At 60.7% G+C, this 223,747-nt stretch carries 206 protein-coding genes, 4 tRNA genes and 2 pseudogenes; 96 read left to right on the top strand and 116 right to left on the bottom strand.

Going from position 1 to position 223,747, the window contains the following annotated elements; genetic code table 11:
* The 4 genes and pseudogenes from ACFQND_RS01720 to ACFQND_RS01705 all read right to left on the bottom strand — a co-directional run.
* A pseudogene (locus tag ACFQND_RS01720) lies at nucleotides 1-254 on the bottom strand (hypothetical protein); the annotation flags it as partial.
* A 106-nt stretch (nucleotides 255-360) separates the two neighbouring features.
* Nucleotides 361-891 (bottom strand): cupredoxin domain-containing protein, encoded by a 531-nt coding sequence (locus tag ACFQND_RS01715; RefSeq protein WP_377412024.1) that lies wholly within the window; start codon nucleotides 889-891, stop codon nucleotides 361-363.
* Nucleotides 892-1,253: 362 nt separating this feature from the next.
* On the bottom strand, nucleotides 1,254-1,583 hold the full coding sequence (locus tag ACFQND_RS01710) for a helix-turn-helix domain-containing protein (protein WP_055398264.1): 330 nt from the start codon (nucleotides 1,581-1,583) through the stop codon (nucleotides 1,254-1,256).
* A pseudogene (locus tag ACFQND_RS01705) lies at nucleotides 1,580-1,956 on the bottom strand (type II toxin-antitoxin system RelE/ParE family toxin). Before ACFQND_RS01705 ends, ACFQND_RS01710 begins: the two are co-directional and overlap by 4 nt.
* Nucleotides 1,957-2,240: 284 nt before the next feature.
* Between ACFQND_RS01705 and ACFQND_RS01700 the strand changes: the two are divergent.
* Entirely contained in the window at nucleotides 2,241-3,338 is a 1,098-nt protein-coding gene (locus ACFQND_RS01700; protein WP_377412020.1) for a DNA-binding protein, read from the top strand.
* 166 nt (nucleotides 3,339-3,504) lie between these two features.
* Here the strand turns inward: ACFQND_RS01700 and ACFQND_RS01695 are convergent, their stop codons facing one another.
* The 19 genes from ACFQND_RS01695 to ACFQND_RS01605 all read right to left on the bottom strand — a co-directional run bounded on the left by ACFQND_RS01695 (nucleotide 3,505) and on the right by ACFQND_RS01605 (nucleotide 24,516).
* Entirely contained in the window at nucleotides 3,505-3,870 is a 366-nt protein-coding gene (locus ACFQND_RS01695) for a methylated-DNA--[protein]-cysteine S-methyltransferase (protein WP_371435564.1), read from the bottom strand.
* Nucleotides 3,871-3,897: 27 nt separating this feature from the next.
* Entirely contained in the window at nucleotides 3,898-4,803 is a 906-nt protein-coding gene (locus tag ACFQND_RS01690) for an SDR family oxidoreductase (protein WP_371435563.1), read from the bottom strand.
* 32 nt (nucleotides 4,804-4,835) lie between these two features.
* Nucleotides 4,836-5,774 carry a glutathione S-transferase family protein gene (locus tag ACFQND_RS01685; RefSeq protein WP_371435562.1) on the bottom strand — a complete coding sequence of 313 codons (939 nt, stop codon included), beginning with the start codon at nucleotides 5,772-5,774 and terminating at the stop codon, nucleotides 4,836-4,838.
* Nucleotides 5,775-5,797: 23 nt separating this feature from the next.
* Nucleotides 5,798-7,441, bottom strand: a complete 1,644-nt coding sequence (locus ACFQND_RS01680) for an isovaleryl-CoA dehydrogenase (RefSeq protein ID WP_371435561.1) — start codon at nucleotides 7,439-7,441, stop codon at nucleotides 5,798-5,800.
* 43 nt (nucleotides 7,442-7,484) lie between these two features.
* On the bottom strand, nucleotides 7,485-8,501 hold the full coding sequence (locus tag ACFQND_RS01675) for an NADP-dependent oxidoreductase (RefSeq protein ID WP_371435560.1): 1,017 nt from the start codon (nucleotides 8,499-8,501) through the stop codon (nucleotides 7,485-7,487).
* Nucleotides 8,502-8,643: 142 nt separating this feature from the next.
* Nucleotides 8,644-9,132, bottom strand: a complete 489-nt coding sequence (locus ACFQND_RS01670) for a PaaI family thioesterase (protein ID WP_371435559.1) — start codon at nucleotides 9,130-9,132, stop codon at nucleotides 8,644-8,646.
* A 4-nt stretch (nucleotides 9,133-9,136) separates the two neighbouring features.
* Nucleotides 9,137-9,925: an SDR family oxidoreductase gene (locus ACFQND_RS01665; RefSeq protein ID WP_371435558.1), complete on the bottom strand. Its 789-nt coding sequence runs from the start codon at nucleotides 9,923-9,925 to the stop codon at nucleotides 9,137-9,139.
* Nucleotides 9,926-10,088: 163 nt separating this feature from the next.
* A complete protein-coding gene (locus tag ACFQND_RS01660; protein ID WP_371435557.1) occupies nucleotides 10,089-10,319 on the bottom strand; it encodes a hypothetical protein in 231 nt (76 codons plus the stop codon).
* 2 nt (nucleotides 10,320-10,321) lie between these two features.
* Nucleotides 10,322-12,172 (bottom strand): acyl-CoA dehydrogenase, encoded by a 1,851-nt coding sequence (locus ACFQND_RS01655; protein ID WP_371435556.1) that lies wholly within the window; start codon nucleotides 12,170-12,172, stop codon nucleotides 10,322-10,324.
* Between the two features lie 29 nt (nucleotides 12,173-12,201).
* The gene (locus ACFQND_RS01650) at nucleotides 12,202-12,633 is read right to left on the bottom strand and encodes a PaaI family thioesterase (protein WP_371435555.1); all 432 of its coding nucleotides are present in this window, start codon (nucleotides 12,631-12,633) and stop codon (nucleotides 12,202-12,204) included.
* Between the two features lie 15 nt (nucleotides 12,634-12,648).
* A complete protein-coding gene (locus tag ACFQND_RS01645; protein WP_371435554.1) occupies nucleotides 12,649-13,827 on the bottom strand; it encodes an acetyl-CoA C-acyltransferase in 1,179 nt (392 codons plus the stop codon).
* Between the two features lie 57 nt (nucleotides 13,828-13,884).
* On the bottom strand, nucleotides 13,885-15,984 hold the full coding sequence (locus ACFQND_RS01640) for a 3-hydroxyacyl-CoA dehydrogenase NAD-binding domain-containing protein (protein ID WP_371435553.1): 2,100 nt from the start codon (nucleotides 15,982-15,984) through the stop codon (nucleotides 13,885-13,887).
* 173 nt (nucleotides 15,985-16,157) lie between these two features.
* On the bottom strand, nucleotides 16,158-16,853 hold the full coding sequence (locus ACFQND_RS01635; protein WP_371435552.1) for an ABC transporter ATP-binding protein: 696 nt from the start codon (nucleotides 16,851-16,853) through the stop codon (nucleotides 16,158-16,160).
* 1 nt (nucleotide 16,854) lies between these two features.
* Nucleotides 16,855-17,625: an ABC transporter ATP-binding protein gene (locus ACFQND_RS01630; RefSeq protein WP_371435551.1), complete on the bottom strand. Its 771-nt coding sequence runs from the start codon at nucleotides 17,623-17,625 to the stop codon at nucleotides 16,855-16,857.
* Between the two features lie 148 nt (nucleotides 17,626-17,773).
* Nucleotides 17,774-19,066 (bottom strand): branched-chain amino acid ABC transporter permease, encoded by a 1,293-nt coding sequence (locus tag ACFQND_RS01625; RefSeq protein ID WP_371435550.1) that lies wholly within the window; start codon nucleotides 19,064-19,066, stop codon nucleotides 17,774-17,776.
* 9 nt (nucleotides 19,067-19,075) lie between these two features.
* Nucleotides 19,076-20,029: a branched-chain amino acid ABC transporter permease gene (locus ACFQND_RS01620; protein WP_371435549.1), complete on the bottom strand. Its 954-nt coding sequence runs from the start codon at nucleotides 20,027-20,029 to the stop codon at nucleotides 19,076-19,078.
* A gap of 164 nt (nucleotides 20,030-20,193) precedes the next feature.
* Complete coding sequence (locus tag ACFQND_RS01615) at nucleotides 20,194-21,522, bottom strand: branched-chain amino acid ABC transporter substrate-binding protein (RefSeq protein WP_371435548.1); 1,329 nt, start codon at nucleotides 21,520-21,522, stop codon at nucleotides 20,194-20,196.
* Nucleotides 21,523-21,646: 124 nt separating this feature from the next.
* Nucleotides 21,647-23,275 (bottom strand): 3-(methylthio)propionyl-CoA ligase, encoded by a 1,629-nt coding sequence (locus ACFQND_RS01610; RefSeq protein WP_371435547.1) that lies wholly within the window; start codon nucleotides 23,273-23,275, stop codon nucleotides 21,647-21,649.
* An 89-nt stretch (nucleotides 23,276-23,364) separates the two neighbouring features.
* Nucleotides 23,365-24,516 (bottom strand): ABC transporter substrate-binding protein, encoded by a 1,152-nt coding sequence (locus ACFQND_RS01605; RefSeq protein WP_377412009.1) that lies wholly within the window; start codon nucleotides 24,514-24,516, stop codon nucleotides 23,365-23,367.
* Between the two features lie 359 nt (nucleotides 24,517-24,875).
* Between ACFQND_RS01605 and ACFQND_RS01600 the strand changes: the two genes are divergently transcribed.
* The 9 genes from ACFQND_RS01600 (at nucleotide 24,876) to ACFQND_RS01560 (ending at nucleotide 31,496) form a co-directional block, all read left to right on the top strand.
* Nucleotides 24,876-25,898, top strand: coding sequence for an AraC family transcriptional regulator (locus tag ACFQND_RS01600; RefSeq protein WP_371435545.1), 1,023 nt, complete (start codon nucleotides 24,876-24,878; stop codon nucleotides 25,896-25,898).
* Nucleotides 25,899-25,906: 8 nt separating this feature from the next.
* Nucleotides 25,907-26,665: a Crp/Fnr family transcriptional regulator gene (locus tag ACFQND_RS01595; RefSeq protein ID WP_371435544.1), complete on the top strand. Its 759-nt coding sequence runs from the start codon at nucleotides 25,907-25,909 to the stop codon at nucleotides 26,663-26,665.
* A 96-nt stretch (nucleotides 26,666-26,761) separates the two neighbouring features.
* On the top strand, nucleotides 26,762-28,240 hold the full coding sequence (locus ACFQND_RS01590) for a protein adenylyltransferase SelO (RefSeq protein ID WP_371435543.1): 1,479 nt from the start codon (nucleotides 26,762-26,764) through the stop codon (nucleotides 28,238-28,240).
* A gap of 36 nt (nucleotides 28,241-28,276) precedes the next feature.
* On the top strand, nucleotides 28,277-28,690 hold the full coding sequence (msrB, locus tag ACFQND_RS01585) for a peptide-methionine (R)-S-oxide reductase MsrB (protein WP_371435542.1): 414 nt from the start codon (nucleotides 28,277-28,279) through the stop codon (nucleotides 28,688-28,690).
* 93 nt (nucleotides 28,691-28,783) lie between these two features.
* Entirely contained in the window at nucleotides 28,784-29,410 is a 627-nt protein-coding gene (locus tag ACFQND_RS01580; RefSeq protein ID WP_371435541.1) for a septation protein A, read from the top strand.
* A complete protein-coding gene (locus ACFQND_RS01575) occupies nucleotides 29,407-29,691 on the top strand; it encodes a BolA family protein (protein WP_371435540.1) in 285 nt (94 codons plus the stop codon). The genes ACFQND_RS01580 and ACFQND_RS01575 overlap by 4 nt, the downstream gene beginning before the upstream one ends.
* A gap of 33 nt (nucleotides 29,692-29,724) precedes the next feature.
* Nucleotides 29,725-30,510: a peptidylprolyl isomerase gene (locus ACFQND_RS01570; RefSeq protein ID WP_371435539.1), complete on the top strand. Its 786-nt coding sequence runs from the start codon at nucleotides 29,725-29,727 to the stop codon at nucleotides 30,508-30,510.
* A gap of 252 nt (nucleotides 30,511-30,762) precedes the next feature.
* On the top strand, nucleotides 30,763-30,984 hold the full coding sequence (locus tag ACFQND_RS01565) for a hypothetical protein (RefSeq protein WP_371435538.1): 222 nt from the start codon (nucleotides 30,763-30,765) through the stop codon (nucleotides 30,982-30,984).
* 56 nt (nucleotides 30,985-31,040) lie between these two features.
* Nucleotides 31,041-31,496 (top strand): OmpW/AlkL family protein, encoded by a 456-nt coding sequence (locus ACFQND_RS01560; RefSeq protein ID WP_371435537.1) that lies wholly within the window; start codon nucleotides 31,041-31,043, stop codon nucleotides 31,494-31,496.
* Between the two features lie 136 nt (nucleotides 31,497-31,632).
* On the opposite strand, the gene purL is transcribed toward ACFQND_RS01560, so the two are convergent.
* Nucleotides 31,633-35,658 (bottom strand): phosphoribosylformylglycinamidine synthase, encoded by a 4,026-nt coding sequence (purL, locus tag ACFQND_RS01555; protein ID WP_371435536.1) that lies wholly within the window; start codon nucleotides 35,656-35,658, stop codon nucleotides 31,633-31,635.
* A gap of 308 nt (nucleotides 35,659-35,966) precedes the next feature.
* On the opposite strand from purL, the gene map reads away from it, so the two are divergent.
* Together map and ACFQND_RS01545 are read left to right on the top strand one after the other, a co-directional pair.
* Nucleotides 35,967-36,800, top strand: coding sequence for a type I methionyl aminopeptidase (map, locus tag ACFQND_RS01550; protein WP_371435535.1), 834 nt, complete (start codon nucleotides 35,967-35,969; stop codon nucleotides 36,798-36,800).
* 24 nt (nucleotides 36,801-36,824) lie between these two features.
* On the top strand, nucleotides 36,825-39,416 hold the full coding sequence (locus ACFQND_RS01545) for a [protein-PII] uridylyltransferase (protein ID WP_371435534.1): 2,592 nt from the start codon (nucleotides 36,825-36,827) through the stop codon (nucleotides 39,414-39,416).
* A gap of 78 nt (nucleotides 39,417-39,494) precedes the next feature.
* On the opposite strand, the gene ACFQND_RS01540 is transcribed toward ACFQND_RS01545, so the two are convergent.
* The 8 genes from ACFQND_RS01540 to smc form a co-directional block, all read right to left on the bottom strand.
* Nucleotides 39,495-40,169 (bottom strand): class I SAM-dependent methyltransferase, encoded by a 675-nt coding sequence (locus ACFQND_RS01540; RefSeq protein WP_371435533.1) that lies wholly within the window; start codon nucleotides 40,167-40,169, stop codon nucleotides 39,495-39,497.
* Nucleotides 40,170-40,181: 12 nt separating this feature from the next.
* Nucleotides 40,182-40,679, bottom strand: a complete 498-nt coding sequence (locus ACFQND_RS01535; protein ID WP_371435532.1) for a GlcG/HbpS family heme-binding protein — start codon at nucleotides 40,677-40,679, stop codon at nucleotides 40,182-40,184.
* Nucleotides 40,680-40,744: 65 nt separating this feature from the next.
* Nucleotides 40,745-41,281 carry a peptide deformylase gene (gene def / locus ACFQND_RS01530; protein WP_371435531.1) on the bottom strand — a complete coding sequence of 179 codons (537 nt, stop codon included), beginning with the start codon at nucleotides 41,279-41,281 and terminating at the stop codon, nucleotides 40,745-40,747.
* 42 nt (nucleotides 41,282-41,323) lie between these two features.
* Complete coding sequence (locus ACFQND_RS01525; protein ID WP_371435530.1) at nucleotides 41,324-41,524, bottom strand: hypothetical protein; 201 nt, start codon at nucleotides 41,522-41,524, stop codon at nucleotides 41,324-41,326.
* Between the two features lie 215 nt (nucleotides 41,525-41,739).
* The gene (locus ACFQND_RS01520; RefSeq protein ID WP_371435529.1) at nucleotides 41,740-42,456 is read right to left on the bottom strand and encodes an MgtC/SapB family protein; all 717 of its coding nucleotides are present in this window, start codon (nucleotides 42,454-42,456) and stop codon (nucleotides 41,740-41,742) included.
* 27 nt (nucleotides 42,457-42,483) lie between these two features.
* Entirely contained in the window at nucleotides 42,484-44,589 is a 2,106-nt protein-coding gene (ligA, locus tag ACFQND_RS01515; RefSeq protein WP_371435528.1) for an NAD-dependent DNA ligase LigA, read from the bottom strand.
* Nucleotides 44,590-44,653: 64 nt separating this feature from the next.
* Nucleotides 44,654-45,727 (bottom strand): cell division protein ZipA C-terminal FtsZ-binding domain-containing protein, encoded by a 1,074-nt coding sequence (locus tag ACFQND_RS01510; protein ID WP_371435527.1) that lies wholly within the window; start codon nucleotides 45,725-45,727, stop codon nucleotides 44,654-44,656.
* Between the two features lie 32 nt (nucleotides 45,728-45,759).
* Nucleotides 45,760-49,296, bottom strand: a complete 3,537-nt coding sequence (gene smc / locus ACFQND_RS01505) for a chromosome segregation protein SMC (RefSeq protein WP_371435526.1) — start codon at nucleotides 49,294-49,296, stop codon at nucleotides 45,760-45,762.
* A gap of 305 nt (nucleotides 49,297-49,601) precedes the next feature.
* On the opposite strand from smc, the gene dapC reads away from it, so the two are divergent.
* Genes dapC through ACFQND_RS01470 form a run of 7 tightly spaced genes read left to right on the top strand, consistent with a single transcriptional unit; the run spans nucleotide 49,602 to nucleotide 57,639 of the window.
* Entirely contained in the window at nucleotides 49,602-50,807 is a 1,206-nt protein-coding gene (dapC, locus tag ACFQND_RS01500; RefSeq protein WP_371435525.1) for a succinyldiaminopimelate transaminase, read from the top strand.
* 23 nt (nucleotides 50,808-50,830) lie between these two features.
* Nucleotides 50,831-51,661 (top strand): 2,3,4,5-tetrahydropyridine-2,6-dicarboxylate N-succinyltransferase, encoded by an 831-nt coding sequence (gene dapD / locus ACFQND_RS01495; protein WP_371435524.1) that lies wholly within the window; start codon nucleotides 50,831-50,833, stop codon nucleotides 51,659-51,661.
* Between the two features lie 39 nt (nucleotides 51,662-51,700).
* Complete coding sequence (locus ACFQND_RS01490; RefSeq protein ID WP_371435569.1) at nucleotides 51,701-52,849, top strand: PilT/PilU family type 4a pilus ATPase; 1,149 nt, start codon at nucleotides 51,701-51,703, stop codon at nucleotides 52,847-52,849.
* Nucleotides 52,849-54,063, top strand: coding sequence for a succinyl-diaminopimelate desuccinylase (dapE, locus tag ACFQND_RS01485; RefSeq protein ID WP_371435523.1), 1,215 nt, complete (start codon nucleotides 52,849-52,851; stop codon nucleotides 54,061-54,063). Before ACFQND_RS01490 ends, dapE begins: the two co-directional genes overlap by 1 nt.
* Nucleotides 54,064-54,068: 5 nt before the next feature.
* Entirely contained in the window at nucleotides 54,069-54,959 is an 891-nt protein-coding gene (gene prmB, locus ACFQND_RS01480; protein WP_371435522.1) for a 50S ribosomal protein L3 N(5)-glutamine methyltransferase, read from the top strand.
* A gap of 56 nt (nucleotides 54,960-55,015) precedes the next feature.
* Complete coding sequence (locus ACFQND_RS01475; protein ID WP_371435521.1) at nucleotides 55,016-57,070, top strand: ABC-F family ATP-binding cassette domain-containing protein; 2,055 nt, start codon at nucleotides 55,016-55,018, stop codon at nucleotides 57,068-57,070.
* 56 nt (nucleotides 57,071-57,126) lie between these two features.
* On the top strand, nucleotides 57,127-57,639 hold the full coding sequence (locus tag ACFQND_RS01470) for a hypothetical protein (RefSeq protein ID WP_371435520.1): 513 nt from the start codon (nucleotides 57,127-57,129) through the stop codon (nucleotides 57,637-57,639).
* Between the two features lie 53 nt (nucleotides 57,640-57,692).
* Here the strand turns inward: ACFQND_RS01470 and ACFQND_RS01465 are convergent, their stop codons facing one another.
* Complete coding sequence (locus ACFQND_RS01465; protein WP_371435519.1) at nucleotides 57,693-58,475, bottom strand: anti-sigma factor family protein; 783 nt, start codon at nucleotides 58,473-58,475, stop codon at nucleotides 57,693-57,695.
* A complete protein-coding gene (locus tag ACFQND_RS01460) occupies nucleotides 58,475-59,032 on the bottom strand; it encodes a sigma-70 family RNA polymerase sigma factor (protein ID WP_371435518.1) in 558 nt (185 codons plus the stop codon). The genes ACFQND_RS01465 and ACFQND_RS01460 overlap by 1 nt, the downstream gene beginning before the upstream one ends.
* Nucleotides 59,033-59,217: 185 nt before the next feature.
* Here ACFQND_RS01460 and ACFQND_RS01455 point away from each other — a divergent pair, with 185 nt between their 5' ends.
* The 3 genes from ACFQND_RS01455 (at nucleotide 59,218) to ACFQND_RS01445 (ending at nucleotide 62,322) form a co-directional block, all read left to right on the top strand.
* Nucleotides 59,218-60,117 carry a metallophosphoesterase family protein gene (locus ACFQND_RS01455; protein WP_371435517.1) on the top strand — a complete coding sequence of 300 codons (900 nt, stop codon included), beginning with the start codon at nucleotides 59,218-59,220 and terminating at the stop codon, nucleotides 60,115-60,117.
* Between the two features lie 4 nt (nucleotides 60,118-60,121).
* A complete protein-coding gene (locus ACFQND_RS01450) occupies nucleotides 60,122-60,490 on the top strand; it encodes a cupredoxin domain-containing protein (protein WP_371435516.1) in 369 nt (122 codons plus the stop codon).
* Between the two features lie 668 nt (nucleotides 60,491-61,158).
* Nucleotides 61,159-62,322: a hypothetical protein gene (locus tag ACFQND_RS01445; protein WP_371435515.1), complete on the top strand. Its 1,164-nt coding sequence runs from the start codon at nucleotides 61,159-61,161 to the stop codon at nucleotides 62,320-62,322.
* Between the two features lie 227 nt (nucleotides 62,323-62,549).
* Here the strand turns inward: ACFQND_RS01445 and ACFQND_RS01440 are convergent, their stop codons facing one another.
* The 5 genes from ACFQND_RS01440 to ACFQND_RS01420 all read right to left on the bottom strand — a co-directional run bounded on the left by ACFQND_RS01440 (nucleotide 62,550) and on the right by ACFQND_RS01420 (nucleotide 65,999).
* Complete coding sequence (locus ACFQND_RS01440) at nucleotides 62,550-62,831, bottom strand: hypothetical protein (protein WP_371435514.1); 282 nt, start codon at nucleotides 62,829-62,831, stop codon at nucleotides 62,550-62,552.
* 55 nt (nucleotides 62,832-62,886) lie between these two features.
* Nucleotides 62,887-63,600 carry a hypothetical protein gene (locus tag ACFQND_RS01435; RefSeq protein ID WP_371435513.1) on the bottom strand — a complete coding sequence of 238 codons (714 nt, stop codon included), beginning with the start codon at nucleotides 63,598-63,600 and terminating at the stop codon, nucleotides 62,887-62,889.
* A 119-nt stretch (nucleotides 63,601-63,719) separates the two neighbouring features.
* Nucleotides 63,720-64,349, bottom strand: a complete 630-nt coding sequence (locus tag ACFQND_RS01430) for a DUF3226 domain-containing protein (RefSeq protein ID WP_371435512.1) — start codon at nucleotides 64,347-64,349, stop codon at nucleotides 63,720-63,722.
* Complete coding sequence (locus tag ACFQND_RS01425; protein ID WP_371435511.1) at nucleotides 64,349-65,527, bottom strand: AAA family ATPase; 1,179 nt, start codon at nucleotides 65,525-65,527, stop codon at nucleotides 64,349-64,351. The genes ACFQND_RS01430 and ACFQND_RS01425 overlap by 1 nt, the downstream gene beginning before the upstream one ends.
* Nucleotides 65,520-65,999 carry a hypothetical protein gene (locus ACFQND_RS01420; protein WP_371435510.1) on the bottom strand — a complete coding sequence of 160 codons (480 nt, stop codon included), beginning with the start codon at nucleotides 65,997-65,999 and terminating at the stop codon, nucleotides 65,520-65,522. The genes ACFQND_RS01425 and ACFQND_RS01420 overlap by 8 nt, the downstream gene beginning before the upstream one ends.
* A gap of 719 nt (nucleotides 66,000-66,718) precedes the next feature.
* Between ACFQND_RS01420 and ACFQND_RS01415 the strand changes: the two genes are divergently transcribed.
* Nucleotides 66,719-67,828, top strand: a complete 1,110-nt coding sequence (locus ACFQND_RS01415; protein WP_371435509.1) for a tyrosine-type recombinase/integrase — start codon at nucleotides 66,719-66,721, stop codon at nucleotides 67,826-67,828.
* Nucleotides 67,829-67,917: 89 nt separating this feature from the next.
* Here the strand turns inward: ACFQND_RS01415 and ACFQND_RS01410 are convergent.
* The 9 genes from ACFQND_RS01410 to ACFQND_RS01370 form a co-directional block, all read right to left on the bottom strand.
* Nucleotides 67,918-67,993: transfer RNA gene (locus ACFQND_RS01410), tRNA-Lys, on the bottom strand.
* A gap of 41 nt (nucleotides 67,994-68,034) precedes the next feature.
* Nucleotides 68,035-68,110 (bottom strand) — tRNA-Lys (locus ACFQND_RS01405).
* 90 nt (nucleotides 68,111-68,200) lie between these two features.
* A complete protein-coding gene (locus tag ACFQND_RS01400; RefSeq protein ID WP_371435508.1) occupies nucleotides 68,201-69,046 on the bottom strand; it encodes a tRNA threonylcarbamoyladenosine dehydratase in 846 nt (281 codons plus the stop codon).
* Between the two features lie 88 nt (nucleotides 69,047-69,134).
* Nucleotides 69,135-70,250, bottom strand: coding sequence for a YeeE/YedE family protein (locus ACFQND_RS01395; RefSeq protein WP_371435507.1), 1,116 nt, complete (start codon nucleotides 70,248-70,250; stop codon nucleotides 69,135-69,137).
* A gap of 78 nt (nucleotides 70,251-70,328) precedes the next feature.
* Nucleotides 70,329-71,090, bottom strand: coding sequence for a tol-pal system protein YbgF (gene ybgF, locus ACFQND_RS01390; RefSeq protein ID WP_371435506.1), 762 nt, complete (start codon nucleotides 71,088-71,090; stop codon nucleotides 70,329-70,331).
* Between the two features lie 55 nt (nucleotides 71,091-71,145).
* On the bottom strand, nucleotides 71,146-71,676 hold the full coding sequence (pal, locus tag ACFQND_RS01385; RefSeq protein ID WP_371435505.1) for a peptidoglycan-associated lipoprotein Pal: 531 nt from the start codon (nucleotides 71,674-71,676) through the stop codon (nucleotides 71,146-71,148).
* A gap of 90 nt (nucleotides 71,677-71,766) precedes the next feature.
* Nucleotides 71,767-73,059, bottom strand: coding sequence for a Tol-Pal system beta propeller repeat protein TolB (gene tolB / locus ACFQND_RS01380; protein WP_371435504.1), 1,293 nt, complete (start codon nucleotides 73,057-73,059; stop codon nucleotides 71,767-71,769).
* Nucleotides 73,060-73,091: 32 nt separating this feature from the next.
* The gene (locus ACFQND_RS01375; protein WP_371435503.1) at nucleotides 73,092-73,940 is read right to left on the bottom strand and encodes a glycosyltransferase family 2 protein; all 849 of its coding nucleotides are present in this window, start codon (nucleotides 73,938-73,940) and stop codon (nucleotides 73,092-73,094) included.
* On the bottom strand, nucleotides 73,937-74,728 hold the full coding sequence (locus ACFQND_RS01370) for a glycosyltransferase family 2 protein (RefSeq protein WP_371435502.1): 792 nt from the start codon (nucleotides 74,726-74,728) through the stop codon (nucleotides 73,937-73,939). Before ACFQND_RS01370 ends, ACFQND_RS01375 begins: the two co-directional genes overlap by 4 nt.
* A gap of 162 nt (nucleotides 74,729-74,890) precedes the next feature.
* On the opposite strand from ACFQND_RS01370, the gene ACFQND_RS01365 reads away from it, so the two are divergent.
* Both ACFQND_RS01365 and msbA read left to right on the top strand, forming a co-directional pair.
* Nucleotides 74,891-76,165 carry an O-antigen ligase family protein gene (locus tag ACFQND_RS01365; RefSeq protein WP_377411987.1) on the top strand — a complete coding sequence of 425 codons (1,275 nt, stop codon included), beginning with the start codon at nucleotides 74,891-74,893 and terminating at the stop codon, nucleotides 76,163-76,165.
* Between the two features lie 2 nt (nucleotides 76,166-76,167).
* Nucleotides 76,168-77,928, top strand: a complete 1,761-nt coding sequence (gene msbA, locus ACFQND_RS01360) for a lipid A export permease/ATP-binding protein MsbA (RefSeq protein WP_371435499.1) — start codon at nucleotides 76,168-76,170, stop codon at nucleotides 77,926-77,928.
* A 24-nt stretch (nucleotides 77,929-77,952) separates the two neighbouring features.
* On the opposite strand, the gene ACFQND_RS01355 is transcribed toward msbA, so the two are convergent.
* From ACFQND_RS01355 to ACFQND_RS01310, 10 genes are all read right to left on the bottom strand, one after another.
* Nucleotides 77,953-79,119, bottom strand: coding sequence for a glycosyltransferase family 4 protein (locus ACFQND_RS01355; protein ID WP_371435498.1), 1,167 nt, complete (start codon nucleotides 79,117-79,119; stop codon nucleotides 77,953-77,955).
* Nucleotides 79,116-79,865, bottom strand: a complete 750-nt coding sequence (locus ACFQND_RS01350) for a polysaccharide deacetylase family protein (RefSeq protein WP_371435497.1) — start codon at nucleotides 79,863-79,865, stop codon at nucleotides 79,116-79,118. Before ACFQND_RS01350 ends, ACFQND_RS01355 begins: the two co-directional genes overlap by 4 nt.
* A gap of 35 nt (nucleotides 79,866-79,900) precedes the next feature.
* A complete protein-coding gene (gene rng / locus ACFQND_RS01345; protein ID WP_371435496.1) occupies nucleotides 79,901-81,400 on the bottom strand; it encodes a ribonuclease G in 1,500 nt (499 codons plus the stop codon).
* A gap of 22 nt (nucleotides 81,401-81,422) precedes the next feature.
* Nucleotides 81,423-82,025, bottom strand: coding sequence for a Maf family protein (locus ACFQND_RS01340; protein WP_371435495.1), 603 nt, complete (start codon nucleotides 82,023-82,025; stop codon nucleotides 81,423-81,425).
* A 124-nt stretch (nucleotides 82,026-82,149) separates the two neighbouring features.
* Nucleotides 82,150-82,617: a 23S rRNA (pseudouridine(1915)-N(3))-methyltransferase RlmH gene (rlmH, locus tag ACFQND_RS01335; protein WP_371435494.1), complete on the bottom strand. Its 468-nt coding sequence runs from the start codon at nucleotides 82,615-82,617 to the stop codon at nucleotides 82,150-82,152.
* Nucleotides 82,614-83,408, bottom strand: coding sequence for a ribosome silencing factor (gene rsfS, locus ACFQND_RS01330; protein WP_371435493.1), 795 nt, complete (start codon nucleotides 83,406-83,408; stop codon nucleotides 82,614-82,616). Before rsfS ends, rlmH begins: the two co-directional genes overlap by 4 nt.
* Nucleotides 83,409-83,436: 28 nt before the next feature.
* A complete protein-coding gene (gene nadD / locus ACFQND_RS01325) occupies nucleotides 83,437-84,060 on the bottom strand; it encodes a nicotinate (nicotinamide) nucleotide adenylyltransferase (RefSeq protein ID WP_371435492.1) in 624 nt (207 codons plus the stop codon).
* An 8-nt stretch (nucleotides 84,061-84,068) separates the two neighbouring features.
* Nucleotides 84,069-84,989 (bottom strand): oxygen-dependent coproporphyrinogen oxidase, encoded by a 921-nt coding sequence (gene hemF, locus ACFQND_RS01320; protein WP_371435491.1) that lies wholly within the window; start codon nucleotides 84,987-84,989, stop codon nucleotides 84,069-84,071.
* On the bottom strand, nucleotides 84,989-86,281 hold the full coding sequence (gene purD, locus ACFQND_RS01315; protein ID WP_371435490.1) for a phosphoribosylamine--glycine ligase: 1,293 nt from the start codon (nucleotides 86,279-86,281) through the stop codon (nucleotides 84,989-84,991). Before purD ends, hemF begins: the two co-directional genes overlap by 1 nt.
* 21 nt (nucleotides 86,282-86,302) lie before the next feature.
* The gene (locus tag ACFQND_RS01310) at nucleotides 86,303-87,028 is read right to left on the bottom strand and encodes a YebC/PmpR family DNA-binding transcriptional regulator (RefSeq protein ID WP_371435489.1); all 726 of its coding nucleotides are present in this window, start codon (nucleotides 87,026-87,028) and stop codon (nucleotides 86,303-86,305) included.
* 76 nt (nucleotides 87,029-87,104) lie between these two features.
* Here ACFQND_RS01310 and ACFQND_RS01305 point away from each other — a divergent pair, with 76 nt between their 5' ends.
* From ACFQND_RS01305 to ACFQND_RS01285, 5 genes are all read left to right on the top strand, one after another.
* Nucleotides 87,105-88,631, top strand: a complete 1,527-nt coding sequence (locus ACFQND_RS01305) for a helicase HerA-like C-terminal domain-containing protein (protein ID WP_371435488.1) — start codon at nucleotides 87,105-87,107, stop codon at nucleotides 88,629-88,631.
* Nucleotides 88,632-88,810: 179 nt separating this feature from the next.
* Nucleotides 88,811-90,097, top strand: a complete 1,287-nt coding sequence (locus ACFQND_RS01300) for a GTP cyclohydrolase II (RefSeq protein ID WP_371435487.1) — start codon at nucleotides 88,811-88,813, stop codon at nucleotides 90,095-90,097.
* Nucleotides 90,097-91,383 carry a URC4/urg3 family protein gene (locus ACFQND_RS01295; RefSeq protein ID WP_371435486.1) on the top strand — a complete coding sequence of 429 codons (1,287 nt, stop codon included), beginning with the start codon at nucleotides 90,097-90,099 and terminating at the stop codon, nucleotides 91,381-91,383. The genes ACFQND_RS01300 and ACFQND_RS01295 overlap by 1 nt, the downstream gene beginning before the upstream one ends.
* 17 nt (nucleotides 91,384-91,400) lie before the next feature.
* On the top strand, nucleotides 91,401-92,042 hold the full coding sequence (upp, locus tag ACFQND_RS01290) for a uracil phosphoribosyltransferase (protein ID WP_371435485.1): 642 nt from the start codon (nucleotides 91,401-91,403) through the stop codon (nucleotides 92,040-92,042).
* Between the two features lie 56 nt (nucleotides 92,043-92,098).
* Nucleotides 92,099-93,088: a 5'-methylthioadenosine/S-adenosylhomocysteine nucleosidase gene (locus ACFQND_RS01285; protein ID WP_371435484.1), complete on the top strand. Its 990-nt coding sequence runs from the start codon at nucleotides 92,099-92,101 to the stop codon at nucleotides 93,086-93,088.
* A 19-nt stretch (nucleotides 93,089-93,107) separates the two neighbouring features.
* Here ACFQND_RS01285 and ACFQND_RS01280 read toward each other — a convergent pair whose 3' ends face one another.
* Entirely contained in the window at nucleotides 93,108-94,397 is a 1,290-nt protein-coding gene (locus ACFQND_RS01280; protein ID WP_371435483.1) for a lytic murein transglycosylase, read from the bottom strand.
* 213 nt (nucleotides 94,398-94,610) lie between these two features.
* Between ACFQND_RS01280 and ACFQND_RS01275 the strand changes: the two genes are divergently transcribed.
* The 8 genes from ACFQND_RS01275 (at nucleotide 94,611) to ACFQND_RS01240 (ending at nucleotide 102,064) form a co-directional block, all read left to right on the top strand.
* A complete protein-coding gene (locus ACFQND_RS01275) occupies nucleotides 94,611-96,071 on the top strand; it encodes an RNB domain-containing ribonuclease (protein ID WP_371435482.1) in 1,461 nt (486 codons plus the stop codon).
* A 120-nt stretch (nucleotides 96,072-96,191) separates the two neighbouring features.
* Nucleotides 96,192-96,455, top strand: coding sequence for a YkvA family protein (locus ACFQND_RS01270; RefSeq protein WP_371435481.1), 264 nt, complete (start codon nucleotides 96,192-96,194; stop codon nucleotides 96,453-96,455).
* Between the two features lie 133 nt (nucleotides 96,456-96,588).
* Nucleotides 96,589-97,059 carry an EVE domain-containing protein gene (locus ACFQND_RS01265; protein ID WP_371435480.1) on the top strand — a complete coding sequence of 157 codons (471 nt, stop codon included), beginning with the start codon at nucleotides 96,589-96,591 and terminating at the stop codon, nucleotides 97,057-97,059.
* 284 nt (nucleotides 97,060-97,343) lie between these two features.
* Nucleotides 97,344-97,949 (top strand): nuclear transport factor 2 family protein, encoded by a 606-nt coding sequence (locus ACFQND_RS01260; RefSeq protein WP_377411976.1) that lies wholly within the window; start codon nucleotides 97,344-97,346, stop codon nucleotides 97,947-97,949.
* Between the two features lie 51 nt (nucleotides 97,950-98,000).
* Nucleotides 98,001-99,110 carry an amidohydrolase family protein gene (locus ACFQND_RS01255; RefSeq protein WP_371435478.1) on the top strand — a complete coding sequence of 370 codons (1,110 nt, stop codon included), beginning with the start codon at nucleotides 98,001-98,003 and terminating at the stop codon, nucleotides 99,108-99,110.
* A gap of 22 nt (nucleotides 99,111-99,132) precedes the next feature.
* Nucleotides 99,133-100,104 carry a Bug family tripartite tricarboxylate transporter substrate binding protein gene (locus ACFQND_RS01250; protein ID WP_371435477.1) on the top strand — a complete coding sequence of 324 codons (972 nt, stop codon included), beginning with the start codon at nucleotides 99,133-99,135 and terminating at the stop codon, nucleotides 100,102-100,104.
* A 3-nt stretch (nucleotides 100,105-100,107) separates the two neighbouring features.
* Entirely contained in the window at nucleotides 100,108-101,508 is a 1,401-nt protein-coding gene (locus tag ACFQND_RS01245) for an amidohydrolase family protein (protein ID WP_371435476.1), read from the top strand.
* Between the two features lie 67 nt (nucleotides 101,509-101,575).
* Complete coding sequence (locus tag ACFQND_RS01240; RefSeq protein WP_371435475.1) at nucleotides 101,576-102,064, top strand: RidA family protein; 489 nt, start codon at nucleotides 101,576-101,578, stop codon at nucleotides 102,062-102,064.
* A gap of 12 nt (nucleotides 102,065-102,076) precedes the next feature.
* On the opposite strand, the gene ACFQND_RS01235 is transcribed toward ACFQND_RS01240, so the two are convergent.
* From ACFQND_RS01235 to ACFQND_RS01225, 3 genes are all read right to left on the bottom strand, one after another.
* Nucleotides 102,077-102,979, bottom strand: coding sequence for a LysR family transcriptional regulator (locus tag ACFQND_RS01235; protein ID WP_371435474.1), 903 nt, complete (start codon nucleotides 102,977-102,979; stop codon nucleotides 102,077-102,079).
* 169 nt (nucleotides 102,980-103,148) lie between these two features.
* Nucleotides 103,149-103,961, bottom strand: a complete 813-nt coding sequence (gene blaOXA / locus ACFQND_RS01230) for a class D beta-lactamase (protein ID WP_371435473.1) — start codon at nucleotides 103,959-103,961, stop codon at nucleotides 103,149-103,151.
* A gap of 40 nt (nucleotides 103,962-104,001) precedes the next feature.
* Nucleotides 104,002-104,904, bottom strand: coding sequence for a ketopantoate reductase family protein (locus ACFQND_RS01225; protein ID WP_371435568.1), 903 nt, complete (start codon nucleotides 104,902-104,904; stop codon nucleotides 104,002-104,004).
* Between the two features lie 330 nt (nucleotides 104,905-105,234).
* Here ACFQND_RS01225 and ACFQND_RS01220 point away from each other — a divergent pair, with 330 nt between their 5' ends.
* Both ACFQND_RS01220 and ACFQND_RS01215 read left to right on the top strand, forming a co-directional pair.
* Nucleotides 105,235-105,405 carry a hypothetical protein gene (locus tag ACFQND_RS01220; RefSeq protein ID WP_371435472.1) on the top strand — a complete coding sequence of 57 codons (171 nt, stop codon included), beginning with the start codon at nucleotides 105,235-105,237 and terminating at the stop codon, nucleotides 105,403-105,405.
* The gene (locus ACFQND_RS01215) at nucleotides 105,399-105,758 is read left to right on the top strand and encodes a hypothetical protein (protein ID WP_371435471.1); all 360 of its coding nucleotides are present in this window, start codon (nucleotides 105,399-105,401) and stop codon (nucleotides 105,756-105,758) included. The genes ACFQND_RS01220 and ACFQND_RS01215 overlap by 7 nt, the downstream gene beginning before the upstream one ends.
* Nucleotides 105,759-105,804: 46 nt before the next feature.
* Here the strand turns inward: ACFQND_RS01215 and ACFQND_RS01210 are convergent, their stop codons facing one another.
* Nucleotides 105,805-106,539, bottom strand: a complete 735-nt coding sequence (locus ACFQND_RS01210; RefSeq protein WP_371435470.1) for a hypothetical protein — start codon at nucleotides 106,537-106,539, stop codon at nucleotides 105,805-105,807.
* A 13-nt stretch (nucleotides 106,540-106,552) separates the two neighbouring features.
* Here ACFQND_RS01210 and ACFQND_RS01205 point away from each other — a divergent pair, with 13 nt between their 5' ends.
* The gene (locus tag ACFQND_RS01205; RefSeq protein WP_371435469.1) at nucleotides 106,553-106,975 is read left to right on the top strand and encodes an ATP-binding protein; all 423 of its coding nucleotides are present in this window, start codon (nucleotides 106,553-106,555) and stop codon (nucleotides 106,973-106,975) included.
* An 80-nt stretch (nucleotides 106,976-107,055) separates the two neighbouring features.
* Here ACFQND_RS01205 and ACFQND_RS01200 read toward each other — a convergent pair whose 3' ends face one another.
* Both ACFQND_RS01200 and ACFQND_RS01195 read right to left on the bottom strand, forming a co-directional pair.
* Nucleotides 107,056-108,045, bottom strand: a complete 990-nt coding sequence (locus ACFQND_RS01200) for a tripartite tricarboxylate transporter substrate-binding protein (RefSeq protein WP_371435468.1) — start codon at nucleotides 108,043-108,045, stop codon at nucleotides 107,056-107,058.
* 30 nt (nucleotides 108,046-108,075) lie between these two features.
* Complete coding sequence (locus tag ACFQND_RS01195; RefSeq protein WP_371435467.1) at nucleotides 108,076-109,239, bottom strand: mandelate racemase/muconate lactonizing enzyme family protein; 1,164 nt, start codon at nucleotides 109,237-109,239, stop codon at nucleotides 108,076-108,078.
* A 104-nt stretch (nucleotides 109,240-109,343) separates the two neighbouring features.
* Between ACFQND_RS01195 and ACFQND_RS01190 the strand changes: the two genes are divergently transcribed.
* From ACFQND_RS01190 to ACFQND_RS01175, 4 genes are all read left to right on the top strand, one after another.
* Complete coding sequence (locus tag ACFQND_RS01190) at nucleotides 109,344-110,255, top strand: LysR family transcriptional regulator (protein WP_371435466.1); 912 nt, start codon at nucleotides 109,344-109,346, stop codon at nucleotides 110,253-110,255.
* A gap of 193 nt (nucleotides 110,256-110,448) precedes the next feature.
* Nucleotides 110,449-111,210, top strand: a complete 762-nt coding sequence (locus tag ACFQND_RS01185) for a TSUP family transporter (RefSeq protein ID WP_371435465.1) — start codon at nucleotides 110,449-110,451, stop codon at nucleotides 111,208-111,210.
* Between the two features lie 149 nt (nucleotides 111,211-111,359).
* On the top strand, nucleotides 111,360-112,307 hold the full coding sequence (trhO, locus tag ACFQND_RS01180) for an oxygen-dependent tRNA uridine(34) hydroxylase TrhO (protein WP_371435464.1): 948 nt from the start codon (nucleotides 111,360-111,362) through the stop codon (nucleotides 112,305-112,307).
* A gap of 21 nt (nucleotides 112,308-112,328) precedes the next feature.
* On the top strand, nucleotides 112,329-112,994 hold the full coding sequence (locus ACFQND_RS01175) for a glutathione S-transferase (protein ID WP_371435463.1): 666 nt from the start codon (nucleotides 112,329-112,331) through the stop codon (nucleotides 112,992-112,994).
* 200 nt (nucleotides 112,995-113,194) lie between these two features.
* Here the strand turns inward: ACFQND_RS01175 and ACFQND_RS01170 are convergent, their stop codons facing one another.
* Nucleotides 113,195-113,626 (bottom strand): Lrp/AsnC family transcriptional regulator, encoded by a 432-nt coding sequence (locus ACFQND_RS01170; RefSeq protein ID WP_371435462.1) that lies wholly within the window; start codon nucleotides 113,624-113,626, stop codon nucleotides 113,195-113,197.
* Between the two features lie 171 nt (nucleotides 113,627-113,797).
* Here ACFQND_RS01170 and ACFQND_RS01165 point away from each other — a divergent pair, with 171 nt between their 5' ends.
* The gene (locus tag ACFQND_RS01165; RefSeq protein WP_371435461.1) at nucleotides 113,798-114,898 is read left to right on the top strand and encodes a saccharopine dehydrogenase family protein; all 1,101 of its coding nucleotides are present in this window, start codon (nucleotides 113,798-113,800) and stop codon (nucleotides 114,896-114,898) included.
* A gap of 15 nt (nucleotides 114,899-114,913) precedes the next feature.
* Here ACFQND_RS01165 and sbcB read toward each other — a convergent pair whose 3' ends face one another.
* From sbcB to icd, 5 genes are all read right to left on the bottom strand, one after another.
* Entirely contained in the window at nucleotides 114,914-116,368 is a 1,455-nt protein-coding gene (gene sbcB / locus ACFQND_RS01160) for an exodeoxyribonuclease I (protein ID WP_371435460.1), read from the bottom strand.
* A gap of 22 nt (nucleotides 116,369-116,390) precedes the next feature.
* The gene (gene cls, locus ACFQND_RS01155) at nucleotides 116,391-117,848 is read right to left on the bottom strand and encodes a cardiolipin synthase (RefSeq protein ID WP_371435459.1); all 1,458 of its coding nucleotides are present in this window, start codon (nucleotides 117,846-117,848) and stop codon (nucleotides 116,391-116,393) included.
* Between the two features lie 114 nt (nucleotides 117,849-117,962).
* Entirely contained in the window at nucleotides 117,963-120,299 is a 2,337-nt protein-coding gene (clpA, locus tag ACFQND_RS01150; RefSeq protein WP_371435458.1) for an ATP-dependent Clp protease ATP-binding subunit ClpA, read from the bottom strand.
* Nucleotides 120,300-120,366: 67 nt separating this feature from the next.
* On the bottom strand, nucleotides 120,367-120,744 hold the full coding sequence (gene clpS, locus ACFQND_RS01145; protein WP_371435457.1) for an ATP-dependent Clp protease adapter ClpS: 378 nt from the start codon (nucleotides 120,742-120,744) through the stop codon (nucleotides 120,367-120,369).
* Nucleotides 120,745-120,923: 179 nt separating this feature from the next.
* Nucleotides 120,924-122,177 (bottom strand): NADP-dependent isocitrate dehydrogenase, encoded by a 1,254-nt coding sequence (gene icd, locus ACFQND_RS01140; RefSeq protein ID WP_371435456.1) that lies wholly within the window; start codon nucleotides 122,175-122,177, stop codon nucleotides 120,924-120,926.
* 33 nt (nucleotides 122,178-122,210) lie between these two features.
* On the opposite strand from icd, the gene ACFQND_RS01135 reads away from it, so the two are divergent.
* Together ACFQND_RS01135 and ACFQND_RS01130 are read left to right on the top strand one after the other, a co-directional pair.
* A complete protein-coding gene (locus ACFQND_RS01135) occupies nucleotides 122,211-122,708 on the top strand; it encodes a hypothetical protein (protein ID WP_371435455.1) in 498 nt (165 codons plus the stop codon).
* A gap of 166 nt (nucleotides 122,709-122,874) precedes the next feature.
* Nucleotides 122,875-123,294, top strand: coding sequence for a DUF192 domain-containing protein (locus tag ACFQND_RS01130; RefSeq protein ID WP_371435567.1), 420 nt, complete (start codon nucleotides 122,875-122,877; stop codon nucleotides 123,292-123,294).
* 103 nt (nucleotides 123,295-123,397) lie between these two features.
* Here ACFQND_RS01130 and ACFQND_RS01125 read toward each other — a convergent pair whose 3' ends face one another.
* From ACFQND_RS01125 to xseA, 3 genes are all read right to left on the bottom strand, one after another.
* A complete protein-coding gene (locus ACFQND_RS01125) occupies nucleotides 123,398-125,635 on the bottom strand; it encodes an NADP-dependent isocitrate dehydrogenase (RefSeq protein WP_371435454.1) in 2,238 nt (745 codons plus the stop codon).
* Nucleotides 125,636-125,997: 362 nt separating this feature from the next.
* Complete coding sequence (locus tag ACFQND_RS01120) at nucleotides 125,998-126,579, bottom strand: superoxide dismutase (protein ID WP_371435453.1); 582 nt, start codon at nucleotides 126,577-126,579, stop codon at nucleotides 125,998-126,000.
* Nucleotides 126,580-126,630: 51 nt separating this feature from the next.
* Nucleotides 126,631-127,926, bottom strand: a complete 1,296-nt coding sequence (xseA, locus tag ACFQND_RS01115; protein ID WP_371435566.1) for an exodeoxyribonuclease VII large subunit — start codon at nucleotides 127,924-127,926, stop codon at nucleotides 126,631-126,633.
* A gap of 365 nt (nucleotides 127,927-128,291) precedes the next feature.
* Between xseA and ACFQND_RS01110 the strand changes: the two genes are divergently transcribed.
* The 6 genes from ACFQND_RS01110 (at nucleotide 128,292) to adk (ending at nucleotide 132,286) form a co-directional block, all read left to right on the top strand.
* Nucleotides 128,292-128,930: a MotA/TolQ/ExbB proton channel family protein gene (locus ACFQND_RS01110; protein WP_371435452.1), complete on the top strand. Its 639-nt coding sequence runs from the start codon at nucleotides 128,292-128,294 to the stop codon at nucleotides 128,928-128,930.
* A 42-nt stretch (nucleotides 128,931-128,972) separates the two neighbouring features.
* Nucleotides 128,973-129,401, top strand: coding sequence for an ExbD/TolR family protein (locus tag ACFQND_RS01105; RefSeq protein ID WP_371435451.1), 429 nt, complete (start codon nucleotides 128,973-128,975; stop codon nucleotides 129,399-129,401).
* Between the two features lie 54 nt (nucleotides 129,402-129,455).
* Nucleotides 129,456-130,478: a tetraacyldisaccharide 4'-kinase gene (gene lpxK / locus ACFQND_RS01100; protein WP_371435565.1), complete on the top strand. Its 1,023-nt coding sequence runs from the start codon at nucleotides 129,456-129,458 to the stop codon at nucleotides 130,476-130,478.
* A complete protein-coding gene (locus ACFQND_RS01095; protein ID WP_371435450.1) occupies nucleotides 130,468-130,650 on the top strand; it encodes a Trm112 family protein in 183 nt (60 codons plus the stop codon). The genes lpxK and ACFQND_RS01095 overlap by 11 nt, the downstream gene beginning before the upstream one ends.
* Nucleotides 130,651-130,682: 32 nt before the next feature.
* Nucleotides 130,683-131,441 (top strand): 3-deoxy-manno-octulosonate cytidylyltransferase, encoded by a 759-nt coding sequence (gene kdsB / locus ACFQND_RS01090; protein WP_371435449.1) that lies wholly within the window; start codon nucleotides 130,683-130,685, stop codon nucleotides 131,439-131,441.
* 188 nt (nucleotides 131,442-131,629) lie between these two features.
* Nucleotides 131,630-132,286, top strand: a complete 657-nt coding sequence (adk, locus tag ACFQND_RS01085) for an adenylate kinase (RefSeq protein WP_371435448.1) — start codon at nucleotides 131,630-131,632, stop codon at nucleotides 132,284-132,286.
* On the opposite strand, the gene ACFQND_RS01080 is transcribed toward adk, so the two are convergent.
* On the bottom strand, nucleotides 132,283-133,239 hold the full coding sequence (locus ACFQND_RS01080) for an asparaginase (RefSeq protein WP_371435447.1): 957 nt from the start codon (nucleotides 133,237-133,239) through the stop codon (nucleotides 132,283-132,285). The genes adk and ACFQND_RS01080 overlap by 4 nt on opposite strands.
* A gap of 141 nt (nucleotides 133,240-133,380) precedes the next feature.
* Here ACFQND_RS01080 and lexA point away from each other — a divergent pair, with 141 nt between their 5' ends.
* Both lexA and ACFQND_RS01070 read left to right on the top strand, forming a co-directional pair.
* Nucleotides 133,381-134,085, top strand: a complete 705-nt coding sequence (lexA, locus tag ACFQND_RS01075) for a transcriptional repressor LexA (RefSeq protein ID WP_371435446.1) — start codon at nucleotides 133,381-133,383, stop codon at nucleotides 134,083-134,085.
* Nucleotides 134,086-134,882: 797 nt separating this feature from the next.
* Nucleotides 134,883-135,890, top strand: a complete 1,008-nt coding sequence (locus ACFQND_RS01070) for a D-2-hydroxyacid dehydrogenase family protein (protein WP_371435445.1) — start codon at nucleotides 134,883-134,885, stop codon at nucleotides 135,888-135,890.
* 76 nt (nucleotides 135,891-135,966) lie between these two features.
* On the opposite strand, the gene ACFQND_RS01065 is transcribed toward ACFQND_RS01070, so the two are convergent.
* A complete protein-coding gene (locus ACFQND_RS01065) occupies nucleotides 135,967-138,198 on the bottom strand; it encodes a type IV pilus assembly protein FimV (RefSeq protein ID WP_371435444.1) in 2,232 nt (743 codons plus the stop codon).
* 109 nt (nucleotides 138,199-138,307) lie between these two features.
* Between ACFQND_RS01065 and ACFQND_RS01060 the strand changes: the two genes are divergently transcribed.
* From ACFQND_RS01060 to ACFQND_RS01040, 5 genes are all read left to right on the top strand, one after another.
* Nucleotides 138,308-139,828: a 3-hydroxyacyl-CoA dehydrogenase gene (locus tag ACFQND_RS01060; RefSeq protein WP_371435443.1), complete on the top strand. Its 1,521-nt coding sequence runs from the start codon at nucleotides 138,308-138,310 to the stop codon at nucleotides 139,826-139,828.
* A 146-nt stretch (nucleotides 139,829-139,974) separates the two neighbouring features.
* Nucleotides 139,975-140,754 (top strand): oxepin-CoA hydrolase, alternative type, encoded by a 780-nt coding sequence (locus ACFQND_RS01055; protein WP_371435442.1) that lies wholly within the window; start codon nucleotides 139,975-139,977, stop codon nucleotides 140,752-140,754.
* A 142-nt stretch (nucleotides 140,755-140,896) separates the two neighbouring features.
* Entirely contained in the window at nucleotides 140,897-141,622 is a 726-nt protein-coding gene (locus ACFQND_RS01050) for a Crp/Fnr family transcriptional regulator (RefSeq protein WP_371435441.1), read from the top strand.
* A gap of 3 nt (nucleotides 141,623-141,625) precedes the next feature.
* Nucleotides 141,626-142,717 carry a phosphotransferase gene (locus tag ACFQND_RS01045; RefSeq protein WP_371435440.1) on the top strand — a complete coding sequence of 364 codons (1,092 nt, stop codon included), beginning with the start codon at nucleotides 141,626-141,628 and terminating at the stop codon, nucleotides 142,715-142,717.
* A gap of 32 nt (nucleotides 142,718-142,749) precedes the next feature.
* Nucleotides 142,750-144,009, top strand: a complete 1,260-nt coding sequence (locus ACFQND_RS01040) for an acyl-CoA dehydrogenase family protein (protein WP_371435439.1) — start codon at nucleotides 142,750-142,752, stop codon at nucleotides 144,007-144,009.
* A 128-nt stretch (nucleotides 144,010-144,137) separates the two neighbouring features.
* Here the strand turns inward: ACFQND_RS01040 and ACFQND_RS01035 are convergent, their stop codons facing one another.
* Entirely contained in the window at nucleotides 144,138-145,070 is a 933-nt protein-coding gene (locus tag ACFQND_RS01035) for a LysR substrate-binding domain-containing protein (protein WP_371435438.1), read from the bottom strand.
* Between the two features lie 105 nt (nucleotides 145,071-145,175).
* On the opposite strand from ACFQND_RS01035, the gene ACFQND_RS01030 reads away from it, so the two are divergent.
* Genes ACFQND_RS01030 through ACFQND_RS01015 form a run of 4 tightly spaced genes read left to right on the top strand, consistent with a single transcriptional unit; the run spans nucleotide 145,176 to nucleotide 149,715 of the window.
* Entirely contained in the window at nucleotides 145,176-146,147 is a 972-nt protein-coding gene (locus ACFQND_RS01030; RefSeq protein ID WP_371435437.1) for a Bug family tripartite tricarboxylate transporter substrate binding protein, read from the top strand.
* A 13-nt stretch (nucleotides 146,148-146,160) separates the two neighbouring features.
* Nucleotides 146,161-147,852, top strand: coding sequence for an FAD-dependent oxidoreductase (locus tag ACFQND_RS01025; RefSeq protein WP_371435436.1), 1,692 nt, complete (start codon nucleotides 146,161-146,163; stop codon nucleotides 147,850-147,852).
* Between the two features lie 37 nt (nucleotides 147,853-147,889).
* Entirely contained in the window at nucleotides 147,890-148,747 is an 858-nt protein-coding gene (locus ACFQND_RS01020; protein WP_371435435.1) for a fumarylacetoacetate hydrolase family protein, read from the top strand.
* Nucleotides 148,744-149,715, top strand: a complete 972-nt coding sequence (locus ACFQND_RS01015; RefSeq protein WP_371435434.1) for a VOC family protein — start codon at nucleotides 148,744-148,746, stop codon at nucleotides 149,713-149,715. Before ACFQND_RS01020 ends, ACFQND_RS01015 begins: the two co-directional genes overlap by 4 nt.
* Nucleotides 149,716-149,725: 10 nt before the next feature.
* On the opposite strand, the gene ACFQND_RS01010 is transcribed toward ACFQND_RS01015, so the two are convergent.
* From ACFQND_RS01010 to ACFQND_RS00990, 5 genes are all read right to left on the bottom strand, one after another.
* Nucleotides 149,726-150,451, bottom strand: coding sequence for a class II aldolase/adducin family protein (locus ACFQND_RS01010; RefSeq protein ID WP_371435433.1), 726 nt, complete (start codon nucleotides 150,449-150,451; stop codon nucleotides 149,726-149,728).
* Complete coding sequence (locus ACFQND_RS01005; RefSeq protein WP_371435432.1) at nucleotides 150,448-150,834, bottom strand: nuclear transport factor 2 family protein; 387 nt, start codon at nucleotides 150,832-150,834, stop codon at nucleotides 150,448-150,450. Before ACFQND_RS01005 ends, ACFQND_RS01010 begins: the two co-directional genes overlap by 4 nt.
* A 3-nt stretch (nucleotides 150,835-150,837) precedes the next feature.
* A complete protein-coding gene (locus tag ACFQND_RS01000) occupies nucleotides 150,838-151,686 on the bottom strand; it encodes a fumarylacetoacetate hydrolase family protein (RefSeq protein WP_371435431.1) in 849 nt (282 codons plus the stop codon).
* Between the two features lie 21 nt (nucleotides 151,687-151,707).
* A complete protein-coding gene (locus tag ACFQND_RS00995) occupies nucleotides 151,708-151,950 on the bottom strand; it encodes a hypothetical protein (protein WP_371435430.1) in 243 nt (80 codons plus the stop codon).
* A gap of 71 nt (nucleotides 151,951-152,021) precedes the next feature.
* Entirely contained in the window at nucleotides 152,022-152,720 is a 699-nt protein-coding gene (locus ACFQND_RS00990) for a hypothetical protein (RefSeq protein ID WP_371435429.1), read from the bottom strand.
* 60 nt (nucleotides 152,721-152,780) lie between these two features.
* Here ACFQND_RS00990 and ACFQND_RS00985 point away from each other — a divergent pair, with 60 nt between their 5' ends.
* The 4 genes from ACFQND_RS00985 (at nucleotide 152,781) to ACFQND_RS00970 (ending at nucleotide 154,275) form a co-directional block, all read left to right on the top strand.
* The gene (locus ACFQND_RS00985; protein ID WP_377411952.1) at nucleotides 152,781-153,494 is read left to right on the top strand and encodes a glutathione binding-like protein; all 714 of its coding nucleotides are present in this window, start codon (nucleotides 152,781-152,783) and stop codon (nucleotides 153,492-153,494) included.
* Nucleotides 153,495-153,552: 58 nt separating this feature from the next.
* Nucleotides 153,553-153,629: transfer RNA gene (locus ACFQND_RS00980), tRNA-Pro, on the top strand.
* 42 nt (nucleotides 153,630-153,671) lie between these two features.
* Nucleotides 153,672-153,748 (top strand) — tRNA-Arg (locus tag ACFQND_RS00975).
* Nucleotides 153,749-153,888: 140 nt separating this feature from the next.
* Entirely contained in the window at nucleotides 153,889-154,275 is a 387-nt protein-coding gene (locus ACFQND_RS00970; RefSeq protein ID WP_371434373.1) for a DUF488 domain-containing protein, read from the top strand.
* 8 nt (nucleotides 154,276-154,283) lie between these two features.
* On the opposite strand, the gene boxB is transcribed toward ACFQND_RS00970, so the two are convergent.
* The 3 genes from boxB to ACFQND_RS00955 form a co-directional block, all read right to left on the bottom strand.
* Nucleotides 154,284-155,708 (bottom strand): benzoyl-CoA 2,3-epoxidase subunit BoxB, encoded by a 1,425-nt coding sequence (gene boxB, locus ACFQND_RS00965; protein WP_371434374.1) that lies wholly within the window; start codon nucleotides 155,706-155,708, stop codon nucleotides 154,284-154,286.
* A gap of 110 nt (nucleotides 155,709-155,818) precedes the next feature.
* Nucleotides 155,819-157,522 carry a 2,3-epoxybenzoyl-CoA dihydrolase gene (gene boxC / locus ACFQND_RS00960; protein ID WP_371434375.1) on the bottom strand — a complete coding sequence of 568 codons (1,704 nt, stop codon included), beginning with the start codon at nucleotides 157,520-157,522 and terminating at the stop codon, nucleotides 155,819-155,821.
* Nucleotides 157,519-158,409, bottom strand: coding sequence for a helix-turn-helix transcriptional regulator (locus ACFQND_RS00955; RefSeq protein ID WP_371434376.1), 891 nt, complete (start codon nucleotides 158,407-158,409; stop codon nucleotides 157,519-157,521). Before ACFQND_RS00955 ends, boxC begins: the two co-directional genes overlap by 4 nt.
* Before the next feature lie 134 nt (nucleotides 158,410-158,543).
* Here ACFQND_RS00955 and ACFQND_RS00950 point away from each other — a divergent pair, with 134 nt between their 5' ends.
* Nucleotides 158,544-159,035 carry a flavodoxin domain-containing protein gene (locus tag ACFQND_RS00950; protein WP_371434377.1) on the top strand — a complete coding sequence of 164 codons (492 nt, stop codon included), beginning with the start codon at nucleotides 158,544-158,546 and terminating at the stop codon, nucleotides 159,033-159,035.
* 101 nt (nucleotides 159,036-159,136) lie between these two features.
* Nucleotides 159,137-160,732, top strand: coding sequence for a benzoate-CoA ligase family protein (locus ACFQND_RS00945; RefSeq protein WP_371434378.1), 1,596 nt, complete (start codon nucleotides 159,137-159,139; stop codon nucleotides 160,730-160,732).
* Nucleotides 160,733-160,773: 41 nt separating this feature from the next.
* Here ACFQND_RS00945 and ACFQND_RS00940 read toward each other — a convergent pair whose 3' ends face one another.
* From ACFQND_RS00940 to ACFQND_RS00925, 4 genes are all read right to left on the bottom strand, one after another.
* Nucleotides 160,774-161,991, bottom strand: coding sequence for an ABC transporter substrate-binding protein (locus tag ACFQND_RS00940; protein WP_371434379.1), 1,218 nt, complete (start codon nucleotides 161,989-161,991; stop codon nucleotides 160,774-160,776).
* 84 nt (nucleotides 161,992-162,075) lie between these two features.
* Nucleotides 162,076-162,849: an SDR family oxidoreductase gene (locus ACFQND_RS00935; protein WP_371434380.1), complete on the bottom strand. Its 774-nt coding sequence runs from the start codon at nucleotides 162,847-162,849 to the stop codon at nucleotides 162,076-162,078.
* A gap of 8 nt (nucleotides 162,850-162,857) precedes the next feature.
* Nucleotides 162,858-163,685: an enoyl-CoA hydratase/isomerase family protein gene (locus ACFQND_RS00930; protein WP_371434381.1), complete on the bottom strand. Its 828-nt coding sequence runs from the start codon at nucleotides 163,683-163,685 to the stop codon at nucleotides 162,858-162,860.
* 34 nt (nucleotides 163,686-163,719) lie between these two features.
* Nucleotides 163,720-165,258, bottom strand: a complete 1,539-nt coding sequence (locus ACFQND_RS00925) for a class I adenylate-forming enzyme family protein (RefSeq protein WP_371434382.1) — start codon at nucleotides 165,256-165,258, stop codon at nucleotides 163,720-163,722.
* Between the two features lie 148 nt (nucleotides 165,259-165,406).
* On the opposite strand from ACFQND_RS00925, the gene ACFQND_RS00920 reads away from it, so the two are divergent.
* The 6 genes from ACFQND_RS00920 (at nucleotide 165,407) to ACFQND_RS00895 (ending at nucleotide 171,057) form a co-directional block, all read left to right on the top strand.
* A complete protein-coding gene (locus ACFQND_RS00920; RefSeq protein WP_371434383.1) occupies nucleotides 165,407-166,219 on the top strand; it encodes an IclR family transcriptional regulator in 813 nt (270 codons plus the stop codon).
* 159 nt (nucleotides 166,220-166,378) lie between these two features.
* A complete protein-coding gene (locus tag ACFQND_RS00915; RefSeq protein WP_371434384.1) occupies nucleotides 166,379-167,590 on the top strand; it encodes an ABC transporter substrate-binding protein in 1,212 nt (403 codons plus the stop codon).
* A 126-nt stretch (nucleotides 167,591-167,716) separates the two neighbouring features.
* Entirely contained in the window at nucleotides 167,717-168,580 is an 864-nt protein-coding gene (locus ACFQND_RS00910) for a branched-chain amino acid ABC transporter permease (protein WP_371434385.1), read from the top strand.
* Complete coding sequence (locus ACFQND_RS00905) at nucleotides 168,577-169,599, top strand: branched-chain amino acid ABC transporter permease (protein WP_371434386.1); 1,023 nt, start codon at nucleotides 168,577-168,579, stop codon at nucleotides 169,597-169,599. Before ACFQND_RS00910 ends, ACFQND_RS00905 begins: the two co-directional genes overlap by 4 nt.
* Nucleotides 169,592-170,344 (top strand): ABC transporter ATP-binding protein, encoded by a 753-nt coding sequence (locus ACFQND_RS00900; RefSeq protein WP_371434387.1) that lies wholly within the window; start codon nucleotides 169,592-169,594, stop codon nucleotides 170,342-170,344. Before ACFQND_RS00905 ends, ACFQND_RS00900 begins: the two co-directional genes overlap by 8 nt.
* The gene (locus ACFQND_RS00895; RefSeq protein ID WP_371434388.1) at nucleotides 170,341-171,057 is read left to right on the top strand and encodes an ABC transporter ATP-binding protein; all 717 of its coding nucleotides are present in this window, start codon (nucleotides 170,341-170,343) and stop codon (nucleotides 171,055-171,057) included. The genes ACFQND_RS00900 and ACFQND_RS00895 overlap by 4 nt, the downstream gene beginning before the upstream one ends.
* Nucleotides 171,058-171,095: 38 nt before the next feature.
* Here ACFQND_RS00895 and ACFQND_RS00890 read toward each other — a convergent pair whose 3' ends face one another.
* Complete coding sequence (locus tag ACFQND_RS00890; protein WP_371434389.1) at nucleotides 171,096-171,893, bottom strand: IclR family transcriptional regulator domain-containing protein; 798 nt, start codon at nucleotides 171,891-171,893, stop codon at nucleotides 171,096-171,098.
* A gap of 144 nt (nucleotides 171,894-172,037) precedes the next feature.
* On the opposite strand from ACFQND_RS00890, the gene pobA reads away from it, so the two are divergent.
* A complete protein-coding gene (gene pobA / locus ACFQND_RS00885; RefSeq protein ID WP_371434390.1) occupies nucleotides 172,038-173,213 on the top strand; it encodes a 4-hydroxybenzoate 3-monooxygenase in 1,176 nt (391 codons plus the stop codon).
* Nucleotides 173,214-173,934: 721 nt separating this feature from the next.
* On the opposite strand, the gene ACFQND_RS00880 is transcribed toward pobA, so the two are convergent.
* From ACFQND_RS00880 to ACFQND_RS00860, 5 genes are read right to left on the bottom strand one after another with little or no spacing between them, the layout of a single operon-like run.
* A complete protein-coding gene (locus ACFQND_RS00880; RefSeq protein WP_371434391.1) occupies nucleotides 173,935-175,311 on the bottom strand; it encodes a heavy metal sensor histidine kinase in 1,377 nt (458 codons plus the stop codon).
* On the bottom strand, nucleotides 175,308-176,015 hold the full coding sequence (locus tag ACFQND_RS00875; RefSeq protein WP_371434392.1) for a heavy metal response regulator transcription factor: 708 nt from the start codon (nucleotides 176,013-176,015) through the stop codon (nucleotides 175,308-175,310). Before ACFQND_RS00875 ends, ACFQND_RS00880 begins: the two co-directional genes overlap by 4 nt.
* Nucleotides 176,012-179,185: an efflux RND transporter permease subunit gene (locus ACFQND_RS00870; RefSeq protein WP_371434393.1), complete on the bottom strand. Its 3,174-nt coding sequence runs from the start codon at nucleotides 179,183-179,185 to the stop codon at nucleotides 176,012-176,014. Before ACFQND_RS00870 ends, ACFQND_RS00875 begins: the two co-directional genes overlap by 4 nt.
* Nucleotides 179,182-180,396, bottom strand: coding sequence for an efflux RND transporter periplasmic adaptor subunit (locus ACFQND_RS00865; protein WP_371434394.1), 1,215 nt, complete (start codon nucleotides 180,394-180,396; stop codon nucleotides 179,182-179,184). The genes ACFQND_RS00870 and ACFQND_RS00865 overlap by 4 nt, the downstream gene beginning before the upstream one ends.
* Entirely contained in the window at nucleotides 180,393-181,844 is a 1,452-nt protein-coding gene (locus ACFQND_RS00860; RefSeq protein WP_371434395.1) for an efflux transporter outer membrane subunit, read from the bottom strand. Before ACFQND_RS00860 ends, ACFQND_RS00865 begins: the two co-directional genes overlap by 4 nt.
* A gap of 282 nt (nucleotides 181,845-182,126) precedes the next feature.
* Between ACFQND_RS00860 and ACFQND_RS00855 the strand changes: the two genes are divergently transcribed.
* The 4 genes from ACFQND_RS00855 to ACFQND_RS00840 all read left to right on the top strand — a co-directional run bounded on the left by ACFQND_RS00855 (nucleotide 182,127) and on the right by ACFQND_RS00840 (nucleotide 185,923).
* Complete coding sequence (locus tag ACFQND_RS00855) at nucleotides 182,127-183,050, top strand: CoA transferase (protein ID WP_371434396.1); 924 nt, start codon at nucleotides 182,127-182,129, stop codon at nucleotides 183,048-183,050.
* Between the two features lie 188 nt (nucleotides 183,051-183,238).
* Nucleotides 183,239-184,240, top strand: coding sequence for a Bug family tripartite tricarboxylate transporter substrate binding protein (locus ACFQND_RS00850; protein ID WP_371434397.1), 1,002 nt, complete (start codon nucleotides 183,239-183,241; stop codon nucleotides 184,238-184,240).
* Nucleotides 184,241-184,242: 2 nt separating this feature from the next.
* Nucleotides 184,243-185,241 (top strand): 4,5-dihydroxyphthalate decarboxylase, encoded by a 999-nt coding sequence (locus ACFQND_RS00845; RefSeq protein ID WP_377411939.1) that lies wholly within the window; start codon nucleotides 184,243-184,245, stop codon nucleotides 185,239-185,241.
* Between the two features lie 100 nt (nucleotides 185,242-185,341).
* Nucleotides 185,342-185,923, top strand: a complete 582-nt coding sequence (locus ACFQND_RS00840) for a hypothetical protein (protein ID WP_371435388.1) — start codon at nucleotides 185,342-185,344, stop codon at nucleotides 185,921-185,923.
* Between the two features lie 17 nt (nucleotides 185,924-185,940).
* Here ACFQND_RS00840 and ACFQND_RS00835 read toward each other — a convergent pair whose 3' ends face one another.
* The 3 genes from ACFQND_RS00835 to ACFQND_RS00825 form a co-directional block, all read right to left on the bottom strand.
* Complete coding sequence (locus ACFQND_RS00835) at nucleotides 185,941-186,747, bottom strand: hypothetical protein (protein WP_371435387.1); 807 nt, start codon at nucleotides 186,745-186,747, stop codon at nucleotides 185,941-185,943.
* 258 nt (nucleotides 186,748-187,005) lie between these two features.
* Nucleotides 187,006-188,151 (bottom strand): aromatic ring-hydroxylating oxygenase subunit alpha, encoded by a 1,146-nt coding sequence (locus ACFQND_RS00830; protein ID WP_371435386.1) that lies wholly within the window; start codon nucleotides 188,149-188,151, stop codon nucleotides 187,006-187,008.
* Between the two features lie 266 nt (nucleotides 188,152-188,417).
* Nucleotides 188,418-190,793 carry a YgiQ family radical SAM protein gene (locus ACFQND_RS00825; RefSeq protein WP_371435385.1) on the bottom strand — a complete coding sequence of 792 codons (2,376 nt, stop codon included), beginning with the start codon at nucleotides 190,791-190,793 and terminating at the stop codon, nucleotides 188,418-188,420.
* 206 nt (nucleotides 190,794-190,999) lie between these two features.
* Here ACFQND_RS00825 and ACFQND_RS00820 point away from each other — a divergent pair, with 206 nt between their 5' ends.
* The 4 genes from ACFQND_RS00820 to ACFQND_RS00805 all read left to right on the top strand — a co-directional run bounded on the left by ACFQND_RS00820 (nucleotide 191,000) and on the right by ACFQND_RS00805 (nucleotide 195,772).
* The gene (locus ACFQND_RS00820; protein ID WP_371435384.1) at nucleotides 191,000-191,887 is read left to right on the top strand and encodes a MurR/RpiR family transcriptional regulator; all 888 of its coding nucleotides are present in this window, start codon (nucleotides 191,000-191,002) and stop codon (nucleotides 191,885-191,887) included.
* Complete coding sequence (locus ACFQND_RS00815) at nucleotides 191,884-193,230, top strand: aspartate aminotransferase family protein (RefSeq protein ID WP_371435383.1); 1,347 nt, start codon at nucleotides 191,884-191,886, stop codon at nucleotides 193,228-193,230. The genes ACFQND_RS00820 and ACFQND_RS00815 overlap by 4 nt, the downstream gene beginning before the upstream one ends.
* 71 nt (nucleotides 193,231-193,301) lie before the next feature.
* On the top strand, nucleotides 193,302-194,300 hold the full coding sequence (locus ACFQND_RS00810; RefSeq protein ID WP_371435382.1) for a Bug family tripartite tricarboxylate transporter substrate binding protein: 999 nt from the start codon (nucleotides 193,302-193,304) through the stop codon (nucleotides 194,298-194,300).
* A gap of 2 nt (nucleotides 194,301-194,302) precedes the next feature.
* On the top strand, nucleotides 194,303-195,772 hold the full coding sequence (locus ACFQND_RS00805) for a M81 family metallopeptidase (RefSeq protein WP_371435381.1): 1,470 nt from the start codon (nucleotides 194,303-194,305) through the stop codon (nucleotides 195,770-195,772).
* A 37-nt stretch (nucleotides 195,773-195,809) separates the two neighbouring features.
* On the opposite strand, the gene ACFQND_RS00800 is transcribed toward ACFQND_RS00805, so the two are convergent.
* Nucleotides 195,810-196,271, bottom strand: coding sequence for a CHRD domain-containing protein (locus ACFQND_RS00800; protein WP_371435380.1), 462 nt, complete (start codon nucleotides 196,269-196,271; stop codon nucleotides 195,810-195,812).
* Nucleotides 196,272-196,648: 377 nt separating this feature from the next.
* Between ACFQND_RS00800 and ACFQND_RS00795 the strand changes: the two genes are divergently transcribed.
* Entirely contained in the window at nucleotides 196,649-196,960 is a 312-nt protein-coding gene (locus ACFQND_RS00795; protein WP_371435379.1) for a hypothetical protein, read from the top strand.
* Between the two features lie 39 nt (nucleotides 196,961-196,999).
* Here ACFQND_RS00795 and ACFQND_RS00790 read toward each other — a convergent pair whose 3' ends face one another.
* From ACFQND_RS00790 to ACFQND_RS00750, 9 genes are all read right to left on the bottom strand, one after another.
* Nucleotides 197,000-198,007 (bottom strand): aldo/keto reductase, encoded by a 1,008-nt coding sequence (locus ACFQND_RS00790; RefSeq protein WP_377411933.1) that lies wholly within the window; start codon nucleotides 198,005-198,007, stop codon nucleotides 197,000-197,002.
* Between the two features lie 154 nt (nucleotides 198,008-198,161).
* Nucleotides 198,162-199,112, bottom strand: a complete 951-nt coding sequence (locus ACFQND_RS00785; protein WP_371435377.1) for a Gfo/Idh/MocA family oxidoreductase — start codon at nucleotides 199,110-199,112, stop codon at nucleotides 198,162-198,164.
* A gap of 103 nt (nucleotides 199,113-199,215) precedes the next feature.
* Complete coding sequence (locus ACFQND_RS00780) at nucleotides 199,216-200,070, bottom strand: class III extradiol dioxygenase subunit beta (protein WP_371435376.1); 855 nt, start codon at nucleotides 200,068-200,070, stop codon at nucleotides 199,216-199,218.
* 2 nt (nucleotides 200,071-200,072) lie between these two features.
* Entirely contained in the window at nucleotides 200,073-200,516 is a 444-nt protein-coding gene (gene ligA, locus ACFQND_RS00775) for a protocatechuate 4,5-dioxygenase subunit alpha (protein WP_371435375.1), read from the bottom strand.
* Between the two features lie 3 nt (nucleotides 200,517-200,519).
* Nucleotides 200,520-201,443 carry an amidohydrolase family protein gene (locus ACFQND_RS00770; protein WP_377411929.1) on the bottom strand — a complete coding sequence of 308 codons (924 nt, stop codon included), beginning with the start codon at nucleotides 201,441-201,443 and terminating at the stop codon, nucleotides 200,520-200,522.
* A gap of 33 nt (nucleotides 201,444-201,476) precedes the next feature.
* Entirely contained in the window at nucleotides 201,477-202,160 is a 684-nt protein-coding gene (gene ligK / locus ACFQND_RS00765) for a 4-carboxy-4-hydroxy-2-oxoadipate aldolase/oxaloacetate decarboxylase (RefSeq protein WP_377411926.1), read from the bottom strand.
* Nucleotides 202,161-202,201: 41 nt separating this feature from the next.
* A complete protein-coding gene (locus ACFQND_RS00760; protein WP_371435392.1) occupies nucleotides 202,202-203,230 on the bottom strand; it encodes an amidohydrolase family protein in 1,029 nt (342 codons plus the stop codon).
* A 63-nt stretch (nucleotides 203,231-203,293) separates the two neighbouring features.
* Nucleotides 203,294-203,974, bottom strand: coding sequence for a substrate-binding domain-containing protein (locus tag ACFQND_RS00755; RefSeq protein ID WP_377411924.1), 681 nt, complete (start codon nucleotides 203,972-203,974; stop codon nucleotides 203,294-203,296).
* A gap of 13 nt (nucleotides 203,975-203,987) precedes the next feature.
* A complete protein-coding gene (locus tag ACFQND_RS00750) occupies nucleotides 203,988-204,719 on the bottom strand; it encodes an alpha/beta fold hydrolase (RefSeq protein WP_377411921.1) in 732 nt (243 codons plus the stop codon).
* Nucleotides 204,720-204,826: 107 nt separating this feature from the next.
* On the opposite strand from ACFQND_RS00750, the gene ACFQND_RS00745 reads away from it, so the two are divergent.
* The 5 genes from ACFQND_RS00745 to ACFQND_RS00725 all read left to right on the top strand — a co-directional run bounded on the left by ACFQND_RS00745 (nucleotide 204,827) and on the right by ACFQND_RS00725 (nucleotide 209,841).
* Entirely contained in the window at nucleotides 204,827-205,771 is a 945-nt protein-coding gene (locus ACFQND_RS00745; RefSeq protein ID WP_371435370.1) for a LysR substrate-binding domain-containing protein, read from the top strand.
* A gap of 170 nt (nucleotides 205,772-205,941) precedes the next feature.
* Nucleotides 205,942-206,913 (top strand): Bug family tripartite tricarboxylate transporter substrate binding protein, encoded by a 972-nt coding sequence (locus ACFQND_RS00740; protein ID WP_371435369.1) that lies wholly within the window; start codon nucleotides 205,942-205,944, stop codon nucleotides 206,911-206,913.
* Nucleotides 206,914-206,975: 62 nt separating this feature from the next.
* On the top strand, nucleotides 206,976-208,124 hold the full coding sequence (locus tag ACFQND_RS00735) for an ABC transporter substrate-binding protein (RefSeq protein ID WP_371435368.1): 1,149 nt from the start codon (nucleotides 206,976-206,978) through the stop codon (nucleotides 208,122-208,124).
* A gap of 26 nt (nucleotides 208,125-208,150) precedes the next feature.
* Nucleotides 208,151-208,990, top strand: coding sequence for a shikimate dehydrogenase (locus ACFQND_RS00730; protein WP_371435367.1), 840 nt, complete (start codon nucleotides 208,151-208,153; stop codon nucleotides 208,988-208,990).
* Entirely contained in the window at nucleotides 208,987-209,841 is an 855-nt protein-coding gene (locus ACFQND_RS00725) for an amidohydrolase family protein (RefSeq protein WP_377411916.1), read from the top strand. Before ACFQND_RS00730 ends, ACFQND_RS00725 begins: the two co-directional genes overlap by 4 nt.
* 263 nt (nucleotides 209,842-210,104) lie before the next feature.
* On the opposite strand, the gene ACFQND_RS00720 is transcribed toward ACFQND_RS00725, so the two are convergent.
* The 3 genes from ACFQND_RS00720 to ACFQND_RS00710 all read right to left on the bottom strand — a co-directional run bounded on the left by ACFQND_RS00720 (nucleotide 210,105) and on the right by ACFQND_RS00710 (nucleotide 212,438).
* Entirely contained in the window at nucleotides 210,105-211,100 is a 996-nt protein-coding gene (locus ACFQND_RS00720) for a Bug family tripartite tricarboxylate transporter substrate binding protein (RefSeq protein ID WP_371435365.1), read from the bottom strand.
* A gap of 76 nt (nucleotides 211,101-211,176) precedes the next feature.
* On the bottom strand, nucleotides 211,177-211,563 hold the full coding sequence (locus ACFQND_RS00715) for a RidA family protein (RefSeq protein ID WP_371435364.1): 387 nt from the start codon (nucleotides 211,561-211,563) through the stop codon (nucleotides 211,177-211,179).
* Complete coding sequence (locus ACFQND_RS00710) at nucleotides 211,560-212,438, bottom strand: alpha/beta hydrolase (RefSeq protein ID WP_371435363.1); 879 nt, start codon at nucleotides 212,436-212,438, stop codon at nucleotides 211,560-211,562. Before ACFQND_RS00710 ends, ACFQND_RS00715 begins: the two co-directional genes overlap by 4 nt.
* 78 nt (nucleotides 212,439-212,516) lie before the next feature.
* Here ACFQND_RS00710 and ACFQND_RS00705 point away from each other — a divergent pair, with 78 nt between their 5' ends.
* Nucleotides 212,517-213,218, top strand: a complete 702-nt coding sequence (locus ACFQND_RS00705) for an FCD domain-containing protein (RefSeq protein WP_371435362.1) — start codon at nucleotides 212,517-212,519, stop codon at nucleotides 213,216-213,218.
* 94 nt (nucleotides 213,219-213,312) lie between these two features.
* Here ACFQND_RS00705 and ACFQND_RS00700 read toward each other — a convergent pair whose 3' ends face one another.
* The 3 genes from ACFQND_RS00700 to ACFQND_RS00690 all read right to left on the bottom strand — a co-directional run bounded on the left by ACFQND_RS00700 (nucleotide 213,313) and on the right by ACFQND_RS00690 (nucleotide 216,018).
* A complete protein-coding gene (locus ACFQND_RS00700) occupies nucleotides 213,313-214,212 on the bottom strand; it encodes a DUF1932 domain-containing protein (RefSeq protein ID WP_371435361.1) in 900 nt (299 codons plus the stop codon).
* A gap of 29 nt (nucleotides 214,213-214,241) precedes the next feature.
* Nucleotides 214,242-215,213, bottom strand: a complete 972-nt coding sequence (locus tag ACFQND_RS00695; RefSeq protein WP_371435360.1) for a Bug family tripartite tricarboxylate transporter substrate binding protein — start codon at nucleotides 215,211-215,213, stop codon at nucleotides 214,242-214,244.
* Between the two features lie 133 nt (nucleotides 215,214-215,346).
* Nucleotides 215,347-216,018, bottom strand: coding sequence for a DsbA family oxidoreductase (locus ACFQND_RS00690; RefSeq protein WP_371435359.1), 672 nt, complete (start codon nucleotides 216,016-216,018; stop codon nucleotides 215,347-215,349).
* 189 nt (nucleotides 216,019-216,207) lie between these two features.
* Between ACFQND_RS00690 and ACFQND_RS00685 the strand changes: the two genes are divergently transcribed.
* A complete protein-coding gene (locus ACFQND_RS00685; protein WP_371435358.1) occupies nucleotides 216,208-218,184 on the top strand; it encodes a PhoX family protein in 1,977 nt (658 codons plus the stop codon).
* A 135-nt stretch (nucleotides 218,185-218,319) separates the two neighbouring features.
* Nucleotides 218,320-219,255 (top strand): bifunctional helix-turn-helix transcriptional regulator/GNAT family N-acetyltransferase, encoded by a 936-nt coding sequence (locus ACFQND_RS00680; RefSeq protein WP_371435357.1) that lies wholly within the window; start codon nucleotides 218,320-218,322, stop codon nucleotides 219,253-219,255.
* Between the two features lie 121 nt (nucleotides 219,256-219,376).
* Here the strand turns inward: ACFQND_RS00680 and ACFQND_RS00675 are convergent, their stop codons facing one another.
* Both ACFQND_RS00675 and ACFQND_RS00670 read right to left on the bottom strand, forming a co-directional pair.
* Nucleotides 219,377-221,296 (bottom strand): sensor histidine kinase, encoded by a 1,920-nt coding sequence (locus ACFQND_RS00675; protein WP_371435356.1) that lies wholly within the window; start codon nucleotides 221,294-221,296, stop codon nucleotides 219,377-219,379.
* Nucleotides 221,206-221,919 carry a response regulator gene (locus ACFQND_RS00670; RefSeq protein WP_371435355.1) on the bottom strand — a complete coding sequence of 238 codons (714 nt, stop codon included), beginning with the start codon at nucleotides 221,917-221,919 and terminating at the stop codon, nucleotides 221,206-221,208. Before ACFQND_RS00670 ends, ACFQND_RS00675 begins: the two co-directional genes overlap by 91 nt.
* A gap of 164 nt (nucleotides 221,920-222,083) precedes the next feature.
* Here ACFQND_RS00670 and ACFQND_RS00665 point away from each other — a divergent pair.
* Nucleotides 222,084-223,747 (top strand): autotransporter-associated beta strand repeat-containing protein (locus ACFQND_RS00665; RefSeq protein ID WP_377411908.1); only part of this gene is annotated, 1,664 nt, incomplete at its 3' end.

Genomic DNA, 223,747 nt, shown 5'->3' with positions numbered 1-223,747 from the left:
ATTTTCTGGTTTTCCTTGTCGATCTTGCGAACCTCACCTTCTGTCGCGGTAGCTGTTGCCGACGTGCCCATGGCCATGCCCGGCATGTTCATGCCCGCCATGCCGCCCTTGTCTGTGGGCGCCATCTTCATGCCCGACATGTCCATGCCCGGCATGCTGTCCTTGTTCATCGTGGTTTGGGCATAAACATTGGTTGCGAAAGCCGCTGCCAGTGCGAGGCTGCCAAGAACAGCGAAAGAATTAGAGATTTTCATAATGTGCTCGATTTCAATAAAGTTGAGAGATGATAGATTTACATCGAAAATGGGGTCAATCGGGGTGCAAAAACCCCGCAAAACGCTGTAGGTTTATGTGCTGTCATTAATGCTTGTGGCCTGCGGCCGCACCGGCTTTGGGCGCGGCTCCAGTGGCGCCAGCAGTTTCGGCGACGGTCACCAGGCCCTTCATGCCGGCGTCGTAGTGGCCAGGCTGCAGGCAGGCGAAGTCAACTTTGCCCGCCTTGGTGAATTGCCAGACGACTTCACCGGTTTTGCCCGGAGCGACCGTGACCATATTCGCATCGGCATGCTCCATCTCGGGCATTTTCATCATCATGGCGTAGTGCTCCTTGAGCTCTTTTTGCGTACCCAGCACCATTTCATGCTTGATCTGGCCGGAGTTTTTGACCAGGAACCGGATGGTTTCGCCCTGCTTGACGGCGATGTCCGCCGAAGAGAAGCGCATGTTGTCGGTCATGTCGATGTTGATAGTTCGGCTGACGTTGGCCGTCTTTCCAGGCTGACCGATGGCGACCTCGTCGTGACCGCCCCCGTGTGAACCAGCGGCAAAGGTTAGCGCTGATACAGCGGAAAGGGCAAAGGCAAGCGTGGCGGTACGAAGATGGTTTGTCATGAAAAGTCCTAAATGATGTGAATGAAAACTGTAAATATATGCCATATGGCGATCACCCGACCCGTGTGGCTACGCCACTCAATTGGCGTATTCCTTGCGAAAAGCGTGACGCTCCTCATGGGACAGGGCAAATTCGGTTTGAGGAAACAGCATGATGAAACTCCTTGACTGTCGATTGCAGGACGTGGCCTCAACACTTGGGACCACCGTGATACAGGCGCTGCATCACGGTTCCCACTGTAGAAAGCCGGGGCCAACGCAACGCTGGCTCCCAAATTACAATCCCGTTATCTTAGAGAAATAGCTGCTTAAAAAACTTGCGCTGGAGCCGAACCCGGAGGCGCCCAGTGCCTAAGCATTATTTAGGCAAACTGCAGTTCTATCTTACCGGCGCGTCGCCGCGCTGGGCTGACCACAATCTTCACGTCGTGGCCCAGCCGGGCCACCAGTTCGAGCAGCTTGGCCTCGCTGACGCCTCGGAACTGGCCGCATGTAATGCGTGACACCTTGGACTGGTCGATCCCCAGCAGGGTGGCCGCGTCTTCCTGCGTCAGGCGGCGTGCCTTAATCGCACGGGCAATCTCGCCGGCCAGCTGGGACTTGCGCTGCATCTCGCCCGCGTCGGTGTATCCCAGATCAGCATAGACGTTGGTGCTGCCTTCTTCGATGGTGATGTTCGCGTGGACATTCATTTCTTTGCTCCTTGCTGTGCCTGCCAAACTTCGAAATCCTGCTTCGCGGCCTTCCGGCGGGTGTTGATCAAATCTATTTCCGGTTTCGGCGTCGCGATGCCGCTTTTGGACTTCTTCTGAAAGCAATGCAGGACATAGACCCACGGCGAACTTGACGGTGTAGACCGGAAAGTGTCGCCCTGGTGGTCCTCGACCACTCCAGCACGCCGGCCGAACCGAAACCCGTCATCACCTTGGCATCCTGGTGTTTGCCGCCGGCCTGGGCCAGGTCGATGGCATGGCCAAAAACATCCTTGACATCGTCGGGCATCGCATCGAGGTCCCGCTTGGCGGAACTGACCCATTTGAGGGGTTTACGGGCTTGCTTCGACATTGCCTCAATTATGCCTGTTTGGACATATTCTCGTCAATTTGCCGAGGCCGGACTTTTGGCGGCAGGTGAATTTCTTCCGCACGGGCGCATAAACGCGCTTATGGCGCCAAACGGAGTTTAGGCCGACGCCATACTAGCGCCACGGCTGAATCCCTCCAAAATCCGCCTAACATTGGATAATCCACCATTACCCAATGTTATTTTTATAAAAAACTCAGCCAATTGACAAAATAAATAGTATGAAATATCATGGTACGTACTACGGTACGAAATAAAGGTAAGCCATGGCCAGAGCCGGAATCTACAAGTCTGAAGTGCTGCGTGCCCGCGATAAATTGCGGGCCACGGGGCGCAATCCGTCCATCGACGCGGTGCGCGAAGAGCTGGGCACCGGCTCCAAGAGCACGATCCACCGCTATCTGAAGGAGATCGAGGAAGAGGAAGGCGGGGCCACCGGCACCCGCGTGGCCGTCAGCGAGGCGATCCAGGACCTGGTGGAGCGCCTGGCCGCCCGCGTCAACGAGGAAGCCGAAGAGCGCGTCACGACAGCCCAGGCCAGGCATGCCGAGCAGCTGACCCAGCAGCAGCAGGCCGCCGCGGCCCTGAAAACCGAGGCGCAGGCCACGCGCCAGCAGCTGGAGCAAACCCAGCGTGCCGTGGCCGATGAAAAGGCCGGCCACGGCAAAACCAGCGAAGCGCTGAGCGGCAAGACCCTGGAATGCACCCAGCTGATCCAACAAGTAGCCGACCTGCAGGAGCGCATCGCGGTCGAAGAACGCCATCGCGAATCCCTGGAGGAAAAGCACCAGCATGCGCGCCAGGCGCTGGAGCATTTCCGGCAGTCCACCAAGGAGCAGCGCGACCAGGACCAGCGCAAACACGAGCAGCAGGTGCAGTACCTGCAGGCCGAGTTGCGCTCTGTGAACGAGACCTTGGCCACCAAACAGCAGGAAGCCGTCCACACCCTTCAGGATAACGCGCGGTTGGTTGGCGATTTGTCGCGCGCCCAGGGCGATCTGCACCAGGTCCAGGAAGAGGTGCGGGGCCTGCGGCCGCTCAAGGATGAACTGGGGTTTACGCAAAGGCGCACCGGGGAATTGGGCCGGCGCTTGGCCGAGCAGGACAGTGCCGTCCAGCAGCTCAGCACCGCGAATGAGCAGTTACAGGCCAAGATCGACGAGCTGCTCACCGCGAAGCAGCAATTGGAAGTGGCGCTGGCGACGGCTAGGTCATCCGTCACGGCCCAGGAGCAGGTCGTAGCCAGCATGCTGGAACGCTTCAGTGCGCCGGCGCTTGGGCCTGATGTGGTTGCGAGCCCGGCTGAGGGGGCCGTTCGACCAGGGAAGAGGGAGTCGAAAAAACCAACGGGGACAGGGACTTAAGCCTGTTTCTGCGGGTTTTTACATGAATCCCTGCCGACCCGCTAAGAGATTTAACGTGTCAATTTGCACGAAAAGCCACGTCGCAACAGAGATGCAAAAAAAACTAACTTGTTGTTTTATATAGGTTATTTTGACGCTACCGTGTCAATTTGCATCGAAAGGACGATTACCCCGGCTCGCCCAGCCTGGCTGCGACTTCGCCGTATGTCAGCGTCTGGCCGGGCGCGATGGCCCGGGCTACTTCGTAAACACGCTGGTTAAACGGCGGCACACCGCTCATGTCCAGTGCAATGTCTGCAAGGTCATCATGGACGCCCTCAAGCGATGCTGTGATGCGAGCGACCATGACTTGCACCCAATCAGGCGGACTCGTTTCCGGAGTTTGTGCAAACCGCACCTGCATGCGGGCACGGGTCGCGGCGGCGCTGGCCTCGGGCAACTGAACCCCGGCAAGCCTTTCGCCCTTTTCACCCCAGGCAATACCGCAATACCCGATAGTGGTGTCGAAAAGCGCAAAGCCCAAGGCAGCCATGGTTATACGTGTGCAATGCCAGGGCTTTCAGGCTGCGCGCAAGGCCGCCCTGAGTTGCTGGCCAATCTCGGGTTTGTCGGCAAACGGGTCGGTCGGGTTGCGAGCCTGCAGGACATCTTCCATCCGTGTTTGTACAGACTTGATGGCCTTGGGGTGGCTGTAGATATAAAACTGGTTTTTGGCAATGCCATCAAAAACCAGTTGCGCCACATCTGCAGCGCTGACCTTGCCGGAGTCGACGGCCTTGCCGGTCATGGCCTGCTGGATCAGCTGGCTTTTGGTGGGCTTGTCATCGCGCAATTCCGCCGGCCGGTTGCGATGGCTCTGGCCAATGCCGGTAGCCACAAAAAATGGGCACAACACAGAGGCGCCAATCTGGTCGGTCACCAGCGTCAGGTCCTGGTAGAGGGTCTCACTCAAGGCCACGACAGCATGCTTGCTGACGTTGTACACCCCCATATTGGGCGGAGCGAGCAGGCCGGCCATGCTGGCCGTATTGACGATGTGACCTCGCCAGGCTGGGTCTTTTTTGGCAGCATCCAGCATCATGGGCGTGAAGATGCGTACGCCGTGCACCACACCCATGACGTTGACACCCATCACCCACTCCCAGTCCTTGACCGAGTTTTCCCAGATCAATCCGCCTGATCCGACGCCTGCGTTGTTGAACACAAAATGCGGTACACCGAAACGCTCTTGTACGGCGCGCCCCATGGCTTCCATCTGGTCGGCGCTGGACACGTCCAGCCTGAAGGCCTGTACCTGCGCGCCGGCAGACTCCATTTCCTTGACAGCAACATCCAGTGCATCCTGCTGTACATCCACCAGCACAAGGTTCATGCCGAGTTTGGCCCCAATGCGGGCACACTCCAGGCCAAAGCCCGAGCCAGCGCCCGTCAGCACCGCTGTTTTGCCTTTGAAATCCGTGATCATCCAAATCTCCTGTGTAAATCGAGTCAGGCGTCTTAAGCTGGAGCAACTGCCTTGAGCTGGTAACCGATGCGCGGAAAATGTACATGCACTACGCCCGCGCGCTCGTCTGTGCGGCGCAAGGTGTAGTGCATGCGGGTGGCGGCTATCAGCTCGCCCTCTGTGGGTTCCGGACCAAAGCTCTCACCGCTGACTGTCACGCGACTGCCAAGCGCAATACCGTGATCGTCCTGGAAGACGTCATCCCGCAAGGGTGCCGGTGTAGCGGTTGCCGCTACGGCGATAGCGTCTGCCGCATTGAATTTTTCAAACTGAGCGTGGCCGATGGCCGCCATACGGTCCATCCACGCCAGGACGGCGGGCGTGGCGTCGAAGATACCGGCCAGCACCGAGGTACGCGTGCGGGTGAACCATAGCGAGTGGTACACCGAAAAGTCTGCAATGCAGGGCACTTCACCGAGCAAGAAGGGCCAGTCATCCAGCATGTCCGAGATGCGGCGCAGATATGATTTGTAGGCTGCCGTAGCGTCAGTCGAACGCAGGCGCGGCATTCCCAGGCTCATGGCCCGGCGATCCTCTCCAAAAGCCTTTGCAGCTTCAGGCGGGGCATTACCGAAAATCTGGGCGACCCCCTTGGGTTGCATGCTGTAGGCCATGGCCGTCCAGAACAGCAGGTTGTCGGCCCAGTGCGCCAGTGTCCGGCCCATGCCTTTGCTGGGTTCCGGGTAAATGCTCGGGTCGGGCTGCAAATGCTCCAGCACGTCGGCGATCAGCGCGGTATCACAGTAAATGTCTGCCCCTATCTGCAGGACCGGCGTCTTGCGGTAGCCGCCTGTCAGAGCCAACAGGTCAGGCTTAGGGCTGATCATCGGGATGATGACGGACTTCCATTTGAGTTTTTTGTAACCCAGCATCAGCCGTGTTTTCTCTGCAAAAGGCGAGGTCGGGTAGTGGTGAAGGATCAGCTCGGTCATGAATGTCTCCTGGATTATTTGTTTTATTTACCCGGCATGGCCCGGGCGATGATGCCATCGAAATCGGTGCCAGCGCCCAGCGTGCCAAAGGCCTGGCCCCAGTTGCCGGCAATACGCGAGTCGCAAAAAGCGCTGAACACCGCGGCGGGCGCTGTCTGGTAGAGCAACGCGGCCTGGACGGCCAGGGCCACGTCCTGGGCCAGGCGCCGCGCTTCGAGCTCTGTGGCCATTTCCTCAACGCGCACAGGCAAGGCAGCGCTGAGCCGGTCAAGCGCCGGATGCGCGCCTTTGGCGGCTGAAAGCTCGTGCGCCAGAGCCGCCACGGCATCAGCCTTGCGCAGGGCCCGTAGCAAGTCCAGCGCCATGATGTTGCCCGCGCCTTCCCAGATCGAGTTGAGCGGCATTTCGCGGTAAATGCGCGCCATGACGCCTTCGCCGCCCTCTTCCACGTAGCCATTGCCGCCCAGGCATTCCATGGCTTCCTGCGCAAAGTGGCTTCCGCGCTTGCAAATCCAGAACTTGGCGATTGGCGTCAGCAGGCGCGCCATCACAGCCTCGTGCGTGTCGCCTGTTTTGTCAAAGGCACGGGCCAGCCGAATGGCCAATGCAGTAGCGGCTTCCGACTCCAGCGCCAGGTCGGCCAGCACATTGCGCATCAGCGGCTGCTCAATCAGCAGTTTGCCAAAAGCCTTGCGCTGCGAAGTATGCCTTAGCGCAAGGCACAAGGCCTGGCGCATCAGGCCGCTGGTCCCCAGGGCGCAATCCAGCCGGGTCATGGTGCCCATCTCAAGGATTTGTGGAATGCCGCGCCCTTCTTCGCCTACCAGCCAGGCCTGGGCGCCTTCAAACTCGACTTCAGAACTGGCGTTGGCCTTGTTGCCCAATTTGTCCTTTAAACGCTGGATGCGGATGGCGTTCAGGTTGCCGTCGGGCAATACGCGTGGCAGGAACAAACAACTCAACCCGCTTTTTGTCTGGGCCAGCACCAGGAAGGCATCGCACATGGGTGCCGAAAAAAACCATTTGTGGCCGATGACGGCATAACGCTCACCCCAGGCGTCGCTGCCGACGGGTTCAGCCCGCGTGGTGTTGGCCCGCACGTCCGAACCGCCCTGCTTTTCGGTCATGCCCATGCCCATGGTCAGGCCCGGCTTGTCGCGCCACAGCTTGAGCTCAGGGTCATAAGCACGGCTGGCAAGTTTTGGCCCCCAGTCAGCGTAGATGGCCGCATTGCTGCGCAGCGCGGGAGTCACCGCGTAAGTCATCGATATGGGGCAGAGAATGGACGGCTCCAGCTCCGTGAACAGCATGAAGCCCGCAGCCCTCAACACATGGGGCGACGCACCCTGGTCTGCCCACGGAGTGCCATGCAGGCCGGCGCCCGTGGCCAGCGCCATGAGTGCGTGGTAGCTGGGGTGAAACTCGACCCTGTCGATGCGCCGGCCAAAACGGTCATGGCTATGCAACTCGGGCGTATGGATATTGGCCTGCCGGGCGTGGTTTTGCATGCCGGCACTGCCCAGCGTCGCCCCCAGGCTGGACAGTTCGGCGGTATCCAGCTCCGGAGCATTGAACCTCAGCGCGTCGCGCAACGGCTGGTTGGTTTCAAACAGGTTGTAGCCGACGAGTGGATCGGGCTGGTTAAAGACTTCATGGGTGATGTCCACAGTGAGCTCCTGCTGCAAAAACCTGATTTGAAGACCTGGCCCGCTAGATCAGCTTGACCAGTTGCTTGCCGAAATTTTTGCCTTTGAGCAGACCCAGGAAGGCCTCCGGTGCGGCTTCGATGCCCTGTGCCACGGACTCGCGCGGCCTGAGCTTGCCGGTGCCAACCAGCGTGCCCAGCTCCTTCAGGGCTTCAGGCCAGACCTCCATGTGTTCACTGACGATAAAGCCCTGCAGCTTGAGCCGGGCCGTGAGGATCAGGGCCGGGTGGCTGAGTGGCAACGGCTTGCCGTCATAACCTGCAATCATTCCGCACAGTGCGATCCGGCCAAAGTCGTTCATGCGCGGCAACACGGCATCAAGAACCATGCCGCCCACGTTCTCAAAATAACCGTCAATGCCTTTGGGGCAAGCGCCTTCAAGCGCTGCGGACAGGGAGGCTGCATCGTTGTGCAGCTTGTAATCGATACAGGCATCAAAGCCCAGTTCCTCCACCGCATATTTGCATTTATCGGGGCCGCCGGCAATGCCCACTGCGCGGCATCCGCGTGCCTTTGCCAGTGCTGCAAACGCACTGCCCACGGCGCCTGTGGCCGCGCTGACGACCACGGTCTGACCTGCCTGCGGCTCTATGATTTTGACCAGGCCGTACCAGGCCGTGACACCGGGCATGCCGACCGCACCCAGGTAGTGCGACAGTGGCACGTGGGTGGTATCGACCTTGCGCAGCGCACCGGGCTGCCCTGCGTTGACAACGCTGTACTGCTGCCAGCCGCCCATCCCGACAACCTTGTCGCCGGGCTGGAACTTTGGCGAGCGGCTTTCAACAACCTCGCCAACCGTGCCGCCCTGCATGACCTGGCCCAGTGGCTGCGGCGCGGCGTAGCTTTTGCTGTCGTTCATGCGGCCGCGCATGTACGGGTCCAGGCTCAGGAAATGGTGGCGTACCAGCACCTGGCCGTCCTGCAGGGCCGGCGTCTCATTGCTCACCAGTTTGAAATTGCCGGCAACGGCTTCACCGGCGGGCCGGTTGTCGAGAAGGATTTGTTGATTGCGTGGCATGGCGGACTCCTGAAAAAGATGGTGTGAAAAAACCGGGGCAACTGCCGACAAGGATTACCCGACTCCAGGCCGCTACTTTTTTGATAGCTTACGGCGCGCATATTCAGGCGGCTACAGAACTATTTGATGCAAAAAAACCGCATTAATCGCTTGAAATGATGCCCCGGGCGGCGCCCTCAGACGCCTGATGGTCATCAGCGCTGCCCGGCGCCGCGAGCCGGGGCTTGGCGTACTTGAAGGTTCCTGTTGCATGGGCGCAAGCCTGCCCCTTTGCATCGTAGATCGTCGCTTCGGTAAACACCAGCGATGTGGTCCGGTGCATGACGCGGCCCCTGGCGGTGAGCCTGCTGCCGTCCCCCGGCGCAGGCCGCATGAAACTGGTTTTCATCTCTATGGTGATGGCACCCATGTCTTTTTGCAGGCTGCGCGCGGCCCGCGCCAAGGCAACGTCCAGCAGCGTCATGCAGGCGCCGCCGTGCGTCACGCCAAAGGTGTTGAGGTGTTCCGGCTTCGGCGTGTAACCGACGACAGATTCACCGCCCTCATACAACTCCAGCTCGAAACCAAGCAGCGTGACGAAGGGGATCTCCGTGCCAAAGCTGACAGCCTCCGGCTTGTCCTGGCTACTCATGAATTTAGCCTCCGGTCACCGCCGACACGCCGCCGTCTACGGCCAGCCACTGACCGGTGATGTGTTTGCCGGCATCGGATGCATAAAGCAGGCACAGGCCCTTGAGGTCTTCGTCATCGCCCAGCCGGCCCAAGGGCGCGTGCGAAGCGAGTTCGTCGCCCTTCTCAGCCAGCGTGGCGGCCGTCAGCTTGCTGGGGAAAAAGCCCGGGCAAATTGCATTCACCGTGATGTTGTACTGGCCCCATTCGCAGCCCAGCGCACGGGTGAAGTTGATTACAGCACCCTTGGAGGTGTTGTAGGCAATCATCTGCATGCCCGGCGGGTTGCCGCCCAGGCCGGCGATGGACGCCAGGTTGATGATGCGGCCCGATTTGCGCGGGATCATGCTGTGTTTGGCAATGTGCTGCGACAGGAGGAAATAACCGCGGACATTGAGATTCATGACCTTGTCCCAGGCCTCGACCGGGTGATCTTCAGCCGGTGCGCCCCAGGATGCTCCCGCGTTATTGACCAGGATGTCGACATGGCCGAAACGCTTGATGGTTTCGTCGGCCAGGGCCCGGATATCGGCCTCTTTGGAGCAGTCGGCGGCAATCCAGTCCACATCGATGCCGGCAGACTTGAGTTCGGCTGCGGCTTCCACGAGATCATCTGCCTTGCGCGAGCTGAGCATGATCCTGGCACCGGCTTCACCCAGGGCGTGCGCGAGCTGCAGGCCCAGGCCGCGCGAGCCGCCGGTCACCAGGGCGGTTTTGCCCTTGAGGTCAAACAATTGCTGGATGGTTCGTGTCATGGTGTATCTCCTGAAATTTTGTGATCAGGCAAGGAGTGCTTGTCGCGCAAACGCTCCGGTTGCTGGTGATCTGTTGATGATGAATTTGCTCTTGGCGCCCGTTTGTGATCAAGTAAAACACAACATCACTGCAGGCTGCGAATGCCGCTGTCCTGATGGCGACTCATGGCCCGGTCTTCAGCTTGGAACGTACATAGATCAGGACCACGCCCAGCGCCGCAACCAGCGCGCCACCGACCACCATGGACCAGCCTATGGGGTCGCTGGTGCGCTGTACCGACAGGCCCAGCACCAGTGTCAGCAGGCCGCCATAAATCAGAATCCAGATCAGGGCCTGGAGCCTGGCGATAAATTTGCTGGAGGACGGCTCCGATGATGGTTTGAAAAAACTCATGGTTAAAACGCCTCCTCTGGCAAATCGGCACAGGTCTGGTCGCGGGTTTCAACCACTTTCAGCCAGGCGTCGATTTTGGGCAGCTCATAGTGATAAAAATAGCGTGTAGCGCCCAATCTACCTGCGCAGGCAGCTATTGATTTTGTAGCATCTGCAGCGATACTCGCCAGTGCCACGTCCAGCCAGATCCAGGCCAGCACGGTATGCCCAAAGGCCTGCATATAGGGCACAGCATTGGCCAGCGCATCGCCGGGCTTGCCCGTGGCCCAGGCGGCCTTGGTGGCGCTGCCCACATGCTGCAGCGCCTTGCCCAGTGCATTGGCATAGACCGCCAGTTCGGGGATCTGGATCGCGCGCTCGATGGTGCTGTTGATGCGCGCAGCCAGCAGCGCCAGCCCCCTGCCCCCTTCCATCAACACCTTGCGGCCCAGCAGGTCCATGCCCTGGATGCCGTGGGTGCCTTCATGAATCATGTTCAGGCGGTTGTCGCGCCAGTACTGCTCGACCGGGAAATCCCGCGTGTAACCGTAACCGCCATGCACCTGGATTGCCAGTGAGTTGGCTTCCAGGCACCATTCGCTGGGCCAGCTTTTGGCGATCGGCGTCAGCACTTCCAGCAGCATCCTGGCTTCGTCTGCGGTTTCCGGCGTGCCGGTGTGCTGCTCGTCCACCAGCCTGGCGCAATACAGCTCCAGCGCCAGCGCACCTTCGCAGTAGGCTTTTTGCGCAAGCAGCATGCGCTTGACGTCAGCGTGTTCAATGATCCGCACCTGTGGCTGCGCTGCGTCCTTGCCGCCCAAGCCCATGGGGCGGCCCTGTGGCCTGTTTTTTGCGTACTCCAGGCTGGCGTGGTAACCCGCCATGCCCAGCATGGTGGCTGCCATGCCCACGCCTATGCGCGCTTCGTTCATCATGTGGAACATGCAGCGCAGGCCTTCGTGCGGTTTGCCAACAAGGTAGCCCACGGCGCCCGAAACCGCCGGCCCTGAGCCTGTCGAAGGGACCGGGTATTTGCCTTCGCCAAAATTGAGCAGCGTGTTGGTCGTGCCACGCCAGCCCAGTTTGTGGTTCAGGCCGGCCAGCGCCACGTCGTTGCGTACACCGGTCAGTTCACCTTTGTCGTTGACGAGTTTTTTGGGAACGATAAACAGTGAAATACCGCGTGTCCCGGGAATCAGCTTGCCGTCCGGGCCGGGAATCTTTGCCAGCACCAAGTGGATGATGTTGTCCGTCAGCTCGTGTTCGCCGGCAGAGATCCACATCTTGTTGCCTTTGAGGCGGTAACGTGGACCCAGTGGATCGTTTTCATGATCCGCGCCATCGGGCACTGCCCTGGTGGTGACATCACTGAGCGACGAACCCGCCTGCGGCTCCGAAAGGCACATGGTGCCCGAAAAGCGCCCTGAAAACTCGTTTTTGGCGAACACCTCTTTCTGCAGATCTGTGCCATGCACCATCAACAAATTGGCATTGCCGGTGGTCAGCATGCCCGAGCCTATGCTGACCGATGCCATGGCAAAAAAGGCATTGGCGGCGGCTTCAACCGTGTAGGGCAGTTGCATGCCGCCCATCTCATAATCCTGCGCGGCGCTGAGCATGCCTGACGCTGCATAGGCTTTTTGGGCATCGTGCGTGGCCTGCGGCAGGATGACCTTTTCACCGTCAAAGTGCGGCTCCTGCGTGTCGACCGTGCGGTTGAAGGGCGCGTATTTCTCGCGTGCGATACGCTCGCAGGTGTCAAACACGGCATCAAAAGTTTCGCGCGAGTGGTCGGCAAAACGGCTGCGCTGGCTCAGCGATTCGGCGGCAAGCCAGTCGTACAGCAGAAAGTCAAGAGTGGGCCTGAGGCTCATGGTGCTGTGCAATCCTTGATTGGCTGGAATTATTCCGGGGAATCTTTAGTGGCAAGCCTTGCAATCGTGCCTTGGGCTACGGCGCAAAGTTTTTCTTCACCACCTACCACCATGAAAATATCGCAGCGGCAAACCGCCTGCGACTTGCCAGCATACACGGCATGGGCGCGCGCGATCAGGCGCTCGCCAATGGCCGGCCGGACATAGTTGATTTTGAACTCGGAAGTGACGACGGCCCAGTCGAGCATGGTGCCGCCGGCATAGGTCAAGGCGTTGTCGGCAGCGTAGCTGACAACACCGCCATGCACAAAGCCGTTTTGCTGCCGGATTTTTTCGCTGGCCGGGACATGCAGTTCGCAGTGTCCCGGCGACAGTGCGCGCAGCTCGGCACCGATCAGCACACTGAAAGGCTGCAGGGCAAGAACGGCCTGCCCTTTCTGAAGGAGCAGGGCTTCGTTCATGGCACTTGCAATGGTTTAAAGGACTTCGAAAATGCCTGCAGCACCCATGCCGCCGCCAATGCACATGGTGACGCAGACACGTTTGACGTTGCCGCGGCGTTTGCCTTCGATCAGGGCATGGCCCGTCAGACGCTGGCCCGTCACGCCGTAAGGGTGGCCCACGGCAATCGCGCCGCCGTTGACATTGAGCTTGTCCATGGGAATGCCCAGCTTGTCGGCGCAATACAGCACCTGCACTGCAAAAGCTTCGTTCAACTCCCAGAGGTCAATGTCGCCGACTTTCAAACCGAGTTTTGCCAGCACCTTGGGGATGGCAAACACCGGGCCTATGCCCATTTCGTCAGGCTCGCAACCTGCGACCGCAAAACCGAGGAAACGGCCCAGCGGCTTCAGGCCCTTCCTGCTGGCAACCTTCTCATCCATCACGACTACGGCACCGCCACCGTCGGAGAACTGGCTGGCATTGCCGGCCGCAATGACGCCGCCTGGAATGGCCGGCTTGATGCCACTGATGCCTTCCTTGGTGGTGCCGGCGCGGATGCCTTCGTCGTTGCTGACGGTGACCTGTTTGGTGGTGAGGCCCATGACCTTGTCGGCCACGCCGGCTGTCACGGTAATCGGCGCGATCTCGGCTTCAAACAGGCCGGCGGCCAGTGCTGCCGTGGCTTTTTGCTGGCTCAGTGCGCCATACTCGTCCATGCGGTCGCGCGAGATGTTGTAGCGCTTGGCCACCTGCTCGGCAGTTTGCAGCATGTTCCAGTAAATCTCGGGCTTGTTTTTGGCAAGCCAGTCTTCGCGCAGCATGTGGGTGTTCATCTCCTGCTGCACGCACGAAATGCTTTCCACACCGCCGGCCACGTAAATATCGGCTTCGCCGGCAATCACGCGCTGGGCAGCCAGTGCAATGGTCTGCAGGCCGGAAGAGCAAAAACGGTTGACGGTCATGCCCGACACAGTGACCGGGCAGCCGGCGCGCAAAGCAACCTGGCGCGCAATGTTGGCGCCCGTGGCGCCTTCAGGCGTGGCACAGCCCATGATCACGTCATCCACTTCGGCGGCTTCAATGCCGGCGCGCTGGATGGCGTGCTGCACGGCGTGGCCGCCAAGCGTGGCGCCATGCGTCATGTTGAAAGAGCCCTTCCAGCTTTTGGCCAGCGGGGTACGTGCAGTGGAAACGATTACAGCTGAGGTCATGAATTTCTCCGGAATTTAGTTCGCAAAATCAGTTGAAGGTTTGGCCTTCAGCGGCAATTAATTGAAGGTCTTGCCTTCGGCGGCAAGACGGGCCAGCAGCGGTGCGGGTTTCCAGAAATTCGCGTCGTCCAGCGGGTTCTTCGCAAAGCGGTTCATGCTTTGCACCACATTGAAAAGGCCGACCTGGTCGGCGTAGTTCATGGGGCCGCCACGGTAGATCGGGAAGCCGTAACCCATGAGGTACACCATATCGATATCGCTGGCCTTGGAGGCAATGCCTTCTTCCAGGATATGCGCAGCCTCGTTGACCAGCGAATACACCAGGCGCTGCACGATCTCTTCATCGGAAATCTTGCGCGGCGTGATGCCCAGGCTCTTGCGGTGGTCTTCAATCACCTTGACGACTTCGGCATTCGGGATGGCATCGCGCTTGCCGGCCACATAGTCATACCAGCCGGCGCCGGTTTTCTGGCCGAAGCGGCCTTTTTCGCACAGCAGGTCGGCGGTCTTGCTGTATTTCATGTCCGGCTTTTCTGTGTAGCGGCGTTTGCGGATGGCCCAGCCGATGTCGTTACCGGCCAGGTCGCCCATACGGAATGGACCCATGGCAAAACCGAACTTCTCAATGGCCTTGTCGACCTGTTCCGGTGTGCAACCTTCGTCCAGCAGGAAACCGCCCTGGCGGCCGTACTGCTCGATCATGCGGTTGCCGATAAAACCGTCGCAGACACCCGATACCACGGCCGTCTTGCGGATCTTCTTGCCTAGCGCCATCACGGTGGCAAGCACGTCCTTCGCGGTTTTTTCACCGCGAATCACTTCCAGCAGTTTCATCACGTTGGCAGGGCTGAAAAAGTGCGTGCCAATGACGTCCTGCGGACGCTTGGTGAATGCGGCGATCTGGTTCATGTCCAGGGTCGAGGTATTGGAGGCCAGGATGGCACCCGGCTTCATCACGCGGTCCAGTTCCTTGAAGACCCTTTCCTTGACGCCCATTTCCTCAAACACGGCTTCGATGACCATGTCGGCCTCTTTCAGATCGTCATAACTCAGGGTGGTGCTGAGCAGACTCATGCGCTGCTCGTACTTGTCCTGCTTGAGCTTGCCTTTTTTGACCTGGGCTTCATAGTTTTTGCGGATGGTGGCGATGCCGCGGTCCAGCGCTTCCTGCTTCATCTCCAGCATCTTCACGGGAATGCCGGCGTTCAGGAAGTTCATGGAAATGCCGCCACCCATGGTGCCAGCACCAATCACGGCAATCGACTTGATGGCGCGCTGGGGCGTATCCGACGGCACATCGGGAATCTTGGAGGCGGCCCGCTCGGCCATGAAAATGTGCCTGAGGGCGCGGCCTTCCGGGGTCCACATCAGGTTGATGAACAGCTCGCGCTCAAATGCCAGGCCATCGTCAAATTTGCGTTTGGTAGCAGCTTCGACCGCCGCCACGCACTTGAGCGGCGCGGGGTAGTTCTTGGACATGCCGCCCACCATATTGCGTGCGAACTGGAAGTAGGCGTCGCCGTTGGGATGCTTGCAGGGCAGATTGCGCACCAGCGGAAGCGGTCGAGTATCGGCAACAGACTGGGCATAGGCCAGCGCTTCTGCGGCCAGGGATTCAGGCGATGCTGCCAGCTTGTCAAACAGCTTTTGACCGGGGATCTGGGCCAGCAGTTCGCTCTTGACAGGCTCGCCGCTCACAATCATGTTCAGCGCAGCCTCGACACCCAGCGCACGCGGCAGGCGTTGTGTGCCGCCGGCGCCAGGTACAAGGCCCAGCTTCACTTCCGGCAATGCCACGCTGCAGCCTGGGGCGGCAATGCGGTAGTGGCAGCCGAGCGCTAGCTCCAAGCCACCACCCATGCAGACCGAATGAATCGCAGCAATCACCGGCTTGGCTGAATTTTCAATCATCAGGATAACGCTGAGCAGGTTGGGCTCGGCCAGCGCCTTGGGACTGCCAAATTCCTTGATGTCGGCGCCGCCCGAAAAAGCCTTGCCGGCACCCGTGATCACGATGGATTTGATGGCGCTGTCTGCATTGGCTTTTTGCAGGTTGTCGGTGATGCTCAAGCGCGTTGCGTACCCCAGGCCATTGACCGGTGGGTTGTTCAGGGTGATGACGGCCACAGTGCCGTGAACTTCGTAAAGGGTTGTCATTGCGCTTGCTTCCTTGATTAAAGTTTCAGTTGTCCCGGTTGCAGGCGCAAAACCTTGCGCCTGCCGCACAGAATAGTACGATCGTTCTTTTTCTGATTGTAGGGCGGGTTTGTGACAGCACAAGTGCCATGATCGCCCGGCTTGTCCCTGCGGCGACAAGCTGTCCCGGTTTTTTACACCTCAAGCCACTCTTTGCGAGTGTAGGCGTCAGCCCGCAGGCTGTCAGGCGTACCCTGAAAAACAATGCTTCCATGCCCCATGACAAGGGCCCGGTCGGAAATGGCCATGGCGATGGTGAGCTTTTGTTCGATCAGAAGTACCGAGATGCCCTTGCTTTTAAGGGTCTGCAGGTACTGGCCGACCAGCTCCACGATTTTCGGAGCCAGGCCCTCGGTAGGCTCGTCAATGATGATGAGGTCCGGATCGCCCATGAGCGTGCGGCACAGCGTGAGCATCTGCTGCTCGCCGCCCGACAGCACCCCGGCCTCGGTGTGCTGGCGCTCCAGCAGGCGCGGGAACATGGCGTACATGTCCTTGAAAGACCAGCGCGAGCCTTTTCCGGAGCCCTTTTGGCCCAGCAACAGGTTCTGGTGCACGGTCAGCTTGGGGAAAATGTCGCGGTTCTCGGGCACATAACCAATCCCGAGGTGGGCAATTTCGTAGGCCTTCTTGCCAACTATTTCGCCGCTTTTCCAGTTGATGGAGCCCTGGCAGTCCACCAGGCCCATGATCGCCTTGGCTGTCGTGGAACGGCCCGAACCGTTGCGGCCCAGCAAAGCCACGATCTCACCCGGCCGCACGTCAAACGAGACGCCGTGGAGTACGTGGCTCTTGCCGTAGAAGGCGTGAAGGTTATTGATGGTCAGCATGTCAATGTCCTCCCGCCTGCTGGTCGGCAACAGGTGAGCCGAGATAAGCCTCCTGCACGCGCTGGTCGGCACGTACTGCTTCGGGTTTGTCGAATGCAATGACCTCGCCGTAAACAACGACGGCGATCTTGTCCGCAAGACCAAACACCACACCCATGTCATGCTCCACTGTCAGCAGGGTTTTACCCACGGTGACTTCCTTGATCAGGCCGATGAAACGGCTGGTTTCAGATCGGCTCATGCCTGCCGTGGGCTCATCGAGCAGGATCACGCTGGCACCGCCTGCGATGGTGATGCCGATTTCCAGCGCACGCTGTTCGGCGTAGGTCAGGTTGGCGGCCAGCACATCCCGCTTTTTATCGAGCTTGATCATGCCCATCAATTCTTCGGCACGCTCATTGGCGTCATCCAGATCGGCGAGAAATTTCAGGAAGGTGTACTTGTAGCCCAGGCTCCAGAGAACCCCACAACGCAAGTTCTCAAAAACACTGAGCTTGGGGAAGATGTTGGTGATCTGGAAGCTGCGCGACAAGCCCAAGCGGTTGATTTCAAAAGGCTTCTTGCCGTTGATGCGCTGGCCGTTGAGAAGCACGTCCCCGCTTGTGGGCTCAAAACGCCCGCTGATCAAATTGAACAGGGTGGATTTACCTGCACCGTTGGGGCCAATGATGGCCACGCGCTCACCGGCAGCTACTTGCAGGTTTGCGCCACGGATGATCTCCGTCTTGCCAAAACTCTTGCGGAGGTCTTTCAGTTCAAGTGAGTAGGTCATATTTTTGTCCGCCGGGCCAGAGCGCCGTTTGCAGCGTGATCAACGTAACTTCCCCAGCAGCAGGAGCTGCGGAGCTGGCTTTGCTGGGCCGCAGACGCAGCGCCTCCTCGAGGGGCAGCGAAGTACTCAAAGTGACGAGCGTGGGGGCTCATAAGGTCTCCCTCCGCTTGATTTCCTTTTCAATGTCATTCTGGATCTCGCCCCATTGCTTTAAAAAGTACCTGCGGGTGAGCTCAAAAAGACTCAGCCCGGTCAGCATCACAAAACCGGCGCCAAACCAGCTATTAAGGTTAAGCGCATCCAGCTTGACCCCCATGAAGCCAAGCTCGGGCCCCAGTGCCGCATTGAGCTGCATGTGATAAATCATCTCGACCATGGCTGCGGCACCTGCCAGGGTCACCAGGGCCGTCACGGCCAGGCCCAAGTAACCAACCCATAACTCCTTGAGCCTGCCAAAAGCCGCGACCCTGACATTCATCATGATCAGACTGGCAATGCCGCCGGGTGCATACATCACCATGAACAGGAAAATCAGGCCCACATACAGCAACCAGGCCATGGTCAGCTCCGACAGCAGGATCAGAGCGAGCACCAGGAGACCGGCACCAATGATGGGACCGAAGAAGAAAGTGGCTCCGCCCAGGAAGGTGAACAGCAGCAGGCTGCCGGAACGTACGCCGCTCACCACTTCAGCCGTGACGATTTCTGAATTGATCGCCGCCAGCCCGCCACCTATACCCGCAAAAAAACCGGCGATGATGAACGAGTAGTAGCGCACCCGCTGCGTGTTGTAGCCAATGAACTCGACACGCTCCGGGTTGTCGCGCACGGCATTCAGGATACGGCCCAACGGTGTACGGGTAAAGGCGAACATGGCCGCGGTGCAGATAAAACAGTACACGGCGATCAGGTAATAAACCTGGATTTGCGGGCCGAAGCTGATGCCAAAAATCGGCTTGCCATAAGCACGGTTGGTCGTGATGCCGCCCTCGCCGCCAAAAAACTCGGGGAACATCAGGGACATGGCAAACACCAGCTCACCAACTCCCAGCGTGATCATGGCAAACGTGGTGCCGGCTTTTTTTGTCGTGACGTAACCGAACAGAACGGCAAAAAACAGCCCCGACAAGCCGCCCACAAGGGGAATCAGCGGCAAGGGAATGTAGAAGGTGCCTTTTGACGCGAGGTTCATCGCATGGATGGCCAGGAACGAGCCCAGCCCGGCGTAAACCGCATGGCCAAAACTCAGCATGCCGCCCTGCCCCAGCAGGATGTTGTAGCTCAGGCAGATGATGACCAGGTAACCGGCCTGCGACAGCATGGTGAGTGCCAGGCTGCTCTTGAACATCAGGGGAGCAGTCACCAGCAGCAGTGCATAGAGGCTCCACAGCACCCAGCGCCCCACGTTATGGGGCTTGAATTCGTAGTATTTTGCGGTCATGACTGGCCCTTATCCTTCTCGTGTACCCAGCAGGCCTTTGGGGCGGAAAATCAGTATCAGGACCAGCAAGAGAAATGGCAGTATCGGCGCCACCTGCGAAATCGTGAGCTTGAGCAGGGGGTAGCCAAAGGTCTCAGGCGTTACTGCGACCCTGAACTGCGCCAGCAGGGTGATGAGTGACTGATCCATGGCCACGGCAAAGGTCTGGACCAGTCCAATCAGCAGGGATGCCAGAAAGGCCCCGGGGAGCGAGCCCATGCCGCCGACCACGACCACCACAAAAATAATGGCCCCTACCGATCCAGCCATGGCTGGTTCGGTCACAAACGTGTTGCCGCCAATCACGCCGGCCAGGCCCGCCAGGGCTGCGCCACCGCCAAAAACCAGCATGAAGACGCGCGGAACGTTATGGCCCAGCGACTCCACGGTTTCGGGATGGGTCAGCGCGGCCTGGATCACCAGGCCAATGCGTGTACGCGTCAGCAACAGCCAGATGCCCAGCAGCATGAGCATGGAAATCAGCATGATGAACGCACGCGACTTCGGAAAATTGGTCCCGAATATCGTGAACAGGGGACCCTGAAGGCCTGTTGGCAAGACATAGTTGACAGCCGCCCGGCCCCAGATCAGTTGCACCAGCTCCAGCAGCAGGTAAGACAGGCCAAAAGTGATCAACAGCTCCGGCACATGACCGAACTTGTGCACCCGGCGCAGGCAAAACCTCTCGAATGCCGCGCCGATGACAAACACGACCATGGGCGCCACCAGCAAGGACCACCAAAAGCCTATGACCTGCGATGTGCTGTAAGCGATATAGGCACCCACCATGTAAAACGAGGTGTGCGCAAAATTAAGCACGCCCATCATGCTGAAAATCAGCGTCAGCCCGGAACTGAGCATGAACAGCAACAGGCCGTAGCTGAGCCCATTGAGCAGCGAAATGGTGAAAAACTCCAGATTCATGAATGAGCACCTGAAAGGGTAATAAAAAAGGCCCCCACGCCCCGCCGCTGCGCGGGTCGCTGCCCCGCAAGAGGGCAGCTTTGTACCTTGGGGCGGCCCATCGGTAAAAAGGCCCGATGGTTGGTCGGGCCTTGCACCATGTGAGGCTCAGCGCCTTAACGCATTTACGAAGGGCGTTTCATCTGGCACGAGGTGGGCGTGCTGGCCACATAGGGCTCGTAGTACTTGACGGGTACAAAGGTGTAACCGGTGTTTTCGGCGTCATACGAATACTTGCCGCCAGCTTTTTCCCAGCGGGTAATGTAGAGCCCTTGCTGCAACTGGTGGTCAGTCTTGCGCATTTCGATGTCGCCGTTGAAGCTCTTGAGGCGCATGCCTTCCATGGCCTTGGCCACCGTGGCCGCATCGGTTGTTTTGGTTTGCGCCATGGCTTCCGTCAGGATGGCAAAGGCGTGGTAGATGGCCCCGGTGTAGAAGTCATCGTTGAATTTTTTCTTGTAGTCAGCCTGGAGCTGCTGGATTTCGCCGCCCATGTTCAGGTGGTTGTACGAGACCATGTAAACACGCCCGGCCGATGCTGCGCCCAGCGCCGTCGGCGTTCCGGTCACACCACCGTAATAGGTATAGAACTTGACGTTGTTCAGGCCGGCTTCGTTGGCGGCCTTGACCAGCAGCGACAGGTCGGAGCCCCAGTTGCCGGTGATCACGGTGTCTGCACCGGACTGCTTGATTTTGGCAACATAGGGTGCGAAATCGCGCACTTGCGCCAGCGGGTGCAGGTCTTCACCGACGATCTGGATGTCGGGGCGCTTGCTCGCGAGGTTGGCCTTGGCGTACTTGGCAACCTGCTGTCCGTGCGCATAGTTCTGGTTGATCAGGTAGACCTTCTTGATCTCGGGCTGGTCTTTCATGAATGCGGTCAGCGCTTCCATTTTCATGGAGGTGTCCGCATCCAGGCGGAAGTGCCAGTAGTCGCACTTGCTGTTGGTCAGGTCGGGATCGACTGCCGCGTAATTCAGGTAAACAACTTCCTTGCCCGGATTGCGCTCGTTGTATTTCGACAATGCATCCATGATCGCCAGTGCTGGGCCGGAACCGTTGCCCTGAACAACATAACGTGCACCCTGGTCAATCGCGGACTTCAGTGCGTTCGTGGTTTCCTGTGGGCTCAGCTTGTTGTCGATGCCGATGATCTCAAACTTCACGCCGGCCTTGTTCTTTTTGCTGAACTGGTCAGCCATGAACTGAAAGCCCTTGAGCTGGTTCGTTCCCACCGCGGCCATCAGGCCCGACAGCGGGTCAAGCCATGCAATCTTGACGGTCTGGTTCAGGTTGACGGTTCCTGGCGCAGCAGCGGGTGCCGCAGCTTTGGCCGGTGCAGCGGCCGCCGGCTTGGCAGGCGCCTGGGCCAGCGCCACGCTGGCGTACAGCATGGCCGAGGCGGCCACGGCGATGCCGAAATGGCGGCGCATAAAAAAAGTCTGAGTGCTCATTCATTGTCTCCTGTTTATTAAATTAATCTTGAACGAATTCAACTTATCACGGGCAGAGGTTAGGGCAAATCACAAGACGATGAGTCAGGGAATGCCCTAGCCAATGTCTCTGGTGCGACGGCTGTCAGAGCGTCGGCAACTTGTAGTCCTTCAGCATCTCGCGCAACCTGGTTTTCAGTATCTTGCCGGTAGCGCCCAGCGGAATCGCATCGACAAACACGACGTCATCGGGAATTTGCCATTTCGCGGTTTTCCCCTCGTAGAACTTGATGAGTTCTTCACGCGTGACTTCGGTGTTTGGTTTTTTCACGACCACAAGCACGGGGCGTTCGTCCCACTTGGGATGTGCGATGCCAATGCATGCGGCCATGGCGACCGCGGGATGGGCCACCGCGATGTTTTCCACATCGATAGAGCTGATCCACTCGCCGCCGGACTTGATCACGTCCTTGCTGCGGTCGGTGATCTGCATATAGCCGTCCGCGTCAATCGTAGCCACGTCACCCGTGGGGAACCAGCCGTCGATCAGCGGATCGCCGCCCTCGCCCTTGAAATACTCGCGCACAATCCACGGCCCCTTGACATAAAGATCGCCAAAGGTTTTTCCGTCCCATGGCAGTTCCTTGCCATCCTCGCTGACGATTTTCATGTCGACACCGTAGATGGCCCGCCCCTGCTTGAGGCGGATCTTCATTTTTTCCTCCGCCGGCAGCGCATCGTGTTTGTTTTTCAGGGTGCACAGCGTGCCCAGCGGGCTCATTTCCGTCATGCCCCAGGCGTGCAGCACCTCGACGCCATAGTCATCGTTAAAGGCCTGGATCATCGCCGGTGGACATGCCGACCCGCCAATCACGGTACGGCGCAGGGTTGAGAACTTCAATCCTGCAGGCTTGAGGTGCCCCAGCAGCATTTGCCAGACCGTGGGCACACCGGCCGCATAGGTGACTTTCTCTGCTTCGATAAGTTCGTACACCGACTTGCCGTCCAGCGCGGGTCCAGGGAACACCAGTTTGGCGCCCGTCAGTGCGGCCGAATAGGGGATGCCCCAGGCGTTGACGTGAAACATCGGAACCACCGGCAGAACGGCATCGCGTGCCGACAGGCACATCACGTCCGGCAAGGCTGCAGCGTAGGCATGCAGGGTGCTGGAGCGGTGGCTGTACAAGGCAGCCTTGGGATTGCCCGTGGTGCCGCTTGTGTAGCACATGCTGGAAGCCGTGTTCTCATCAAAACTCGGCCATTTGTAGTCGCTGGACTGCGCGCCTATCCAGCTCTCGTAGCTGATCAGGTTGGGAATGCCTGAGTCCTGAGGCAGTTTGTCTGCATCGCACATAGCGATGTAATGCTTGATGGTGGGGCACCTGCCGTGAACGGCCTGCACCAGCGGCAGAAAACTCAGGTCGAAACACAGTACCTGGTCTTCTGCATGGTTGGCAATCCAGGCGATCTGGTCCGGATGCAAACGCGGGTTGATGGTGTGCAGCACCCGGCCCGAACCGCTGACGCCGTAATACAACTCAAAGTGGCGATAGCCATTCCATGCCAGCGTAGCAACACGGTCGCTGAAACCCAGCTTCAAGCCATCCAGCGCCTTGGCTACCTGCCTGGCGCGCCTGGCAGAGTCCTTGTAGGTGTAGCGGTGGATATCACCTTCGACACGACGCGAGACGATCTCGGCATCACCATGGTGACGCTCTGCGAACTCGATCAGCGACGAGATCATCAATGGTTGACTTTGCATTAAACCCAGCATGGACACTCCTTGGTGCATTTGTTTCAAATCCTTTATCGTAATGGTTTGCGCCGCGTCAGGGAAAGCCCCATGTCGCCAAAGTTCAAGGGTTATTTGGTGAATTTCTCGCCGGGGCCGATGATGGTCAGTTCAACAAAACGCGAGCCCTGGTGCGACTCCTTGCTGAAGCCGACCTGAAATCCGCCAAGGTTCAACTGCCTCATCTGCTCCAGCGCATTGACAAACTTCGGCCGGGTCAGATCCTTTCCCGCGCCCCGCAAACCCTCGACCAAAACTTTGGCATTGATGTAGCTTTCAAAACCCAGGAACGACAGGTTGTCGTAACCGGCGTTTTTCATGGCGCTGCGGTACTCATTGGCGACGGGGTTGCTCTGGCTCCATGGAAAAGGCACGACCGAAGTCACGACCACGCCAATGCCGTCAGGTCCAAGTGCACGCAAGGTGGCCTGGGTCCCCATGACCGACAACGCGTAAAAACGCATGCCCTTGCGGGCCTTGTTGTAGGCCTTGATGAAAGAAACCGTGGGCACACCCGTGGTGATCATGATGATGACCTCGGGCCGCGTGTCATGCAAGGCAGCAACGGCTTTGTCCACATCCGATGCATCCGGCTGCACCGGCGCATTGGCGTACAGCTTGAGTCCGCGTTTGTGCATGGCTTTTTCCACGCCGGCGAGTCCTTCCTTTCCGAAGCCGTTGTTGATCCAGAGCACGCCTATGCGCTGCACGCCCACGGTGGTCAGGTGCTGGACAAGTTTTTCGGTTTCATCGGCATAACTGGCGCGCACATGAAACACATGACCCGTCACAGGCACTCTCAGCACGTCAGCACCCGTAAACGGCGCAAACAGCGGGACCGGAGGTTTCTCTTTCGCCAGCATCGGCAGGATGCCAACGACATTGTCCGTGCCGGTCAGGTTCAACAACGCAAATACCCGCTCGTCCTCAACCAGCTGGCGCGCCGTCTTGAGGGTGTTCGCCGGCTGGTAGCCGTCATCCAGCGTCACCAGCCGGATGCGACGGCCAAAAATGCCACCCTTGGCGTTCACGCTGTCGAAATAGACATTCGCGCCATTGACAATGTCGGGCGCCAGTTGCGCCAGCGGCCCCGTCAGGCCCAGCGACTGCCCGAGCACGATCTCCTTGTCGCTGACACCGTTTTCAGCGTGAACGCCAGCCCAGGCCAGTGCTGCGACCAGGCCTAGAAACCCCAGGAAGAATCGTCTGCACCACAAGTCCATGTCTTTCTCCATCACGCCGGCAAGGCGCTGTTTTTGAATCGTTGTGCAGGAGTTTGATGGCACCGCCAGCGCATGGCAAAACATGTCGCCTGATCGACATGTTGCAGGTGTTTACCCTGAGCCGCCCGCGTCATGGTTCAGCGGAACAAGCGGGCCCGGCGGCCTGCCTGATATTGGCTTCGAAATGCATTTTTTGTCTCCACTGTGCGGGTAAATATCAACTTGCACGGCCCGGCAAAATCACGTCCAATTGCCGGCTCGTGCGGTGCATGCCGCGATAAAGAATTCTATGGAGAAGACACTGCCGGGCGGTTATCACAACACGGCCAAAGTAGTGACTTCAGAACGCCACTTTTGATATGGAACGTACGAGCTCATCAACCTGGGTCAAGGGCCTGGCCGACATGTTTGCCTCGCAAGGCATTGACGTACCGCGACTGTTCCGCACCGCCAGGCTGGATATCACCTTGCTGGACAAGCCCGCAGCACGTTTTGGCGCCGAAAAGATTTCCGAGCTTTGGGACATTGCCGTGGCATGGTCGGGCAACCAGGCGCTAGGGCTGAATCCCGGGCTGGCTGCCAGGTACGTCAATTTCGATGTCGTGGGCTACGCCATGATGTCCAACCCGAACCTGCGTACCGGCCTTGAGAACCTTTCGCGCTATCTGGCGCTGATCTCTGATTGCACCACTTTCGAACTGGTGCCGGAGCGCCAGAACTGCTGGCTGGTGCTCGGCCACATTGGGAATACCCGGCGTGTGCCCAGGCAGAGGCAGGAATACAGCCTGTTGACCCTGCTGATCCTGAGCCGCTGGCTGACGCGGCGCGAGGTGCGGGTACTGGGCGCCGAGTTCATATTCGCGGAACCCCTGGACTTCCATCCCTACCGCATGACGTTTGACTGCCCCTTGCGATTTGACCAGCCAGCCTCGCGCATCCTGCTCTCGGCAGAAGACCTGGATGCGCCCTTACCCTCAAGCAACCCGACGATGTTCGACCTGCATGAGCGCGTCATTGAAGAACGGCTGACCAGCCTGGGCAATACCCGTACCAGCTACCGGGTCAGTGAGGAAATTATTCGGCGACTGCATCAGGGCGAGCCGCGCCGCGAAGACATCGCCAGCGGCCTGGCCCTGACAGACCGCACGCTCCAGCGCCGGCTGCATGCGGAAAACACCTCATTCCAGCAACTGCTGGACGAGGCCCGCAGCGAACTTGCCCGCAAATACCTGACCGAGGAACATCACTCCCTGGGCCAGGTCGCCGACATGCTTGGGTTTGTCGACCAAAGCAACTTCTTTCGAGCCTGCAAGCGCTGGTTTGACCTGCCACCGGGACAATACCGCCAGCGTTTCGGGATCAACAGTGCATCTACCGTGTGAACACCGCCGTGCCGACTCCGTCCGGAGACAAGGGTAAAACAATCAATCCTGAAGCACCAGGCGGGCAGAATCTGTCGGCCATGCCTTTTGGGGTGAGCTGCCCGTCCAGGCAGTTTCTGCAAGCCCAGCCCTGGTTTCGCCACTTGTCCGGAGAAACCCAGGCCAGCGTGTCCGAAAGTGTTGTCACCCGGACCGCAAAAAAGGGCGACATCCTGCTGCATGCAGGCGACGAGGTGCATGGCTGGTACGCCGTGCTCTCGGGACTGGTCAAGCTGCAAAGCGGCTCCCCCAAAGGACGGGTATCTGCGTTTCTGGGGGTGCCCGATGGCGAGTGGTTTGGTGAAGGCTCGACCCTGAAGTCAGAGCCGCGGCGCTACGATGTGATCGCGCTGCGTGACACACTGTGGCTTTGCCTTCCGCGTATCCAGTTCAATGCGCTGCTGGCCGATAGCCTGCCGTTTAACCACTTCCTCGTCGCGCACCTGAACCGGCGCCTCGGCCAGGCCATGACCATCATTGAAGCCGGTCGCCTGCGCGCACCCGAGCAGAGGGTGGCCCTCTACCTGAGCCGTGTGTTCTGGCAAGGCCGTCGCAAGCTGACGCTCTCACAGGAAGAACTGGGGCACCTGGTGGGCCTGTCGCGGCAAACGGTGAACAAAGCACTCAAGTCGATGGAGCAGCAAGGCCTGGTATCCCTGACATTTGGCCGCGTGACTGTATTGGATGAGCATGCCTTGACTGCCCATGCCATCCCGCCCGAGGCTTAGGACCTTATTTTTTATCCGGCAACACCCGCCATCCGGAAACTGCTTCGTTTTATCCCCACAGGGGCGGGGCTACTGACGGCATATGACAATAAGGGCATGAACCCAGTCACTGACGAGCAGCCTGCCGACCCTACAAGCCTGAAATGGGCTAACCACTTTGTCAGCCTGGGGCCGGATTTTTACACCGAACTGCAGCCCAGCCCCCTGCCCTCGGCTTATTGGATCAGCCGCAACCTTGGTCTTGCCCGCGAGCTGGGACTGGAGCAAAACTGGTTTGAATCTCAGGCTGCGCTGGAGCTTTTCACCGGGAACCGTGTGGCCGATGGCTCACTGCCGCTGGCCAGTGTTTACAGCGGCCACCAGTTCGGCCAATGGGCCGGCCAGTTGGGTGACGGGCGCGCCATACTGCTTGGTGCGCTGGAAACCTCCAGCGGGTCACAGGAAATACAACTCAAGGGCGCGGGCCGCACGCCCTACTCCCGCATGGGAGATGGCCGCGCCGTGCTGCGCAGCTCGATACGGGAATACCTGTGCTCGGAAGCCATGCAGGGCCTGGGTATCCCCACCACGCGGGCCCTGTGCGTCACCGGTTCGGACGCCAAGGTACGCCGCGAAGAGATCGAAACCGCTGCGGTCGTGACCCGAGCGGCGCCCAGTTTCATACGTTTCGGACATTTTGAGCACTTCAGCTACACCGACCAGCATGCCCAGCTGAAAACACTGGCCGACTATGTCATTGAGCGTTTTTATCCGGCCTGCCGTGAAGCGGCGCAACCTTATGCAGCACTGCTTGAAGCCGTCAGCGAGCGCACTGCACATCTGATGGCGGCCTGGCAGGCAACAGGCTTTTGCCACGGTGTGATGAACACCGACAACATGAGCATCCTGGGCCTGACCATTGACTATGGCCCTTTCCAGTTCCTGGATGCATTTGATCCCGCACATATCTGCAACCATTCGGATACGCAGGGGCGCTACGCTTACAACAAGCAGCCGAACATCGCGTACTGGAACCTGTTTTGCCTGGGCCAGGCCTTGCTTCCCCTGATGGAGACCCAGGACCAGGCTCTGGCTGCACTGGAGTCCTACAAAACCGTGTTTCCCGAGGCGCTGCAAGCCCGGATGCGCGCCAAGCTGGGGTTGCCGGATACCCAGCCCGAAGATACGGCATTGGTGGAAAACACCTTCAGGTTGCTGGCCGCCAACAAGGTGGACTACACCATCTTCTGGCGCCGCTTGTGCACTTTTACGCCGCAAAGCGGGCACGAAGCCGTGCGCGACCTGTTCTTTGACCGGGAATCCTTCAACGCCTGGGCGCTACAGTATTCGGAGCGCATTGCGCGCGTCGATATTGGGCTGCGGGCCGATTTGATGCTTAAAAACAACCCGAAATTCGTGTTGCGCAACCATTTGGGCGAAGAGGCCATACGCGCGGCGAAACTAAAGGACTTTTCCGGGGTCGATACCTTGTTGACCCTGCTGCAATCCCCATTTGACGAACATCCTGGCCACGACAGTTTTGCCGGCTTTCCACCGGACTGGGCCGCCTCCATTGAAATCAGCTGCAGTTCGTAACCCTCCGCGTAACCTTTCATACAGGACACCCTGGCCATGACCCAGAAAATCGAAAAAACCGATGCCGAATGGAAAGCCCTGCTGGCTGAAAAAGGCGCTGAACCCGTTGCCTTTGAGGTCACCCGCCACGCAGCCACTGAACGGCCATTTACCGGGAAATACGAGTCCGTCTGGGCGGACGGCAGCTACCACTGCATATGTTGCGGCGCCAAGCTTTTTAACTCTGATACAAAATTTGACGCTGGTTGCGGCTGGCCGAGTTTCTCGGAGGAGGCTGTCCCCGGTGCCATTGAAGAACATACGGACCACAAGTTCGGCATGACGCGCACCGAGACCGTCTGCGCCAGTTGCGGCGCACACCTGGGTCATGTCTTTCCCGATGGCCCCACTGAAACCGGCCTGCGTTACTGCATGAACTCGGCCTCACTGGATTTCAAGAAATCCCCATGACCGTTGACTCTGTTCGCCCTGAGCCTGAAGAACGGCTCAACCCGAAGGGTCTGGAACATTTCCCGCCATCAAGCTACCCGCGATAATCCCTTCATGAAAATTCTTCTCGATTTCCTGCCAATTGCCCTGTTTTTCGGCATGTTCAAGTACGCCGAAGGCCACAAGGAGTGGGCCGCCAGCACGGCCACCGAATGGCTTGGTTTTATGGTGTCCGGCGGTGTTGTCGGGCCTGCGGAAGCCCCGGTACTGCTGGCCACCGTTGTGGTGATCCTGGCCACCTTCGCGCAAATCCTCTGGCTCAAGGCGCGCGGCAAAAAAGTCGACACCATGCTCTGGGTCAGCCTGGGGCTGGTCACGGCGCTGGGTGGTGCCACCATCTACTTTCACAGCGAGAGTTTCATCAAATGGAAGCCGACCGTGCTGTACTGGGTGATGGGCGGCGCCTTGCTGTTTGGCCAACTCATCTTCAAAAAGAACGGCATCAAGTCATTGATGGGCTCACAAATGAACCTGCCGGACCCCATCTGGCGGGTAGTGAATTTCAGCTGGGTCGGTTTTTTCGCCGTGATGGGCGTTCTGAACCTGTGGGTGGCATTCAACTTCCCCACCAGCACCTGGGTCAATTTCAAGCTGTTTGGCGGGATGGGCCTGATGATCGTGTTTGTGCTGGCCCAGGCGGTGTACCTGAACAAGTACATCAAACAGGGCCCAACACCATGAGCACGGTACTGCCGATACATGTACGGGCGCTGGAAGAGCAGCTCCTGGCGCAGCTCCATCCAACACAGCTGGAAGTTCTGGACGAAAGTGCTGCCCACGCAGGGCACGCTGGCGCCAACGCAGAGGGTTTTGGTACCCACTTTCGCATTCGCATTGCCAGCCCCGCATTTACAGGCAAGAGCCGCGTGGCGCGCCACCGGCTTGTGTATGATGCACTGCAAAATTTCATCGATCAGGGCCTGCACGCGCTGGCTATCGAAATCATTGAAACGCCGGCATAAATAATCATCTCAACAGGACAACACAGGACATTTATGAAGAAGCAATTTTTATTGGCAACGGCTGCTGCGGCCCTGATGGCATTGGGCGCGCAAGGCGCTTTTGCCCAGAACGTCGCCATCGTGAATGGCAAGGCTGTTCCCAAAGCCCGTCTTGACACACTGGCTCAGCAAGTGGCCAAGTCGGGACGCCCCGTGACACCGGAGATCCAGGACCAGCTGCGCGAAGAAGTCATCGCCCGCGAAATTTTCATGCAGGAAGCCGAAAAACAGGGCCTGTCCACCAGCGAAGACTACAAGGCACAGATGGAGCTGGCACGCCAGACCATCCTGATCCGCGCGCTGTTCGCCGACTACCAGAAGAAAAACCCGGTCACCGATGCGGAGCTGAAAGCCGAGTACGACAAGTTTGCAGCAGCCAACGGCGGCAAGGAATACAAGGCCAGGCACATCCTGGTTGAAAAGGAAGCCGACGCCAAAGCCATCATCGCCAGCCTGAAAAAAGGCGCGAAATTTGAAGACATCGCCAAGAAGCAGTCAAAAGACCCCGGCTCAGGCGCCAACGGCGGCGACCTCGACTGGGCCAACCCCAGCAGTTATGTGGCAGAGTTCACCGAAGCCATGCTCAAGCTGGGCAAGGGCCAGATGACCGACACGCCCGTCAAGACCCAGTTTGGTTACCACATCATTCGTGTGGACGACATTCGCACAGCCCAGTTGCCACCGTTTGAAGAACTCAAGCCACAGATTGCACAGCAACTGGAGCAGCAAAAACTCGCGACCTTTCAGCAAGGGCTGCGCGACAAGGCAAAAATCGAATAGCGCAAGCTTGTCCAGACCTGAAAAACGCGGCTTCGTCCGCGTTTTTTTATGCGCCCGATATGTCGCAAAGAGCATTTTGGCCAGCACTTTTGCACCAGAAACTTACTGAAATACCTGTATCACGGGGTAATTACCCCCTGAATGTATTGGGTCAAGCCAGATAGCATCAACAACCAATAGCAGCATGGCCGCTCGATATGGTCGCTCTATTGTCGACTCTGTAATAGTTATTCAAACAGAAGGAGTTGAGCGATGAAAACAAAGTATTTTTTGTTGGCTGGCGTATTGCTCATCACCGCGGCAGTACCCGCGCTGGCGCAGCAAAATACAATCAGGTTTGGCGTCACAAACATACAGCCGCATTCCAGTGCAGGCGATTTTTCGGGTAACGGCCCGGCAGCCTTCACGCCGCCAGGTTCAAGCCTTTACGTGCGTGACAAGGCAACCGCCTTTTTCTCCTATTCCCCGAAATAAATGACAACTGGGATGTCGAACTGGCTCTGGGCGTGCCGCCTACCCATGACGTCATATTGAAGGTCAATACAGCCAACCCTGCACTCAATGCGGCCTTTAACGGCCAAAAGGGAGCGACCGTCCAGCAGATCGCCCCAACACTGTTCGCAAACTACAAATTCCTGGAAAAATCCAGCGCCTTCCGGCCATTTGTGGGTGTTGGTATCAATTACACCAGGTTCGGCCAGTACAACGTGACAGACGCAGGAAATCAGCTGAACTGCGGTGGTGGTGCAATTCCAGGCTGCGGTCCTTCAAGCCTTTCAATGAGCGACTCCTGGGGACTGGCCCTGCAAGCCGGTGCGACATATAAGTTCACCAAAGAATGGTCAATGACAGTGTCAGTAGCAACCGCCCAGGTCAAGTCGACAATCACGACCAACACGCCTACGGCGGTTGGCAATATCCAGCGCAATGCCGACATCAAATTCAACCCGGTGGCGTTGACAATTGCGGCTGGCTATTCTTTTTAAATACCGCCAGACTACCGAATCAGCCTGGTTTGAAGATGATCCGGGCATCTTTGCCCGGATCATTCTTGCTTCCGTATCCGGCAGGGGAAGCTGTTGCCTTCCAGGAGAAGGCCGGCCAACGACCCGGCAATGGCTTTTAGTCCACCCAGCGCCGCGCGTTGTGCCAGAGCTGCATCCATGGGCTGAGCTGGCCGGCATCACCCGAAGTCCAGCTCATCTGGATATTGCGGAACACGCGCTCCGGGTGCGGCATCATGGCCGTGAAACGCCCGTCCGCTGTCGTTACAGCCGTCAGGCCACCGGCGCTGCCGTTTGGATTGGCGGGATACGCCTCCGTGGGCTGGCCGTGGTTGTCTGTGAACCGCATGGCGGCAATGGCTTTGGAGGCATCGCCACGGTGCGCAAAATTGGCATAGCCCTCGCCATGCGCCACGGCAATCGGCAGGCGGCTGCCGGCCATGCCTGCAAAGAACAGGCTGGGTGATTCCAGCACTTCAACCTGGCTCAGGCGGGCTTCAAAACGCTCGCTGCGGTTGGTGGTGAAGCGCGGCCAGGCTTCTGCGCCCGGAATGATGTCGGCCAGCTCGGCAAACATCTGGCAGCCATTGCAGACACCCAGGCCAAACGTATCCTGCCGGCCGAAGAAGGCCTTGAACTGCGCGGACAGCACCGGGTTGAAGGTGATGGAACGCGCCCAGCCTATGCCGGCGCCCAGTGTGTCGCCGTAGCTGAAGCCGCCGCAAGCCACCACGCCCTTGAAATCGGCCAGTTGCGCACGGCCGGTCTGCAAGTCGGTCATGTGCACGTCTATGGCTTCAAAACCGGCCTGCGTGAAGGCGTAAGCCATCTCCACATGCGAATTGACGCCCTGCTCGCGCAGCACTGCCACCCTGGGGCGCGACAGGTTCAATGAAGGCGCCTCGGGTGCTTTGTTCGGCTCAAACGTCAGGTGCACATGCAGGCCGGGATTGGACGGATCGCCTGCGGACGCATGCTCGGCATCCGCGCCTTGCGGGTTATCGCGCTGCTGGTTGATCTTCCAGCTGACCGAGTCCCACACCTGGTGCAAATCCTGCAGCGGTGCCTTGAACACCGCTTTGGTGTCACGCCAGACCTGGACTTCGCCCTTGCCGACTTCCAGCGCGGCGTGTTGCGGCCGGGTTTTGCCGACGAAATGGCTGAACTTTGACAGGCCGTGTTCACGCAGGGTTTGCATGACCTCGTTGCGCACATCCGTGTTCACCTGGATCACCGCGCCCAGTTCCTCATTGAACAGGGCTTTCAGCGTGAGCTCATCACGGCGTGCGCCAACCTGTGATGCCCAGTTCTTGCTGTCGCCACTGTCCATGCGGCTGTCGCTGATGCCGTCGCCTTCGAGCAGCAGTATGTCCACATTGAGCGAAACACCGACATTGCCGGCAAAAGCCATTTCGCAGACGCTGGCGAACAGGCCGCCGTCGCTGCGGTCGTGGTAGGCCATGATGCGGCCCTGCGCACGCAGCTGGTTGATGGCATTAACCAGGTTGACCAGGTCTTTGGCATCGTCCAGGTCGGGCACGGCACCATCTTCAAGTCCCAGGCTTTGCGCCAGGATGGAACCACCCATGCGGTTCTGGCCCTTGCCCAGGTCGATCAGGATCAGCGTGGTGTCGGCTTCAAGCGCATTGAGTTGCGGCGTGAGCGTGCCGCGCACATCGGCCAGCGTGGCGAAGGCGCTGACGATCAGCGAGACAGGCGAGGTGACCTTTTTGCCGACCTTGTCGTCCGTCCAGACGGTGCGCATGGACAGCGAATCCTTGCCGACCGGAATCGACACGCCCAGTGCCGGGCACAATTCCATGCCCACAGCCTTGACGGTTTCGTAAAGTGCTGCATCCTGCCCAGGCTCGCCGCAGGCGGCCATCCAGTTGGCAGACAGCTTGACGCGCGGCAGCTCGATAGGCGCTGCCAGCAGGTTGGTGATGGCTTCCGCCACCGCCATACGGCCAGAGGCGGCGGCATTGACGGTTGCCAGCGGTGTGCGTTCACCCATGCTCATGGCTTCGCCGGCAAAACCCCGGTAGTCGGCCAGCGTGACGGCGCAATCGGCCACCGGAACCTGCCAGGGGCCAACCATCTGGTCGCGGTGCGTCAGGCCGCCCACGGTGCGGTCGCCGATCGTGATCAGGAAGCGTTTGGATGCCACCGTCGGGTGGCTCAGCACGGCGATCGCACTTTTCTGCAGGTCCACACCGGTCAGGTCTATGGGCTTGATGCTGTGCGCCACGCTTTTCACGTCGCGATGCATTTTGGGCGGCTTGCCCAATAAAACATTCATCGGCATATCCACTGGCGGGGCGGTATCGCCATCTGCCAGCACCAGCTGTTTGTCTTCAGTCGCGGTACCAATCACCGCAAACGGGCAGCGCTCGCGCTCGCAAAAGGCCTGGAACTGCGCCAGCGACTCAGGCGCAATCGCCATGACATAGCGCTCCTGACTCTCATTGCTCCAGATTTCCTTGGGCGACAGGCCGCTTTCTTCAAGCTGCACGGCACGCAAGTCAAATTTTGCGCCCCGCCCTGCGTCATTGACGAGCTCGGGGAAGGCGTTGGACAGCCCGCCGGCACCCACGTCGTGGATTGCCAGAATGGGGTTGGCCGCGCCCAGTTGGGCGCACTGGTTGATGACTTCCTGCGCACGGCGTTCAATCTCGGGATTGCCGCGCTGCACCGAGTCAAAGTCCAGGCTGGCCGCATTGGTACCCGAGGCCATGGAACTGGCAGCGCTGCCGCCCATGCCTATGCGCATGCCGGGGCCGCCCAGCTGTATCAGCAGGGTGCCGGCCGGGAAAAGGATTTTTTTGGTCAGGCCCGCGTCAATCGTGCCGACGCCGCCGGCGATCATGATGGGCTTGTGGTAACCCCAGCGCTGGCCGCCCACGGTTTGCTCGTATTCGCGGAAGTAGCCGGACAGGTTGGGCCGGCCGAATTCATTGTTGAAGGCCGCGCCGCCCAAGGGGCCCTCGGTCATGATCTGCAGCGGGCTGGCGATGTGTTCAGGTTTGCCGTAGTCGCCATCAAACAGCTTTGAAACGGTAAAGCCCGTCAGACCGGCCTTGGGCCTGGAGCCGCGTCCGGTAGCGCCCTCATCGCGGATTTCACCGCCTGCGCCTGTGGATGCACCCGGGAACGGGGAAATCGCCGTGGGATGGTTGTGCGTCTCTACCTTCATCAGCACATGCGTCAGCACGTCGTCGGAGGCGCTATAACTTTGATAGCTGGTTGCGCTTGCATCACGGGGGGCAGAGGTCGATTTGGCGTAAAAACGCTGGATTTTGGCGCCTTCCATGACCGAAGCGTTGTCCGAATAGGCCACCACGGTGTGCTGCGGATGCAGCTTTTCGGTGTTGCGGATCATGGCAAACAGGCTCTTGTCCTGCGGCACGCCGTCAATCGTGAAGTCGGCGTTGAAGATCTTGTGGCGGCAATGCTCGCTGTTGGCCTGCGCAAACATCATCAGCTCGACGTCGGTCGGGTTGCGCTTGAGCTGGGTGAAGGCATTGACCAGGTAGTCGATCTCGTCCACGGCCAGCGCCAGGCCGAATTCGCTGTTGGCGGCTTCCAGCGCCGCCTTGCCGCCGGCCAGTACATCAATGGTTTGCAAGGGGGCGGCATGCAGTTCTGTGAAAAGGCCTGCGGCCTCGGCACGGTCAGGCATCACGCTTTCGGTCATGCGGTCATGCAGCAGCGCCGCAACCTGCTCGCGCTGGCCGTCTGTCAGGGCGGCCTTGCCCAGCAGTTGGGATTTGAACGTGAGCTGGAACTCCGTGATGCGTTCTATGCGCCTGATGGACAGGCCGCAATTGCGGGCAATGTCCGTGGCCTTGGAAGCCCAGGGCGAAACCGTGCCGAAGCGCGGCGTCACGACAAAGATCGAGCCAGCGACGGGGCTGGCAAGGGCCGCAGGGGCCGGCTCGCCATAATTCAGCAGGGCTGCCAGCTGGGTCTTTTCAGCCTCTGTCGGCAAGGTGTCGGTCGCCACCAGGTGCACAAAACGTGCATGGATGCCCACAATTTTCTCGTGGATGGCTTGCAGGCGCGGGAGGAGTTGCTGGACGCGGAAATCGCTCAGGGCATTGATGCCCTCGGGCACGCCCTCAAAAGTCGTCAGGTGCAGGGTCACGGTAGCGGTGGCCTTGTGGTTGTGGCGGGCAGCCGGGAAGCCGCCCAAAGGTGGTTGGCACGCCCTCAAACCTGCGCCAGGTCCGGGGTTCGCGTTAACCCTGAATTTTACCCGTTCCGATAAGCCCCCACGCTTTTCACTGCGTGTCATGCGCTGCCCCCGAGGGGGCTGGCCTTGCTTGGGGCGGCCCTGCGCTGCGGCCGGCGCCCCACGCCTTTCACCGCGTGTAATGCGCGGTCCACTGCAGCACCAGCCTGGTGCAAAGCATGACGCCTGCAATGGCTTGGTTGCGGTGGGATAATCAGCCCATGAGTATTACCTACAAAGATGCAGCCGGCATAGAAGGCATGCGGGTCGCCTGCAAACTGGCATCCGAGGTGCTGGATTACCTCACGCCTTTCGTCAAGGCAGGTGTCACCACCAAAGAGATCGACAAGCTCGCCAACGATTACATGGTGAATGTGCAGGGCACGGTTTCGGCCACGCTGGGCTACCAGCCGCCAGGTTACCCGCCCTACCCCGCGTCGCTGTGCACCTCGCTGAACCACGTGGTCTGCCACGGCATCCCCAACGACAAGCCGCTGAAAAAAGGCGACATCATGAACATCGATGTCACCGTCATCACCAAGGACGGCTGGTTTGGCGACAACAGCCGCATGTACCTGATCGGCGACGTATCGATTGCAGCCAAACGCCTGTGCAAGGTGACGTTTGAAGCCATGTGGCACGGCATCATGCGCGTCAAGCCCGGAGCCCGCCTTGGCGATATCGGCCATGCCATCCAGACCTTCGCGGAAAGCCAGGGTTTTACGGTTGTGCGCGAGTTCTGTGGCCATGGCATAGGCAAAAAATTCCATGAAGAACCCCAGGTGCTGCATTACGGCCGTCCCGGCACGCTGGAAGAACTCAAGCCCGGCATGACCTTCACGATAGAACCCATGATCAACGCCGGCAAGCGCGACATCAAGGACGGCCCGGAAAAAGACGGCTGGACCATCGTGACACGCGACCATTCGCTGACGGCGCAATGGGAACACACGATCCTGGTGACTGAAACCGGCTACGAAGTCCTGACCCTGTCGGCAGGCAGCCCGCCGGCACCGGACTTCGTGAAAGCCCAGCAGGTTCCGCAAGCGGCCTGATCCAGAGCCCGAACAACGCGCTCCATGCTTGAGTTGTCCCAGGTACGCGAGCAATACCGCAACGGCAAAACTGCTCTTTTTGAGTCACTGGCCGCCAGCGGCTCGTCCAGCCGCGGCATCCACGGCCTGTTGCAGAAACTGGCCAGGCACACCGATGTCACCCTGCAACTGCTGTGGCAGATCGCTGATTTTCCGGAGGCGGCCTGCCTGGTTGCCGCAGGCGGTTACGGCCGGGGCGAACTGTTTCCCCATTCCGATGTGGACGTGCTGCTGCTCCTGCCCGACGACGCGCAGGTAGACCAGGACCCAGCTCTCAAGGCAAAAGTAGAGAGTTTTATAAGCAACTGCTGGGACAGTGGCCTGGAGATAGGCTCCAGCGTGCGCACAGTGGCCGACTGCGTGGAAGAAGCTGCAAAGGACGTCACGGTCCAGACATCCCTGCTTGAAGCGCGGCTGGTAGCGGGCCACAAAAGGAACTTTGCGCGCCTGCAGACAGAACTCGATGCCGTGCTGGACCCCAAGGCATTTTTTGTCGCCAAAACGCTGGAATTGCGCCAGCGCCACAACAAGTTCGAAAACACACCCTATTCCCTGGAACCCAACTGCAAGGAATCTCCCGGCGGCCTGCGCGACCTGCAGGTGGTGCTTTGGGTTGCCCGCGCTGCCGGCCTCGGCAAATCATGGGATGACCTGGCCAGGAGCGGCCTGGCGACAGCTTTTGAAGTACGGCAAATCAAGGCCAACGAGGCGCTGCTCAGCCTGATACGGGCGCGCCTGCACATTATTTCGGGACGCCGTGAAGACCGGCTTGTTTTTGACCTGCAGACGGCTGTTGCCGAGTCGTTCGGGTACAAGGCAGAAGCCGAAGACGGCAGCAAGCTCCCGCGCCGGGCCAGCGAGGCGCTGATGCGCCGTTACTACTGGGCGGCGAAGGCGGTATCACAGCTGAACCAGATCCTGCTGCTCAACATTGAGGAGCGGCTGAACCCCAGTACCTACCCGCCTCTTGTCATCAATGAACGTTTCTCAGACAAGGCCGGCATGCTGGAGGTCGCCAGCGATGACCTGTATGTGCGCGAGCCGCATGCAGTTCTTGAGACTTTCCTGCTCTACGAGACAACCGTCGGTATCAAGGGCCTGTCGGCACGCACGCTGCGCGCACTCTACAACGCCCGGGGCGTGATGAACGCCAAATTCCGCAGCGACCCCGTCAACCGCGACATCTTCAGGAAAATCCTGCAGCAACCCGAAGGCATCACGCATGCCATGCGGCTGATGAACCAGACCTCGGTGCTCGGGCGTTACCTCTGGGTGTTCAGGAAGATCGTCGGGCAGATGCAGCACGACCTGTTTCATGTCTACACGGTGGACCAGCACATCCTGATGGTGCTGCGCAATGTACGCCGTTTTTTCATGGCGGAGCATTCGCACGAATACCCGATGTGTTCGCAGCTCGCCGCCGGCTGGGACAAGCCCTGGATCCTCTACATCGCAGCCCTGTTCCACGACATTGCCAAGGGGCGCGGTGGCGACCATTCCGACCTGGGGCGCAAGGACGTGCGAACGTTTTGCCGCCAGCATGGCATCGCCACGGAAGATGCAAAACTGGCGGAATTCCTGGTGGGCGAACACTTGAGCATGAGCCGCATTGCCCAGAAAGAAGACCTCAGCGATCCTGAAGTCATCGCCGCATTTGCAAAGCGCGTGGGCAACGAGCGTTACCTCACGGCCCTGTATTTGCTGACGGTCGCCGACATCCGCGGCACCAGTCCCAAGGTCTGGAACGCATGGAAAGGCAAGCTGCTGGAAGACCTCTACCGCTACACCTTGCGCGTGCTTGGCGGCCGGGCCCCGGATGCGGATGCGGAGGTCGAATCGCGCAAGCGCGAAGCCCTGACCACACTGGCCCTGCATGCCGAGCCGTTCGAGGGGCACAAGGCGCTGTGGGACACGCTGGACGTCAGTTATTTCATGCGCCACGACGCCTCCGACATTGCCTGGCACGCACGGCAGTTGTCGCGCCACGTAGGCAAGGCCAGGGCGATTGTCCGGGCGCGTCGCTCATCGGCGGGCGAAGGCATGCAGGTGCTGGTCTACACGCCCGATGCACCGGACCTTTTTGCACGTATCTGCGGCTACTTTGACCAGGCCGGTTTCAGCATCCTGGACGCCAAGGTCCATACCGCCAAAAACGGCTACGCACTGGATACCTTCCAGGTCGTCAACCCCGACCTGGCCGAACATTACCGTGAACTTGCCGCCATGGTCGAGGCCGACCTGGACCGCACGCTTGAGAATCCAGGCCCGCTCCCTACCCCCGGCAAAGGCCGGGTGTCCAGGCGCGTGAAAAGCTTTCCGATTGCACCGCGGGTTGACCTGCGGCCCGACGAAAAAGCCCAGCGCTGGCTGCTCAGCGTATCGGCCAGCGACCGCGCCGGCCTGTTGTATGTCATCGCTCGGGTGCTGGCCCGGCATCGCATCAACCTGCTGCTCGCCAAGGTCACAACCCTGGGTGAGCGTGTGGAAGATACCTTCCTGATCGACGGGCCGGAGCTGCAACACAACAAGGCGCAGATCGCCATCGAGACAGAACTGCTGCAGGAACTGAACGCCTGATTCCACTTCCAAATCACCCGTGCACTTTGTCGGCTTCGCCTACGCGTTCACGAATGATGTGGAAACGGAATGACCGTCTCAGTTTTGCACTTTTTGCGCTGCCGAGCTCTTGAGGTAACGCAACATTCGCCCCTTGTAGGCCCCGCCATTGCCAGGCAGCGCCGAAACACGTGTCTCCGTGTGAGAGTAGCCCAACAGCCCCATCTTGCGGTTGAAGCTTGTCCGGTTACCGCGATCGGGGTCAATGATCAGCACTTCGACATCCGGATTCGCATGCAGCTCAATAAACTGCGACAGCACCTGCGGCTGCTCGCGGTCATAGAGCACATCGCTGCCTATGATGAGGTCAAAACGCGTCAGTAGTGGATTGAGGCGCGACCAGTTACCGGCCTGGTATTTCATTGCCGGCAAGTCGTTGAGCTTGAGGTTTTCCAGCAAAAAAGCAGCGGCCAGCGGGTGGCAGTCGCTGGCAGTGATGTCGCCGCCGCGCCGGTGTATGACAAGGCTGGCCAGGGCCAGCCCGCAACCCAGTTCGAGAATGCGCTTGCCTTCCAGCTCAAAGGTCTGCATTACATTGGCCAGCACCCGGCCGGACGGCCACAACAAGCCAAAAATCGGCCAAGCGGCGGAAGAAATGCCTTCTGCTTCTGCCTCGCCCAGAGGATCGTGGAACTGCTGCCGGTCCAGCAGGGATCGCACCTGCAGGTCCCGGCCGCTGCCGCTAACCGTTTCAAACTTCAGTTGATATGCCAAGGGGGTGGACACTCATCCGCCCAGGGACCTGGCAATCCGGTCCAGGCCGGCCTGCGCGCAGGCCGCGTCTTTTTCCCCGCCCGGAGCGCCGGAGATACCGACCGCCCCCACCAGTTCCTTGCCCGCAAAAATGGGCAGGCCACCTTCGATGGTGGTGATCTTGTCCAGCTGCATGAAACCTGCGAGCCCGGGTTGTGTTCGTTTACCCATATCGGCACTCGGGCTGCGCGTGGTGAACGCCGTATAGGCCTTGCGCAGGCTGTTTTCAATGGTGTGCGGATTGACGCCGTCATCGCTTACAACCACCGCCGTACGCGCGTGGCGATTCAACACTGTGATGGTCACCTTGTAGCCATCGGCCCTGCAACGTTCCAGGCTGGTGGTTGCCAGCTCCAGGGCTGCGTTTGTCGAGATGCTGCGTTCACTGACCAGGCCGGCTGCGCCCTGCGCCATGGCGCTGCCGCCGGCCAGCATTGCGGCAATGAGGAAGGCGGTGCGTGTCTTGTTCATGCTTGTCTCCTGAGGTGGTTGTGGATGTACCGCAGGGCAGCATACGCCTAAAGGAGGCTCCCGGACTAATCGTCTTGTGCATCCAGGCCGGGAAACAACACCTCGGTAAACCCAAACTGCGTGAAGTCCCTGATCCGCATTGGATACAACTTTCCGATGAGGTGGTCACATTCATGCTGCACCACACGGGCATGAAAACCGTCTGCTGTGCGGTCTATGGGGTCGCCATATTGGTCAAAGCCGGTGTAACGAATGTGCGAAAAGCGCGGCACCATACCGCGCAAACCGGGCACCGAGAGGCAGCCTTCCCAGCCGTCTTCCTCGTCCTGGCTTGTCGGTGTGATCACGGGATTGAGCAGCACGGTGCGGGGCACCACGGGCGCATCGGGATAACGGGGATTGACCTCGTCCGTGCCAAAAATGACCAGTTGCAGGTCAACACCAATTTGCGGCGCTGCAAGACCGGCCCCATTGACGGCCCGCATGGTGTCAAACATGTCCGAAATCAGCAGGTGCAATTCGTCTGAATCAAACTCTGTGACGGGCTGGGCCACGCGCAACAGCCGCGCATCGCCCATTTTGAGGATTTCACGAATGGTCATGCAGCGATTATCGCGGCACAAGGCCAATCAAACGGTGATGGCTTAGTGCCAGCGACGATAACCCCAGCCCCGGTAGCCGTAATACGGCGCAGGCACAACCACCACCGGCCCGGGATTGACATAAACCGGCCTGGCCGGATATGCGGCATAGGGGCCCGGCTCTATCGGTGCGACCACGCAACCGGACAGCAAGGCGCTCAGGCCAGCCAGGGCAAGCAAACCGGAAAGGCGTAGGGATTTCATGAAAGGCTCCTTTGTGTGTTCAGGACCTTTCAACGTTTTAGCCTGCCGGGCGGCGTGACTTAGCGTGTGCAAACCTGCGTAACGCCATGTAATTCCATTTCCCAATCATCCGTGCGCTTTGTCGGCTTCGCTGGTCGTACGTTTGTACTGTCTGCGCTTCGCCTTCGCGTTCACGAATGATTGGGAAACGGAATAAACGGGGCTGCGAGCGACGGCTACTCTGTGGTGCTGGCGGTCCAGTAGGCCTGGCTGACCACGGCAAGGTCCGACAGGCGCTTGACCATCTGGTCCATGACCACACCGTCAACAGAGGTAGCAGCCAGGGTTGCCTGGATTTTGACGTCATCGTCGCCAAAGGCATGCACTTCCAGGTCGTGTGTGGGGTACTGCAGGTCTTCCAGCGCTTTTTCGAGGATGGCGAGCACCTCTTTTTGGCGCTCCCCGCTGGTCACCACATAAACGGTATTGGTCACCTCGGCCGACTGCACATCCAGCGGCAGGCGGTTGATCCGGTCGACGATGGGGCGCAGCAGGGTATTGGCCGCCAATACAAACACGGTCGCAATACCGGCCTGCACCACCAGGTCGGCGCCGGCACAGGCCCCCACGGCGCCGGAACACCAAAGGGTGGCGGCAGTGTTCAGGCCGCGCACATTGCCCTCCTCGCGCATGATCACGCCTGCGCCCAGAAAACCGATGCCGGATACAACATAGGCCACAACATGCGCGGCACCAGCCGAGCCTGTCAGCCGGTTCGCCATATCCACAAAAATCGCGGCACCCACAGCGACAAGCACATTGGTCCTGAGCCCCGCCGTACGCTGCCGGTACTGGCGTTCAAAACCAATCAATCCGCCAAAAACAAACGCAGCGGTCAGGCTGAGCATGGAGTCCAGTAAATCGGCGGAGTTGATACTCTGGAATGCCTGCATGTCGTTGTCCTTAAAACCAGGAAATACTCAAGCGCCGGGCGAGTCCAGCATTAAAAGCAGCGCGGCCTCGTCGATGATGGCGACACCCAGTTCCTGCGCCTTGACAAGTTTGCTGCCGGCTTCCGAGCCGGCCACCACGTAGTCGGTCTTCTTGCTGACCGAGCCGGCCACCTTGCCGCCCGCGGCCTCCACCCGTTCCTTGGCCTCGTCCCGGCTCAGGGTTGGCAAGGTGCCGGTGATGACAAAGGTTTTGCCGGAGAAAGGCTGCGGCGCACGCGCAGCAGGCTCACCCTCTTCCCAGGTCACGCCGCAGGCGCGTAATTGCTCGACCACTTCGCGGTTGTGCGGCTGGTCAAAGAAGGTGCGAAGGCTTTTCGCGACGATGGGGCCCACATCGCTGACTTCAAGCAACTGTTCTTCAGTCGCGTCCATGATGGCATCCAGCTTGCCGAAGTGGCGGGCCAGTTCCTTGGCCGTGGCTTCACCCACATGGCGTATGCCCAGGCCAAACAGGAAGCGCGGCAAGGTCGTTTGTTTGGATTTTTCCAGCGCTTCGAGCAGGTTGTTGGCCGACTTCTCGGCCATGCGCTCCAGGCTGGCCAGTGCCGTCAGGCCCAGCTTGTACAGGTCAGGCAAGGTGCGGATCACATTCGCGTCCACCAGTTGCTCAACCAGCTTGTCGCCCAGGCCTTCAACTTCAACGGCACGCCGGTGGGCAAAGTGCAGTATGGCCTCCTTGCGCTGTGCACCACAGAACAGGCCACCGGTACAACGGTAGTCGGCCTCGCCCTCTTCCCGCACGGCGGCAGAGCCACAGACAGGGCAAACACGCGGCATGGTGAATTGCGGCGCGTCGGCCACCCGTTTGTCCAGCAGCACACTGACCACCTCGGGAATCACGTCGCCAGCGCGTCGCACGATCACGGTGTCGCCGACCCGCACATCCTTGCGGCGGGCCTCGTCCTCGTTGTGCAGCGTGGCATTGGTCACCGTCACGCCGCCAACAAACACAGGCGCCAGTTTGGCCACCGGTGTCAGTTTGCCGGTGCGGCCAACCTGCACATCAATGGCCTCTACCGTCGTCAGTTGCTCCTGTGCCGGGTATTTGTGCGCCACGGCCCAGCGCGGCTCGCGCGTCACAAAACCCAGCTGCCTTTGCAGCGCCAGGCTGTTGACCTTGTAGACCACGCCATCGATGTCAAAAGGCAGGCTGTCGCGGGCGGCTCCCATGCGCTGGTGATACGCTATTAATTCAGTAGCGCCCTGCGCGCATTCCACCTGGGCCGCGACCGGAAAACCCCATGATTTCAGGGTTTGCAGCATGCCGTAATGGGTTTCAAAGCTTGGCCCGCCCTGCTCGGCCGGAGTTATTTCACCCAGGCCGTAGGCAAAAAAGCTCAGGGGGCGTTGTGCGGCAATCGCCGGGTCAAGTTGGCGCACCGCACCGGCAGCGGCGTTGCGCGGGTTGACAAAGGTTTTTTCGCCCTTGGCACCCTGGGCGATTTTTTCACGCTGCTTTTCGTTGAGCGACTCAAAATCATCGCGGCGCATGTAAACCTCGCCACGCACCTCTATAACTGGCGGAGCGTCAGCCGGCAAACGCAACGGAATCTGATTGATGGTGCGTATGTTCTGCGTCACATCCTCGCCGGTTTCACCATCGCCACGTGTGGCCGCCTGCACCAGCACGCCATGCTCGTAGCGCAGGCTCATGGCCAGGCCGTCGAACTTGAGTTCCGCCGCATATTCAACCGGCGGATCGGCTTCCGTCAAGCCTAGCTCCTTGCGCACCCGGGTGTCGAAATTCTGCGCACCCGTGGCCTCGGTATCGGTTTCGGTGCGAATGCTGAGCATGGGCACCTTGTGGCGCACGCTGGCAAACTGCGCCAGCGGCTTGCCGCCCACGCGCAGGGTGGGCGAATCCGGGCTCCGCAGCTCCGGATGCGCGGCCTCCAGCGCCTGCAGTTCCCTGAAGAGCCGGTCATATTCGGCATCGGGGATCTGCGGGTCGTCCAACACGTAATAGCGGTGGGCATGTTCGTGAAGCTGCTTCTGCAATTGGGCCACGCGCTCGGCAAGTGATGCGGACGAGCCGGAGGGTTCAGGCTGGGCAAACAAATCTAGGGTTGCCATGGCAGACACCGGAAAAAGTAAAACGGAAAAAGCAGGGGCGATTCAGGCGTGGCCGGGGAACGGCTCACGAAAAGAGCCGGCGCCCCAGTACCGAACCGGCCGACAGCTCCCGGCCATCCAGCGTGTCATACAGCTGCTCCAGATCCGCATGAATGATCTCCATGGTTTCGGTGCGGATGGGGTTGCCGTTGTCATCGATGATCACGCCATCCATGTTGGAGGCCAGCGCCATGGCGGCTTCGCACATGCGGGCAAACGGCTGCTCGGAGCGCAGCACCTGCGGCACGTCCAGCGACAGGGTCAGCTCGCGCAGTGCAGTTTGCTCCGGGTCATCCGCCATCGCGGCCTGGGTATCAAAGGACAGGCCCAGGATCGCGGCATTACCCGACTGGCTGGCCGGCAACACCATACGGCCGGGAATCGCGCCGGGTACAAAGCCCAGCTTGGCGGCGCTTTGCTGCACGTAGCCGGGGCTCCAGGCAGTGTGGACGGCACGCAGGGTAAAACTCAGTTGCGCATCATGGCCACTGGCAAACTGGTCGAGTTCGCGCGCCCGGGCCACCTCGTCCAGCATTTCCGGAAACTCGGGCTCGCCGCTGATGGCATCGGCAAAGGCCTGCGCTTTCATGACAAATTCGGAATACTCGATCTGGTTGAGCGCGCCGGTGCGATTGGCCAGTTGTACCCCGCACTGGAAAGCGCTGTAGCGCTGGCCTGCGGCCGGGAACTCCCATTCACCGGTGTCCACGCTCAGGCCCTCAACGCCAAACGGTTTGCTGCCGGCGCGGCGCGTGCTGGGCATTGCGGCCAGCGCCGCTTCACCGGACACCACGGACTCGACCACCACGGGCGCAATCACGTCTATCAGGGCGTCCAGGCCGGGTTTCTTTTCAATGCTCATCATCGCGGCCAAAGGACCCAGCCCGGAATCACGGTCAAAGCTGGGCTCCTGCCTTGCGCCCAGCGAATCCTCAGCGCCGCTGTCCGGCTCCGTGGCCTGCGCGGCATCCTGGCCTGGCGCAGCTTCGGGCGTTGCCCTTTTCGGCCTGTTTTTTCGTGCGGACCAGGTGCTGTGGGCCACCACGCCTGCGAGCACCAGCCCGCCTGCAACTGCCAAACTGATTTGAAGCGTGCTCATATGTTCGGGTATCGAATGATCTCTTTGTCCTGTCAGGCAGCCTCGGCAAAGCCGAGTGCTGCTTCCATGTCCACCGCAACGATGCGCGAAACGCCCTGCTCCTGCATGGTCACGCCTATCAGCTGCTCTGCCATTTCCATGGCGATCTTGTTGTGGCTGATGAAAAGGAATTGGGTTTCTTTGCTCATGCTGGCGACCAGCTTGGCATATCGTTCGGTGTTGGCGTCGTCCAGCGGTGCATCGACCTCGTCCAGCAGGCAGAACGGTGCCGGGTTCAGGTGGAAAATCGCAAACACCAGCGCAATCGCCGTCAGGGCTTTTTCGCCGCCCGACAGCAGGTGGATGGTCTGGTTTTTCTTGCCAGGCGGTTGGGCCATGACCTGCACGCCAGCGTCCAGGATTTCTTCACCCGTCATCACAAGCCGGGCATTGCCGCCGCCAAACAGCTCGGGGAACATCTTGCCGAAATGCCCGTTGACCGTGGCGAAGGTGCTGGCCAGCAAATCGCGGGTTTCGACATCGATTTTTTTGATCGCGTCTTCAAGCGTGCTCATGGCATCGTTCAGGTCGGCGGACTGCGCATCAAGAAACTGCTTGCGCTCGCGCGCCGTGCTCAGCTCATCAAGCGCCGCAAGGTTGACCGCGCCCAGGGACTGGATTTCGCGGTTGATGCGGTCAATCTCGCCCTGCAGGCCGGTCAGGCGCACATTGCCCTCCTGAATCGACAACTCGACGGCCGCCAGATCGGCCTGCGCGTCTGTCAGCAGCTGTGCGTACTGCTCAAAGCCCAGGCGCGCGGCCTGCTCCTTGAGCTGGAATTCGGTGATGCGCTGGCGCAGCGGATCCAGCTCGCGCTCAAGCTGCAGGCGCCGCTCGTCGCTGGCGCGCAGCTTCGCGGTCAGGTCGTCGTACTGGCTGCGTTTTGCGCCCAGGTCGGCTTCGCGCTCCAGTTTGACGCTCAGGGCCGCCTGCAGCCCGGCCTGGGCGGCGGCGTCGGTCAGGCGCGACAACTCTTCCCTGGCGCGCTGCTCTTCCACATCAATGGTTTCAGCCTGCTGCGCGGCAATCTGTATGGAGCGGGCCAGCTCTTCACGGCGCGACGCCAGGCTGCGCAATGAAAACTGCGCTTCCTGCGCCTGGCGCTCCAGCGTGCGCTGCTGCTCACGGGATTCGTTGAGCTTGCGCTCGGATTCGATCACACGGTCATCCAGCTGCGCGTGGCGCTCCTGGCTGTCGGCGAGCTGCATGTCCAGCTCTTCAAACCGCGCTTCTGCCGTGACCTTGCGCTCCTGCAGCTCGCCCAGCTGCGCGTCAATCTCGCCCATGTCGGCCTGGATCTGCTGGCTGCGCGCACGGGTCTGTTCGGCCAGTTGCGTCAGGCGCAGCACCTCAACCTGCAACTCATGCGTGCGGCTCTGGCCCTCTGCGGCCTCGCGGCGGGCCGTGCCAAGACGCTGTGCGGCGTCGGCGTAGGCGGCCTCCGCACGCACCAGCGCGTTGCGTGCCTCGTCGCTGATCAGGGCCTGGGCCTTGAGTTCCTTGTCGAGGTTTTCGATTTCCTGTGCGCGGGCCAGCAAACCGGCCTGCTCGGAATCCTGCGCATAAAAACTCACGCTGTGCTGTGAAACGGCATGGCCGCTTCGCACAAAAATCACTTCGCCGGCCTGTAGTTTGTCGCGGGCGGCCAGGGCTTCTTCAAGCTTCTCAGCGGTGTAACAACCATGCAACCAGTCGCCCAGCAGCGCCGACTGGCCGGCATCGTTCAGGCGCAGCAGTTCAGCCAATGGTTTAAGGCTGATAGCGGTGTTGGAGCGGGCTGGCGCCGCACCATTCGGCGGGCTGTAAAAAGACAGCTTGGCTGGCGGCGTGTCGCGGCCATCGGTGCCGGCAAAACCGCGCACCATGTCCAGCCGGCTGACTTCAAGCGCCCCGAGGCGTTCGCGCAGCGCGGCTTCAAGGGCGTTTTCCCAGCCCTGCTCGATATGGATGCGGCTCCACAGGCCCTGCAGGCTGTCCAGTCCGTGCTTGGCCAGCCAGGGTTTGAGTTTGCCGTCGGTCTTGACTTTTTCCTGCAGCGCCTTGAGCGCTTCCATGCGGGCCGACAGGTCCGCGCGTTTGGCCGACTCGGTGTTGACAGCCTGCTGTTTGGCGCGCCGGTCTTCGTCCAGCTGCGGCACGCTGTCGGTCAGTTCCTGCAGGCGGGCTTCGGCTTCCAGTTGCGCTTCCTGCGTGCTGTTGAACTGCGCCGTCAGGTTCGCCAGCCGAGCTTCGTCTGGCGCGTTGAGGGCATTGCGATCAGCCGTCAGGCGCTCCAGGCGCAGACTCAGGGAGCGCGACTGCTCTTCAATGTTGCGCTGGTCGGCGGCCAGCACCTGGATTTGCTGCTGCACCTGGGCCACGCCGGTACGCTGCTCGTTGGCTTTGGCCTGCGCGCTGCGCAGTGCCTCCTCCAGCGCCGGCAACTGGCCTTGCTGCTCTTCGCTTTGCGCGGCCAGCAATTCGGCTTTTTCTTCGGCCTCAACCGCCTGGGCGGACAGGCTTTCGGTCTCGACCGCGGCGTCTTCCTTGCGGGTGGCCCACTGGGCAGTCTGCTCTTTCAGCTGTGCCAGGCGCTGCTCCACGCGCAGGCGGCCATCGACCACAAAACGGATTTCAGCCTCCAGCCGGCCGACTTCGGCGCTGGCTTCGTACAGCTTGCCCTGCGCCTGGTTGACGTGGTCGCCGGCGGCGTAATGCGCCTGGCGTATGGTTTCCAGGTCGGCCTCGATGTGGCGCAGGTCGGCCACGCGGCTTTCCAGGTCGTTCACCGCTTTTGCGGAGTCGGCCTTGACCTTGGACTGGTCGGCTTCGCTTTCGGCACGCTTCAAAAACCAGAGCTGGTGCTGCTTGAGGGTGCCGTCGGCCTGCAGCTTGTTGTAGCGCATGGCCACTTCGGCCTGCTTTTCGAGCCGGTCCAGGTTGGCGTTGAGCTCACGCAGGATGTCTTCAACACGGGTCAGGTTTTCGCGCGTGTCGCTCAGCCGGTTGGCGGTTTCGCGGCGGCGTTCCTTGTACTTCGATACGCCAGCGGCTTCTTCGAGGAACAGGCGCAGTTCTTCGGGTTTGGACTCGATGATGCGACTGATCGTGCCCTGTCCGATGATGGCATAGGCCCGCGGGCCCAGCCCGGTGCCCAGGAACACGTCCTGCACGTCGCGGCGACGCACGGGCTGGTTGTTCAGGTAATAGCTCGATGTGCCGTCACGCGTCAGCACACGCTTGACGGCGATCTCGGCAAACTGGCCCCACTGGCCGCCGGCGCGGTGGTCGGCGTTGTCAAACACCAGCTCCACACTGGAGCGGCTGGCAGGTTTACGCGTATTGGTGCCGTTAAAAATCACGTCCTGCATGGACTCGCCGCGCAGCTCCGAGGCCTTGCTTTCGCCCAGTACCCAGCGCACGGCGTCCATGATGTTGGACTTGCCGCAGCCGTTGGGGCCCACCACACCTATGAGCTGGCCCGGCAGCACAAAATTGGTCGGCTCCGCAAACGATTTGAAGCCGGATAACTTGATTGAATTGAGACGCACAGCTAACCCTGTATTCTTCTTGAGCCAAGTTGTTGATTTAATGCAACTTTTTGCAATGCGGACACACAAGCGGGAAGCTGTGCGCGAGCCGTTAATGTTACCCGACGCACAGTCGGCGAAAGGCTTGGAAGCCGCCATGTAACGTTTTGAGGCTTTTTAACCTGACGCAACAGCCTTTTTAGCCCATTTTCAGGTGCAAAAACAAGCCTTTGCCAAGGCAGGATGAGCGCAAGCAGCTATACATTTCATAGCAACCCGACGTCCAGGCCGACCGAGGCGGTATTTTCAGGCTGGATAATCCGGATATGAACCCCCTGCTTTCACGCCTTCAGCCCTACCCCTTCGAGCGACTGCGCCAACTGCACGCCGGCGTCACGCCCAACCCCGCCTACAAACCCATCAGCCTGGGCATAGGCGAGCCGCGCCATGCCACGCCGCAACTGATCAAGGACGCCTTGACCGGCAGCCTGACCGGCCTGGCCAGTTACCCCGGCACCCTGGGCGAGCCCAAATTGCGCCAGGCCATGAGCGACTGGCTGGCCCGCCGCTACGGCCTCAAGGTGGACCCCTCCACGCAAATCCTGCCAGTCAACGGCTCGCGCGAGGCGCTTTTTTCGCTGGCACAAACCATTCTTGACCCGAGCAAGCCGGGGGCAACTGTCTTGTGCCCAAACCCGTTTTATCAAATCTACGAAGGCGCGGCCCTGCTGGCCGGTGCCGAGCCCTGGTTTGTGCCCAGCGATCCGGCGCGCAACTTTGCCGTGGACTGGGCCGGCGTGCCGGAGGCCGTCTGGGCCAAAACGCAGCTGATCTTTGTCTGCTCGCCGGGCAACCCGGCCGGCGCCGTGATGCCGCTGGACGAGTGGAAAACACTGTTTGAGCTCAGTGACCGCTACGGTTTTGTGATTGCTTCCGACGAGTGCTACAGCGAGATCTACTTCCGCGACGAAGCGCCTCTGGGCGGGCTGGAAGCCGCCGTCAAGCTCGGCCGGCATGACTTCAAGAACCTGATTTCGCTCACCAGCCTGTCCAAGCGCAGCAATGTGCCCGGCTTGCGCAGCGGTTTTGTGGCCGGTGATGCGGCCCTGATCAAGCCCTTTTTGCTCTACCGCACCTACCACGGCAGCGCCATGAGTCCCATCGTGCAGGCCGCCAGCCTTGCGGCCTGGGCCGATGAACAACATGTCATAGCCAACCGGGCCATGTACCGCGAAAAGTTCGCAGCCGTAACGCCCCTTCTGTCGGCCGTGATGGACGTGGCGCTGCCCGACGCCGGCTTTTATCTGTGGGCCGGCATCCCCGAGCGTTTCAAGGGCTCTGACACGGCGTTTTCACGCGAGCTGTTCGCTGCCTACAATGTGGTGGTTTTGCCGGGCAGTTATCTGGCCCGTGAAGCGCTGGGCCACAACCCGGGTGCCGGGCGCGTTCGCATGGCGCTGGTGGCCGAAACCGCCGAATGCGTCGAAGCCGCGCAACGCATCGTCCAGTTCATTCAATCGCAATCTCACTGAAACCTTACTGAAATCAAACCCAAATGACCCAAGACAACACGCTCCAGACCATCATCGACGCCGCCTGGGAAGACCGCGCCAGCCTTTCGCCAAAATCGGCCCCCAAGGACATCCTGGAAGCCGTTGAGAACACCATTTCCCAGCTCAACAACGGCACCCTGCGCGTTGCCACCCGTGAAAGCGTGGGCGTCTGGACCACACACCAGTGGATCAAGAAGGCCGTGCTGCTGAGCTTTCGCCTGCATGACAACGAACTCATGCGCGCCGGCGACCTGGGCTTTTTCGACAAGGTCAAGACCAAGTTTGCCCACCTGAGCGAATCCGAAATGCGCGAGACCGGCGTTCGTGTCGTGCCGCCAGCCGTGGCGCGCCGCGGCAGCTTTATCGCCAAGGGCGCCATCCTGATGCCCAGCTACGTGAACATCGGCGCCTGGGTCGGCGAAGGCACCATGGTCGACACCTGGGCCACCGTCGGCAGTTGCGCGCAGGTCGGCAACAACGTTCACCTGTCCGGCGGCGTCGGCCTGGGCGGCGTGCTGGAGCCGCTGCAGGCCAACCCCACCATCATTGAAGACAACTGCTTCATAGGCGCGCGCTCCGAAGTGGTCGAGGGCGTGATCGTCGAGGAAAACTCGGTGATCTCCATGGGCGTTTACCTCGGCCAGAGCACGCCGATTTACGACCGTGAAGCCGATACAGTCACCTATGGCCGCATCCCGGCCGGCTCCGTGGTGGTTTCGGGCAACCTGCCCAAGGCCGGCGGCAAATACAGCATGTACTGCGCTGTCATCGTGAAAAAGGTGGATGCAAAAACCCGCGCCACCACCAGCCTGAACGACCTCCTGCGCGACTAAGCTGACTGGCATCATCAGGGACTGAGCATGAATACACCGATGGGCACGATGGAAAGAATCCTGCGTTTGATGGCCGACAAAAAGGCTTCGGACGTCTACCTGTCGGCGCACTCGCCGGCCCTGATCAAGATCAACGGCCAGGCGCTGCCCATCAACAGCCAGGTGCTGCCGCCGGAAGCACCGCTCAACCTGCTGGCCGAAGTACTGCCGCCCGAGCGTATTGAAGAGCTCAAGGAGATGGGCGAGCTGAACATGGGCCTGCCCCTTGCCGGGGTGGGCAATTTCCGCATCAGCGGTTTTCGCCAGCGCGGCACCTACGCGGCCGTGATCCGCTACGTACCCACTGAGGTCCCCGCGCTTGGGAGCCTGAACGTGCCGCCCATCCTGGCGGAGTTGATCATGGAAAAACGCGGTCTGCTGCTGATGGTGGGTGCGACCGGCGCCGGTAAAAGCACCACGCTGGCAGCCATGCTGGACCACCGCAACGCCACCACGCTGGGCCACATCCTGACGATTGAAGACCCCGTGGAGTTCATCTTCGCGAACAAAAAATCGGTGGTCAACCAGCGCGAGGTCGGCAACGACACCCAGTCGCTGCAGGTAGCGCTCAAGAACGCGCTGCGCCAGGCGCCCGACGTGATCCTGATCGGCGAGATCCGTGACCGAGAGACCATGTCGGCAGCTATCGCCTACGCCCAGTCGGGCCACCTGTGCCTGGCCACCATGCATGCGAACAACAGCTACCAGGCTTTGAACCGCATTTTGAGCTTTTACCCGGTCGAAGTCCGCAGCACCATGCTGGGTGACCTGGCCGCGGCCATGAAAGCCATCGTCTCGCAGCGCCTGCTGCGCACGCAGGACGGCAGCCGCACACCTGCGGTGGAGGTCATGCTCAATACCAAGCTGATCGCCGAACTGATTGAAAAAGGCGACTTCTCAGGTGTCAAGGAAGCCATGGAAAAATCCATGGCCGAAGGCTCGCAGACCTTTGAGCAGGACATCGCCAAACTCATCGCCGACGGCACAGTCACCCGCAAGGAAGGCCTCTTGTACGCAGACTCGCCGACCAACCTGATGTGGCGCCTGGAAAATGACTTCCACGTGGCCGCCAAGGCTGCGGCAGAACCCGAAGAAGACCCGGATGACGAACCTTCGTTTACCGAAATTACCCTGGATGTAAAACACTGATGTCGAGAGCATTACAGCTAACCGAGCAGCTGATTTCCAGGAACTCCGTCACACCCGACGACGCCGACTGCCAGCACATCATTGCCGACCGGCTCAAACCCCTGGGTTTTGAGTGCGAAACCATCGTCAGCGGGCCGGAAAACTTCCGTGTTACCAATTTGTGGGCGAAATTCAAAGGTTTTAGCCCCCTGGCCGCCGAAGCGCCTGCGCAACCAGCTATCAAATCAATAGCAACCGAGGCGTTGCCGAAGACCTTTGTTTTTGCCGGCCACACCGACGTTGTGCCTACCGGCCCGCTGGAACAGTGGCACAGCAACCCCTTCACGCCCAGCCATCGCAATGGCGTGCTGTACGGGCGCGGCGCGGCTGACATGAAAACCTCAATCGCGGCCATGGTGGTGGCGGTTGAAGAGTTCCTGGCAGCCAACCCCAAACCCAACCTGTCGATTGCGTTTTTGCTCACCAGCGACGAAGAAGGCCCGGCCAATGACGGCACCGTGGTGGTCTGCAAGCAGCTCCAGGAGCGCGGCGAACAGCTCGACTACTGCATCGTCGGCGAGCCGACCTCGGTAGACCGGCTGGGCGACATGATCAAGAACGGCCGGCGCGGCACCATGAGCGGCAAGCTCACCGTCAAGGGAGTACAAGGCCATATTGCCTACCCGCATCTGGCCAAAAATCCCATACACCTGTTTGCACCGGCACTGGCCGAACTGGTGTCCATGGAGTGGGACAAGGGCAACGAGTTTTTCCCTGCCACCAGCTGGCAGGTGTCCAATATGCACAGCGGCACGGGGGCATCCAACATCATCCCAGGCGATCTGGTGGTGGACTTCAACTTCCGCTTCTGTACCGAATCCACGCCTGAAAGCCTGCAGCAGCGCCTGCAGGCCGTGCTGGGCAAACACCAGCTGGACTACAACCTGAAATGGGTCATAGGCGGCCTGCCCTTTTTGACAACGCCCGGCGAACTGGTGGCGGCCGTGCGCGGCGCCATCCAGGCGGAAACCGGCCTCGCCACCGAGCTGTCCACCACGGGCGGCACCAGCGACGGGCGTTTTATCGCCAAAGTTTGTTCCCAGGTGATCGAGTTCGGGCCCATCAACGCCTCCATCCACAAGATCAATGAACACGTGCTGGTGAGCGACATTGATCCGCTCAAAAACATCTACAAGGGCGTGCTAGAGCGCCTGGCGGGGCTCGCGGACCAATGACTGAGATGGCGCCCCTGACCGGATCAACGGTTCTTGAACTGATAGACGAAACAGCAGCCCGGCTTGATGCCGCAGGCTTGAGCCTGGCTGACGGTTTTGGCCAGGGCACGCTGAGCGCCTTTGACGAAGCCGCCTGGCTGGTGCTGTGGCGCCTGGGTTTGCCGCTGGATGACCTCGATTCAGTGTCAAACAGGCCCGTGGCCTCCGCAGAACGGGCGCAGCTAGCTACACTTTTGGAAGCACGCATCAGCACACGCAAGCCCCTCGCCTACCTCACCAACGAGGCCTGGCTGCAAGGCGTGCCCTTTTATGTGGATGAGCGTGTCATCATCCCGCGCTCTTTCATTGCCGAGTTGCTTGCCGATGAAAGCATTGACCCATGGCTGGGCGAAGACACCCATCGTGTGCTGGACCTGTGCACCGGCAATGGCAGCCTGGCCGTGCTGGCGGCCATGGTCTACCCCGATGTGGCGGTTGATGCCGCCGACATCAGCCTGGATGCGCTGGCCGTGGCCCGCATCAATGTAGACAAGCACGGGCTGGACAGCCGCATCACGCTGGTCGAGTCCGACGGCCTGGCCGCCTGCACCGGCCCTTATGACCTGATTTTGTGCAATCCGCCCTATGTGAACGCGGCCACCATGGCCGCCTTGCCCGCCGAGTTCCGGGCCGAACCAGCCCTGGCTTTGGCTGGCGGCGACGATGGCATGGACTTTATAAGAAGCCTTTTTCTAAACGCCGCCCGCCATATGAGCGAAAATGCGGTATTGGTGCTGGAAATCGGCAATGAGCGCGCAAATTTCGAGCGTGCCTTTCCGGAGCTTGAACCCCTGTGGTTCGAGACCAGCGCCGGGCCTGACCAGGTTTTGCTACTCACACGCCAGCAACTGCGTTGAGCCTCGCCTGAAACTTGTGTCGCGGCCTCCACGGCCGAATTTTTTGTCTGCTTTAAATGATTACCCTTAAAAACGTGGTGCTGCGTCGCGGCGCCAAAGTGATTCTCGACAGTGCGTCTGTCACCCTCAACCCGGGCGAGCACGTCGGCCTGGTGGGGCGCAACGGCGCGGGCAAGTCCTCGCTGTTTGCCATGCTCAACGGCACGCTGCATGAAGACGGTGGCGAGTTTTACATCCCGGCCCAGTGGCGCATGGCGCAGGTCGCGCAGGACATGCCCGAAACCGAGCAAAGCGCCACCGACTACGTGATCGAGGGCGACACCGTGCTGCTGGCCGCCCAGGCGGAAGTCGCCGCAGCAGAAGCCAGCGGCGACGGCGACCGCATGGCGCATGCATATATGGAGCTGTACGACTCCGGCGCGCACGACTCGCAGGCACGCGCGCAGGCGCTGATCCTCGGCCTGGGTTTCAAGGTCAGCGAACTCGACAACCCGGTCAACAGCTTCTCGGGCGGCTGGCGCATGCGTCTGCAACTGGCGCGCGCGCTGATGTGCCCGTCCGACTTGCTGCTGCTTGACGAACCGACCAATCACCTGGATTTGGACGCCCTGGTCTGGCTGGAAGCCTGGCTCAAACGCTACCAGGGCACCATGCTGGTCATCAGCCATGACCGTGAATTCCTCGATGCGGTGACCGACGTCACCGTGCATATCGAAAGCGCCAAGCTGACGCGCTACGGCGGCAACTACAGCAAGTTTGAAGACCTGCGCTCCGAGCAGATGGCGCTGCAGCAAACCGCTTTCAGCAAACAGCAGGACAAGATTGCCCACCTGCAGAAGTTCATCGCCCGCTTCAAGGCCAAGGCCAGCAAAGCCAAGCAGGCGCAAAGCCGTGTCAAGGCGCTGGACCGCATGGAGAAAATCGCGCCGCTGCTGGCCGAGGCTGATTTCACCTTCGAGTTCAAGGAACCGGCGAACCTGCCCAACCCCATGCTGTCGATGCAGAACGCCTACTTCGGCTATCCGCCGCCGGAAGACGCACCCGAAGGCACGCCGCCCACCGTCATCGTGCAAAACGTCAGCAAGTCGGTGCTGGCCGGCCAGCGCATAGGCATTCTGGGTGCCAACGGCCAGGGCAAATCCACACTGGTGAAAACCGTGGCCCGTGCGCTGGCGCCTATCGAAGGCGAGATGATTGAAGGCAAGGGCCTGAACATCGGCTACTTCGCCCAGCAGGAACTGGACGTGCTGCGTCCGGCAGACAACCCGCTGGAACACATGATCCGCCTCGTGAAAGAAGTCACCGCAGCCGGCAAGATCGGCAGCCAGGCCACGCGCGAGCAGGACCTGCGCGCCTTCCTGGGCATGTTCAACTTCGGCGGCGACATGGTCAAGCAGGCCGTGGGCAGCATGAGCGGCGGCGAAAAAGCCCGGCTGGTGCTGTGCATGATCGTCTGGCAGCGCCCCAACCTGCTGCTGCTCGATGAGCCGACCAACCACCTGGACCTGGCCACGCGCGAGGCTTTGTCAATGGCGCTCAATGAGTTTGAAGGTACCGTCATGCTGGTCAGCCACGACCGCGCCCTGCTGCGTGCCGTGTGTGACGAGTTCTGGATGGTCTCGCAAGGCGGCGTTGCGCCGTTTGACGGCGACCTGGACGACTACCAGAAGTACCTGCTGGACCACGCCAAGCGCCAGCGCGAGGAAGCCAAAAAATCAGGCGGCGCCGCTGCCGCACCGGCGCCGACTCCCGCGCCTGCGCCAGCCGCTATCAAAAATATAGCTAGCGGCGCGCAAAACACGGCGGCCACAGCCACTTTTGATGCGAAAAAGCCGGCCAATACGCCGGAACAGCGCAAAATCGACGCCAAGGCCCGCCAGCAGCAATCAGAAGCCACCAAGCCCCTGCGCAAGGAACTCGAGAAGATCGACAAACAAATGCAGGCCCTGGGCGCTGAAAAAGACAGCCTGCAGGCCCTGCTAACCACCACCACCACGCCGGCGGAAATTGCCCAGACCGGCAAGCGCCTGAAGGCGATCGAGACCGAAGTTGGCACGCTCGAAGAGCGTTGGCTGGAACTGACCGAGCAGATCGAGACCGCGGCAGTGTAGAGTTGGTGCGGGGAGCCCCACGGCACCCGGCACCGCCTTGAAAGGGATTGCGAACCATGCCCACTGCACTTCATATGGCCTCCGATGACGCAGCACTGGAAGCCGCCGTCAAACGCAGCCGCAAGCTGCTCAACAAACGCGCACTGGTTGCAGCCGCCGCCAGCGCCGTGCCAGTGCCAGGCCTGGACTGGGCAGTGGACGCCGCCCTGCTCTCCAAACTGATCCCGGAGATCAACAAGGAGTTCGGCCTGACGCCGGCCCAGCTCGACAAACTCGACCCCAAAAAACGCGACCAGGTGCAAAAGGCCGTCGCACTGGTCGGCTCGGTCCTGATAGGCAAATTCATCAGCCGCGACCTGGTCATCAAGGCCGCCACCAAAATCGGCGTGCGCCTGACAAGCAAACAGGCCGCCAAATTTATTCCCCTGGCCGGCCAGGTCGTTTCCGCTCTGGTGGGCTATGCCGCGATTCGCTACTTTGGCGAGGAGCACATGAAGGACTGCATACGGGTAGCAACGCAGGCTGAGCTGGAAATACCTCGGCTGGAACACATCGCGTTGAAAGCCTGAGCATTTGAAAAGACATTCAGGCAGGCTCGCATCAAGCCTGCTGCCGCAAAGTCTTAACGCCGGACATCGCTCAAGGCCAGTTCCCTAACGATGGCCATAAACTCGTCACGATTCACATCCGAAATCACCCAGTGCTTCATGCCGTCACGTGTCCAGTGCGCGATTTGAAAACCGCGCTGCGTTGAGACACTGATACCGCTGTCGGCGCCAGCGCCTGGCCAGACAAACGAGTTCACCACATGTTCTCCCTGCCGGTACACCAGGGCGGCCACCGGACGGCCGTCCAGGTAGTCAACCCGACCGCCAAGGAAGGCGGAGCCCGGGATGCCCAGTTCCGGCACAGGGGGTGAGAAATCGAGCCTTGACGACAGCCATGGCTTGACGGTATGGTGGTCTGAAGACGCCACATCCACCAGATGCTGCGTCAGCGTTGCGCGAACATGGCTGGCGATCACCTCCTGCTCCAGCCGCCCATCCCGACCCGGCTGCAACAGCGTGAGATTGAACACAATGGCCAGCAAGGCCACGGCGCCGAGCGACGATAACAGCGGGCGCCATGCAAACCAGCGTTGCAAAGCTGCTTTGCCGCCGGAACGGCGCAGCGCGGCAAGCTGCGACGACGCACCCAGGGCCTGTATGTGGTCGCGCAGCGCGGCCGGGGCGGCATGGTAGTCGGCGTGGCCTGTCACAGCCCGGCGCAGGCTGTGCAGGCTTTCGACCTGGGCGCGCAAACCGGCATCATGGGCCAGGCGCGACTCCATCGCCAACTGGCCGGCCAGGTCCAGCTCGCCATCGATGAAGGCGTTCAATTGCCGGGCGTCGGGTTCTGGGGTCATCATTTCACTCCGCCTTGTGTGGACCGGGCCACGGTGCGCAGCACGGGCCGGGCACCCGGCAGCAAGGCCTGGCGCATCAGGCTGCGTGCGCGTGCCAGGCGCGACATCACGGTTCCAACGGGAACATCAGCAATACGTGCGATGTCCTTGTAGGGCAGGTCTTCCAGCTCACGCAGCACCAGCACTTCGCGATAGACGACAGGCAGCGCGGCAATCGCATGGTTGATCTGCTCCCGATCAGCGTTGCGGACCGCCAGCGCGTAGGGCTCATCGGCCGACGGCGCGGCCAGCTCGCTCTCATCAAACGCCACCACTTCCGCCGGACGGTTTTCCCTGAGCCACGCATAACAGGTATGGCGCACGATCTGCAACCACCAGGCCCGCGCCTGGTCGCCCCGGAAACCACCGAAGTAGCGCATGGCCCGCATGGCCGCGTCCTGCACCACATCCTGCGCATCCTCGTCGTTGCGGGTCAACCACCGTGCGAGGTTGTAGGCAGCGTCCAGGTGCGGCATCACGAGCGCTTCGAAACGCTGTAAATCATGGCTCTCGATCACAGGCGATCCTCTCTCCTGTATCTATCTGCGATGCCCGGTATTTATTCCCGAAATCCCCAAAGCCCGGGTGATCCGCAAGGCTTTCGGCAAGGTTTGGGAATTTTCCGCACCTTGCGCCGGTATGGCATACCGAGGCACTTGCAGGTCTGCGGCACGCACACCTCGCTTAACACCAGGAGTTCATTATGAGCACTTTTGATCGCAGGCAATTCATGCAGCTGGCCGGTGTAGGGGGTGTCGTTTTTGTCAGCGGGCTCGGCAAGCCGGCGCTGGCCGCTGACACGACGAGCGGATCGGCCTCCGAGGACTTCTTTTTCGTCCAGCTTTCCGATTGCCATTGGGGCTTCGAGGGCCCGCCCAACCCCGACGCCAGGGGCACGCTGCCCAAGGCCGTTGCGGCAGTCAATGCGCTTGCGCAAGCCCCTGATTTTGTGATCTTCACCGGCGACCTCACCCACACCACGGATGACCCCCAGGAGCGCCGCAAGCGCCTGAAGGAATTCCGGGATATTGCGGCCGGGCTGCAGGTCAAGACCGTGCGGTTCATCCCCGGCGAGCACGATGCTGCACTCGACAAGGGCAAGGCCTTCAAGGAGTTCTTTGGCGCCATGAACTACACCTTCGACCACAAGGGCGTGCACTTCATCGTGCTCGACAACGTCAGCGATCCCGGCGCCCAGCTAGGGGACGAACAACTGGCCTGGCTGGCCGACGACCTGAAGAAACAGGCCCAGGACGCACGCATCGTCGTCTTCGCGCACCGCCCGCTGTTCGACCTGTACCCGCAATGGGACTGGGCAACGAGGGACGGCGCCAGGGCCGTGGACCTGCTGATGCCCCACGCCAACGTGACGGTGTTTTACGGCCACATCCACCAGGAACACCACCACATGACAGGACACATCGCGCACCATTCGGCAAAGTCACTGATCTTCGCGCTGCCCGTGGCGGGCTCGCAGCCCAAACGCACACCCCTGCCCTGGGACCCTGCGCAGCCTTACCGTGGTCTCGGGTTTCGCGAGGTTACGGCCGAAACAAAGGCAGCAGAGTACCTGATTGTCGAATTACCTGTCCAGAAAGCCTGAAGCCATGGCCCTCGATCCAAACAGACGCGCGCTTATGGGAGCGGCCGGGGCGCTGGCCCTGGGTTCGATGCTGGCCTTCGCACAGGACAAACCAACGGCGCGGGTAATCAAGGTGGTTGCGAAAAAGTTTGAGTTTGTGCCAGGCGAGATTCATGTGAAGAAGGGGGAGACCGTCATTCTGCAGTTCACAGCGCCTGAAGTGCCCATGGGTTTTAACCTTGCCGACTTCGGCATACGCACGGACATTGTTCCGGGCAAGGTCACAACGCTGCAGCTTACGCCGGCCAGGGCCGGCAGCTTCATCTTTGCATGCGATGTGTTCTGCGGCAGTGGACACGAAGACATGAGCGGCACGCTGGTCGTGTCCGATTGAATGCACTGTGTCCAACCATTCATGAGGGGATGGCCAGCGGACTTCACAAGGGCTTCAAACCTGCGACAGTGAACCGCCAAGCCGCCCACCATGTCTGCCGCACCCCAAAAAACAAAAGGACCTGGCCGTAAGGCCAGGTCCTTGAATCGATTGGTGGGTTCTGCGAGATTCGAACTCGCGACCTACGGATTAAGAGACAGTGAATGCTCGTGAATTTTCCTGAGTAAAATTTTCAATAAACTCATATAAATCAATATGTTACGCACCTTGATCTAGTCGCAAACCTGGTCATCGATTTCCAAGTGTGCCGTAGTTTTCCTGCCTTTTCCTGCGTATTTGAGACACGTTTTGGGCACACAAGAATTGGGCGCTATGAACATGGTTTTTGCAACTCACGAAAACCGTTTCCGGTTCTTTGCACGAAACACTGGCCCGGTCGCACAAGGCCACATAAAATCCGGGCACGGTTATAGAAAAGACCTGACCGTCTTTTTCGCGATGAGTTTGTAGGCCCTCTCGCGGTTCAACGCCCGATTTCGTCACGGGCAACTTCTGGGGCTTCCGCCGTTGGCGGTCATCAATAGCTGACTACATCCCTGTCAGACAAAGAACCGAGGCTTGTATACCCTTGCTGTGCGCAATATTGCACGGCGCAACCTCGACATCTTATGACTCAGACCATTGACCCATCCGACGACGGTGAAATCACCCAAGGAACCACCGCTCCCTTCTTCCAATGCAGCACAAATGAACTGTTTCGCATCGGGCAGTTGCATGGCAGCGCGAACGACGCCGCCGCATATCTTGTCCTCTGCGGAGGGGTGAATGAGCGTCACGACGTTCGCGGCACCACCCACGGCGCGAAGAGCATCAGCACCACAACTGAAATCACCTACAGGGATGCAGAGCATTCCATTGCATGGCTTGAGAAGCACAACTTCATCGTGAGGCCGGAAGTCGCGGGCGATGCCCCGACTCCGCAGCGTCGCAACAAAACGCAAGTCCAATGGGTCATTACCGACCAAAACCCGAACGTAGCCTTCAGCCAGCAGCTTCTGCGGGGCGTCAGGGCGGGGGCTAAAAGGCCGTTGGTTGCGTTTTTCGAGCGTACCCGTGGCAACGATGACATCTCTACTGTTGAAGCGCGCCTTGATGCCTTGGTGTTGTACGGTTTCCTGATGAGGGACATGGATTACGCCGCATGGGGTGGTGTCAATCCGGCTGCGTGGTCAAACCGATTTGTCCGGGTCGAGGAATCCGAAGACCTCACCCCTCCTGAACTGCTCCTGGATGAGTCGGACCAAATCATGGTGACCATCTGCGAGGCGCCTTTGTCAAATACCTATCGGCATGTCGTGAATGAGGCGTTGGGCTACATCCCCGACGAAGATGCCCGACTGTCGAGGTTCTGGCACGCCCTTGACCAGTTGCGTGAATCCCAGCTCGTGTACAGGGTGTTGAATCTCTGGAAGGGTGACCCCTTGGGCACAGACCGTCCGCGCCATGCAGAGCCGTTGGCGACCTTGTATGTCAACGATGCTTGGGCGCAGAGGGTAGACCCTTCAGTTCAGGCTGATGTGAACCGTGCTGCTTGGCGGCATTACAGCGAATTCAAGGAATTCGAGTTCGACAGTGATGGCGTCATGAACGAGGCACTGGCGGGCCGTTATCGGTACATCGTTAAAGCCGGAACACAGGACCGATATACAGTTTTGGCCCAGCTTCGCACACGGTACTGGCCCGCCAACAAGCCCACGGTTAAAGGGCGTGACGAGGAAAAGAAGCGGACATTGGCCTGGCAGAAGAAGATGCAAGCGCTCAAACCGGGCTGAAACCCGCGCCAGCATTGGTTCGCAATTTGAATGCCGCGCCCAGCAACGCTTGTCGGTCGTTTTGTTGCCATCAAGTATTCAAGTGTTCACAGTATTCAAGAGTTGAAGGGACAGGTAAGAGCATTTGCAATGCTCCCTCGTCGGCTTTTGGAAAGACATGAATATCAATGCTACTGGACAACAACCGCAGTCAAGCGTGCCTTGGCCGACCTCTGAATTTCTCCAGATTAGACGGCGTCAGGCCCCTGCGCAAAGGGCTGAAAGATGAAAGTCACGCGCTTGTTATCGTCGCCCTTGATTTCGGTAGCGCGCTTCTTGGCGTGCACATAGTTAGCCAGTTCTGACAGCATCCGCCCGCGAAGCTCCACTGGGTTGCGCTCGTCTTTTGCAATTACCACCATGCCTGCCACCGGGTCACATTCAAGTGTTGCAAGCAGTTCGGCAATCTCCTGAGTAGCACGATTCGGGGTGCCTTTTTGCCGTCCGCCAGTTTTACGTCCTGCTGCCAAGCTGTCACCCGTATGTTGCGATGCTGCAATTTTAGTTATTGAACGTTAGTTTTCTTTAGGCTTTGGGGGTTGTCGCCGTGTCAACTGATTGTGCGGGGAGGATGCCCCGTGCGAGCTTCATTTCAATGGACTCATCCATTGGATTTCCAAAACTCACAATCCAAGCATGGTCAGGGTTGTCCTGGATGCGGGGCGATGAGTCTGCCTCGAATAAAAGACCAACTTTCACATGATTCCAGAGCACACCCTTCAGGTAATCGGATTCCAATCTGATTCGTTGTCTTGCGCCAGCCAATCGCAACTTTTTCGCTACCCCTTCGCTCTCGCTGAAAGGATTGGTCGCGTGCAGGTGCTGACCTGCAGTGTCGTGAATCTCAAGAAATCTTTCCAAGTTGGCAATCTCTGGTCCCTGAACAAAATGCTTCGTACCGTCTGGCTGCAACACCATATTGCCCAATGATTTGGGCAAAAAATGGGGGCTTATTTGCGACAGATTTAGTAGCACCTTGGCTGGCTTGCTATCGACGCGGTAATCGGGGTTGCTTTTAGCCTCTCGACGCAACGCGGCATAGCGTTCTTCGTCTGCAGCAACAGCCGAAAACGCAACAAGTTCCACAATCTGCCGCAGTTGCAACCAGCAGAATTCGTCATCGAGGCTGACAGACAGCGTGCGGGGCTTTTTTGCCCCAAGAATCCTGTCGATTGCCACCAGCCGGTGTTTCGCTTCAATCATGTGGGCGCGGTAAAGCTCTGGCGAAACTGAATTCATATAGTGCCCCCTACCTCGCCGCTAGGTTCTGCACTGTGCATGTGCGCTGGCCGCTCGGCCACCCGACTACACCACCTGTTGGAACACCATGCCGATTGTTGGGGCATAGCGGATACCGTTCAGGGCTGGGCGGCGAATGAGGTGATTAACTGCCTCATCGGATTGAAAGACACATGTGACAAGTCAAAGGTTCCGGCGTTAGTGGCCTCGCCAATCTTCAATCCCGCCACATCAGCCAGTGACAGAAACGAATGAACCCAAGCCTTCGACCAGCGCGATGTCAGTGGCATCGCCTGCATGCCCGCACAACCTAAAAAATTGTTAACACATTGTGCGTGTGGCATTCCTGCAAGAGACTGCATCAACAAATCCTCAAGACAACCCTCTGTGTTGTGGGCTGGGACGGTTGAGTACATTACCTGAAACTCCCCACCAGACAACACTTCTGGCCCATCTGGGACAGGAAGACCCAAGCTCTTTAAGGCATCGCGGATACTTTGCTGGCGGCCTGCTGGGTCAAGGTCGCTATCAAGAAGAATGCAGAGGCGCTTAACGTCCGAGAACCCGGCAGTTTTCGTAACAACACCCAGCTTTTTAGCAAGCGTACTCACGCCTTGGATTTGGTGAATTTGCACTGTCTCAATCTGCAGTTGCTCAAGCAAGCAGATTAGGAAGCCCACCTCGTCTCTGCCTTCCACAATGATTAGGTGGGGTTTGTGAAACCTCACCGGCACAGCAAGCTCAGCCATTACCGAACCTCAAGCCCAGAAGCCAGTGCTAGGTCAATGTCAGTGGCGTCATAAGTGAAGGAGTTGACCTCGTTGTCTTTCAGGTTACGTTCCATCCTGATCAGACTCAAATCCTTCTCGTCGCTAGTCTGTTGGACCGACCGCAATGCACCGCGCACGCAATCATCGCTATGGGTAGTAGCTACGACCTGAACATCGAACATCTTGCACGCTTTCATAACCGTGGCCCAGAACGACTTCATCACGCTGTGATGTAGTCCAGTATCGACGTCATCTACAAGGACAACTCCACCGCCTTTTGCGCTGGCAATGGCCATCACCAAACCAGTTATTCTGGATACGCCGTCACCCATCATGGCGAGCGGCAGAAGCGTACGTCCCGGCAGTCCGATGTCTCCATGCAACATTGGTTCGCCATTGAAGACCAATTCAAGTGACCGAAGCCGAGGCTCAATTTCCTTCAGTGCCTCCACTAGAAAGGGCACATGCCCTCCGTACTGCAATCTAGCAAACTGCGTTGCATATTCTTCCGCATTCTCCCGGTGATACGGAGACATGAAACGCGACAAGCTGTCTACCATTGGTAGCTGCGGATAGATGATTTGCTGGTTGTTCTCGTAATACAGATAGTGAATGTTGGACTTAGGCTTCTTGATTTTTGCTTTTGGAGGCGATGCCTTTGATGACGGACCGCTCCATTTGATTGGTTCGGCTGTGCTGGCAGAGCGTTTTGCATCTGACGTCTCCAGCTTAAGTATTTTTGAAGTCAGGCCTTCAGCGGAATAAGGCACTGACCTCATGTGCCAACCCAAACCATCCATTTCAGCCACGGATTTAACAGTCGATAACTGCATCGACCTCAGAACATACTGCTTGTCATCAACCCTAACTTCTCCGGCGAGACGAATGGGTTGACTGTCGTCGTAGGAGTTAAAGGCGGACAGCCAAGGCGTATCCGTGCCGTTGTACATGTCTACCTTAACCTTGCTCACGCCGCGCAAGGCGTTGAGCACAAGTAGTAAGCTCGGGTTGTTGTGGCCGGTATGAACAAACATCGCCTCCAACGCAGTGGTTTTGCCGGCATTGTTTTTGCCCGTCAAAAGGGTCACCCTTTGCATGCCATTTATTTCGCACTTGGAAAGACCGCGAAAACGCAAAATGGAGAAGGATTTATACATTGGATGGTCTCGATGGCAAGGCAGCGTTACTTGTAACAGAGAATAACATTGGCTGCCACATGGGATTCCCAGTACGTCGCGCCCGGTCGATTCTCATGAGCCAGTACCAGCGCAATGCCAGATGCGCTTTTACGTGGACGGGGCACAGCTCAAAGAGCCACCTCAGCTTGCCCAGCGTTGCCTCCGGGCATGACTGCAGACGAATAGCACGCTGGTCGGGGGGCAAGAGGATGCCCCCGTGACAAGACTGTTCAAGCGCCAAGAACAGCCAGTTCTGATAAATGAAGTCTTCCCATTCGCACCAGTGGTCCTCAAATTTCGGGTCGTTGTCGGCCATTGCCCGGTAGAGATCTAGTTCTTCAGGCCAGTCAACTGCGTCCACCGTTGAAAGGTCGTCCTGGCTGAACTCGTACCGCTCCACTTCCTCATCCCAATCCTTGCCGCTGCGGAGCGGCTGCGCCAGTGTGTTCATGTTCCAGCCTCCTGTACCGGATTTGACAACACCCGAGCGGTCGTGTCACGCTAAAAAAGGCGGCGCGTGCCGTCGCACAAGCAGGAGACCAGCATGGAGACACAGACGCCGACCATTCGGGCAGTCACCGCCGCCGCCCTTCAGATGGCACAGAAAACATTGACCAGCGGGGCACCCCCAGCCTCTAAGACTATGCAGAAAGCGCTTGCAGATGTGTGCGTGTTGCTTGAGGCACGGGCAGGGAGAGACCCAGGGATTGCCGCCTTGGTAGGCGTAGTCAAGCGTGTGTTGGCGGGGGAACGGGGAGGCTCATAGCCCCCGGGGTTGAGCGCACGGGCCAGCCATACCCCCCACCGCCCGCATTAGGCAATCACGCGCTGTGTGTGCATCAATTAAAAAGAGCCGGGGCGAAACCCGGGCTCCTTTTTTTTAAGAAGCGCATGCACCCGGGCGAGTGAATACGCGCACGACTTCATGCCTGCGCGTGCATTGCTGGAGGCCGAACCGACCGTCAACCGGATATTTAATCTGGACGAACACCACATGGATATTGGGTTTCCGGGGGCCGTGTGCCATCAGTGTGTCAATGCTGTGCCATAAATGTGTCGAGGCAAGGTCACCGGCATAGTTCGTCCGGATTTGACGGCACAACCGCCACAGACAACAATACAAACGCGACTAGACCAAGGCAAGCGTAGCTCAACCCGAAAGGAAAAGCTATGTCTCTGTATCGAAGGACCAAGGCCGCGAAGAAAGCGGCTGCGAAAACGTGGTGGGTGGATTTCACCGATGCAAACGGCAAGCGTCACAGGGTGTCTACGGGAACCGACAACCGGCAGCTTGCGTCGGAGTTCGAAGCCAAATACCGCGCCGAGATTTTCAAGGCGCAGGTTTTGGGCGAAAAAGGCGCTGACCCGTTTCCGCTTGCAATTGAGCGATTCCTGGACGAGAAGAAACGAAAGGATGTGCACGTAGAGTACGAACGGCAACTGGAGTGGTGGGACCAGCAGTTCAAGCTGGCCCTGAAAACCGAAGTTGTCAGGATGAAGAAAATCGACAAGGCGCTGATTCTGAAGGTGATAGCCATCAAGGCGAAGACCGCGACGGACGCCACATGCAACCGTTATTTAAGTGCGCTCCGGGCCTGTCTGAGGCTGGCACACAAAAAATACGACATGCTGGCGGAGGTCCCGGCCTTCTTCATGAAGGAGGAGCCTAAGGGCCGTGTACGCTGGATAACACCCGAAGAGGTGCAGGCGCTCATCAACGAGCTGCCACAGCATTTGCGGTCACCATGCGTCATTGCGCTGACGACAGGCCTTCGCCGGTCTGTTGTGTGTCTGTTGCAATGGAGTCAGATTGACCTTGACGCGATGACCCTGACGGTCAGCGCCGAGGACATGAAGAACGAAGAGCATCACGTGGTCCCCCTGCCCGACCTTGCAATGCAGGTCTTGCGGGCTGAAGTGGGGAAGCATGCAGAGCGGGTCTGGACCTTTCGAGGCAAACCGTTTGACTGCTTCGCTCACCGGACCTGGAAGAAGGCCAAGGAGCGGGCTGGCATTGAAGATTTCAGGTGGCACGACTTGCGGCATACCTGGGCAACAATGCTGACCCAATCAGGGGCCTCTGACGGGGTTCTACAGATGCTAGGTTGCTGGAAGTCTGTGCAGATGGTCAGGAAGTATGCCCATCACAACGTGGCCTCCGTAAGGCCCACTGCAGCGCTTGTCGATGGTAAATTGGGAGGCGTGTCCCTGAGCTTGGTGAAGCCGACTTACCCGGTCGGAGGACCCAAGAAAAGAGACCCAGAAGTGTTGGTGGCATGAAGTGCGGCACAAATCCGGCACAGGCCCTAAAAAAAGAAAGACTTGCTACCGTTTTGATAGCAAGTCCTCTAGTGCCAGTAAGGCATGTATGGTGGGTTCTGCGAGATTCGAACTCGCGACCTACGGATTAAGAGTCCGCTGCTCTACCAGCTGAGCTAAGAACCCAATGAAAAAGCGTCTGATATGAAATCAGACGCTTCCATTATTGGTGGGGCCTGCGGGGGTCGAACCCACGACAAACGGATTAAAAGTCCGCTGCTCTACCAACTGAGCTAAGGCCCCGAGGCATATCGCTTGATATTCCCGGTTGAACCACACAGTAGTGCAGAACAGCCTCAAATTATAGCGTTATTTTTAGGGGCTTCGCAAAGCTCATTCAGCAATTTTTCCAAGTACCCAACCTGCAGCGCAAATACCGAAGGTGGACGTGACGCTGACGACAGACCCGTAACCGTGGCAGTTGAGGCTGCCGTCGCTTTGAGCTTCGAGGACCGCGTTGTCAGCGGACGCGTCACTTTCCACGGCAGCAGCCGCTACCGGCTGCATCACGGCTTCGCGGCTGAACACGCAGGTCACACCGATTTTTCCCTGCCGCGCTGCACCCTGCTCCTTGCGCAGGCGGTAACGCAACTGGGCCAGCAGGGGGTCGTGCGTCGTGAGGGACAAATCGTCTATGTCAACCTTATGCGCATGGCGCTTGCCGCCGGCAGCGCCTACGCTGATGAAGTTTATTTTCTGCGGCCCCTTGTGCCTCGCGTTGTGCCGAAGCATCCAGGCCGCCATGGCTGTCTTGGCCCTGACCTGGTCGCAGGCGTCAATGATTGAAACGGACGACTCCGCGGCCAGGTCCAGCCCCGCAATGGCGGGCCAGTTGGCGGCATCAACAAACTCTTCAACACAGCGCACATCGCATGCAGGGTTGATGTGGGTAATGCGTTCGCGCATGGCCTGGACCTTGGCCTGGCCCAGCGTGTTGTCCAGCGCATGAATCTGGCGGTTGATATTCGACTCGGCGATATGGTCCAGGTCAATCAGGGTCAGGCGGGCCGCGCCGCTGCGTGCCAATGCCTCCGCGGCCCAGGAGCCCACGCCACCTAGGCCAACCACAACCACATGGGCAGCACGAATATTCTGCGCGCCCTGCGCGCCATAGAGTCGCGCCAGCCCTCCAAAGCGGCGTTCAAGATCAGCCGTATCCATTTCTGCAACGCCGGTCATTGGCAGTTTCCCGGCGGGCCACCCCAAAGGGAATCAACCCCCTCGGGAAGCACAAAGCTGCATGCCATCAATGCCAACGTGAAGGCCATCAAATGCTGCGCTCAAGGCGCCATACCTGGTATTTGAGGGATGCAACACAGCCAGCCAGGATGGCGGCAACAGCCACGATGCTGGTAGCACTCAGGGTTGATATGCCTGACAGGCCCTGACCTATGGTGCAACCCATGGCGCATACGCCGCCCACACCCATCAGCACTGCGCCGACCAGATGGTTGGCGGTATCTTCTGCATCACGAAAGCCTTCCCATCGGAAGCTGCGCGTAGCCACGGAATAGATGGCAGAGCCGACCACCACGCCAAACACGGACACGATACCGATGGTGAGCAGTTTGCTTTTGTCGCTGAAAAACATGAACCAGTCTATGGTGTAAGCCACTGGCGACACAAAACTCAAGGCCTCGGCCCGGCCGGAATTGGTGGCCAGAAAAGCCTCCTGCAAAGTCTCGGGGTGCTCGGCCACATAAGCCAGGTGCCCGCTGACCCACCACATGCCCACAATCACCGCGCCTATGCCCAGGCCAGCCAGCAGGTTGTCAACGCGCAAAAAATCCCGCCCGGCAAGCGCCCACACCATCAACCCCAAGCCCAATACCAGGGCTAAAACAAGGCCTGCGGCCACCGGGGAAACGCCCGCAGCGGCAGCCAGCCAGTTCGGCAGGCTTGCATTGCTGGCGAAGTCAACAGCAACGCGGTCCACGGTGGCAACCCGTACGACGGCCGTTATGCCTTTAAGCGTTGCAAACGCGGCCACGCCCATGACCACAAACACAACCACTGACTTGAGGCTGCCGCCGCCTATGCGAACCAGTGTCTTGCTGCCGCAGCCGGAGGCCAGCACCATTCCAAAGCCAAACAGGAAACCGCCCACCAGCGCCGACAGCCAGATAAACCGGCCTGAGGCGTAAAGTGTTTTGGAGGCGTCAATCAGGCCGGCGGCGGCCATGAAATAAAAGCCGATCATGGCCACGCCAATGGCCATGCCCCACATTCGCATGCGGGTCCAGTCGCCCATGTTGACGATGTCGCTGACAGCACCCATGGTGCAGAAGTGTGTGCGTTGCGCAATGGCGCCAAACAGCACGGCAAGAATGAAAGCGGCCCACAGCACCTGGGTGGTGAGCGCATTGAGTGCAGAGATATCCATGCCTCAATTTTAAGTGGGAATAAAAAAACTGCCTTCCGCGTGCATCACCCGCGGAAGGCAGTTTTTAAAAGACCGCGGTTACTTGAGCTTGCCCAGGCGATCCTTGGCCACCGAGGCAGCCTCGGACTGCGGATAGACCTTGATGAGGTCTTCAAGCGTTTTGCGGGCGCCCTTGGTGTCCTTCAGCTCAACCTGGCAATTGGCAATGGACAGGGCCGCTTCCGGCGCGCGCAGGTGGTCCGGCGCCAGGGACAACACCGACTTGAAGTTGATGATGGCTTCCTTGTAGCTGCGCAGGGCATACTGGGCATTGCCCAGCCAGAACAGCGCGGAGGGCTTGTAGCCGCTGTCAGGATTGCGCTTGATGAAGTCCAGGAAGGCCGCCTGGGCAGGTGCGAATTCGCCCTTGCGCAAGATGGCCAATGCAGCCTCGTAGTCGCGCGTTTCCTCGGGCTTGGCTACAAATTCCTTGCCATCTACCGTGATTTTGGAAGGTTCAAACTTTCGCAAGCGGTCATCAACACCCTGTGCCATGTCCTTCTGTTTGCGCTGTATCTCGGCCACATCGCGGGCAAGCTGCTCGTCCTGGCCGCGAAGCTTGGCCATGTCGCTGCGCAGGACTTCAATCTGGTTGGAGAGATCCAGCAGGCTGCGACGCAACTGGGCATTGTCCTCTGTGGCCTTCTTCAGCTCGATCTGGGACGCATCGGACTTTTGCCGCAGTTCGAGAATGGCGCGACGGGCTTCATCGTCCTCAAACAAACCAGCCTGCGCATTCAAGGCCAGCAGAAAAACCGCGGAAAACCCCAGAACAGCGCGAAAGACTCGAGGTCGGTTCATGGTCATCATGCTTGATTTACTCGTCTGGCTTCAGGCAACTGGTTTTTAGGCAACATCAGCGGTAGTTGAATTCGGCACGACGATTTTTCGCGTAGGCATCTTCAGTCGAGCCGGAAACGGCGGGCTTTTCCTTCCCAAAACTCACAGCCTCGACCTGCGCATCGGTTACACCCAGGAGGCCCAGCGCGCGGCGAACAGCCTCGGCCCGCTTTTGCCCCAGCGCCAGGTTGTACTCGCGACCGCCACGTTCATCGGTGTGGCCTTCAATGGCCAGCTTGCGGGCCTTGTTGGCAGCCAGGTACTTGGCGTGGGCCTCGACCACGCTTTGGAACTCCGGCTTGATGACATAGCTGTCGTAGTCAAAATAAATGATTTTCGCAACCCCGACCGGGCCACCGGCCGCTGTATTGGCACCGGCGATTTCGACTGGAGCGACTGCCGTGGATGAAGCACCACCGGCTGGCGCAACGCTGGTCGCTGTGCGGTTCTCTACCGGCACATCGTCAAGCTTGACATTGGAGCCGCAGGCGACCAGCGCGGCCGACAAGGTGATGACGGAGAAGATCGAAAAAAGAATACGTTTCATGGATTACCCCTGCAAAACAAAATAAAAAGAAATCAGAATATGACTGTATTTGACAACAATGGATGTAGGCCGAGCGGCCAATCTGGCACGCTAGCGCGAAAAAGGCCCCCAATCCGGCTCACGGATGTCTCCGCTGGCACCGGACAGCCGGGCCTTTATTTTGCCGTCCAGCGTGGTGGTCATCAGCGCCTCGCGGCCTTGCTGCTGGGTTGCGTACACGATCAGACGGCTGTTGGGTGCAAAACTCGGGCTTTCGTCGGCGCTGGTATCGGTGATCTGAGTCACCGTGCCGCTGGCAAGTTCCATCACCTGCAATTTGAACGCACCGCCCACCCGCGAAACATAGGCCAGCCAGCGGCCATCCGGGCTTATCGCCGGCGAGATGTTGTAGCTGCCGTTAAAAGTCACGCGTTCGACGTTGCCACCACTGGCACCCATCCGGTAAATTTGCGGTGCACCGCCCCTGTCGCTGACAAAGTAGATGTATTTTCCGTCCGGCGAGAATGCCGGCTCGGTGTCAATGCTGGAAGACTGGGTCAGGCGGCGCGGCTCGCCACCATTGGCGTCAATGGCATAAAGCTGGGAGCCACCATCACGGCTGAGCGTAGCCACAATCTGCCGGCCATCGGGTGACCACGCAGGGGCGCTGTTGGAACCGCGGAAATTCGCCAGCAACCGGCGCTTGCCGCTTGCCACGTCGTGCGCATAGATGACCGGCTTGCGCGACTCGAAAGACACATAGGCCAGTTGCGCGCCATTCGGCGACCATGCGGGCGAAATGATCGGCTCCGGACTGGCCAGGGCCGACTGGGCATTTTCCCCATCCGAGTCCGCCACCCACAAGGTGAAGCGCTGGCCGGCCTTGGTGACATAGGCAATACGTGTTGAGAAAATGCCTTTTTCGCCTGTCAGTTTTTCATAGACAAAATCGGAAATCCGGTGTGCCGACAGGCGCAAATCGGCGGCCGTCACGGCATAACTCTGGCCGCCCAGGTCTTGGGCTCGCACAACGTCCCACAGCCTCATGCGAACATCAAACCGGCCATCTGCCAAGGGGGTGATGCTGCCCGTGACCAAAGAATCCGCGCCTTTTTGCCGCCACTGCGCGAGGTCCGGCCGCGTGCTTTCGTCGGCGGCCACCCCGGTCGTATCCACGGACCGGAACACCCCGCTACGTTCGAGGTCAGCCTTGACAATGGCGCCAACTTTTTGGGGTGCCTGCGCTTCACCGCGAAAAGTGGCAATGGCAATCGGCATTTGCGTCAGGCCCACACCAGCGACTTCTACCCTGAATTGCGCCAGCGCCGGGCCGGCGATTGGCAATGTGCTTGCTGCAAGCAGGCTGATGATGGTTCGGCGATGAAATGATGCAGGAATGCTCATAAGGCGAAAATTTTTAAAACCATTTGAAGGGGTTAATGTAATTGGGTAACCGTGACTGAAGTGTCATGACCGATTTCTATTTCTCTAAGGCCTTTGTCAGCCTGTACCAGTCTGGTTTTCATACGCTGCAAAACTTTTTGTTTGTTGACCGATTCCTGGTCACGCTGGCTTTCACGGTGCCACAGGTGGTAGACCTCCGTCGCCAGAAACCCGTTTTTACGCTGGATACCCTGGTGGCTAAGGCGCAGGACAAGGTCGGCATCTTCGTGACCCCAGCCCTCGAAAGTCTCATCAAATCCATTGACGGCAACAAAATCCTGGCGCCAGACGGCAAGGTTGCAGCTACGGATTCCGTGCCACTTGAAACCCTGTTTTACCCTGAATAGCGACCACGGCCAGTAAAGCATATGCAACAGTTTGTTGCTGTCGCCCTGCAGGCGGGCTTGCCACCAGAAGACTGCAGGCTGCCTGAGCAAATCGATTTCACCGTTGATCACACGGGCCGTCAAACGCTCGCTGAGCAACACCCGGCTGCCGTTCACAAAAAGCCCTTTTTCAGCAAGACGCGTCTGCGCCTTCACGAACCCTTTGTTGGGTACGCAGTCCCCATCCAGGAAAACCAGGTAATCGCCAGTTGAGAGATGGGCGCCGAGGTTGCGCGCTGCTGCTGCCGTGAAACCGGTATCTCGGTGCCATACATGGCGTACCGGGCATTCGAATGCGGGGCAGTTTTTATAAAGCAGGTCCACCTGCTGGGGGTTTGATCCGTCATCGGCGATCAGCACCTCATGGCCTGCCCCGCATTGCCCGGCCAGTGAACGCAGAACAGCCAGCAATGCATCCGTACGGTTATAGGTCAGAACAATAAAACTGATCTTCATCGGGACGAGCGCGGCTCCGAAACCGGTGCAGATTGCGCACTGGCCGGCTGCGCCAGCAACCAGAGCTTCAGGTAGCGGTAATAAGTGCCCTCCGCATTGGAGATGGCCAGCACCAGTCCCATGCGGCCATCAAGGAACCCCCGGCGAAGAACATAGGTACGAAAGAAGGCCCAGAACCCGTGTGCAATGGCCTTGCCCACAGACGCAGTCCTGCCTTTTTCAAGCAGTATCTGCGCTCCCGCCGTCGAATACCGGTTGGCCTTGTCCAGCACCGCTTCGAAATTTCGAAAACTCTCGTGCAACAGGGGTGATTCGAGTTGTCCAATCGGATGGGAGGTGATGACTCGCTCGTGGACAAGCTCATCCGAGAACATGGCGGCATTTCGTTTGAACAGCCGTGTGATCCGGTCCGGGTACCAGCCAGAGTGCCGCATGTACTGGCCGCAATAGCTGGACAGCCGCGGAAATCCATAGACCTCATAACCGGGGTTCTCCATTGCTGCCTGCATCTCGGCCTGCAATGCGGGCGTCACGCGTTCATCCGCGTCAATGGAGAGCACCCAGTCGGACCGGGCCAGTGCCAGCGCCCGATTTTTCTGCACACCGAAACCCTTCCAGTCCAGGTTTTCGCTGACTTCCGCCCCCAGCTTTCTGGCCAGATCCGGCGTGCCATCCGTGCTGCCGGAGTCCAGCACCACGATCTGGTCCGCAAACAAAACCGACTGCAGGCAGGCCTGGATGTTGTGCGCCTCATTTTTGGTAATCACAATGACAGACAAACTGGCCAACGATCGCCTTTCGCAGGTTACTTCCGAAGGGAAAACAAGGGATGCGTCCGGTTCGCCCGGAGCTCCGACAGCATAGCAGAGCGCCCTTCGCCATATGACGTCCGACGACGATAGGGAATCACTGATAATGAATGCCGTTCCTCAGCGACGCCGACCATTATTTTGCAGAAAAAATCAATCAATCTCCGGCTCATACTTGTTTGCCTTGCCGCAGCATCCGTTGGCCTTCCCATTGCGATCATCAGCATCGCCAAGATTCTTCTGCTGCTTGGTGGAACAGCAATTCTATTAACCGGTAAACCGGCATCCGCGATGGAGCCGGCAAAAGGCAGGTTGAAATACACGCCGATTGCCGTACTGCTTGTCCTGGCCGCTTTCGCCATCAGCCTGTTATGGACCACGGCGTCATCGGCGGAAGCCATGAGTTCTCTTGGCAAATACGGCAAATTGCTGATGATTCCGCTGATCGTTGTGCTGCTTCGCAATCGTGCCGAAACCATCTATGCCCTCGGCGTCTTTGCGTTGGTACAGATATTCCTCTTAGTCAGTTCATGGATGCTGTTTTTTCATTTACCCGTCCCTTGGGCAACATCACCCATGGCGCACATCCAGCACGCGGCCTTCTCCAGTTACCTCGATGAAGGCATCATGACTGCAGTCTTTGCAGGAATCTGCTGGCATTTGCGAGCGCTGGTTCCGGGCAGGTACGGCCGGTATTTCGCAATTGCCGTGGTCATTTTCGCCCTGGTGAATGTATTTTTTGTGTTCGACGGCCGAAGCGGCCACGTGGTCGCGATTGTCCTGATGTCGCTCGCCATCATGTGGGAGATGCCCATACGCTACCGCATCGGCATTGTGTTGCTCCCATTCCTTCTGCTACTTGTGGTGTCAATCCTCTCGCCCAAGGTCCAAAACCGGGTTGAGCAGGTCAGGAATGAAGTTCAGGCCTTTTCCCTGAAAAAAGGAGAGAACGTTGTCACAGGCTCATCGTCTGGCATAAGGCTCCACTTCTGGCACCGGGCCGTTCAATCCATCCTTGAGAACCCGGTCCTGGGATCGGGCGTCGGCAGTTGGAGCCATGAGTTCAATCGGCTTGAGCGGCAACAGAACTCCAGTAATCCCAACATTGCCGCCTTGGGTAATCCGCACCAGGAGTACCTGCAATGGGGCGTGCAACTCGGCATACCGGGCATCCTGCTGATATTGGCCCTGATGATTTCTATCTTGCGGGATACCTTGGGCATGGAGAAGATGGCCGCACGCGCAGCCCAGTCTGCGCTGGCTGCGCTGGCCGTGGCCTGTCTGTTCAACTCAACGATTTATGACGCATTGATTGGCGACTTTTTCTGCGTGACACTGGGCTTGCTGTTGGCCCTGGGCATCCACGCCCCGGCAAACACACATACCGGGTCGGGCGACAAGGAACAAGCAGCCTGACCATGACAGAAGCCGTCGAACCATCACCGCGCAAAAAGCTGTCGACCTGGCAGCGAATTCTCAGAGTCTGGCCTTATTTCAGCACTTCACGCAGTGGCTGGGCGCTGGCTGTAGGTGCAACCATTGTTGCGTCTGCTACAGAGCCCTTTGTCCCGGCATTACTCAAGCCACTGCTTGACCGGGGGTTCCAGAAGGGTTCGCTTGATCTCTGGCTGGTTCCTGTCACGCTCCTGTTGCTGTTCGCTATCCGGGGGCTGTCGGGCTTTGTTGCACAGTACGCCCTGGCCCAGGTGACGAATGAAGGGCTGCAGGCGCTGCGCAAGGCCATGTTTGACAAACTGCTGAGCGCGCGCCTTTCGCTGTTTGCGGACCAGTCGTCCAGCGCTATATCGAACACTGTGGTGTACGAGGTCTACAACGGCTCCGTCATCCTGAACAATGCCATCATGAAACTGGCGCGCGATGTGCTGACGCTGATGGCACTGGTCGGTTATCTGGTTTACCTCAACTGGAAACTGATGTTGGTCGTCTCTCTCCTGTTCCCTGCGGTAGCGCTGGTGATTCAGCTGTTGACCCGGCGTCTTTACAGGCTGACCAAACAAAGCCAGACCGCAACCGATAACCTGGCCTATGTGGTGGAAGAAAACGTGCTGGCGCACCGCGACGTGCGCCTGCATGGCGCGCAGGCCAGCCAGGCCAGCCGTTTCGACGCCCTGAGCCATTCCCTGCGCCGGTTGTCCATGAAGTCCACCGTGGCCTACGCCAGCATGAGTGCCATCACCCAGGTGCTGGCCGCGATAGCCTTGTCGGCGGTTATCTCCATCGCCCTGCTGCAGGGATCGGAAAACACCACCACCGTGGGTGGTTTTGTGGCCTTTGTGACGGCCATGCTGCTGCTGATCGCACCCATCAAAAGCCTCTCGGACGGAGCGACCCCCATTACCCGCGGGCTGGCGGCGCTGGAGCGCGGGCTGGACCTGATGGAGTTGACGGATGACGAGTCTGGCGGCTCGTTTACCAAGGCCAGGGCGTCGGGCGACATTGAGTTTGCCGATGTCAGCGTTTTATACAAGGTGGACGCATCTCCTGCCCTTGACCATTTCAGCCTCTCCATCAAGGCCGGGGAAACCGTGGCACTGGTGGGTACATCCGGCTCGGGCAAAACCACCCTGGTCAATCTTTTGCCGCGTTTTGTGGAAATGAGCACGGGCGCCATTTACCTGGACGGCACTGAACTCCGGCAGTGGGACCTAGCGTCATTGCGTTCTCAGTTTGCGGTGGTGAGCCAGCACGTGGTGATGCTCAACAGCAGCATCGCCCTTAACGTGGCGCTAGGCCAGGCATTCGATCGCGACAAGGTCGCGCAGTGCCTGAAAGCCGCCAACCTCGGCGCCTTGCTAGCCGAGCTTCCGCAGGGAATCGATACCGTGCTTGGTCACAACGCCATGCAGCTGTCAGGCGGTCAGCGCCAGCGGCTGGCCATTGCTCGTGCCTTGTACAAGGATGCGCCCATCCTTATCCTGGATGAGGCCACCTCGGCACTGGACACCGAGTCCGAGCAAGCCGTGCAGGAGGCCATCAGGCGACTGACCTCAAACCGGACTTCGCTGGTGATTGCCCATCGGCTGTCCACGGTTCAACACGCGGACCGCATCATCATGATGAATGCGGGGCGCATCGTCGAATCGGGTACCCACACACAGTTGCTGGCCCAAAACGGCGCCTATGCACACCTGTACAAACTGGGTTTCCAGGGCGCCTGATTTCCCTCGGATGCAAAGCTCCAGCTAGCGGGATCGGGCGGTTACCGCTGCCCTGTATAGCTGCTCATGCCGGCTGACAATTGCGCCCCACTCAAACCCGGCGGCAAACGCACGAGCATTGTGGCCCAGCCCGTCGCCAAGCGCATCGTCTTCAAGCACCCGGCGCAGGGATCCAGCCAGCGCATTGGCGTCATGCGGGTCCTCAAGGATCAAGGCGTTGCCCCCGTTTTCAAGCATGCCCGAAATACCGCAGTACTTTGAACTGCTGACAATCACCGGCAAACCATGCGCCATGGCCTCAAGCACCACCATGGCAAACGTGTCTTCCCGCGTGGGGTGTGCAAGGCAATCTGCCGCGCGGTAAGCCGGGCTGACATCTTTCATGGCACCGAGAAAAAACACCCGCGATGCGAGACCGGCCTGCTCTGCCTGCTGGCGAAACAACGGCAGCTGGGCCGAATGGCCGACCACGGCCAGCACCACATCGTCAGGCAAAAGACGCATCGATTCAATCAGGGTCTCGAGGCCTTTTTTCCGGAAGTCATTGCCGACAAAAAGAATACACGGCCTGTCTTGCGGCAAACCAAGTTGCTGCCTGGCGTCCTGCCTCGTGGCCACTGACATGGGCAGCCTCGGCAACTCGATACCAGGCGTGATCAGGGTCGTCATCGCCATGGCCCCGGGGTAGCTCGCGGCAAAGATGTTTCGCAGCGTTTCGGAGATCACCACGACCTGGCGCCCCGTGCGCACGGCATAACGCATGTGCTCCAGCCACAGGTAAACCAGCAGCCGCGGGCTGCTCAGCACCTTGACCCAGCGCAACGCGCGCCGCCAACCCGTGCGACCATGAAACAGGCTGTATTTGACCGGCAGCACATGCACCGTCTGCACATCGCCATGCCAGGTGTTTTCATGCGAATGAACCACGTCAAAACCCTTGCGGGTGGCCCACCATGTGGCCTTCGCGAACCAGAGCTGGTTAAACCAGCGGGGCCTGCGAACCGGCATGCTGACGCGGTGATAACTCACGCCCGGCCAGTCATGTTCTATGGATTGGGCAAAAACATGAATGTCGTGCCTTTCCGCAAGCTGCTCCACCAGCGCAATCGCGTAACGTTCAGCGCCGCCTGCGGTGGGCGAGAAGGTACGGCTCAATACGGCTATGCGCAGCTTTTTTGCAGGTGGCGTCATTTTTTGCGCCTGTCCTCATAGGCCGTCGCAACCTTGAGCCAGAACATGGGCAAACTGGTGGAACGCAAGACGGGTACGCGAGGTATTTCGAGCATGCCCACGCCTGCATGGCAGCGGCTGCGCTGTGTGGTGGTGGCCGTCACAAAACCCTGTGCCCCGGCCATGGCCGCGTGCCTGGACTCATAACGGCCATAGGGATAACAAAAATGGCTTACTGAACTGCCAAGGGCAGTCTCCAGGTCAAGTTTGCCGCCGGCGATCTCCTGGACACAGGATTCGTCGGCTGTTTCCATCAGGTTAACGTGGTTGCGGGTGTGAGATCCGATTTCCTGCCCGCCCGCAAGCCACTGCCGCATCTGGGCCTCATTCATCAACGGCGTCTGGGCAATACCGGCACCCTGGTCCCATAGGTTTGTTTTCCCGGCCAGGCCGCTGACCGCATAGCAGGTGGAAGAAAAACCATGGCGCACCAACACCGGCAGCGCGTGTATCAGGTTGTTGAGATAGCCGTCATCAAAGGTAATGCCAACCACCTTGCCCGTGCGCTCGCCACTCAGGTAAGGCTGGAGGCCGCTCATGGACAAACCGGTGTAGCCCAGCCATTTCAGCCAGGTCATCTGACGCGCGAACGCGGCCGGTGACACATACAGACTGCGGAACGGCCGGCCTTTAGGCGGTGCCTCGTCAATCTGGTGATAAACCAGAATCGGGATCGGCTGCGGGTTTTGGGTCAGCAGGTTGGTCATGCTTGCGGGTTGAGGAAAAACTGCGCCTGAATCGCTCAAAGCAGGACGATATCGTATTGTTCCTGTGCCATGGCGGCTTCAGCCTGCAGTGAAATCGGCTTGCCGATAAAGTCGCTCAGGCCCGCAAGGTGCTGGCTTTCTTCATCGAGAAAAAGCTCTATCACCTTGGGAGAGGCAACAACACGAAACTCCCGCGGATTGAATTGCCTCGCTTCGCGAAGAATCTCGCGCAGGATGTCATAGGTCACGCTGCGTGCCGTCTTGACCACGCCCTTGCCCATGCAGGCATCGCATGGTTCGCAGAGCTGGTGCGCCAGCGACTCACGGGTACGCTTGCGCGTCATCTCCAGCAGTCCCAGCGTTGAAAACCCGTTCACGGTGGTTTTGATGCGGTCACGTGCCAGTTGTTTCTGGAATTCGGCCAGCACGGCATCGCGGTGGTTTTCCTTGACCATATCGATGAAATCGACAATCACTATCCCGCCCAGGTTGCGCAGCCTGAGTTGCCGTGCTATCGCCTGCGAGGCTTCGAGGTTGGTCTTGAAAATGGTGTCGTCAAAATTGCGCGCGCCTACAAAGCCACCGGTATTGACGTCCACTGTGGTCAGGGCTTCGGTCTGGTCGATGATCAGGTAGCCGCCGGACTTGAGGTCAACCCGCCGGCCCAGCGCCCTGGCAATATCCTCGTCGATATTGAACAGGTCAAAAATGGGCCGCTCACCGGTGTAAAGCTGCAGCTTTTGCACTGTGGCGGGCATGAACTCCGCAGCAAAGGTTTTGAGACTTTCAAACTGCTCGCGCGAGTCAATGCGAATGGTTTGCGTGCCCTCCACCACCATGTCGCGCAAAACACGCTGCAACAGGCTCAGGTCCTGGTGCAGCACAGACGCCGGCGGCAAGCGCACTGAAGCATCCTTGATGCGGGCCCAGGTTTTACGCAGGTAGGCAATGTCCTCAGACAGCTCTGCATCGGTCGCGTCCTCGCCATTGGTCCTCAGGATAAAACCGCCGCCAAGGTTTCCCGCCAGTACCTGCATGCGCTGGCGCAATTCGTCACGCTGCTTCGCCGGTATCTTCTGCGAAACCCCGATGTGGTTGTCCTGAGGCAGGAAAACCAGCAAACGCCCGGCAATGCTGATCTGCGCCGTCAGCCGCGCCCCCTTGGTGCCTATCGGGTCCTTCAAAACCTGCACCATCACGGCCTGGCCTTCAAACAACTGCTTTTCAATCGGTTGCAGGGCAGCCATGTTGGGCGTGGTCAAAGCACCGGCGGCCTGTGTATCCGGTTCTGCATGGCGGCTGTTGATGCTGCTCATCAGGTCGGCCACGTGTAAAAAGGCGGCCCTGTCCAGCCCTATATCTATAAAGGCCGACTGCATGCCGGGCAACACGCGCGCGACTTTCCCGAGGTAGACATTGCCGACCAGGCCGCGTTCCAGCGTGCGTTCGACCTGCAGTTCCTGCACCGCGCCGTGTTCCACCACGGCCACCCGGGTTTCCTGCGGGGACCAGTTGATCAGGATGTCTTGTTGCATGTTTTTATGAAAAGCTCTTCAGCTATATTTTGATGCCGGCGCTGCGCAGCAACAAGGCTGTTTCCCGCAGCGGAAGCCCCATGATGCCACTGTAATTGCCGTTGATGCATGTGATATGCAAGGCCGCCCTGCCCTGTACCGCATAAGCACCGGCCTTGCCCATGGGCTCGCCCGTGGCCACATAGGCCCTGATTTGCGGATCGCTCATCGCTTCAAAGCTTACACGCGAAGTGCTTAGCGCTTCAAAACGGCGCCTGCCCGATTGCACGGCCACGGCAGTCAGTACGCGGTGGGTCGTGCCAGACAGCTCCGCCAGCATGCGCCTGGCGTCTTTTGCATCGTCCGGCTTGCCGTAAATGGTACGGCCCAGCGCGACGGTGGTGTCAGAGCACAAAATGGGCGCGACTGGAAGTTTGCGCTGCTTCAGGCGCGCCACGGCGGCATCGAGCTTGAGGCCAGTCACGCGCTTGACGTAAGCCGTCGGCGCTTCGTTTTCAAGCACCGCCTCCAGCGCCTCGGCATCTTCGCTGGCATCCGGCAACAGCAATTCGTACCGCACACCCAACTGTTCCAGCAACTGCCGGCGCCGCGGACTTTGTGAAGCAAGGTATATGAAATCGCTCATGCTGTGAACACGTGGGAGTCCGTCCCCTTCAAGCGGGGGCCGCGGAACCGGCTTCGCCGGGCCGCAGGCGCAGCGGCCCCCTCGGGGGGCAGGGAGCTACACGCAGTGAGCGACCGTGGGGGCATCATTCCCTGTGGTACGGATGGTTGATGGTGATGCTCCATGCGCGGTACAGCTGTTCTATCAGCAGCACACGCACCATGGCATGCGGCAAGGTCAGGTCCGACAGGCGTAAACGCTCCTGAGCCGCCTTTTTGAATTCACCGTCCAGCCCATCCGGGCCGCCAATCACGATGGCGACATCGTCACCGGACAACTGCCATGCCTTTAAGCGTTCGGCCAGCGCAACGGTGGTGACGGCTGTGCCGCGCTCATCCAGCGCGACCACGCGCGTACCGCGCGCGATGGCGCCTTCAATGCGGGCCCGTTCGGCCGCCAGCAATGTGTCCAGCGTTTTGGAAGCGCGCGGTTCGGTCTTGACCGCCTTCAGCTCAACCTTGATTTCAGGCGGGAAACGCTTGGCGTAGTCGTCATAAGCCGTTTGTGCCCAGTCGGGCACCTTCTGGCCGACGGCTACTATCGTCAGCCTCATTTGCTCCGGGGCGCGGTTTTCCTGGCTGCGGGCTTTTTGGCCGCTGGGGTCGCTGCGGTTTTCCTTGCGGCAACCTTTTTGGGTGCCGGCACTTTGACAATCGGCGTTTTGGTGGCGGGCTTGGCCGCGGATTTCGCAGTTGCGGTTTTTGCGCCTGCGCGGACGGTCTTCTTCGCCACGGGTTCTGCCGCTGGTTCGGCCTGGTTGCGTTTGGCGGTCCAGTCGCTGGTCTTGCCAAGCCGGCCCACGTAACCGGGTTCATGGTCTTTTACCGGGGCTTTTACCGCCGGTTTGACGCTGCCTTTGGCGCCGGATTTTGCACCGGCCTTGGGCCTGGCCGTCTTGACGGCAGCCTTGGCTTCCTCCTTCGGCTCGGCCTTGGGCGCCTTCACCAGCGGTGCAGGCGCGCCCAGTTTCAGTTTGACCGGTTTTTCACCCCAGAGCTCTTCCAGGCGGTAGTACTGGCGGATGGTCGGCTGCATGATGTGCGCGACTGCTGCGCCGCAGTCCACGATGATCCATTCGCCGTTCTCTTCACCTTCGATGCGGGGTTTGGCAAAACCGGCATCGCGCACTGCATCACGCACGCTGGCAGCCAGCGCCTTGGTCTGCCGGTTTGACGTCCCCGACGCAACAATCACCCGTTCGAACAGCGAAGTGATGTGCTCCGTGTCAAACACCTGGATGTCCTGTGCCTTGACGTCTTCCAGACCGTCAATGATGGCGCGTTGCAGTTTCTGCACGTCCTTCTTCTCAAGGGTCGAGGTGGTTTTGACGGGGGTAGAGGTCATGCAGTGCTTTTGTTCGGTAGGATAAAAATTAACGGGGGCTGTAAACGTGGTTTACTGAAATATAACGCGCAACCGGCTCAGGGACCAAGTCGCCGATTTCACGGGTCTGGCCTGCGCCGGAGGCCATCAACTGGCGAATTTGTGTGGCGCTGACTGGCATCGGGGCCAGCGGGAGCGCCAAAAATCGGTCTTTTTGCTCTGAATAAGCATCAAATTGAGCCTTGGCCGCCGTAGATGTTGCGCGGTCAGCTATACAAATTATAGCAAGCCCGACAATGGCCTGCCATCGGTGCCATTGCCGGAACGCCGCGAACTGGTCAGCCCCCATGATGAGGTAGAGCTGCGCATCAGGGTTTTCAGCCTGCAGCGCCTCCAGCGTGTCAATCGTGAATGTCGGCCCGGCGCGCTGCAGTTCGCGCTCATCGACCTCCACGCGCGGCATGTCCTGGAACGCCAGCCGGGTCATCGCCAGCCGGTGTTCCGGAGCGCTCAACACCCTCGCCTTGTGCCAAGCATAACCCGTGGGAACAACATGCAAGGAGTCCAGTCCGAGCTGCTCCAGCGCGGACTGCGCCAGCGCTACATGGGCGTTGTGCGGCGGGTCGAACGCGCCACCAAAAACGCCTATGCGTTTTTGGTGTGTTGAAGGCAAATCCGCGCTCAAACCCAGTCCCGCCTTGGCAAAAATTCCTTGTAGAGGCGATCTTCAGGCGAGCCCGCCTCCACTTGGCGCTGGTAAGCCCAGCTTGCCAAAGGTGGCATGGACATCAGGATCGATTCCGTGCGGCCACCCGACTGCAGGCCAAAGTGTGTGCCACGGTCCCAAACCAGGTTGAATTCAACATAGCGGCCGCGCCGGTAAAGCTGGAATTCGCGCTCGCGCTCGCCGTAAGGCGTGTCCTTGCGCTTCTGGACAATGGGCAGGTAGGCCTTCAAAAACGAGTCCGCCACGCTCTGCACCATGGCAAAACTCTGGTCCCGGCCAAGCTCGTGAAAATCGTCAAAAAACACGCCACCTATGCCGCGCTGCTCCTGGCGATGTTTAAGGTAAAAGTATTCATCGCACCATTGCTTGAAGCGCGGATACTTGTCGCCGCCGAAGGGGTCCAGCGCATCCTTGCAGGTCTGGTGGAAATGCACGGCGTCTTCGTCAAAGCCGTAATAAGGCGTCAGGTCCATGCCACCGCCAAACCAGCAAACCGGCTCACCGCCGCCCAAGGGCGTGGCGGCCAGCATGCGCACATTCATGTGGACGGTCGGCACATAAGGGTTGCGCGGGTGAAACACCAGCGACACACCCATGGCCTCGAACGGCGCACCGGCGAGTTCCGGCCGGTGCTGGGTGGCCGAGGGCGGCAACTTCGGGCCGCGCACATGCGAAAAACCGCAGCCGGCACGTTCAAACACGGCACCCTGCTCCAGGATCTGGGTGATGCCATTGCCCTGCAGCGGCTCGCCGAGCTCCTTTTGCCAATGGTCGGCCACAAAGGGCTGGCCGTCCAGCTCGGCGATGGCGCTGGTGATGCGCTCCTGCAAGCCCACCAAAAAGGCGCGGACGCCTGAAATGTCTGCCGTGCCCATCAGGATTTGATGGCCCTGTACCCGATGTCCCTGCGGTACTGCGCGCCGTCGAACTGTATGCCGTGGGCCACCTCATAAGCGCGCTGCTGCGCGGCCTTGACGGTGCTGCCCAGCGCCGTAACGCACAACACCCGGCCGCCGGACGTGACCGTATCGGCGCCCTGCCTGCGGGTACCGGCATGGAACACCATGGCGTCATCAGCCGCCTCGGGCAAGCCATGGATCACATCACCTTTGCGCGGGTGCAACGGATAGCCGTGCGCGGCCATCACGACACCGAGTGCCGGGCGGCGGTCCCAGTCGAGTTCGATCTGGTCCAGCGTGCCGGACGTGGCAGCCATCATCACATCGTACAAATCGGTCTTGAGCCGCATCATGATGGGCTGGGTCTCAGGGTCGCCCATGCGGCAATTGAATTCCAGCGTTTTGGGCCGGCCCTGCGCATCAATCATCAGGCCGGCGTACAAAAAGCCGGTGAACGGGATACCGTCCTTTTCCATGCCCTTGATCGTGGGCAGAATGATTTCGCGCATGGCACGGGCATGCACTTCGGGCGTTACCACGGGGGCCGGCGAATACGCGCCCATGCCACCGGTATTGGGGCCCTGGTCGGCGTCAAGCAGGCGCTTGTGGTCCTGGCTGGTAGCCATCACCGCCACGTTTTTGCCGTCACACATGGCGATAAAGCTGGCTTCCTCGCCCTGCAAAAACTCTTCAATCACCACGCGTGCGCCGCCTTCGTTGTGCGTCACGCCCAGCACGTTCTGGTCGGGGCCGGCGGCCAGCATGAATTCGATGGCCTCATGCGCCTCGTGCAGCGTCATCGCCACCACCACGCCCTTGCCCGCGGCCAGGCCATCGGCCTTGACCACGATGGGCGCGCCTTTTTCGTCCACATAGGCATGGGCTGCCACCGCGTCGGTGAAGGTTTCGTACTCTGCGGTCGGAATGCCATGGCGCTTCATGAAGGCCTTGGAAAAGGCCTTTGAGCTTTCAAGCTGCGCCGCTGCCTTCGTAGGGCCAAACACCCGCAGGCCGTGCGCACGGAACTCGTCCACAATGCCGGCCGCCAGGGGTTGCTCGGGGCCCACAACCGTCAGCGCAATCTTTTCAGCAGCAGCCCACTCACGCAGTGCCTTGACGTCCGTGATGTCGATGTTTTCAAGCCGGGCGTCCAGCGCCGTGCCGCCGTTTCCGGGTGCGACATAAACGGCCTGCACCTTGGGCGACTGTGCCAGCTTCCACGCCAATGCGTGTTCACGGCCACCGCCGCCGACTACCAATACTTTCATGCTGAGCTCTCGTTTTAAATGTTATTCAGACAACGCTGCGTTGTGAAAGACTTCCTGCGTATCGTCCAGGTCTTCCAGCACGTCAATGAGGCGCTGCATCTTTGCGGCCTCTTCACCCGACATTTCGATGGTGTTCTCGGCACGCATCGTGACTTCAGCCACCTCGGCCTTCAGGCCCGCGGCTTCAAGTGCATTCTTGACGGCTTCAAAACCGGTGTAAGGCGTCAGCACCTCAATGGCGCCATCGTCGTGCGTGATCACGTCGTCAGCGCCGGCGTCCAGCGCGACTTCCATGATCTTGTCCTCGCTGGCGCCGGGCGCAAAAATCAGCTGGCCGCAATGCTTGAACTGAAAGGCCACGGAGCCTTCGGTCCCCATGTTGCCGCCGTGTTTGGAAAATGCATGCCGCACCTCGGCCACGGTGCGCACCTTGTTGTCCGTCATGCAGTCCACGATGATGGCCGCGCCGCCTATGCCGTAACCCTCGTAGCGAACCTCTTCGTAATGAACGCCCTCAAGGCTGCCGGTAGCCTTGGCAATGCCGTATTTGACGTTTTCATTGGGCATATTGGCCGCTTTCGCCTTGTCCACCGCCAGGCGCAGGCGCGGGTTGGTACCTAGGTCGCCGCCGCCCATTCGTGCCGCGACCATGATCTCGCGCATCACCCGCGTCCAGATGCGCTGGCGTTTTTCATCCTGGCGACCCTTGCGGTGTTGAATATTCGCCCATTTACTGTGACCGGCCACGGAAATCCCTTAAATTTTGGATTAATTGCTTTAATCTACATTCACCATTTTACTTTTTCACCTCAAGGTACCGCCAATGGCCGAATCTTCCGTACCCGCGCTGCTGATAGCGAAAAACACAAATACCAGCTGCGAACTGCTCCCCGGCCTGGCCAACCGCCATGGGCTGATTACCGGCGCCACCGGCACCGGCAAGACCGTCACACTGCAAACCCTGGCTGAAAACTTCTCGAAAATCGGCGTGCCGGTCTTCATGGCCGACGTCAAGGGCGACCTCACGGGCATCAGCCAGGCTGGCAGCATTGGCGACAAGATGGCCGGCATCCTGAAGGAGCGCGGCATTGACACGCCGGAATCCATGGCCTGCCCGGCCACGTTGTGGGATGTCTTCGGCGAGCAAGGCCATCCGGTGCGTGCCACCATTTCCGACATGGGCCCGCTGCTGCTGGGCCGCATGCTCAACCTCAATGAAACCCAGGCCGGTGTGCTTAACCTGGTTTTCAGGATTGCCGACGACAACGGCCTGCTGTTGCTGGACCTGAAGGACCTGCGCGCCATGCTGCAGTACGTAGGCGACAACGCCAGCGAATTCACCACCAAATACGGCAACGTCAGCGCCGCCAGCGTGGGTGCCATCCAGCGCGGCCTTCTGCAGGTCGAAACCCAGGGTGGCGACAAGTTTTTTGGCGAGCCCATGCTGAACATCAGCGATTTCATGCAGACGGTCGATGGCAAGGGGGTCATCAACATCCTGGCCGCCGACAAGCTGATGAACTCGCCGCGCCTGTATGCGACCTTTTTGCTGTGGATGCTGTCCGAACTGTTCGAGCAATTGCCCGAGATCGGCGACCCCGAGAAACCCAAACTGGTGTTCTTCTTCGACGAAGCCCACCTGCTGTTCAACGAAGCGCCCAAGGTGCTGATTGAGCGCATCGAACTGGTCGTGCGCCTGGTACGCTCCAAGGGTGTGGGCGTGTATTTCGTCACGCAAAACCCGCTGGACATTCCCGATTCGGTGCTGGCCCAGCTCGGCAACCGGGTGCAACACGCCCTGCGCGCCTTCACGCCACGCGACCAGAAGGCCGTCAAGGCCACAGCCCAGACCATGCGGCAAAAACCCGGGCTGGACATCGAGACCGCCATCACCGAGCTGGCGGTAGGTGAGGCACTGGTCAGCCTGCTGGATGCCAAAGGCCGGCCCAGCGTGACTGAGCGTGTCTACGTCTTGCCGCCCGGCAGCCAGATTGGCCCGATCACGGCAGAGCAACGCCAGGCGCTGATTCAAAACTCGCTGGTGGCCGGAGTCTATGAAAAAACAATAGACCGCGAATCCGCCTACGAGAAACTCCAGGGGCGTGCCGTTGCAGGCACGGCTGCTGCCGGCACTGCGCCGAATGGTGGCGCTGCGGGGCAAACCGAATCCGGCGGCATCCTGGGTGGCCTGAATGACATGCTGTTCGGCAGGACCGGGCCACGCGGCGCCAAATACGATGGGCTGGCGCAAAGCATGGCCAAGTCGGCGGTGCGGACCATGGGCTCGACGGTGGGCCGCGAGATCATTCGCGGTGTGCTGGGCGGCATTTTTGGCGGCAAAAAGCGTTAAGGCATGTCCCAACCGCTTGGACTGAGCCTGTCGAAGCCCTTCGACAGGCTCAGTCCAAGCGGTATCAATGAAAGGCATCGCCCCCCGGTGAAGCCTGTCGCAAATTAACGACCCGCAGAACCGGCAGGCTTGTCAAGCAAAGCACACGTGGCTACATTGGTTTTTTTGAGGGATCCGCAATGCCTTCTGAAGTTGCTGCCAAATCTTTCGAGCCTGCGCCCTCTCCTGCCGCGCCGCATCACATCCGCCTGACCTCCCATACCGGCGGCCATGGTGCGATACCCATCCACTGGGCGGCAGCGACTGCGACCGAGCGCGGCCCGGTGGTGGGCACCACCACCAAACGCAGCCATCGCAACGTCATAGGCACACACAGCGGCTCCTACAGCATTTACCGCGCTCTGGCAGTGGCATCGGGTGCGCTCAAGGCCAGCCACAAGGCGGATCTGACCAACACCGCTCCCACCAACGTCATCGGCCCGTATCCGCAGTGGAGCGAACCTGGCCGCATCGTCGCCATGGACCCCTGGGGCGCAACCGTGGCCGATGTGTTTGCCAATGAACTGGCCGCCGGCTACGACATTCGCCCCACCATAGCCGTGACCCAGGCGCATGTGATCCTGCCTGAAGTGATTGAAGCCCTGCAGTCCGGCCGCCTGAAAGCCGACGGCAGGTTTTTGACGGCAGGCGGCGCGGCCATGGTCACCAAGGTGGCGGTCGAGCCGGTGTGGTTTCTTCCCGAGGTCGCCAAACGTTTTGGCTGCACTGAAGCCGATTTGCGCCGCGTGCTGTTCGAGGAAACCGGCGGCATGTACCCCGAGCTGGTCACACGCAGCGACCTGGAAGTGTTCCTCCCTCCCATTGGTGGCCTCACGGCTTATATCTTCGGCAATCCGCGCGACCTGGCCAACCCCGACATCGAACTCACCGCACGCGTGCACGACGAATGCAATGGCTCCGACGTCTTTGGCTCCGACATCTGCACCTGCCGGCCCTACCTCACGCACGCGATTGAAGAATGCATACAGGGCGCACAACGCGGCGGCGTGGGCCTGGTGTCCTACTTCCGCAAGGAAGGCCGGGCGCTCGGCGAGGTCACCAAATTCCTGGTCTACAACGCACGCAAACGCCAGATCGGCGGCGACACGGCCGACCAGTACTTTGCCCGCACCGAATGTGTGGCCGGCGTGCAGGACATGCGATTCCAGGAGCTTATGCCCGACGTTCTGAACTGGCTGGGCATACGCAAGATCCACCGCCTGGTGTCCATGAGCAACATGAAGTACGACGCCATCACCCGCGCCGGCATTGAAGTCGTCCAGCGCATCAACATCCCGGAAGGCTTGATCCCCGCCGATGCCCAGGTCGAGATGGATGCAAAGATGGCCGCCGGCTACTTCACGCCGGGCGCCGTTCCCGATGCGGCAGAACTCAAAAAAGCCAAAGGCAGGGGACTGGATGCCTGATGACCGCAACTGAAACTACTATCAAAACCATAGCTGGAGGCGCGCATTTGGCGGAGGCCACAGCCCAATTACGCTCCACAAACACGATACGCGAACGTGCCCGGGCCATGCTTGAGCGCGCGCGGCGCGGCCAGTCCGCCTGGTTTACGGTCAATGACGGCGCGCTGGACACCGCCGCAGTGCTGGTGGCAGAACTGACCAGGGCGCGTTACCCGGACCTGAAGATCCCGTACCACAGCCGCTGGCGGCATTTTGAGGCCGGAGGCGTGGACCGTGCCGGCCAGCTCACCCAAGCCCTGGGAGCAGCCAGCCCCGCTGAACGCGCCCGCGCACAGATCGACCTGGCGCTGGTCAGCGTGCTGCTCGATGCCGGCGCCGGCCCCGACTGGCGCTACCGGGAGCCCGGACTGGCGCGAAAACCCGAACACGAATACAACCGCTCGGAAGGCCTGGGTGTAGCCAGCTTTCACAGCTTCATGACCGGACTTTTTTCCCGCGACCCGGCCCGGCCCTTGCAGGCCGATGCCCAGGGCTTGCAGGCCGTGACGGCCGAACGCCTGGGTCACGCCTTCCAGGTCACGGCTGGCAACACGCTGGTCGGGCTGGAGGGGCGTGCCGCCTTGCTACGCCGCCTGGGCCAGGTCTTGCAGGAGCACGCCGGTGTTTTCGGCCAGCCTGCGCGGCCCGGCCATTTGTTTGACCTGCTGACGCGTGACGGCCAGACCAGCATCCAGGCGCATGAATTGCTGTCGGTGCTGCTGCGAGGCCTGTCGACGATCTGGCCGGCGCAAAACGCGATTGACGGCATTCCGCTGGGCGACTGCTGGCGCCACCCAGCGGCGAACGCCCAGGGCACGGACAGCCCGCTAAGTGACGGCTGGATGCCGTTTCACAAACTCTCGCAATGGCTGACCTATTCGCTGCTGGAGCCTTTTGAATGGGCCGGCATCCGCATTGAAGGGCTGGATGCCCTGACCGGCCTGCCCGAATACCGCAACGGCGGCCTGTTCCTGGACGCCGGCGTACTGCACCTCAAAGACGAGTCGCAGGCGCGGCGTTTGCATCAGGTGGGGGATGAATTGATTGTCGAATGGCGTGCATTGACCGTTGCGCTGCTCGACGAACTCGCGCCGCTGGTGCGCGAGCAGTTAGGATTGACGGCTGCGCAAATGCCGCTGGCCTGCGTGCTCGAAGGCGGAACCTGGGCCGCGGGCCGCGTACTGGCCCAGCAATTGCGCGAAGGCAAACCGCCCCTGAACATCCAGAGCGACGGCACCGTATTTTAGAAAACAGCAAAAGCACCATGACCCTCTACAACGACAAAGTCCACCTGATCGACCACCCCCTGGTCCAGCACAAGCTCACGCTGATGCGCCGAAAGGATGCGTCGACCAACACCTTCCGCACCCTGCTCAACGAACTGAGCATGCTGATGGCCTACGAAGTCACGCGCGACATGCCCATGCAGGAGGTCGAGGTCGAAACCCCGCTGGAAAAAGCCACCTTCAAGGTCATAGACGGCAAAAAACTTGTGTTTGTCTCCATCCTGCGCGCCGGCAACGGCATTCTGGAAGGCATGCTCAGCGTCGTGCCCGGTGCCCGGGTTGGCCATGTGGGTCTGTACCGCGACCCGAAAACCCTGACCGCTGTCGAGTACTACTTCAAGATGCCGCACGACATGGAAGCGCGCGACATCGTGGTGGTGGACCCCATGCTGGCCACCGGCAATTCTGCGATTGCAGCAGTTGAGCGGCTCAAGGAACTGAACCCAAAATCCATCAAGTTCGTTTGCCTGCTCACCTGCCCCGAAGGCATCTCCGCGCTGCAAAAAGCCCACCCCGACGTGGACATCTACACAGCCGCCATTGACCGCCAGCTCAGCGACCATGGCTACATCCTGCCCGGGCTGGGAGATGCCGGCGACCGCATTTTTGGAACGAAATAGGCCCGTAGCCACCGTACAACAAGCGCCACCAGCTCCTTAATTCATAGCAAAACCGCATGCACAGCTCATCTGCGCCGGAGCGCCTGTGGCGTTTTTTAACGTTTTACCTTGTGACGGGCCTCGTGGCGTTTACGGCACTGGCGCTGGGCGGCTGTGCCGGCATGGCGCCCATCCGGCTGGACAACACACCGCGCATGGCCGTGCTGTCGGCTTTTGAGCCCGAACTGACCCTGCTGCTGGCAAAGCTTGAGCGCCCTGCCCGCCACAGCCTCAACGGCGTGGAATTCACCACCGGCACACTGGAGGGCAAACCGGTGGTGCTGTTCCTGTCGGGCATCAGCATGACCAACGCCACCATGAACACGCAGCTGGCGCTGGACCGCTTCAATATCCAGGGCATCGTTTTCAGCGGCATCGCAGGCGGCGTCAACCCTGGCTTGCATATCGGCGATGTCAGCGTGCCCGCGCAGTGGGGCCAGTACCTTGAAGTAGCGATATCGCGCGAAACCTCGCCCGGCCAGTTCACCCCGCCGCCGCACATGGAGCGCCCGATGTTCCCCGCCTTCGGCATGCTGCAGCCGCGCACCGTCGAAACCCGCACCGCAGCCAACCCCACCCTGGTTCGCAAGTTCTGGTTTGAGGCCGACCCAAAAATGCTGGAAACCGCGCGCGGCCTGCGCAACGTCGAACTCATCAGTTGCAAGGCCGGCCAATGCCTCACCCGCAAGCCCGGGCTTGTCATCGGAGGCAATGGCGTGTCCGGCCAGGCCTTTGTCGACAATGCGGCCTTCCGCGAATACGCTTTCAGGACCTTCCAGGCCAATGTGCTGGACATGGAAACCGCCGCCGTCGGCATGGTGGCTTACAGCAACGGCGTGCCTTACATCGCCTTTCGTTCGCTCAGCGACCTGGCGGGTGGCGGCGAAGGCCAGAACGAGATGAACACCTTTTTCAGCATCGCCGCAGACAATTCAGCGCGGGTGTTGCTGGCTTTTCTGGCGGCCTGGAAACCCTGGGATCAAAACACTTTCATGTCAGTCCGCTGATCATGAATGGGGCATTGCCTTACTGCAGGCGCTGCAGCAAGTCCAGGGTTGGATAACCGTCCGCCGGCAATCCCAGGCTGCGCTGGTATTGACGAACACCGCGCCGCGTAGCCGGGCCCATAGTGCCGTCGGGCGTGCCGCTGTCAAAGCCACGTGCATTCAACGCCGTCTGCAGCGCCAGCAACTGGCTGCGTGTCAGCGCCTGCAAATCGCGCGGCCAGGGTGTCTGTACCGAGGGGCCACCAGCCAGCTTTTGTGCCAGCAAGCCAACGGCGAGCGCATAGCTGGTCGAGTTGTTGTAGCGCAGGATGGTGCGGAAGTTGGGTCCGACCAGGAAGGCCGGCCCGCGTGCGCTGGCCGGGAGCAGGATCGAGGTGCCGTCCATCGCCGGCAGCGGCGCGCCATCCATAGCCTGCACACCCTCGCTCGCCCAGGCGGAAGCCGGCTGTCGCACATCGGCGTCGGCGCGCGCGTAGTCGAATCCCGGCGGCAAGCGCACCTCAAGCCCCCATGGCTGGCCTGCTTGCCATCCGGAGCGTGCCAGGAAGTTCGCTGTCGAAGCCATTACATCGGCGACGCTGCCCCAGATGTCGCGGCGGCCATCGCCGTCGGCGTCGACCGCATACGCCAGAAAGTTCGATGGCAAGAACTGAGTCTGGCCCATCGCCCCGGCCCAAGAACCTATCATCTGCGCGCGATCAATGTCGCGATTCTGCAAAATTTTCAATGCTGCGAGCAATTGGCCACGCGCCCAATCCTCGCGTCGGCCCTCGAAGCCTAGCGTCGCCAGGGCATCAATGGTCGGGATGTCACCCACGTTGCTGCCGTAATTACTCTCCATGCCCCAGATCGCGGCGAGGACTTCTGTCGGGACGCCGTAGCGCGCCACGATGGCGTCGACTTCGGGGCGCAACTGCAGCAGCTTGTCCTGGCCACGGGCAATTCGCTGCGCCGACAGCGCGCCGTCAAGGTAGTCCCATACGGTGCGGGTGAACTCGGGCTGAGCCCTGTCCAGCTCGATGACACGCGGGATGAAGCGGACGTTGTCGAATGCGCGTTGCAGTGTTGTCTCGTCGATGCCGGCAGCGCGTGCGAAGGTGCGGAACTCTGCCACCCAGCGGGCAAACTTCTGCTCATGTTCGGCCTCGCCGGATACGGCGGGTAGCGGGCGGCTGCCGGCCATCGATGGAGCCGCTGCCCTGGTTTCGACCGATGGCGTGGAGGCGCAACCCGCAAGGGCAAAGATCGCCAGCAACGTGGGACCAAGCCAGCGGCGCGCTGAGGCTGAAAAACGGGATATTGTTTGCATTCGTTCCATTTTCGTCGTTCTATGGCATCCGGGTGATTTGGCACCCTCGATACCCACAACCTTGCATTACGAGCGTGTTTATTTAATGCGGGAGCCCTTTGCGCGGCCAGCTCGTTTTCAGCCCAACATCGCAGCGCTGGCTGTTGAAGCGCTTGGGCAGGCTCATGTGCAGGATCAGCGGGTACATTGAGGCAAATTACTCATAAACATCTCATGGACACCACCCATTTGCACAAAATCGCCGTCGAGGCCATGCGCGACCGGGGCCTGTTGCCTGACTTTGCGCCGCAGGCCCTGCAAGAGGCCGAAGCCGCACGGCAAACTGCGCCTGAACGCAACGACAGCATCCACGACCTGCGCCACCTGACCTGGTTTTCCATCGACAATGACGACACACGCGACCTGGACCAGTTGAGCGTGGCCGAGCCGCTGGCCGCGGGCATCACACGCCTTCGGGTGGCTGTGGCCGATGTGGACGTGAAGGTTACCCCGGGGGGCGCGGTGGATGGCCATGCGGCCGTCAACACCACCTCGGTGTACACGGCGGCCGGCGTATTCCCTATGCTGCCTGAGGTCTTGTCCACCGACCTCACCTCGCTGCACGAAGGCCAGGAGCGCCTGGCGGTGGTGGTCGACATGCAGGTCGCCGCTGACGGCACGGTACCTGAATCAACCATCTACCGGGCGACGGTGCTCAACCGCGCCAAGCTCACTTACGACGCCGTCTCGGCCTGGCTGGACGGTGTGGGCCCGCCACCGCCGCGGATGGCCAGCGTGCCGGGGCTGGAAGACCAGCTGCGTTTGCACGACACCCTGGCGGGCCAACTGCGGCAGTGGCGCCAGGCGCGCGGTGCGCTGAACCTCAACACGGCGTCTGCCCGCCCGGTGTTTGAAAAGGGGCAACTGGTGGACCTGCGCCCCGATGAAAAAAACCGCGCCCAGGACCTGATCTCCGACCTCATGATCGCAGCCAACGGCGCGACGGCCCGCTTTCTGGTCGCCAAGGGCTTCCCCTCGCTGCGCCGCTTGCTGCAGGCGCCGCGCCGTTGGGACCGGCTCGTTGCGCTGGCCTCTGGCCATGGCGTGCAACTGCCTGATGCACCGGACGCACTGGCGCTCGACCACTTTCTGAATACGCGTCGCCTGGCCGACCCGGCCGGCTTTGCCGATCTGTCGCTGGCGGTGGTGAAGATGCTGGGCTCGGGCGAATACGCTGCGGCCCCCGCTAGCGGATCCGGTACAGCGGGATTGGGACACTTCGGGCTTGCGGTGAATGACTACGCCCATTCCACCGCGCCCAACCGGCGCTTTCCCGACCTGGTGACGCAGCGGCTGCTGAAGGCCGCCCTTGCGGGCGTGGCACCGCCCTACTCTGCAGAGCAACTGAGCGAGATTGCCCGTCACTGCACGCTACAGGAAAGCAATGCCAACAAGGTTGAACGCCAGGTGCTGAAGGCCGCAGGAGCCTGGCTGCTGCAGGGGCGCATAGGCGAAGTCTTCGACGCCATCGTTACCGGCGCGGCGGCGAAGGGCACGTTCGTACGCATCTGCAGTCCCTTGCTGGAAGGCCGGGTGGTACGCGGTTTTGAAGGGCTGGACGTAGGCGACGCAGCACACGTCAGGCTGGTAGCGGTGGATGCAGAAAAAAGCTTCATTGACTTCGAACGCGTTTGAATTCCGTTCGTGATTCGCCGGGCGGAATATGAAGCCCAGGGAACAGGCCCTTGCAGCAGGCACGATCGGCGCCATATGGACTAAACGCGGCCCGCCGGGGCCTGTCACCAAGGAGTTGAAATGTTGAAACGCCTGACCCTGCTGTGGGCCCTGCTGCGCGGCGATGCGCGGCAGCTGTGGTTTGCGCTGCGCCACCCCAAGGCACCGGCCTGGCTAAAGCTGGGCACCGCGCTGCTCGTGTTGTATGTCCTCTCGCCAATTGACCTTGTCCCGGATGTGCTTCCCGTGGTTGGCCTGGTGGATGACCTGGTGCTGGTGCCGTTGGCGATCCGCTGGATGCTCAAGCGCCTGCCGCCGGATATCCAGTCAGCGGCAAGGCGCTGAACCGGCCAGGCTGGTGGTTGAAACACCCTCCAGCCCCCCCCTTCTTCTGCGCTACTATTTGCGCCATGAATTGATCCGTACCGGCGCCGCCCATATTCGGACAGATTGTGAAACCTTGACGACTCATCAAACCATGAACTACTGGCTCATGAAATCCGAACCCGAGGAATGCTCGGTGGACGATGCGCTGACCGCCCCCAAAAGCACGGTTCCGTGGGTAGGCGTACGCAACTACCAGGCGCGCAACTTCATGCGCGATGCGATGCGTGTGGGCGATGGCGTATTGTTCTATCACTCCAGTTGCGCCGAACCCGGCATCGTAGGCATCGCACAGGTGGCGTCCACGCCCTACCCGGACCCCACGCAGTTTGACCCGAAGTCGCCTTACTACGATCAAAAGTCAAAACCAGAAGAGCCGCGCTGGCTGCTGGTGGATGTGCAGGTGCTGCGCAAAACGCGCAACCTCGCCCTGCCCGAGCTGCGCGCCAACAAGGACCTCGAAGACCTTGTGATCCTGCGCAAAGGCAACCGGCTGTCCATCACGCCGGTCGAGCCGCAGCACTGGCGGGTCATTTCCAGATTGCTGGGCAGCCCGGAACGCTGACGCAAAAGCGGACGGTCAATCGCTCACATCCCGAGCTCCCCAAGGGGGCATGCACGATGGCGCCCTGAGTTCTTCGCTGGCGGAGTTTGATGGCATGCCCCTATAGCTGAGTGACGCCACCGCCTCCCATAAATCCGGGCGTTGCCTGCTCCATATGATTTCCTGATAAATCCATAAGATTTAATCGTTGGACGAATAGTTTGGCAGGAAGTGAAATCTCCGTACTGATTTGCACGGGCATTTGTGTGGCCCGCCAATTCCTTCACCGTACAGGAGCTTTCATGATGCAAACGCACTTTCGGCGCTTTTTACTGAACGTATTGCTGGTATGCGCAGCCGCTGCAGGTGTTGCAGCCAGCGGGGCCGCAAATGCGCAGTCGCCCGATATCGACCAGTTGCTGAGCAAGCAGGCCATCACCGAGCTGCTCTACAAATACCCCCGTGCACTGGATCGACTGGACCGCGATCTCCTGATGTCCATAGGCCATCCCGAGGCGAAGGTTGAGTTCGGGAAAAGCGTATTTCCCAACTGGACGGCCTACACCGACTGGATGATGAAGGCGCATGCCGAAATGCTGGGCAACAACCACCGCATCACCAACATCCTCATCGAGGTGCGGGGAGACACGGCGGTCAGCGAATCGACCGGCACGGCCACGCTGCTGGTCAAGCAGGAGAAAGGCCCGGACTACGAGGAGCGCTGGATGCACTCCCGGTACCTGGACAAATGGTCGCGGCGCGGCGGCAAATGGGGCCTTGACTACCGCCAGACAGTGATGGACTACCGCACGGTCAAACCCGTGTCCGCTGCGGACGTCAAGAGCATGTACCAGGTTGGCCCCCGAACCGGGCTTGACGACCCTTCATACAAATTGTTTGGCGCAAAGTAAGGCAACCCGGCAAAAAAACTGCTCCACCGCACCATCGCTCAAGGAACGACCATGAATGATCTGGATCTCCCGCAGAATTCGCACCGTACGGCTTTGTGGCATTCGCAATGCGCGCACGCAGCCTGCAACCCGCGAAGAGGATTTCTCAAATCCCTCGTTGCCATGGGGGCTGCGGCTGTGCTTCCTGCGTCCAACGCCGTGGCGCAGGCACCGGCTGTATGTACCGGGCACATAGACTTTCACCATCACTTCTTTTCACCGGCCTGGGTGAAGCTGGTCGAGTCCAAGAACGCCGTCAAGCCCGTGCTGGGGTTTGACCAGTTCAAGAGCCACTCCATCGCCAGGGACATCGAGTCCATGGACCAGGGGAATGTCGAAAAAGCTTTTCTGTCCGTGACGCAGCCCGGCGTATGGTTTGGTGATATTGCGGAAACACGGCGTGCAGCACGTGAACTCAACGAGTATGCGGCCCGGCAAAAATCGGACTACAAGGGGCGTTACGGGCACTTCGCTGTGTTGCCGCTTCCAGACGTCGACTCCTCCCTGCGCGAGATCGAGTACGCGTTTGATGTCCTCAAGGCGGATGGCGTGGGGCTGCTGTCGAGCTATGACGACAAGTGGATTGGAGACAAGTCTTTTGCGCCAGTCTGGGCCGAACTCAACCGCCGCAAGGCTATGGTCTATACACACGCTACGGCGCCTGGTTGCTGTTCGTGGGACTTCCAGCCGGGCATCCTGCCGACATACATCGAGCTGGGTTCGGACCTGGCCCGTGCGATGGTGAGCGTCATCCACGGCGGCACCGCCAAGGCAACGCCTGACGTGCGCTACATCTGGTCGCACGGCGGCGGAAGCATCTGGGCCCAGCGCTACCTGACCGGCGAAACCACCGAATCCCTTGCGCGCCAGGCGCCGCCTGATTCCAGGCTGCATCACCTCAGGCGCTTTTACTACGACACGGCGGCAGCGGCGGATGCCGTTCATATGGGCATTCTCAAAATGATCATCCCCAACTCGCAAATCCTGTTCGGCTCGGACTACCCGTGGGCAGAGCCCGCAAAAATCGCTGCTGGCTTGCAGGCATCGGGGCTGACGGCGGAAGAATTGCGGGCCGTGTACCGCGAAAACGCACTCAAGCTCATGCCCCAGTTGCGCGGCTAATCATTTCCCCATTACAACGAACATGAATTTCAGAACAACCATTGCAGCGGCCTTTTGTTGCCTTCTGCCACTCGCCGCAGTGTCGCAGGCCTACCCCCAGCGACCGGTGAAGATCGTGGTGCCTTACGCCCCCGGCGGCGGGGTTGATGTCATGGCGCGCATGCTCGCCGACCGCCTCCAGCAGAAATGGGGCAAGCCGGTGATTGTCGAGAACAAGGTCGGTGCATCAACCATCATTGGGGCGGTGGCCGTCGCCAAGGCCGCTTCCGATGGCCATACCCTGCTGCTCACAAGCGAGTCCACGATCACCAGCAACCCCTACCTGTTTGAGAAGCTGCCTTACGATCCCATTCGTGAACTGTTGCCGGTCAGCCAGCTGGTCAGCCTGCCGCAGATGGTTGTCGCACACCCCTCGGTTACCGCAAGCACACTAGACGAACTTGTCGCATTGGCAAAAGCAAAGCCGAACGAGTTGAACTACGCGTCCTACGGCTCCGGCAGCCTGCCGCACTTGTTGTTCGAGGGTTTGAAGGCACGCACGGGGGCACAAATGACCCAGGTGCCATACAAAGGCATCACGCCGGCCGTCAGCGCAGTGCTGGCCGGCGAGGCCCAACTCACCCTGGCGGGGGCCTCACTGACGCAGGGTTACATCAGCGCCGGAAAGCTCAAGCCGATCGCTGTTGCCCGCCAGGAGCGCCTGGCTGAATTTCCCCAGGTCCCTACCCTGCGGGAGGCCGGCTTTGCCGATATCGACCCGCATGAATCCTGGTTCGGCCTGTTCGTCACGGGTGGCACCTCCAGCACCATCGTGCAGAAGATCTACAGGGATGTCGCTGAAGTAGGCGCGGATGCGGTGTTTCGCGAACGCTACGTGCTTGCGCGGGGGCTTGACCCTGTGTTCTCGTCGCCAGAGGAGTTCGCGAAGTTCATCCAGGCGGACATGCGGCAGAAGGCGCGCCTGATCCGCATTTCCGGCGCGAAGGCGGAGTAGCGCGTGTCAGCCACCACCATTGAACCCACGGCCGCCCGGGCAGAAAACCTGGTGCGCCAACCCGGCCAACTCCAGCAGTCCGCTCCTTCCCCATCCGGAGCATCCCGGCGCGGCGAGTTTGTCATCCGCGGCGGTCACGTGCTCACCATGGATGATTCGCTCGGCAACCTGCCTTGCGCAGACGTTCATGTGCGCGACGGCCAGATCATTGCAGTCGGCGTGGCCCTGGCCCTCCCCAACGTGATGGAGATGGACGGGCGCGACATGATCGTCCTGCCGGGCTTCGTCGATACGCACTGGCACTTGTGGAACAGCTCCCTGCGCGCCCTCGTTCGGGGAGACGACCCCAAACACGGGTATTTCCCCGTCACGCTGAAAGTCGGGCCGCTGTTCACCCCGGAGGACTCCTACCGGTCCGTCCGCCTTGGATTGACCGAAGGGCTTGCCTCGGGAATTACCACTGTCCATAACTGGTCGCACAACACACGCACGCCAGCCCATGCCGATGCAGAACTGCGGGCGCTGCGCGATACGGGCGTCCGCGCGCGTTTTTCCTATGGATGGGGCCAGGACCTGCGCCTGAGCCAGACCATGGACCTCGATGGCCTCGCAGGCACGCAGCGTGACGTGCTGGCCGGTGACGACCTCATCACGCTTGGCGCTGCGGTGCGTACGCCCTTGTCCAACCCTCGCGGCGCCGTCCCGATTGAAGTCGTCATGGCGGAGTACGAAGGAATTCGCCAGCTTGGCCTGCCCATCACCATGCACGCACGGCCCGGCATCGTCTCCGTGCTTGAGAAGCATGGCCTCCTTGGGCCGGACGTGCAGCTTGTGCACCCCCAGGGCATCTCCCTTGAGGAGCGCAAAATCATGGCCGCCAGGCGCACCACGATGTCCTGTTCGCCGGTGATCGAACTGCTCTATGCGCAGGCGACCAGGGGCGAGATCCAGTTCCAGGAGCTTCTTGAGAACGGCGTTCAGCTGAGCCTGTCGGTCGACAGTTCCTCGGCATCGGCCAATGCAGATTTTTTCAACTGCATGCGCGCCCTGCTCTGGTCCCACAAACAGCGTTTTGGCAGCAGCATCCCGCTGACAGCCCAGCGGCTGCTTGAGCTTGCAACCATTGACGGTGCGCGCGATCTGGGGATAGACGGCGAGGTGGGTTCGCTGACCCCCGGAAAACGGGCGGACATCCTCCTGGTCAGGGCCACGGACCCGAACATCGGGCCCGTCATCGATCCGGCTTTCGCGCTTGTGTATTCCGCGCAGCCATCCAACATCGACACGGTCATCGTTGACGGGAAAGTGCTGCTCCGCAAGGGGCGATTCACCGGGCTGGACAGCGAGCAGGTGATGTGGGACGCGACGGAGTCCGTGCGCGGGCTGGCTGCCCGCGCCAAGTAGACGATCCACCAGGTTTTAGCAAGCCAGGCCGTGGCGTCCTGCCATGGCCACACCAGAAGGAAATCAAATGAAGCGTTCAATCCTCATATTTGCGTTGTCGGCCATCAGCCTGGTGTCGACCGTATCACGCGCCGCAGAGTTCATGGAACAAAGCGAGAAAATCAGGGGCCGCACCTATTCGGAAGCCGTGGCTACCGAAGGCGGCCGCATTGTCTGGCTTGCAGGGCAGACTGCAATTACCGACCTCAACGGCAAGGACATCAGGGGCGATGCCGAGGCACAAGCCCGGACGGCCTTCGCACAGCTGGACGAAACCCTGAAACGTGCGGGCGGCAGCCTGAAGAATATTGTGAACCTGACCGTCTACCTGACGGACGTGAGAAACGGCGGGGCATTCCAGAAAGTACGCGCGGAAATGTTTCCCGACAAAAACTACCCGGCCAGCGCGCAGGTCACGGTGTCTGCATTGGCCGTGCCCGGTATGCTGGTCGAAATCCAGGCGATTGCGGTTATCGGGGACAAGTGCTCGAAGTCCAGCCCCTGTTTTCCGCGTTGAGTTAAAAAAGCATCAAGCTTGCAAAAGCTTGCAGCGCGCAACAAGGCAGTCGCGAAAAGCAATCGCGCCGGGCGACAGCGAACGGCCTGAACGGGTGATGAGTTCTATCTCCCGCTGAACCACGGGCTCGTGCAAAATCCGGAAACGCAGCCGGCTTGAGCGAAGCAGCAGCCCCACGTAGGCAGGCACGACGGTGACCCCCAGTCCCGCCTCTGCCAGGCCAACCGCAGTGCCAAGATAGGCGACTTCGAAGCGTGGTTTGTTCTGCAACCCCGTGTGGCCGAGAAGCGGGTCTATCAGCGTATGGAATCCGCTCGCGTGCGACATGGCAATCATGGGCTGGCCCGAGAGGTCGGCCCAGGTCAGGTTGGCGCGCCTTTTTGCAAGCGGCCAGGCGCTTGGGACCATGACGCCAAGAGGATGCCTGAGAAGTGGCATGCGCTGCAGGTCCGCATCCAGGTTTGGAAATGGACCAAAACCCATGTCGGCATCACCGCCCTGAACCATGCGCATGATATTTTCAGTCGGCAGGTCGGCCAGGCGCACCGTGATCCCCGGGTGGCTTTCCTGAAATTGCGCAATAGCTTCCGGGAGGAAGGTTGAGGCAAGCAACGGCGTTGTTGCAATCGTTATGCGTCCCCGGCGCTTGAGCACCAGGTCTTGCGTGTCGGCCAGCGTATGCTCAACGTCGGCAAGAATGCGCTCCGCATTGAACAGGAATTCGCTACCAGCATCCGTGGGCGCAACCCGCCTGGTGGTCCGGTCAACCAGCTGGATGCCCAGTTGCGCCTCCAGCTCCTGCACCAGGAGACTGGTGGCCGACTGCGTCAGGTGCAGCTTCCTGGCCGCAGCCGTGAACCCGCCGCTGCGCACAACTTCAACGTATGCCCGCAGTTGCCTCAGTGTGACATTCATGTACTTCTCTCGCAGCTCAGCAAGGTGTATTCACTTGATGGAAAGACCCAGCATAGCCTGTTGACCAGGACCATGAACCGGTGCCGTGAAGGGAACGCCCATCTTACGCCGCACGATACGCATGGACCCCATCATGGCGCCCCGCCAACGCCCTGCCCTGGCCCGACGCTCATCGGGCCAGCGGAGCCGCTAGGGCGGGCAGCTCAGCCAGGAAAGCGTCGCGTGCACGCACGCCTGCAGTGCCGGGTTCCCTCCTGTCGTCCTGGATAAGCCGCGCGAACACAAGGGTATGACTGCCCTTTGTTGCCCAACCGACAAACCAGCCATAAGGATGGGCCTTGTCAAAATTTCCATCGGCCTGCCGGGGATACGCCATGCCGGTCTTGCCGTGAACGTCCCAGCCACCGGGCAGACGGGTGACTTCGACAATCTGGTTTGTCATGTCGAAGGCGTGTGGGCTAACAGGCAGTTGGCGGTTAACCAATTTCCCCAAAAAAGCGACCTGCTCCAGAGGCGAAATCTTCAATGAAGAACTGATCCAGGCGCGCTCCAGGCCATTGTGTTTTCCGGCATCTCCCGAGACATCGGCGTTCCCGTACTGGAATTCAGCAGCATAACGCTGGAGGCGCTTTTCCCCGAGGGCGTGGGTCACCTGCTGCGAGAACCAGACAACCGAATACTTCATCCACCGCGTTGCATCCGTCTGTTGGCGCCAGGCCTCGCCGCCCCAGTCGGGATAACCATCACGGTATGGCAAAGCCGGGGCGTGGCCGTCTGTCAGGAAACCGGAATCAAAGCCCATCAGGCTTAGCGCGATCTTGAACGTGGACGCGGGCGTCACGCGGGTGCTGCAATCGCCTTGTTTCAGCAGGACAGCGCTTTGCACAGCGTTCGTGACCACCGTGCAGATGGTTCTGGCGTGGACTGCAGGGGCAGACAGGGTGCCCGCCAAAAGCGGCAGGGCGACGATGCAATATTTCATCAACTTATTCTTATCCAATTGAAGGCCGGGGATTTCCGCTTCAGCCTCGGGCCTGCTTGCTTTCGAGCAACTTCACCAGCGCCCACAACACCCGGTTCGCCGGCACGGCAATCCCCAGCGCCTCGCCGCGCTTGACGATCAGGCCGTTGAGGTAATCGATCTCGCTGCGCTTGCCGCGTGCAAGGTCTTGCGCGGTCGATGAGAACTGCCTGGGCATGCCGCCGGCGAGCTTGTCCACAGCGGCGTATGCGTCACCGGTCACCTGTACGCCTTCGGCCTTCGCCACGGCCAGACACTCATCAACAACATCACGCATCAGGTCTTTCACGCCTTCACCCTGTACCGTCTTGCCATAAGGCAGTTGGGCAATGGCCGACACGGCGTTGTAGGCACAGTTGAGGATCAGCTTGGCCCACAGCGCACCGCGCACGTTGCCGGAGACCTCGGTGGCCACGCCGGCAGCGATAAAGGCCCGCGCCACGGCTTCACTGGTGTTGGAGGGTTCGATCACCAGGTCGCCCCGACCGTGGTGCTTGACGTGGCCCGGGCCGGCCATTTCGGTGGCGACGTAGACCACGGCAGCGGCCACCGCATGTTGCGGCAATACAGTGCGCAAGCGCTCGGCGTTGTCCACGCCGTTTTGCAGGCACAACACCAGCACGTCGGCAGCCAGATACGGCCGGATCAACGCGCCAGCCGATTCGGTGTCGGTGGATTTGACGCAGAAGAGGACAAGGTTGGCGTCCTGCACCGCGCTGGCCTCGGTGCTGACAGCCAGGTGCACATGCTCGTCGAAGCTCGTTGTTTCCATATGCAGGCCATCGCGTTCAATGGCCCTGGCATGCTGAGGCCTGGCGATCAACACCACCTCATGCCCTGCGCGGGCAAGCATGCCGCCGTAATACGAGCCTACAGCACCTGCGCCCATCACGGCGACTTTCATGGGTTTGTTGGGAGAATTGGAAGTCGTCATGGATAGCTTCAGTTAGGGGTCCAGTTGGCGGGTGCGGGACAAACGCAGGATCATTTTAGGAAGGCTTTTACGGATGCGCTGGCGATGCTGCGCATTCAAGCCGGAGAGCTGCCACTGGCCGCCTCTGCGAGTGTTCATTGCACAGGCCTGACCACGCATTTGATAAGCGCCAATCACAACCCGTCGCAGTCTGCTTGCGACTACGGAGTGCCCGAGGCTGATGCAAAATACCGCAACAAATAGTCGTTCAGCCTTGCCGCGTATTTTGTCAGCCATTCCTATAGATTGCCCGTACAGGTCATGCATATCCTGATCACAGGCGCCGCCGGCTCCGGCACCTCAACCCTGGCTGCGGCGTTTTCTGCAGCTACGCAATCGCGCGCCCTGGAAACGGACGATTACTTCTGGCGCCCCAGCGACCCGCCTTACAGGGAAAATACGACGAAGATGAGCGCTGCCCGGCATTGCTGAAAGATCTGCGCAGCAGTCCGCGTGCTGTCGTAGCGGGCTCGCTGATCGGTTGGGGCGAAGAACTTGAAGACGCGTTCGATCTGGTGGCCTTTCTCTATCTTCCGACGGCCATTCGAATGGCGCGCCTCCAGTTGCGGGAAGAACGCCGATTCGGAAAGGCTGACCCGGCGTTTCTTGCGTGGGCCGCGCAGTATGACGCGGGTACAGCAGAAGGCCGCAGCCTTGAGCGGCATAGGCACTGGCTGAAAAGCCGGAAGTGCCCGGTGCTTTACCTTGAAGGCGATCTCTCCACGAAAGACCAGCTAGGCAGGCTTCTTGCGGCACACCAATCCTTGATGCCCCAGGTCAGATGAGTGGAGCCTTGGCCCACAGCGGGCTTGCAGGCTCACCCTCTGCCACTTAATCCACCTTGCACCACCGGCCAGACTCCGGGCACACACGGGCTGGAGCGCCATTTACCCAGACCTGCTCTTCATCAAGTTGCAAGGCGGTAGAAGGGTCAATGTCAAAAGCAACTCCAAGTGCGCGCCCGACATGGGGACTTTCGATGGGAAGCTCCCAGGTGAGAAACACCTGGGACCAATCCTGGCCGGGCGCAAAATCGGCCGCATCAAAACCGTCCCTGCCGCGCCGGATGACCGCATGAGGCTGGCCCGTATCGAAGATCAGCGTCGTCCCCCGGACCAGGGGGATGCGCTGGCCGGTAACCGGAAAGTGCACATCCAGACCTTTGTCCCCGCTCAGGAAAAGATTGCAAAACGCCGCGCCGCCGTATTGCGCACCGTCATGGTGGTAGCGCGCGCCGCGGCAGGCCATGAGCGCAACATCACTGGAGGCCAGCACCTCTGGCAGACCGAGCGCATGCGTCCAGTCGGACACAGCCTGCACGCATTGCCTGTAGTCCGGCCAGCGAACACGCGCTCGCGCCAGAGGCAGAGCCTCGACATCTCCGGGTTCCAGGCCCCGCGCCATGTCTCTTTCCCAATCGGCCAGCAGCCTTGCAGGAAGCACAGGCACATCCACCGTGCCTGACAACACAACATCACTCACGCTTCGGCTGCGGATGGCGTCGCCACTCCAGAAATAGGAGACATGCAGGTTTTGCAGACGATGCGCTTGGGAGAGGCTGCTCATCCAGGCTAGTGTAGTGAAGCAGATCCCATTGGCGGACGTACTTGCTCCATTTGTGGGGAACACCCGAAATCAGAGCGTGCTGCTGCCTGTCAACTGGGCCGCACAGGCCGACATAATGGCCTCGCCTCGCCTCGCCTCGCCTCGCACCGCCGCACGGCTCACGTTTGTTGATGCAGCAGGTGCAGATGCAAAGACATCCGTCATGCCTATTCGAATTCGACGGGTATCCGTGGTGATCGCACAAGAAGACGGAAATGCCATACTGAAAGTGACCAACAAAGGGGATGGTACCGGGCAGGGCCTGGCGATTGTGCGCTCCATCATGTCGACCCATGACGGGGTGGTGACAGCCAGCAGCCTGCCGGGTGGCGAAACGACTTTTACGCTTGTGTTTCCGACTGCCGGTATGGTCCGGCAAACCGCAACAAAGCATTAAGAGCCACTGCCCTGTTTCCTTGATGGATGAATGCTTGAGCCGAAGTAGTCAATTGCTGACTGCGCCGGTAGCGTGCGGGCCTATTCAGCCGTCTCACCGGAATCCTTGATGACCTGAGTCCAGCGTTCCATTTCCGCTTGAACAAATGCCTTGTGGCCGGAGGGGGCGAGTCTCGCGTCCGTGACAATCCGCAAGCCCAGGGCTTCCTGACGTTTGATCAGGTCTGGGTCCTTGAGGGCTGCTCGCAGCGCCGCATTCAAGCGCGCCAACACCTCGGGCGGCGTGCCGCGTGGTGCGTAAAGCCCGTGCCACACCGTCACATTGAAGCCCGGCAGGCCCGCTTCGGCCAGTGTCGGTGTCGGTGTCTGCGCAAGCGCCGGCAAGGCAAGGCGGTCCGTGCTGCTGACGCCAAACACCTTCACCTTTTTGCCTTCGATCTGTGGCACGGCGTTGGTTGCCTGTTCACACATCAGGTCCACCTGACCGCCTATCAGATCCGTCATGGCCGGGGCGGTCCCCTTGTAGGGCACCGTGGTCATTTTGGATTTCAGTGCGTTTTGCAGCATCAAGCCGCAAAGGTGGGAGGCCGAGCCTACGCCGGCATTGGCGAGATTCACACGCCCGTCAGACTCTGCAATCCACTTTCTCAATTCACCCAGATTATTGGCGGCCAGCGTCGTTCTGCCTATCAGCACGGAAGGCGCATCGTTGATCAGGCCGAGATACTCGAAGTCGGCCAGCGTGTTGTAGGGCAACTTTTTATAGAGCGCAGGCGCGGTGGCCAGACCAATGTGGTGAACCAGAAGCGTGTAGCCGTCGGGCTTGGCACGTGCGACGCGGGCTGCACCTATGGTCCCGCCGGCGCCTGCGGTGTTGTCGACGATGACGGTTTGGCCCAGGGGTTTGCGCAAGGCTTCCGCGAGATCGCGGGCGATTTTGTCGCTGGGGCCACCCGCGGCGAAGGGCACGACCAAGGTGACCGGTTTGTCGGGGAACTGTGCCCAGGCCGCATGGGTCCATGCGACCAGACAGGCCCCTGCGATCAGCAGATGTCGCTTGAGATTTTTCATGTGTTTGTCTCCTTGTATTGATCGAACGAATCAGGCCGAAAGCGCGTGCATCTGGGCATAGAGGTCGGCTTTGCCTTCAAAACCTATGCCTGGCAGTTCCGGCAGGGTGACGTGGCCGTCGATGACTTTCACGCCATCGGGGAAGCCGCCGTAAGGCTGGAAAAGATCGGGATAACTCTCGTTGCCACCGAGGCCCAGCCCGGCGGCGATGTTGAGGGACATCTGGTGCCCGCCGTGCGGGATGCAACGCGACGGCGACCAGCCAAATTGTTTGAGGACTTCCAGGGTCCGCAGATATTCGACCAGGCCGTAGGACAAGGCGCAGTCGAACTGCAGCCAGTCGCGGTCGGGGCGCATGCCGCCATGACGCAGCAGGTTGCGTGCGTCCTGATGCGAGAACAGGTTCTCGCCGGTTGCCATGGGGCCGGGATAATATTCCGAGATCGCGGCCTGCAGCGAATAATCGAGCGGGTCGCCGATTTCCTCGTACCAGAACAACGGGTATTCGCGCAGCATCTTGGCATAGGCGATGCCGGTCTCCAGATCGAAGCGGCCGTTCGCGTCCACCGCGAGCTGGGCTTCGGAGCCGATTTCTTTCAGCACCGCTTCGATGCGGCCTCTATCCTCGGCGAGCGAGGCACCGCCGATTTTCATTTTCACGACGTTGTAGCCGCGGTCCAGGTAGCTGCGCATTTCCGCGCAGAGCGCACTGTTGTCCTTGCCGGGGTAGTAATAACCACCGGCCGCATAAACGAAGACGCGCGGATTCGCCTCTCTGTTGTTGCGTTCGGCCAGCATACGGAACAGCGGCTTGCCCTCGATCTTGGCCACTGCGTCCCAGATCGCCATGTCTATGGTGCCGACAGCGACGGAGCGTTCACCATGCCCACCCGGCTTCTCGTTGCTCATGGCCGCCGCCCACACCTTGGCAGGATCGATGTTGGCGCCGGCTTCATCGAGCAAACTCTCGGGCGCCGCCAGGAGGATGCGGTCGCGAAAGCGCTCACGGATGAGCCCGCCCTGTCCGTAGCGGCCGTTGGAATTGAAGCCGTAGCCTACGACCGGTTTGCCGTCCCGGATCACGTCCGTGATCACGGCCACCAGGCTCAATGTCATCTTGCTGAAGTCGATATAGGCGTTGCGGATAGGCGAACTGATAGGGACTGTTTTCTCTCTGATCTCGACGATTTTCATGTTTGATTCCGTGAAAGGATGGACTCGGATCGTTATGATCGCCAAGGCCGCTGCATTTGACCAATGCTGTTTTTCTTCTCTTCAATGCTTTCAAGGCACTGGGTATGAACGTCTCCTGGCTTGAGGATTTTTTGGTGCTGGCTACGACGGGCAACTTTTCCCGCGCTGCAGATGAGCGCCACATGACCCAACCGGCTTTCGGCCGCCGGGTGCGGGCGCTGGAGGAGTGGATAGGAACAGAGCTTTTCGACAGGAGTTCACAGCCCGTTCGCCTGACAGAGGCGGGGCAGTGGTTCCACGGCATCGCCCATGATTTGCTGGCCCAGGTGGCCCGCCTGCCGGGCGAGGCACGGGCCGTTGCCGAGGCTAGTTCGAATTCGCTTCGTTTTGCGGCGACACATGCCTTGTCGTTTACCTTCATGCCGGGCTGGCTGCGCAGTTTCGAGGCTCACACCATGACGGGCACCATCCAGCTGGAGTCCGATGTGCTGCTGCGCTGCGAGGCCCTGATGGAGCAAAGCAAGGTGCAGTTTGTGGTGTGCCATGCGCACCCCAAAGCCGTCGGCCGGCTGCAAGCCGATGGTTACCCCTCCGTGAAGATAGGCGCGGATGTACTCGTGCCGGTGAGCGCCGCGGATGCCAGTGCTCATCCGATACACATACTCCAGGCCGGCAAGACAGCTGTCCCGCTTCTGAGCTACAGCGCCGAGTCGGGCCTTGGGCGCCTCTTGCGCGAAACACGGCTTGACGCCCTGGAGAACGTTTCAACACAGACCGTGTTCACCGCGCATCTCGCATCGGTTCTCAGGACCATGGTGCTGGACGGACGTGGCGTGGCCTGGTTGCCGCAGACCCTCATTCAGGATGACCTTGCCAGCCACCGTGTTGCCAGGGCGGGCGTGGAGGACTTGTGCATCGAGCTCGAAATAAGGCTTTTCCGGTCCCGCAATTCGATGGGGCGTGCAGCAGAGGCGCTATGGGACGCCGTCGTGGGGTCTGGCGTCGCTGCCACGTAACCGGCACTGAGCCGTAAATTGCACTTCTGTCCAAATGGTGGGCAGTGATGGCCTGCATACGCAGTTATCCTTGGGGCATGCTTTCTGAATGTTCCAGCGGGTCAGACAACACCGCAAAACCCACCCGTCACGCGTCCCTCCTCCCCACCAGCGTCATCTACAAAAACAATACCCCGCAGCGGGACGCAACGGCATGACTCTTTGGCAAACAGCGCTTTTTTTACTGTGTGTGGCGCTGGCTTCCTGCGCCCAGAGCCTGAGTGGTTTTGCCTTTGCGCTGATCCTGCTCGGTCTGGCCGGCCTCTTTGAGCTGGCACCGCTGGCGGACCTGGCCAATGTGGCCACCGTACTGGCACTGGTAAATGCCCAGGTCGCCTTGCGCCGAGCGGGCAAAACACTGGACGTGCCGGCTTTTCGTGATCTTTCCATAGGTGGCCTGGTCGGTATTGTGGGCGGCATCGTGCTGCTCGACTGGCTGGGCAACAGCGTTATCCTGGGCTTGCGCCTGCTGCTGGGCCTGACGGTGGTTGCCTGCGCCATCATTGTCCTGCTGGACGCCGCCGCGTTGCGCCAGCGTTCCTCAGCGGCTTCGTTCCGGCTTTGGGGTGCCGCGTCCGGCCTGCTGACCGGTCTTTTTTCGGCCGGCGGGCCGCCGCTGGTCTACCACCTCTACCGCCAGCCGATGGAGCCCAGGACCGTGCGCGACACCTTGGTGGCCACGCTCGCAGCCAGTTCCTTTGTGCGGCTGCTTGTAGTCCTGTTCAGCGGCCAGTTCAGCCTCAATGCGCTGAAGATGTGCCTGCTTGCCTTGCCGGTGGTGTTCACGCTGAGCTGGTGGCTTGAGCGGTATCCGCCCGGCTGGTCGCGCCCGGCGATGCTTAAACTGATCTGCTTTTTGCTGCTGCTCACAGGCGCAGGGCTGATTGTTCCGGCGCTCCTTCAGATCGCAGGCTGAGCCGGCGGCGCATGCCCCTGTGCGGCTGCCAGGCACTGAATAGTCATTAAAATAGGGCTTTCCCCATTCAGGGACGGGCGCAGCAAGCTATCAAATATATAGCAAACAAAGCAGCCGGCGAGCCCTGATCTTTCCTCTACCTGACCGCGATGCCCTCCTTCCTGACTGCCGCCCTGTACAAGTTTGTCGAGCTGCCCGACTACGCTGCCCTGCAGGCGCCGCTGCTGGCCTGCTGCGAGGCGCAGGGTGTCAAGGGCACGCTACTGCTGGCGGCGGAAGGCATCAACGGCACGATTGCCGGACCCGAAGCCGGCGTGCGTGCGGTGCTGGCGTATTTACGCAGCGATGCGCGCCTGGCTGCGCTGGAACATAAAGAGGCCTGGGCCGACCACCTGCCGTTTTACCGGATGAAGGTGCGCCTCAAGCGTGAAATCGTCACCATGGGCGTGCCCGAGGTACACCCGGCTCTGATGGCCGGTGAGTACGTCAAGCCTGAAAACTGGAACGCCCTGCTGGCCGAGCCCGGCGTGGTGCTGGTGGACACCCGCAACGACTACGAAGTCTCCATAGGCACGTTTGAAGGCGCGATCAACCCCGCCACCAGCAGCTTTTCAGAATTGCCCGGCTGGGTGGAACGCGAAATGGCCGAAGGCGGCAAGCTGGCCCCGGTGGATGGCAAAAAGCCCCGGGTTGCGATGTTTTGTACAGGCGGCATTCGCTGCGAAAAATCCACCGCGCTGATGCGCTCCAAAGGCTTTGACGAGGTCTACCACCTGGAAGGCGGCATCCTGAAATACCTGGAAACCGTGCCCGAGGTGCAAAGCCGCTGGCAAGGCGAGTGTTTTGTGTTTGACGAGCGCGTGTCGGTCGGCCACGGGCTCAAACCCGGCGACTTCACCCTGTGTCGCTCGTGTCGCGACCCCTTGAGCGACGCCGACCGCGCCTCACCGCTTTATGAACTCGGCGTGAGTTGCCCGCACTGCCACGGCAAGACAACCGAAGAACAAAAAGCCGGTTATCGCGAACGCCAGCGTCAGGTCGAGCTGGCCGAAAAGCGCCAGGCAGCCCACATAGGCGTGCGCCAGCCCGGCGCCTGAATTTCAAGCACTCACTTGCCCATGACCGGCGCACCGCCCCTGCCCGTCCTGTATTCATTTCGCCGCTGCCCGTATGCCATGCGCGCCCGGCTGGCGCTGGCTGTCAGCGACCAGGCTTATGAGTTGCGCGAGGTCGTGCTGCGCAACAAGCCGGCCGACATGCTGGCCGCCTCGCCCAAGGGCACCGTGCCCGTGCTGGTGCTGCCCGATGGCAAGGTCATAGAGCAAAGCCTGGACGTGATGCTGTGGGCGCTGCGCCGCAGCGATCCCGAAAACTGGCTTGCGCCGGCGCAGGCGTCCATTGATGACATGCTGGCGCTGGTAAGCGAGAACGACGGTGCATTCAAGCAGCACCTGGACCGCTACAAATACCCGAATCGCTATCCGCAGGAGCCGGGCGGCGACGCGCCGCAGGCATTCGCCGAAACACATCGGGCGGAAGGCGCGCGCTGGCTGGGCCGGTTAGACGCCATGCTGGCCGGCGGCTGGCTGTTGGGCACTCGCACCAGCCTGGCCGACATCGCCATCCTGCCTTTTGTACGCCAGTACGCCCATACCGATGCGATCTGGTTTGCAGCGCAAGACTGGCCGCGCCTGCAGGCCTGGCTGGCAGATTTTGAAGGCAGTGCGCTTTACGCCAGCGTCATGCACAAGCATGCGGCGTGGCAGCCGCTATCAAATCGATAGCTGGTTGCGCTTGTCACTATTTGGCTGCGGGCCTATTTGATGCCTAAAAACAGGCCTGGCGGAGGTCAAAACCTGCGTCAGGCGGCAATTTCGGCTCCCCCAATGCCAAAAATGCCATTTTTTAGATAAAAAAGGCCCGTGGCCGGCCAGAAACAAGCGTGGCCAGCTATCAAATAAATAGCATCCGCATGCTTGCCGCGTTAACGCTGGATACGTGTGGACAGCACCACCGAGGTATGGGTGCGCTCCACCCCATCGAGCAGTCCTATGCCGTCTATCAGCGCATCCAGCCTTTCGATGGAGCCGGCCTGCACGATGGCGATCATGTCAAAGGCGCCGCTGATGGACAGCAGCGAGCGCACCTCCGGAATCTTGCGCAGCGCCGCCTCTACCGGGCCGGAGAGCTTGGGGCCCACGGTCAGCATCACGTGAGCGGATACCTGCGACTTCTCGTAGGCTTCGCCGGTGCGTGCGCCGTAACCTGTGATCACCTTGTCGCGCTCCAGCCGCGTGATGCGGGCCTGCACTGCGGTGCGCGACAGCCCCACCTTGCGCGCAAGCAAGGCCGTGGGGCAGCGCGCGTTCTCGCGCAACTCGGCAAGCAAGGTCTGGTCTATGGCGTCCAGGTTCATGGGCAACTCCTGTAACTGGGAGGCAAAACCGTCTAGATAAATCGCATGTTTCTTATGCTGATTTGGCTAAATTATGAGTTCAATTTGCATAAATTGACACTACCAACTGCCTGAGCGGCGTTTCACAATGGGTCATGCCCCTGCTTCGGGGTGTTGCCCCAAGGAGACCCCATGAAAAAGATCATGGTCGTTGGCGCCGGAAAAATCGGCTCCGCCATCGCTGCCTTGCTGGGCAGCACACCGGACTATGCCGTTACCGTGGCGGACTCTTCACAGGCGGCGCTGGCCGGCATCAAGACCGGCCCGCGTGTACATGGGCTCAGGCTGGACATCACCGATCCCGTTGCCCTGCGTGCGGCGCTGGCGGGGCAATACGCGGTGCTCAGCGCGGCACCGTTTCACCTCACCACACCGATCGCCGAGGCGGCTGTTGCGCAGGGTGTTCATTACCTGGACCTGACCGAAGACGTGGCCAGCACGCGGCGGGTGAGGGAACTGGCCAGGGCAGCGCACTCGGCGCTGATCCCGCAATGCGGTCTGGCACCGGGTTTCGTCTCCATCGTGGCGGCCGACCTGTGCCGGCGCTTTGACAGCCTGCACAGCGTGCGCATGCGCGTGGGCGCACTGCCGCAGTTCCCCTCGAATGCGCTGAATTACAACCTGACCTGGAGCACCGACGGCGTCATCAATGAATACTGCGAGCCCTGCGAAGCCATTGTCGAAGGCGTGCTGCGCCAGGTGCCGCCGCTTGCCGAACATGAGGAGTTTTCACTCGACGGCGTCACCTACGAGGCCTTCAACACCTCTGGCGGCCTGGGCACCCTGTGCGAGACACTGCTGGGCAAGGTGACCCACCTCAACTACAAGACCATACGCTACCCCGGCCACGCAGCCATCATGAAAGTGCTGCTGAACGACCTGCGCCTGCGCGAGCGCCGCCATGTGCTCAAGGACCTGCTGGAAAACGCCCTGCCGGCCACGCTGCAGGATGTGGTCATCGTGTTTGTCACCGTGAGCGGCCAGCGCGACGGCCGGCTGATGCAGGAAACCTACGCCCACAAGGTCTACAGCCAGGTGGCCGGCGGCGTGCTGCGCAGTGCGATCCAGATCACCACAGCTTCAGGCATTTCTGCGGTGCTGGACTTGCTGGCTACGCGGCGGCTACCCGCCCGGGGTTTTATCCGCCAGGAGGACATCGCCCTGGGTGATTTCCTGGCCAACCGTTTTGGCAAGGCATTCGCGGAGCATCCGGCGGAGCGGGCTGCGGCCTGAGCGACGGCCCAGCTCTTAGAGCTCGGGCGCTATAGCCTCTGCATAGTCGTACAGCGCCCCCAAAATCGCCTCGCCGCGCTCATCGGCGGTTTCCGACAACGTGTCAATCTCGGCAAACAGCGCATCCACATTGCGCGCCCCGCCCTCGCCCTCCAGCAGGCGCGCAGCGCGATGCGCTTCCCAGCGCTCGTTTTCTTCCGGCGAAAGCGTATCTGCAAAATTACGGGCGCGGTACCTGAACACCAATTCCGCCAGCCGTTCATCGTCAAAGCCGGTGCGGCTATGCGCCATTTCTGCAGGCGACAAGGCGCGCAGCTGGTTCAGGCGCCGGCGGTCGGCGTTGCCTACAAATCCGCCGTACAAATCCTCATCAACATCCGGCGTAGCCTCTTTGGGACGCTGGAAAACCTCTGGCCAGATGGCGCTCATGTCGGGCAGGCCGGCGGCCTTTTCGGCATTGCGCAGGACAGCTTCGATATCCACGCCCCATTTGGCCGCCATCTCCGGTGTCAGCGTGGCCAGCTTGCGCACGACCATGGGTGACTTGTTGAGGTGTACCGATTTAAGCGGCAGACGCTGTACACCTTCTGGCAAATCGGCCGACTTGCTGAACAGGCGCTGGCGCAGGGTGGCCACGTCAAGCAGCGGCAGCTCACCCGGGTCATGCGCCAGATCCCAGGCCAGCAGCTCGTTTTTATTGGTCGGGTGTGTTGCCAGCGGCCACATCACGGCTAGGCAACCGCGCTCGGACGGAAACATGCCCGACACATGCAGAAATGGCCTGGCCGTCTGGGCGCTGGCGGGCAGGCCCAGCTCGGCCGCCACGCGATCCTTTTTGTGCAGGCCCAGGCAAAAGTCAAAGAGTTTGGGCTGGGCCGTGCGAATCAGCCGCGCCAGCGCAATCGTGGCGCGCACGTCTGACAGGGCATCGTGCGCGGCTTCGTGCAACAAGCCGTTGGCACGCGCCAGGTCTTCGAGCTTGAAGCTGGGCTTGCCTGCATGGGGGCCGTCTTCCTTGATTGGCCAGACGATGCCCTCGGGTCGCAGCGCATAGGCCATGCGCACCACATCGAGCAAATCCCAGCGGCCGCAATCGTTTTGCCACTCGCGTGCGTAGGGGTCTATCAGGTTGCGCCAGAACAGGTAGCGTGTGACTTCATCGTCAAAACGAATGGTGTTGTAACCCACGCCTATGGTGCCGGGCTGGGCCAGCACGGCTTCGATCTGCGCCGCAAACGCATGCTCGGGCAGGCCGCGCTCCAGGCACAGCTGCGGTGTGATGCCGGTGATCAGGCAGGAAGCCGGGTCGGGCAAATAATCGTTGGCGGGCTGGCAGTAAATCATCAGCGGCTCGCCGATTTCATTGAGCTCCGCGTCGGTGCGTATGCCGGCAAACTGCGCGGGCCGGTCACGCCGGGTATTCAGGCCAAAGGTTTCGTAGTCGTGCCAGAGAAAGGTGTGGGAGAGCATGAAAGGTTCAGATTCAGAAGGTTCAGAGCAAGGGGGAAAACAGCCGCGCCGTTGCATCGGCCAGGCGCATGGGGAAGCTCTGCTGGCGCCCGGCTGGCACGGCAGACGCGCTGCGGAGATCGGTCTCGAACTGTGCCGCAAGCGGCCCTGCCAGCGCCGGGCCATAGACGACGGCCATCACTTCGAAGTTGAGGCGGAAACTGCGGTTGTCAAAGTTGGCCGTGCCCACCATGGCGCAATTGTCGTCCACCACCAGCGTCTTGGAATGCAGCATGCGCGCCTTGTACTCCCAGACCTTGACACCGGCGGCGATCAGTTCATTGAAGTAGGAGCGCGCGGCGGCGCTCACAACCAGGCTGTCGCTGCGGCGCGGCACCAGAAGCCGCACGTCGACGCCGCGCAGCGCCGCACTCGTCAGCGCCATCAGCGCGGGTTCACCCGGGACAAAATAAGGCGTGGTCAGCCAGGCGCGCTGGGTGGACGTGTTGATGGCGGTGACATGCATGCGGTGTATGGCTTCCAGCCCGCTGTCCGGCCCGCTGGTGACGATCTGCACCGGTATCTCACCGGCTTCCATGACAGGCAGCAGGCGCGGCAGCAGATGCGGAAGCGCGGGCGTAGTGTCGTTAGGGTACTCGCCAGTGGTATAGGCCCAGTCCTCCAGGAAGGTGGTCTGCAGCCAGCGCACGGCGCTGCCTTCAATGCGCAGGTGCACGTCGTGGTAGGCGTCGGTGCGGGTCCGCATGTCCTCTTCGTCGGTGATGTTGACCCCACCGGTAAAACCGATACGCCCATCGCACACCACGATCTTGCGGTGGGAGCGATAGTTGGTCACAGGGCGCAGGCGACGGCCTATGCGGGTATCGTGAAACAGCGCGACATGGGCACCGGCAGCTTCCAGCGGTGCCAGGAATTTGCGGCCAAGGCGCTGCGAGCCCAGCGCATCGACCAGCAGGCGCACCGTAACACCCTGCATGGCCTTTTGCACCAGCAGGTCACGCAAGGCCGTGCCTATCCGGTCGGGCTCAAAGATGTAGTACTCAAGGTGGACATGATCGCGCGCGCCGCGTACAGCCTCGAAGATACTGTCAAAAGTCCGTGCACCGCCGGAAAGCAGCTCAACCGCGGTGGCGCTCGACACCGGAAGCCCGCAGGCGGCGGTGCCCAGCGCGGCCATCTGCCGCAAGGACTCGGGCGCCGCTTCAGCCGCCTCGCGCAACAGGGCAAGGTCGGCATCACTGCGCTCGCCGGCGCGGCTGCGCAGCCGTTTGAGGCGCTGTTTCTTCAGGCGCTGCGGGCCCAGAAAATAGTAGATAACAAAGCCCGCAAAAGGCAGCAGGGCCAGGGAAAGTATCCAGCTCATGGTGGACACCGGGGCACGCTTTTGCATCACGATCCAGATCGACAGCACCGCGATATAGGCACTCCAGGCCAAAGAAAGGCCGGTTTTCCATTCGGAGCTGAGTTCTGGAAGCGTCAAGGCGAAAGAATCTTTAATTCTGGGTTGAGTGCGGGCGGAATAAAAAAAGGCCGATAGCGTGATGCTACCGGCCTTTTGGGCAAGCGCTGGAAAATCAGCGCCTGGAACCCGTTTCTAGTTCGTCTCGGCGGCCTCCGCCTCGGGTTTGGCCCTGCCTTCCTTCTTCGGCAGCGGCTGGATGTCGAGTTCGACCTCGCCGGTTTCCACGCCCTTTTCGTCGGTCGTGACCTTCATGTCGACGGTCAGGCGGCCGCCGTCCATCAGGCGGCCAAACAGCAGTTCGTCTGCCAGGGCACGGCGAATCGTGTCCTGGATCAGGCGCTGCATTGGCCGCGCGCCCATCAGCGGATCAAAGCCCTTTTTGCCGAGGTACTTGCGCAAGCCATCGGTGAAGGTGACTTCCACCTTTTTCTCGGCCAGCTGCGTTTCAAGCTGCAACAGGAACTTGTCGACCACGCGCAGGATGACGGTTTCGTCCAGCGCCTTGAAGCTCACCACCGCATCGAGGCGGTTGCGGAACTCGGGTGTGAACAGGCGTTTGATGTCCGCCATCTCGTCGCCAGCTTCACGCGGGTTGGTAAAACCAATCGTCGCCTTGTTCATGGTCTCGGCACCGGCATTGGTTGTCATGACGATGATGACATTGCGGAAATCGGCTTTGCGCCCGTTGTTGTCCGTCAAGGTGCCGTGGTCCATGACCTGCAGCAGCACATTGAAGATGTCCGGATGCGCCTTTTCGATCTCGTCAAGCAGCAGCACGGCATGCGGCTTCTTGGTGATCGCCTCGGTCAGCAGGCCACCTTGGTCAAAACCGACATAACCCGGGGGCGCGCCTATCAGCCGGCTCACGGCATGGCGCTCCATGTACTCCGACATGTCAAAGCGGATCAGCTCGATGCCCATGATGTAGGCCAGCTGTTTGGCCGCTTCGGTCTTGCCGACGCCCGTGGGGCCTGAGAACAGGAAGGAGCCAATCGGCTTGTCATCCTTGCCAAGGCCCGAACGCGCCATCTTGACAGACGAAGCGAGCACATCCAGCGCCTTGTCCTGGCCGAACACCACGCTTTTCAGGTCACGTTCCAGCGTTTTCAGCTTGCCGCGGTCATCGTTGGACACGTTGGCGGGCGGAATGCGGGCAATCTTGGCCACAATCTCTTCCACCTCGGTCTTGGTGATGGTCTTCTTGCGCTTTGACGCCGGCAGAATCCGCTGGGCAGCACCCGCCTCGTCAATCACGTCAATCGCCTTGTCGGGCAGGTGGCGATCATTGATGTACTTGGCGCTCAGCTCGGCAGCGGCTTGCAGGGCCGCCAGGGCGTATTTGACGCCGTGGTGCTCTTCAAAGCGCGACTTCAGGCCTTTGAGGATATCCACGGTTTCCTGCACGGAAGGCTCGACCACATCTACCTTCTGGAAGCGCCGTGACAGGGCCGCATCTTTTTCGAAGATGCCGCGATATTCGGTGAAGGTGGTAGCGCCTATGCACTTGAGCTGGCCCGAGCTGAGGGCCGGCTTGAGCAGGTTGGACGCATCCAGCGTGCCGCCCGAGGCCGCACCGGCACCGATCAGGGTGTGAATTTCATCGATGAACAGAATGCCGTTGGGCTTGTCTTTCAGGGCCTTGAGCACGCCCTTGAGGCGTTGCTCGAAGTCACCGCGGTATTTGGTGCCGGCCAGCAAGGCACCCATGTCCAGCGAGTACACCTGCGCCTCGGCCAGGATTTCCGGCACGTCTTTTTGCGTGATGCGCCAGGCCAGGCCCTCGGCGATGGCGGTTTTGCCCACGCCGGCCTCACCCACCAACAGCGGGTTGTTCTTGCGGCGGCGGCAGAGGATCTGGATCACGCGCTCGACTTCGTACTGGCGGCCGATCAGCGGATCGATCTTGCCATCCTTGGCGAGCTGGTTCAGGTTCTGCGTGTACTGCTCCAGCGGCGAGGCCTTTTCGTTCTTTTCGCCGCCTTCTTCGTTTTCAGCCGCGCTTTCACCGGCCTTGGCAGGCTCGGGCGGATCGCTCTTCTTGATGCCGTGCGCGATGAAATTGACCACATCCAGGCGCGTCACGCCCTGCTGGTGCAGGTAATACACGGCGTGCGAGTCTTTCTCGCCAAAAATGGCGACCAGCACATTGGCGCCAGTCACTTCCTTTTTACCGTTGCCGGTGGACTGCACATGCATGATGGCGCGCTGGATCACGCGCTGGAAACCCAGCGTGGGCTGCGTATCCACGTCATCGGCGCCCGCCACCTGGGGGGTGTTGTCCTTGATGAAGTTGGCCAGCGACTTGCGCAGATCATCAACATTGGCGGAGCAGGCGCGCAACACCTCGGCCGCACTGGGGTTGTCCAGCAAGGCAAGCAGCAGGTGTTCCACGGTAATGAACTCGTGGCGTTGCTGGCGCGCTTCGACAAAGGCCATGTGCAAGCTGACTTCTAATTCCTGGGCAATCATTGATTTTCCTTTCGGCTTGCTGCGTTGATGGTTGAACTCATGAATGGAATATTGGCCGCATTTTTCATTATTCAATAGGCTCGCTGACGCACTGCAAGGGGTGGCCATTCTTGCGCGCGGCTTCCGTGACCTGGTCCACCTTGGTGGCCGCCACGTCCTTTGAGAACACGCCGCAAACGCCTTTGCCGTCCAGATGGATCTTGAGCATGATCTGGGTGGCGGTATCACGGTCCTTGTTGAAAAACTCCTGGATGACCACCACCACGAACTCCATCGGGGTGTAGTCGTCATTGAGCAGCACCACCTGGTACATCTGGGGCGGCTTCGTTTTCTGGGGCCGGCGCTCGAGCACCACCGCATCCCCACCACGACCGTCTTCAGGTTTGAAAACCGGTGCGGCAGGCGCTGGGGGAATCTTCGGGGTTTTCGGGGATTGGGTAGCCATGGATTTCATTCTAGCCATCGGTGATGGTCTGTGTGCTCGATAGGGGATTCAAAAGACAGTGGTGGCGGGAACGAGACATTCAAGCGGCCTGCATGGACTTTTTTAACAGCCATTCAACGGAAAAACCGCCTCGGGATCGCTCCCGGGCGGCTTGCCAAGTGACCAGAAGCAGGCCAGCTTTACATATTGTCGATCATGACCTGGCCAAAGCCGGAACAGCTGACCTGGGTTGCGCCCTCCATCAGGCGGGCAAAGTCGTAGGTGACCTTCTTCGAGGCAATGGATTTTTCCATGGAGCTGATGATCAGGTCCGCAGCTGCGGTCCAGCCCATGTGGCGCAGCATCATCTCTGCGGACAGGATTTCGGAACCTGGATTCACATAGTCCTTGCCCGCGTACTTCGGTGCCGTGCCATGGGTCGCCTCAAAACAGGCCACGGTATCGGACAGGTTGGCGCCCGGAGCAATGCCGATCCCCCCCACCTGGGCGGCCAGCGCGTCGGAAATGTAGTCGCCATTGAGGTTCAGGGTTGCAACCACCGAATATTCGGCAGGACGCAGCAGGATTTGCTGCAGGAAAGCATCCGCAATGACGTCCTTGACAACAATGTCTTTACCCGTTTTGGGGTTCTTGAGCTTGCACCATGGACCACCGTCGATCAGCACGGCAGCAAACTCCTTTTGCGCAAGCCCATAGGCCCAGTCGCGAAAGCCGCCCTCGGTGAACTTCATGATATTGCCCTTGTGCACGATGGTCACGCTGGGTTTGTCATTGTCGATTGCGTACTGGATGGCCTTGCGCATCAGGCGCTCTGTACCTTCGCTGGACACCGGTTTGACGCCTATGCCGGAAGTATTCGGGAAACGAATCTTCTTGACGCCCATTTCATCCTGCAGGAACTTGATGAGCTTTTTGGCCTTGTCGCTGCCGGATTCAAACTCGATGCCCGCGTAAATGTCTTCCGAGTTTTCACGAAAGATGACCATATTGGTTTTTTCGGGCTCTCTCACCGGCGATGGCACACCCTTGAAATACTGGATGGGACGCAGGCAGACATAGAGGTCCAACTCCTGCCTCATGGCGACGTTCAGGCTGCGGATGCCTCCACCAACCGGCGTTGTCAGCGGACCCTTGATGGACACCACATAGTCGCGCACGGCATGCAGCGTTTCTTCGGGCAGCCAGACGTCAGGGCCGTACACCTTGGTCGACTTTTCACCGGCGTACACCTCCATCCAGTGGATTTTTTTCTTGCCGCCGTAAGCCTTCGCAACCGCCGCATCGACCACCTTGAGCATGACGGGCGTGATGTCCGCGCCCGTGCCGTCGCCTTCAATAAAGGGAATGACCGGCTCGTCCGGGACATTCAGCGAATTGTCGGCGTTGACCGTGATTTTTTGACCCTGGGCGGGCACCTTGATGTGCTTGTACATGTAGAAGAGTCTCCAGTCAGCAGTAATGCGTCAATGAAAAGCCAGCTTTATTGGCTTAGGGAAAAACCCTCAAATTCTAGTCCCAAACATATTCCCGGAAAAATGTTGGCCCGGGCTGTCAACCGATTGCAAACGGACCTCGTTACGGTAATGCCTCCGAAATTTTCGGGGTACTTTTTTTTAAAACGTTATTCCAGGAAATTTCAAATGAACAAACTCATCGCTACCCTGATCGCCGGTTTCTTCGCTGCTGGCGCTGCTTTCGCACAAGCTCCTGCTGCTGCACCAGCAGCGGCTCCTGCCGCCGCAGCAGCACCCGCTGCCGCCGCTCCAGCTGCAAAAGCTGAAGCCAAGCCAGCTGCTGCAAAAATGACCAAGGAAGAAAAAGCAGCTGCACGTGCAGCCAAGAAAGAAAAAGCAGCAGCCGCAAAAAAAGCAAAGGCTGAAGCCGCTGCTGCAAAAAAGGCTGAAGCCAAGCCTGCTGCAAAAGCCGAAGTGAAAGCTGAAGCAAAAACCGAAGCCAAGAAGTAATTCCAGGCTTTTCGTAAAGATGCCCGCCCTGTGCGGGCATTTTTTATGGGCGTCGTTTATGCTTGTACCCCGCAATTACCCGCATTGAGCCATGGCATCAAAATTCAACGCATCCCGTTTCCTGCTGCGAGCCCTGGTCGGCACGCTTTTCTCAAGCACAGTCCTTATGCTGGCGACGCTGCCTGCCCATGCACAGGACGCGCCACAGACGGACCTGCAGCGCATCAAGATTACGGCGGGCATGCACCAGATCGACGCGCAAGTCGCGTTGACACCCGAACAACGCCAGATCGGCCTGATGTTCCGCAAGGAGATGCCTCAACATGAAGGTATGCTGTTTGTGTTCGAGCAGCCTGCCGGGCAATGCTTCTGGATGAAAAACACCCTGCTGCCGTTGACTGCTGCATTTGTTGCCGATGACGGCACGATCGTGAACCTGGCCGACATGAAGCCCCAGACAACGAACTCACACTGCTCTGCCCAACCCGTTCGCTATGTCCTGGAGATGAACCAGGGCTGGTTTGCCAAGCGCGGCATCAAGGCCGGAAGCAAGCTGGGTGGCCAGCCATTTAGCGGACGCAATTGAGCTGACCATCAAACGCCGATAGCCCGGAAAGAACAAAGGCGACCCGGACTGCCGTCCGGATCGCCTCTGGTGCCTCCATGCGGGCTACTTTAACGGCCCCGGGTTACGCCTTGACAGACGCCAATGCCGAATTCAAGGTCTTGCTCGGCCGCATCACGGCATCAAGCTTGTTGAAGTCGGGCTTGTAGTAACCGCCAATATCTGCCGGCTTGCCTTGCACTGCCGCCAGTTCGGCCACGATGGTTGCCTCGTTGTCGGTCAGTTGTTTGGCAAGGGGAGCGAACTGCGCGGCCAGGGCTGCGTCGTCCTTTTGTGCTGCCAGTTGCTGCGCCCAGTACATGGCCAGGTAGAACTGGCTGCCGCGGTTGTCCAGCTGACCCGTTTTGGGTGACGGGTTCTTGTTGTTCTCCAGCAATAGGCCCGTCGCGGCATCCAGCGTCCTGGCCAGGATCTTGGCCTTGTTATTGCCGGTCTTGATGCCCATGTCTTCCAGCGACACGGCCAGCGCAAGGAACTCACCCAGCGAGTCCCAGCGCAGGTGGTTTTCTTCGACCAGTTGCTGGACGTGCTTGGGCGCGGAGCCGCCTGCACCGGTTTCGTACATGCCGCCGCCGGCCATCAGGGGCACGATGGACAGCATCTTGGCGCTGGTGCCCAGCTCCATGATTGGGAACAGGTCGGTCAGGTAGTCGCGCAGGATGTTGCCGGTCACCGAGATGGTATCGACGCCCCGAATCACGCGCTCAAGCGTGTATCGCATGGCCCGAACCTGCGACATGATCTGGATGTCCAGGCCCTTGGTGTCGTGGTCTTTCAGGTAGGTTTCCACCTTCTTGATCAGTTCGGCCTCGTGCGGACGGTACGAATCCAGCCAGAACACGGCGGTCATGCCGGAGTTGCGGGCGCGCGTGACGGCCAGCTTGACCCAATCACGGATCGCCGCGTCCTTGACTTGGCACATGCGCCAGATGTCGCCAGCTTCCACATTCTGCGACAGCAGCACTTCGCCGGTGGCGAGGTCGACGATGTTGGCCACGCCGCCTTCCGTCACCTCGAAAGTCTTGTCGTGCGAGCCGTATTCCTCGGCCTGCTGCGCCATCAGGCCCACGTTGGGCACCGTGCCCATGGTCACCGGGTCAAAGTTGCCGTTGGTCTTGCAGAAGTTGATGACTTCCTGGTAAATGCGAGCAAAGGTGCTCTCGGGAATGACCGCCTTGGTGTCCTGCGGCTTGCCGTTGGCGTCCCACATCTTGCCGCCTATGCGGATCATGGCTGGCATGGACGCATCGACGATCACGTCGTTGGGCGCGTGCAGGTTGGAGATGCCTTTGGCCGAATCGACCATGGCCAGCGAAGGCCGGTGCTCGTGACAGGCGTGCAGGTCGCGGATGATTTCTTCTTTTTTTGACGTCGGCAAGGTGGCAATCTTGTCGTACAGGTTCACCATGCCGTTGTTGACGTTGACACCCAGTTCGTCGAACAGTTTGCCGTGTTTGGCGAAGGCTTCCTTATAGAAGATGCGCACGGCGTGGCCGAACACGATGGGGTGCGAAACCTTCATCATTGTGGCTTTCACGTGCAGCGACAGCATCACGCCGGTCTTGCGCGCATCTTCGAATTGATCTTCATAGAAGTCGCACAGCGCCTTCTTGCTCATGAACATGCTGTCAATGATTTCGCCGGCCAGCAAGGACACTTTGGCCTTCAGGACGACAGCCTTGCCGCTTTTGGTCTGCAACTCCATTTTCACGTCACGCGCCTTGTCCAGCGTCAGTGACTTTTCACCATGGTAGAAGTCCCCATGCTTCATATGCGCCACGTGCGAACGCGAGGCCATGCTCCACTCACCCATGCTGTGCGGATTCTTGCGGGCGTAATTCTTCACGGCGGCAGGCGCACGGCGATCGGAGTTGCCTTCGCGCAGCACCGGGTTCACGGCGCTGCCCAGGCACCTGGAATAGCGCTGGCGAATCGCCTTTTCTTCATCGGTCTTCGGGTCTTCCGGAAAATCCGGTACCGCATAACCCTTGCCTTGCAGTTCCTTGATGGCGCTGACCAACTGGTGCACCGAAGCGCTGATATTGGGCAGCTTGATGATGTTGGTATCGGGCAGCAGGGTCAGACGGCCCAGCTCGGCCAGGTTGTCGGGCGCGCGCTGCGCCTCGGCCAGAAATTCGGGAAACTCGCCCAGGATACGCCCCGCCACCGAAATGTCGCTGGTGGTGACCTTGATGCCGGCCGGTGCGGTGAACGTGCGAATAATCGGCAAAAACGCACTGGTCGCGAGCAGCGGAGCCTCGTCGGTCAGGGTGTAGATCATGGTGGGTTGCTCGGTGCTCATCTCTTATCTCCAGGAATTGGTATGGAAATGCCGCCAGCTGGGTCACAGACTGGCAGCAAGAATCGGAAGTCGCCTGATTTTGCTTTAGAGGCTCTTGCCCATTTCGCATTTTTTGCAATGCAATCTCGCAATGTGAAATTTACAGGCATTTGAATGAACTATTTTTTCATTCAAGCCAGAAAAAAGCTTCGCAACGTCAAAAAAGCCTGCAGCCAGTACGACCTCCCGGGCTTTTTAACGAGGGCACACCAAGGTCCAGGTCAAACAAGTACCTCACAGAAAAACACAAAAAGCAAAAGGGCTCGAAGATCACTCTTCGAGCCCTTTTGCTCAGGTTTCATGGCTCAACAGCCAGAAGGACTTCAGGCGAAGTTTTGGGCCGCAAAATCCCAGTTCACCAGCTTGTCGAGGAAGGTCTCAACGAACTTGGGACGCAGGTTGCGGTAGTCGATGTAATAGGCGTGCTCCCAGACATCCACCGTCAGCAGCGCCTTGTCGGCAGTGGTCAGCGGTGTGCCGGCCGGGCCAGTATTGACGATATCAACAGAACCGTCGGCCTTTTTCACCAGCCAGGTCCAGCCTGAACCGAAATTGCCGACAGCCGACTTGACGAAGGCTTCCTTGAAGGCCGCGTAGGAACCAAACTTGGCGTTGATGGCCGTTGCCAGCGCACCGGAAGGCTCGCCACCGCCAGCAGGCTTCATGCAGCTCCAGAAAAAGGTGTGGTTCCAGATCTGCGCTGCGTTGTTGTAGATGCCGCCACTGGACTTCTTGATGATTTCTTCCAGGGTCATCGCTTCAAACTCGGTGCCTTTTTGCAGGTTGTTGAGATTGACGACGTATGCGTTGTGATGCTTGCCATGGTGGTATTCAAAGGCTTCCTGGCTGTAGTTGGGCGCCAGGGCATCAATCGCATAGGGAAGTGGGGGGAGTTTGTGTTCCATGAATTTCCTCTTGTGGTGGGGTGATAAAAAATTATGAGGCGATTGTAAAAACTAAATAAGCCGCGGCGCAGACACCGTCAAATCGACCTCGCCATCGGCAAGGGTAGCACGTACCGCTTGTCCAATGTGGGTCTGGCTGGCCTTGGTAATGGCCAGGCCCTCGACGTCGGTCAGCCAGGCATACCCTCGCCGCAAAACCAGCGCAGGGTTCAAGAGATCCAGGCGAAGCTGCGCGTTTTCAAGCCGTCCAGCCTGTTTTTGAAGCGCGTCGGCAATGGCTTTCGGAAACTTCGCCTCAAGCGCCTCCAGGCTGCCTGCAAAACGGACGGAGGCCGTGCGCGTTGCATGCTGCAGGTCTTGCGCATGGGCCGCCAGCCGCGCCTGTTGCCTGGTCACAAAATGCGATGGACGGCTAAAGCGCGAGGCGACCATATCCAGCCGCTGATTGCAGGACTGCAACTGCCTGTCCACCCCGTTCTGCAGGCGCGACAATACCGACCCGAGCGCATCCAGCCACACAGCCTGCGGTTGAACGCTCAGTTCCGCAGCTGCCGTTGGCGTCGGGGCACGCATATCCGCACAAAAATCAGCGATGGTGAAATCGGTCTCATGACCCACGCCGCTGACAACCGGCATGGGCGATGCGACGATGGCGCGGGCCAGTTGCTCATCATTAAATGCCCACAAATCCTCCATCGCCCCGCCGCCGCGTACCAGCAACAGAACATCAACCTCATTGCGCTGGCCAGCCTTGACCAAGGCCTCCCGCAACTCGCCAGCCGCCTGCCCACCCTGGACACTTGCTGGATAAATAATGACAGGGATATGGGGCGCACGGCGTTGCAGGGCGGTCACGACATCATGCAAGGCGGCCGCGCCCAGGGACGTCACCACGCCGATCGCCCTCGGCATCACGGGCAAGGGTCGTTTGCGGCTTGAATCAAAAAGCCCTTCTGCTTCAAGTCGCGCTTTAAGTTTCAGGAACTGCTCAAACAGGCTGCCCTGCCCTGCCTGGCGCATGGACTCGACCACCAGTTGCAGCTCACCACGTGCGTCATAGACACCCAGGCGGCCACGAAGCTCAACCATCTGGCCGTCGCGCGGGGCAAAATCCAGCAGCGATGCGGCCCGGCGAAACATGGCGCAGCGAATCTGCCCCTGGTCGTCCTTGAGCGAAAAATAGCAATGCCCGCTGGCCGCACGCGAAAACCCTGAAATTTCGCCCTGGACGGCCACCGGATTAAAGCGTGCCTCCAGGCTGTCGGCAATCGCCCTGAGCAAGGACCCGACAGGCCAGATACGAACACCCGCGGCCCCGCCGGCGCGAGCGCCAGAGGCGCCCCCCATGAAGCCATCCGGCACGTCAATCATGGCGAATCCCCTGCGTTTTCGGGGGGTAATATTCCACAGAGGCCCACAGCGTCTGGATGAAACCCACAAGATGATGCCGGGACGACGGAGAGTTCGTGTAACTCATTGATTTTAAATAACTTAATTCTGCTCAAAATTTCATCGTTCTGTCACACGGCAGATCTGGTGCGGCCTAGCAAGGAATCCAACCGCACTTGCTCACAAAGTTATCCACAGCTTCTGTGAGTTACCGCCTACAAAAATCGATGCAGCCCAATTCTGCTGAACGCCGCGCAAAGACAACAGAGCATTGAGCCCGGTAAGCCATAATCCACTTCAATTTATTCGCTGGGAGATGTGCGTTGTTTTCGATCATACAAGCCGCAGGCTGGCCCATCTGGCCCCTGGTTGCCTGCTCCATCCTGGCTCTCGCGCTGGTCATCGAGCGTTTTAGCAGTCTCAAAACCCGAAAAGTCGCCCCGCAGAAGCTGATTGACGAGGCCATTACCGTGTCCCGCAGCGCCATTCCCTCACCTGATGTGGTGGCGCAACTGGAGCAAAATTCGCTGTTGGGTGAGGTTCTTGCAAGTGGTTTCAGGGCACTCAATGTAAACCCCCGCCTCAGTGAAGATGACCTTCGCTCCACCCTTGAAGGCGCAGGCCGCCAGGCCGCTCACAAACTTGAACGTTACCTCGCCGCTCTGGCGACCATCGCCTCAGCTGCACCGCTACTGGGCCTTTTGGGGACAGTCATTGGCATGATCGAAATTTTCGGTTCGCAGGCTGGCGGTGGTGCCGTCGGCAGTGCAACGGGCGGCAATCCTGCCCAACTGGCGCAGGGTATTTCGATTGCGCTATACAACACCGCCTTTGGCCTGATTGTGGCCATCCCTTCTCTCATTTTCTGGCGCTATTTCCGGGCAAGAGTGGACGGCCATCTGCTGACGATGGAACTGGCCTCCGAGCGCTTTGTGCGCCATCTCAATACCTTGAGAAAATAATTTCCACGCCGGCCACTTCGCCACCACACCAGGACACCTGCCATGAACTTTCGCCGGGGCTCGCGCGATGAACCCGAGATCAACCTGATCCCGTTTATCGACGTTTTGCTGGTGGTGCTGATCTTCCTGATGCTGTCCACCACCTACAGCAAGTTCACGGAGCTCCAGATCAAGCTGCCATTGGCCGACGCCGAGCAGCAGCGTGACTATCCCAAGGAGGTCATCGTGGCGGTCAGCAGCGATGGCCGCTACATGATCAACAAGGCGGCCGTAAGCGGCCGCAGCATTGAGGCGCTGGGTATAGCCCTCGTCCAGGCAGCCAAGGCCGGAAAAGACAGTGTGATCATCATCAGCGCGGACGCCAGCGCCACCCACCAGTCGGTCATTACGGTGATGGAGGCCGCGCGGCGCAGCGGCTTTACCCAGATTACGTTTGCCACGCAGAGCACCGCCCAGGCCGGTGTTCGCTAGTCATTTTTCAACACCGCGTTTACCTTGGCTCCTTCAGGTAACGTCAGCCAGCACATGAACAATGCCGTGCAGCAAGCCTGGCTGGGCCGGGGCTGGCTGGCGTGCCTGCTGTGGCCAGTCTCCAAAATCTATGGTTTGCTCACCGGTGTGCGGCGCCTGCTTTACCGCTCAGGCTTTTTCAGCTCCACACGGATGAACGTCCCGGTGCTCATCGTCGGCAATGTAGTGGCTGGCGGTGCGGGAAAAACACCGCTGGTAATGGCTCTGGTGAAACACTTTCAGGGCCAGGGTTTGAAGGTTGGAGTCGTTTCGCGCGGCTACGGACGGTCCGGGCAGCAGTGCCAGGAGGTGTTTGCCGACACCCCATTGCTTGAGTCCGGTGACGAGCCAGCCCTCATTAAAAAATCAACAAATGCTCCGGTATTTGTAGCACCCAAGCGTGTGGATGCAGCCAGGGCACTGCTCAATGCCCATCCAGAAACACAGGTTCTGCTATGTGACGATGGACTGCAGCATTACGCACTGAAACGCGATATCGAAATTGCCGTTTTTGACGATCGCGGTATAGGCAACGGATGGCTGTTGCCTGCCGGCCCCTTGCGCGAACCCTGGCCGGCAAGAAACGGCGGCGGCGTTGACATCGTTTTGCACACCGGGCGTGCACCAGCTTTCGAAGGATTCCGCTCGTCAAGGCAACTGGCCGACCACGCCGTAGCCATGGATGGCAGCAAGGTTTCGCTGAGCAGCTTGCGGGGACAGCCATTGGTGGCATTGGCCGCCATTGCCAATCCTGACGCCTTTTTTGACATGCTGAGATCATCCGGTTTGAGTCTTGACCGGACGATCAGCCTGCCGGATCACTACGACTTCTCGGGCTACCAGTTGGCCGTTCAAAAGGGCACGACGGTGCTGTGTACCGAGAAGGATGCGGTCAAGCTCTTCAGGCAGCCCGCCATGGCATCCATCCGCCTGCTCGCGGTTCCGCTGCAATTTGTGCCCGAGCCCACTTTCCTGTCCGCCGTGGATGCGCTGCTGGCCCCCCTGCTTTCTCAATTACCATCACGCCATGGACACTAAACTGCTCGAACTCCTGGTTTGCCCGGTCACAAAAGGGCCTCTCGAATATGACCGCGAGAAGCAAGAACTCATATCGAAAAGCGCCCGGCTGGCCTATCCCGTTCGCGATGGACTGCCCGTGATGCTGGAAACCGAGGCACGGACGCTGACTGACGAAGAACTCGGCCTGTGACTGTTGACTGAATTGCACTTGACTTCATTGGCATGAGTTTTACCGTTCTTATTCCCGCACGCCTGGCCTCCACCCGCCTGCCCAACAAACCCCTTGCAGACATTGGCGGCGCACCCATGGTGGTTCGCGTTGCGCAACGCGCATTAAAAAGCGGCGCCAGCCAGGTCGTGATCGCGACCGACAGCCAGGAAGTCATTGAAAAATGCGCTGACTTTGGCATCCGGGCGGTTTTGACCAGGGGCGATCATCCCAGCGGTAGCGACAGGCTTGCCGAGGCCTGTGACATCCTCGGCCTGTCCGACGATGCACTGGTGGTCAACGTGCAGGGAGATGAGCCCCTGATTGACCCCGGCCTGATTGATGCAGTCGCGTCGCTGCTCTCGGCCCGCCCCGATTGCGCCATGAGTACTGCGGCTCACGCCATTGAGGAACTGGCCGATGTGCAGAACCCCAATATCGTCAAGGTCGTGCTGGATGCACGCCAGACCGCGCTGTATTTCAGCCGCTCGCCGATTCCGGCCGCACGCGACTTTGCGGGCCAGGCGTGGTGGAAGTCCGGTAGTGCCTTGCCCAAACCGTTGCGCCATGTAGGCATCTATGCTTACCGCGTGGGATTTTTAAGGCTGTTTCCGACCTTGCCGCAAGCCCCTATGGAGCAGCTGGAGTCACTGGAGCAGCTCAGGGCCTTGTGGCATGGCCACCGCATCGCGGTGCACATCACCGACACGGCCCCGGGGATTGGCATTGATACACCGGAAGACCTGATCCAGGTTCGCAAACTATTCCCGTAGATCGCCATCCCGGGCAGCCTGTGTAAGCTGACATCAAGAGGTGCATGCTATCCTTGGAAAAACGGTTGCGGTGCTTCTGATTGGGTGTCAATCTCCCGGCATATGCCGCCGCCTCTCCGACTTGCCCGGCAACTGACGGGATGACTTGGCAAGCAATCCACTGAATTCATAAAAATACGAGGACATCCATGAGACTGATTTTGTTGGGCGCACCTGGTGCAGGCAAAGGAACCCAAGCTACTTTTATCTGCCAGAAATACAACATTCCGCAGATTTCGACAGGCGACATGCTGCGCGCAGCCGTCAAGGCCGGCACCCCGCTGGGGCTTGAAGCCAAAAAAATAATGGACTCCGGCGCCCTGGTGAGTGACGACCTGATCATCAACCTGGTCAAGGAGCGCATTGCACAGCCCGACTGCGACAAAGGTTTTCTGTTTGACGGTTTCCCGCGCACCATTCCCCAGGCAGACGCCATGAAGGCCGCTGGTGTCAAGCTGGACTATGTGCTTGAAATCGACGTTCCCTTTGAGGCCATCATCGAGCGCATGAGCGGCCGTCGCTCGCATACCGCATCCGGCCGTACCTACCATGTCAAATACAACCCGCCCAAAGTCGAGGGCAAGGATGATGTGACCGGCGAGCCCCTGATCCAGCGCGAGGACGACAAGGAAGAAACCGTACGCAAGCGGCTGGAGGTATACAGCGCCCAGACCCGCCCGCTGGTGGACTACTACTCCCGCTGGGCCAAGGCCGAGCCGGCGCTGGCCCCCGCCTACCGCGCCATCAGCGGCATGGGCACCGTTGACGAGATCACGGCAAGAGCTTTCGCAGCACTGGCAGCTTAAGCTGCGCCTTGCGCCATCAGGGCAAGCATCAGGGCGATGCGCGCCTTGACGGGGCTCAGGCCCCGTGAATCATCAAAAGCATCACCGGTTTTAGGCAACACCCGGCCATTGGCGCAGCGGCTTGCCCGGATGACACGAACGCCGGCGGCCTGCGCCTCCAGCAAGGCAGCTTCAAGATCGCGGTGCGCCGTTCCATTGCCCGTGCCCGCAAGCACCAGGCCCCGCACACCCTGGGCAACCAGAGCCTCCACCACGGCCCCGCCGACACCAGCGTAACTCATCACAATCTCCACCCTGGGCCACGGCCTCCCTGCAAATGCTATATTTTTAATAGCTGGTTGCGCACGTTCCACCTCGGCCATGGGCCAATTCCTCAATATTTTCAGCTGACCTTCCTCCACATAGGCCACAGGCCCGGCATCGCCCGAGCTAAATGCATCCAGCCTGTAGGTATGGGCCTTCTGGACATCCAGCGCGCCGTGGACCACACCTGCGCAAACCACCGTCACACCCTGCGCCCCGGCATGGCGTGCCACGGTGACCGCATCCAGCATGTTTTGCGGCCCATCCGGCGCAAGAGAGGTCGCTGGCCGCATGGCGCAGGTCAGCACAACAGCCTTGGCGGGGTTCAGCACTGACTGTAAAAAGAAGGCCGTCTCTTCGATCGTGTCCGTGCCGTGTGTCACCACCACGCCTTGCACATCGTCCCTCGCAAGGAAATAGCCAACCCGTTCAGCCAGCTGGCCCCACACCGCAAAAGTCATGTCCTTGCTGTCAAGCTGGGCAAGCTGCTCGGTTATCAGCTCGCCTGCCGCAGCCAGCGCAGGAATGGCCTGCACCAGTTCATCCACACCCACTTGCGCGGCGGTATAGCCGACGTTGTCAAAGGCATTGCCGGCACGGCCTGCAATGGTGCCCCCTGTCCCCAAAATCACGATCTTTTTACTTTGCATAACTGAATTGGTTTTGAATTGACTTGCGTTTCGCAAAAAACTGGATGAAAATACAGTTACTGGTTATTAACACAGCTTGATCGAGGCAATGCATACTGCTCCGACCTGTTTCGTTGCCAAGACCTCCAAGGAGTTTTCGCCATGAGCACTTTGAATCACTTTTCCGATATGCCATCTGAAGGCCCCAAACTCACAGCCCGCCAGCAGCAAATCCTGGAATTGATCCAAAGCGCCATCGCCCGTACCGGTGCGCCGCCCACCCGGGCCGAGATCGCCACCGAGCTGGGCTTTCGCTCAGCCAACGCCGCCGAAGAACACCTACAGGCGCTGGCACGCAAGGGTGTCATTGAACTGGTCAGCGGCACCTCACGCGGCATACGACTGCGCAGCGACACCCTGCGTACATTGAACGAATCACGCATCAAACAGTTTTCCCTGCCGTTGCAAAGCCTGGCCCAACTCGCCCTGCCTCTGGTGGGGCGAGTTGCTGCTGGCAGTCCCATTCTCGCGCAGGAGCACATTGAACAAACCTATTATTTTGAGAGCAGCCTGTTCCACAAGCAGCCCGACTACCTGCTGAAAGTCCGCGGCATGAGCATGCGGGATGTCGGCATCATGGACGGCGACCTGCTTGCCGTCAAACAGGCCAGCGAAGCCAAAAACGGGCAGATCGTTGTGGCTCGCCTTGGCGACGAGGTTACCGTCAAGCGCTTCCGTCGCACCAAAAACCTGATTGAGTTGTTGCCTGAAAACCCCGACTTCAAAACCATCGTGGTGGAACCCGGTGAACCCTTCGAACTGGAAGGCCTCGCCGTGGGCCTGATCCGCAACACGATGCTGATGTAACCGACCTGACTGCGCAGCAGGTGGCGGGCGTTTGGCTAACCGATTGGCCAACACCCTGCTGCAGCGGTCTTCTTGCGGCAGCATGGCCGCATCGCAATCCTGCCTGTGTAAACCTCTCTTAATCCGGAGCTCATCATGGGAATCAGCAGTTTTTCACCGAATCTTTCACGCATACCAGTACTTTCTGCTTTGCTCGCGCCATGGCAAGCCCTGCTTTCGCTGTTTGTGGCCCCACAAGCTGTTATTGCAAGCAGCAGAAATACCCGCCCTGCCAGTCAAAACATGCAGCTCTGCACAACAAGCGGCTTGCCGCGCCTGGCTGCAGCGAGGGCTACAGCAAAATCCTGCCGGGCCGCTGCCCCCCTCACCCGCTCAGCACCGAGCCGCCTGAGAATTGTGCGTGCATTTGAGGCCGGCATGGGACCGTCCTGTGCAGGCCGGATGGTGATTTCAGGCCGGATGGCGGATGTATGTGCAGAGCTGGACCGCATGGCACAGCGCGAATCGGTCGCACATTAAACCTGCGCATCCCATGGCGCCCGCGCGCTGTTCGGCATCCGGAATTCTTCCGCATTCCGGCCAGAGGACGTCATGTCACGTGATGCACCCGCCTGACCGCGCGGCAGCTCGCCTGCATCAGGTCAGCGCATCGTTGCAAATGCCCGTTCACCGTGAGCTGAAAACGTGCTGCCGGAGTGCGTCACTGATACGAAGGAATTCTCTTTTACCCGCAAATTAATGCCCATACCCCAGTGAGGCAAACCCGGAATTGAAAAACTTGCAGGCACAATATCGGCATGAATATTGTGATCCTCGACGACTACCAGGACGCAGTGCGAAAACTGGCCTGCGCCTCCAAGCTCGACGCCTACCCCGCAAAGGTCTATACAAACACCGTCAAAGGCATTGGCCAGCTATCGGTTCGGCTCAAGGATGCGGAAGTGATTGTGCTCATTCGCGAGCGCACGCACCTCAGCCGCCAATTGATCGAAAAACTGCCAAAACTCAAAATGGTCGCCCAGACCGGGCGGGTCGGCTCGCATGTTGATGTGGGAGCCTGCACTGAGCGCGGTGTTGTAGTGGCCGAGGGCGTCGGATCACCGACGGCGCCGGCAGAACTCGCATGGGCACTGATCATGGCGGCCATGCGGCGCATACCCCACTATGTCGCCCACCTGAAGCACGGCGCCTGGCAGCAGGCCGGACTGAAATCAGTGTCCATGCCGCCAAACTTCGGGCTCGGTTCCGTATTGAAAGGCAAAACCCTGGGCATATGGAGTTACGGAAAAATCGGGCAGCTTCTGGCGGGCTATGGCCGCGCCTTTGGCATGCGTGTCGTGATCTGGGGACGCGAGGCTTCGCTGGAGCGCGCACAGGCCGACGGATTCGAGGTCGCCAGCAACAAGAGCGAGTTTTTCGAGCAGAGCGACGTCCTCAGCCTGCACCTGCGTCTGAATGATGAGACCAGCGGCATCGTGACACTCGATGACCTTTCGCGCATGAAACCAACCGCACTGCTGGTCAACACATCGCGGGCAGAACTGATCGAACCAGACGCACTGATCGCAGCACTCAATCGTGGCCGTCCCGGACTGGCTGCAGTGGATGTGTTCGAGTCCGAGCCCATCCTGCAGGGGCACGCCCTGCTGAGGCTGGAAAACTGCATCTGCACACCGCACATAGGCTACGTGGAACAGGACAGCTACGAGATGTATTTCGGCGCCGCGTTTGACAACGTTGTCAATTTCATCAAGGGCACGCCGACGAACATCGTCAATCCGGGCGCCCTTCAGGTCCGGCGCTGAACGCGCAGCCCGCATGACTCCGGGCCTGCAGTGCCTCGGCAAAGCCTGTTGCATGCACCCGGATGTTGACGCAGTTTCAGGCTTTCGGTGAGCGTTTTGGCTGGTTCGCCTCTTTGACTGGCGAATCGAACGACTCGAAGTCAATCAAATTGCCAATGCCCGCAGCCGGGGCCTGAACTTCTGGCTGTGCCTTTGCGCTGGCAGGCGGGTCGACCGGAATATCCGCAGCAAATTGCGCAAAGAAATTGAAATCCGAGTCAGTCGTGCTTGTGGGTGGGTCTTCGCTTTCGCCGGCAATCTGGCTCAGGTCAAGGTCAAGGTTCAGCCCCGGCGAGGCGGCTGGTGGCAGCACAGACTCAAGTAGCGGCGGGCTCTCCAGGCTTTCGGGGTGCCTGTCCTCCACCACGCTGGCAGACAGCGGCTGAATCGACGTCGAGGCAAACTTCACGGTCCGGTCCTGGGCATACGCTGACTCCGGCAAATCAAATTTCATCATCCCCGAATCCGAACCAGCCCCGGGGTTGATGATTTCCCTTGCCACCGCGTACAGAAGCAGCAACTCTCGATAGGCCTCCACATCGAAAGCTTCGGCGCTGGTATCCGGCCTCCGGAAAATGGACTCCTCAATCACTTCGAGCACTTTGGGGGAGGGCCACAAGGCCTCAATGCGCGTCAAGGCGCCCTGGTAGGACTCAAGGCCGGAACTGGCGTCGGTGTAAAAATCAAATGCCGGTATCTTGGCGTTGAAGTGCTGGTTGAAGTTTTCACGTAAAGCTTCGTAATCGGCCCGGCGCTTGAGCTGGTGATAGAGGTTAAAGAGATCGAGATATACCAGCGCACTGGTCTGGTCGTTGTCGTCAATATGGCTGCGCAGCACTTCTATGGCCTGTTCGTGCTGGCCAAGGGATACAAAAAAGTCCGCCTGCTGCTGGACGTCAAACAACTCCTCGGCCTTGGCGGCCCGCGCCGGATTCGTCATGCTCAAGGCAAAGTCCGAGCGATCCCTTCGGGACAGCGGCGGCAATGAATCCAGTGGCGGCCGGGAAACAGGTCCGGCCACTGAAAAGCCGGACTCCTCCAGGCTGACATCCAGGTCCAGGTCCAGCGCGGTCCCTTTGGATTTTTTGGCCATCTTCCGGCTTTTCTCCGATACCTCGTCGTCCCCCGGTGCAGCGAAAATTCCGGCCCCAATCGCGCTATTGGCCCATCCCTTTTCATCGGGCCCGTTTTTACGCCACCAGGGTAAATCGTCAACACCGCTGTTCCGCGTCCATGTCCCCCGGCGCAAGAGATACGCCAGCGCGGCCACCGCCAATAGCAAAAGAGCCACCAGCGTATACACCAGCGCATTGGCATAACGCTCGGATTGGGCCTGCTTCAGCTGTCCGTCCAGTCCCTCAATGGACTGCCTGTTCTTCTGGGTTTGAACCTGCAGGCTGCGCACCGAATTTTCCAGCGACTGCAGTTTTTCGGCATCCCGCAGGATGTCCTGGGGCTGCGCCGTCAAGGCACGCCAGAGCGCCGCAGCGGCAGAACGCTCCTGCGGACTGGACGCGGGCACGCTGAGCAATTCGGCGGATGGCCGCAACTGGGGGTCCCTGTCAATCGTCAGGTCCAGCGGCTCCAGCTTGAGCCGTGCACTGCCCTTTTCTGCAGCCCTGGTGTCTTTGGCAGCCTGCCCCTTGCGCCTGGTCGTTTGTTTGACTTCCGGCGTCGCCGCACTGGACGCACTTCCGGGTTCAGCCTGCGCGGGCGCAGTCGCGGCGGTCCGGGCTTTTGTGCGGCGAGCCGGTTTGGCCGGGGCGGGATCGGCTATTTGCTGGCTTTGCAGCCCATTGTTTGCGACAACGGCGGCGGGCGATGCCGGGGTTGCCGGGGTTGCCGGGGTTGCCGTGGTTGCCGTGGGGCCAGGAACCCGTCCCGCCGCACCAGCGGCCTGCGGTAACACGGGCAGGTTGGCCACGTCCGATACCGGATCCGCCAGCATCACATAACGTCTTTCAATCTTCTGCTGGCAACCGACCCGGACGTAAAGGGTCACCACCGGCTCGTCTACCGGCACGGACGACCGGATGCGGATAACCGCATCCTGCGTGGCTGGCGATGTTTTTTCCGCGGATACCCGGACGCGCGACTTGTCCAGTTTGTTGTCCGCATAAAAAACATCGGCATCGATGCACAGGCTGGCCGGGTCTTCCTGTGCGTCGAGCACCGCCTGCACGGAAATATCCAGCGGCCGGCCTATCAGCGCGGCCCCGCGATGCCGTCCCAGCGACACGGCTGTGCTGCTGGCCGCAGCAAACAGCATCAGACAGCCAAGGACTGTTGCTCTTTTTTTCACAGCGGAGAATGTAAGTTCATGTGTCTGATTTTGGCACAGCCCATACATCGCTGTCCGTGCGTAATAATACTTTTCCATGAAACCCTTTTACAAAACCGTTGGCGTTGTTGGCACTGGTGCCATGGGACGCGGAATTGCACAAATCGCCGCGCAAGCCGGCAGCCTTGTCAAACTGTTTGATCTACAGCCTCAGGCAGGCGAAAAAGCGAAAGCCGCGCTGAGCGAACAGTGGGACAAACTGGTAGCCAAAAACCGGCTCGATCCGGCCCTGGCCGCCGACCACAAAGCCCGCGTCCTGACCCTGGACGCATTGGCCGGACTGGCCGACTGCGATCTGGTCATCGAGGCCGTTGTCGAGCGGCTGGATGTCAAGCAGTCACTGTTTGCCGAACTGGAAGCCCTGGTATCGCCGCAAGCCGTGCTGGCAACCAATACCTCGTCCTTGTCCGTAACCGCCATCGCGGCAAAACTGAAACACCCCGGGCGCTTCGCGGGCTACCACTTTTTCAACCCGGTTCCGCTGATGAAGGTGGTGGAAGTCATTGCCGGGCTGAAGACCAGCCCAACCGTCTGCAACAACCTGATGGACTATGCCCGCCAGATGGGGCACACACCGGTACTGGCGCAGGACACACCGGGTTTTATCGTCAACCATGCGGGTCGCGGCTACGGCACCGAAGCACTGCGCATCGTCAGCGAAGGCATTGCCGATTTCGCCACCATAGACCGTATCCTGCGCGACCAGGTCGGCTTCAAGCTCGGCCCTTTCGAACTGATGGACCTGACCGCACTTGATGTTTCGCACCCCGTCATGGAGTCCGTCTACCGCCAGTACTACGACGAAGCCCGTTATCGCCCCAGCGTGATCACTGCCCAGCGGCTGGCTGGCGGCATGCTTGGCCGCAAGACCGGTGAAGGTTTTTACCGCTACACCGACGGTGTGATGCAAACTACCGCCGAGGCCCCGGTCCCCGAGGTTGCTGAAATGCCGCCGGTCTGGGTATCGCCGCGCGCATCGCGGCGTTCGGAACTGCTTCAACTGCTCAAGGACCTGGGCGCCAAAATTGAAACCGGGCAATCCGCCTCGCCGCAGGCCCTGATGCTGGTGGCACCGCTGGGTTTTGACATCACTACCGTTGCGGTTGTCGAGCGGCTTGACCCGGCACGCACCGTCGGCATTGACATGCTGATCGACGATGCCGCCACCAAACGGCGCGTACTCGCCACCAACCCGGCCACACGCACCGACATGCGCAACGCGGCGCATGCCCTGTTCGCGCGCGACGGCAAGGCTGTCAGCGTGATACGCGACAGCGGCGGCTTTGTCACGCAGCGCGTGGTTGCCACCATAGTGAACATCGCCAGCGACATCTGCCAGCAAGGCATATGCAGCCCGAAAGACCTGGAAACCGCCGTCACGCTCGGTCTGGGTTACCCCATGGGCCCGCTGGCCATGGGCGACCGTTATGGCCCGACCAACATCCTGGAAGTGCTGTTCAACATGCAAACCGTCTATGGGGACCAGCGCTACCGCCCGTCCCCATGGCTGCGCCGCCGTGGAGCCATCGGCCTGAGCCTGATGCACGAAGAGGAATGAAACACCCCCGTTGGATGCTCACTTCGTGTCGCACCCTCCCCCCTCAAGGGGGCGGCGCCTGTGGCCTGGCAAAGCCAGTTCCACGGCCCCCACTTGAAAGGGGACCCAGTTGCTTATCCCTCATTTCGATGCATTGGAAACACTAAATGGCAGGCGCACTCAAAAGTACCAGTGAGGGCCAGACCCTCGTCCTGACAATCAGCAATCCCGAGTTCAAAAATGCGCTGGGGCCTGAGATCTATGCCGCCGGGGTTGAAGCCCTCAATGCCGCAGAAAACAATCCGGACATCCGCAGCGTGGTGATCACCGGTGAAGGCGCCGTGTTCTGCGCGGGCGGCAACCTGCAGCGCCTGCAGGCGAATCGCCGCGAGCTGCCTGAGGTACAGGCCCAAAGCATTGACGGCCTGCACAACTGGATTGATTCGATCCGCACCTATCCCAAACCGGTGATCGCAGCGGTTGAAGGCGCAGCGGCAGGCGCCGGCTTCTCGCTGGCACTGGCCTGTGACTTCTGCGTGGCGGCCGACAACGCCGTCTTTGTGATGTCCTACAGCACCGTGGCGCTGTCACCCGACGGCGGCGGTAGCTGGAGCCTGGCCCGAGCCCTGCCCCGCGCCCTGGCCAGCGAACTCCTGATGGCCGGCGAGCGCATCAGCGCCCAGCGGCTGCATGACTTTGGCCTGGTCAATCGGGTGACCGCCTCTGGCGCTGCCCTGCGCGATGCGTTCAAGCTCGCCGAACGCCTCAATGCCCGTGCGCCCAACGCACTGGCCAGCATCAAGGACCTGATCAACGATGCGCCCGGCAATACGCTGAGCCAGCAGCTCGCCAGCGAGCGCGACCACTTTGTCCGCAACCTGCACCATGCCAATGGCGGCGAAGGCATTTCGGCATTCCTGGAAAAGCGTACGCCGCAATACCGCTAGGCCGGCAAGGCCGGCAGCAGCCCACGCCCCGTGGGCGGACACCCATGCGACACCCCCGAAGCCTTGACATGGCCCGGGGGCCGTCCCCCAAGCGACAATGTTCATCTTGTCAGCCACTTCCCAGTCACACACAAGACAGCATATGGACGATCCTATTCTTACGATAGACGAACGTTCAGCGATCAATGATGGTCGCTGGTTTTCTTCCCTGTCCCCCTCATTGCGGCACGACATACTTCGATGCGCTTTTGTCCAACGTTTCAAGGATGGCGACCTCATTGCCGCGCGCGGCGACCCGCCGGAGCAATGGATTGCATGCGCCAAGGGCGCGGTGCGCGTGAGCTCCACCTCGATTTCGGGCAAGCAGATCACACTGACCTATGTGGAGCCGGGCATCTGGTTCGGCGACGTGGCGATCTTCGACGGCGACCGCCGCACGCACGACGCCTATGCACACGGCGAGACGACCGTCCTGTGCGTGGCCAAGGCCGATTTCAAAAAGATACTCGCCACGCATGTGGAGCTTTACGAAGCCATGCTGCGCCTGCACGCACGCCGCATACGCCAGCTCTACGGCCTGGTGGAAGACCTCAACACCCTGCCGCTGCGGGCCCGGCTCGCCAAACAGCTGCTGCACCTGGTGCGCAGCTATGGCGTTGCCAGCCTGAGCGACGGGCGCGAAGTGCGCATAGGACTGCAACTGGCGCAGGAGGAACTGGCCCAGTTGTTGGGCGCATCACGCCAGCGTGTGAACCAGGAACTCAAGGCCATGGAGCGAGAGGAAGCCATTCGTATCGAGCCCGGCGGCCTGGTCGTGCGAAACCGCGAAACGCTGCTGCGCATTTCTGAAGCTGACACTGAAAAATAAACCATGACCAACTTTGACCATTTCCTCGGCACCCGCGAAGTGTCCGGCCAGCATGCATTTGACGTCAATGCACTGAGTGCCTATCTTGAGAAAAACCTGCCAGGTTTTCAGGGGCCGCTGACCGTGGAAATGTTCAAGGGCGGCCAGTCCAACCCGACCTACAAACTGCTCACGCCGGCATGCGCCTACGTGATGCGCGCCAAGCCGGGCCCCGTGGCCAAACTGCTGCCGTCGGCACATGCAGTCGAGCGCGAGTTCAAGGTCATGAGCGGACTGCAGGGCACCGATGTGCCGGTGGCCAAAATGTATTGCCTGTGTGAAGACGAAACCGTGATCGGCCGTGCCTTTTACGTGATGGAATTCGTCGCCGGCCGCGTGCTGTGGGACCAGGCCCTGCCCGGCATGAGCAAACCCCAGCGCGGCGAGATCTACAACGAGATGAACCGCGTGATCTCGGCCCTGCACAAGGTGAAGTTTGCCGAACGCGGCCTGGCCGACTACGGCAAACCCGGCAATTATTTCGAGCGCCAGATCGGCCGCTGGAGCAAGCAGTACGTCGCCTCCATCACCAAACCCATCCCCGAGATGGACAAGCTGATGCAATGGCTGCCGGCCAACATGCCCGCCAGCGCCCGCGATGAAAGCATGGTCTCCATCGTGCACGGCGACTTCCGTCTGGACAACCTGATGTTCCACCCGACCGAGCCGCGTGTGCTGGCCGTGCTGGACTGGGAACTCTCCACTTTGGGCCATCCGCTGGCCGACTTCGCGTACCACTGCATGGGCTGGCATATTTCACCCGGCGCCTTTCGCGGCATTGGCGGGCTGGACCTGCCGGGTCTCGGCATTCCTTCGGAGGCCGATTACATCCGGCTGTACTGCGAGCGCACAGGCCTTGCAACGCCTGAGGCGCTCAAGGCCGACTGGGACTTCTACCTGGCCTACAACCTGTTTCGCCTGGCCGCGATTTTGCAGGGCATTGCCAAACGGGTTGAAGCCGGCACGGCCTCCAGCGCGCAGGCTGTCACCTCCGCAGCCGGCGCACCGGTGCTGGCAAAGATGGCCTGGGACTTTGCGCTTAAAAGCCGGGGTTGATCCACGCCCTCCACACACGCCCCGGAGCATTCATGGACTTCAACTACACCCCCAAAGTACAGGAACTCCAGGCGCGCCTGCTGGCGTTCATGGACGCGCACATCTACCCCAATGAAGCCCGTTTCTTCAGGGAAATCGCAGAGAACCGCGCCAGGGGCAACGCCTGGATACCTACCACCCTGATTGAAGAGCTCAAGCCCAAGGCCCGCGCAGCCGGTTTGTGGAACCTGTTTTTGCCGCACTCCCCGCGCGCACCTGAAGGCCTGTCCAACCTCGAATACGCGCCGCTGTGCGAAATCATGGGCCGTGTGCCCTTTGCCGCCGAAGTGTTCAACTGCTCGGCACCCGATACCGGCAACATGGAGACCATTGCCCGCTACGGATCGGAAGCCAACCAGGATCAGTGGCTGGACCCGCTGCTGCGCGGCGACATCCGCTCGGCCTTCCTGATGACGGAGCCCGAAGTGGCCTCATCGGATGCGACCAATGTCCAGTGCAGCATCGTGCGTGACGGTGACGACTACGTCATCAACGGCCTGAAATGGTGGTCGTCAGGCGCGGGCGATCCGCGCTGCGCCATCTACATCGTCATGGGCAAGACCAACCCTGACGCCGGCCGCCACGAGCAGCAGTCCATGGTACTGGTGCCGGCCAACACACCGGGAATCACCGTCATCCGCCCGCTCAGCGTCTTCGGCTACGACGACGCGCCGCACGGCCACATGGAAGTGCGACTGACCAATGTGCGCGTGCCCGCCAGCAACCTGTTGCTCGGCGAAGGCCGCGGTTTCGAGATCGCCCAGGGGCGCCTCGGCCCCGGGCGCATTCACCACTGCATGCGCACCATAGGCAGCGCCGAGCGTGCACTTGAACTGATGTGCAAACGCCTGAACAGCCGCGTGGCCTTCGGCAAACCGATTGCGCGCCAGTCCGTCTGGGAGGAGCGCATTGCCGAATCCCGCTGCATGATCGAGCAGGCGCGCCTGCTGACACTCAAGGCCGCCTACATGATGGACACCGTGGGCAACAAGGTCGCCAGGGCTGAAATCGCCATGATCAAGGTCGTCGGCCCCAGCATGGCCTGCAAGATCATCGACTGGGCCATACAGGCCCACGGCGCGGGCGGTGTGTCGGAAGACTTCCCGCTGGCCTATGCCTATGCCAGCCAGCGCACCCTGCGCCTGGCCGATGGCCCGGATGAAGTGCACCGCGCCTCGCTGGCCAAGCTGGAGCTGGCCAAACACCTGCTGATACCCGGCGAAGTAGAAATGCCGGTGACCCGCGGCAGCTGAGCCGCACAACCAGGACGCTATCAAATCAATAGCTGATCGCGCGCTCAGGACGGTGGCCAGAGGCATAAATCATCATAAAAACTGGCCGTTTTTCCTGTTTTTATGCCCCCAGGCGGCCCCAGGCAAGCTTAAACAGCACTGCCGGCTGCGCCCGTTGCCCGGCCCGTAAACGGCGTCCCCGATGCGCGCTCAAACAACACAGCCAGTTTCTCGGCAAGCGGCGTCAGGGGCATGGCGCTGCGCCTGATGAGCACAATGTCAGGGCCATCCAGCGCCTCCCCGACCCGGATCTCCTGCAGCGAATCCCTGAATATCGGGCTGTTGATCCACTGCTGCGGCAGGAAAGCCAGCGCGTCGCTGGAGGTCAGCAGCGCCACGATGGGCAAGGTCGTCATGGTCTCGGTGACAGACCTGGGCGCAGGCAAGCCGTGCGCAGAGAACTGTTCCTCAAATTCGACTTCAACCGGCTGCCTCACGCCGGTCATGATCCATTCGGCATTAATCAGTTCACGCAGGCTGCGCGCATGCGCCAGCGGGTGCCCCTTTCTTCCGACGACGACCCGCTGGTTGCGAAACAGCAACTGCAGTGTGTAGAACTTGTCCAGCTCGCCCACCGGACGCGGCCCCACATAAAAGTCCAGGCTACCGTCTTTCAGCTGCGGTTCCAGCGCCGGGAAAAGGCCTTCCACCAGGCTGAGCCGCGCATCCGGAAAGCTCTTTCGAAACGACGGGTAGACCTCGGGCACCAGCGACAGGAACACCGCGCTGGACAAACCGGCATTGACCGTGCCTTCGCCCTTGCCCTTGATCTGCTCGATTTCCTGCCGGCCGCGCTCCACATCCAGCAATACCGAACGGGCCCGCACCACGAATGACTGCCCGTACACGTTGAGCGACACGCCCTTGCCGTGCCGCTCCAGCAAAGGAACACCAAGTTCCTTTTCCAGGTCGCGCAGGCCGCGCGTGATGGCCGGCTGCGCCAGCCCTTGCGCGCGCGCGGCTCCACGAATGCTGCCGGCGTCAGCCACCGCTACCAGGTTGCGTAAATGATGCAGCTTCATAAGTGATGCTTAACAGGTATCAAATTGAAGATTTTGCACTCTTTTTGTTTTCTTAGAGCGCATCTACAGTCACACTCCAGCCATTCACAACACTCTGGAGACAACATGAAACATCGATTTACCGCCATCCTGGCAGGCCTCGGCCTGGCTCTGGCCGCCAGCCAGGCCCTGGCACAGACCTTCCCCAGCCAGTCCGTGCGCATCATCTCCCCCTTCCCGGCAGGTAGCGGCCCCGACGCCATCGCCCGCATCGTCGGTGAGAAGCTGGGCGCAAGCTGGAAGCAGCCGGTGGTGGTTGATGCCCGCCCTGGCGCCAATGGCTTTCTGGCAGCCAACGCCGTCAAGCAGGCAGCCCCCACAGGTTACGACCTGCTGCTGGCCGACGTAGGCCACCTGGCCATCAGCCCGTCGCTGTTCAGGAAACTGCCTTACGACCCCAAAAAGGACTACGTGCCGGTCGGCGGGGTCTACAAAACCTCGTTTTTCATCGCCGTCGGCGTCAACAGCCCCATCAAGTCCGTCAAGGACCTGATCTCCGCTGCGTCCACGCCGGGCAGGGTCACCTACGCATCCAATTCCGTAGGCGGCCCGCTGCACCTGGGCGCGGCCCAGATCGAAGCCGCTACCGGGACAAAGATGGTTCATGTGCCCTTCAAGGAAATATCGCAGCTGTACGCCGCCGTGGCCACCGGGGAAGTAGACTGGGCCCTGGGCAGCATTGCCAGCGCCGGCCCCCTGCTGCGGGCCGGCAAGCTGCGTTTTATCGCCATCGTTGACACGGTGCGCTCCAGCAACCTTCCGGACATCCCGACCTTTGAACAATCGGGTGGACCCAAACCCCTGGTGGCCAACACATGGGTAGCCCTGATGGCCCCCAAGGGCACGCCAGCCGCAGTTACAGGCACGCTGAACCGCAGCCTCAACGAGGCGCTCAAGCAGGCCGATGTGGTTGAGAAGTTTTCAGGCTTCGGATTTGTGCCATGGCAAACCACACCAGCCGATGTATCAAAAGTCATTGACGTGGATACCGTGTCGTATGCCGAGATGGTCAAACGTACTGGCGCCAGCGCAGATTAAGGTCAAACCGGGAATGAAAACGACCGACGTTGCCATTGTGGGCGGTGGCCCTGCAGGCCTGATGCTGGCCATTGAACTGGGCTGCCGTGGGGTGGATTGCGTGGTGCTGGAAGAGGACGTTGCAGCGCCCGATTTTCCCAAGGCCAACGCCACATCCTCCCGCACCATGGAGCACTACCGGCGCCGCGGTTTTGCGCAGAAGATCCGCGCCCTGGGCCTGGTCCCGGACCACCCGCAGGACGTCGTGTACTGCACCACCCTGGCCGGCAGGGAGCTGACACGCTTTTCCATTCCGTCCCGCGCCGAGGCACTCAATCGCTCCTCGTTTGGCGACTACGGTGAAGAGTCCTGGCCAACGCCGGAGCTGCCGCACCGCAGCCAGCAGATGTTCATTGAACCCGTGCTGCGCGAGCAGGCGCAGCAATACGAGTCGGTGAAACTGATGCTTGGCTGGCAGGCCAGCACTGTTTCACAGGAGGAGCAGCGCGTCACCATCCAGGCACGCCACACGGTGAACGGCGAGCAGATGGAACTCACAGCGCGCTACGTCGTGGGCTGTGACGGGCCACGCAGCCTGGTGCGTAAAACCTGCGGCATACGCTACAGCGGCCAGAGCGAGGAGGCACGCGACTTCTTCGGCGGGCAAATGCTGTCGGTGTTTTTCAGCTCGCAAACCCTCTACCAGGTATTGGGTAAAAAACGCGCCTGGCAATACTGGGCCGTCAATGCCGTTCAGCGCGGCCTGCTGATCGCCATTGACGGCATCGACAAGTTCCTGTTCTGCATACAGTTGCAGCCAGGGCAAACGCCCGAATCCGTGGACTTCAAACCGGCCATGTTCGCCGCCATGGGCGCGCCCTTCGATTTTGAACTGATCGCCGTCGCGCCCTGGCAAGCCGGCTTCACCCTGGTTGCCGACAGTTTCTCAAAAGGCCGCGCATTTATAGCCGGCGATGCAGCGCATCTTTTCACGCCAACCGGCGGCATGGGCTACAACACCAGCGTGGACGACGCCGTCAACCTGGGCTGGAAACTCGCCGCCGTTGTGCAGGGATGGGCTTCCGAAAAACTGCTTGATTCCTATGAAGCCGAACGCAAACCCATAGGCCACAGAAACACGGCCTTCGCCCGCTCCATGGCCGACAGCATAGGCAGCATCAAGGTCCCGGCCAATGTGGATGAAGACGGCGCCGACGCCGCGCTGGTGCGTGAAAAATTGGGTCATGCCCTGAGCCAGCATGTGCGCAACGAGTTCAACATTCCCGGCCTGCAGCTTGGCCTGCGTTATGAGGGCAGCCCCATCGTGGCCCGCGAGCCTGAAGCGCCCACGGCGGACCAGCCCAATAACTACATCCCTTCGGCCAGGCCGGGCGCACGTGCGCCGCATATCTGGCTCGATGGAAAATCCATCTTCGACCTGTTTGGCCGTGACTACACCCTGCTGTGTTTTACCGGCAAGGGCCGGGCAGCGGCGCAGGCTGACGGCGCACGCTGGCAAGAGGCCGCAGCCGCCATGGGCGTGCCGCTGGAAGTGCTGTACTGCGACAGCGCAGAGGCGCATGCCCTGTATGGCGCGGATCGCGTGCTGGTTCGCCCCGACCACCATATCGCATGGCGCGGCGACGCAGGCGCAGATGCCGCGGGCCTGCTGGCCATGGCCTGTGCACGCAAGGTCCATACGGGCCAGCAGCTCAACGCCGCCTGACACATCCCCATCAAATCACTACAGAAAGAACACCAACATGCAATTCCTCAATTTCAGGCAAGGCCTACAACAGGGCCTGGCGGTCGGCGACGGCAAGACCTTTACCGGGCTGCTGGCAAGCGACGCCGGTTATCCCGGCTCATTGCAGTCGCTGGTCAAGCAGGGACCGGACGCTTTCGCAAAAGCCGCAGAGGCCCTGCGCAAGGGCGCTGCGATTGATCTTGCAAAAATCGACTACCTGCCGCCCTTCGACAACCCCGGCCGGATTTTCTGCATAGGCCTGAACTATGTGGACCATTCCGTCGAAAGCGGTTTTGAGATCCCCACCTACCCGGCCATCTTCTCGCGCTTTAACGACAGCATGATGGGCCACGGCGCGCCCATCATCCGGCCCAAAGTTTCCACGCAGTTGGACTACGAAGGCGAGCTGGTTGCCGTTATCGGAAAACCCGGCCGCTACATCAGCAAAGAGAAGGCGCTTGAGCACGTCGCCGGTTATTCCATCTTCAACGACGCATCCATACGCGACTACCAGCGCAAGTCTGCACAGTGGACGATCGGCAAAAACTTTGACGACACCGGCGCCTTCGGCCCCTTCTTTGTCACCAGCGATGAATTGCCGCCAGGCGCCACGGGCCTGAAAATCCAGACCCGGCTGAACGGCGCTGTTGTGCAGGATGCATCCACATCCTCCCTGATTTTTGACGTGGCCACGCTGGTCCATTTGCTCAGCGAGGCGGTTTGCCTGCAACCCGGCGACGTCATCGTTACAGGCACACCTTCAGGTGTAGGCGTTGCCCGCAAACCGCAACTATTCATGAAACACGGCGACGTGTGTGAGGTCGAAATTGAAGGCCTGGGGATTCTGAGCAACCTAGTGGCGGACGAGCAATGAGCCCCGCAGCTGTCCCGGCCAACACGACGTCGCGGCGCGCCGGCGTGATGGCCGTCCATTCGGTGGACCGGGTCGTGTTCAGCGTGCCCGAAATAGCAGCAGCCGAGAAGTTCTACACCGCCTTCGGGCTGGAAGTAAAACGCTCAGGCCAGCAGGTCGACCTTTACACCCATGGTCACCCGCACTGCTGGATGAGCGTATTTGCAAACGGGCAGGCCAAGGCGCTGCAATACATACGCTTTGGCATTTACGCAGAAGACATTGACGCTTTCCGGCAAAAGATTGAAGCCCTGGGCATCGCCTGCGAGCCGCATCCGCTGAGCTCTGGTGACGGACTGTGGCTGCGTTCCCCGGACGGCGTCGCCATGCAATTCATCGTGGCAGACAAGGTATCGCCCAGCGCGAAAACCCCCTCTGCCCCGGCCCGGCCCGAAGCGCGGCGCGAAGCCATGGCACCAGCACGCAGCCGGTCTGCCAAAGTCTTTCCGCGCTGGCTGTCGCATGTGCTGTTGTTCACGCCCGACGTCTCACGCATGCTGGCCTTCTGCGAGGAAGTGCTTGGCCTACGCCTGTCGGACCGATCCGGCGACCTGGTCGCCTTCATGCACACGCCGCACGGCAGCGACCACCATCTGCTGGCCTTTGTCAAATCAGACGGTGCCGGACTGCACCACACCAGTTGGGACGTCGGCAGCCTGGACGAGGTTGGCGAAGGCAGCGAGCAGTTGCGCATCGCCGGTTTCACCGAAGGCTGGGGCGTGGGCCGCCATGTGCTGGGCTCCAACTACTTTTACTACGCGCGCGACCCCTGGGGAAGTTTTGCGGAGTACTCCTTTGACATCGACTTTGTGTCACCGGCAAAGGATTGGGTGTCCGGCGACTATGCACCCGAAGATTCGTTTTACCTCTGGGGCCCTGCCGTGCCGGAATGGTTTGTGGTCAATACCGAGCACACAGCGCCGGCGTGAGCGCACAGGTTCAGGGTGGCGCCGACAGACCCAGTTCGTGCTCCCACAAGGCCCAGGCACGGCCTATCTGGGCATCATTGCTGGCCGCAGCCAGCGCACCCTCGGTCTCGGTCAGGTAAGTGACCGTCCCGAGTTTCATGGCTTCGGCCTGCAGCCTGGCGTTGACCTCGGTATAGACGGCACGGTAGACCGCCTGCTCAAGCGAGCTACCCGCCACCGTACTGCCATTGCCGCGCATCAACACACAGGCGCAATTGCCCATGGCGCTTGCCAATGCCTTGCCCAGTTCGGGGCTGCGTATCAGCAGGTCACTCTCACCGGCACTGTCACGAATCTCGAAATGCGCCGATCCGCTGCCGAGAAAGCCCGACATATGAAACACAGGCCGCAGGCGCTGACCCGTGATGCCAAAAGGAATGACGCTGGGTGAATGGCTGTGCACCACGGCAACAACGTCCGGCCGTACGCGGTAAATCTCGCTGTGGATAAAACGTTCGAGGTACGGATTGCCCTGCACTTCGCCCAGGGGCTCGCCCTGCAGGTCGTAGCAACCGATGTCGCTTTCAACCACCAGCGCAGGCGCGCGGCTGCGCGACAGCAGGAATACGCCGGGCGCGCTGTTGTGGCGCACGCTGACGTGGCCAAAACCATCAACCACGCCCCGGGCGTAGAGGATGCGGTTGGCCAGCACCAGTTGCCGGACCAGCGCAGGATCGGGTGCGGCGGGCCAGCTCATGATGCGGCCGGCAGGGGCGTGGCCTGCACCAGTTGCAGCACCCAGCCCGAAGCGCCGTGTTCCCATACCGCCAGATAGGTGCTGGCGATATTGCGGCGCTGGCTATTGCTGCCCGATACGGTGGCCCGCATGCCAGCCGTAACCAGCCCGGCCATACCGATCACACGCGCCACTGGCGTTATGAACTCCAGCGACTCATAAAGCAAAACGCCGGTGGAGATTTTTTGCAGATAACTCTGCTTGCTGTCCTTGCCGCCGCTGGAATGGACATAGACCAAACCATCCGACAACAGCGCATCCAGCTTTGCGGTGTCATTCGCCAGCATCGCCAGGCGCCTGGCTTCTTCGGCTGCAAGCAGGCCTTGTTCGTCCGGGCTTGCCATGGCTTAAAACCTCGTCGCGTCAGCGGCAATGCTGTTGACCAGCACACCAACCTTGCCGACTTCGACCTCGACCTTGTCGCCGGGCTTCATCCAGACCGGCGGCACACGTTTTGCGCCCACACCGCCCGGCGTGCCGGTCACGATCACGTCGCCCGGCTGCAGCGATGTGAAGGTCGAGATGTATTCAATCAGCACCGGGATGCTGAAAATCATGGCAGCAGTCGTGGTGCGCTGCATGACCCGGCCGTTCAGGCGTGTCTCCAGCGTCAGTTCTTCACCATCGGCAATCTCGTCGCGCGTGACCATCCACGGGCCAAACGCGCCGGTGCCTGTGAAATTTTTTCCCGCGGTGAATTGCAGGGTGTGTTTTTGCCAGTCGCGGACCGAGCCGTCGTTATACGCGCTGTAACCAGCCACGTAATTCCATGCATCCGCTTCGGCGATACGGCGCCCTGCCTTCCCGATGACGACGGCTATCTCGCCTTCGTAGTCCAGCTGGGTTGATTCTGCTGGCATGAGGATGGGTTGCTGGTGGCCGGCCTGCGACTCCCCCACACGCATGAAAAGCAGCGGGAACCTGGTCGGATCGCGACCGGTCTCAACACGGTGCTCTTCATAGTTGTGGCCAACGCAGAAGATTTTTCCGGGCTCCGGGATCACCGGCAGGAACTCAACCTGGTCCAGCAGAATCCTTGCGGCACTGTTGGCCGATGCGGCGATTTCCTGGAGTTTTTCCGCCCGCAGCGCGCTGAGCAGGGTCGGGTACTGGCTGCTGTTCAATGGCAGAACTACACCCTCGTTGACCACGCCCCAGCGTGATTTTTTCTGATGGCTAAAGCTGATGATTTTCATGGCGTCTTTCGTTTAAAAATTTCAGAAGGAAAGTGTTGGCGTATGACGTGCGTATTGCGCCAGCAGGCCCTGCACACGAACCTTGCTGTCTCTGCTGCGATTGTCCACATAGCCCAGCACATAGCGGTCAGGTCCGAGCAGCACGGCGTCAGCCGCTGCGCTGCGAATGATTTTTTCCAGCGTGCCGTCGCGGTCGCGCAGCACGGTATCGGGTGATCGCGCCGCATGGTTCTGCGTGATGAAATCGTCGCCTTGTGAAATCACCCTGTTTGCTATCTTTTCAGGAGCTGGTTGCGCCCATATTCAGGCGGCCAAGGCCCGATTGAATGCTTTATTCAGAGCGAAATATCGGTTGTCAGGCCCGCAACAGCCGATTCGCAGGCGCTGGTGAAGATCAGCGCTGCGTGCTCCAGCGTGGGTATGTTCGCCGGCGTGTACTGCATGCGCAAATAGCCCTTGCCGCGCAGCAGCATCAGCATGAACGGCACCTGCTTGTCCGGCGCGGGCTCCGGCCACAGCATCAGCAATTCGGCCAGATTCAGGTCCAGCCATGCCAGGGCGTGCTCGCGCTGGTCAGCCAGTACCGAATAACGGTCCCAAAAGACCCTCGGCAAACTGTCCCAGCCGACTTCAGGGTACATCGCCAGCCAACGCATTTCCTCGGGCAGGCTGGGATCGGCCGTGGTTTGCAGCGTGTCCGTGTACATCTGGTAGGCCTTTTTCTCAAGCGCTTCCTTCAGCGGCCGGTTCATGATCAGGACCGATACATCGTCATTGATCCTGAGCTCGGCACGCGCACGCAGCTCTTCGCCGCGGATGTAGTCGCGCGAGGAGCGGCCGCGCTCCATTTTCCAGGACTTGCCGGACACCTGGCCCGTCATTGAAAAGCCCTTGCCTTCGCCAAAACCAGTAAATGAAAACCCCTGCGCGCTTGCCCATTCGGAGACAGCGTCCGGCAGGCCGGCGGCTTTTACGTCTGGCGCCGCGTCAGGCTTGTCCTGGGCACTGAAGACCTTTTTGAGTCGATCAAACATGGTTTGGGGTTTTCTCTTAAAGTGCGACAAACATCATAGTGGTTAGCAAAGGAAAAACCAGTGATCAAAGTTTATTCATGGCCCACACCCAACGGCCACAAGGTCCATGTCATGCTGGAGGAATGCGGCCTGCGCCTGGGGCGCGACTGGGAGGTATTTCCGGTCAACATAGGCGCCGGGGACCAGTTCAAACCCGAGTTCCTCGCCATCAGCCCGAACAACAAGATCCCGGCGCTGGTGGACCCGGACGGGCCGGACGGCAAACCGATTGCCCTTTTTGAATCAGGTGCGATCCTGCTTTACCTGGCCGCCAAAACCGGCAAGCTGCTGCCGAAAACCGATCGCCTGAAATTCCAGGTGCTGCAATGGCTGATGTTCCAGATGGGCGGCGTCGGCCCCATGCTGGGCCAGGCCCATCACTTCCGCATGTACGCGCCGGAAAAAATCGGTTATGCCGTTGATCGTTACACCAATGAAGCCAAACGGCTCTATGCCGTGATGGACAAACAGCTTGCAAGCAGCAAATTCATCGCCTGCAACCAATACACGGTTGCAGATGTGGCCATCTTCCCCTGGCTGCGCAGCTGGGAAAACCAGGGCATTGACTGGGCCGACTACCCACATTTGAAAAAATGGTTTGACCTTGTGGGCGCGCGCCCGGCGGTGCAACGCGGTGTCAAGGTGCTGGCCGATTTGCGAAAACCCCTGACCGGCGACAAGGAACGCGACATCCTGTTTGGCAAAACACAGTATGGGCAGCACGGAAAACGTTAATTTTTTTGAACCCATACGCAAACAGCGGCTTTTGTTCGGGCTATAATAATTGACTTGTCGGAGTGTGGCGCAGTCTGGTAGCGCACCTGGTTTGGGACCAGGGGGTCCAAGGTTCGAATCCTTGTACTCCGACCATGAATCCATTAAAAAAGCTCACTATGTGGGCTTTTTTTATATCTGTCCGTAGCTCAGTTGGATAGAGCATCAGCCTTCTAAGCTGAGGGTCGGGGGTTCGATCCCCTCCGGACAGGCCAGGCAACCGTGCCAGGCACAGGGTTTCCGCCCATCAAAACACTCCTTCTGTCCATGCCACTCAGGCCTGCCGTCGGCATTTCTGCGCCTGGCGCCGCAAAGCGCTTCACAATCGAATGCACAAATTCAACAGGAGAGCGCTATGGCCGCGAAGATCGTCAGACTGGGCACAGCCAGAAGCAAGGACGAAGGTTTGCGTATAGGCACTGTCCGCAGGCCGCCGCGTGGCGTGCCCAAGGCGGAGTTTGCGTCGCAGGACTGGTATGACGTCTGGTACCCGAATCTGGCGCCCAGCCTGGAGACCATGAAGCTGGGCCAGTCCGTGGAGTCGGACAAGGACTGGGCGGTTTTCAGCAAAAAGTACCGCAGCGAGATGAACGAGCCCGATGCCAGCCACAGCCTGGACTTGCTGGCTGCGCTGTCACACCAGGCGAATTTCGCCATGGGTTGTTATTGCGAGAATGAAAACCGCTGCCACCGTTCGCTGCTCAGAAGCCTGCTCAGCGATCGGGGGGCCATTATCAGTTGACCACCTGATTAGAGTTTTACGTACTCGTACTCAATCGGGTTGGCATTGATGCCGCGATCCGGCGGCGCAATCCAGGCAGCCATCTTGCCCGGCTCGGTGACGCGGCTCATCAGGCTTTTCACAAAAGCCGTGTCTTCCGGTGTCGGCAGCCACTGGTCTTTTTTCGCTTCAAACTCAGCGGCACTGATGGGGACGCCTTGCGGGTCCGTATTGGCACCGGCCCAGACGCCGACCTGCCGGCGAAAGCGCGTTGAAGGCAGGCTCAATTCAAAGTCAACACCCGCGCGTTTGATGCCCATGTTCCAGCGTGTCACGCCGATATTACAGTCCTTGACGTATTCCATGCGGGTGATTTCGTTCATGCCGTTGCGGGTTGAAATCGTCTCGCTCTTCATGCCGCCCTTGCCGTCCGGCACCTGGATGCTCATTTCGCTTTCCAGCTCGACGTGGTCGGCAAACTTGGCCTCGTCGGGCCGGCCCTTGATGCCGTTGCTGAAGTAATTGGCGGCGTTGCTCGACGCTTCCGAACCAAACAGGTCCAGCGAGGAGGTGAACCAGAAGTTCATGAATTTCTGTATGGTCGGCAAATCGATCACGCCGGCCTTGCGCAAGGTGGCCGGGTCTTGCGTGTCCAGCTCCTTCATGACTTCCAGCGTGCGTTTGATGACACGGCCAATGCCGGTTTCGCCTACAAACATGTGGTGCGCTTCTTCAGTCAGCATAAAACGTGTGGTGCGGGCCAGCGGGTCGAATGCCGATTCGGCAAACGATTTCAGCTGGAACTTGCCGTCACGGTCGGTGAAGTAGGTGAACATGAAGAAGGACAGCCAGTTGTCCATGGGCTCGTTGAAGGTGCCCAGGATGCGCGGCTTGTCAGCATCGCCACTGTGGCGCATCAGCAGTTCTTCGGCCTCTTCGCGGCCATCGCGGCCAAAGTGCGCGTGCAGCAGGTAGACCATGGCCCAGAGGTGGCGCCCTTCTTCGACGTTGACCTGGAACAGGTTGCGCAGGTCGTACAAAGAAGGCGCGGTATGGCCCAGCAGGCGCTGCTGCTCGACGGATGCAGGCTCGGTGTCGCCCTGCGTGACGATCAGGCGGCGAAAGGTGCTGCGGTACTCGCCGGGCACGTCCTGCCAGACGTCCTGGCCCATGTGGTCGCCAAAGCCTATCTTGCGGCCCTCTTCCTTGTCGGCCAGGAAAATGCCCCAACGGTAATCCGGCATGGGCGTGTAGCCGTAGCTGGCCCAGCCCGAAGCGTCCACGCCGACGGCCGTGCGCAAATAAACTTCCTTGGCCTTAAAGTCGCTGGGGCCCATTTCTTCCCACCAGTTCAGGAAGGCGGGTTGCCAGTGTTCCAGCGCGCGCTGGAGCTGGCGGTTTTCGCCCAGGTAAACGTTATTGGGAATCAGGGCTTGCAGGTCTATGGTGCTCATGATGTTTCCTTAAGATGTATCCGTTCGCACTGAGCTTGTCGAAGTGTCCGTGCAACAGGTACATCGGAGAAAGGCTTCGACAGGCTCAGCCCGAACGGTGGATTGATGCTTTAAATGCGCTTCCAATCGAATTTCGCTTTTTTGCCCGTGCCGAAAAGTTTGAGGGCACCGTCTTCACCTACCGCATTCGGCCGGATGAAAATCCAGTTCTGCCAGGCCGACAGGCGGCCAAAGATGCGCGTTTCCATGGTTTCCTTGCCGGGAAAACGCAGCGAAGCTTCCATGCCCGTCATCGCGTCCGGCGACAGGCTGGCACGTTCTTCCAGCATGATGCGGATCTCGTCTTCCCAGTCGATGTCGTCCGGCGTCAGCGTGACAAGACCGAGCGCCAGGGCCTGGTCGGCGCGCAAGGGGCTGTCACCTAGGTTTTTGAGTTGCGTGATGGTTGCGTCGTCTTCGCAGAAGCGGGTTTGCAGGCGCGTCAGGCCGTTGACCGCCGGGAACCAGCCAAAGTTGGCGGCGCTCAGTTGCAGCGCTGGCGCGGCGTCGGGCGAATCCGGCAGGTCCAGCATGTAAATACGGTCGCAGGCCAGGGCCAGCTCGTAGAACGTGCCGGCAAAACACGAACCCGAATCCACCAGCGCGATCAGCGAGCGGCTGGTCACGTCCAGTCGCGCCAGCGTACGGCGCAAGGCGCCCGTGGTTTCTTTTACCAGCCAGTGGTCTTTCAGCTTGGCCAGCACCTCGTCCATGCGGATGATCTGGCCGGTATCGCCCTGCGTCCTGATGACCCAGGTGCCGACTTCAAGTTCGTTGGTGCGCAGGTTCAGGATCGCGTCATCGAGTTCACGCTGCATCCGGAGCGGGTACCAGGCGGCGCCAGCGGCTTCAATCGCGACGGGTGTGGACTCAATCGCTGCGGCAGGCGCCTTGACGGTGATCGTGGCGATGCGGCTGGTCCGGTCAACGGCGGCATCGACCGTGCTGTAGTGGTAGCCGGCATCGTCTATCAGCGGCTTCAGGGCCGTCAATTCAATGCCTTTTGAGCCTGCAGCCCTTGTCGATTGCGCGCGGAGCGCTTCTATTTCAGTAGCAAGCAGCTGGCTGAACTGTTGCGGCTTGGCGTGCTCGTCAATCAGCTTCCAGTCCCTGGCGCGGTCGGCGCGTACGCCTTCAGACGTGGTGCAGAAGATGTCGGCCAGGTCGCGGCGCACCTTGCGTTTGTCGGTCACGCGGGTCAGGCCGCCGGTGCCGGGCAGCACGCCTAGCAGCGGGACTTCCGGCAGGCTGACGGTGGAAGATCGGTCGTCCACCATGATGATGCGGTCGCAGGCCAGTGCCAGTTCGTAGCCGCCGCCGGCGCAGGCACCGGTGACTGATGCGATGGCTTTCAGGCCGTCATGGCGCGAGGAGTCTTCCAGGCCGTTACGGGTTTCGTTGGTGAACTTGCAGAAGTTGACCTTCCAGCCGTGGGTGGACAGGCCCAGCATGTAGATGTTGGCGCCGGAGCACCAGATTTTTTCCTTGCCGGATTCAAACACCACCACCTTGACAGCCGGGTGTTCAAAACGGATGCGGTTGATCGCGTCGTGCAGCTCGATGTCCACGCCCAGGTCGTAGCTGTTGAGCTTGAGTTTGTAGCCGGGCTTGATGCCGCCGTCTTCATTGATGTCTAGCTTGAGGCGCGCAACGTCGCCGTCCACGCTCAAGGTCCAGTGCTGGTATTTGGCCGGGTGCGTGGCGAAACTCACCATCTCGCGCTCCTGGCCTTCAATGACCTGTTTGAATAACAGCGGTTCAGTCATGGCATTCATGTTGTCTCCTTGGGGTTTCCGGTTGAAGGGACGGCCCGTTTCAGGTCCGTCAGGCTTTGCTTGAGGGTGCGTGCCGCCGTGTCCACCACCGCGTCGGCACGCGCATACAGGGCTTCACGGCTGGACAGGATGCGGCGCAGGTCTTCCATCGCTTCGCTGGTCGCGCCGTGTGTGGTGTTGAAGGGCCGCATGTCGCCCTGCGCGACAACGCGGGCCATGTGTTCTTCGGGGCTGGCCTTGAGCCAGACGCAGTAAAAACGGCTTTGCAGCAGGTCAAAGGTTTCACGCTCGCTGACAATGCTGCCGCCCGTGGTCATGACAACACCATCGGGGTGGTCTTCGGCAATGCGGAACAGTGCGCGCCGTTCGTAACGGCGGTAACCGGCCTGGCCGTGCAGCAGCAGGATTTCGTTCATGCTGGTGCCGGCTTCGCGCTCGATTTCACGGTCAAGCTCGATAAAGGGCACACCGCGCTCGGCCGCCAGTTGCGAGCCGAGGGTGGACTTGCCGGCACCACGCAGGCCGATCAGCGCCACGCGCCGCTCGCGCCCAAAAGAGTCGCTCAAGCCAAAAGTGCTGCCCAGAAGGCCATAAGCCTGGTCGAGCTGACTATCGTCAAGGCGCGCCAGCAGGCCCTGGACACGCGCCAGCGCCGGACGCGGGGCGTCCTGCAACAGCTCAAGAATGGAGATATTCAGCGCCCTGGCGGCGGCTTCAAGGGAGTTGATGGAAACATTGCCCTTGCCCGACTCCACGTCGGCCAGGAAACGCTCGCTCAAACCCGAATCGGATGCCAGCGCCTTGCGGGTCATGCCGCGGCGGGCACGCCAGGCGCGGACGCGGGCACCCAATTCGCTGAGCGTGGCTTTCGATTCCTGATCAGACATGGTTTCCAAGGAACACCTGCTTTGAAAATTTAAACGCCGGGCCGGGATGGACTTTGCGTTTTATTTAAATTGCAGTATACTTCAGCTTAATTCGATGTCAAGCAGTTTATTGCATCTTTTCTTGGAGGTATCTGATGAAGCTCAAAATCCTTGTAGGAACCATGACCAGCACCGCTGACTATGTAGCACAGGCCATACAGATGGACTGCGCCGATCTGGTGAGCGATATCGAGGTTCAGCTGATGGATGGCCTGGATATCAGCGTCTTTGATGCCGAAAAGGCAAAAGATGCGATATACCTCATTTGCAGCTCGACTTACGGGTCCGGAGATGTGCCCGACAATGCCCGCGCCCTGTACGAATCCCTGAGCGCACAACCGCAGTTTCTGGGCCATGTCCGCTACGGCGTGATCGCGCTGGGTGACCGCACTTATATGCAGACCTTCTGCTTTGGCGGCAAGAAGTTCGACGAGCGCCTGCAGGACCTGGGTGCCCAGCGTATCGGCGAGGTCTGGTGCCACGATGCCAGCAGCGGCACCATGCCCGAAACCGAGGGCACGGAATGGTGCCGCCAGTGGCTTGCCGAAGCCCTGGAAGCCACGGCCAGCCATCCCGTGGCCGCCTGAAACGCACTGAATCTATAAGAAAAGTAGCCAGGGCGCCCGGTTGGCAGGCGCAGGCAGCTATCAAAACAAGAGCGTCGCAGCAGCGATCACCGGAGACAACCATGCAACTGAGCAGCGCCGACCATGGGTCAAGCCCGCCTCTCGTGACCATCCCTCGCGACTACAACGCCGCGCATGACCTGCTGGCCCGCAACGCCCAGCGCGCCGGCAAGATCGCTTTTATCGATGCCGTCAGCGGCGAACAGCTGAGCTACGGCGAACTGACGGACCAGTCGCACCGCTTTGCCAACGCCCTGCGCGCCCAGGGTTTTGCCCCCGAGAGCCGCATCCTGCTGGCCATGCTGGACACACCGCAATGGCCCGTGGTGTTTTTAGGCTGCATATTGGCCGGTGTGGTGCCGGTAGCCGTCAACACCTTGCTGACCACGCAGGACTTTGAGTTCATGCTGCGCGACTCGCGCGCACAAGGCCTGGTGGTGTCCAGCGCCCTGCTGCCCGCCTTTGAGCCGCTGCTGGGCAAGGTTGAGACCTTAAAAACGGTCATCGTGGCCGGAGTTGACGATCTGCCCGAAAATTCTTCATCAAATCAGGCCCTGGCCGCCTTGATACGCGCGCAGCCAGCTACAAAAACGATAGCAGACACCTGTGCCGACGATGCCTGCTTCTGGCTGTACTCCAGCGGTTCGACCGGCACGCCCAAAGGCACGGTACACCTGCACAGCCACCTGCTCCAGACCGCGGAGTTGTACGGCCGTGGCGTGCTGGGCATCCAGGAATCCGACGTGGTCTATTCGGCCGCCAAACTGTTTTTTGCCTACGGCCTTGGCAATGCGCTGACATTTCCCATGAGCGTGGGTGCCACCACGGTGCTGCTGCCCGCCCGCCCCACGCCCGCTGACGTGTTTGGCATCCTCAAAAAACACCAGCCCACCATTTTTTACGGCGTGCCCACGCTTTATGCAGCATTGCTCGCAGACCCGGCGCGCCCTGAAAAAGGGGAACTGAGCCTGCGCGTCTGCACCAGCGCAGGCGAGGCCCTGCCCGCCGAGATCGGCAAAAAATGGACGGCGCAATACAACTGCGAAATCCTCGATGGCATAGGTTCGACCGAGATGCTGCACATCTTTTTGAGCAACCGCCCCGGCCAGGTGCGTTACGGCACCACTGGCCAGGCCGTGCCCGGTTATGCACTGCGCATCGTGGCTGACGACGGCAGCGAATGCGGCGCAGGCGAAATCGGCGAGTTGCAGATCAACGGCCCCAGCGCCGCGCTGATGTACTGGAACAACCGCGCAAAAACCAAGGCCACCTTTGCCGGCGAGTGGACCAGGAGCGGCGACAAATACATACGCGATGCCGACGGCTACTACACCTACGGCGGCCGCAGTGACGACATGCTCAAGGTAGGCGGCATTTACGTGTCGCCCTTTGAGGTCGAGGCCTGCCTGATGACACATCCCGCTGTGCTGGAAGTCGCCGTCATAGGTGCCATGGACGCCGACGAACTGGTCAAGCCCAAGGCTTATGTGGTGTTCAAGTCCGGCCAGGCCGCCACCATGGAAGAACTCAAGGCCCACGTCAAGCTGCAGCTGGCGCCCTACAAATACCCGCGCTGGATTGAATTTGTGACCGAGCTGCCGAAAACGGCGACGGGAAAGATCCAGCGTTTCAGGCTGCGCCAAAAACAGGAACGGTAACCGCGGCTGGCCGGCAGCCGCTTACCGTGCCTGGTGCCTGCTTATTTCTTCGTGACCAGCGGGCAGGTGGATTTGGACAGGGGCTGAAAAGCCTCGTCGCCCGGAATCGTCGCCAGCACCTTGTAGTAATCCCATGGGTACTTTGACTCAGCCGGTGTTTTCACCTGCACCAGGTACATGTCATGAACCATGCGGCCGTCTTCGCGGATGGTGCCGTTTTTGGCAAAAAAGTCATTGACCTTCAGGCTTTTCATTTTGGCCATGACCGCAGGTGCGGCATCCGTTCCGGCCTCCTTGACCGAGCGCAGGTAATGCAGGGTTGACGAGTAATTCGCCGCCTGGATCGCCGTCGGCATTTTTTTCATGCGGTCAAAATAGCGGCGCGACCACTGGCGTGTCTGCTCGTTCAGGTCCCAGTAAAAGGCCTCCGTCAGTTGCAAGCCCTGCGCGGCTTTCAGGCCCATGCCGTGAATGTCGGTGATAAAAACGGCCAGCCCGGCCAGGTTCTGTTTCGCAGGGTCTATGCCGAACTCCTGCGCCGACTTGACGGCATTGATGGTGTCGCTTCCGCCATTGGCCAGGCCTATGATTTTGGCGCCCGAGGCCTTGGCGCTCAGGATGAATGAGGAAAAATCGCTGGCATTGAACGGATGGCGCGACGAGCCAATCACCTTGCCGCCGCTGCTGTTGATCACATCCGTCACGTCGCGCTCACTCTGGTGGCCGAAGGCGTAATCTGCTGTCAGGAAATACCATGTGTTGCCGCCCTTTTTGATGATGGCCTTGGCTGTGCCGTTGGCCATGGCGTAGGTGTCCCAGGCGTACTGGATGCTGTTGGGCGTGCAGTTCTCATTGGTGATGCGCGTGGCGCCCGCGCCGTTGACAATGGCAATACGGTTTTTCTGCCTGGCAATGTCGATCACGGCCAGCGCCGCTGCCGAATTGGTCAGGTCGGTGACCATGTCGACCTTTTGCACGTCAAACCATTCACGGGCCCTGTTGGAGGCCACGTCCGGCTTGTTCTGGTGGTCGACCTCCAGCACCTCGACAGGCTTGCCCAGCACCTTGCCGCCAAAATCCTCGACCGCCATCCTGACGGCCATCGCAGACCCTTTGCCCGAGAGGTCCGACAGCGCGCCGCCCATGTCGGTCATGACGCCTATGCGCACTACATCGTCTGAAATGCCCTGTGCCTGGGCGCCCATTGAAAACAGCAGGCCGGCCAGTGCGGCGGCCAGCGGAGTGCGGATATGTTTCATTTGTCTTGTCTCCTTTTGAATATTGGTGGCCGAAGGGTTCTTCCGGCCGTCGTGCGTTGGCTGAAATGCCTGAATGCACGGGTGTCAGATCACACTCTTGGTCAGGCCTCCGTCTATGCAGATGTTCTGTCCGGTGATGTAGGCCGCGCGTGTGGACGCCAGAAAGGCACACATCGCACCGAAATCGTCCGCCGTGCCCAGCCGCTGCATGGGGATGCCTTCCGCCATCTGCAGGCGAACCGCGCTTTCGGTATGGCCAAAACGTTTTGACCGGTCTGTGATCACGCGCTGCAGCGCGCCGGTATCCATCAGGCCCGGCAATAGCCCGTTGACCGTGATGCCGCTGGCCGCCACTTCTCGCGCCAGCGCGCCCATGGCGCCCGTCAGGCCTATGCGCAAGCTGTTGGACAGCGCCATGTTCGGGTACAGCTCCTTGACCACAAAGGACGTGATGTTGATGATGCGGCCGTATTTTTGCGCCCGCATGTGCGGCAGGCAGCGTCGCACAATCTCCAGGGGCCCCAGCACGTTGACCTCGTAACTGCGCCGCCACAGCGCGGCATCGGTTTCTTCAAACGGTGCAGGCGGCGGGCCGCCGGCATTGGTGACAACGATGGTGGGCAGGCCGGTTTTTTCGACTTCGGCCATCAGCGCGGCTCTTTGCGCTTCATCGCCGATGTCGCCGGCAACAAAAACACCACCCGGCAGTTGCGCTGCCGCGGCCATGCCGTGCGCCCTGTCGCGCCCATTGATGATGACGCGCACACCGGCCTCGGCCAGGGCCTGCGCGCAGGACCAGCCCAGGCCCCGCGTGCCGCCCAGCACAAGCGCCGTTTGCCCCTGTATGCCGAGTTCCATCACAACCCCTAGATCGGGCAGGAAGGATCGAACTTCGGCTCTCGCCGGCCGCGCAGCGAAGCGATGCCTTCGTGGACATCGGGGCCCGAGAAGCCCATGAACTCAAGCGCCAGCGAAGCATCAAAAGTCGGCCCGGCCAACCGCAGCCAGTTGTTCAGGGCGTATTTGGTCCAGCGAATGGCGGTTGACGAGCCCTTGGCCAGTTTCTCGGCCACTTCAAACGCCTTTGGCAGCAAATCGGCCTCATCGACCGTCAACGACACCAGGCCTATGCGCTCGGCCTCCTCGCCGGACACCGCTTCGCAAAGCAAAAGGTAGTACTTGGCCTTGGCCATGCCGCAAAGCAGCGGCCAGACAATGGCTGCATGGTCGCCAGCGGCAACGCCCAGCCGTGTGTGGCCGTCAATGATGCGCGCGGTTTTTGAGGCAATCGAGATGTCAGCCAGCAAGCCCGCCACCAGGCCCGCACCTACGGCCGGGCCGTGCATGGCCGAGACAATCGGCTTGGAGCAGTTGATGACGTTGTAGACCAGGTCGCGGGCCTCTTTCCAGACGCGGGCGCGCACGTTGAAATCGTTGGCCATGTCCTCGACCAGGCCCAGGTCGCCACCGGCGGAAAAGCCCTTGCCTTCACCCCGGATGATCACCACACGGGTGTCCGGGTCCTTGTCGACATCCATCCAGATGCTTGACAGTTCGCGGTGCAGGTTGTGGTCGGCCGTCGACAATTTTCCGTTGGCGCTTTGCGAGGCGCCCATGATGACTTCGAGGATGCCGTGTTCGTGCCGCTTCAGCGTCAGGGCCTTGTAGTGGGAGTACAGCGCTTCGTTTTGCATGAAATATCCTTTTAAAAAATTGATCGGTACCGGCTTAAATCTTCTTGCGGCCCTGCCAGTAAGGCTCCTTGAGGAGGTTCTTCTGGATCTTGCCTATCGGTGTTTTTGGAAAGCTGTCCACAAACTTCACCAGGCGCGGACGCTTGAGCCTGGCCAGTTTTGCTTCGCATTGCGCCACCACGGTCGCCTCGTCCAGCGTGCAGCCGTCCTTGAGCAGCAGGTAAGCCGCCGGGACCTCGCCCCATTTGTCATCGGGAATGCCGAAAACGGCGCACTCGGCCACCTCGGGCAACTGGTAAATGACCTGCTCGATTTCCTTCGGGTAGACGTTTTCGCCGCCGGAGATCAGCATGTCCTTGGCGCGGTCTATCAGCGTGATGAACCCGTCCGCATCCATCACCCCTACGTCGCCGGTCAAACCCCAGCCGTTACCGAGTTTGAAGAACTGCGCGGTCTGCTCGGGTTCATTGCAGTAACCCATCATGACGTTCTCGCCGCGCGATGCCACCTCACCCATTTCACCGACGGCAGCAGGGCTGCCATCCGGACGCAGGATAGCGACATCCACGTTGTAGGGCTGGCGCCCGACACTGCCGAGCTTTTCGGGCAGGTAGGCCGGAGGCAGGGCCGCGATGACACCCATTTCCGACTGGCCGTAAATCTGTGTCAGGCGCAGGTCCGGCAGGCGCCGCATCAGCTCCTTCTGGACCCAGTCCGGCATGGGCGCGCCTGCAAATGCGAGTTTGTTCCAGCTCGCCAGCTTCCTGGATTCGAGTTCCGGGTGGGTTGAAAGCGTGTTCGCCTGGGTCGGCACCATGAAGGCCGCACTGACCTGCTCGGCCTCAACCGCAGCCATGAAACCATCGGCAGACCATGGCGTGACAAACACGGTGGTGGCGCCGACCAGCATGGCTGGCTGGAACATGATGTTGAGCGCGGCAACGTGAAACAGCGGCGTGACGATGGCCACCACGTCGCTGTCGGTAAGACGCTCCTCCAGCGCCACCGTATGCGCCGTGATGTCGCGCGCCCGGTGATTCATCATCACGCCCTTGGGGCGGCCGGTGGTGCCTCCGGTATAGGTCATGCAGAACGCATCGCGCTCGTCGAGCTGCACACCTGCACAGGTTCCCTCGTGCCCCTCGATGAAACCCGAGAACGTTACGGCATTTGCCACTGCCTGCTGCTCGCCTATGGAAATGAAATGCCTGATCTGCGGGCACTCCTTCTGAACGGCTGCCACCTTGTCCGCGAACTGGGCATCGAATATCAGCACCTGCGTGTCCGACTTGTTGAGCACCCAGCCCAATTCTTCGGGCGCATACAGCACCGACACGTTGTTCAGCACATAACCCGTTCGCGCCACGCCAAAAAAAACACTGCCGTACTCGGGCAGGTTGCGCGAGAGCATGGCCACTTTTGAGCCCTTGTCCAGCCCCAGCGCCAGCAACGCCCGGGCCAGGCTGTTGGCGCTTTCGTCGAGCGCGCGGTAACTCACGCATGCACGCCTGTCGGGGCCACGATAAATGATGGCAGCCTTATCGGGGAATCGCTGCGCGGAACGCCTCAGCATGTCACCAGTCAACATTGTTGTTTTTCCGATATGTGAAAATAATTTCCACAAATCATAAACAACGTAGAATTCGCATGTCAAGGGGGATTGCCTGTAGCCCATGCCTTACAGTCGCATCTTCATTTCCAACCAATCGCGGAGTCAGCGCATGGAAAAACCTTTGCAGGCGGGGGTTCAGTCACTGGAAAACGGCCTGGACCTCATGCTCATCGTTGGCCACAACCGGCGGCCCATGAAGATCACCGATATTGCCGAGCAGGCCGGCATCTCACCCGGCAAGGCGCACCGCTACCTCGTGAGTTTCATGCGCGCCGGCTTCATCACACAGGACCCGGAAACCGGCCTCTACGGCATGGGCCCGGTGGCGCTGGAGTTCAGCCTGTCCTGCCTTGCCACCATAGAACCCATCTCCCTGGCAAGCCGCGAAGCGGAACAGCTGTGCGTGGCCACCGGGCATACCGTGGCCGTCTCCGTCTGGGGCAGTTTTGGCCCCACGGTCGTTCGCTGGGAGCAGCCGGCGCGGCCCATCATGGTCAACGTCGGGCTGGGCTCGGTCTTCCCCCTGTACCGCTCGGCCACCGGCCGGGTGTTCGCCGCCTTCATGGCGCCGGACCTGATCAAGGCCTACCTAGCCGGTACCGACAAAAAAAATCCGCGCGACGCCGACCTCAACGAGACCGTCGAGCAGGTCCGCCAGCGCGGCCTGGCCCGCGCAGAAGGCGATTTCATGGATGGCATGAGCGCCTTTGCGGCACCGGTGTTTGATGACCGCGGGCGGCTTGTCCTGACCCTGACCGTACTCGGGTACAAGGCCGGCTTCGACCACCGCTGGAGCAGCCCCATTGCAGAGGCCCTGCGGCAATCGGCGCAGCGCGTGTCACAAATGCTCGGTCACCAGCATGAGCGGCTGACGCAACGCAACAGTACCGAAGCAGCAGGCGCGCGGGCCAGGAATGCATGAGCAGACCGCGCCAGGCCAGGCAGCAGCGATGACTCACGCCAGCTTTACTTTAAATATAAACAATTCAACCCTCAAGGTCGGGTTTTTCACTAGGAAAAACCACCCTGCCCGCCGTTACCATCGGCCCATACGTTTTTAGCCTTACCAAAGGAGTTTTCAATGTCCTCAAACACCTCGTCATCAGCACCTTCGCGCCGATTGATCCTGACCCGCAGTGCCGCCCTTGTGGGTGCGGCCTCGACCGGCCTTCTGCTGCCCGAAATAGTGCGCGCGCAGTCCGGCAAGGTACGTGTCGGCTTCATGCTGCCTTACACCGGTACTTTTTCCCAGCTTGGCGTGGCCATTGAAAACGGCTTTCGCATGGCCATCAATGAACAGGGCGGCAAACTGGGCGGCCGCGAGATCGAATACTTCAAGGTCGATGACGAGTCCGAGCCTTCCAAAGGCATCGAGAACGCCACCAAGCTGGTGCAGCGCGACAAGGTTGACGTGATCGTCGGCACCGTCCACTCCGGCGTGCAGATGGGCATCCAGAAAGTCGCGCGCGACACCGGCGTGCTGAGCCTGATCCCCAATGCCGGCGTGCATGCCGCCACGCGCTCCCTGTGCGCGCCCAACGTGTTTCGCACCTCGTTTACCAATTCCCAGCCCACCCTGGCGCTCGGCAAGGCCATGATGGACAAGGGCCACAAGCGGGCCGTCTGGATCAGCTGGAAGTACGCAGCCGGCGACGAGGCTTTTGAGGGCTTCCGCGACAGCTACACCAAGGCCGGCGGCACCATCATCAAGGAGCTCGGCCTGCCTTTCCCCAATGTTGAGTTCCAGGCCCTGCTGACTGAAATTGCCGCACTGAAATCTGACGCTGTCGCCTGCATGTTTGCAGGTGGCGGTGCAGCCAAGTTCATCAAGGACTACGCTGCGGCAGGCCTCAAGGGCAAGATCCCCTTGTACGGCTCCGGCTTCCTGACGGAAGGTGTGCTTGATGCAGCCGGCCCGGCCGCCGATGGCATCATCACGACCCTGCATTACAGCGACTCGCTGGACACGCCGCGCAACAAGAAATTCCGCCTTGACTACGCCAAAGCATTCAAGATTCAACCGGATGTGTATGCTGTGCAGGGTTACGACACCGGCCTGCTGCTGATCCAGGGCGCCAATGCAGTCAAGGGTGACCTCAACAGCAAACCCGCGCTGTACAAGGCCATGGAAGGCGCCGTCATCGACAGCCCACGCGGTAAATGGACCATGAGCAAGGCACACAACCCGGTGCAGGACATGTACCTGCGCGTGGTTGAAAAAGGCGAAAACAAGGTCGTCGGCGTGGCCGCAAAAGCGCTGGCCGACAGCGGTGCCGGCTGCAAGATGGGCTAAGCTCCGGAAGCTGACCCAAAAAGGGAGGTTTTCGGACCTCCCTTTTTTTTGGACACCATCCCCTTGCCTGGTACGACCCGTGCGAACGGGCCCTCTCCAAATAAATATCAACCCGTTCTGACCTCAATGGATTTAGCCAACTTTCTCATCCAGTTGCTCAACAGCGTGCAGTACGGCCTGCTGCTGTTCATGCTGGCCGCAGGGCTCACGCTGATCTTCGGCATCATGGGCGTGGTCAATCTCGCGCATGGCAGTTTTTACATGCTCGGAGCCTACCTCGCATGGTCGCTCAGCACGCAGTTCGGCAGCCTCACGCTGGCCATCATCGGCGGCGCGGTGCTGTCGGTCATCTTTGGCCTGGCGCTGGAGTGGCTGCTGTTCCGCCATTTCTACAAACGCGATCACCTCGACCAGGTGCTGCTTACCTTCGGCCTGATCTACATCTTTGAGGAGCTGCGCTCCATACTCTGGGGCGACGACGTCCACGGCGTGACGATTCCCGATGTGCTCGGGGCGTCGATTCCACTGACCGAAAACCTGTCCTACCCGGTTTACCGCCTTTTCATGTCGGGCGTTTGCATTGCGCTGGCGCTGGGCCTTTACCTCCTGATTTCAAAAACCCGGCTGGGCATGAAGATACGCGCGGGCGCCTTCAACCGCGACATGGCCGAGTCCCTGGGCATCAACATCAAGCTGATCCATGCGGTGGTATTTGCGCTGGGCGTGGGGCTTGCGGCCGTCGCCGGCATGATTGCCGCACCGGTGGCCAGTGTCTACCCGAACATGGGATCGCAGGTCCTCATCATGTGTTTTGTGGTGGTGGTGATAGGCGGCATAGGCTCTGTACGCGGCGCGCTGATTGCCGCGCTGCTGGTCGGCCTGGTCGATACCTTTGGCAAGGTGCTTCTGCCGTCCATGGCCGGCATGCTGGTGTATATGTTGATGGCGGCCGTGCTGCTGTGGAAACCCGAAGGTTTGTTTAAGCAATGAGCACGGTTAAAGCAAATCTCGAAACCCTGCCGCGTGGCGTGCAGGTCGCACTTGGCCTCGGCCTGATCGCGCTGGCCGCCTTCCCCTTTGTCGGCACCGACTTCTATGTCCAGATGGTCACGCGCATGATGATCATGGCGATTTTTGCCATGAGCCTGGACCTGCTGCAAGGCGTCACCGGCCTGGTGTCGCTGGGCCATGCGGCCTACTTTGGCCTGGCAGGTTATGCGCTCGCCTTTCTCACACCGCAAGGCGATGCCGTAAGCCTGTGGTGGACCCTGCCCCTGGCCGTGCTGGCTGCGGGCCTGGCCGCGCTCATCATCGGCTTTTTTGTCGTGCGCACCCACGGCATTTATTTCATCATGGTCACCATGGCGTTTGCGCAAATGGTGTTTTACCTGTTCTTCGACAACAAGGCGCTGGGCGGCTCCGACGGGCTCTACGTCAACTTCAAGCCCAGCGCGGCCCTCTTCGGCTGGGTGCCGTTTGACCTGGACAACAAACTCACGCTGTATTACTTCACCCTCGCCGCCCTGCTGCTGGTGTATGCCTTCTTGCGCCGCCTGCTGTGGAGCCCGTTTGGCCGGGCCCTCGCGGGCATCCGTGTCAACGAACACCGCATGCGTGCCATGGGCTTTGGCGTCTTTGCATACAAGCTTTCAGCTTTCACACTGGCTGGCGCGCTGGCCGGGCTGGCAGGTTATTTGTGGGGTGTGCAGACCGGCTATATCAACCCCGAGCTCATGGGTTTCCAGATGAGCGCGCACGCCATCATGATGGTGATCCTGGGCGGCATGGGCAACTTCGCCGGTGCGATCGTGGGCGCCTTTGGTTTTGAATACCTGCTGCATGTCTTCAAGGACCTGCCGCAGGTCGGCAACGTCAACCTGGGCAAACACTGGCAGCTCTGGATGGGCCTGTTCATCGTGCTGCTGGTCACGTTTGCGCCGCGCGGCATTTTGGGCATTGCTGAAAAACTCATGAAGCGCAAAGACAAAACGGAGGCTGGCCATGACTGAAGTCCTGCTCAGCGCCAAAAACCTTACCAAACGCTTCGGTGGTCTTGCGGCCGTGAACGACGTTTCTATTGACCTGCTGCGCAACCACATCCATGCGGTTATCGGCCCCAATGGCGCAGGCAAATCCACCCTCACCAACCTCCTATCGGGCGACCTGCCGCCAAGCTCTGGCAGTGTGACCTTGGGAAAACTCGATGTGACCGGCTGGACGCCCGAAAAAATCTCCGGCCAGGGCCTGGGCCGCAGCTACCAGAAGACCAATATCTTTTTGCCGTTCAGCGTCTGGGAAAACGTGCGGCTTGCCGGGCAGTCGCGCCAGCCTTTTGCGATGCGCTGGCTGAACCGCGCAAGGCAGTTTGCATCCATCAATGAACGCGCAGAAAAAGCCCTGGAGCTGGCTGGCCTGACCTATCGCAAAGACAGCATTGCCGGCACCATCAGCCATGGCGAGCAGCGCCAGCTCGAAATCGCCATGACGCTGGCCACCGAACCGCAGGTGCTGCTGCTCGACGAGCCGCTGGCCGGCATGGGCACCGCAGAGGCTGAACGCATGGTCGCCCTGCTGCAGAACATTAAAAAGAACCACGGCATCCTGCTGGTGGAGCACGACATGGACGCTGTATTCACCCTGGCCGACAGGCTCACCGTCATGGTCAATGGCCAGGTGATTGCCAGCGGCACCCCGGCAGAAATACGCGCTGATGCAGGGGTGCAGGCTGCCTACCTCGGGGAGGAACACGCATGAGCGCGCAACTGCTGATCGACGCGAAAGCGATCAACACCTATTACGGCGCCAGCCATATCCTGCGCGGCATCAACTTTTCCGTCGCACGCGCTGAAACCATTGGCCTCATGGGCCGCAACGGCATGGGCAAAAGCACGCTGCTCAAAAGCATCATGGGCCTGGTCAAACCGCGCTCCGGCTCCATAGACATCGCCGGCAAGCCGATGATGGGCGCGGCTCCTTATGAAATTGCAAGACTGGGCATTGCCTATGTGCCCGAGGGCCGGGGCATCTTCGGCAACCTCAGCGTGGTCGAAAACCTGAAAATGGCCGCCCGCGCAGGAACACGCGGCCAGCGCGACTGGACTTACGAACGCGTGCTGGACACTTTCCCGCGCCTGAAGGAGCGCCTGGGCCACGGCGGGCAGCAGCTCAGCGGCGGCGAGCAGCAGATGCTGACGATTGGCCGTGCGCTCATGACCAACCCGGACGTGCTGATTCTCGACGAAGCCACCGAAGGCCTGGCGCCGCTGATTGCGCGCGACATATGGAGGATCTGCGCGCTGATTCGCGAGAGCGGCATCAGCAGTGTCATCGTGGACAAAAACTGGAAACACGTCACGCAGATCACCGACCGCAACGTGATCCTGGTCAAGGGTGAGGTGGTGTTTGAAGGCAGCTCGCCGGAGCTGCATTCAAAACCGGAACTGCTGCAGCAATATCTGGGCGTTTAAGACAGCGCGGCGCTTAGAGCCTGTTCGTAAACAGGCTCTTAAAGCAAAGGCCGCAGCTCACGCGCTGCGTCCAGCAGCAGCGGCAACAAATCTCGCTGCATGGCCGCCGGCTCCAGCCGCTCCTGCGCCGTCACCACGTTCAGCGCCGCCACCGTTGCACCGCGCATATTGCGCAGCGGCACGGCCAGCGCAAACACACCCAGTTCATGTTCCTGCATTGCAACGCAGTAGTCCTGCTTTCGGGCTTGCGCGACCAGCGCGCGCAATGTCCTGCCGTCGGTGACGGTATGGGGCGTCAGGCGCGGCAACTCGCGCGCTTTCATCCAGCTTGAAAACCCGTCGCGCGGCAGGCATGCCAGCAACATGCGGCCCGTGGATGTGGCATGCGCCGGCAGCCGAGCCCCCAGGTGCAGGCCATAAGCCAGCACGCGCGGCGCGGCGGGCTGCGGTTTGTCGGGGTAGCTTGAGCCCGAGCCCACGCTGCGCGCCACGATCACCACCTGGTCGGCATCCAGCACCACGGCTGAAAACGACTGCTGGGTCTGGGCGGCCAGCCGGTTCAGGGTGGGCTGCAGCACACGCGGCAAGCGCGCCGAGGCCAGGTAGCTGCCCGAGAACCGCAGCACCTTGGGTGAAAGCCAGTAGTAGCCGTCCTCGCTCTCCAGGTAGCCCAGGTGCGCCAGGGTCAGCAAATGGCGGCGAGCCGCAGCGCGCGTAATGCCTGCGCGCTGCGCCGCCAGCGTGGCGTTGAGCCGCTGGCGTTCGGTGTCAAAACTCTCCAGCACGGCCATGCCCTTGGCCATGCCTTCAATGAAATCGGCTTTTGCTATGTCCATTTTTTCCCTCGCCGCACCTGGCTGGTTGCGCGATTATCGCACTCAAAAGCCAATCATCGCACATTCATGTGAAGGATGGCTGGTAAACCGCCTGGCCAAAGACTACGCTGTGGGATTGACATTTCAGACGTACCGGAGACACCCATGCGCACCCAGGTCGCCATCATCGGAGCAGGCCCGTCCGGCCTTTTGCTCGGGGCCCTGCTTCACAAGGCAGGCATAGACAACATCATCATCGAGCGGCAAAGCGGCGACTATGTGCTGAACCGCATACGCGCCGGCATCCTGGAGCAGATCACCGTGGACCTGCTCACCGAGGTGGGCGCCGGTGACCGGCTCAAGGCCGAAGGCATTGTCCACCGCGAGATCGACATCGGCTTCAAAAACCAGCGCCACTCGATTGACGTGCAAGGCCTGACCGGCGGCAAGGTCGTTACCGCTTACGGCCAGACCGAGCTCACGCGCGACCTGATGGACGCACGCCGGGCCGCGGGCCTGACCACGGTGTACGAGGCCGGTGAAGTCAGCATCCATGACTTTGACAGCGCCCAACCCAAGGTCCGCTATGTCAAGGATGGCCAGCACCATGAACTGGCCTGCGACTTTATCGCCGGCTGCGACGGTTTTCACGGTGTATGCCGGGCCAGCGTGCCGGCCGGCTCGATCACCGAGTTCGAGCGCACCTACCCTTTCGGCTGGCTGGGCATCCTGGCCGACGTGCCGCCGGTCTCGCCGCACGCCATTGTTTACGCCAACAGCGAACGTGGTTTTGCGCTGTGCTCCATGCGCAGCCTGACGCGCAGCCGCTACTACGTGCAGTGCCCGATAGACGACAAGGTCGAACAGTGGAGCGACGACACCTTCTGGGACGAAATCCGCCGCCGTGTGGACCCGGAGCTGGCCGAACGCATCATCACCGGCCCGTCGATTGAAAAAAGCATCGCACCGCTGCGCAGTTTTGTCGCCGAACCCATGCGCTTTGGAACCCTCTTCCTCGCTGGTGATGCAGCGCACATCGTGCCACCCACGGGAGCAAAGGGACTGAACCTGGCCGCATCGGATGTCAAATACCTGTCCAGCGCATTCATTGAGCATTACATCGGTAAAACCGATGCGGGCATAGACAGCTACTCCGAACGCTGCCTGCGCCGCGTCTGGCGTGCAGAACGTTTCTCCTGGTGGCTGACTTCGCTGCTGCACCGCTTCCCCGACACCGGCGGGTTTGGCCAGAAAATCCAGGAAGCTGAGCTGGAGTACCTGGTGAATTCAAAGGCTGCGTCTACTTCGTTGGCTGAGAACTATGTGGGTTTGCCGCTGTAACTGATCTTTAGTGAAGCAATCGGGTTGTAGCCTTCTAATAATGTGCGCAGCCAGCTATTGAATTTGTAGCGCGTTGCCCTTCACTACCAGGCCGGGTCTCGCCCCGGCGGGCGAGTTACCTTTCTTTGTCTCGCCAAAGAAACCTAACGGAAAGAAAGGCGACCCGCAGTCTGGGTCCCTTCACTTCGTTACGGGCAACCTGCGCTGCTCGATTCCGGCGGCGGTCCAAACAACTCGCCTTCGGCTCAAACAAGTTTGGCCCGACCTTCCGCCTCCATCTGCGCTGCTCGGCCCAGCCAGGACGGGTTTAAAGAAAGAGAACGGAATCGGGTTCGGGGAGCAGAACGCGATGCGTTCTGCGGAGTCCGGCCCCGTATCTGTTCCCGCTCCCGCAGTGCCGTCCTGGCAGGGCTGAGCAGCACAGGAGGAGACGGATCAAAATTTCAGATGTCCGAAGGCTGCGCAGCAGACAAGTTTCTGAAATTTCCGGCTCATCCGAGCAGCGCAAGGAACCGCAACGCGGCCCTGACTGCGGCTCGCCTTTTCTTTGCTTACTTTCTTTTGGCGAAGCAAAAGAAAGTAACTAGCCGCCGGGCTACCCCCGGCCTGCCCGTGAAGGGCAACACACCCAAAACAGCGAAGGCTTCGACAAACTAAGCCCGAACGGAGCGGCATAACGGAAAAAATCAATAAATCCGGTCGCCCTGACAGCGCAGCAGCATCACGACGCAGGAACGCTAAAACCTATGCAGGTAACCCCACCCGCACTGTCAGCCACCACACTTCCGCCATGCATGCGCGCCACCGCCTTGACGATGGCCAGCCCCAAACCGTGTCCGTGATGCTGGCCCCGGTCATGGCGCGAAACATCGACACGATAGAAACGATCGAACAGGCGCCGCAAATGTTCCTCGGCCACAGGCAAGCCCGGATTGCAGACCTTGACCCAGACCCAGCCGGCTTCGCGCTCTATGCGCACCGTCAAACGGGCACCGGGCGCCGAATGCTCAATCGCGTTCTGCAGCAGGTTGGACAAGGCACGCCGGAACAGCGATGTCTCGATAGTGGCCTCGGCCGTCAACTCGCCTTCAATCGCAACCGTGTTGCCAGCCTCATCGAGCACAAATTCAAAAAACTCGATGGTGCGGCGCACCTCGGTCTCTACAAGCGTGCGCACCAGGCTGGTCGCCGCCTCGCCCTGGTCGGCGCGCGCGAGAAACAGCATGTCGTTGACGATGGAGCGCATCCGCTCCAGCTCTTCAAGATTGGACTGCAGTGTTTCCTCCAGCGCCGGTGCGCTGCGCGGGCGCGACAGCGCGACCTGGGTGCCGCCTATCAGGTTGGCCAGCGGCGTTCGCAATTCATGTGCAACGTCGGCATTGAAGGCTTCCAACTGCCTGTAGGCATCTTCCAGCCGGCCAAGCGCGCCATTAAAGGCCGCCGTGAGGCCCGACAGTTCGTCCGGCATGTCGTCCAGCTTCAGGCGTTGCGAAAGCCTGCGCGGGCGCAAGGCCTGCGCCTCCCTGGAGAGCTGCTCCAGCGGCTTAAGGCCGACACGCGCAATCCAGTGCCCGGCCAGAATCACCAGCAGAACGCCGGTCAGGGACACACCGAGCAAGGCGCCCAGGAAAACGCGCAGCGTATGCCCGTAACCCGGCCAGTCGCTTCCAACCACCAGCCGCACCCTGGGCCGCTCGCCGAAGGCATCTATTGCCACTGACAAGGTGTGCAAGGGCTGCGCCTGGCCGGACAGCTTGAGGGTGCCGCGCCCATCAGCATCGTGGTCCATGGCCTCGACCTCGCCCAGCCCCTTGCCGTACTGGAAACGCGGGTCGTCACTGAGCACCCAGAAGCGCACACGGCCGTCGGCCGGCGTCAGCGTGTCCAGCTTGAGCACGACACGGTGCCAGCGCTCCACATCGCCGGTGCGTTCAATCGAATAGCGCAGGTTCTGCAGGTTGGTGTCCAGCTCCTCGTGCTGATGCCTGGCGAGTTCGGACTGCAGCACCGCATACAGCGCGGCACTGGCCAGCGCAAAAGTTGCCAGCGCGGCAATTGCAAACATCACGACCAGGCGCCGTTCAATGGAGCGCTTCACGGATCACGCCCCTCCTCGTGCCGCGCATCAGGAAGCTCACGCAGCTCCAGCACATAACCCATGCCGCGAATCGTGTGCAGCAGCCTCGGGGTAAAACCGGTATCTATCTTGTCGCGCAAGCGCTTGATGGCGACCTCGACAACATTGGTATTGCTGTCGAAGTTCATGTCCCACACCAGCTCGGCAATGGCGGTTTTTGAAAGAATCTCACCCTGCCGCCGAGCCAGCACCGCCAGCAGCGAAAACTCCTTGGCCGTGAGGTCTATACGCGTATTGCCGCGCGAGGCCTTGCGCGCCAGCAGGTCTATCTGCAGGTTGGCGATCTTCAGCTGCATGGGCTCCTGCGTGCGGCCGCGCCGTGTCAGCGCCTGCAGCCGGGCCAGCAGCTCCAGGAACGAAAAGGGCTTGACCAGGTAGTCGTCGGCGCCATCGTGCAGGCCCTTGACCCGGTCTTCGACGCTGTCGCGTGCCGTCAGCATGATCACCGGTGTCTGCCTTAGCGCGCGCAACGCCCGCAGTACCGAGAAGCCGTCAAGCCCCGGCAGCATCGCATCAAGGACTATGACGTCGTAATCGTTTTCAAGCGCCATGTGCTGCCCGTCTATGCCGTTGTGCGCCAGGTGCACCACACAACCCTGCTCCGTTAGCCCCTTATACAGGTAGTCGGCGGTCTTGAGTTCGTCTTCGACGATGAGGATTTTCATGGCTGTTCCAGCTGCCCCGGAGCCAGCGGTAGCTGCCCCGCCTCGCGGGCAGCCTTGCGCGCAAGTTTGCGGCGTTCATACCAGTAGTGGGCTCGGTCCAGATAAAGGTAAACCACAGGAGTGGTGAACAGGGTGAGCGCCTGCGAAAGTATCAGCCCACCAACCATTGCATAACCCAGCGGCCGGCGCAGCTCGGAGCCTGAGCCTTGGCCCAGCATCAGGGGCAGACCGGAAAGTAGCGCACACATCGTTGTCATCATAATCGGCCGAAAGCGCAGCAGACAGGCCTGGTAGATGGCGTCATGCGGCGACAGGCCCTGCTCGCGCTCGGCCTTGAGCGCAAAGTCGATCATCATGATGCCGTTCTTTTTCACGATGCCTATCAGCAGGATGATGCCTATCAGCGCGATCACGCTGAGGTCGTAACCGCCGGCCATCAGGATCAGCAGCGCGCCGACGCCGGCAGATGGCAGGGTCGACAAGATCGTCAGCGGGTGGATGTAGCTCTCATACAGCAGGCCGAGCACGATGTACACGGCCACCAGCGCGGCGGCAATCAGGTAGGGCTGCGTTGACAGTGAGTCCTGGAAGGCCTGCGCCGTGCCCTGGAACGAGCCGGAAAGCGATTGCGGCAAGCCCATCTCGGCCTGCGCCTTGTTGATCGCATTGACCGCATCGCCCAGCGCAGTGCCCTGTGCAAGGTTGAACGAAATCGTCACCGCAGGGAATTGGCCCTGGTGGCTGATGGACAGGTAGGCCGTCTTGCTGGTGTCTACCTTCACAAAGGTCGAGAGCGGCACCTGCTGCCCGGTCAGCGGCGAAGTCAGGTAGAGTTTGCTGAAAAGCGAAGGGTCCTGCTGCATCGCAGGCGTCACTTCAAGCACCACGTGGTAGCTGTTGAGCTGCGTGAAATACTGCGCGACCTGGCGCTGGCCGATGGCGTCGTAAAGCGTCGCGTCTATGGTCGCGGGCGAGATGCCAAAGCTGGACGCACGATCGCGGTCTATGGTCAGCACAGCCGACGCCGCGGCGTTTTGCTGGTCGGAGGCCAGGTCGGTGATCCCGGGAAGTTGCCTGAAGCGCGCCAGCAGCCTGGGCGCCCAGGTGTTGAGTTCGTCCAGGTTGGAGTCCGTCACCGTGTACTGGTATTGCGTGCGCGAGGCACGGCCACCCACTCGGATGTCCTGCCCGGCCTGCAGGAACAGGTTCACGCCCTGCACCCTGGCGAGCTTCGGACGCAGGCGCGCGATGATCTGGTCGGCGGTGGCCGTGCGGCCCTCGTCCCGCGGTTTCAGGCTGACGTAAAAGTTACCGGTGTTGAAGGTGGCTGAACTGCCATTCATGCCGAAACCCGTCACGTCGGGGTCGCGCCGCACCACATCGGCCAGCTCTATCATGCGGGCATTCATGGAGGCAAAGGAGGCGTCCTGCGCAGACTCGGCAATACCGGAGATGAAGCCGGTGTCCTGTTGCGGGAAAAAGCCCTTGGGAATGACGACGAACAGCACGCCTGTCAGCGCCAGTGTGGCGAAGAACACCATCAGGGTGATGAACTGGTGGTCCAGCACCACATGCAGGCCGCGCTTGTAGCCGTTCAGCATGGCATCAAAACCGCGCTCGAACAGCTGGTAAAGCCGGCCGTGCCTGCGGCCATGCTCGTTCTTCAGGAAACGCGAACACAGCATGGGCGTGAGGGTGAGCGAAATTATTACCGAGACCACAATGGTCAGCGTGACCGTGACCGCGAACTCGCGGAACAGCCGCCCCACAATGCCGCCCATCAACAGCAGGGGAATGAACACCGCCACCAGCGATACGGAAATCGAGATGATGGTGAAGCCGATCTCGCTCGCACCCTTGTAAGCCGCCTCCATGGGCGCCATGCCCTGCTCGACATAGCGGTAGATGTTTTCCAGCATCACGATGGCGTCGTCCACCACAAAGCCGACCGAGATGGTCAGCGCCATCAGGGACAGGTTGTCCAGGCTGTAGCCCAGCACGTACATCATCGCCACCGTACCCAGCAGCGCCAGCGGCACCGTCACGCTGGGGATCAGCGTGGCCGGCACGTTGCGCAGGAAAACAAAGATCACCATCACCACCAGCGCAATGGTCAGCAGCAGCGTGAACTCCACGTCGGTCACCGAAGCGCGTATGGTCTGCGTGCGGTCAACCAGGGTATTGACCTCGACAGTGGGCGGAATCGCGGCCTGCAGGCGCGGCATTGCAGCCTTGATGCGGTCCACGGTCTGGATCACGTTGGCGCCCGGCTGCTTGGTGATGGCCAGCACGATGGAGCGGCCATTGGTAATGGTGCTGCCGGCAGGTGCCGCCGCACCGGCATAGGCCCAGCCGGCGATCTTGGCGTTTTCAGGCCCGTCTACAGCGATGCCGATATCGCGCACGCGGATGGGCGCACCGTTGCGATAAGCCAGCACGACGTCATTCCACGGACCGGCTTTTAACAGTTGGTCATTGGTATAGACGGTAAAACTCTGGTTTGTACCGTCAATCGTGCCCTTGGGTGCATTCACCGTCGCCGACGCAATCACCGTGCGCACATCCTCCAGGCTCAGCCCCAGCGCAGACAGCCTGGCAGGGTCAACCTGGACGCGCACGGCGGGCTTTTGCACGCCGCCTATGTTGACAAGGCCCACGCCCGATATCTGAGAAATCTGCTGCGCCAGGATGTTGTCGGCGTAGTCGTTCACCTCGGTCAGCGGCAGCGTCTTCGACTGGACCGCCATGATCAGGATGGGCGCGTCGGCGGGGTTGACCTTGCGAAAGGTCGGCGGGCTCGGCAGGTTGGCAGGCAGCTGCCCGCTGGAGGCATTGATGGCGGCCTGCACGTCGAGCGCAGCCGCGTCTATGCTGCGGTCAAGATCAAACTGCAAGGTGATTTGCGTCGAGCCTATGCCATTGGTCGAGGTCATCTGCGCCAGCCCGGCGATCAGCGAGAACTGCCGCTCCAGCGGCTGGGCAAGGTTCGACGCCATGGTTTCGGGGCTCGCGCCGGGCAGGTTGGCCGAAACCTGTATGGTCGGGAAATCGACCTGCGGCAGCGGCGCCACCGGCAGCAGCGGAAACACCGCCGCCCCGACCAGGAGTATGGCCAGCGCCAGCAGCGTGGTGCCTATGGGGCGCTTGATGAAGGCGGCTGAAACGCTCACTTGCCTGCCCCCGTTGCCGGCGCGGGCGCGGAGCCCTTCGCCGCCCCGGCCCCCTTGCTGCCCTGGTTCGGCTGCAGTTCGATCACACCGATACCCGGCTTGAGCTTGTACTGGCCGTCGGTCACCACACGGTCACCCGGGTTCAGGCCCTGGCTGATCACGGCCACACCGTCCTGGATCTGCGCCACCTGGACCGGCTGCAGCCTCGCCGTATTGTCCGCATCAACCGCATAGACATAGGTACCGCTCTCACCGCGCTGCACCGCCGTTGCTGGCACCGTGCTTGCACCGCTGCGCTGGCCCAGCACCAGCCGCACATTGACGTACTGGCCTGGCCACAAGGTGTGCGCCGGGTTGGCAAAACTGCCCTTGAGCTGCACCGTGCCGGTCGCAGTGTCGATCTGGTTGTTGAGCAGGATCAGCTTGCCTGTACCCAGAAGCTCCTGGCTGTCGCGCGGAAAGGCCTGCACCACCAGCGGTGCATGTTCGCCCTGCAACGCGCTGTTGACTTGCTGGAAGGCGCCTTCGGGCAGCGTGAAGACCACGGAGATCGGGTCCACCTGGTTGATGACAACGATGCCCGTGGCGTCTGCAGCGTGCACGATGTTGCCCACATCCACCAGCCGCGCGCCTACACGGCCGCTGATGGGAGCAGAAATGGTGGTGAAGCCGAGTTGCACCGTCGCGTAATTGATCTGCGCATCGTCGGTTTTGACCGCCGCATCGAGTTGCGCGACCAGGGCTTTTTGTGTATCGAACTGCTGTTGCGTCGCTGCGTCCTGCGCGATCAGCGTGGTGTAGCGGCGCAGGTCGGACTGGGCGTTACCCAGCTGTGCCTGGTCCTTGGCCTTTTGGGCCTGCGCCTGTTGCAGCTGCGCCTGCAGGGTGCGCGGGTCAAGCTGCGCAAGCATCTGCCCGACCTTGACGTCCTGCCCTTCGGTGAAGCCGATGCGGTCCAGCTGACCATCGATGCGTGCCTTCACGACCACGCTCTGTGTGGCGGCCACGGTGCCTATGCCGGACTGGTACAGCGGCACGTCCTGCGTCCTGACCTGCGCGATCGTCACCTGTACGGCTGGTGGTTTGGCCGGTGTCGAACTGGTCGCCAGGTTGCGGTGCGACATGTACCAGGCAGCAAGGATCAGCCCCGCCATCACGGCCGTGGCAATCCAGAATTTCTGCCGCCTGGACAGGGATGAAAGGGTTTTCATGGCGTGGGCTTTCTCGATTCGGTTGTGGGCGCATTCCAGCCGCCACCGGTTGCGGTGATCAGGCTCACACTGGCGGCGAGCTGGCGGCCCAGCAGTTGCGCTGCTGTGCGCTGGTTGGCCAGCGAGAGGTTTTGCGCAGTCACCACGGCAAGGTAATTTGCGCTGCCGGCACGGTACTGGGCGAGCGCAAGACGCTCGGCCAGTTGCGAAGCCTGCACCGCTTCGTCCTGCAGCCTGGCCTCGCCGTCCAGCACGCGCAGCGTGGACAGGTTGTCTTCGACCTGCTGGAAGCCATTGAGCACGGTTTGTTTGTATTGCGCCACCGATGCGTCATAGGTGGCAACAGCCTGCGCCGTGCGGGCGCGCCGCAAACCGCCGTCAAACAAGGTCTGGGCCAGCGCGGCGCCCAGCGACCAGACACGGCTTGGCGTGTTGAACAGCGTGCCGAACTGCGCAGCGCTGAAACCGCCGCTCGCACTCAGCGTCAGTGAAGGAAAGTATGCGGCGGTGGCCACACCGATGTTGGCATTGGCCTGGGCCACATGGCGCTCGGCCGAGGCGATGTCGGGCCGGCGCTCCAGCAATTCGGAAGGCAGGCCCGGCGGCGATGCCGGCAGGCGCGCCTCAAAGGGATGTTCGGCCGTGGCCGGCGCCAGGCTGAACGCAGCGGGCGGCCGGCCGGTCAGGATGGCCAGCGCATGTTCAAGTTGGGCGCGCTGGGCATCGAGGTCGGTGCCCTGTGCCTGCGCGGTCTTGAGCTGGCTTTGCGCCAGCGCCACGTCGGAGCGCAGCGCAACACCGGCCTCGTACTGGTGTTGTGTGAGCTCCAGCGCCCGCGTGTACGCAAGCGTGGTGGCGGCGTACAGCTCCCGCAATTGGTCGGTCACGCGCAGCTGCAGGTAATCCTGCACCACGGCGGCCTGGATGCTGAGCTGGGCTCCGGCAAGGTCGTCGGCACTGGCTTGTGCCCCGGCATTGCCCGCCTCGACTGAACGCCGCACGCTGCCCCACAGGTCCGGCTGCCAACTGGCGGCGAAGCCAAGATTTTCATTGTTGCCCAGCCGGATACCGTTGCTGTTGGTCAACGCACGGCCAGCTCCGGCAGAAACCCCCGCGGTCGGAAAGAAGCCGGCACGCGCTGCATCGGCAGCGGCCGACGCAGCGCGGTACTGCGCCTCGGCCTGGCGTATGTTCTGGTTCGCCGCATTGGCCTGAGCAACCAGCGTGTTGAGTATGCTGTCGCCATAGGCTTCCCACCAGGGGTGTTGGCTGTCGGCGGGTTGCGGTTGTGCGGTTTTCCAGGCGCCGGTTTCCTTCCATGCCGCCGGGGTCTCGACTGCGGGGCGCACATAGTCCGGTCCGGCCGCGCAGCCGGCCAGCAGCACGGCAGCCACGATGACGGACAGGCGGAAACCGGTGCGCGAAACGACAGGAAGCAATGGGGCCATGGCCAGCTTTTCTTTGAATGTCCGGTAATGCAGACACTTTAGAAAAGCCATCAGGACGCCACGCTGTCCCGAAAATGACGGTTCTGTCAGTTTCGCAAGCAGACAGGATTTGCTACGCTTTTAATAGCAAACTGCGCGCTTCTCATGGCGGCCCCGGGCACTTTTCCTTCAAAAAAGCAGGCGCCCGGCCCCTGCCGCAGCCCCATACGTCATGGCTTTTAAGGTAAATTAGGCCTCCAGCCCAATAAACACGGGCGCAACCAGCTAGCAAATAAATAGCAAATGGCCACCACCAAAACAGCTTCTCCACGCCCGCCCCTGCGCCCCTTGAAAGGCGTACGAATCCTCAGCCTGGCCCTGAACATGCCGGGTCCGGCCGCCCTGATGCGCTGCAGGCAGATGGGCGCCACCTGCCTGAAGCTGGAGCCGCCTGCGCCTGCAGGCTCACCCGCGGGCGCATCCGGCGATCCCATGGGCTGGTACAACCCCACCGCCTATATGGCTATGCACGAGGGGGTTCGCATCACGGCGGCCGACCTCAAGACGGACAAGGGCCAAAAAGCCCTGCACCGTGAACTGGCCAGGACCGATGTGCTGATCACGTCCTTTCGCCCTTCTGCCCTGCTCAAGCTCGGCCTGGGCTGGAAAGCCCTGCACAAACAATACCCGGCCCTGAGCCTGGTCGCCATCGTGGGCGCACCGGGTGAACGCGCCGAAGAGCCCGGCCACGACCTGACCTACCTGGCTGAAAACGATCTCGTCACCGGCCTGGACCTGCCGCCCACGCTGTACGCCGACATGGGTGGTTCGCTGATGACCAGCGAAGCGGTGCTGCAGGCCGTGATGCACCAGCGCGGCAACGGCAAGGGCGTGTACCTTGAAGTCGCCCTGTCGGATGCAGCAAGCTACCTGGCCCTGCCGCGCACCTGGGGGCTGACCAAACCCGGCGCGGCAGTAGGCGGCGGCCACGCAGGGTACCGTGTCTACAAATGCAAGGATGGCCGTGTGGCGCTGGCAGCGCTGGAGCCGCACTTCGCGGCGCGCCTGTGTGCAGCGGCAGGCATTGAAGCCTCCAGCGCCAAGGCCATGTTCGCCCCCGCCACACAGCAGGCGGTTGCCGCATGGTTGCAGGGCAAGACACGCAAGGCGCTGGACAAGCTTGCGGCGGAAAAGGACATCCCGCTGCATACGCTATCAAATCAATAGCTGGCGGCGCGCAATTGACGGTGGCCAGGGGCTTGTTTCGCTTGAAAACCGGCGGAAAACCGGCTTTAAACCTCAACTAAAACCGCCGCCTCGCCCACACCAGCACGGGTTAGTCCCTAGGGGTCAGTCCGGCCGTCCTTCATATCATAAGCATGCTTACCATTTCCATGCTTTCAAGGATGGCCGACATGATAAAAATCCAACACGGTCTGCTTTTTAGCCTGCGCGGTTTTGCCGCCGGCCTGGCCGCGTTCCTGGCATTGGCAGCCCATGCCCCGCAGGCCCTTGCGCAGGACTACCCTGCCAAACCGATACGCCTGGTCATTCCCTACCCGCCCGGCGGCGGCAACGACACGCTGGGCCGCATCGTCGCGCAGCGCCTGTCCACGGCGCTGGGCCAGCAGGTTTTTGTCGAGAACAAACCCGGCGCGGGCGGCAACCTGGGCACCGAGCAGGTCGCCCATGCCAAACCCGACGGCTACACCCTCACCCTGGGTTTTGTCGCCAACCTCGCCATGACGCCGCACATGGGCAAGGTCAACTACGACCCGGTCAAGGACTTTGCGCCCATCAGCATGGTGGCGCAGGGTTACCAGATCCTGGTTGTCAACCCCGCCTTCCCCGCCAGAACTGTGCCTGAACTGGTGGCGCTGGCCAAAGCCAAACCCGGTGCGCTCAACTTCGCGTCGGGCGGCAACGGCTCCCCGCTGCAGATGTCGGCAGAACTGTTCAAGATCGCGGCGGGCATTGACATCATGCACATCCCGTACAAAGGCAGCACGCCCGCGGCGGCGGCGGTTATTTCCGGTGAAACGCAAATGGTTTTTGGTGGCGTGGTCTCCAGCCTGCCGTTTGTAAAGTCGGGCAGGCTGCGCGCGCTGGCCGTCACCTCGCCCACCCGCATTGAAGCAGCGCCCGACGTGCCGACCATGACCGAGCTTGGCTACCCCAGTGTCGTCGCCAGTTCCTGGTACGGCCTGTTTGCCCCGGCCGGCACGCCACCCGCCATCATTGCGCGGCTGAACAGGGAAATGGTGGCCCTGGGCAAAAACCCCGAGCACCGCGCACAACTTGAAAAACAGGGTCAGGAGGCGGTCTACAGCACGCCTGAAGAACTGGCCGCCTATGTGAAAGCCGAGTCCGCAAAATGGGGCCGTGTCATCAAAACCGCAAAAATCGAGGCTGAATAATCTTGAACCCCCTTCCCCTCACACTGGCCCTGGGCCCTTACGACCACACACGCGATGTCACCGACGGCAGCGTGCCCGTGCAAGGCGTGCAGTTGCGCACGCTGGACCTGCCGATTGAAGAGATTTTTTACCGCTTCACCCTGCACCGCGAATGGGACGTGTCCGAAATGTCCATGGGCAAATACATTGCCCTGCGCTCACAGGACGACACCAGCGTGATGGCGCTGCCGGTGTTTATCTCCCGCGCCTTCCGGCACTCGATGTTTTACGTGCGTGAAGGCGGCGCCATCAAACGCCCGGAAGACCTGCAGGGCAAACGCATAGGCATTCCCGAATGGGCGCAGACCGCGGGCATTTATGGCCGCGGTTACCTCAGCGATTACGTGGGCCTGAAACTCAAGGACATCCAGTGGGTACAGGCCGGCGTCAACGAGCCCGGCCGCAAGGAAAAGGTCAAACTCAAGCTGCCCGAGGGCATGCAGTTGCGCAATGTGCCGGACAGCAGCCTGAACGACATGCTGCTCAAGGGCGAACTTGACGCCGTGATGTCAGCCCGCCCACCTGTGGGGCTTGGCAAGGGCATTGCCCGGCTCATGCCCGACTACCTGGCGGCGGAAGCGCAGTACTTCAAGGACACCAGCATCTACCCCATCATGCACGGGCTGGTGCTCAAGGGCCCGGTGCTGGAAGCGCACCCCTGGCTGGGCATGAGTTTTTACAAGGCTTTTCTTGAGGCGAAAGACCGCTCCATCGAGCGCCTGTCGGATGTGACGGCCTCGCACGCCCCCGTAGCCTGGATGGCCGAATACACGCAGCGCATGCGCAGCACCTTTGGCGATGATTTTTTCCCCTACGGCATAGGCGCAGGCCGCGGCGGCGACATCAACCGCGCGACGCTGGCCGCATTCCTCAAATTCGGGTTTGAGCAAGGCGTCTGCCATCGCCTGCTGGATGTGGAGGAGCTTTTCCCTACCCAGGTGCTGGCCTCTTACAAGGTGTAAGCATGTCTGCCCAATGTCACAAGCGCCAGGCTGCATGGTGCGCAATACAAGCGTAACCAGACGTTGGCGTTGAAGAGTTTCCCGGGTTTAAGATGCCCGCATGTACAAAAAACTCTTTATCGCCGCAGTACTGGCTCTGCCCATGTTCGCGGTGCAGGCGCAGTCCACTCCCGCCAAAAAAGCCCTGGTCGCCCGCATCCTCAAGATACAGCAGCCCAGCATCGAGGCCATGAGCCGCGCCATGGCCGAGCGGCCGGCACTGGCCGTGCTCAACAGCGCAGACTCCATGCTGGTCGCTCGCGTGGCAGCCGACAAACGGGAGGCGGTGGCCAAGGACATCCAGGCCGACGTCAAAAAGTACCTGGACGATGCCGTCCCCTTTGTACGTGACCGCGCCATCAAGCTGGCACCCACGACCATAGGCACCCTGCTGGAAGACAAATTCAGCGAAGACGAGTTGAAGCAGCTCGCCACCTTTCTCGAATCGCCCGCGTACAACAAGTTCCAGCAGCTGGGCGGCGACATGCAGAAAGCGCTGCTTGAAAAACTGCTGGCTGACACACGCGGCACCGTAGAGCCCAAGGTCGCCACGCTGGAGCGGACTGTAGCCGGTCGTCTGGGCATTACCGCGCAGCCAGCAGCCTCAGCACCTCCAGCCGGAGCGCCTCCAGCCGGCAAATAAGGTTCGCCCAACCCCTGTCAGGACGACAGCCCGGCCAGTTGCGCCTTCAGCGCCGCATTCTCTGCGGTGAGTTCAGCAATGGTCTGCCTGAGCCGGGCAATCACGCCCTCGGGCGTGTCGGGTTCGGTGCGTGCCACGGCCTTGGCTGCACGCACCTGCCGTGCCGCCTGCTGAAGCTCTTTTTTGCCCCCGGCCACGGCCACCACCTGTTCCTCCATGGGCAACGAGGCCACGGTGGCCGCTGCGTTGATGGAGATAGTGCCGGACTTCACCGCCGCCACCAGTTCGGGCGCGGCCGATTTCTGGATCTTTTCAATCTGGCTGATGGTGTTGCTGCTGATGCGTGCCGCCCTGGCCATCGCTTCACGGGTCAACCCGGACTCGGGCGCCGCAGCCGCCGGCGCGACGGTCGCTGCTGGCGATGCGCTGTTGCTATCGCCCTCGTCCCAGGGTGGTGACCCGTCGGGAGCTGCCGCAGCCACTTCAGCCGCCGGCTGTTCACGCGCGGCCAGGATGTCTTTCTTGCGCAGGGCCAGCACACCGCGCTGGAAATCCGACACGCTGCGCCGTCCCAGGTGCTGGTCAATCATCCACAGGTGGACGTCGGACAGGGACTTGAAGTGCTGGTGCTGCACGGTGTTGAAAGGGATGCCGTGCCTGGTGCAGATGCCATAACGGTTGTGCCCGTCCACCAGCACATCGCCCCACAACACCAGGGCATCGCGGCAACCCTCGGCCAGCAGGCTGCGTTCCAGCGCCTGGTGTTCGTCGGGGGTCAGCGGATCGATGTAGGCAAGCAGTTCTTCGTTAACCGTGATGTTCATGGCTGGTTTTAATTTGGCAGGTGTTTGGAAAAGACAGCTTCCTGCGTGCGCCCGCCGCAAGGCTTTTTGCGACAAAAAGGGCCGGAGCGGGACTGCTTGAAGGAAGCGAAAGAATGTCAGGGCCTGCATCATAGCCAAGGGCGGCGGGCCAGCCGACAGCATTTGCCCCGCGCGGCCTGGATTTTCAGCAAAAAAGGCCCATGGCCGGCATCTCTTGCGCGCGACCAGCTATGAAAGTAATAGCAACTTCAATTCCCCTCAGCCAATCACCGCTTCCACGTCGGCATGAAACTTTGCCGAGCACCATTCCGTTGCGCCAAACTGCAGCGCGCTGTTCGCCCCGCTCGCAAACGTCGATTGCGCTGAAACGCCCATCGCAAAGTCTTCATCCAGCGCTCCCCAGAACGAAGCGACGTTTTTATTCCAGTAGTTGATGGCTTTCTCGGTCTTTGGCATTTCGGGGACCAGCGTGGTCCCCAGCACGCGCGACTGGCCCACACTTTCAGGCAGCACGGTGAAGGCGTTGGCATGATCACCTTCATGCAGGATGAAAGTGGCAGGGAAAAAGTAATAAATGATGTTGGAGTGCGGGCCGGCCTGCCACTCGCTTTGCGGCAGCTCGCGCAGGCTCTCCATGCTGCGCTTGGGCAAAAAGATGCGCCGGTGCTGCCGCTCATGGTCGGCGATCAGCAGGTTGTCGTGGAACAGGCCGGCGATGCTGTTGCGATGGGCGTACTGGAAGTGGTAGGTTTCGAGATTGCCTTCAAACGGAATCTTCCAGTTGGCGGCGTTGGAAAATTCACGCTGGTGAAACGGCTGCCAGCCGTCGTAGCCCCAATTGCGCAGATCCGCAGCAAAACGCCCCAGGTAGCTCATGATGTCGAGCTGTGCGCTTTCGCCTTCCTTCAACACGCGCGGAACAGCCCAGACAAAACCCAGTGCTTCGGCGACAGCCACGCGGGCCAGCACGCAGTTCTTCGCGGGCGCCTGCGGAAAATCCTCGCCATGCGGCCGGCCGCGCAAGGCACCGTCCAGGCCGTATGTCCAGCTGTGGTAAGGGCAGACAAAGGCGCGCTGGTGTGCGGGGCCAGCGGCCTGCAGGCGTGTGCCGCGGTGCCGGCAGGCGTTGACAAAGCCGTTGAGCTGCCCGCCCTCCCCGCGCACCAGCAGCAGCGGCAAACCGGCCACATCAATGGCAAAGGAATCACCCGGCCGGGCCAGCGCGCCGGAAGGGCACAGCGCCAGCGGGTACTGGCGAAAGACCTGCTCAAGCTCGCGCTCAAAACGGACCGGGTCCAGGTAACGTTCAACCGGGCTGGTCGATGGTTCACCACGCTCGCTGCCTTTGCTGTCAATCAGCGCGAACGCGCGCTGGACCAGGGCCACTTGCTCATCATGCTGCATCGCTTGTCTCCGTATTTTTGTGGACCCACTATAAAACGGGACCAGCTTTCAGCGGTGTTGCGGCAGCGACAGATGCCTGGCTCACTCCTGATTTGATAGCTTCTTGCGCGCACCAGACGGCGGCCATGAGCCCTTTTTCCTTGAAAAACAGGAGAGTGACCTGCTTGCGTTTCGCCGTGGCACGGTGATCCCGCGCCGCGCCAGGCGACGCGGGGAAATGAGTCAGGGTCGATTACGGGGCAAGCCCGCACGGGCACAAGGCCGTATCAGCGCTTGCGTGAAGGTTTCACGCCCGGCGGTTTGCCCGAACCGTTGTCGCGTGGCGGCAGGCCGGTATGCTGCGTGAGCAGACGGCCCTTGGTCACTGGCGAGGCTTTGGTCACCGTGGTGGTCGAGTTCTTGCGCCGCGCACTCTGGTATGTGCCATCCACCAGAGGCTGGAAGGTCGGGATCAGGTGGTGCTTGCCGTTGCCGATCAGGTCGGAACGTCCCATGGCCTTCAGCGCTTCGCGCAGCAACGGCCAGTTATTGGGATCGTGGTAACGCAGGAAGGCCTTGTGCAGGCGCCGGCGACGCTCGCCGCGCACGATGTCCACCGTCTCGCTGTCGCGCGTGATCTTGCGCAGCGGGTTTTTGTTGGTGTGGTACATCGTCGTGGCCGTCGCCATCGGTGACGGATAAAAGGTCTGCACCTGGTCGGCGCGAAAACCGTTTTTCTTCAGCCAGATCGCCAGGTTCATCATGTCTTCGTCGCTGGTGCCGGGGTGGGCTGCGATGAAGTATGGGATCAAAAACTGCCTCTTGCCGGCTTCCAGGCTGTATTTTTCAAACAGCTGCTTGAACTTGTCGTAGCTGCCTATGCCGGGCTTCATCATCTTGGTGAGCGGCCCCTGCTCGGTGTGTTCGGGCGCGATCTTCAGGTAGCCGCCGACGTGGTGCGTGACCAGCTCTTTCACGTACTCGGGGCTTTGCACGGCCAGGTCGTAGCGCAGGCCGGAGCTGATCAAAATCTTCTTCACGCCCTTGAGCGCTCGCGCGCGGCGGTACATCTTGATCAGCGGGTTGTGGTCGGTGTTCAGGTTGGAGCAGATGCCCGGGTACACACAGGATGGCTTGCGGCAGGCGGCTTCAATCTCAGGGCTCTTGCAACCGATGCGGTACATATTGGCAGTCGGACCGCCCAGGTCCGAGATCGCGCCGGTAAAACCCTTGACGGTGTCGCGTATCGCTTCAATCTCGCGGATCACGGAGTCCTCGGACCGGCTCTGGATGATGCGGCCTTCGTGCTCGGTAATGGAGCAAAAAGTGCAGCCGCCAAAACAGCCGCGCATGATGTTGACGCTGAAGCGGATCATCTCCCACGCGGGGATCTTTGTCGCGTGGTCGTGGCTGCCGTTCTCGTCTGCATAACTCGGGTGCGGTGCGCGGGCGTAGGGCAAGTCGAACACATAGTCCATCTCGGCCGTGGTCAGCGGGATGGGCGGCGGTGTGATCCAGACATCGCGCGCCGTCGCGCCTTCACCATGGGCCTGCACCAAAGCGCGTGCATTGCCGGGGTTGGTCTCCAGGTGCAGCACGCGGTTGGCGTGGGCATACAGCACGGCGTCGCTCTTGACCTGTTCGTAAGACGGCAGGCGGATGACGGAACGGTCGCGCGGCGGCACCTTGATCTTGCCCTGCATGTGCGGCAGGCTGGGATTGGGCACAAAGGTCAGCGGCTTGATGGCGGGGTTGGCTGCAGGAGCAGCCGCCAGGACAGGCGAGCCTGCAGCTTCCGCCTTGACGGCAACACCTGCGGCTTCGTCTTCACGTGCGCAGGTCGCACCCTGCTCCTTTGCCACGTCCGAAATCATCATGTAGGGGTTGACATGCGCCTCCACCCGGCCCGGCGCGTCGACACTGGTCGAGTCGATCTCGAACCAGCCCTGTGATGTTTCATCGCCGGCGCGGCGTATAAATGCCGTGCCGCGAATGTCGGTCATGGTGGCAATCGTCTCGCGGGCCGCCAGGCGATGGGCAATCTCGACAATCGCGCGCTCGGCATTGCCGTAGAGCAGCAGGTCACATTTGGCATCGACCACCACGGAGCGGCGCACCTTGTCCGACCAGTAGTCGTAGTGCGCAATGCGGCGCAGCGAACCTTCGATACCGCCCAGGATGATGGGCACGTCCTTGTAGGCTTCGCGGCAGCGCTGCGAATACACCAGCGCGGCGCGGTCCGGGCGCTTGCCGCCTATGTCGCCGGGTGTGTAGGCGTCGTCGCTGCGTATCTTGTGGTCAGCCGTGTAGCGGTTGATCATCGAATCCATGTTGCCGGCGGTCACGCCCCAGAACAGGTTGGGCTTGCCCAGCACCTTGAACGGGTCTGCGCTCTGCCAGTCGGGCTGCGCAATGATGCCAACGCGAAAGCCCTGCGCCTCCAGCATGCGGCCTATCACGGCCATGCCAAAGCTGGGGTGGTCCACATAGGCATCGCCGGTAACGATGATGACATCGCAGCTATCCCAGCCAAGCGCTTCCATCTCTGCCCGCGAGGTCGGCAAAAACTTGGCCGTACCGAAGCGGGCCGCCCAGTACTTGCGGTAACTGGTCAGCGGCTTGGCGGCGCGCGTAAAAAAGGAGACGTCTATGGGGGCGTTCATGGGGACTTTGGAGGCAACCCGCTAGTGTAAGGTTTTACCCTCATCTGCGCACCCTGAAGGACAAACAGTCCGGGGAAAAAGGTCGAACAGGTCCGATATCGCTTCATTTTGTGGCGTTCATGGTGGTTTTTGCATTTGATTCAAATGAAACATGATGGTATAAATGAAACATATCGCATGAGCTCATAACTTTCCAGAACAAACCCATGACAACCCTGAGCGACTGCCTGAAACGCATCGAATCGCATTTCGATCAGATGGGGCCGGAACTGCAGCGCTGCGCCCGGTGGGCGGCAGACAATCCGCGGCAGGTGGGCCTGCTGTCCATGCGCCAGCAGGCAGAACTGGCGGGCGCAACGCCCACCAGCATGGCACGCATGGCCAGGGCCCTGGGCTTTGACGACTACATCTCGTTTCGCAAACCCTTCCAGGATGCCCTGGCCAGTCCGGTGCCGGACTTCCGCGAGCGGGTCCACTCCATGCAGGCGACGGGTAACGCGGGTAATGGGCTGGACCCTTTGCTTGAAACCGTCCAGCTCGACAATGTGCGCTCCGCCTGCGCGCTGAACACGGCTGAGGACCTGAATGCCGCGGCAGATGCCATCCTGCATTCCAGGCGCGTGGCCTTTCTGGGTGTCCGCTCCTGCTTTGCCATCAGCTACCACTTCTACTATGCCTATAGCCTGATAGCGGGCAACGGCATCCTGGTCCACGGCCTGGGCGGGGCGTTTCCTGACCAGGTCGACAGCCTGGATGCGGACGACCTGCTGGTCTGCATCACACAGCAACCCTATGGCCGCCCGACCATAGAGGCTGTCCAGTCCTGCCGCGAGCGCGGCGTCAAGGTGCTGGCCCTGACGGACAGCCCCCTGTCGCCCGCCGCTGCCTTCGCCAACCAGATCCTGCAGTTCCGGGCGGACTCGCCTTCCTATTTCCACTCCATGCTGGGCTCGCTGGCGCTGGTCGAGGGCCTGCTGGCCCGGCTGGCGGCGCGCGGCGGCAACACCGTGCTGGACCGCCTGGCGACAGTTGAATCCCGCCTCGCATCCAGCAACGCCTACTGGAGCAATCCTCCTTCAAGAAAGAAAAAATGAGCGCCATCTTCCATCGCCAGATCCGAACCACCCTGCCCCAGGCAGTCTCGGCCAGCGGTCTTTACATCACGGATACCGCCGGAAAAAAATACCTGGATGCCTGCGGCGGCGCCGCCGTCTCCTGCCTGGGCCACAACCACCCGGACGTGATCGCAGCCATGGCAGCCCAGATGGCGCAACTTGACTATGCGCACACCAGCTTTTTCACCACGCGTGTGGCAGAAGAGCTGGCCGACACGCTCATTGCCAATGCGCCAGCCGGCATGTCGCATGTCTATCTTGTCTCGGGCGGCTCGGAGGCCATGGAGGCGGCGCTGAAAATGGCCCGGCAGTATTTCGTCGAGATCGGCGAACCACAGCGCAAACATTTCATCGCGCGCCGGCAAAGCTACCACGGCAACACCCTGGGCGCGCTCGCAGTGGGCGGCAACGCATGGCGGCGCGCACAGTTCGAGCCCCTGCTGATCGATGTCACGCATGTGTCCCCCTGCTATGAATACCGCGACCGCCTGCCCACCGAAACCACCCAGCAATACGGCCAGCGGCTGGTGATGGAACTGGAGGCGGAGCTGCTGCGCCTGGGACCCGACAAGGTGATAGGTATCTGCGTGGAGCCGGTTGTGGGGGCCACACTGGGCGCCGTACCGGCCGTGCCCGGCTACTTCAAGGCCATGCGCGCCCTGTGCGACCGTTATGGCGTGCTGCTCATTGCCGACGAAGTCATGTGCGGCATGGGACGCACCGGCACCCTGCACGCGGTGGAGCAGGAGAGCATGGTGCCCGACCTGATGGCCGTCGCCAAGGGCCTGGGCGGCGGTTACCAGGCCATAGGCGCGGTTCTGGCGCAACGCAAAATCCACGACGTCTTTGCCCACGGCAGCGGCCAGTTCATGCACGGCCACACCTACATAGGCCACCCCGTGGCCTGTGCGGCGGCGCTCGAGGTCCAGCGCATCCTGCAGCGCGAGCACCTGGTCGAGGCCTCGCGTGTGCACGGCCTGGCATTGCAGCGCAAGCTGCAGGCCGCGTTCAGCAGACATCCGCATGTGGGCGACATTCGCGGCCGCGGCCTGTTCCAGGCCATCGAGCTGGTCGCCGACCGGCAGAGCAAACAACCCTTTGCCCCGCAGTTGCAGCTCAATGCCCGTATCCGCGAACAAGCCATGGCCCGCGGCCTGATGGTCTATGCCATGGGCGGGACCATAGACGGCCGGCAGGGTGACCACATCCTGCTGGCTCCTCCTTTCATCGTGGAGGACCGCGACCTGGACGCCATCGTCACCCGCCTGGCCGATGCGGTGGATGCCGCGCTTGCAGCCCTGCCCTCGGCCATGGCGGCCTGACGATCGCGGTCAATACGGCAAGCATGCCCCGCTACCGAACCCATTCACACCAGGATAAACAAGGACTTTCCATGAACCAACAGTTTCCCATCGATACCACCCGACGGTCAGGCCTCGTGATGGCGGCGCTCTCCTGCATGCTGGCCCTGTCGGCGCCTGCCGTTCAGGCCCAGGACTATCCGGCCCAAACAATACGCATCGTGGTGCCTTTTGCCGCCGGGGGGACCACGGACATCCTGGCCCGCCTGGTCGCCGAAGGCCTGCGCGCACGCCTGGGGCAAACCGTGGTGGTGGATAACAAGGCGGGCGCCGGCGGCAATATCGGCGCAGCCGAGGTGGCACGCTCCGCGCCGGACGGCTACACACTGCTGCTGGCCACGCCCGGACCGCTGGCCATCAACAAGTACGCCTACGCCAACACGGGTTATGACGCGGAGAAACAGTTCACCGCAGTGTCCAACATCGCCATGGTGCCTAATGTGTTGCTGGCCAGCACCCAAAGCGGGCTGAAAACGATTCCCGACCTCTTGAACCGGGCTAAAGCCGCCCCGGGAAAACTGAACTACGGCAGCGCGGGCATGGGAAGCACCAGCCACCTGGCGGGCGAGCTGTTCAAGAGTTCGGGCAAGGTCAGCATCACGCACATTCCCTACCGCGGCATAGCACCCGCAATGAACGACCTGATGGCCGGCCAGATCGAATTGCTCATAGACAACCTGCCCACCGCCATGCCCATGATAGAGGCCGGCAAAGTGGTGGCGCTGGGGGTTACGGTGAAAGACCGCGTCGCCACGCTGCCCAATGTCCCAGCCATCGCCGACACCTTGCCGGGTTATGAAGTCGGCTCCTGGTTTGGCCTCGTCGCGCCTGCCGGCACACCGGCGCCGGTGATCCAGAAGCTGGCCAGGGCGCTGGATGATTTCCTGAAGCAGGACAGCACCAAGGCGCGCATTGCAAAAATGGGGGCTATTCCCGACGGCGGTTCACCCGAAAAATTTGCGACGCTGATCAAGGCAGAGCAGACCAAGTTCCGCGAGGTCGTCAAGCGCGCCAACATCCACGTCGAATGAGCATGGCGCATCCCTCCGGTCCCCGCAAGCGGCTGGGCGTGGCCCGCCTCTGGTACGAGGGCAACGCCTTTTGCCCCATTCCCGCAACACGCCAGGACTTCGAGCGCAGGGAGTGGCGAAAAGGCGCCGACGCCCTGCAGGCGGCGCAAGGCACGGCGACAGAACTGGCCGCCGTCTGCGATTTCATGCAGGCCCGGCCGGACTGGGAGCTTGTGGTTTCCCGCTGCGCTTCCGCCCTGCCCTCCGGGCCGATTGACGACACGCTCTTCGAAACCTTTGCGGCCGAAGTCCTGGAGGATTTCCGGCACGGCCACTGGGATGCGCTCTACCTGAGCCTGCACGGCGCCGGCATCACCTCCAGGCGTGACGCGCCGGAGCTGGAGCTGGTGAAGGCCCTGCGCGCCGCACACCCGGGGGTTCCCATCGCGGCCAGCTTCGACATGCATGCCAACCATGCCCCCGAGCTGGTGCACTTGCTGGACATCGCCTGCGGCTACCGGACTTATCCGCATATTGACATGCGGGAAACAGCCGCGCGCACACTCGACCTGCTGCGGCGAACCACCGAAGGCGATATCCGGCCATTGGGTGCCATGCGCCATGAGGGACTTTTCCTCTCCAGTGCCAATATGCGCACCGACTCGGGCCCCATGGCCGCATTGCAAGAGCTGGCCCTGAGCCTGGTTCAAGCGCCTGTTCTGGATGTGTCGGTCTACGGTGGTTTTGCCTATGCCAACTCGTCCAACATTGGGGCCTCCGTCATGGCCTGGGCCGACGGCGATGGCGAGGCCGCGCAAAATGCCGCCGACCGCGTCTACGCCGAACTGGCCCGGCGGGCGCACGAGTTTGACATCCCTCTCATCAGCGCCGCCGAAGGCATTGCCATGGCCCTGAAAACGCCGGGATTGGTCGCCGTCACGGACCCCGCGGACAACCCGCTGTCGGGCGGCATAGGTGACACCCCCACGCTGCTGCGGGCGCTGCTGGATGCCGGGCCGGACTTTCCATGTGTGTTTGCCAGCCTGGCGGATGCCGCTGTCCTGCGGGCAGCACAGGCAGCAGGCATTGGTGCCGTCATGGAGGTGCAACTCGGCGGCAAACAAACACCCTTATACGGCGAGCCGGTAGCGCTCACGGTGCAGGTCGAACGTTTCACCGGGGGCCGTTACACGAATACGGGCCCCATGGAACACGGGAGCACGGTCGACTGCGGCCAGACCGTCGTCTTGCGGGCCGGCACAGTTCAGGTCATCGTCAGTGAGCATGTCGCATCCTGCAACGACCCGGCCTTCTTTGCATTGCACGGTATTGACATGGCGGCGACACGATTGCTGTGCGTGAAAGCCAAGAACCATTTCAGGGCGGCATTCGCACCGCTGTGCCAGGCCATTGTGGACATCGATGCGCCGGGTCCGGCCTGCCTCAACCTGGCATTGCTGCCATTGGGACGCCAGCATACACAGCACAGCTAACACAAGCCAGCCATGCGGCCGGCAAGCCGCCGTCCTCTCAGTTGCGCACCGTCATCTGGCCGCGGATCTCACCGGCAGGATAAGCAGCCGTATGAATATTGGCATACCAGCGGCCAGCCAGCAGGTCAGCCGCCTGGGCAGACGTCAGAGTTGCGCTGCCATCCATGGGGCTGGTAATGGGCGCGGTCCAGCCCAGCACCACACCGGCGTTGGCGCCAATGGCAGCAGGTCCGTGGAAGTGCGCCGCAGTGGCCGGACCGCTCAGGCCGGTGTAGTTGACCTTCCAGCGCAGCAGATTGGTATCCTTATTGAATACGGCATCCACCGAGCCGCTGGCCGTGCTGGCATTGGGCGGTACCTGGTTTGCGCCGCGAAGCTGGGTACTCAGGGCCACCATGTTCGACGGCTGGTTCATCATGCCGCAGCCCGTCATGGCGGCAAACGCGACCACGGTAAAAGCGGAAAGGGACAATCGGCTGACCTGGCGACGTGTGTACATGGTGGGCTCCAGTAGGTTAAAAGACCATTGTTGGATAGGCACGGGCCATCACCCAACGCGAAGAGCAAGAATACCCCTGAGCCCGGAGCAGGCGCTGTAGGCGATAACCGCGAGTTTGCAGCCCGCTCTGGCGCAGCACCAAAGTGCATCCTATGATGAAAGCCACACCTTTTGCCCACTTCAGGAGACGCCATGAAAACCCTGTTTCCACTGGTATTTTCTGCCGCGCTGCTGTGCGGTTGCCCCGATTCGTCCAAGCTCCCTAAGGTGCCACCACAGGTACCTGAGCCCAAAGCAGCCATATCCCCGTCGCCGGATGCAGGCCATCATGTGCCCATCTACTTTTCAGTCCGTCAGCCATACGCCCCGGCATCCTCATGAAATTACTCGCGGCCCTGGCCTGCATGGCCTTGAGCGCCTGCTCGGCAAACCCGTTCACGGATGACGCCACTGCGCGCCAGGTCAATGTTGGCGGCAGGGCATATCTCATCAGCCAGCTCACCGCGGGCACCTGGACAGCTACTGCATCGAACCCGCTGACACCGCTACCGGACGACACAGCCAGCAGGGCCGCCCTGCTCCGCGCCATCGAAAAAATATCGGACTGCAAGGTGACCGACAGCGATTACTCTCGGCAGGGCATGCAACTGGATGCGCAAGTTGATTGCGGCGGGGGGCTGAACAACTGATACCGGGACAAGCCCGCACTCCGTACACTCCCGCAAGAATCAGGCGAATTCCTCGGTATCCACTTCCGAGGTGGCTTGCGCCGTGTAGCGCGGGCCAACCACCGTCTGCTGGTTGATGACAGCCTCAACCCGGGCAATCAACTCAGGCGTCAGGCTGACATTGTCCGCACCCAGGTCGTCATGCAGGTGCTCCACGCTGGTGGTGCCGGGGATGGGGATGATGTGCGGTGCCTTGTGCAGCAGCCATGCCAGTGCCAGTTGCGCCGGGCTGCAGCCGGCTTCCTTGGCGATGGCGTTGTAGGCCTGCAGCAGCTTCAGGTTGGCAGCGTAGTTCTCCGGCAAAAAGCGCGGCATGGGGCGGCGGATGTCCTTGGCGTCCAGCGTGCTGACATCGGTAAGCAGGCCGCACAGGTAACCGCGCGCCACGGGACTGAAGGCGACAAAGGTGGTGCCCAGCTCCCGGCAGGCGTCGAGCACCGCGATCTCAGGATTGCGCGTCCACAACGAATACTCTGTCTGCACTGCAGCAATCGGGTGCACGGCATGGGCCTTGCGCAGGGTGCTGGCCGAAACCTCCGACAGGCCAATGCTGCGAATATGGCCTTTTTTTACCAGGTCAGCCAGCGCGCCCACGCTGTCCTCGATGGGTACTTTTTTGTCCCAGCGGTGCAGGTAATAGAGATCGATCACGTCGGTCTGCAGGCGACGCAGGCTGTCTTCGCAGTTTTTGCGTATGGTTGCCGGGCTGCCGTCAATCACACGCACAATCTTCCCGTCGCCGGCCACATCCACGCCATGCAATCCACATTTGCTGGCCAGGGTGAACTTGCTGCGATGCGACTTCATGACACGGCCGACCAGTGTTTCATTCGCGCCAAAGCCGTACAGCGTGGCGGTATCGAACAACGTCACACCGGCATCCAGCGCGGCCAGCAGCACACGCTCGCCCTGCTCCGCCGACACCGGCGTTCCGTAGGCATGGCTGAGGTTCATGCAACCCAGGCCGATGGCGCTTACGGTGAACGGGCCCAGTTGTCTCGTTTTCATGGAGGTTCCTTTGAAATTTTTGGCGTAAATCTAAAACCCGAAAATCGGAAATGAAAATGGGGGCGGGCCCCAGCACGCTATTGCGTTGCGCTGAGTACCGCCCCCATTTTGCTTTGATATCGCAAATGACGTCGCGATAATCGCGACATACTTTTTATGCGTTCAGTTGCAGTTCCAGGTCATGCAGCACCTGGTAGCAAGGCAGAACCCTGGCAACGCTGCTGTTGGGCTCGCGGCCTTCGCGGATCGCTGCGAAAAATTCGCGGTCCTGCAGTTCGATGCCGTTCATGCTCACGTCCACCTTGCTGACGTCGATTTTTTCTTCCTTGCCGTTGAACAGGTCGTCGTAACGGGCCAGATAGGTGGCGCTGTCGCCGATGTAGCGGAAGAATGTACCCAGCGGGCCGTCGTTGTTAAAGCTCAGCGACAGCGTGCAGATCGCGCCGTTGGCGGCCTTGAGCTGGATGCTCATGTCCATGGCGATGCCGAGCACCGGGTGTATGGGCCCCTGGATGGCATTGGCCTTCACGATCGGGCTGCCGCACTGGTAGGCAAACAGGTCCACGGTGTGGGCGGCGTGGTGCCACAGCAGGTGGTCAGTCCATGAACGGGCCTGACCCATGGCGTTCATGTTGGTGCGACGGAAGAAATACGTCTGCACATCGAGCTGCTGGATGTTGAAGCGGCCTGCCGTGATTTCCTTGTGCACGTACTGGTGGCTTGGGTTGAAGCGGCGGGTATGGCCGCACATGGCGACCAGGCCGCTGCTTTTGGCCAGATCAACCACGGCCTGCGCCCCCTTGAGGGTGTCGGCCAGCGGAATCTCGACCTGCACATGCTTGCCGGCTTTCAGGCAGGCGATGGTCTGGTCTGCATGCATCTGCGTGGGCGTGCAGAGGATGACGGCGTCGACTTCCTTGAGCGCCAGGCTTTCATTCAGGTCAGTGGTCACGTGGCCGATGTTGTATTTGGCGGCCACTTCCTTTGTTTTTTCAATATCGCGGCTGATCAGCGACACCACTTCCACGCCGTCAATGTTCTTGATGCCGTCCAGGTGTTTGATGCCGAATGCGCCTGCGCCTGCCAGTGCTACTTTAATTGTCATAACTTGGGTCCTTTTTTAATTCGGGGTTGCCGCGGAACCGGCTTTGCCGGGCCGCTGGCAACGCCCCCTGAGGGGGAGGCGCCGGAGGCGCCTCGGGGGAGTCTCAGCCATTTTCCAGAATCAGGTGGCCGACGGCCGTGTTGGATGCGGGTACATGGTAGAAGCGGTGCTTCACGGTTGGTGGCGGGCCACCGTTCAGGTCGGACATGGCGCCACGCGCCGTCAGCCACATCACCAGCTCAATGCCTTCGCTGCCGGCCTCGCGCACATAGTTGATGTGCGGCACAGCGGCCTGGGCTTCGGGGTCCTTGATCATGAGGTCCATGAAGGCGCCGTCAAAATCCTTGTTGATCAACCCTGCCCGTGCGCCCTGCAACTGGTGGCTCATGCCGCCCGTGCCCCAGATCTGCACATTCAGGTCCTTGTCAAAGGACTCGACGGCCTTGCGGATCGCCTTGCCCAGGTTCAGGCAGCGTTTGCCCGATGGCACGGGGTACTGCACCACATTGATGGCAATGGGAATCACCGGGCAGGGCCAGGCCTCGGGCTGGCCGCACATCAGCGTGAGCGGTACGGTCAGGCCGTGGTCCACGTCCATCTTGTTGACGATGGTGAGGTCAAAATCATCCTGGATCACCGATTGCACAATGTGCGCGGCCAGTTCCGGATGGCCGATGACCTTGGGCACGGGGCGCGGACCCCAGCCTTCGTCAGCCACCGCAAATTCGGCAGCGCAGCCGACTGCAAAGGTCGGAATCATTTCCAGGCTGAAAGCCGTTGCATGGTCGTTGAAAACCAGCAGGATCACGTCCGGCTTGTTGTCCTTGAGCCACTGCTTGGAGTACTCATAACCCTTGAAGACAGGCTGCCAGTAGGGTTCCTTGGTTTTTCCAAGATCAACTGCCGCGCCGATGGCCGGCACATGGGAGGTAAAAACGCTTGCGGTAATTTTGGCCATGATCAGGCTTTCCCTTCTACTCTTGATTTGCCTTGCGGCTGGCGGTTTGCCTGTGCATCGCCGGACTCGCCAACGACACGATTTCCCTCGATGGAACGGCCTCCGCTGATCATCATGTCGCGGTACTCTTCTTCAGTCATGCCCGTCATGCTGCCGGCCATCTGCTGAAAACTCTTGCCATGGGTGGAGCCCAGCTTGGCCAGAAAGTAGATGTTGCCGCCCAGCGAGATGGCCTTGTTCAGGTCCTGGTCAAGTACAGCCTGCTTCTGGTCTTCGGTCATCGGCCATTCATCAACATACGCACGCTGGTTGGCCTTGAACCGTTCACGATTCTCCGGCTTCATCAGCGACATGCAAAACTGGTTGAGCCAGTAGCCCTGGCGCGACTGGTCCATGTCGAACAGCGTCGTGCCGGGCACATCAAGGTAAGGTTTTTCGAGAGACATGAATCAGCTCCAGTAGAGGCGGGTCGGATTGTCCACAAGGAGTTTTTTCTGCAATTCCGGTGTGGTGGCGATATGCGGGATGAAGTCCACCAGCAAGCCGTCATCGGGCATGTGGTCCTTGAGGTTCGGGTGCGGCCAGTCGGTGCCCCACAGCACGCGGTCCGGGAAGGTATCCACAATGCGTTTTGCGAAAGGCACGACGTCGCGGTAGGCGTTCTGCTCGCCGTCCAGCGCTTTCGGGCCGGCGACGGACAGGCGTTCCGGGCAGGTGACCTTGCTCCAAACATTGGGGTGCTCACGCATGAACTTGACGAACAGCTCAAACTCCGGTCCATCGACCGGTTTGGTCACATCGGGGCGACCCATGTGGTCCACCACCACGGTTGTCGGCAGCGCGGTGAAAAAGTCCCACAGCTCGGGCAGGTCCACCGCCTCGAAATAAATCACCACGTGCCAGCCCAGGGGCTTGATGCGGTTGGCGATTTCTATCAGCTCGTCCTTGGGCGTGAAGTCCACCAGGCGCTTGACAAAGTTGAAGCGCACGCCGCGCACGCCGGCGGCATGCATCTCCTGCAGTTCCTGGTCTGTGACGGAACGCTTGACCGTCGCCACACCGCGGGCCTTGCCATTGCTGTTGAGCAGCGCGTCCACCATGGCCCGGTTGTCCGCGCCATTGCAGGTGGCCTGCACCACCACATTCTTGTCAAAACCGAGGTGGTCGCGCAGCGCATACAGCTGCTGCTTGGAGGCATCGCAAGGTGTGTACTTGCGCTCAGGCGCATAGGGGAATTCGGCGCCCGGGCCGAACACGTGGCAATGCGCATCCACCGCTCCCTCGGGCAGCTTGAAAGTGGGTTTGCTCGGGCCGGTGTACCAGTCGAGCCAGCCAGGCGTTTTTGTGAAGCCGCCGCTTGTAGGTTTTGTCATGTCAATGCTCTTTTATCTTTTTCTGTCTTCAACTCAGTCGATGTATTTGAGTCCGGCTTTTTCCAGGGGTTCACGCATCTTGTACATGTCCAGGCCGAGCACGCCCGCGGCCAGCTTGGCGCGCTTTTCGGCTTCATTGCTTTCGCGCGCTTCGGCGGCATCGGCCACCTTTTGCGCCCATTCGGCCGGCACGATGACCACACCGTCGTCATCGGCCACCACGGCGTCGCCAGGGTTGACGCTGGCACCGGCGCACACCACAGGAATGTTCACGGAACCGATGGTTGCCTTGATGGTGCCCTTGGCGCTGATGCCCTTGCTCCACACCGGAAAACCCATGGCGGTGAGCTCTTTCACGTCGCGCACACCGGCGTCAATGATCAGCGCCTTTGCACCGCGCGCCATGAAGGACGTGGCCAGCAGGTCGCCGAAAAACCCGTCGCAATTGTCGGCCGTGATGGCGGCAATCACGATGTCGCCGGGCTGGATCTGCTCGGCCACCACGTGCATCATCCAGTTGTCGCCCGGGTGCAGCAGTACCGTGACGGCCGTGCCGGACACCAGCGCGCCGCTGTAAATCGGGCGCATGTAAGGTTTCATGAGGCCGACGCGGCCCATGGCCTCATGCACGGTCGCGACGCCGAAGCGGCCAAGTTTTTCCACCGCGGCCTTGTCGGCGCGGACGATGTTGCGTTTAACGATGCCAAGTTGTGTCATGTCTGTAGTTCCTGGAGATTCAGAGGCGGATCAAAGGTAGATCAACGGTTTTTGGCCTTGAGCTGGGCATCCAGCCTCGGGAACACGCGGCGCGCGTTGCCTTCGTACACCTGGTAGCGCTGCTCGGCGCTCAGCTGGGTGGATGCCTCGATGTAGCGTTTGGTGTCGTCGTAGTAATTGCCGGTTTCAGGGTCAATGCCGCGCACCGCGCCAATCATTTCGCTGGCAAACAGGATGTTCTTGACGGGAATCACCTTGGTCAGCAAGTCAATGCCCGGCTGGTGGTAAACGCAGGTGTCAAAGAAGATATTGTTCAGCAGGTGGTCCTGCAGCAAGGGTTTTTTCAGTTCCTGCGCCAGTCCGCGGAAACGGCCCCAGTGGTAAGGAACGGCGCCGCCGCCGTGCGGAATCAAAAACTTCAAGGTCGGGAAGTCCTTGAACAGGTCGCTGGTCAGGCACTGCATGAAGGCGGTGGTATCCGCGTTCAGGTAGTGCGCGCCCGTGGTGTGAAACGCATGGTTGCAGCTGGTGGACACATGCACCATGGCCGGGATGTCGTACTCGACCATCTTTTCGTAGATGGGATACCAGTGGCGATCCGACAGCGGTGGTGAGGTCCAATGGCCGCCCGACGGATCGGGGTTCAGGTTGATGCCGACGTTGCCGTACTGCTCAACACACTTCACCAGTTCGGGAATGCTGGTTTTCGGGTCCACGCCCGGCGATTGCGGCAGCATGGCCGCAGGTACAAAGTGGTCAGGGAAAAGCTGGCTCACGCGGTAGCACAGCTCATTGCAGATCGCAGCCCAGGTGGACGACACATTGAAGTCGCCGATGTGGTGCGCCATGAAACTTGCGCGCGGGCTGAAGATGGTCAGGTCGGAGCCGCGCTCTTTCATGAGGCGCAGCTGGTTTTGCTCTATGGTCTCGCGCAACTCGTCATCGCTGATCTTCAGGTCGCTGACCTTGGGCATCACCGATGGATCCTTGATGCCGGCGATCTGCTGGTTGCGCCAGGTTTCCAGAGCCTTGGGCGCCGTGGTGTAGTGACCGTGGCAGTCAATGATGATGGGTTTTTGAAGGCTCATTTTCTTAAGTCCTGAAGTTGTCTCGAATAAAGTAGTCTGAAGAAGTTATGCAGGGTCCATGCCATGGCGCTGCTTGACGGCGGCGGCTTCGGGCGATGCCATAAAGGCGATCAGGCTTCCAAGATTTTCACCCTGGGACGAAACCGCACAGCTGCCTGCTGAAAAAATGGTGGTGATGCTGACCGCTTCGGGCATGGTGCCGACAACGGCAATGCCTTCAAGGTGCATGAGTTCGCTCAGTTGCTGAAAACCCAGCGCCACCTCGCCACGCGCCACCAGCGTGCCCACGGGAACGCCCGGCGGGGCCTGCACGATTTTTGCCTTGAGCGCTTCAGCCATGCCCCAGCGCTCAAACAGTTTGACAAGTGCCGTGCCGCTGGGGCCAGTCGAATAACCGATGGTGGGTGCTGCCGCGATAGCGCTGCGCAACGCTGCCTCCGTGCTGATATCGGGCCGCGGCGCGCCGGCCTTGACAGCAATCGCCACGCTGGAGCGCACCAGGTCCACGCGGCTGCCGGCAAGCACCTGCCCGCCCGCGACCAGTTTGTCGATCGCGTCCGATGCCAGCACCACGCCGTCAAAGGCCTCCCCGGCCTGAACGCGTTTTGCGGCGTCCACACCGCCCACCGACTCAATGCTCACCTCCACGCCGCAAGCCTGTTGCCAGGCGGCTGCCAGTTCAGCCAGCACCTGGCGTGTGGCCATTGAGGAAATCAGTTTCAGCATAAAACTCCAGCAACTATTCCAGAAAATTCCTGATGGCCTGGATGGTGGCCTCGGGCCGCTCCATCAGCACCATGTGGCCGGCGTCTTCAATCACGGCAAGGCTTGCATGCGGCGCCAGCACCTGCATGGCAGTGTGCTGCGCCACGGTGGCCCAGCTGTCCTGCCGGCCGCACAGCAGCATGCAGGGTATCTTTAATGATGCCAGCACCGGGCTGGCATCCGGACGTGCCAGCAGTGCGTTTTGCTGCCGGGCAAACCGTTCGGCATTTTTATTCGCAAACATCCCGACGATGGACTCGATCAGGGCCGCATCACCGAGCCGGTCCGGATGCACCATGCCCTTGATCCATTCGGCGCACATGGCACGCACACCGTCTTTTTGGGCCAGTTCCACCAGGGCCATGCGCCCGGCTTTTTCGGTTTCACCCTTTTCGCCCTGGGCGCGCGGCAGGTAGCCGGTGTCCATCAATATGAGCTTTTGCACGCGGGAAGGCGCCAGGCGCACGATTTCCAGCGCGACGCGGCCGCCCATGGAATGGCCCGCCAGCGCAAATTGCGGCGGGGCAAGGGCCAACGCCGCTTCAGCCATGGCCGTGATGCTGTCAGCATCGCCGTAGTCCACGGCCTGGGCCTGCAAGGTGGCGGGCAGGCCGGCCATCAGGGGTTGCCAGAAGACCTCATCGCACATGAGGCCGGGAAGCAGCAATACATTGCCGGAAGATGGGGCGTCGGGAACTTTTTGCACCCATGAATTTTGCGCTGCAATAGCCCTTGAGGGAAGTTGACTGCGTCGCTAGCAGTTAGAACAAACGCGCATATCATTGCTTTTGCTATGCCAATTACACTAAGTGTATGGACCTGAAACAGCTGGAGTATTTTGTACGTGTAGCCGAACTGGGCAGTTTTACGCGGGCCTCGATCGCCCTGGATGTCGCCCAGCCGGCGTTGAGCCGCCAGATCAGGCTGCTGGAGGTGGAACTGCACCAAAGCCTGCTGACCCGCAATGGCCGCGGCGCCCTGCCCACGGAAGCCGGCAACCTGCTGCTCAAGCACGGGCGCGGCATCCTGCACCAGGTTGAGGTGGCGCGGGAAGAGCTGGGCGCCGTGCGTGGCGCCCTGGCCGGGCGCGTCTCCATAGGCCTGCCGCCGAGTTTGTCCCGGCTGATCACCGTACCCCTGACCCGCGCCTTCAGGCAGCACCTGCCGCAGGCGCACCTCACGCTGACCGAGGGTTTTTCGGTGCTGATGTATGAGGGCCTGCGGGTTGGCAACCTGGACATGGCCGTGCTCTACAACGCCGAGCACTCGCCGGAAGTGGAAATGATCACCCTGCACACGGAAGAGCTGGTATTCATCTCGCGCAGGACCGACGCCAAGCCGGATGCGGCCTCCACCTCGACCCGGGACGCCGTGCGCAACCGGCAGCCCATCAGCCTCTCGGAGGTGGCCGACCTGCCGCTCATTTTGCCCAGCCGCCCGAATGCCTTCCGCATCCTGATCGAGGGGGAGATGATCGCGATTGGCCGCAAACCGCAGGTTTCGCTGGAAGTCGACGGCCTGAACGCCATCCTGAGCCTGGTCAAGGAAGGCCTGGGCCACGCCGTGCTGCCCAGCTATACGCTGAGCAATTTTGATGATCCTGCGCCCTTCACGCTGCGCAGCATCCATTCGCCGCGCATCATGAGCCAGCTGATGCTGGTGCGCTCTGCGCGCAGGCCCAGCACCGAGACACAGAAAATAGCCATTGAAGTGGTGCAGTCCGTGCTGGCCGAGGCGATGGAGCCTTATTCCAAATAAGGGCGATGGCGGGCGAGGCACTGGCACAGCCGAATTGCCCATAGCTGATATAGCGGGATTGATCTGGCGGCAAATACCGGCGCTGGCGCACACTGTGCGACGGGTCCTAGGGGCAAAAAGAACGCTTTCGGGGCAAGCCAGACTAAAAACAATTGACAAGGTAAAGCATCTTGAAACCATTCACGGCCAAACTGCTGATCGCGGCCGCCGCACTGGCAACTCCCCTTATCCATGCGCAAACGGCCTATCCGGCACGACCCATCCGCATCGTGGTGCCATTCACACCGGGCGGCAGCACGGACATCCTGGCGCGCTCCATTGGCCTGGAGCTGACAAAAGCCTGGGGCCAGCCGGTCATCATCGACAACATACCCGGCGCGGGCGGCAGTGTGGGTGCCGACAAGGTGGCCAAGGCCCTGCCCGACGGCTATACGCTGCTGATGGGCCACATCGGCACCCTGGCCGTGAACCCCTCGCTGTACCCCGCCCTGCCCTATGACCCGGTCAAGAGTTTTGCACCCGTGGCCTGGGTGGCGCGTGTTCCCAACGTGCTGGTGGTGAACCCGCAGGTTAAGGCCAGTTCCGTCAAGGAACTGGTGGCGCTGGCCAAGGCGCATCCGGGCCAGCTCAACTACGGCTCGGGCGGCAACGGCAGCGCGGCCAACCTGGCCACCGAATACTTCAAGCTGCAAACCGGCGCTTCGATACTGCACATCCCCTATCGCGGTACGGCACCGGCCGTCACCGACCTGATGGGCGGGCAGATCCAGGTGCTGTTCACGGGTGCACCCGCCGTGCTCGGCCAGATCAAAAACGGCCAGCTGCGGGCGCTGGCCGTGTCCTCCCCGCAGCGCCTTGCCGCCCTGCCCGACCTGCCCACCGTGGCGGAGACGGGCTACAAGGACTTCGAGGCGGACCAGTGGTATGGCGTTGTAGCACCCGCCGGCACGCCGCGCGAGATCGTGGCAAAACTCAATGCGCAGATCAACCAGTCGCTGGGCTCACCCGAGCTCAAAACCCGGCTGACCAGCGAAGGCGCCATTGCCACACCCACCACACCGGAGGCCTTCGGGCAACTCATAGCCCGCGAAATCGCGCGCTGGAAACCCGTGATCCAGTCGGGCAGGGTCAAGGCTGATTAAAGCAAGCCGCCCGTTTTCAAGTCAGTATGTGCAAGTAACAAGAACCAGGAACCGGAGACAACATGCAAGCTTCATTCAAGATCAAATCGCTCATCACAGGTCTGGCCATCGCAGCGGCCGGCATGGCGTCGGCCCAAACGGCAGTGCCGATTTTTGGCCTGGTTGAGCTGAGCGGCACCGGCGCCACCTCGGGCAGCAATTTCGACAACGGCGTCAAGCTGGCTGTGAAAGAGATCAATGCCGCCGGCGGCATCCTGGGCCGCAAGGTCAACTATGTGTCCATGGACACGCAGTCGAATCCCGGCGTGGCCAAGGCGCTGGCGCAAAAGGCGGTGGACCAGGGGGCCTATGTGGTGATGGGGCCGGTGTTTTCGGGCTCCATCATGGTCAGCATGGCCGAGACGCGGCGCGCTGAAATCCCCAACTTCACTGGCGGCGAGGCGGCCTCCATCACCCAGCAGGGCAACCCCTACGTCTTCCGCACCTCGTTCACGCAGTCCACGGCCATGCCGAAGATCGCCAACTACATACGCGACACCGTCAAGGCCAAAACCGTGGACGTGATCTACGTCAACAACGACTTCGGCAAGGGCGGGCTGGACCTGATCAAGAAGGAACTTGAATCACGCGGCGTCAAGGTGCCCAACAGCATCTCGACCGAACCCGGCCAGCTGGATTTCAGCGCAGCGGTGCTCAGGTCCAAACAGTCCGGCAGCGATGCGGTTTTTGTCTACAGCAATGAAGAGGAGTCCGCCCGTGCGCTGCGCGAATTCCGCAAGCAGGGCTACAACAAGCCCCTGATAGGCGAGACCGTGCTGACCAGCCAGAAAGTCATAGAGCTGGCCGGCGATGCAGCCAACGGCGCCATCGCCCACGTGGGCCTGACGGCCGATGCGCCGCAGCCGCTGATCCGCAAGTTCAGCGACGCCTTCCAGGCCGAATACAAGATGAAGTCCGACCACAACGGCCTCAAGGGCTACAGCGGCATGTACATCGTCAAGGCCGTGACGGAAAAAGTCGGCAAGTTCGACCCCAAGGCTTTCGCTGCGGCCATGAAAGGCATTTCGCTGTCCGTCAAGGACAACCCCGGCATCCTGCTGGACGTGAGTTTTGACGCCAACGGCGACCTTGACCGCGAAAGCTACATGACCAAGGTGGAAAATGGCAAACAGGTCATCAGCAGCATCCTGCCGCCCGTAGGCCGCAAATAGACCGCAAATAAAGGAAACCACAGAAAATGAGTTCACACACCTTCGGGTTGGCCGGCATCATGGGCTGGCCCGTCGCGCATTCGCGCTCACCGCTGATCCACAACCACTGGATCCAGAAGTACGGTCTGACGGGTGCCTATGTGCAATTGCCGGTCGCGCCGAGCAAGCTCGACATCGCCATTCCGGGCCTGGCGGCGCTGGGCTTTCGCGGCTGCAACATCACCCTGCCGCACAAGGTGGATGCGCTCCAATTGATGGACGAGGTGGACGCCAACGCCAGACGCATGGGTGCGATGAACACCATCGTGGTCCAGCCTGACGGCTCGCTCAAGGGTTTCAACAACGACGGCTTTGGCTACATCCAGAGCCTGCTCGATGCAAAACCCGACTGGCGCGCCGATGCCGGCCCCGTCACGGTACTGGGCGCAGGCGGCGCGGCGCGGGCCGTGGTGCTGAGCCTGGCGGACCGCGGCGCAAAAGAGATCCGCCTGCTCAATCGCTCGCCCGAAAAAGCCCAGGCGCTGGCCGATGAATTTGGCGCGCCCGTCAAGGCCCTGCCCTGGAGCGAGCGGCATGCGGCACTGGCCGACGTGGCGCTGCTCGTCAACACTACCAGCCAGGGCATGCACGGCCAGCCGGACCTGGACCTGAAGCTCGATGCCCTGCCCCGCCACGCGCTGGTGTCGGACGTGATTTATGTGCCGCTTGAAACCCCCTTGCTGATCGCTGCACGCCAGCGCGGCAACCCCACCGTCAACGGCCTGGGCATGCTGCTGAACCAGGCGCGTCCGGCCTTCCACGCCTGGTTCGGCGTGATGCCGGAGATCACGCCCGAGTTGCGGCAAGCCATAGAAGCCACCCTGTGAACCTGCCCCGGGCGAGCATGGACGCATCGATCTACACCACGCCGAAGATCGACTGTCACTGCCATGTGCTGGACCCGCAAGGGTTTGCCTATGCCGCCGAGGTGGCCTACCGCCCGGCTGGCCAGGAGACCGGTTCCGCCGCCTACTTCGGGCAGGTACTGGATGCCTACGGCGTGCAGCACGCCCTGCTGGTCGGCCCCAACTCCGGCTACGGCACGGACAACCGCTGCCTGCTCAGCGCCATTGCAGCCAGCCCGCAGCGCTTCAAGGGCATTGCCGTGGTACCCAACGATGCGCCTGACACTTACCTGCAGGAACTCAAGGCGCAAGGCATTGTGGGCATCGCCTTCAACTTTGCCCTGCACGGGCCGGACCATTACCGCAATGCCGGGCCCTTGATGGCGCGGCTGGCGGCGCTGGACATGTTTGTGCAGGTGCAGGTCGAGATGGCGCAACTGCAAACACTGGCCCCCATGCTGCTGGCCTCGGGCGCGAAGCTGCTGGTCGACCATTGCGGCAGGCCGGACGTGCGCAGTGACATGGCAGGCGAAGGCTTTGGCGCGCTGCTGCGCCTGGCAGACAGCCGGCGCACCACGGTCAAGCTCTCGGGTTTTGCCAAGTTCTCCGCGCAGGACTTCCCGTTTGCGGACACCCACCCCTTTACCGCCGCACTGCTGGAAGCCTTTGGAGCAGACCATTGCGTCTGGGCCTCGGACTGGCCCTTTCTCAAGGCGTCCAAACGGCTTGACTACGGGCCGTTGCTGCAGTTGTTCGGACGCATGGTGCCCGATGAAAAAGACAGGCAAAAAATCCTCTGGCACACGCCGAAGCGGCTCTTCGGCTTTACCTGAAAACAAAAAGCGCCCTTCAGGCGCACTATCAATTTTGTAGCTGCCTGCGCGCATATACAGCCGGCCGCAAGCATATTTCCCTTTAAAAAAAGCAAAAAATCCCCGCCTGGATGGGGCGGGGATTTTTTTGTTTTTTGAATCAAAAGGGCTTGCAGCCCAGGTGAATAGCGCGCAACCAGCTATTACTTTTATAGCGGTTGCCGGCCTGTTGCGCGCGCCTTCCCCAGCAAAAGGAAGGCGTCACGCGCAGGCCGGGTCAGTTATCAGTCGGCCTGGATGCCGAATTCCTTGATGACCTTGGCATAACGGGTGTAGTCTGATGCAGTGAGCTTGCCCAGCGTGGCTGGCTCGCCGCCCACCGGCACCAATGCCAGGATGTTCATTTTCGACTGCACATCCGGCATCTTGAGGATATCGTTCATGGCGGTATTGAGCGTTTTCACGACATCCGCATGCATGCCCTTGGGGCCCATCAGGCCCTGCCAGGCGCCGACATTGACATCAGCAACACCAGCTTCAGCCAGCGTCGGCACATTGGGCTGCAACGGCGAGCGCTTTGGATCGGCCACCGCGATGTTCAGCAGCTTGCCGGTGGTGATGTGTGGCAGCACGGGACCCAGCGTCGTCCAGAACATGGGCACATGGCCTCCGACCAGGTCAACCACGGCCGGACCGCTGCCGCGATAAGGGACCTGCGCGATCTTGACATGCGCCGCCTTGTTGAAAGTCTCGCCGAGGATGTGCATGGGCGATCCGCTGCCCGGGCTGGCATAACCCTTGAGCTTGCCGGCCTTGGCTTCTTCCACCAGTTGCTTGACATTGGTGATGCCGGTTGCGGTGTTCACCACCAGGAACAGCGACTGGCTGCCGGCCTGAATGATGGGCGTGAAGTCGTTCAAGACGTCGTAAGCAGGGCCCGAGTTGGACTTCAACACCAGCGTGGCGGTTGAAATGGTGTTTGGCGTGAACAGCAGGGTGTAGCCGTCCGCCGGTGCCTTGGCGACGTAGGCGTTGCCGATGGTGCCGCTGGCGCCGGGTTTATTGTCCACAAGCACGGGCTGGCCAAAGCGGGTGGACAGCTTTTCCGCATACAGGCGGGCCAGCGCATCGGTGTCGCCGCCCGGCGGGAAGGACACGATGATGGTGATGGGTTTGCTGGGATATGCACCCTGCGCCATGGCCGGGCCAGAGACAAAGGATGCGGTCAGGGCGGCCATAACACCCATGAGGGCGATGACACGGCGGCGGGTGTTTTGCATAAAGACTCCTTGAGGTGAAAAAATAACCGGGGGACTAAAACGGTAAAAAAGAAAGAAAGAAAAAAGGCGCGAAGGTTTATGTGGACTGCCTGTTTGCAATCGCAGCATAGGCAACTATCTCAATTTTCATGCCAGGCGCAACCAGCGCGACCCCTGCGCTGGAGCGGTTCGGGTACGGCGCTTTGAAAAACTCGCGGTACACCTCGTCAATCACCGGCATGTCGGCCACGTCGGTCATGTAGATCAGCACCTGGGCCACATCATCAAGCGTGCCGCCGGCGGCTTCCAGCGCCATCTTCAGGTTGGAGAAAGTCAGGCGCGCCTGGTCTTCGATGGGGCCGGTGTCCAGGCTGCCGTCCTTGCGCACGGGACCATGGCCCGTGAACAAGATGCCGGCAGACTTCACCGCCCACGAGAACGGTTGTTTGAGCGGCGGCAGGCCTATGTCTATGACTTCTTTCATGCTGTGGTTTCACTTGTGAATTTTGCAAGCTGCTGATACCAGGGATGGTGCGCGTCACGCAGCGATGTGTGCGCCTGAAAGTGGTCCTGCCCCTGCATGATGCGCAGATCGACACCGGCCTGCTGCAGCTTCAGCAGTTCACGGATGCGCAGGTTGGAGCGCTGCACACGCTCGCTGTCATGTTCGCCATAGCTCAGGTAAAACGGCACGCTGTTGCCCGCCGTCCAGCATATCGGGCTCATCACCGCATCCTGCGCCGTGTCTTGCAGCACCATGCTGTAAACCCGTTCTTCCAGGCTGCCCGGTGCGGGCGAGGGGTGGTACAGATCCATGATGCCGCTGATGGGCAGGCAGGCACGAACCGCGCCCTGCCGCACGCCAAATCGCGCACGGTCCACCGGGCGCAGTGCAACCAGCGAAGCCAAGTGCGCACCGGCCGAATGCCCGCCCAGGTACAGGCGATCGGCATCGCCGCCCATGCGGCCTATGTACTGCACCACATGGCCCAGCATCTCAAGGCTGTCTTCAAAAGCAGCAGGCAACGGTGCCTCGGCAACAAGGCGGTAAGACGGTGACACCAGCACGCAGCCCAGGGCCGTGATGTGCGGCGCCATGAAGGCGTTGTAGTCGCGGTAGCCATTGGTCCAGCCGCCGCCGTGCCAGAACACCACGACAGGCGCATTCTTGGCGCCGGCCGGGCTGAAGACGTCGTAACGCTGCAGGCGGTTCTCGCCGTAGGCCACATCGCGCTGTATATCCATTCCGGCCGTAGGCAGCTCGCGCGCCCAGCTCATGACCTGGCAGGCGTAGTCTTCGGCTGCCTGGAACGGCATGGGTATTTGATGATCGGGATTCGCTTCTGCGTAAGTCAACATATGCATATGCGCGGATCGTACGAATATAAATTTTTTACGTCAATATAAATTTTGAAATTTCCGTAGAATTCACCCAAGATGCCCGATTTCGTTTCACCAGTGAAAGACAAGACCCTTGCCGACCGCGCTTTGCGGCTTTTGCGCGACGACATCCTGGCGGCGCGGCTGGCGCCTGACACACGCCTGCGTATCGCAGAACTGCAGAAGCGTTATGACCTCGGCATCAGCCCCCTGCGCGAGGCCCTGCTGCGTTTGATCAGTGAAGGTTTTGTGGTCGCCGAAGGGCAGCGCGGTTTTGCCGTGGCCTCCGTTTCACTGGCAGAACTCAAGGACCTCACGCGAGCCCGTATCCGCCTTGAAGGCCTTTTGCTGTCCGAGGCCATCGCCCTCGGCGACGCCGAATGGGAAACCGGCATCGTCGCGGCCTTTCACCGCCTGTCGCGCACACCGCTGCCGGAAGACCTGCACGACGTGCAGGCCACGGCGCACTGGGAGTCCTGCCACCGGGCTTTTCATGATGCGCTGGTGGCGGGTTGCGGCTCACCCTGGCTGCTGCGAATGCACGCCCAGCTCGGCGAGCACTCCGAAAGATACCGGCGCATCCGGCTGTTCCATTCGGTGGCGCCGGCGCAGATGATCCGCAATGTCAACGACGAACACCAGTCCTTGATGCAGGCCATGCTTGACCGCGATGCACCGCGTGCCATCGCACTGGTGCAAAGCCACCTGACCAATACCGCCAACGCGGTCGCCAGCTTCTGGCAGCCTGAAGCGCCGTAAACCCGGGGCAGCATCGCCCTGGTGGCCGGCTTACAAGCCAAACTAGCTTCTGACCCACGTAGTGTGAGCGCAACCAGCTATCAAATTTATAGTACTACAGCGGCTTGCGGGCAGCCAGAAGCTTGTCGGCGTAATCCTGCCAGCGGGCATCCTTGCCGACGCCGCTGAACACACCGGCCCTGGCCTGGTCTGCCACCCACTGCTGTTTGTCGGCAATCGAGGCCGTCATGTAGGGCTCAAAACCGGCCTCGCGCACGGTGTTGGCCGACTCGCGCATTTCTTCGGCGCGGCGCTGTCCGTGCTGGACCACGCGGCTGAAAAAGTAGGCACCGGTTTTTTCCCAGTCTATGCTGGGGAAGGTCTCGGCCAGCGTGGGCAACACGTGGTCCTCGACACCGTAAGCCCTGGCGGTGGCATAACTCTCTATCACCAATGCCTCCAGCCCCTTGATCATCACGCTGCGACACATCTTGATGGCGCTGGCCACGCCGAGCTTGTCGCTGACGGCTTTGGCGTCCATGCCCCAGGCGGTCAGCACAACAGCCAGTTCGGCCGCCTGTGCGCCGCCCAGCAGCATGGGCACCTTGATGCCATAAGGCGGCACCGACGTCATGACACCCGCCTCCACATAACGTGCGCCGGCCGCTTCAATCAGTTCGGCACTGCGTTGTTTGGTGCCCGGCGAAGCCGAGTTGAGGTCCAGGTACACGCTGCCGGGGAGAATGTGTTTGGCGGCTTCCTCTGCCACAGCCAGGCTTTGCGAGGCCGTGACCGCCGCAATCACCAGTTCGCTCGCCTCGCAAAGCGCCTTGGCCGACAGATGCACGGTGACACCGGCCTGGCGGGCATGGGCCAGTTCGGCCTGGGCCTTGTCACCGACAAACTTGAGGTCCCAGGCGCCCATGGCCTCAACGCCGTGCTGCGACTTCAGGCCGGCACTGAAAATCTTGCCGACCTCGCCATAACCAATCAATCCGATGCTCTGGAATTTCACGGCAGCCACCTGGGTACGGGATGTTTTGTTTATTGCGTAGGGATTTTTGCGCGTGTGATCACTTCGGACCAGCGCTTGATCTCGGCCGTCAGCAGGTCGTTGAGCTGTGCAGGCGTGCTGGGGGTGGCTTCGATGTTCAGGTCCAGCAAACGCTTTTTGACGTCAGGCGAATTGAGCGCGGCCTGCACTTCGCGGTTCAGGCGGGCGATCACGTCTTTTGGCGTTTTGGCAGGTGCCGCCAATGCATTCCAGGATGCGGCGCTAAAGCCGGTCAGGCCGCTTTGGGCTGCCGTGGGCACGTCCTTCAATGCCACCGAGCGTTTGTCGCCAAACACGGCCAGCGCACGCAGCGCACTGGCGTTGATCTGCGGCAGCATGGGGCTCAGGATCTCGACTGCAGCGTCGATCTGGCCGCCGCGCAAGGCGGTAATGACGGCCGGCGTGCCGTTGAAAGGCACAACCTGCGCCTGGATATTGGCGCTGGTCTTGAACAGTTCGGCCGCCAGGTTTTGCGTGCTGCCGACGTTGATCGTGCCGATGTTCAGCTTGCCAGGATTGGCACGCGCGTAGGCCAGCAGTTCACCCAGTGTCTTGAAAGGCGAGTTTTGCGGCACCACCACGGCGATGTCGAAGAATCCCAGCGTGGACACGGGCGCGAAGTCCTTCAGGGTGTCAAACGGCAGGTTCTTGAACAGGCCTGCGCTCACAGCCGTACCGTTGGACATCAGCAGCAGGGTATGGCCGTCCGGCTCTGCCTTGGCCACGTTGTCGCCGGCCACCACGCCGCCGGCGCCGGGCTTGTTCTCGATCACGACAGCCTGCCCCATGGAATCGGCCATTTTCTGGGCCACGATGCGGGCCGTCAGGTCGGCCACGCCGCCGGCGCCGAAAGGCACCACGATCTTGATGGCACGTGATGAAAGCGGCTGGGCGTGAGCCGTCAGGGCCAACCCGAGGGCGGCAACCAGGCCAAAAACGGAACGGCGAAGAATGGGTGTCATGGCAATTAGTCTCTCAAAGAAATAGATACAGGAGCGCAACCCTTGACTATGCGCCAGCCAGGGTCATGCCGCAACAACCATATCCCACAACGTGTTATTCAATTTCGTTATGGGATTAGCAGAGGCGCGGGGCTCAGCCTGCAGCAGCGATCTGGCGCAGGGCCTGCTCAAACACCTCGGCTGGCTGGCCGCCGGAGATCAGGTGACGGTCGTTGATGATGATTGCCGGCACCGAATGGATGCCCTGGCGCTGATAAAACTGCTCGCGCTCACGCACCTCGGCCGCATAGGTGTCCGAGGCCAGGATCTCGCGCGCCTTGTCCACATCCAGCCCGACCTCGCCGGCCACGCGCACCAGCACCTCGTGCGAGCCCGGGCTTTGGCCGTCGGTGAAATAGGCCTTGAACAGCGCTTCTTTCAGCGCCTTCTGTTTGGCCGGGCTGACCAGTTCCGCCCAATGCAGCAAACGGTGTGCATCAAACGTGTTGTAAATGCGGCTGCGCCCGCCGCCGGGTTCATCGGCCATGCTGAACTTGAAACCCACCTGCTCGCCGCGCACGCGGATGTTCTCGCGGTTGGCCTGCGCCTGGGCTGGGCTGATGCCGTACTTTTCGGTGATGTGCTCGGTGATTTCCTGGCCTTCTGGAACCATCTTGGGGTTGAGCTCGAAGGGCTGGAAGTGCAGCTCGGTCGTGATGTTGTCATTACCCACGCGCGTGATGGCTTCATCCAGCGATTTCAGGCCAATCGCGCACCAGGGGCATGAAACGTCGGAAACAAAATCAATCTTGAGTGGAGTGGTCATGGTTATGCCTCGAAAAAATAGGTGAAGTGGCACGCAGGCCCTGCGCAAGGTATTGAAGCTGAAGCGATTTTCGCCCGAAGCCTCTGGGTTTGTTTCCAGTTGCTCCCATTTCCCCCAATTTCAAGAAACTGTCACACAAGCTTTTTATGCTCGCCAGGGTAGAACCCCACACAAACTCTGGAATAAAAAATGTCCGACCTGGCTCACCCCGCCCCACCTTCCCGCCTTTCACGCCCTTCACGCCGTGAAGCCCTGAAGTTCATCACCGCAGCCCCCATGCTGCCGCTGGGCGCATTCGCATCCACTTCGCTGCTCTCCGCCTGCGCGACGACAACGGCAGGCCCGGCCGCAAGCGGCAGCTACGCGGCGTCCAGTTTCAGCTCCATGGCCGCGCCAACACTGGCCAACCCCGCCGCCATGGCCACCACCACGGTGGCCTCCGGCCTGAAAGTGCAGTTCAAGGACAACAGCACACAAAACTACAAGCTGGCCTACCAGCCCTTCTTTGTCACAGGCGATATGGTTCCGGACGGCAAAGGCGGCAAGGTTCTGGCCGGCGGTTACTACGACATCCTGAACAAGCCCATCCTTGACACCTCCGTGCCCGCCAAAACCCGGCACTTTTTCTCGGACAGCCCGGACGGCACCTCGCTGCTGAAACTGCCGCAGGCCAACGTCAAGGGCGTCAAGGGCAATGCCGTGTTTGCCGTCGTGCAGTTTGAATACACCACCCGCGACAACGCCGGCGAAGACACCTACGGCCTGCTACCCTCCCCCATCGCCGTGCTGACGCTGGACCAGGACCCGGCCACAGGCAAGCTCAGCCTGGTGTCGTATCACAACGTCGACACCTCATCGGTCAACGGTTTGTGGATCACCTGCGGCGCCAGCCTCTCGCCATGGAACACCCATCTGTCCAGCGAAGAGTACGAACCCGATGCGCCGTTTGCTGCGCAGGACAAGCGTTTCCAGGCCTACAGCAAACACCTGTTCGGCGCCGAGAACGTTGCCAACCCCTACCACTACGGCCACATGCCAGAAGTCACCGTCAACCCTGACGGCAGCGGCAGCATCAAAAAGCACTTCAACATGGGCCGCATCTCGCACGAGCTGGTGCAGGTCATGCCGGACAACCGCACCGTGCTGATGGGTGACGACGCCACCAACAGCGGACTGTTTGTTTTTGTCGCCGACAAGGAAAAAGACCTGTCCTCCGGCACGCTCTATGTGGGCAAGCTGGGCGCAGGTTTCTCCATTGACCCGTCGGCGGCAGGCGCCGGCATCAGCTGGATCAAGCTGGGTCACGCAAAGAGCGAAGAAATCGAAAAGATGGCCGACACGCTCAAGCCGTCCGACATCATGACAGTCAGCAAGACCGACCCGGGCGATGCAAGTTTCACCAAGGTCTTCTACAACGGCAGCCCGAACTGGATCAAGGTCAAGCCCGGCATGGAAAAGGCCGCGGCCTTCCTGGAAACGCACCGCTACGCCTACCTGATGGGCGGCAGCATGGGTTTTTCAAAAATGGAAGGCACCACCGTCAACATCAAGGACAAGGTGGCCTACTCTGCCCTGCAGAACATCCAGGACTCCATGGTCAAAACCGGCAAGGGCTGGAACTCGGCCAGCGGCATTGCACTGGACAAGCCCCTGATCGCAGGCGGCGTGATGGCGCACAAGCTGGCCGGCGGCCAGAAGGACCAGAGCGGCGCAGCGATCAACAGCGAATGGATGCCGGTGCACACCAAAGCGCTGATCATCGGCGAAGACATTGCCGCCGATGCACTGGGCAACAAGTCCAACCCCAACCTGATCGCCAACCCCGACAACCTGAAGTTCTCCGAAAAAATGCGCACGCTTTTTATCGGTGAAGACAGCGGCTCGCACGTGAACAACTTCCTCTGGGCCTACAACATCGACACCAAAGAACTGTCACGCCTGATGTCCATGCCCGCCGGTGCAGAAGCAACTGGGCTGCACGTGGTGGACGACCTCAACGGCTGGACCTACATCATGAGCAACTTCCAGCATGCCGGCGACTGGAATGCGCTGCACGGCAAGGTACAGGCCACGCTGGACCCGCTGGTGCGCGCCAACTACAAGGACCGCTTTGGCGCGGCGGTGGGCTACCTGACGGCCGACCCCACAGGCATCAAGCTGGCCTGACCCTCTCCCGCACCGGTCACCGGGGCCGCGCAAAGGTGAAGAATGGGCTGACGCCTGTTCTTCACCTTTTTGCATTCTGGCATGGTCGTTTTCAAATACTTGACAAAGTCAAACATTTAGTTGACGATAGACAATATGGCATCGTCAATACAACCCACACCCCAGATACAGGCCGTACGCGGATTCAACCGTTTCTACACCCAGCGCATTGGCGTGCTGGCGCCCTACCTCGGCAGCGAGTTCTCGCTCACCGAGGTGCGCGTGCTGTACGAGCTGGCGCAGCGCGACCAGCCGACGGCTTCGGAGTTGGCGCAAGACCTGGCGCTGGACGCCGGTTACCTGAGCCGCATCCTGCGCCGCTTTGAAAGCCAGGGCTGGCTGGCGCGGGCGCCCTCTGTCGCAGATGCCAGGCAAAGCCTGCTCAGGCTGACGCCCGCCGGGCACAAGGTGTTTGCCCCGTTGCAGCAGCAGTCCAACGACGAGGCTGCAGCTTTGCTGGCGGGGCTTTCATCTGCAGAGCAGCAAAATCTTGTGGCCGCCATGGGCACCTTGCAGCGGCTGCTGGCGCCGCTCGGCCAGCCGGCGGCAACCCGCACCATCGTCCTGCGCGACCCGAAACCCGGCGACATGGGCTGGGTGGTACAGCAGCATGCCGAAATCTATGCGCGTGAGTATGGCTGGAACAGCGAGTTCGAGGCGCTGGTGGCCGACATCGCCGGCAAATACCTTAAAAACTTCCAGCCGGACTTTGAAAAGTGCTGGATCGCCGAACTGGACGGCCTGCGGGTTGGCGCAGTGTTTGTGGTGCGCAAATCGGCCACAGTGGCGCAGCTGCGCATGCTGATCCTCGCGCCGGAAGCGCGCGGGCTGGGCCTCGGTGGCCGGCTCACTGACGAGTGCATTGCCTTTGCACGCAACAAGGGCTACAAAAAAATGCAGCTCTGGACCAACAGCTGCCTGGATGCGGCCCGCGCGATCTATGCCAAACGCGGCTTCCGGCTGACCAAGAGCGAGCCCTACTACGGCTTTGGGCACGACCTGGTGGGTGAAACATGGGAACTACGGTTTTAGCCTGTAACGCGCATGCGGCTTCTTACCCGGATTTGGAACGTATCTACGACCTCAGAAGGCATGAAAAAATCCTAACGAACCGCATGGGATCTAACCTCGCTGTGGATTGATTCACGCCTTCTCAAGCGCCAGACAAGTTGACCTGCAACGCAACCCGCGTTCCGCCCGGCGCCGACTCCAGCTGCAACGCACTGCCCAGCCGACGTGCCCGCGCCCGCATGCTGCGCAGCCCAGCGCCGCTTGCCTGGTCGGCGGCATCAAGCGCAAAGCCGCGCCCGTCGTCCTGCACCGCCAGCAGCAGCGTATCACCGCTGCGCAGCACGCTTACGTCCACGCGCCTGGCACCGCTGTGCTTGAGCACATTGGCCAGCGCCTCCTGCAAAAACCGCAACAGATCCAGGCTTTGCGACGGAGGCAGTTCGAGTGCGGCCAGGCCCGACACCTGCCATCGGCAATCGATGCCGTTGGCATCGAGCAGTTGCGTCGTACGGTGGCGCAGCGGGGACAGCAATTCCTCGAAACTGTGCGAGCCTTCGTCGCGGCCGCTGGCCTCGACAATCAGCCGCAGTTCGTCACGCAGGCTCTTGAGCATGTCGAGCAATTGTGGAGCCGACTGCCTGCTGGGCGCATGTTCCAGCGTCGCAATGCTGCCAACGAGCATGCTGCCCAGACCATCGTGCAGATCGCTCACGAGCTTGACCCGCTCGCCAATGCGCGCGTGCGCCAGCTCCAGCGCATGGCGCTGCGCCAGCGTGCTGGCCAGCTCGGCCCTGGCCGCCGCCACTTCCTCGACCAGTTCCGTATTGAAGTTCTCGATGCGCTTGAGGCTTTGTACGAAGCGGCCGGCCAGAACCAATGCCATTCCGAACACCAGCACATACGAGGTCATGGCCGAGTAATAAACGTTGCTGTCGAGTATCTGCAGAAACACCAGCAGATCGTGCAGGCCGGCCAGGCCGCCGACTAGCATGAACGGAGCCAGCGCAAAGAGGTGCCTCGTTCGCACCAGGCAAGCGTAGACCACGTAAGCACCGCTCGCCAGCGTTGAAACCACGATCGCAACCACCGTCCACAGGCTCCGGTGCAGACCCATCGCGGCCGGAGCGACAAGCCACAGGTCGAGCCAGCAGGCCAGCGCCAGCAGCGCCAGGCCGGCTTCGAAGCGCGGCAACCGCCGCTCGCAAAAACGCAGTGCGAACAAAGCGAAGCTGCAGCAAAACGCCATCAGCAAGGAGGTGCTGAATGCCTGCCAGCCATCGGTGGTGGCAAACGGCCAGGGACTGGTCACGACCTGGTTAAGCGCGAACACCACCCACAGAAAAGACATCAGCGCAAACCAGCCGTAGGCGGTTTCGCGTCGCCGCAACACCCACAGCGCGCCGAAAAACATCACCATCACGCCGCTGCTCGCCAGCCCCAGCACCTGCAGGTCGCGGCGTATCGTGCGCTGGTGTTCGTACAGCGGCCAGGTCGTGGTCGGCGGCCCGACCGTGACCGGGCCCAGCCCCGCCTGGTAGGCCGCCAGGCCCGACACGCGCACCAGCAGCGTATTGCCGGCGCCCGGGCGCAGCAGCGGCGCAGCCAACAGCCAGTACCGAGACGTGTTCCAGGACCGCGTGAGCGGCTCGACCAGGCTGGCATCGCGGCTGATGGGCGTCCCATTGAGCCAGACCACTCCCGCCATGCTCAGATGCTCCAGCAGCAGCCCCGCTTCAGGCGCATCCGCGGGCTGTTCCCAGCGCAAGCGGTACCACACCACGCCGTCGAAACCGGGCCAGCGCTCTGCCCACATGTCAGGTAGCACGACTGGCGTCCAACCCTCGGCCGGCGGCACTTCGTCGTGCCAGCCCGCGGCACGCACCGCCTCAACGTGCAGTTGCGGCGCGGGCTCTGCATGTGCTTTCGCTGGCAGCGCCAGCAGCATCCACAGGCCGGCCAGCAGCCCTAAGATCAGCGCAGCAAGCCCTGCGCGCGTGCCCGGTAGACCGCCTCGGTGCGCGAGTTCACGGCCAGCTTGCGGTAGATGTTTTTGGTATGGCATTCAACGGTCAACCTGGAAATTGAGAGTGTTTCGGCCATCTCGCGGTTGCTCAGGCCCTGGGCTACCAGCTCGAGGATCTTGTTTTCGCGGCGACTCAGCGCCACTGCAGGCACCGCCGTTGGCCTGGCCAAGGCCACAGGCGTGTCATGGGCAAGCGGCTGCGGCTGGGTCAGCAGCGCCAGAATGCGCCGGGCGATGGCCGGGTCTATGGGCGCGCCACCCTGCGCAATGCTGCGCAGCGCCAACTCGAGCTCGATGTCGTCACGCTCCTTGAGCAGGTAGCCGATGGCCCCGGCCCGCAGCGCCGCCAGGATCACCTCCTCGGCGCGAAAAGCCGAGATCACCACCGCCGGCACCTGCGGTTGGCTGGCCTGCAGCTCGCCGACGAGTTCAACGCCGCTGCCGTCCGGCAGGCCGATGTCCACCAGCGCCACCCCAAAGCTGCGCTCAGCCAGCAAGGCCCTGGCCTGGGCCACGCTTTCCGCGACGGCTATGTGCTGTATGTCGCAGCCTGCGGCGGCCAGCACGCGGCACAAACGCCGCTGCATCACGGGATCGTCCTCGACGACCAGTGCGGGGCTCAGTGAGACGGTGACGACTTCTTCCTGCTGGGACGGGTGCATGACGGCGCGGGTTTTACCTGTTTTCGGGGATTGCTCGCAACTTCGGCTTTTTGTATCTTAAGCATTATTTTTCTCAACACAGCCAGGCAGTCCCCATTTCCGGCGCACCACGACATGAATCTCCAGCATTACAACGCCTTTGGCTGCGTTACCCCGACTTCACCATGAACATCGCCTACTGCAGCCTCTGGAACTCCGCTCTCGGCGCCTGGGTCGCCGTCTCTGAAATCACCCGGGCGCGTGGCAAGCGCAGCGGCGGCGGCAGCGCTGTCGTGAGGGGCGGTAGCGCGTTGGCGCTGACATTGCTGCTAGGCTGCACGCCGGCCTTCGCTGGCGGGGATGGGGGTTATGGCAGCGGTTATGCCGATCCCGCCTATCCGGGATCGAACTACAGCACTGGCAGCACCACCGGCATGGGCGGGCATGGGGGCGACTCCCCTAACATAAACAACGGCGGTGTCGGCGGCACCGTCGGCGTCGGCGGCCTCGGCGGCGTCGGCGGCGACGGCATCGGCGGCGACATCGGCGGCGGCGGCGGCGGCGGCGGCGGCGGCGGTACTGGCGCGGTCATGACAACAAACGGTGCTCCCAACAATACCCCGATCACCGGCGGCAGCGGCGGCAGCGGCAGCACAAGCACATCCAACCAGGGCGGCGGCGGCGGCGGCGGCGGCGCCGGTGTGATCGCGGGGCAAGGCCTCACCAGTTTCACCAACAACAGCACTGTCACAGGCGGCGGCGGTGGCGGCGGCGGTGTGGTCCCGGTCGTCGGCACCGTCATGGGCGGCGGCGGCGGCGGGGGCGCCGGTGTGCTGGGCAACGGAACGGCGTTGTTCACCATCACGAATAGCGCGGGCGCATCCATCACGGGCGGCAACGGAAGCAATGCAGGCAGAGGCTATGGCGGCCAGGGCGGCGCCGGCGAAGGCGGCGCGGTAGGCGGTAACCGTTTTGGAGATTTCGGCGCAGGCGGCGCAGGCATCGTTGGGAGCAACCTGGCCATCACCAATGCGGGCACCATCAGTGGTGGTTTGTCGGGCAATAACGTTCGTGCCAATGCCATCACCTTCACCGGCGGCAACAACAGCCTGACGCTGCAGACCGGCTCCGTTCTCACAGGCGACATAGATATCCGCAGTGGCGCCACGGCCAGCATCATGGCGGGAAATACCGGCCTCACAGTGAACAACGCACTTTTGCTGGGCGGCAACGGCACCGTGGACACCAATGGCAACGCCTTCGCGGTATCAGGCGTCATCTCGGGCGCTGGCAGCCTGAGCAAAACCGGCAACGGCACCTTAACCCTCACCGGGACCAACAACTACACAGGCGGCACCACCGTCACGGCAGGTGCATTGCAAGGCAACACCACCAGCTTGCGGGGCAACATCACCAACAACGCCGTCGTCAATTTCGACCAGGCGGCCAATGGCACATACAGCGGCGCCATGGGCGGCACCGGCGTACTCACCAAGACCGGCGCGGGCACCCTGGTGCTGACAGGCGCCAACAACTATTCCGGCGGCACCACCGTGGGAGCCGGCACCCTGCAGGGCAACACCACCAGCTTGCAGGGCAACATCACCAACAACGCCGTCGTCAATTTCGACCAGGCGGCCAATGGCACATACAGCGGCGCCATGGACGGCACCGGCGTACTCACCAAGACCGGCAACGGCACCTTAACCCTCACCGGGACCAACAACTACACAGGCGGCACCACCGTCACGGCAGGTGCATTGCAAGGCAACACCACCAGCTTGCAGGGCAACATCACCAACAACGCCGTCGTCAATTTCGACCAGGCGGCCAATGGCACATACAGCGG

Source organism: Polaromonas aquatica, from assembly GCF_042659145.1.
GTDB classification, from domain to species: Bacteria; Pseudomonadota; Gammaproteobacteria; order Burkholderiales; family Burkholderiaceae_C; genus Polaromonas; species Polaromonas aquatica.
This window is presented reverse-complemented; position numbering and strand designations above follow the sequence as displayed.

Coding starts and splice junctions, on each gene's coding strand:
- ACFQND_RS01715 (WP_377412024.1), bottom strand. CDS start 891: ATGACAAACCATCTTCGTACCGCCACGCTTGCCTTTGCCCTTTCCGCT.
- ACFQND_RS01710 (WP_055398264.1), bottom strand. CDS start 1,583: ATGAATGTCCACGCGAACATCACCATCGAAGAAGGCAGCACCAACGTC.
- ACFQND_RS01700 (WP_377412020.1), top strand. CDS start 2,241: ATGGCCAGAGCCGGAATCTACAAGTCTGAAGTGCTGCGTGCCCGCGAT.
- ACFQND_RS01695 (WP_371435564.1), bottom strand. CDS start 3,870: ATGGCTGCCTTGGGCTTTGCGCTTTTCGACACCACTATCGGGTATTGC.
- ACFQND_RS01690 (WP_371435563.1), bottom strand. CDS start 4,803: ATGATCACGGATTTCAAAGGCAAAACAGCGGTGCTGACGGGCGCTGGC.
- ACFQND_RS01685 (WP_371435562.1), bottom strand. CDS start 5,774: ATGACCGAGCTGATCCTTCACCACTACCCGACCTCGCCTTTTGCAGAG.
- ACFQND_RS01675 (WP_371435560.1), bottom strand. CDS start 8,501: ATGCCACGCAATCAACAAATCCTTCTCGACAACCGGCCCGCCGGTGAA.
- ACFQND_RS01670 (WP_371435559.1), bottom strand. CDS start 9,132: ATGAGTAGCCAGGACAAGCCGGAGGCTGTCAGCTTTGGCACGGAGATC.
- ACFQND_RS01665 (WP_371435558.1), bottom strand. CDS start 9,925: ATGACACGAACCATCCAGCAATTGTTTGACCTCAAGGGCAAAACCGCC.
- ACFQND_RS01660 (WP_371435557.1), bottom strand. CDS start 10,319: ATGAGTTTTTTCAAACCATCATCGGAGCCGTCCTCCAGCAAATTTATC.
- ACFQND_RS01655 (WP_371435556.1), bottom strand. CDS start 12,172: ATGAGCCTCAGGCCCACTCTTGACTTTCTGCTGTACGACTGGCTTGCC.
- ACFQND_RS01650 (WP_371435555.1), bottom strand. CDS start 12,633: ATGAACGAAGCCCTGCTCCTTCAGAAAGGGCAGGCCGTTCTTGCCCTG.
- ACFQND_RS01645 (WP_371435554.1), bottom strand. CDS start 13,827: ATGACCTCAGCTGTAATCGTTTCCACTGCACGTACCCCGCTGGCCAAA.
- ACFQND_RS01640 (WP_371435553.1), bottom strand. CDS start 15,984: ATGACAACCCTTTACGAAGTTCACGGCACTGTGGCCGTCATCACCCTG.
- ACFQND_RS01635 (WP_371435552.1), bottom strand. CDS start 16,853: ATGCTGACCATCAATAACCTTCACGCCTTCTACGGCAAGAGCCACGTA.
- ACFQND_RS01630 (WP_371435551.1), bottom strand. CDS start 17,625: ATGACCTACTCACTTGAACTGAAAGACCTCCGCAAGAGTTTTGGCAAG.
- ACFQND_RS01625 (WP_371435550.1), bottom strand. CDS start 19,066: ATGACCGCAAAATACTACGAATTCAAGCCCCATAACGTGGGGCGCTGG.
- ACFQND_RS01620 (WP_371435549.1), bottom strand. CDS start 20,029: ATGAATCTGGAGTTTTTCACCATTTCGCTGCTCAATGGGCTCAGCTAC.
- ACFQND_RS01615 (WP_371435548.1), bottom strand. CDS start 21,522: ATGAGCACTCAGACTTTTTTTATGCGCCGCCATTTCGGCATCGCCGTG.
- ACFQND_RS01610 (WP_371435547.1), bottom strand. CDS start 23,275: ATGCTGGGTTTAATGCAAAGTCAACCATTGATGATCTCGTCGCTGATC.
- ACFQND_RS01605 (WP_377412009.1), bottom strand. CDS start 24,516: ATGGACTTGTGGTGCAGACGATTCTTCCTGGGGTTTCTAGGCCTGGTC.
- ACFQND_RS01600 (WP_371435545.1), top strand. CDS start 24,876: ATGGAACGTACGAGCTCATCAACCTGGGTCAAGGGCCTGGCCGACATG.
- ACFQND_RS01590 (WP_371435543.1), top strand. CDS start 26,762: ATGAACCCAGTCACTGACGAGCAGCCTGCCGACCCTACAAGCCTGAAA.
- msrB (WP_371435542.1), top strand. CDS start 28,277: ATGACCCAGAAAATCGAAAAAACCGATGCCGAATGGAAAGCCCTGCTG.
- ACFQND_RS01580 (WP_371435541.1), top strand. CDS start 28,784: ATGAAAATTCTTCTCGATTTCCTGCCAATTGCCCTGTTTTTCGGCATG.
- ACFQND_RS01575 (WP_371435540.1), top strand. CDS start 29,407: ATGAGCACGGTACTGCCGATACATGTACGGGCGCTGGAAGAGCAGCTC.
- ACFQND_RS01570 (WP_371435539.1), top strand. CDS start 29,725: ATGAAGAAGCAATTTTTATTGGCAACGGCTGCTGCGGCCCTGATGGCA.
- ACFQND_RS01565 (WP_371435538.1), top strand. CDS start 30,763: ATGAAAACAAAGTATTTTTTGTTGGCTGGCGTATTGCTCATCACCGCG.
- map (WP_371435535.1), top strand. CDS start 35,967: ATGAGTATTACCTACAAAGATGCAGCCGGCATAGAAGGCATGCGGGTC.
- ACFQND_RS01545 (WP_371435534.1), top strand. CDS start 36,825: ATGCTTGAGTTGTCCCAGGTACGCGAGCAATACCGCAACGGCAAAACT.
- ACFQND_RS01535 (WP_371435532.1), bottom strand. CDS start 40,679: ATGAACAAGACACGCACCGCCTTCCTCATTGCCGCAATGCTGGCCGGC.
- def (WP_371435531.1), bottom strand. CDS start 41,281: ATGACCATTCGTGAAATCCTCAAAATGGGCGATGCGCGGCTGTTGCGC.
- ACFQND_RS01525 (WP_371435530.1), bottom strand. CDS start 41,524: ATGAAATCCCTACGCCTTTCCGGTTTGCTTGCCCTGGCTGGCCTGAGC.
- ACFQND_RS01520 (WP_371435529.1), bottom strand. CDS start 42,456: ATGCAGGCATTCCAGAGTATCAACTCCGCCGATTTACTGGACTCCATG.
- ligA (WP_371435528.1), bottom strand. CDS start 44,589: ATGGCAACCCTAGATTTGTTTGCCCAGCCTGAACCCTCCGGCTCGTCC.
- ACFQND_RS01510 (WP_371435527.1), bottom strand. CDS start 45,727: ATGAGCACGCTTCAAATCAGTTTGGCAGTTGCAGGCGGGCTGGTGCTC.
- dapC (WP_371435525.1), top strand. CDS start 49,602: ATGAACCCCCTGCTTTCACGCCTTCAGCCCTACCCCTTCGAGCGACTG.
- dapD (WP_371435524.1), top strand. CDS start 50,831: ATGACCCAAGACAACACGCTCCAGACCATCATCGACGCCGCCTGGGAA.
- ACFQND_RS01490 (WP_371435569.1), top strand. CDS start 51,701: ATGGGCACGATGGAAAGAATCCTGCGTTTGATGGCCGACAAAAAGGCT.
- dapE (WP_371435523.1), top strand. CDS start 52,849: ATGTCGAGAGCATTACAGCTAACCGAGCAGCTGATTTCCAGGAACTCC.
- prmB (WP_371435522.1), top strand. CDS start 54,069: ATGGCGCCCCTGACCGGATCAACGGTTCTTGAACTGATAGACGAAACA.
- ACFQND_RS01475 (WP_371435521.1), top strand. CDS start 55,016: ATGATTACCCTTAAAAACGTGGTGCTGCGTCGCGGCGCCAAAGTGATT.
- ACFQND_RS01470 (WP_371435520.1), top strand. CDS start 57,127: ATGCCCACTGCACTTCATATGGCCTCCGATGACGCAGCACTGGAAGCC.
- ACFQND_RS01465 (WP_371435519.1), bottom strand. CDS start 58,475: ATGACCCCAGAACCCGACGCCCGGCAATTGAACGCCTTCATCGATGGC.
- ACFQND_RS01455 (WP_371435517.1), top strand. CDS start 59,218: ATGAGCACTTTTGATCGCAGGCAATTCATGCAGCTGGCCGGTGTAGGG.
- ACFQND_RS01450 (WP_371435516.1), top strand. CDS start 60,122: ATGGCCCTCGATCCAAACAGACGCGCGCTTATGGGAGCGGCCGGGGCG.
- ACFQND_RS01445 (WP_371435515.1), top strand. CDS start 61,159: ATGACTCAGACCATTGACCCATCCGACGACGGTGAAATCACCCAAGGA.
- ACFQND_RS01435 (WP_371435513.1), bottom strand. CDS start 63,600: ATGAATTCAGTTTCGCCAGAGCTTTACCGCGCCCACATGATTGAAGCG.
- ACFQND_RS01430 (WP_371435512.1), bottom strand. CDS start 64,349: ATGGCTGAGCTTGCTGTGCCGGTGAGGTTTCACAAACCCCACCTAATC.
- ACFQND_RS01425 (WP_371435511.1), bottom strand. CDS start 65,527: ATGTATAAATCCTTCTCCATTTTGCGTTTTCGCGGTCTTTCCAAGTGC.
- ACFQND_RS01420 (WP_371435510.1), bottom strand. CDS start 65,999: ATGAACACACTGGCGCAGCCGCTCCGCAGCGGCAAGGATTGGGATGAG.
- ACFQND_RS01415 (WP_371435509.1), top strand. CDS start 66,719: ATGTCTCTGTATCGAAGGACCAAGGCCGCGAAGAAAGCGGCTGCGAAA.
- ACFQND_RS01400 (WP_371435508.1), bottom strand. CDS start 69,046: ATGACCGGCGTTGCAGAAATGGATACGGCTGATCTTGAACGCCGCTTT.
- ACFQND_RS01395 (WP_371435507.1), bottom strand. CDS start 70,250: ATGGATATCTCTGCACTCAATGCGCTCACCACCCAGGTGCTGTGGGCC.
- ybgF (WP_371435506.1), bottom strand. CDS start 71,090: ATGAACCGACCTCGAGTCTTTCGCGCTGTTCTGGGGTTTTCCGCGGTT.
- pal (WP_371435505.1), bottom strand. CDS start 71,676: ATGAAACGTATTCTTTTTTCGATCTTCTCCGTCATCACCTTGTCGGCC.
- tolB (WP_371435504.1), bottom strand. CDS start 73,059: ATGAGCATTCCTGCATCATTTCATCGCCGAACCATCATCAGCCTGCTT.
- ACFQND_RS01375 (WP_371435503.1), bottom strand. CDS start 73,940: ATGAAGATCAGTTTTATTGTTCTGACCTATAACCGTACGGATGCATTG.
- msbA (WP_371435499.1), top strand. CDS start 76,168: ATGACAGAAGCCGTCGAACCATCACCGCGCAAAAAGCTGTCGACCTGG.
- ACFQND_RS01355 (WP_371435498.1), bottom strand. CDS start 79,119: ATGACGCCACCTGCAAAAAAGCTGCGCATAGCCGTATTGAGCCGTACC.
- ACFQND_RS01350 (WP_371435497.1), bottom strand. CDS start 79,865: ATGACCAACCTGCTGACCCAAAACCCGCAGCCGATCCCGATTCTGGTT.
- rng (WP_371435496.1), bottom strand. CDS start 81,400: ATGCAACAAGACATCCTGATCAACTGGTCCCCGCAGGAAACCCGGGTG.
- ACFQND_RS01340 (WP_371435495.1), bottom strand. CDS start 82,025: ATGAGCGATTTCATATACCTTGCTTCACAAAGTCCGCGGCGCCGGCAG.
- rlmH (WP_371435494.1), bottom strand. CDS start 82,617: ATGAGGCTGACGATAGTAGCCGTCGGCCAGAAGGTGCCCGACTGGGCA.
- rsfS (WP_371435493.1), bottom strand. CDS start 83,408: ATGACCTCTACCCCCGTCAAAACCACCTCGACCCTTGAGAAGAAGGAC.
- hemF (WP_371435491.1), bottom strand. CDS start 84,989: ATGGGCACGGCAGACATTTCAGGCGTCCGCGCCTTTTTGGTGGGCTTG.
- purD (WP_371435490.1), bottom strand. CDS start 86,281: ATGAAAGTATTGGTAGTCGGCGGCGGTGGCCGTGAACACGCATTGGCG.
- ACFQND_RS01305 (WP_371435488.1), top strand. CDS start 87,105: ATGGCCGAATCTTCCGTACCCGCGCTGCTGATAGCGAAAAACACAAAT.
- ACFQND_RS01300 (WP_371435487.1), top strand. CDS start 88,811: ATGCCTTCTGAAGTTGCTGCCAAATCTTTCGAGCCTGCGCCCTCTCCT.
- ACFQND_RS01295 (WP_371435486.1), top strand. CDS start 90,097: ATGACCGCAACTGAAACTACTATCAAAACCATAGCTGGAGGCGCGCAT.
- upp (WP_371435485.1), top strand. CDS start 91,401: ATGACCCTCTACAACGACAAAGTCCACCTGATCGACCACCCCCTGGTC.
- ACFQND_RS01285 (WP_371435484.1), top strand. CDS start 92,099: ATGCACAGCTCATCTGCGCCGGAGCGCCTGTGGCGTTTTTTAACGTTT.
- ACFQND_RS01280 (WP_371435483.1), bottom strand. CDS start 94,397: ATGCAAACAATATCCCGTTTTTCAGCCTCAGCGCGCCGCTGGCTTGGT.
- ACFQND_RS01275 (WP_371435482.1), top strand. CDS start 94,611: ATGGACACCACCCATTTGCACAAAATCGCCGTCGAGGCCATGCGCGAC.
- ACFQND_RS01270 (WP_371435481.1), top strand. CDS start 96,192: ATGTTGAAACGCCTGACCCTGCTGTGGGCCCTGCTGCGCGGCGATGCG.
- ACFQND_RS01265 (WP_371435480.1), top strand. CDS start 96,589: ATGAACTACTGGCTCATGAAATCCGAACCCGAGGAATGCTCGGTGGAC.
- ACFQND_RS01260 (WP_377411976.1), top strand. CDS start 97,344: ATGCAAACGCACTTTCGGCGCTTTTTACTGAACGTATTGCTGGTATGC.
- ACFQND_RS01255 (WP_371435478.1), top strand. CDS start 98,001: ATGAATGATCTGGATCTCCCGCAGAATTCGCACCGTACGGCTTTGTGG.
- ACFQND_RS01250 (WP_371435477.1), top strand. CDS start 99,133: ATGAATTTCAGAACAACCATTGCAGCGGCCTTTTGTTGCCTTCTGCCA.
- ACFQND_RS01240 (WP_371435475.1), top strand. CDS start 101,576: ATGAAGCGTTCAATCCTCATATTTGCGTTGTCGGCCATCAGCCTGGTG.
- ACFQND_RS01235 (WP_371435474.1), bottom strand. CDS start 102,979: ATGAATGTCACACTGAGGCAACTGCGGGCATACGTTGAAGTTGTGCGC.
- blaOXA (WP_371435473.1), bottom strand. CDS start 103,961: ATGAAATATTGCATCGTCGCCCTGCCGCTTTTGGCGGGCACCCTGTCT.
- ACFQND_RS01225 (WP_371435568.1), bottom strand. CDS start 104,904: ATGAAAGTCGCCGTGATGGGCGCAGGTGCTGTAGGCTCGTATTACGGC.
- ACFQND_RS01220 (WP_371435472.1), top strand. CDS start 105,235: ATGCATATCCTGATCACAGGCGCCGCCGGCTCCGGCACCTCAACCCTG.
- ACFQND_RS01210 (WP_371435470.1), bottom strand. CDS start 106,539: ATGAGCAGCCTCTCCCAAGCGCATCGTCTGCAAAACCTGCATGTCTCC.
- ACFQND_RS01200 (WP_371435468.1), bottom strand. CDS start 108,045: ATGAAAAATCTCAAGCGACATCTGCTGATCGCAGGGGCCTGTCTGGTC.
- ACFQND_RS01195 (WP_371435467.1), bottom strand. CDS start 109,239: ATGAAAATCGTCGAGATCAGAGAGAAAACAGTCCCTATCAGTTCGCCT.
- ACFQND_RS01190 (WP_371435466.1), top strand. CDS start 109,344: ATGAACGTCTCCTGGCTTGAGGATTTTTTGGTGCTGGCTACGACGGGC.
- ACFQND_RS01185 (WP_371435465.1), top strand. CDS start 110,449: ATGACTCTTTGGCAAACAGCGCTTTTTTTACTGTGTGTGGCGCTGGCT.
- trhO (WP_371435464.1), top strand. CDS start 111,360: ATGCCCTCCTTCCTGACTGCCGCCCTGTACAAGTTTGTCGAGCTGCCC.
- ACFQND_RS01175 (WP_371435463.1), top strand. CDS start 112,329: ATGACCGGCGCACCGCCCCTGCCCGTCCTGTATTCATTTCGCCGCTGC.
- ACFQND_RS01170 (WP_371435462.1), bottom strand. CDS start 113,626: ATGAACCTGGACGCCATAGACCAGACCTTGCTTGCCGAGTTGCGCGAG.
- ACFQND_RS01165 (WP_371435461.1), top strand. CDS start 113,798: ATGAAAAAGATCATGGTCGTTGGCGCCGGAAAAATCGGCTCCGCCATC.
- sbcB (WP_371435460.1), bottom strand. CDS start 116,368: ATGCTCTCCCACACCTTTCTCTGGCACGACTACGAAACCTTTGGCCTG.
- clpA (WP_371435458.1), bottom strand. CDS start 120,299: ATGATTGCCCAGGAATTAGAAGTCAGCTTGCACATGGCCTTTGTCGAA.
- clpS (WP_371435457.1), bottom strand. CDS start 120,744: ATGGCTACCCAATCCCCGAAAACCCCGAAGATTCCCCCAGCGCCTGCC.
- icd (WP_371435456.1), bottom strand. CDS start 122,177: ATGTACAAGCACATCAAGGTGCCCGCCCAGGGTCAAAAAATCACGGTC.
- ACFQND_RS01135 (WP_371435455.1), top strand. CDS start 122,211: ATGAAAAGCCAGCTTTATTGGCTTAGGGAAAAACCCTCAAATTCTAGT.
- ACFQND_RS01130 (WP_371435567.1), top strand. CDS start 122,875: ATGCTGGCGACGCTGCCTGCCCATGCACAGGACGCGCCACAGACGGAC.
- ACFQND_RS01125 (WP_371435454.1), bottom strand. CDS start 125,635: ATGAGCACCGAGCAACCCACCATGATCTACACCCTGACCGACGAGGCT.
- ACFQND_RS01120 (WP_371435453.1), bottom strand. CDS start 126,579: ATGGAACACAAACTCCCCCCACTTCCCTATGCGATTGATGCCCTGGCG.
- xseA (WP_371435566.1), bottom strand. CDS start 127,926: ATGGGGGGCGCCTCTGGCGCTCGCGCCGGCGGGGCCGCGGGTGTTCGT.
- ACFQND_RS01105 (WP_371435451.1), top strand. CDS start 128,973: ATGAACTTTCGCCGGGGCTCGCGCGATGAACCCGAGATCAACCTGATC.
- lpxK (WP_371435565.1), top strand. CDS start 129,456: ATGAACAATGCCGTGCAGCAAGCCTGGCTGGGCCGGGGCTGGCTGGCG.
- ACFQND_RS01095 (WP_371435450.1), top strand. CDS start 130,468: ATGGACACTAAACTGCTCGAACTCCTGGTTTGCCCGGTCACAAAAGGG.
- kdsB (WP_371435449.1), top strand. CDS start 130,683: ATGAGTTTTACCGTTCTTATTCCCGCACGCCTGGCCTCCACCCGCCTG.
- adk (WP_371435448.1), top strand. CDS start 131,630: ATGAGACTGATTTTGTTGGGCGCACCTGGTGCAGGCAAAGGAACCCAA.
- ACFQND_RS01080 (WP_371435447.1), bottom strand. CDS start 133,239: ATGCAAAGTAAAAAGATCGTGATTTTGGGGACAGGGGGCACCATTGCA.
- lexA (WP_371435446.1), top strand. CDS start 133,381: ATGAGCACTTTGAATCACTTTTCCGATATGCCATCTGAAGGCCCCAAA.
- ACFQND_RS01070 (WP_371435445.1), top strand. CDS start 134,883: ATGAATATTGTGATCCTCGACGACTACCAGGACGCAGTGCGAAAACTG.
- ACFQND_RS01065 (WP_371435444.1), bottom strand. CDS start 138,198: ATGCTGTTTGCTGCGGCCAGCAGCACAGCCGTGTCGCTGGGACGGCAT.
- ACFQND_RS01060 (WP_371435443.1), top strand. CDS start 138,308: ATGAAACCCTTTTACAAAACCGTTGGCGTTGTTGGCACTGGTGCCATG.
- ACFQND_RS01055 (WP_371435442.1), top strand. CDS start 139,975: ATGGCAGGCGCACTCAAAAGTACCAGTGAGGGCCAGACCCTCGTCCTG.
- ACFQND_RS01050 (WP_371435441.1), top strand. CDS start 140,897: ATGGACGATCCTATTCTTACGATAGACGAACGTTCAGCGATCAATGAT.
- ACFQND_RS01045 (WP_371435440.1), top strand. CDS start 141,626: ATGACCAACTTTGACCATTTCCTCGGCACCCGCGAAGTGTCCGGCCAG.
- ACFQND_RS01040 (WP_371435439.1), top strand. CDS start 142,750: ATGGACTTCAACTACACCCCCAAAGTACAGGAACTCCAGGCGCGCCTG.
- ACFQND_RS01035 (WP_371435438.1), bottom strand. CDS start 145,070: ATGAAGCTGCATCATTTACGCAACCTGGTAGCGGTGGCTGACGCCGGC.
- ACFQND_RS01030 (WP_371435437.1), top strand. CDS start 145,176: ATGAAACATCGATTTACCGCCATCCTGGCAGGCCTCGGCCTGGCTCTG.
- ACFQND_RS01025 (WP_371435436.1), top strand. CDS start 146,161: ATGAAAACGACCGACGTTGCCATTGTGGGCGGTGGCCCTGCAGGCCTG.
- ACFQND_RS01020 (WP_371435435.1), top strand. CDS start 147,890: ATGCAATTCCTCAATTTCAGGCAAGGCCTACAACAGGGCCTGGCGGTC.
- ACFQND_RS01015 (WP_371435434.1), top strand. CDS start 148,744: ATGAGCCCCGCAGCTGTCCCGGCCAACACGACGTCGCGGCGCGCCGGC.
- ACFQND_RS01010 (WP_371435433.1), bottom strand. CDS start 150,451: ATGAGCTGGCCCGCCGCACCCGATCCTGCGCTGGTCCGGCAACTGGTG.
- ACFQND_RS01005 (WP_371435432.1), bottom strand. CDS start 150,834: ATGGCAAGCCCGGACGAACAAGGCCTGCTTGCAGCCGAAGAAGCCAGG.
- ACFQND_RS01000 (WP_371435431.1), bottom strand. CDS start 151,686: ATGAAAATCATCAGCTTTAGCCATCAGAAAAAATCACGCTGGGGCGTG.
- ACFQND_RS00990 (WP_371435429.1), bottom strand. CDS start 152,720: ATGTTTGATCGACTCAAAAAGGTCTTCAGTGCCCAGGACAAGCCTGAC.
- ACFQND_RS00970 (WP_371434373.1), top strand. CDS start 153,889: ATGGCCGCGAAGATCGTCAGACTGGGCACAGCCAGAAGCAAGGACGAA.
- boxB (WP_371434374.1), bottom strand. CDS start 155,708: ATGAGCACCATAGACCTGCAAGCCCTGATTCCCAATAACGTTTACCTG.
- boxC (WP_371434375.1), bottom strand. CDS start 157,522: ATGAATGCCATGACTGAACCGCTGTTATTCAAACAGGTCATTGAAGGC.
- ACFQND_RS00955 (WP_371434376.1), bottom strand. CDS start 158,409: ATGTCTGATCAGGAATCGAAAGCCACGCTCAGCGAATTGGGTGCCCGC.
- ACFQND_RS00950 (WP_371434377.1), top strand. CDS start 158,544: ATGAAGCTCAAAATCCTTGTAGGAACCATGACCAGCACCGCTGACTAT.
- ACFQND_RS00945 (WP_371434378.1), top strand. CDS start 159,137: ATGCAACTGAGCAGCGCCGACCATGGGTCAAGCCCGCCTCTCGTGACC.
- ACFQND_RS00940 (WP_371434379.1), bottom strand. CDS start 161,991: ATGAAACATATCCGCACTCCGCTGGCCGCCGCACTGGCCGGCCTGCTG.
- ACFQND_RS00935 (WP_371434380.1), bottom strand. CDS start 162,849: ATGGAACTCGGCATACAGGGGCAAACGGCGCTTGTGCTGGGCGGCACG.
- ACFQND_RS00930 (WP_371434381.1), bottom strand. CDS start 163,685: ATGCAAAACGAAGCGCTGTACTCCCACTACAAGGCCCTGACGCTGAAG.
- ACFQND_RS00925 (WP_371434382.1), bottom strand. CDS start 165,258: ATGCTGAGGCGTTCCGCGCAGCGATTCCCCGATAAGGCTGCCATCATT.
- ACFQND_RS00920 (WP_371434383.1), top strand. CDS start 165,407: ATGGAAAAACCTTTGCAGGCGGGGGTTCAGTCACTGGAAAACGGCCTG.
- ACFQND_RS00915 (WP_371434384.1), top strand. CDS start 166,379: ATGTCCTCAAACACCTCGTCATCAGCACCTTCGCGCCGATTGATCCTG.
- ACFQND_RS00910 (WP_371434385.1), top strand. CDS start 167,717: ATGGATTTAGCCAACTTTCTCATCCAGTTGCTCAACAGCGTGCAGTAC.
- ACFQND_RS00905 (WP_371434386.1), top strand. CDS start 168,577: ATGAGCACGGTTAAAGCAAATCTCGAAACCCTGCCGCGTGGCGTGCAG.
- ACFQND_RS00900 (WP_371434387.1), top strand. CDS start 169,592: ATGACTGAAGTCCTGCTCAGCGCCAAAAACCTTACCAAACGCTTCGGT.
- ACFQND_RS00895 (WP_371434388.1), top strand. CDS start 170,341: ATGAGCGCGCAACTGCTGATCGACGCGAAAGCGATCAACACCTATTAC.
- ACFQND_RS00890 (WP_371434389.1), bottom strand. CDS start 171,893: ATGGACATAGCAAAAGCCGATTTCATTGAAGGCATGGCCAAGGGCATG.
- pobA (WP_371434390.1), top strand. CDS start 172,038: ATGCGCACCCAGGTCGCCATCATCGGAGCAGGCCCGTCCGGCCTTTTG.
- ACFQND_RS00875 (WP_371434392.1), bottom strand. CDS start 176,015: ATGAAAATCCTCATCGTCGAAGACGAACTCAAGACCGCCGACTACCTG.
- ACFQND_RS00865 (WP_371434394.1), bottom strand. CDS start 180,396: ATGAAAACCCTTTCATCCCTGTCCAGGCGGCAGAAATTCTGGATTGCC.
- ACFQND_RS00860 (WP_371434395.1), bottom strand. CDS start 181,844: ATGGCCCCATTGCTTCCTGTCGTTTCGCGCACCGGTTTCCGCCTGTCC.
- ACFQND_RS00855 (WP_371434396.1), top strand. CDS start 182,127: ATGGCCACCACCAAAACAGCTTCTCCACGCCCGCCCCTGCGCCCCTTG.
- ACFQND_RS00850 (WP_371434397.1), top strand. CDS start 183,239: ATGATAAAAATCCAACACGGTCTGCTTTTTAGCCTGCGCGGTTTTGCC.
- ACFQND_RS00840 (WP_371435388.1), top strand. CDS start 185,342: ATGTACAAAAAACTCTTTATCGCCGCAGTACTGGCTCTGCCCATGTTC.
- ACFQND_RS00835 (WP_371435387.1), bottom strand. CDS start 186,747: ATGAACATCACGGTTAACGAAGAACTGCTTGCCTACATCGATCCGCTG.
- ACFQND_RS00830 (WP_371435386.1), bottom strand. CDS start 188,151: ATGCAGCATGATGAGCAAGTGGCCCTGGTCCAGCGCGCGTTCGCGCTG.
- ACFQND_RS00825 (WP_371435385.1), bottom strand. CDS start 190,793: ATGAACGCCCCCATAGACGTCTCCTTTTTTACGCGCGCCGCCAAGCCG.
- ACFQND_RS00820 (WP_371435384.1), top strand. CDS start 191,000: ATGACAACCCTGAGCGACTGCCTGAAACGCATCGAATCGCATTTCGAT.
- ACFQND_RS00815 (WP_371435383.1), top strand. CDS start 191,884: ATGAGCGCCATCTTCCATCGCCAGATCCGAACCACCCTGCCCCAGGCA.
- ACFQND_RS00810 (WP_371435382.1), top strand. CDS start 193,302: ATGAACCAACAGTTTCCCATCGATACCACCCGACGGTCAGGCCTCGTG.
- ACFQND_RS00805 (WP_371435381.1), top strand. CDS start 194,303: ATGGCGCATCCCTCCGGTCCCCGCAAGCGGCTGGGCGTGGCCCGCCTC.
- ACFQND_RS00800 (WP_371435380.1), bottom strand. CDS start 196,271: ATGTACACACGTCGCCAGGTCAGCCGATTGTCCCTTTCCGCTTTTACC.
- ACFQND_RS00795 (WP_371435379.1), top strand. CDS start 196,649: ATGAAATTACTCGCGGCCCTGGCCTGCATGGCCTTGAGCGCCTGCTCG.
- ACFQND_RS00790 (WP_377411933.1), bottom strand. CDS start 198,007: ATGAAAACGAGACAACTGGGCCCGTTCACCGTAAGCGCCATCGGCCTG.
- ACFQND_RS00785 (WP_371435377.1), bottom strand. CDS start 199,112: ATGACAATTAAAGTAGCACTGGCAGGCGCAGGCGCATTCGGCATCAAA.
- ACFQND_RS00780 (WP_371435376.1), bottom strand. CDS start 200,070: ATGGCCAAAATTACCGCAAGCGTTTTTACCTCCCATGTGCCGGCCATC.
- ligA (WP_371435375.1), bottom strand. CDS start 200,516: ATGTCTCTCGAAAAACCTTACCTTGATGTGCCCGGCACGACGCTGTTC.
- ACFQND_RS00770 (WP_377411929.1), bottom strand. CDS start 201,443: ATGACAAAACCTACAAGCGGCGGCTTCACAAAAACGCCTGGCTGGCTC.
- ligK (WP_377411926.1), bottom strand. CDS start 202,160: ATGACACAACTTGGCATCGTTAAACGCAACATCGTCCGCGCCGACAAG.
- ACFQND_RS00755 (WP_377411924.1), bottom strand. CDS start 203,974: ATGCTGAAACTGATTTCCTCAATGGCCACACGCCAGGTGCTGGCTGAA.
- ACFQND_RS00745 (WP_371435370.1), top strand. CDS start 204,827: ATGGACCTGAAACAGCTGGAGTATTTTGTACGTGTAGCCGAACTGGGC.
- ACFQND_RS00735 (WP_371435368.1), top strand. CDS start 206,976: ATGCAAGCTTCATTCAAGATCAAATCGCTCATCACAGGTCTGGCCATC.
- ACFQND_RS00730 (WP_371435367.1), top strand. CDS start 208,151: ATGAGTTCACACACCTTCGGGTTGGCCGGCATCATGGGCTGGCCCGTC.
- ACFQND_RS00720 (WP_371435365.1), bottom strand. CDS start 211,100: ATGCAAAACACCCGCCGCCGTGTCATCGCCCTCATGGGTGTTATGGCC.
- ACFQND_RS00715 (WP_371435364.1), bottom strand. CDS start 211,563: ATGAAAGAAGTCATAGACATAGGCCTGCCGCCGCTCAAACAACCGTTC.
- ACFQND_RS00710 (WP_371435363.1), bottom strand. CDS start 212,438: ATGTTGACTTACGCAGAAGCGAATCCCGATCATCAAATACCCATGCCG.
- ACFQND_RS00705 (WP_371435362.1), top strand. CDS start 212,517: ATGCCCGATTTCGTTTCACCAGTGAAAGACAAGACCCTTGCCGACCGC.
- ACFQND_RS00695 (WP_371435360.1), bottom strand. CDS start 215,213: ATGACACCCATTCTTCGCCGTTCCGTTTTTGGCCTGGTTGCCGCCCTC.
- ACFQND_RS00690 (WP_371435359.1), bottom strand. CDS start 216,018: ATGACCACTCCACTCAAGATTGATTTTGTTTCCGACGTTTCATGCCCC.
- ACFQND_RS00685 (WP_371435358.1), top strand. CDS start 216,208: ATGTCCGACCTGGCTCACCCCGCCCCACCTTCCCGCCTTTCACGCCCT.
- ACFQND_RS00680 (WP_371435357.1), top strand. CDS start 218,320: ATGGCATCGTCAATACAACCCACACCCCAGATACAGGCCGTACGCGGA.
- ACFQND_RS00675 (WP_371435356.1), bottom strand. CDS start 221,296: ATGCCATACCAAAAACATCTACCGCAAGCTGGCCGTGAACTCGCGCAC.
- ACFQND_RS00670 (WP_371435355.1), bottom strand. CDS start 221,919: ATGCACCCGTCCCAGCAGGAAGAAGTCGTCACCGTCTCACTGAGCCCC.